Annotated in this window: 160 protein-coding genes, 1 other RNA gene and 1 pseudogene; 98 read left to right on the top strand and 64 right to left on the bottom strand. The window is 36.1% G+C overall.

Annotation, left to right across the window (positions count from 1 at the left end; translation table 11 throughout):
- Positions 1 to 16: 16 nt before the first annotated feature.
- Positions 17 to 430 (bottom strand): immunity protein PIM1 family protein, encoded by a 414-nt coding sequence (locus AC5YGI_RS11005; protein WP_496168302.1) that lies wholly within the window; start codon positions 428 to 430, stop codon positions 17 to 19.
- 18 nt (positions 431 to 448) lie between these two features.
- Positions 449 to 2,467 carry a M3 family metallopeptidase gene (locus AC5YGI_RS11010; RefSeq protein WP_496168303.1) on the bottom strand — a complete coding sequence of 673 codons (2,019 nt, stop codon included), beginning with the start codon at positions 2,465 to 2,467 and terminating at the stop codon, positions 449 to 451.
- Positions 2,468 to 2,679: 212 nt separating this feature from the next.
- Between AC5YGI_RS11010 and AC5YGI_RS11015 the strand changes: the two genes are divergently transcribed.
- The 6 genes from AC5YGI_RS11015 to rimM all read left to right on the top strand — a co-directional run bounded on the left by AC5YGI_RS11015 (position 2,680) and on the right by rimM (position 6,427).
- The gene (locus AC5YGI_RS11015) at positions 2,680 to 3,204 is read left to right on the top strand and encodes an SRPBCC family protein (protein ID WP_496168304.1); all 525 of its coding nucleotides are present in this window, start codon (positions 2,680 to 2,682) and stop codon (positions 3,202 to 3,204) included.
- Between the two features lie 140 nt (positions 3,205 to 3,344).
- Complete coding sequence (locus AC5YGI_RS11020; RefSeq protein ID WP_330747476.1) at positions 3,345 to 3,794, top strand: hypothetical protein; 450 nt, start codon at positions 3,345 to 3,347, stop codon at positions 3,792 to 3,794.
- A gap of 120 nt (positions 3,795 to 3,914) precedes the next feature.
- Positions 3,915 to 4,550, top strand: a complete 636-nt coding sequence (locus tag AC5YGI_RS11025; RefSeq protein WP_496168305.1) for a DoxX family membrane protein — start codon at positions 3,915 to 3,917, stop codon at positions 4,548 to 4,550.
- A 44-nt stretch (positions 4,551 to 4,594) separates the two neighbouring features.
- Positions 4,595 to 5,107, top strand: coding sequence for a nitroreductase family protein (locus AC5YGI_RS11030; protein ID WP_496168306.1), 513 nt, complete (start codon positions 4,595 to 4,597; stop codon positions 5,105 to 5,107).
- A 199-nt stretch (positions 5,108 to 5,306) separates the two neighbouring features.
- Complete coding sequence (locus tag AC5YGI_RS11035; protein WP_496168307.1) at positions 5,307 to 5,870, top strand: 30S ribosomal protein S16; 564 nt, start codon at positions 5,307 to 5,309, stop codon at positions 5,868 to 5,870.
- Positions 5,871 to 5,884: 14 nt separating this feature from the next.
- Positions 5,885 to 6,427, top strand: a complete 543-nt coding sequence (rimM, locus tag AC5YGI_RS11040) for a ribosome maturation factor RimM (RefSeq protein ID WP_496168308.1) — start codon at positions 5,885 to 5,887, stop codon at positions 6,425 to 6,427.
- Positions 6,428 to 6,504: 77 nt separating this feature from the next.
- Here rimM and AC5YGI_RS11045 read toward each other — a convergent pair whose 3' ends face one another.
- From AC5YGI_RS11045 to AC5YGI_RS11065, 5 genes are all read right to left on the bottom strand, one after another.
- Positions 6,505 to 8,157 (bottom strand): serine hydrolase domain-containing protein, encoded by a 1,653-nt coding sequence (locus AC5YGI_RS11045; RefSeq protein WP_496168310.1) that lies wholly within the window; start codon positions 8,155 to 8,157, stop codon positions 6,505 to 6,507.
- 95 nt (positions 8,158 to 8,252) lie between these two features.
- Positions 8,253 to 9,167, bottom strand: a complete 915-nt coding sequence (locus tag AC5YGI_RS11050; RefSeq protein WP_446105021.1) for a helix-turn-helix domain-containing protein — start codon at positions 9,165 to 9,167, stop codon at positions 8,253 to 8,255.
- A gap of 169 nt (positions 9,168 to 9,336) precedes the next feature.
- On the bottom strand, positions 9,337 to 10,176 hold the full coding sequence (locus AC5YGI_RS11055) for an SDR family NAD(P)-dependent oxidoreductase (RefSeq protein WP_496168313.1): 840 nt from the start codon (positions 10,174 to 10,176) through the stop codon (positions 9,337 to 9,339).
- Positions 10,177 to 10,417: 241 nt separating this feature from the next.
- On the bottom strand, positions 10,418 to 11,224 hold the full coding sequence (locus AC5YGI_RS11060; protein ID WP_496168314.1) for a helix-turn-helix transcriptional regulator: 807 nt from the start codon (positions 11,222 to 11,224) through the stop codon (positions 10,418 to 10,420).
- Positions 11,221 to 11,544: a hypothetical protein gene (locus AC5YGI_RS11065; RefSeq protein WP_496168316.1), complete on the bottom strand. Its 324-nt coding sequence runs from the start codon at positions 11,542 to 11,544 to the stop codon at positions 11,221 to 11,223. The genes AC5YGI_RS11060 and AC5YGI_RS11065 overlap by 4 nt, the downstream gene beginning before the upstream one ends.
- Before the next feature lie 214 nt (positions 11,545 to 11,758).
- Here AC5YGI_RS11065 and AC5YGI_RS11070 point away from each other — a divergent pair, with 214 nt between their 5' ends.
- From AC5YGI_RS11070 to rpoN, 3 genes are all read left to right on the top strand, one after another.
- Positions 11,759 to 13,462, top strand: coding sequence for a helix-turn-helix domain-containing protein (locus AC5YGI_RS11070; RefSeq protein ID WP_330747467.1), 1,704 nt, complete (start codon positions 11,759 to 11,761; stop codon positions 13,460 to 13,462).
- A 738-nt stretch (positions 13,463 to 14,200) separates the two neighbouring features.
- Complete coding sequence (asnS, locus tag AC5YGI_RS11075; protein WP_047420790.1) at positions 14,201 to 15,649, top strand: asparagine--tRNA ligase; 1,449 nt, start codon at positions 14,201 to 14,203, stop codon at positions 15,647 to 15,649.
- Positions 15,650 to 15,809: 160 nt separating this feature from the next.
- Positions 15,810 to 17,273 carry an RNA polymerase factor sigma-54 gene (gene rpoN, locus AC5YGI_RS11080; protein ID WP_330747466.1) on the top strand — a complete coding sequence of 488 codons (1,464 nt, stop codon included), beginning with the start codon at positions 15,810 to 15,812 and terminating at the stop codon, positions 17,271 to 17,273.
- A gap of 45 nt (positions 17,274 to 17,318) precedes the next feature.
- Here the strand turns inward: rpoN and AC5YGI_RS11085 are convergent, their stop codons facing one another.
- From AC5YGI_RS11085 to AC5YGI_RS11095, 3 genes are read right to left on the bottom strand one after another with little or no spacing between them, the layout of a single operon-like run.
- The gene (locus AC5YGI_RS11085) at positions 17,319 to 18,944 is read right to left on the bottom strand and encodes an AMP-binding protein (RefSeq protein WP_110010056.1); all 1,626 of its coding nucleotides are present in this window, start codon (positions 18,942 to 18,944) and stop codon (positions 17,319 to 17,321) included.
- 58 nt (positions 18,945 to 19,002) lie between these two features.
- Positions 19,003 to 19,677, bottom strand: a complete 675-nt coding sequence (locus tag AC5YGI_RS11090) for a DUF8845 family protein (RefSeq protein ID WP_330747465.1) — start codon at positions 19,675 to 19,677, stop codon at positions 19,003 to 19,005.
- Complete coding sequence (locus tag AC5YGI_RS11095; RefSeq protein WP_002976998.1) at positions 19,670 to 20,161, bottom strand: RNA polymerase sigma factor; 492 nt, start codon at positions 20,159 to 20,161, stop codon at positions 19,670 to 19,672. Before AC5YGI_RS11095 ends, AC5YGI_RS11090 begins: the two co-directional genes overlap by 8 nt.
- 188 nt (positions 20,162 to 20,349) lie before the next feature.
- Between AC5YGI_RS11095 and rnpB the strand changes: the two genes are divergently transcribed.
- An RNA gene (gene rnpB / locus AC5YGI_RS11100) (RNase P RNA component class A) lies at positions 20,350 to 20,673 on the top strand.
- Between the two features lie 79 nt (positions 20,674 to 20,752).
- On the opposite strand, the gene AC5YGI_RS11105 is transcribed toward rnpB, so the two are convergent.
- Positions 20,753 to 21,622, bottom strand: coding sequence for a polyphosphate kinase 2 family protein (locus AC5YGI_RS11105; protein ID WP_330747464.1), 870 nt, complete (start codon positions 21,620 to 21,622; stop codon positions 20,753 to 20,755).
- 241 nt (positions 21,623 to 21,863) lie between these two features.
- A complete protein-coding gene (locus AC5YGI_RS11110; protein WP_110010053.1) occupies positions 21,864 to 22,328 on the bottom strand; it encodes a DUF1573 domain-containing protein in 465 nt (154 codons plus the stop codon).
- Between the two features lie 128 nt (positions 22,329 to 22,456).
- Between AC5YGI_RS11110 and AC5YGI_RS11115 the strand changes: the two genes are divergently transcribed.
- The 6 genes from AC5YGI_RS11115 (at position 22,457) to AC5YGI_RS11140 (ending at position 29,152) form a co-directional block, all read left to right on the top strand.
- Positions 22,457 to 25,072, top strand: coding sequence for a valine--tRNA ligase (locus AC5YGI_RS11115; protein ID WP_496168321.1), 2,616 nt, complete (start codon positions 22,457 to 22,459; stop codon positions 25,070 to 25,072).
- Between the two features lie 86 nt (positions 25,073 to 25,158).
- Positions 25,159 to 25,794 carry a DUF4241 domain-containing protein gene (locus AC5YGI_RS11120; protein ID WP_330747462.1) on the top strand — a complete coding sequence of 212 codons (636 nt, stop codon included), beginning with the start codon at positions 25,159 to 25,161 and terminating at the stop codon, positions 25,792 to 25,794.
- Between the two features lie 67 nt (positions 25,795 to 25,861).
- A complete protein-coding gene (locus AC5YGI_RS11125; protein WP_110010050.1) occupies positions 25,862 to 26,752 on the top strand; it encodes a PfkB family carbohydrate kinase in 891 nt (296 codons plus the stop codon).
- Positions 26,753 to 26,842: 90 nt separating this feature from the next.
- Positions 26,843 to 27,688 (top strand): alpha/beta hydrolase family protein, encoded by an 846-nt coding sequence (locus AC5YGI_RS11130; protein ID WP_330747461.1) that lies wholly within the window; start codon positions 26,843 to 26,845, stop codon positions 27,686 to 27,688.
- On the top strand, positions 27,685 to 28,329 hold the full coding sequence (locus AC5YGI_RS11135) for an HD domain-containing protein (protein WP_330747460.1): 645 nt from the start codon (positions 27,685 to 27,687) through the stop codon (positions 28,327 to 28,329). Before AC5YGI_RS11130 ends, AC5YGI_RS11135 begins: the two co-directional genes overlap by 4 nt.
- A gap of 304 nt (positions 28,330 to 28,633) precedes the next feature.
- Positions 28,634 to 29,152 carry a hypothetical protein gene (locus AC5YGI_RS11140; protein ID WP_330747459.1) on the top strand — a complete coding sequence of 173 codons (519 nt, stop codon included), beginning with the start codon at positions 28,634 to 28,636 and terminating at the stop codon, positions 29,150 to 29,152.
- A 43-nt stretch (positions 29,153 to 29,195) separates the two neighbouring features.
- Here AC5YGI_RS11140 and AC5YGI_RS11145 read toward each other — a convergent pair whose 3' ends face one another.
- From AC5YGI_RS11145 to AC5YGI_RS11165, 5 genes are all read right to left on the bottom strand, one after another.
- The gene (locus tag AC5YGI_RS11145; RefSeq protein WP_137905090.1) at positions 29,196 to 29,426 is read right to left on the bottom strand and encodes a hypothetical protein; all 231 of its coding nucleotides are present in this window, start codon (positions 29,424 to 29,426) and stop codon (positions 29,196 to 29,198) included.
- A gap of 102 nt (positions 29,427 to 29,528) precedes the next feature.
- Positions 29,529 to 30,419 carry a DUF72 domain-containing protein gene (locus AC5YGI_RS11150; RefSeq protein ID WP_202841052.1) on the bottom strand — a complete coding sequence of 297 codons (891 nt, stop codon included), beginning with the start codon at positions 30,417 to 30,419 and terminating at the stop codon, positions 29,529 to 29,531.
- Positions 30,420 to 30,581: 162 nt separating this feature from the next.
- Positions 30,582 to 32,240, bottom strand: a complete 1,659-nt coding sequence (locus AC5YGI_RS11155; protein WP_062673967.1) for a ribonucleoside-diphosphate reductase subunit alpha — start codon at positions 32,238 to 32,240, stop codon at positions 30,582 to 30,584.
- Positions 32,241 to 32,295: 55 nt separating this feature from the next.
- Positions 32,296 to 32,586, bottom strand: a complete 291-nt coding sequence (locus AC5YGI_RS11160; RefSeq protein ID WP_330747458.1) for a hypothetical protein — start codon at positions 32,584 to 32,586, stop codon at positions 32,296 to 32,298.
- Positions 32,587 to 32,694: 108 nt separating this feature from the next.
- On the bottom strand, positions 32,695 to 33,669 hold the full coding sequence (locus AC5YGI_RS11165; protein WP_041461620.1) for a ribonucleotide-diphosphate reductase subunit beta: 975 nt from the start codon (positions 33,667 to 33,669) through the stop codon (positions 32,695 to 32,697).
- Between the two features lie 423 nt (positions 33,670 to 34,092).
- On the opposite strand from AC5YGI_RS11165, the gene AC5YGI_RS11170 reads away from it, so the two are divergent.
- The 37 genes from AC5YGI_RS11170 to AC5YGI_RS11350 all read left to right on the top strand — a co-directional run bounded on the left by AC5YGI_RS11170 (position 34,093) and on the right by AC5YGI_RS11350 (position 75,368).
- A complete protein-coding gene (locus tag AC5YGI_RS11170) occupies positions 34,093 to 34,782 on the top strand; it encodes an ABC transporter ATP-binding protein (RefSeq protein ID WP_034699055.1) in 690 nt (229 codons plus the stop codon).
- Positions 34,783 to 34,880: 98 nt separating this feature from the next.
- Positions 34,881 to 35,237 (top strand): four helix bundle protein, encoded by a 357-nt coding sequence (locus AC5YGI_RS11175; RefSeq protein ID WP_062673974.1) that lies wholly within the window; start codon positions 34,881 to 34,883, stop codon positions 35,235 to 35,237.
- Between the two features lie 130 nt (positions 35,238 to 35,367).
- Positions 35,368 to 36,597: an ABC transporter permease gene (locus AC5YGI_RS11180; protein WP_202841049.1), complete on the top strand. Its 1,230-nt coding sequence runs from the start codon at positions 35,368 to 35,370 to the stop codon at positions 36,595 to 36,597.
- Positions 36,598 to 36,669: 72 nt separating this feature from the next.
- Positions 36,670 to 37,941: an ABC transporter permease gene (locus AC5YGI_RS11185; protein WP_110010041.1), complete on the top strand. Its 1,272-nt coding sequence runs from the start codon at positions 36,670 to 36,672 to the stop codon at positions 37,939 to 37,941.
- Between the two features lie 106 nt (positions 37,942 to 38,047).
- Positions 38,048 to 39,259 carry an efflux RND transporter periplasmic adaptor subunit gene (locus AC5YGI_RS11190; protein WP_496168327.1) on the top strand — a complete coding sequence of 404 codons (1,212 nt, stop codon included), beginning with the start codon at positions 38,048 to 38,050 and terminating at the stop codon, positions 39,257 to 39,259.
- Between the two features lie 126 nt (positions 39,260 to 39,385).
- Positions 39,386 to 39,952, top strand: a complete 567-nt coding sequence (locus AC5YGI_RS11195) for a hypothetical protein (RefSeq protein ID WP_496168329.1) — start codon at positions 39,386 to 39,388, stop codon at positions 39,950 to 39,952.
- A gap of 50 nt (positions 39,953 to 40,002) precedes the next feature.
- On the top strand, positions 40,003 to 41,529 hold the full coding sequence (locus tag AC5YGI_RS11200) for a glycosyltransferase family 39 protein (protein WP_496168331.1): 1,527 nt from the start codon (positions 40,003 to 40,005) through the stop codon (positions 41,527 to 41,529).
- A 200-nt stretch (positions 41,530 to 41,729) separates the two neighbouring features.
- Positions 41,730 to 42,632, top strand: coding sequence for an NAD(P)/FAD-dependent oxidoreductase (locus tag AC5YGI_RS11205; protein WP_496168333.1), 903 nt, complete (start codon positions 41,730 to 41,732; stop codon positions 42,630 to 42,632).
- 150 nt (positions 42,633 to 42,782) lie between these two features.
- The gene (glyA, locus tag AC5YGI_RS11210; protein WP_110010036.1) at positions 42,783 to 44,048 is read left to right on the top strand and encodes a serine hydroxymethyltransferase; all 1,266 of its coding nucleotides are present in this window, start codon (positions 42,783 to 42,785) and stop codon (positions 44,046 to 44,048) included.
- A gap of 57 nt (positions 44,049 to 44,105) precedes the next feature.
- Positions 44,106 to 44,564 (top strand): regulatory protein RecX, encoded by a 459-nt coding sequence (locus AC5YGI_RS11215; RefSeq protein WP_110010035.1) that lies wholly within the window; start codon positions 44,106 to 44,108, stop codon positions 44,562 to 44,564.
- 355 nt (positions 44,565 to 44,919) lie between these two features.
- Positions 44,920 to 46,848: a polysaccharide biosynthesis protein gene (locus AC5YGI_RS11220; RefSeq protein WP_446105030.1), complete on the top strand. Its 1,929-nt coding sequence runs from the start codon at positions 44,920 to 44,922 to the stop codon at positions 46,846 to 46,848.
- Positions 46,849 to 46,889: 41 nt separating this feature from the next.
- Entirely contained in the window at positions 46,890 to 47,714 is an 825-nt protein-coding gene (locus tag AC5YGI_RS11225; RefSeq protein ID WP_330747453.1) for a polysaccharide biosynthesis/export family protein, read from the top strand.
- Positions 47,715 to 47,720: 6 nt separating this feature from the next.
- A complete protein-coding gene (locus AC5YGI_RS11230; protein WP_496168334.1) occupies positions 47,721 to 50,117 on the top strand; it encodes a GumC family protein in 2,397 nt (798 codons plus the stop codon).
- Positions 50,117 to 51,412, top strand: a complete 1,296-nt coding sequence (locus tag AC5YGI_RS11235) for a nucleotide sugar dehydrogenase (protein WP_496168336.1) — start codon at positions 50,117 to 50,119, stop codon at positions 51,410 to 51,412. Before AC5YGI_RS11230 ends, AC5YGI_RS11235 begins: the two co-directional genes overlap by 1 nt.
- Positions 51,413 to 51,418: 6 nt before the next feature.
- Positions 51,419 to 52,609, top strand: a complete 1,191-nt coding sequence (gene lhgO / locus AC5YGI_RS11240) for an L-2-hydroxyglutarate oxidase (RefSeq protein ID WP_330747450.1) — start codon at positions 51,419 to 51,421, stop codon at positions 52,607 to 52,609.
- Positions 52,610 to 52,646: 37 nt separating this feature from the next.
- Positions 52,647 to 53,771, top strand: coding sequence for a DegT/DnrJ/EryC1/StrS family aminotransferase (locus tag AC5YGI_RS11245; protein ID WP_496168339.1), 1,125 nt, complete (start codon positions 52,647 to 52,649; stop codon positions 53,769 to 53,771).
- Positions 53,772 to 53,784: 13 nt separating this feature from the next.
- The gene (locus tag AC5YGI_RS11250) at positions 53,785 to 54,357 is read left to right on the top strand and encodes an acyltransferase (RefSeq protein ID WP_330747448.1); all 573 of its coding nucleotides are present in this window, start codon (positions 53,785 to 53,787) and stop codon (positions 54,355 to 54,357) included.
- A gap of 10 nt (positions 54,358 to 54,367) precedes the next feature.
- Positions 54,368 to 55,378: a Gfo/Idh/MocA family protein gene (locus tag AC5YGI_RS11255; protein WP_496168341.1), complete on the top strand. Its 1,011-nt coding sequence runs from the start codon at positions 54,368 to 54,370 to the stop codon at positions 55,376 to 55,378.
- A 25-nt stretch (positions 55,379 to 55,403) separates the two neighbouring features.
- Complete coding sequence (locus AC5YGI_RS11260; RefSeq protein WP_496168343.1) at positions 55,404 to 56,783, top strand: polysaccharide deacetylase family protein; 1,380 nt, start codon at positions 55,404 to 55,406, stop codon at positions 56,781 to 56,783.
- Positions 56,780 to 57,847, top strand: a complete 1,068-nt coding sequence (locus AC5YGI_RS11265) for a hypothetical protein (protein WP_330747445.1) — start codon at positions 56,780 to 56,782, stop codon at positions 57,845 to 57,847. Before AC5YGI_RS11260 ends, AC5YGI_RS11265 begins: the two co-directional genes overlap by 4 nt.
- A complete protein-coding gene (locus AC5YGI_RS11270) occupies positions 57,817 to 58,560 on the top strand; it encodes a PHP domain-containing protein (protein ID WP_446105036.1) in 744 nt (247 codons plus the stop codon). Before AC5YGI_RS11265 ends, AC5YGI_RS11270 begins: the two co-directional genes overlap by 31 nt.
- Entirely contained in the window at positions 58,557 to 59,738 is a 1,182-nt protein-coding gene (locus tag AC5YGI_RS11275; protein ID WP_330747443.1) for a lipopolysaccharide biosynthesis protein, read from the top strand. The genes AC5YGI_RS11270 and AC5YGI_RS11275 overlap by 4 nt, the downstream gene beginning before the upstream one ends.
- An 11-nt stretch (positions 59,739 to 59,749) precedes the next feature.
- Positions 59,750 to 61,012 (top strand): O-antigen polymerase, encoded by a 1,263-nt coding sequence (locus tag AC5YGI_RS11280; protein WP_330747442.1) that lies wholly within the window; start codon positions 59,750 to 59,752, stop codon positions 61,010 to 61,012.
- On the top strand, positions 61,005 to 62,156 hold the full coding sequence (locus AC5YGI_RS11285; protein WP_496168347.1) for a glycosyltransferase: 1,152 nt from the start codon (positions 61,005 to 61,007) through the stop codon (positions 62,154 to 62,156). The genes AC5YGI_RS11280 and AC5YGI_RS11285 overlap by 8 nt, the downstream gene beginning before the upstream one ends.
- A 100-nt stretch (positions 62,157 to 62,256) precedes the next feature.
- The gene (locus tag AC5YGI_RS11290) at positions 62,257 to 63,999 is read left to right on the top strand and encodes a hypothetical protein (protein ID WP_496168349.1); all 1,743 of its coding nucleotides are present in this window, start codon (positions 62,257 to 62,259) and stop codon (positions 63,997 to 63,999) included.
- Positions 64,000 to 64,101: 102 nt separating this feature from the next.
- Positions 64,102 to 65,274 carry a hypothetical protein gene (locus AC5YGI_RS11295; protein WP_496168351.1) on the top strand — a complete coding sequence of 391 codons (1,173 nt, stop codon included), beginning with the start codon at positions 64,102 to 64,104 and terminating at the stop codon, positions 65,272 to 65,274.
- Positions 65,275 to 65,288: 14 nt separating this feature from the next.
- Positions 65,289 to 66,521: a glycosyltransferase family 4 protein gene (locus tag AC5YGI_RS11300; protein ID WP_496168354.1), complete on the top strand. Its 1,233-nt coding sequence runs from the start codon at positions 65,289 to 65,291 to the stop codon at positions 66,519 to 66,521.
- Between the two features lie 35 nt (positions 66,522 to 66,556).
- The gene (locus AC5YGI_RS11305; protein WP_496168356.1) at positions 66,557 to 67,738 is read left to right on the top strand and encodes an O-antigen ligase family protein; all 1,182 of its coding nucleotides are present in this window, start codon (positions 66,557 to 66,559) and stop codon (positions 67,736 to 67,738) included.
- A 42-nt stretch (positions 67,739 to 67,780) separates the two neighbouring features.
- On the top strand, positions 67,781 to 68,383 hold the full coding sequence (locus AC5YGI_RS11310) for a sugar transferase (RefSeq protein WP_330747436.1): 603 nt from the start codon (positions 67,781 to 67,783) through the stop codon (positions 68,381 to 68,383).
- 9 nt (positions 68,384 to 68,392) lie between these two features.
- The gene (locus tag AC5YGI_RS11315) at positions 68,393 to 68,986 is read left to right on the top strand and encodes an acetyltransferase (RefSeq protein WP_330747435.1); all 594 of its coding nucleotides are present in this window, start codon (positions 68,393 to 68,395) and stop codon (positions 68,984 to 68,986) included.
- A 20-nt stretch (positions 68,987 to 69,006) separates the two neighbouring features.
- On the top strand, positions 69,007 to 70,143 hold the full coding sequence (locus tag AC5YGI_RS11320) for a DegT/DnrJ/EryC1/StrS family aminotransferase (RefSeq protein WP_496168359.1): 1,137 nt from the start codon (positions 69,007 to 69,009) through the stop codon (positions 70,141 to 70,143).
- A 15-nt stretch (positions 70,144 to 70,158) separates the two neighbouring features.
- Positions 70,159 to 70,728, top strand: a complete 570-nt coding sequence (locus tag AC5YGI_RS11325; protein ID WP_330747433.1) for a sugar transferase — start codon at positions 70,159 to 70,161, stop codon at positions 70,726 to 70,728.
- Between the two features lie 14 nt (positions 70,729 to 70,742).
- Entirely contained in the window at positions 70,743 to 71,288 is a 546-nt protein-coding gene (gene rfbC, locus AC5YGI_RS11330; RefSeq protein WP_330747432.1) for a dTDP-4-dehydrorhamnose 3,5-epimerase, read from the top strand.
- Between the two features lie 95 nt (positions 71,289 to 71,383).
- Positions 71,384 to 72,685: a 30S ribosomal protein S12 methylthiotransferase RimO gene (rimO, locus tag AC5YGI_RS11335; RefSeq protein WP_496168362.1), complete on the top strand. Its 1,302-nt coding sequence runs from the start codon at positions 71,384 to 71,386 to the stop codon at positions 72,683 to 72,685.
- Between the two features lie 396 nt (positions 72,686 to 73,081).
- Entirely contained in the window at positions 73,082 to 73,696 is a 615-nt protein-coding gene (locus tag AC5YGI_RS11340) for a hypothetical protein (protein WP_330747431.1), read from the top strand.
- A 21-nt stretch (positions 73,697 to 73,717) separates the two neighbouring features.
- Positions 73,718 to 74,428 (top strand): hypothetical protein, encoded by a 711-nt coding sequence (locus tag AC5YGI_RS11345; protein WP_330747430.1) that lies wholly within the window; start codon positions 73,718 to 73,720, stop codon positions 74,426 to 74,428.
- 568 nt (positions 74,429 to 74,996) lie between these two features.
- The gene (locus tag AC5YGI_RS11350; protein WP_227943010.1) at positions 74,997 to 75,368 is read left to right on the top strand and encodes a septal ring lytic transglycosylase RlpA family protein; all 372 of its coding nucleotides are present in this window, start codon (positions 74,997 to 74,999) and stop codon (positions 75,366 to 75,368) included.
- Between the two features lie 68 nt (positions 75,369 to 75,436).
- On the opposite strand, the gene AC5YGI_RS11355 is transcribed toward AC5YGI_RS11350, so the two are convergent.
- From AC5YGI_RS11355 to AC5YGI_RS11370, 4 genes are all read right to left on the bottom strand, one after another.
- A complete protein-coding gene (locus AC5YGI_RS11355) occupies positions 75,437 to 76,201 on the bottom strand; it encodes an exodeoxyribonuclease III (RefSeq protein WP_330747429.1) in 765 nt (254 codons plus the stop codon).
- Between the two features lie 88 nt (positions 76,202 to 76,289).
- On the bottom strand, positions 76,290 to 76,667 hold the full coding sequence (locus AC5YGI_RS11360) for an MliC family protein (protein ID WP_496168366.1): 378 nt from the start codon (positions 76,665 to 76,667) through the stop codon (positions 76,290 to 76,292).
- Positions 76,668 to 76,785: 118 nt separating this feature from the next.
- Positions 76,786 to 78,330 (bottom strand): T9SS response regulator signal transducer PorX, encoded by a 1,545-nt coding sequence (gene porX / locus AC5YGI_RS11365; protein WP_330747427.1) that lies wholly within the window; start codon positions 78,328 to 78,330, stop codon positions 76,786 to 76,788.
- Positions 78,331 to 78,462: 132 nt separating this feature from the next.
- Positions 78,463 to 80,103 (bottom strand): S41 family peptidase, encoded by a 1,641-nt coding sequence (locus AC5YGI_RS11370; RefSeq protein WP_496168368.1) that lies wholly within the window; start codon positions 80,101 to 80,103, stop codon positions 78,463 to 78,465.
- 237 nt (positions 80,104 to 80,340) lie between these two features.
- Between AC5YGI_RS11370 and AC5YGI_RS11375 the strand changes: the two genes are divergently transcribed.
- The 8 genes from AC5YGI_RS11375 to AC5YGI_RS11410 all read left to right on the top strand — a co-directional run bounded on the left by AC5YGI_RS11375 (position 80,341) and on the right by AC5YGI_RS11410 (position 88,129).
- The gene (locus AC5YGI_RS11375; protein WP_330747425.1) at positions 80,341 to 81,567 is read left to right on the top strand and encodes an HD domain-containing protein; all 1,227 of its coding nucleotides are present in this window, start codon (positions 80,341 to 80,343) and stop codon (positions 81,565 to 81,567) included.
- Between the two features lie 71 nt (positions 81,568 to 81,638).
- A complete protein-coding gene (lpxD, locus tag AC5YGI_RS11380) occupies positions 81,639 to 82,670 on the top strand; it encodes a UDP-3-O-(3-hydroxymyristoyl)glucosamine N-acyltransferase (RefSeq protein ID WP_110010004.1) in 1,032 nt (343 codons plus the stop codon).
- A complete protein-coding gene (locus tag AC5YGI_RS11385; protein ID WP_110010003.1) occupies positions 82,663 to 84,060 on the top strand; it encodes a bifunctional UDP-3-O-[3-hydroxymyristoyl] N-acetylglucosamine deacetylase/3-hydroxyacyl-ACP dehydratase in 1,398 nt (465 codons plus the stop codon). Before lpxD ends, AC5YGI_RS11385 begins: the two co-directional genes overlap by 8 nt.
- Positions 84,061 to 84,855 (top strand): acyl-ACP--UDP-N-acetylglucosamine O-acyltransferase, encoded by a 795-nt coding sequence (gene lpxA / locus AC5YGI_RS11390; protein ID WP_076596575.1) that lies wholly within the window; start codon positions 84,061 to 84,063, stop codon positions 84,853 to 84,855.
- An 85-nt stretch (positions 84,856 to 84,940) separates the two neighbouring features.
- On the top strand, positions 84,941 to 85,507 hold the full coding sequence (gene efp, locus AC5YGI_RS11395; protein WP_002977139.1) for an elongation factor P: 567 nt from the start codon (positions 84,941 to 84,943) through the stop codon (positions 85,505 to 85,507).
- Positions 85,508 to 85,574: 67 nt separating this feature from the next.
- The gene (locus AC5YGI_RS11400) at positions 85,575 to 86,477 is read left to right on the top strand and encodes a UDP-3-O-(3-hydroxymyristoyl)glucosamine N-acyltransferase (protein ID WP_062674061.1); all 903 of its coding nucleotides are present in this window, start codon (positions 85,575 to 85,577) and stop codon (positions 86,475 to 86,477) included.
- Positions 86,478 to 86,567: 90 nt separating this feature from the next.
- A complete protein-coding gene (gene sucD, locus AC5YGI_RS11405; protein WP_002977143.1) occupies positions 86,568 to 87,440 on the top strand; it encodes a succinate--CoA ligase subunit alpha in 873 nt (290 codons plus the stop codon).
- A 17-nt stretch (positions 87,441 to 87,457) separates the two neighbouring features.
- A complete protein-coding gene (locus AC5YGI_RS11410) occupies positions 87,458 to 88,129 on the top strand; it encodes a porin family protein (RefSeq protein ID WP_496168373.1) in 672 nt (223 codons plus the stop codon).
- A 107-nt stretch (positions 88,130 to 88,236) separates the two neighbouring features.
- On the opposite strand, the gene AC5YGI_RS11415 is transcribed toward AC5YGI_RS11410, so the two are convergent.
- The 3 genes from AC5YGI_RS11415 to AC5YGI_RS11425 form a co-directional block, all read right to left on the bottom strand.
- Positions 88,237 to 89,547 carry an ABC transporter permease gene (locus tag AC5YGI_RS11415; RefSeq protein WP_496168375.1) on the bottom strand — a complete coding sequence of 437 codons (1,311 nt, stop codon included), beginning with the start codon at positions 89,545 to 89,547 and terminating at the stop codon, positions 88,237 to 88,239.
- A 4-nt stretch (positions 89,548 to 89,551) separates the two neighbouring features.
- Complete coding sequence (locus AC5YGI_RS11420) at positions 89,552 to 90,463, bottom strand: ABC transporter ATP-binding protein (RefSeq protein WP_330747424.1); 912 nt, start codon at positions 90,461 to 90,463, stop codon at positions 89,552 to 89,554.
- A 109-nt stretch (positions 90,464 to 90,572) separates the two neighbouring features.
- Complete coding sequence (locus AC5YGI_RS11425) at positions 90,573 to 90,923, bottom strand: T9SS type A sorting domain-containing protein (protein WP_034699180.1); 351 nt, start codon at positions 90,921 to 90,923, stop codon at positions 90,573 to 90,575.
- Positions 90,924 to 91,041: 118 nt separating this feature from the next.
- On the opposite strand from AC5YGI_RS11425, the gene hemB reads away from it, so the two are divergent.
- Positions 91,042 to 92,031 (top strand): porphobilinogen synthase, encoded by a 990-nt coding sequence (gene hemB / locus AC5YGI_RS11430; protein WP_343643215.1) that lies wholly within the window; start codon positions 91,042 to 91,044, stop codon positions 92,029 to 92,031.
- Positions 92,032 to 92,110: 79 nt separating this feature from the next.
- Here hemB and AC5YGI_RS11435 read toward each other — a convergent pair whose 3' ends face one another.
- Positions 92,111 to 92,404 (bottom strand): TM2 domain-containing protein, encoded by a 294-nt coding sequence (locus AC5YGI_RS11435; protein ID WP_105681209.1) that lies wholly within the window; start codon positions 92,402 to 92,404, stop codon positions 92,111 to 92,113.
- Positions 92,405 to 92,556: 152 nt separating this feature from the next.
- On the opposite strand from AC5YGI_RS11435, the pseudogene lptB reads away from it, so the two are divergent.
- The 3 genes and pseudogenes from lptB to AC5YGI_RS11450 form a co-directional block, all read left to right on the top strand.
- Positions 92,557 to 93,282 (top strand): annotated as a pseudogene (lptB, locus tag AC5YGI_RS11440) (LPS export ABC transporter ATP-binding protein); the annotation flags it as partial.
- Between the two features lie 504 nt (positions 93,283 to 93,786).
- Positions 93,787 to 95,514 (top strand): ABC transporter ATP-binding protein, encoded by a 1,728-nt coding sequence (locus tag AC5YGI_RS11445; protein WP_496168429.1) that lies wholly within the window; start codon positions 93,787 to 93,789, stop codon positions 95,512 to 95,514.
- A gap of 61 nt (positions 95,515 to 95,575) precedes the next feature.
- Positions 95,576 to 96,529, top strand: a complete 954-nt coding sequence (locus AC5YGI_RS11450; RefSeq protein ID WP_446105051.1) for a helix-turn-helix transcriptional regulator — start codon at positions 95,576 to 95,578, stop codon at positions 96,527 to 96,529.
- Between the two features lie 159 nt (positions 96,530 to 96,688).
- On the opposite strand, the gene AC5YGI_RS11455 is transcribed toward AC5YGI_RS11450, so the two are convergent.
- The gene (locus AC5YGI_RS11455; protein WP_142724830.1) at positions 96,689 to 97,180 is read right to left on the bottom strand and encodes a DinB family protein; all 492 of its coding nucleotides are present in this window, start codon (positions 97,178 to 97,180) and stop codon (positions 96,689 to 96,691) included.
- 171 nt (positions 97,181 to 97,351) lie between these two features.
- Between AC5YGI_RS11455 and AC5YGI_RS11460 the strand changes: the two genes are divergently transcribed.
- The 6 genes from AC5YGI_RS11460 to AC5YGI_RS11485 all read left to right on the top strand — a co-directional run bounded on the left by AC5YGI_RS11460 (position 97,352) and on the right by AC5YGI_RS11485 (position 104,678).
- Positions 97,352 to 97,936, top strand: a complete 585-nt coding sequence (locus AC5YGI_RS11460; RefSeq protein WP_454510273.1) for a hypothetical protein — start codon at positions 97,352 to 97,354, stop codon at positions 97,934 to 97,936.
- 347 nt (positions 97,937 to 98,283) lie between these two features.
- Positions 98,284 to 100,704 (top strand): TonB-dependent receptor plug domain-containing protein, encoded by a 2,421-nt coding sequence (locus tag AC5YGI_RS11465; RefSeq protein WP_496168378.1) that lies wholly within the window; start codon positions 98,284 to 98,286, stop codon positions 100,702 to 100,704.
- Positions 100,705 to 100,894: 190 nt separating this feature from the next.
- The gene (locus tag AC5YGI_RS11470) at positions 100,895 to 101,464 is read left to right on the top strand and encodes a cob(I)yrinic acid a,c-diamide adenosyltransferase (protein WP_041461407.1); all 570 of its coding nucleotides are present in this window, start codon (positions 100,895 to 100,897) and stop codon (positions 101,462 to 101,464) included.
- Positions 101,454 to 102,101: a thiamine diphosphokinase gene (locus AC5YGI_RS11475; RefSeq protein ID WP_454510275.1), complete on the top strand. Its 648-nt coding sequence runs from the start codon at positions 101,454 to 101,456 to the stop codon at positions 102,099 to 102,101. The genes AC5YGI_RS11470 and AC5YGI_RS11475 overlap by 11 nt, the downstream gene beginning before the upstream one ends.
- A gap of 184 nt (positions 102,102 to 102,285) precedes the next feature.
- Positions 102,286 to 103,161, top strand: coding sequence for a tyrosine-protein phosphatase (locus AC5YGI_RS11480; protein ID WP_496168379.1), 876 nt, complete (start codon positions 102,286 to 102,288; stop codon positions 103,159 to 103,161).
- Positions 103,162 to 103,283: 122 nt separating this feature from the next.
- Complete coding sequence (locus AC5YGI_RS11485; RefSeq protein WP_002977177.1) at positions 103,284 to 104,678, top strand: type III PLP-dependent enzyme domain-containing protein; 1,395 nt, start codon at positions 103,284 to 103,286, stop codon at positions 104,676 to 104,678.
- 117 nt (positions 104,679 to 104,795) lie between these two features.
- On the opposite strand, the gene AC5YGI_RS11490 is transcribed toward AC5YGI_RS11485, so the two are convergent.
- Positions 104,796 to 105,455, bottom strand: coding sequence for an HAD family hydrolase (locus AC5YGI_RS11490; protein ID WP_227943024.1), 660 nt, complete (start codon positions 105,453 to 105,455; stop codon positions 104,796 to 104,798).
- Positions 105,456 to 105,701: 246 nt separating this feature from the next.
- Between AC5YGI_RS11490 and speB the strand changes: the two genes are divergently transcribed.
- The 3 genes from speB to AC5YGI_RS11505 all read left to right on the top strand — a co-directional run bounded on the left by speB (position 105,702) and on the right by AC5YGI_RS11505 (position 108,261).
- On the top strand, positions 105,702 to 106,559 hold the full coding sequence (gene speB, locus AC5YGI_RS11495) for an agmatinase (protein ID WP_330747415.1): 858 nt from the start codon (positions 105,702 to 105,704) through the stop codon (positions 106,557 to 106,559).
- Between the two features lie 70 nt (positions 106,560 to 106,629).
- Positions 106,630 to 107,472, top strand: coding sequence for a bifunctional helix-turn-helix domain-containing protein/methylated-DNA--[protein]-cysteine S-methyltransferase (locus tag AC5YGI_RS11500; protein ID WP_496168431.1), 843 nt, complete (start codon positions 106,630 to 106,632; stop codon positions 107,470 to 107,472).
- A gap of 180 nt (positions 107,473 to 107,652) precedes the next feature.
- On the top strand, positions 107,653 to 108,261 hold the full coding sequence (locus AC5YGI_RS11505) for an alpha-ketoglutarate-dependent dioxygenase AlkB family protein (protein WP_496168433.1): 609 nt from the start codon (positions 107,653 to 107,655) through the stop codon (positions 108,259 to 108,261).
- Positions 108,262 to 108,402: 141 nt separating this feature from the next.
- On the opposite strand, the gene AC5YGI_RS11510 is transcribed toward AC5YGI_RS11505, so the two are convergent.
- The 4 genes from AC5YGI_RS11510 to AC5YGI_RS11525 all read right to left on the bottom strand — a co-directional run bounded on the left by AC5YGI_RS11510 (position 108,403) and on the right by AC5YGI_RS11525 (position 114,316).
- Positions 108,403 to 110,262 (bottom strand): CocE/NonD family hydrolase, encoded by a 1,860-nt coding sequence (locus AC5YGI_RS11510; RefSeq protein ID WP_496168380.1) that lies wholly within the window; start codon positions 110,260 to 110,262, stop codon positions 108,403 to 108,405.
- 278 nt (positions 110,263 to 110,540) lie between these two features.
- Entirely contained in the window at positions 110,541 to 113,306 is a 2,766-nt protein-coding gene (locus tag AC5YGI_RS11515) for an outer membrane beta-barrel protein (protein ID WP_496168381.1), read from the bottom strand.
- A 95-nt stretch (positions 113,307 to 113,401) separates the two neighbouring features.
- Positions 113,402 to 113,821 carry an SH3 domain-containing protein gene (locus AC5YGI_RS11520; RefSeq protein ID WP_076596553.1) on the bottom strand — a complete coding sequence of 140 codons (420 nt, stop codon included), beginning with the start codon at positions 113,819 to 113,821 and terminating at the stop codon, positions 113,402 to 113,404.
- 6 nt (positions 113,822 to 113,827) lie between these two features.
- Positions 113,828 to 114,316, bottom strand: a complete 489-nt coding sequence (locus tag AC5YGI_RS11525) for a BON domain-containing protein (RefSeq protein ID WP_330747411.1) — start codon at positions 114,314 to 114,316, stop codon at positions 113,828 to 113,830.
- A 220-nt stretch (positions 114,317 to 114,536) separates the two neighbouring features.
- Between AC5YGI_RS11525 and AC5YGI_RS11530 the strand changes: the two genes are divergently transcribed.
- Positions 114,537 to 115,787 carry a dicarboxylate/amino acid:cation symporter gene (locus tag AC5YGI_RS11530; RefSeq protein ID WP_047434424.1) on the top strand — a complete coding sequence of 417 codons (1,251 nt, stop codon included), beginning with the start codon at positions 114,537 to 114,539 and terminating at the stop codon, positions 115,785 to 115,787.
- Positions 115,788 to 115,793: 6 nt separating this feature from the next.
- On the top strand, positions 115,794 to 116,519 hold the full coding sequence (locus AC5YGI_RS11535) for a phytanoyl-CoA dioxygenase family protein (RefSeq protein WP_496168382.1): 726 nt from the start codon (positions 115,794 to 115,796) through the stop codon (positions 116,517 to 116,519).
- 192 nt (positions 116,520 to 116,711) lie between these two features.
- Here AC5YGI_RS11535 and AC5YGI_RS11540 read toward each other — a convergent pair whose 3' ends face one another.
- Complete coding sequence (locus tag AC5YGI_RS11540; protein WP_496168384.1) at positions 116,712 to 119,513, bottom strand: GH92 family glycosyl hydrolase; 2,802 nt, start codon at positions 119,511 to 119,513, stop codon at positions 116,712 to 116,714.
- Positions 119,514 to 119,630: 117 nt separating this feature from the next.
- Positions 119,631 to 120,086: a hypothetical protein gene (locus tag AC5YGI_RS11545; protein ID WP_330747408.1), complete on the bottom strand. Its 456-nt coding sequence runs from the start codon at positions 120,084 to 120,086 to the stop codon at positions 119,631 to 119,633.
- A 150-nt stretch (positions 120,087 to 120,236) separates the two neighbouring features.
- Here AC5YGI_RS11545 and AC5YGI_RS11550 point away from each other — a divergent pair, with 150 nt between their 5' ends.
- A complete protein-coding gene (locus tag AC5YGI_RS11550; protein WP_227943031.1) occupies positions 120,237 to 121,343 on the top strand; it encodes an Mrp/NBP35 family ATP-binding protein in 1,107 nt (368 codons plus the stop codon).
- A 47-nt stretch (positions 121,344 to 121,390) separates the two neighbouring features.
- On the top strand, positions 121,391 to 121,639 hold the full coding sequence (locus tag AC5YGI_RS11555) for a NifU family protein (RefSeq protein WP_002977212.1): 249 nt from the start codon (positions 121,391 to 121,393) through the stop codon (positions 121,637 to 121,639).
- A gap of 161 nt (positions 121,640 to 121,800) precedes the next feature.
- Here AC5YGI_RS11555 and AC5YGI_RS11560 read toward each other — a convergent pair whose 3' ends face one another.
- The 7 genes from AC5YGI_RS11560 to ppk1 form a co-directional block, all read right to left on the bottom strand.
- Positions 121,801 to 122,193, bottom strand: a complete 393-nt coding sequence (locus tag AC5YGI_RS11560; protein ID WP_454510282.1) for a DUF3060 domain-containing protein — start codon at positions 122,191 to 122,193, stop codon at positions 121,801 to 121,803.
- Positions 122,194 to 122,263: 70 nt separating this feature from the next.
- Positions 122,264 to 123,106, bottom strand: a complete 843-nt coding sequence (locus tag AC5YGI_RS11565) for an SIR2 family NAD-dependent protein deacylase (RefSeq protein ID WP_496168385.1) — start codon at positions 123,104 to 123,106, stop codon at positions 122,264 to 122,266.
- Positions 123,107 to 123,206: 100 nt separating this feature from the next.
- Positions 123,207 to 126,245 carry a choice-of-anchor I family protein gene (locus AC5YGI_RS11570; RefSeq protein WP_496168386.1) on the bottom strand — a complete coding sequence of 1,013 codons (3,039 nt, stop codon included), beginning with the start codon at positions 126,243 to 126,245 and terminating at the stop codon, positions 123,207 to 123,209.
- Between the two features lie 140 nt (positions 126,246 to 126,385).
- Positions 126,386 to 126,535: a hypothetical protein gene (locus AC5YGI_RS11575; RefSeq protein WP_156106575.1), complete on the bottom strand. Its 150-nt coding sequence runs from the start codon at positions 126,533 to 126,535 to the stop codon at positions 126,386 to 126,388.
- Entirely contained in the window at positions 126,532 to 127,185 is a 654-nt protein-coding gene (locus AC5YGI_RS11580; RefSeq protein ID WP_496168387.1) for an NAD-dependent epimerase/dehydratase family protein, read from the bottom strand. Before AC5YGI_RS11580 ends, AC5YGI_RS11575 begins: the two co-directional genes overlap by 4 nt.
- Positions 127,186 to 127,521: 336 nt before the next feature.
- A complete protein-coding gene (locus AC5YGI_RS11585; RefSeq protein WP_110009974.1) occupies positions 127,522 to 128,406 on the bottom strand; it encodes a Ppx/GppA phosphatase family protein in 885 nt (294 codons plus the stop codon).
- A complete protein-coding gene (gene ppk1 / locus AC5YGI_RS11590) occupies positions 128,403 to 130,475 on the bottom strand; it encodes a polyphosphate kinase 1 (RefSeq protein WP_496168389.1) in 2,073 nt (690 codons plus the stop codon). The genes AC5YGI_RS11585 and ppk1 overlap by 4 nt, the downstream gene beginning before the upstream one ends.
- 231 nt (positions 130,476 to 130,706) lie before the next feature.
- On the opposite strand from ppk1, the gene AC5YGI_RS11595 reads away from it, so the two are divergent.
- The 6 genes from AC5YGI_RS11595 to AC5YGI_RS11620 all read left to right on the top strand — a co-directional run bounded on the left by AC5YGI_RS11595 (position 130,707) and on the right by AC5YGI_RS11620 (position 140,653).
- Positions 130,707 to 131,411 (top strand): hypothetical protein, encoded by a 705-nt coding sequence (locus AC5YGI_RS11595; protein WP_496168390.1) that lies wholly within the window; start codon positions 130,707 to 130,709, stop codon positions 131,409 to 131,411.
- A 200-nt stretch (positions 131,412 to 131,611) separates the two neighbouring features.
- Positions 131,612 to 133,510 carry a molecular chaperone DnaK gene (gene dnaK / locus AC5YGI_RS11600; RefSeq protein WP_330747401.1) on the top strand — a complete coding sequence of 633 codons (1,899 nt, stop codon included), beginning with the start codon at positions 131,612 to 131,614 and terminating at the stop codon, positions 133,508 to 133,510.
- 319 nt (positions 133,511 to 133,829) lie between these two features.
- Positions 133,830 to 136,550: a TonB-dependent receptor plug domain-containing protein gene (locus tag AC5YGI_RS11605; protein WP_496168392.1), complete on the top strand. Its 2,721-nt coding sequence runs from the start codon at positions 133,830 to 133,832 to the stop codon at positions 136,548 to 136,550.
- A gap of 24 nt (positions 136,551 to 136,574) precedes the next feature.
- On the top strand, positions 136,575 to 137,924 hold the full coding sequence (locus AC5YGI_RS11610; protein ID WP_496168393.1) for a DUF4876 domain-containing protein: 1,350 nt from the start codon (positions 136,575 to 136,577) through the stop codon (positions 137,922 to 137,924).
- On the top strand, positions 137,914 to 139,503 hold the full coding sequence (locus AC5YGI_RS11615) for a DUF6850 family outer membrane beta-barrel protein (RefSeq protein WP_496168394.1): 1,590 nt from the start codon (positions 137,914 to 137,916) through the stop codon (positions 139,501 to 139,503). The genes AC5YGI_RS11610 and AC5YGI_RS11615 overlap by 11 nt, the downstream gene beginning before the upstream one ends.
- 7 nt (positions 139,504 to 139,510) lie before the next feature.
- Complete coding sequence (locus tag AC5YGI_RS11620; RefSeq protein ID WP_496168395.1) at positions 139,511 to 140,653, top strand: cytochrome-c peroxidase; 1,143 nt, start codon at positions 139,511 to 139,513, stop codon at positions 140,651 to 140,653.
- A gap of 140 nt (positions 140,654 to 140,793) precedes the next feature.
- Here AC5YGI_RS11620 and AC5YGI_RS11625 read toward each other — a convergent pair whose 3' ends face one another.
- Both AC5YGI_RS11625 and AC5YGI_RS11630 read right to left on the bottom strand, forming a co-directional pair.
- On the bottom strand, positions 140,794 to 142,641 hold the full coding sequence (locus AC5YGI_RS11625; RefSeq protein WP_496168396.1) for a phage tail-like protein: 1,848 nt from the start codon (positions 142,639 to 142,641) through the stop codon (positions 140,794 to 140,796).
- 1,189 nt (positions 142,642 to 143,830) lie between these two features.
- The gene (locus tag AC5YGI_RS11630) at positions 143,831 to 145,327 is read right to left on the bottom strand and encodes a phage tail-like protein (RefSeq protein ID WP_496168397.1); all 1,497 of its coding nucleotides are present in this window, start codon (positions 145,325 to 145,327) and stop codon (positions 143,831 to 143,833) included.
- Between the two features lie 1,167 nt (positions 145,328 to 146,494).
- Between AC5YGI_RS11630 and AC5YGI_RS11635 the strand changes: the two genes are divergently transcribed.
- The 5 genes from AC5YGI_RS11635 to AC5YGI_RS11655 all read left to right on the top strand — a co-directional run bounded on the left by AC5YGI_RS11635 (position 146,495) and on the right by AC5YGI_RS11655 (position 154,126).
- The gene (locus AC5YGI_RS11635; RefSeq protein ID WP_496168398.1) at positions 146,495 to 147,952 is read left to right on the top strand and encodes a hypothetical protein; all 1,458 of its coding nucleotides are present in this window, start codon (positions 146,495 to 146,497) and stop codon (positions 147,950 to 147,952) included.
- A 595-nt stretch (positions 147,953 to 148,547) separates the two neighbouring features.
- Positions 148,548 to 150,503, top strand: a complete 1,956-nt coding sequence (locus AC5YGI_RS11640) for a beta strand repeat-containing protein (protein WP_496168400.1) — start codon at positions 148,548 to 148,550, stop codon at positions 150,501 to 150,503.
- A gap of 366 nt (positions 150,504 to 150,869) precedes the next feature.
- Positions 150,870 to 151,625, top strand: coding sequence for an aspartate/glutamate racemase family protein (locus AC5YGI_RS11645; protein ID WP_496168401.1), 756 nt, complete (start codon positions 150,870 to 150,872; stop codon positions 151,623 to 151,625).
- Positions 151,626 to 151,670: 45 nt separating this feature from the next.
- Positions 151,671 to 152,621: a BPSS1187 family protein gene (locus AC5YGI_RS11650; RefSeq protein WP_496168402.1), complete on the top strand. Its 951-nt coding sequence runs from the start codon at positions 151,671 to 151,673 to the stop codon at positions 152,619 to 152,621.
- Positions 152,622 to 153,016: 395 nt separating this feature from the next.
- A complete protein-coding gene (locus AC5YGI_RS11655) occupies positions 153,017 to 154,126 on the top strand; it encodes a heparan-alpha-glucosaminide N-acetyltransferase domain-containing protein (protein WP_496168403.1) in 1,110 nt (369 codons plus the stop codon).
- Between the two features lie 71 nt (positions 154,127 to 154,197).
- On the opposite strand, the gene AC5YGI_RS11660 is transcribed toward AC5YGI_RS11655, so the two are convergent.
- The 6 genes from AC5YGI_RS11660 to AC5YGI_RS11685 all read right to left on the bottom strand — a co-directional run bounded on the left by AC5YGI_RS11660 (position 154,198) and on the right by AC5YGI_RS11685 (position 157,967).
- Complete coding sequence (locus AC5YGI_RS11660) at positions 154,198 to 154,551, bottom strand: cupin domain-containing protein (RefSeq protein ID WP_496168404.1); 354 nt, start codon at positions 154,549 to 154,551, stop codon at positions 154,198 to 154,200.
- A gap of 19 nt (positions 154,552 to 154,570) precedes the next feature.
- Positions 154,571 to 154,990, bottom strand: a complete 420-nt coding sequence (locus AC5YGI_RS11665; RefSeq protein WP_496168405.1) for a DoxX family membrane protein — start codon at positions 154,988 to 154,990, stop codon at positions 154,571 to 154,573.
- 112 nt (positions 154,991 to 155,102) lie between these two features.
- Positions 155,103 to 155,894 (bottom strand): helix-turn-helix domain-containing protein, encoded by a 792-nt coding sequence (locus AC5YGI_RS11670; RefSeq protein ID WP_496168407.1) that lies wholly within the window; start codon positions 155,892 to 155,894, stop codon positions 155,103 to 155,105.
- A gap of 185 nt (positions 155,895 to 156,079) precedes the next feature.
- Positions 156,080 to 156,847, bottom strand: a complete 768-nt coding sequence (locus AC5YGI_RS11675) for a GLPGLI family protein (RefSeq protein ID WP_330747386.1) — start codon at positions 156,845 to 156,847, stop codon at positions 156,080 to 156,082.
- 59 nt (positions 156,848 to 156,906) lie between these two features.
- Positions 156,907 to 157,176: a hypothetical protein gene (locus AC5YGI_RS11680; protein ID WP_330747385.1), complete on the bottom strand. Its 270-nt coding sequence runs from the start codon at positions 157,174 to 157,176 to the stop codon at positions 156,907 to 156,909.
- Between the two features lie 215 nt (positions 157,177 to 157,391).
- Entirely contained in the window at positions 157,392 to 157,967 is a 576-nt protein-coding gene (locus AC5YGI_RS11685) for a hypothetical protein (RefSeq protein ID WP_330747384.1), read from the bottom strand.
- 82 nt (positions 157,968 to 158,049) lie between these two features.
- Between AC5YGI_RS11685 and AC5YGI_RS11690 the strand changes: the two genes are divergently transcribed.
- Entirely contained in the window at positions 158,050 to 158,562 is a 513-nt protein-coding gene (locus tag AC5YGI_RS11690) for a thioredoxin family protein (RefSeq protein WP_330747383.1), read from the top strand.
- Positions 158,563 to 158,639: 77 nt separating this feature from the next.
- On the opposite strand, the gene AC5YGI_RS11695 is transcribed toward AC5YGI_RS11690, so the two are convergent.
- The 4 genes from AC5YGI_RS11695 to AC5YGI_RS11710 form a co-directional block, all read right to left on the bottom strand.
- Positions 158,640 to 159,239, bottom strand: a complete 600-nt coding sequence (locus AC5YGI_RS11695; RefSeq protein WP_330747382.1) for a hypothetical protein — start codon at positions 159,237 to 159,239, stop codon at positions 158,640 to 158,642.
- Positions 159,240 to 159,367: 128 nt separating this feature from the next.
- Positions 159,368 to 159,763, bottom strand: coding sequence for a DUF7674 family protein (locus tag AC5YGI_RS11700; RefSeq protein WP_062674152.1), 396 nt, complete (start codon positions 159,761 to 159,763; stop codon positions 159,368 to 159,370).
- Between the two features lie 51 nt (positions 159,764 to 159,814).
- Positions 159,815 to 159,946, bottom strand: a complete 132-nt coding sequence (locus AC5YGI_RS11705) for a hypothetical protein (RefSeq protein ID WP_262710328.1) — start codon at positions 159,944 to 159,946, stop codon at positions 159,815 to 159,817.
- A gap of 82 nt (positions 159,947 to 160,028) precedes the next feature.
- Entirely contained in the window at positions 160,029 to 160,385 is a 357-nt protein-coding gene (locus AC5YGI_RS11710; protein ID WP_330747381.1) for a DUF7674 family protein, read from the bottom strand.
- 638 nt (positions 160,386 to 161,023) lie between these two features.
- Here AC5YGI_RS11710 and AC5YGI_RS11715 point away from each other — a divergent pair.
- The 5 genes from AC5YGI_RS11715 (at position 161,024) to AC5YGI_RS11735 (ending at position 165,367) form a co-directional block, all read left to right on the top strand.
- Positions 161,024 to 162,037 (top strand): nucleoid-associated protein, encoded by a 1,014-nt coding sequence (locus tag AC5YGI_RS11715; protein ID WP_137905808.1) that lies wholly within the window; start codon positions 161,024 to 161,026, stop codon positions 162,035 to 162,037.
- Between the two features lie 61 nt (positions 162,038 to 162,098).
- Positions 162,099 to 163,061, top strand: coding sequence for a hypothetical protein (locus tag AC5YGI_RS11720; RefSeq protein WP_496168411.1), 963 nt, complete (start codon positions 162,099 to 162,101; stop codon positions 163,059 to 163,061).
- Between the two features lie 323 nt (positions 163,062 to 163,384).
- A complete protein-coding gene (locus tag AC5YGI_RS11725; protein ID WP_202838835.1) occupies positions 163,385 to 163,588 on the top strand; it encodes a bacteriocin-like protein in 204 nt (67 codons plus the stop codon).
- 66 nt (positions 163,589 to 163,654) lie between these two features.
- Positions 163,655 to 164,512 (top strand): GLPGLI family protein, encoded by an 858-nt coding sequence (locus AC5YGI_RS11730; protein ID WP_202838836.1) that lies wholly within the window; start codon positions 163,655 to 163,657, stop codon positions 164,510 to 164,512.
- A gap of 81 nt (positions 164,513 to 164,593) precedes the next feature.
- Entirely contained in the window at positions 164,594 to 165,367 is a 774-nt protein-coding gene (locus AC5YGI_RS11735; RefSeq protein WP_496168413.1) for a cyclase family protein, read from the top strand.
- 91 nt (positions 165,368 to 165,458) lie between these two features.
- On the opposite strand, the gene AC5YGI_RS11740 is transcribed toward AC5YGI_RS11735, so the two are convergent.
- The 6 genes from AC5YGI_RS11740 to AC5YGI_RS11765 form a co-directional block, all read right to left on the bottom strand.
- Positions 165,459 to 166,211 carry a succinate dehydrogenase/fumarate reductase iron-sulfur subunit gene (locus AC5YGI_RS11740; protein WP_454510304.1) on the bottom strand — a complete coding sequence of 251 codons (753 nt, stop codon included), beginning with the start codon at positions 166,209 to 166,211 and terminating at the stop codon, positions 165,459 to 165,461.
- A 12-nt stretch (positions 166,212 to 166,223) separates the two neighbouring features.
- Complete coding sequence (locus tag AC5YGI_RS11745) at positions 166,224 to 168,140, bottom strand: fumarate reductase/succinate dehydrogenase flavoprotein subunit (RefSeq protein ID WP_496168415.1); 1,917 nt, start codon at positions 168,138 to 168,140, stop codon at positions 166,224 to 166,226.
- 11 nt (positions 168,141 to 168,151) lie between these two features.
- On the bottom strand, positions 168,152 to 168,808 hold the full coding sequence (locus AC5YGI_RS11750) for a succinate dehydrogenase cytochrome b subunit (RefSeq protein WP_496168416.1): 657 nt from the start codon (positions 168,806 to 168,808) through the stop codon (positions 168,152 to 168,154).
- Positions 168,809 to 168,824: 16 nt separating this feature from the next.
- Positions 168,825 to 170,255: an anion permease gene (locus AC5YGI_RS11755; RefSeq protein ID WP_089690053.1), complete on the bottom strand. Its 1,431-nt coding sequence runs from the start codon at positions 170,253 to 170,255 to the stop codon at positions 168,825 to 168,827.
- 18 nt (positions 170,256 to 170,273) lie between these two features.
- Complete coding sequence (locus AC5YGI_RS11760; RefSeq protein ID WP_496168417.1) at positions 170,274 to 171,437, bottom strand: porin; 1,164 nt, start codon at positions 171,435 to 171,437, stop codon at positions 170,274 to 170,276.
- A 152-nt stretch (positions 171,438 to 171,589) separates the two neighbouring features.
- Positions 171,590 to 172,639 (bottom strand): linear amide C-N hydrolase, encoded by a 1,050-nt coding sequence (locus tag AC5YGI_RS11765; protein WP_330747372.1) that lies wholly within the window; start codon positions 172,637 to 172,639, stop codon positions 171,590 to 171,592.
- 344 nt (positions 172,640 to 172,983) lie between these two features.
- On the opposite strand from AC5YGI_RS11765, the gene AC5YGI_RS11770 reads away from it, so the two are divergent.
- The 3 genes from AC5YGI_RS11770 to AC5YGI_RS11780 all read left to right on the top strand — a co-directional run bounded on the left by AC5YGI_RS11770 (position 172,984) and on the right by AC5YGI_RS11780 (position 176,821).
- A complete protein-coding gene (locus AC5YGI_RS11770) occupies positions 172,984 to 175,206 on the top strand; it encodes an ATP-binding protein (RefSeq protein ID WP_330747371.1) in 2,223 nt (740 codons plus the stop codon).
- Between the two features lie 21 nt (positions 175,207 to 175,227).
- Positions 175,228 to 175,779: a biliverdin-producing heme oxygenase gene (locus AC5YGI_RS11775; protein WP_496168418.1), complete on the top strand. Its 552-nt coding sequence runs from the start codon at positions 175,228 to 175,230 to the stop codon at positions 175,777 to 175,779.
- A gap of 115 nt (positions 175,780 to 175,894) precedes the next feature.
- Positions 175,895 to 176,821 (top strand): malate dehydrogenase, encoded by a 927-nt coding sequence (locus AC5YGI_RS11780; RefSeq protein WP_496168419.1) that lies wholly within the window; start codon positions 175,895 to 175,897, stop codon positions 176,819 to 176,821.
- Between the two features lie 208 nt (positions 176,822 to 177,029).
- Here AC5YGI_RS11780 and AC5YGI_RS11785 read toward each other — a convergent pair whose 3' ends face one another.
- The 6 genes from AC5YGI_RS11785 to AC5YGI_RS11810 form a co-directional block, all read right to left on the bottom strand.
- Positions 177,030 to 177,581 carry an REP-associated tyrosine transposase gene (locus AC5YGI_RS11785; protein ID WP_330747368.1) on the bottom strand — a complete coding sequence of 184 codons (552 nt, stop codon included), beginning with the start codon at positions 177,579 to 177,581 and terminating at the stop codon, positions 177,030 to 177,032.
- A 163-nt stretch (positions 177,582 to 177,744) separates the two neighbouring features.
- Positions 177,745 to 178,662 carry an alpha/beta fold hydrolase gene (locus tag AC5YGI_RS11790; protein ID WP_496168421.1) on the bottom strand — a complete coding sequence of 306 codons (918 nt, stop codon included), beginning with the start codon at positions 178,660 to 178,662 and terminating at the stop codon, positions 177,745 to 177,747.
- A 33-nt stretch (positions 178,663 to 178,695) separates the two neighbouring features.
- Positions 178,696 to 179,088 (bottom strand): PaaI family thioesterase, encoded by a 393-nt coding sequence (locus AC5YGI_RS11795; RefSeq protein WP_496168435.1) that lies wholly within the window; start codon positions 179,086 to 179,088, stop codon positions 178,696 to 178,698.
- A gap of 500 nt (positions 179,089 to 179,588) precedes the next feature.
- Entirely contained in the window at positions 179,589 to 180,050 is a 462-nt protein-coding gene (locus AC5YGI_RS11800; RefSeq protein WP_496168423.1) for a hypothetical protein, read from the bottom strand.
- Position 180,051: 1 nt separating this feature from the next.
- Positions 180,052 to 180,531 (bottom strand): hypothetical protein, encoded by a 480-nt coding sequence (locus AC5YGI_RS11805; RefSeq protein ID WP_496168425.1) that lies wholly within the window; start codon positions 180,529 to 180,531, stop codon positions 180,052 to 180,054.
- Positions 180,532 to 180,534: 3 nt separating this feature from the next.
- The coding region (locus AC5YGI_RS11810) for an RHS repeat domain-containing protein (protein WP_496168427.1) at positions 180,535 to 181,642 on the bottom strand (1,108 nt) is incomplete at its 5' end.

The following is a 181,642-nucleotide window of genomic DNA, read 5'->3' on the forward strand; positions in this document are numbered from 1 at the left end:
TATTGTGTTTTCTGATCTATTGAATCAGTTCTTTTATTGTTTTTTCTGTTTTCAGCAGTTCACCATCTGGAATCTGATGATGAAGATAAGTGAAAAGCAGATTGGTTACCCAGCTGTTTTCAACCTGATGAACGTAGTAAGAGCAGATCAAACCAAAATCATCGGAAATATAAGCCGGAAGATCTGAAGAGCCGGTGGTTCTGAAGGTGGAAATAAAAATTTCCTTCCGGATATCACTTATTTTGTCTTCTGTTTCTTCATCCAAAGACTTTTCTTCAATTTCCTGATAGGCCTTCATCCATTCATCAGAAAACTTTGTTGAATCTCTTTTGTCAAGAATTTCATCAATCTTTTCAGGAGTTATACGTTCAAAAACTGTTTTTAAAGATTGATTAAAAACAGCTTCTAACTTGTTGATTTCTTCTGTCATGATTTTTCAAGATATATCCTATCCAAATGCTCTTTTCAACAGGCTTTCCACTTTCGGCTCACTGCCCCTGAAACTTTTGTAAAGCTCCATCGGGTCTTTTGTTCCGCCCGAAGAAAGCAAAACTTTATATTTGGCTGCAATCTCAGGATTGAAAATTCCGTTTTCTTTGAAATACTGGAAAGCATCAGCATCCAGAACTTCCGCCCATTTGTAAGAATAATATCCTGCTGAATATCCTCCCTGGAAAATGTGAGAGAAGCTTGGGCTCATCGCTGTTTCAGAATTCGAAGGATAAAGAGTGGTTGCTTTGGTATATTTATCTTCAAACTCTTTTACACTTTCATGTTCCAGTTCTGCCACTTTAGTATGATAGTTCATGTCCAGAAGTCCGAAACCTAGTTGTCTTAAAGTCTGGTAACCTTCCATGAAATTTTTGGACTGCTCGATTTTTTCAATTTTTTCGTCAGGAAGAACTTCTCCTGTTTTATAGTGTTTTGCAAAAGTTTTCAGGAACTCAGGTTCATAGCAGAAGTTTTCCAGAAACTGTGACGGAAGTTCCACAAAGTCCCATTTCACAGAAGTCCCGGAAAGAGTAGGATATTGAGTATCTGCCATCATCCCGTGAAGAGCATGCCCGAACTCGTGGAATAGAGTCGTCACTTCCTGGAAGGTCAATAAGCTAGGCGTATCTTTTGTCGGTTTGCTGAAGTTGCAGACAATTGAAATATGCGGACGGGAATTTTCGCCGTTTCGCTTATACTGGTTTTTGTAGCTGGTCATCCATGCACCGGCCCTTTTTCCTTTTCTCGGAAAATAATCAACATATAGTAATGATTTGTAATTTCCGTTCTCTTTTACTTCATATACCTTTACATCTTCATGATATTTCGGAATATCGTTTCTTTCCTCAAAAGTCAGTCCGAAAAGTTCTCCAGCCAGCCCGAATACAGCATCCTGCACCTGGTGTAATGGAAAATAAGGTTTTAATTCTTCATCATTAAGGTCGAATTTCGCCTTACGAAGTTTTTCAGCATAGAATGCATGGTCGTAACCTTGCATTTCCTCAATTCCGTCAGCTTTTGCTAAAGATTTTAATTCTTCAATTTCTTTATCGGCATAAGGTTTTGCCTTGGTAAGAAGTTCATTTAAAAAATCGAAAACTTTCACCGGAGACTTGGCCATTCTTTCTTCAAGAACGAAATCAGCGTAGTTTTTATACCCTAAAAGTTCAGCTTTCTGTTGTTTTAAATTCAGAAGTTCTTTAATCAAATTCTGATTGTCAAATTCACCACCGTCGAAAGATTTTTTACCATTGGCCAAGGCCAGTTCTTTTCTCAGTTCACGGTTTTCAGCATAGGTCATGAACGGGATATAACTTGGATACTGTAAGGTGACCCCCCAGCCGTCAAGGTTTCTTTCTTTAGCTTCTTCGGCATATTGATCCATGATGGCTTCAGGAATTCCTGCAAGATCTTCCTTATTGGTGATATGCTTAAAATAAGCATTGGTGGATGCCAGAACATTTTGTCCGAACTGTAAAGATTTTACAGAAAGATCCATGCTGATTTTCTTTAGTTTGTCTTTGTCTTCCTCATTCAGTAAAGCTCCGCTTCTTACAAAACCTTTGTAGGTCTCATTCAAAAGCATTTCCTGTTCCTCGTTGAGATTATATTTTTCCTTTTCATCATATACTTTCTTGATTTTGTTGAAAAGGGCTTCGTTTTGAGAAATTTTTGAAGAATATTCCGTTAAGATCGGAGAAACCTCCTGGGCAATCTGCTGGATCTCATCGCTGGTTTCTGCAGAATTTAAGTTGAAAAAAATATTAGAAACCACATCCAGCTGTTCTCCCGAATAGGCCAAAGCTTCAATAACATTTTCGAATGTGGGAGCATCAGGATTGTTGACAATAGCATCAATTTCCGCTTCAGATTTTTGAATTAAATCTTTAAATGCAGGCAGATAATCTTCATTTTTAATACTGTTGAACGGAGCCGAATGATATGGAGTGTTAAATTTTTCTGTTAAAATATTCATTTTTTTGATCTTTTTAGATAGGTAAATTTAATGATTCATCGGGAATCACAGCTGAAACGCTCAAAAATAATGCCTTACTGGTGTGGTATGACAAAAATACCTTATCTTTAATTAATCTTGTCATATGGAAAGAAGGAGTGATGTGGGAATATTTAATTTTGAGAACAGATTAAAAAGTCATTATTAAATAAATAACCTTAAATATAAAGACTATGAAAACACTCTTAAAAATTATCGGTATTATCATCGTACTGATTCTTATCTATGCTGTCATTGCCATGCTGGCTTTCAGTAAAGATTATCACTATGAAAAATCAATTGTCATTAATGCACCAAAGGAAAAAGTATGGCAGCATACCAGCTCTTTACAAGCATACAATACCTGGGATCCTTTTTCTAAAGAAATCAAAAACTTTTCTGTAACTTATTCAGGTGCGGGTAACCAGCCTGGCAACTCTTATCACTGGAAGGGTGACGGCAGTGAAGGAGAACAGTCTATCACAGAAATTATCCCGAATGAAAAACTGGGAACCCAGCTTCATTTCATACAACCTTTTGAAGGAACTGCTAAAAGTAACATCATACTGACTCCTGAGGGCAGCGGTACAAAAGTGACCTGGATGATCGATAATGAGCTGAATACCATGATGAAAATCATGAAGCCTATGATGGACAGTAATATGGGCAAAATGTTTAGCCAGGGACTGGGAGATCTGAAGAAACTTGCTGAAAAATAATAGGAAAGCCTTGTACAATGTACAGGGCTTTTTTATTACAGCGATTTTTATCAATACTGTTGGTTGAGGAAGCGTTATTTTATGTTAAGTCATTGAAATATTATTCTAAAAATATTATCTTTATATAAAGAATAGATTGTATGGAGAAGATTGTATTTGAAAAAAGTGATATCAGAGACTTTGTGAAGACCACCATCGCAGAGAAAATTGAAAAATTGAAAAACTTTATAGAATTTACCCTGGAAGCGAGCCGCGATATTAAAAAGACACCAAAATATGACAGCATGAGAGAAGAGATGCAGGAGGAAATTTATCAGATGCAGCGGCAGCTCGGAGCATTGAATGATCTTAGGAGAAATATGGCAAAAGTTCTCAATACAGCTACTGCAAGAGTGCAGCTCGGCTCACTGGTCATTACCAACAAGGCCAGGTTTTATATTTCAGTGTCATTAGGAGAGTTCTTTTTTGAAGGAGACCGGTTTTATGCCATTTCTCCTGAAAGTCCAATGGCCAAAAAAATGATGGGAATGAAACCCGGAGACGAGTTTACCCTAAATAAAATCCATCAGAAGATTGTAGAGGTACTGTAAATAAGATTCAGCGTTATCTCTTTTCAAGCATACAGTTATTCATCAGGATAAGGATTAACTTCAGATTTATATTTGAAGTTTTATTTTTATTTAGTACCTTGCTATGCAAAATACTATACTATGAAATTTGAACAATTAAGAAAAGGCAGAATTAATCAGTGGATCATTATTCACCTTCGTTATCTCGTAGGCTCTGCTTTTTTTCCATCAGGTCTAATAAAGCTTATGGGAGAGAGGTTTACCAGAATTTCAACTGATAACCCGATCGGGTACTTTTTTGAAGCTTTATATCAATCCGGATTTTATTGGAATTTTTTAGGACTGGCACAGGTGGCAGCCGGAATTTTACTGATGACACAGCGCTTTGCAACATTGGGAGCATTGATGTTTCTGGCTATATTAAGTAATATCTGGGTTATTACCCTCAGCCTTTCCTTTTCGGGGACCTGGATAATCACCTCCTTAATGATGGTTGCCGTACTGATATTGGTGATTTGGGATCAACATAAACTGCGTCCTGTTTTTAATTACAATAAAGCAAGTACGGTGAAGGAATATCCTGATCCCGATAACAGATGGATCATTGCCGGGGTAGTATATTCCATAAGTTTTATTGTGTTATTTATGCTGAATCCGGCAAAAGGCGAGGTCTATGAAAAATGGCTGAGTATCCTGATTAGTGTAATCATTGCCGCAACATTTATCATAAGCAATTATCAGGCGTATAAAAATCGTAAACTGGCTGTACATCCTTAACATTTTAAAATGAAGATTGAATTTCATGTTGTAAATTTGCAGGTATGAGTAAAGCAACCATTTTAAAAGAAATTATAGAGGAGAGAAGAAGTATTTTCCCGAAAGATTATACAGACACAGAAATATCTCAGGAAGTTTTGGAAGAGATTGTAAATTCTGCCACGTTTGCTCCCAATCATAAACGTACCAAGCCTTGGCGTTTCAAAATATTCAAAGGAGAAGAAAAAGCACAGCTGGCATCAGAAATGCAGGCTATCTATAAGACCGTTACTCCAGAACAACTTTTTTTAGAAAAAAAATACAACGATATCGGTTTCAAAATCAATAAAGCTGATGTAGTGGTTTCCATTGTTGTCAACTTCAGCGGTATGGTTCCTGAATGGGAAGAAATAGCAGCTACTTCAATGGCAGTTCAGAATATGTACCTTACCTGTACAGTAAATAATATCGGGTGTTACTGGAGTTCTCCCAAGATTGTAGACGAACTGAAAGAATCTCTTACTATTGAAGAAAACCAGAAATGTCTGGGATTATTTTATATGGGAAATCTGGAATAAATAGCCCTGATGGAGCGGTTTGTTTAAGCTCTTTTTCTTTGCAGAAGAAAAAAGCGAGTAGCGAGAGCAGGTTCCTGGCTTCTGAAAAAAAATGAATTTTATAAAACTTTTTACTTGGAGCTTTTTACTTCAAACTTTTTTACTATCTTTGCACTCTTAAATATTTAACTGGGACGAGTTCCCGTAAAATTCAAACATTATGTCAGTAAAAATCAGATTACAAAGACACGGTAAAAAAGGAAAACCTTTTTTCCACATCGTGGTTGCAGATTCTAGAGCTAGAAGAGATGGTAGATTCATCGAAAAACTAGGTACTTACAACCCAATTACTAACCCGGCAACTATCGAATTGAACGTTGATTCTGCTGTAAAGTGGTTAAACAACGGTGCTCAGCCTACTGATACTGCTAGAGCTATTTTATCTTACAAAGGTGCTCTTTACAAAAAACACTTACAAGGTGGTGTAGCTAAAGGTGCTTTTGACGAAGCTGAAGCTGAAAAAAGATTCAATGCTTGGGTAGAAGCTAAAGATGCTAAAGTACAAGGTAAAGTAGAAGGTTTAGCTACTGCTAAAGCTGATGCTAAGAAAGCTGCTTTAGAAGCTGAAGTAAAAGTAAACGAAGCTAGAGTTGCTGCTGCACAAGCTGAAGCTGATGCTAAAGCTGCTGAAGAAGCTGCTAACGCACCTGCTGAAGAAGTTGTTGCTGAAGCTGCAGAAGGAGAAGCTCCTGCTGCTGAAACTGAAGAAAACACTGAAGCTTAAGAACAAACCCTGTTATGCGTAAAGAAGATTGCTATTTTTTAGGAAAAATCACACGCAGACACGGACTTGCGGGTAACGTTATCCTTAAATTGGATACCGACCAGCCCGAGCTTTACAATAAATTGGAATCAATATTCGTTGAAATCAACGGATTATTGGTTCCATTTTTTATTGAAAAATCATCATGGAGCAAACTTGATGCTCTGAATCTTGCATTCAAAAACTCTTCTGAAGCTATGGTAGATCAGGTGCTGGGTAAAAGTGTTTACCTTCCGCTTGCTTCACTGCCAAAACTTTCAGGAAAACAATTCTATTACCACGAAATCATCGGATTTGAAATTCTTGATCAGAATGATAATAACTGTGGCGTAATCAGATCTGTAAACGATCAGACAGCGCAGGTATATTTCATTACCAATCTGGATGGAAAAGAAGTGGTAATTCCTATGATCAAAGACTGGATTCTTGCAGTTGACAGGGAAGAAAGAACCATCAAAATGGAACTTCCTGAAGGTCTTATTGATGTATTTCTGGTTCCTTCAAAAAAAGACGAATAGTTTTGCAATAAGCAATAAGCAATAAGCAATAAGCAATAAGCTATTCTTTCTCACTTTTCTACATTACTCATTACTGATTATTCATTACTCATTTTTAAGGCGGGTAAAAGATAATCCTGTACTATTTTTTCAGATTGCCGGTGCGCGTAGGGCTTGTTGTAGGCTTGCGCTGTAATTACTATGACAACTGGTATCTGAGTGAAAATAATAATCTTATTTCCTCCATTTCCACTGGATTGGAAAGCTTCATAACTTTTGTTTCCCACCTTGTAAATCTTTCGCCAGAACAGATAGCCATATCCTTCGAAATCAGGATGATCAGGAAAATAGTTGGTGAAGGATTTTTTAATCCACTCCTTACTCAATATCGTTTTTCCATTCCAGTCGCCATTATTTTGATACAACTGCCCGAATTTTGCAAGGTCCAGTAGTCTCATACGGAGTCCTCCCGCCAAAGAAGGCTTTTGCTGTGGTGTAAACTGCCATTTATAGCTGGTGATTCCGAGTGGCTGGAATAATGTTCTATCTGCATAATTTTTTAAACCTTCTGGAACTATTTTATCCAAAACATCTCCGGATAATACAACACCTGCCGTAAAATAACTCCAGTCTTTACCGATTTTATTCCCTGTCACAGGCAGATCCAGCGTAAACTTTACCCAGTTTTCTGTCGGGTACATATTTTCTTCATTTCCCGGAGATTCAGAATCTTCATCGTTTCCGTCAAATCCTGAACTCATTGTCAGTAAGCTTTTTATAGTAACATTTTCTTTTTGAGAAGAATAATTTTTAAAAAGTTTCAGATCATAAAATTCTTTCAGAGTCTGATTTTCACTTTTTAAATATCCATCCTGGATTGCAATTCCCGTTAAAGCAGAAGAAAATGATTTTCCCACAGAGCGCGTATCCTGTAATGAATCTCTTCCGGATCCGTTAAAATATTCTTCAAGAAGTAATTTTCCTTCCTTTATAACAGCTATTCCGGTGATATTTTTGAACCTGTTTTCTGCAATTTTCTTATTGAGGTTTCTGATGATTTCTGTATTGATGTTTTCCCTGGAAACCTTCCATCCGCTATCAGCCCGTACAGGCTGAACAGCGATTTGCTGCTCGGGAATATTTTGAGCAGGAACAGTGAGATTGATTTGTCCTTCTGCAATGACTGATCCCGTTATGATCGTGGAAGTGGTAAGGTAAGGGCGGATTTCAATTTTTAGAACATGATTTCCTGCTGACAGTGTATCAATTCCGTCGTGAGCCATATAAAAACGCATCCATAAATACCTTCCCCATGAATCTTCATTTTTACTGCTGAGAAGAGGAATTCGTAAGCTGGTTTTGAATTTTTTATGGTCGGCAGTTCCTGCGCCTGTATTGAGATTTTCCTGATAAATAAGTTTTCCGTCTACATAAAATGAGAACTGATAATTACCTTTTTTCAACAACTCATCCACAGTCCAGCCAGGTTCAAGCTGATGAAGATAATTGATCAGCGAGTTATCAAAAAAAGCATGAATACCAAGATCTCCGTTTTCCTGAAATACCGTAGAAGTGAGAATATCAGAATCTTTCAGGTTTTCCAGCGGTGTATTTTGTGAAAGGAAAACAATCTTTCCACTATTTTTTTTCTGAACCGGATTCTCAATTTTTTCAGGACTGACAATATTGTTGTTTTGTCCGTAATGAAGACAAAATATAAAAATAAAGATCAATAGTAGAAATGATTTCATCTCAAGGAAGTATTTAAACAAAAATAATAAACTTCTTTACAGTGAAATAGAATGAAATTAACATTGCTATTTTATATGATCATTTCAAAGCGGTGCTAATTGAAAAGCTTTCTGAATTCTCCTGGTGACTGATTTGTTTTTTGTTTAAAAAGTTTGCTGAAAGACTGTGGATGCTCAAATCCCAGCTCATAAGCAATTTCACTGACAGACAAACTGGTGGTGCTTAAACGTTCTTTTGCTGCATCAATTAATTTATTCTGAATATGCTGCTGTGTATTTTGCCGGGTGTGAAGACGTAAAAGCGTTCCAAGATAATTAGGTGAAATATTCATCTGCTCGGCAATACATTTCACTGTGGGAATTCCGTTTTCAAGGAGGTTTCCGTTTTCAAAATATTGAGAAAGAATGTCTTCAAATTTATATAACAATTCGTGGCTTGATTTTTTTCTGGTGAAAAACTGCCTTTCATAAAAGCGGTCTGAATAAATCAGTAACAATTCAATCTGGGCAATAATCAGATCCTGTGTGAATTTATCAATATTGGCCATATATTCCCGTTCGATATTTTTAAATAGATCAACAAGGATTTTCTCTTCCTTATCAGAAAGGAAAAGTGCTTCTTTCACCTTATAACTAAAGAAATCGTAAGACTTTATTTTCCGGGTTAATGAAGTATTCCACAGAAAATCAGGATGAATAAGCAATAAATATCCTGTAGGTTCTGCTTCTACATCGGGATTGATTTCCAGGCTTAAATACTGCTGCGGGGAAACGAAACATAGCACTCCGGAGTTAAAGTCGTATTGCTGCTGCCCGTAATTGAACTTTGGAGTAACATTTTTTTTCAAACCAATGGAATAAAAATTCTGGATCCATCTCAATTCTTCATTTTCCACAACATAGCGGACCTTGCTGTAATCGATCAGGCTGATCAGCGGATGCTCAGGATTAGGAAGACTGCAGAAAGCATGAAAATCGGATATAGAATTAAAACGAACAGGTTGTTTCATATAACGAAGTTAGTTGTTTTTTCAAAATGATAACACATTGATCCAAAAAGTCTTCGGCTCCGCTAAGACTGATCTCTCTAAAATTTTATATCGAATTCAGGAATATAAATTAAAACATTCAGTATTAGAAATGTCATCCTGAGCGGAGTCGAAAGACATGATTATCTTATTAAATTGCAGTAGAAACAGTCAGGCTTTCCCATTTCTCAGCATCTTTCTTTAAAATATCAATTTTGTTATTCAGAAATTCCATCGTTCCTACACCCAATAATAAATGTACCGGAGGATTTTTCTCTTTACTGATCTGAATCAGGACATCGGCTGCTTTTTCAGGATCGTTAGGCTGATTTCCATTGATTTCATTGAGGTGAGCCTGTTCCGAATTTCTCGCTGCTTCATAAGCCTGGATAGGATTGGCAGGCGTTTTCACAGAATCCTTAGTTAGAAAATCGGTACGGAAATATCCCGGGTAAACCACGGTAGCATGAACTCCGAAATCTTTTACCTCTTCAGCCAAAGCTTCCGTAAATCCGGCAACCGCAAATTTTGTAGAACAGTAGATTCCCCAGCCTGGAAAATTAGCAGAATATCCTCCGACAGAAGAAATATTGAAAATGTTTCCTGACCTTTGTTCACGCAGATAAGGCATAGCATTTCTGATCACATTTAAAGTTCCGAAAACATTTACAGCATAATTTTCTCTTGCTTCCTCATCAGTAAGTTCTTCAAGCGTTCCGATCTGGCCGTAACCTGCATTGTTGACCACTACATCAATTTGTCCGAAATGGTTTACTGTTTTTTCAATCGCAGATTTGATATCATTATTGTCTGTGATGTTTACGCTGAGCGGAAGGAAGTTTGGTGAAGTTTCTCCAATGGTGGAGATCAGGGATTCAACGGTACGGCTTGTTGCAGCAACCTGAAATCCTTCTGAGAGTAATTTTTTTACCAGCTCGAATCCTAAGCCTTTTGAAGCTCCTGTCACGAACCATACTTTTTTTGTTTCCATTTTTAAATATTTTTTTGTTTAAATGATGGTACAAAGATCAAAACTTACGAAAAGAGAAATGTATCCAAATCGGGGAATGATGTATCCAAATCGTGAATGGTGTTATTTAACGCGTGTCAGTCTGAATGAAATGAAGAATCTCAAACAATCAATGGCTAATAAGATTCTTACCTCTTCAGAAACCGCAGATTGGGCGTAGTCTATGGCAAAAGCCAAATCCCTCTTTAATTTCAAACAAGTTTCAATGATTTTTCAACAGATTTCTGTATTTCAAAGGGGTAATTCCGATATTTTCTTTAAAACACCGGATAAAATGACTCTGATCTGAAAAACCGCATTCCAGAGCAATATCGGTTAAAGAAGAAGGTGAATTGAGAAGTTCCATTGATTTATTAATCTTTAATTTTCTGAGATACTCCCCCAGATTGCAATGGAAATGTTTATGAAATTCCCTGCTGAGATGAACAGGATGGATGTTCAGTGTTTTGGAAAGTTCTGTAAGACTGAGATTTTCTGTAAAGCTTTCATGAAGAATTTCATTGATCCGGCCTACCCACAAAGGCTTTCTTTCTGTATCTCCCTTCTGATGAGTTAATTGGCTGAAAAGATGCAGTAATAACTGATTAATATTTAGATCAAAAGAAATATCATTAGTTTTGGTTTCCCTGAACATCTGACAGACCAATAATTTTAAAGCAGGGTTTTTGATATTAAAACTGCCTTCCACTTTATTTTTCTGAATATCAAACCGATCAAACCAGCTTTGCGAAAGCTCAATATGAAAGCCTCTTGTGAAAATATCAGGTTTACTATTATAGTGTGGATCTTCCCAATGATGATACAATAATGTTCCTGCAGAACAGCCGTAGGTTTCTTTTCTGTTTCCTTCTGTCATGTTGCCCTGTAGAAGAAAAGTGAAATAAGCATTTTCATGATAATGCCAGTCTACGTAAGGATGAGTATACTCCGTATCGGTGATGGTCAATCCTTCCAAATTGACCATTTGATTGGTTTCCCCAAAATATTCGCCGCTACGAAGACTGTTCATGATAAATTTTGTTTTAATCTGTCGATCTGCTCATACATCTTATTAAAAAATATTTTCCTCTCTCTGTTTCCGGATTCGTTCAGTGATCTTGAGTTTTTGATCTGATGGTCAAAATAGCTCAGAGAATCTTCGCACGTCATTTTATCATTGGTCATTATATATCCAAACATGCTGAAAGGCACAAAAAAGGAACACTGTTCTTCATTTTTGAATAAAATACTGTTGTTTAAAATTACTAAATCATTGACATAGATCTGAAAATTATTTTTTTCCAGTGTTTTAGTCTCCAGTTCTTCCAGTAATGTTCTTAGGTCTGCCAAGGTATATTATATGGAAGGTAAAATAGAATGGAAATAATTTTGAGAGAGTACAGTTTTTTTAAGCTGTCTCTCTTTTGTTGATTAAATTACCATTGTTTTTAATGAAAATATGGATAAATACACGAAAAAAGCAAAAGCTGTGGTGTATCTACTGAAGAAAAATAATATTTTTGTAATATAGCCAGGATGAGTGATGAAATTAAAATATTTACTAATGTTATTGGTTATTGGGAATGTGTTTTTTCATGCACAAACCAATAATGCTGAAAAAAATATTCCCGAAAAACGGTCTTATGACAAATTGGAAAAAGAATTCTACAGCCATGTCGGGGATGTGAACAGTAAAAGCATTGCAGAAAGCTATCTTAAAAAAGCAAAATCTGAAAAAAATACAATTCAGATTGCTGAAGGATATGTTATGCTCCATTTTGGTGAGACTCTGCCCATTGCATTAAAATATCTTGACAGCTTACAACAGATCACCAGGAATTCCAAAGAAAATATATATCCGGCCAGAATTTATCTTTTAAAAGGCAATCTGTATTTCAGAAATGATAATCTTCAGGCTGCATTGAATAATTATATTTTAGGTCTGAAATATGCAAAAGAAAAAGGAAATAAAAGGCAGATTGCCATGGCGCATATCAGTATTGCCTCCCTTAATAATTATATAGGTAAACACGCTGAGACAGCTAAAGTTTTAAGACATTATGCGTATGATACCGATTATATGAATGAAGATGAGCAGAAATCTCTTAAGTTGAATCTGGCAGATGCCTATATAGAGATCAATAAAATGGATTCTGCTTATGCATTGATACAGGAAGGTTTACTGGATTCCAGAAAAAATAAAAATCTTTACCGATATTACCAGAATCTTGGGCTGCTGGGATCTTATCATCTGCATTTGAAAAATTATCAGAAAGCAATTAATGCCTTATTGGAGTGCGAAAAATATTTCTTTACAAATACTAATGATAAAAGAGACCAGAATTACACTCTTTTATACCTCGGAAAATCCTATGCCGGACTTCAGGAAAAAGAAAAAGCAGCAGGCTTTTTCCACAGGATCGATTCTTTGGTTCTTAAAACGAATTATATTTATCCAGAGCTGAGAGATGTATATACTTACCTTATTGATCATTATAAAGAAAATAATGATATAGAAAAGCAGCTGTATTATGTGGACCGGTTTTTAAAGGTGGATCAGGTGCTGTATACACAGTTCAGGTATATTTCCAGAGAGCTTCCCAGAAGATATGATACTCCGGAGCTGCAGCAGGAGAAAGAGGATATTACCAATGAACTTACAAAAAGAAAAAGCCTCTTTTATATTGTGCTGAGCCTTTTGTTGATTTCCCATTTGCTGTTTATCAACGTTTATTTTAAATATAAAAAATCTGAAAAGAACTATAAAAAGATCGCTCAGGATCTTATTCAATCCGTTAATGAAAACAGGGTAGGGAAAAAAAGTGACGGGGAAATTAAAAAGGAAATTTCATCAGAACCTCTTCTCACAGAAAATACAGAAGATAAAGCATCAAGAACTATTTCTGAAGATATTGCCAGGAATATTTTACATGAACTTGAGATATTTGAAAGCAAAGATCAGTTTTTGAATAAAGGAATCACCTTGGGAAGTCTGGCCAAAAAAATAAAAACAAACTCAAAATATCTGTCAGAAATTATCAATACCTACAAAGGGAAAAACTTTGCAACCTATCTCAATGATCTTCGTATTGATTATGCCATCAGCAGACTGGCCAATGACAAAAAATTCAGGTCTTATAAAATTCCTTTTATCGCCGAAGAATTAGGATATAATAATGAACAGGCTTTCACTTTAGCCTTTAAAAAAAGAACCGGAACACCACTTTCTATCTATCTGAAAGAAATTGAAAATATGTCGTCAGATTAATTTAATCAACTGATTTTTAATTCTTTATTGTTTATAGATTCATGATTTTAGGTATATAAATTTATGAATCTATAAACCATTCCCTTGTATCATTATTTCACTTCCTGCATCTTTGCTTCAGGTAAAAACACAACCATTTATTTTGTATGTGCACAATACAAGATATCAGTTTCAAACTCCTGATTATTTAAAATCCAGGTCTGGAATTGTATCAGAAAAAGAATAACAAATGAGGGTAAAAACAGGAATAATAACCAGAAAATTAAATGTAAATAATGAAGTACTTGTTTAGAAATTTAGAATATAAAGTGTAGTGATTATTTAAAAATCATTAAACAGTATAAATCCGGTGAATCCGCCACAGTTTAAAAGTATAGTATAGTCTAAAAATGGATGTAAGCCCCGGTAATGACCACAAACGTATCACTTAAAAACTAATAACCATTTCAATAACTAATTCCATGAAAACTCAGAATAAAATCATATTTTATTCTTTTTAAAAGTGATCGTGTAAGTGTTCATTCCGGGTATTCCGGATTTTATTGAAGTTCAGGATAATATTGAGTGGAAATGTACCTGAAAATGCAGAAGAGTCCGAAGAAGAAAAGGTGAATTTCCTGAACTGAGAGTTTAAATACCAGTTAAATGATTTTTAAAGACAGCGCAATCATCAAGTTGCGCTGTTTTTTTGTAACTTTGCAGACATTAATTTTTATATAAAAAATTTATCATCAACAAATGAAAAAGCAAACGATCAAAGAAATCCTAAAGGATTACAAGAAAGTATTACATCATGACATTACTGTTTACGGATGGGTAAGATCCTTCCGTGCTAATCGCTTTATTGCGCTTAATGATGGTTCTACGATTAATAATTTGCAGATAGTTGTTGATTTCGAAAATTTTGATGAAGCAATCATCAAGAATATCAGTACGGCTTCTTCCCTGAAAGTGGTAGGAGAAGTGGTGGAAAGCCAGGGAGCAGGACAATCTGTGGAAATTATTGCTAAAAAGATCATTATTTTAGGAGATAACTTTACAGAAGAACTTCAGAGTACAATTCTTCAGCCTAAGAAACACAGTCTTGAGAAACTTCGTGAGCAGGCTCACTTAAGATTCAGAACAAACCTTTTCGGAGCGGTGTTCAGAGTGCGTCATGCAGTAAGTTTTGCTGTTCACTCATTCTTCAACCAGAATCAGTTTTTCTATATCAACACACCAGTCATTACAGGAGCAGATGCAGAAGGTGCAGGTGAAATGTTTGGGGTCACCAACTTTGATCTGAACAACATGCCGAAAACTGAAGAAGGTGAAATTGATTTTGCACAGGATTTCTTCGGTAAAAAAACAAACCTTACCGTTTCAGGACAGCTTGAAGGAGAAACTGCAGCTATGGGATTGGGAAGAATTTATACATTCGGACCTACTTTCCGTGCTGAAAATTCCAACACGACAAGACACCTTGCCGAGTTCTGGATGATTGAGCCGGAAGTAGCATTCAACAACCTTGAAGATAACATCGACCTTGCGGAAGATTTCTTAAAATATGTGATCCAGTATGTATTGGATAACTGCAAAGATGATCTTGAGTTCCTGGATAACCGTTTTGCGGAAGAACAAAAAACAAAACCGGAAAAAGAAAGAGCAAAAGAAGGTCTTATCGAAAAACTTCAGAATGTGGTAGCGAAGCGTTTCAAGCGTGTAAGCTATACAGAAGCGATCGAAATTTTACTGAACTCTAAAGAAAATAAAAAAGGAAAATTTGCTTACCCTGTTGAAAAATGGGGAACAGACCTTCAGTCTGAGCATGAAAGATATCTTGTTGAAAAACACTTTGAAAGCCCGGTAGTATTATTTGACTATCCGAAAGAAATCAAAGCTTTCTATATGAAACTGAACGATGACAACAAAACTGTTGCTGCTATGGATGTTCTTTTCCCTGGTATCGGTGAAATCATCGGAGGATCAGAGAGAGAGGCAAGATTAGATGTCTTAAAACAGAAAATGGCAGATATGCACGTAGATGAGCATGAACTTTGGTGGTATCTTGATACCAGAAAATTCGGTTCTGTGCCGCATGCAGGCTTCGGTTTAGGATTGGAAAGACTGGTCCTTTTCGTAACAGGAATGACGAATATCAGAGACGTAATTCCTTTCCCTAGAACACCGAAAAGTGCTGAATTCTAGAACAATAAAAAAAGCCTTAATCACAAGTTAAGGCTTTTTTTATTCTTTAATAGTTTATTATATTAGGACAAGTAATGCAAAAATCATGCTAAATGTGTTTTTTGTCAAATAAATTTATTAAATTCGTAGAATATGTTATGTTAAAACGCCAAATAAGAATATGCTTAAACAACACTTACAACTCAAATTAGGACAGAAGCTGGCCCCTCAGCAGATTCAGTTGATGAAGCTTATTCAGCTTCATACTCTTGAATTTGAAGAGGAGTTGGAGAGGGAGTTGGAAGAAAACCCAGCTTTGGAAATTGCAAAAGAAGATTCTAAGGAAGATGACTATTCTTCCCTTGAAGATGCTTATCAGGATGAGGGTACAGACAGCATTGAAACAGATTTCGACGTCAACGAATATATCTATGACGATGAACCCAGCTATAAAACCGCATCCAGCAACTATTCTCCGGATGATGAAGAATTTGATAACGAGAGTCTTTTAACGGAAGGACAGTCATTATATGATTATCTTACAGAACAGATTCACCTGGTGAATATCGGTGAGGAAGATCTTAAGATTGCAGAATACCTTATCGGAAATTTAGATACAGACGGATACCTGAGAAGAGAGATCAAATCAATTGTTGATGATCTTGCCTTCTCACAGGGAATCTATACCACTAAAGAAAGAGTGGAGGATATCCTTGAAAACTATGTGCAGAAGCTTGATCCGCCGGGAGTGGGAGCAAGAGGTCTTCAGGAGTGTCTGTTACTGCAGATCGAAAAGAAAGTAAGCTCTGATAAAGCCGTTTCTTTGGCTGCCAATATCTTAAGACATCAGTTTGAAGCCTTAACCAATAAGCACTATAACAAGATCATTCAGAAATATGATATTGAAGAAGATGATCTGAAAGATGCGCTGGATGAAATCTCAAAATTATCTCCGAAAGTTGGAGGGAACTTTGATACCCAGACAATTACGATCAATCAGGAAATTATTCCGGACTTTGTAATTCAGGTGAAAGACGGGCAGGTAATTCCTATGCTGAATAGCAAAAATGCCCCTACTTTAAGAGTGTCTGAAGAATATAAAGATATCCTGACAACCTATTCCCATGATAAAAACTCATCGGAACACAAGCAGGCTGCTTTATTTATCAAGCAAAAACTGGATGCTGCAAAATGGTATATTGATGCGATTAATCAACGTCAGAATACCTTATTACAGACGATTACAGCGATTGTAAAGTTCCAGAAAGATTATTTTATTACAGGTGACGAAAAGTCCCTGAAACCAATGATCTTAAAAGATGTTGCTGATATTACAGGTTTTGATATCTCTACGATTTCAAGGGTGGTAAAAAGCAAATATGCAGATACACCGAACGGGATTGTATACCTTAAAGATCTGTTCTCAGACAGTTTAACCAATGACGATGGAGAAGAAGTTTCTACCAAAGAGATCAAAACCCATCTTCAGGAAGTAATCAGTAAAGAAAATAAAAGAAAGCCGCTTACAGATGATGCGTTGGTGGTGATCCTGAAAGAGCAGGGCTATAATATTGCCAGAAGAACGATTGCAAAATATCGTGAACAGCTCAATATTCCTGTCGCAAGATTAAGAAAAGAACTTTAAAATATAAAAAAGCATTTCAGTCTGAAATGCTTTTTGTTTTTTAATTTAGCCCTGCTTTACATGTTCCAGCCCCAGCTCCCTCATTGAAATTTCCCTCATTTCCACCTTTCTTATTTTTCCGGAAATGGTCATTGGGAATTCATCTACAAATTTCCAGTATTTCGGAACTTTATAATGGGCTATCCTTCCTTTGCAGTATTCCTGAAGTTCTTCTGCCGTGATGGTAAATCCTTTTCTCACCTTTATCCAGGCCATTACTTCTTCCCCGAATTTCTCACTCGGAACACCAATGATCTGAACATCCAGAATGTTGGTATACGTATATAAAAAGTCTTCAATTTCTTTAGGCGAAATATTTTCTCCGCCACGGATGATGAGGTCTTTTATTCTTCCTGAAATGGTAATATAACCGTCTTGGTCCATTACAGCCATATCTCCGGTATGCATCCAGCGGGCATCATCCAGTACTTTCTTTGTATTTTCAGGATCATTCCAGTATTTCAGCATGACAGAATATCCTCTGGTGCAAAGTTCACCATGCTCTCCACGTTTTAAAGTCCTTCCGTTTTCATCAATGATTTTGATCTCAAGGTGATCCTGAACAGTTCCTACAGTGCTGACCTGTTTTTCCAGCGGTGTTCCTATTAAAGTCTGAGTAGATACTGGTGAAGTTTCCGTCATCCCATAGCAGATGCTCATTTCTTTAATATTCATCAGGCTTTCCACTTTTTTCATAATCTCCGGAGGGCATACGGAACCAGCCATAACACCGGTCCTTAAACTTGAAAAATCATAGCTGTCAAAATCTTTTACTGCCAGTTCAGCAATAAACATGGTGGGCACACCATACAAGGAAGTACATTTTTCGTCCGAAACAGCTTTTAAAGTAATCTCCGGATCAAAGCTGTCATTCGGAATTACCATACAGGCTCCGTGAGCTGTGCAGCACATATTTCCGATAACCATCCCAAAACAGTGGTAAAAGGGTACCGGAATGCAGACGCGGTCTTTCTCAGTATATTTTAATCGGATCCCAATAAAATAACCGTTATTGAGAATATTATGATGAGAAAGTGTGACCCCTTTCGGGAAACCGGTTGTTCCGGAAGTATATTGGATATTAACAGGATCGTCAAACTGTACATGTTCTTCAAAACTGTGAAGTACTTCGTCTGAAATCTCCTGGCCGTTATTCACAAAATATTCCCAGTTTTCATCAAAGAATATTTCATGTTCCAGGGTTGGACAAACTTCTTTTGCATATTCAACCATTTCTTTATAATTGCTGGTTTTAAAGCTTAAAGAAGAAAAAATAAAACGAACTTCGGACTGATTGAGTACATAGGTCAGTTCATGAGTCCTGTAAGCCGGATTGATATTCACTAAAATAGTGCCTATCCTGGCAGTGGCATACTGTAAAAGTACCCACTCATAACGGTTGGAAGACCAGATCCCGATTCTGTCACCTGCTTTTGCTCCTAAAAACAATAAGGCTTTTGCAACAGCTGTGGTCTGATTGTAAAATTCCTGATAAGTCGCTCTGTAATTCTGATGAACGCAGACAAGTGCTTCCTGATGAGGGTATTTTTCGACAGTACTTTTAAGATTGGCTCCGATGGTCTGTCCTAATAATGAAACGTCAGAAGTTCCATACACATAAGATAAGGGCATAGTTTAAGATTTGGTGGAATAAAATTACTGATTATATCCCGAACTATGCCTATGTATATTAATTTTCCTGAGAATCTATCTCTTTAAGCTGCTTCAGATTTTTATCAAGCTTTTTAATAATAGTGCCATATACCAGTCTGTAATAAACCCAGATCATAGAGATCGCCAGTAATGTGCTGACGGTAATTCCAACAATAATGATGGTGAGACTGGAGTTGGTAGGCTGTATATTCTGGGAATCTAATATATACAATATAAAAGCAATCAGCACAAAAGTGAATAGCAGCAGCAGTACAATACTGATCAGAATAAAGGCATTCACCGTTCTTTTGAACTTGATGATTCGTGTGATAAGCCCTTTCAGATTTTCCTCGATCTTTATTTTCCGGTAATTCTGATAGAATTTCAGGACGAAATAAGCTGTAATCAACAAGCTTAAGATTTTTATAGCCAGATAGACATGGCCGAAGTTGCTTTCTACTTCAGGAGCTTCCTGCGCACCCAATCTTGTCAGCATTTTACGAAAACTTTCCGACTCTTCTTCCTGAAAAAAGTAGAACAACCCAAATACAGAAAAGAACAGGAATTCAATAACGCTGATCCAGAAAATATACTTCACATAATTACGTGATTTTCTATTCAACATCTGAAGAATCTCCTTGTTGTCATATTTAGGCTGGACAGGTTGTTCCTGCCATGTTTTCTTAAAGCTATCTAAATCAAATTCAGGCATATTTTTCCATCTGTTCTTTAAGGGTTTTCTTTAATCTGTTCATTTTTACACGTGCATTAACTTCAGTGATTCCGAGGTTTTCTGCAATGTCCTTGTAAGGCAGATCGTCAAGATACATCATGACAATGGCTCTTTCTACATTAGGAAGAGTCTTGATTACCGTATACAAAAGTGATACCTGCTGTTGTTTTTCGTCATCATCTTCCACAAAATCTCTGTGGTTGATATCAAGCTCATTGGTAGGAAGGCTTTTGCTTTTTTTTCTAAAGAGGGTAATGGCTGTATTGAGCGCTACACGGTACATCCATGTGGAAATTTTGGAGTTTCCTTTGAAAGAATCATAACTTCTCCAGAGCTGTAACACGATTTCCTGGAAAAGATCCTCTTCATCTTCCAGAGAATTGGTATACAAACGCGATACTTTAATAATCAGTCCCTGATTATCTTTGATAAGCTGCGCAAATTCTTTTTCTCTGGAATCCATAGATATATAATGGCACGAAGATAATAATAAACTGGTAATTAGGGGAAAATTATCATGTAAAATAGTAAAAAGGTAAAAAAACGCAAGAATAGTATTGATATATCTATATCGTTTACTCAGCACTAAGACTATTTAGCCATTTTACCGTTTTGCCTTTTTACCACAAAATTTGTGTACCTTTGCCTCCGCGAGAAAATCGGCTTGTTGATTTCCTGTTTACAGGAGGTAGGAAAGTCCGGACACCATAGAGCAGCAAAGCGGATAACATCCGTCACCCGTGAGGGTAGGACAAGTGCAACAGAAAGCAGGTACAGTTCGGCTGTAGTGAAACCAGGTAAACTCTTTGCGGTGCAATGATAAGTATATCGGTTCTTTTCAGCAATGAAAATAGGGGCGGCTCGTCCTGAAAGCCGAGGGGTAATCAGCTCAAGTATTGCAGCAATGTAATACGTAGATAAATAACAGGCACTTCTTCGGAAGTACAGAATCCGGCTTATAGATTTTCTCGTGATTTTTTTAAGCTCGAATTCAGAGGCTGGAAGAAGGAAGTTTTTACATCTCCATCTTCAAACCTCCACCTTCCAACTTTATTTATTCACTTTCCAATTGTCTTTTGGATTCCTGTAATTCCTGTCTGTCCTTATCGGAAAGAGTAGGATATTTGAGATTCATTTTCTCCAAAGTATCAATAATAATCTGAATAGCTGCTACTCTTGCAAACCACTTACTATCCGCAGGAAGTACATACCAAGGTGCATGATCTTTTGAGGTTTCATTGATAGCGGTTTCATAAGCTTCCATATACTGGTCAAATAACGCTCTTTCAGGAAGATCTCCGGCTGAGAATTTCCAGTTTTTTTCCTGTTCATCAATTCTGTCCAGAAGTCTTTGTTTCTGTTCATCCTTAGAAACATGTAAAAAAATCTTGACAACGGTTGTTCCATTCTGTGAAAGGTGCTTTTCAAAATTGCGGATGCTCTCATACCTGTTTTCCCAGAATTTGCTGTCAAAATCTTTTACGGAAGACCATGTCTTTTCACTCAGATTATATTCAGGATGTACTTTACAAACCAAAACACTTTCATAATGAGAACGGTTGAAAATCCCGATCATTCCTTTCTGTGGCAGTGCCAGATAATGCCTCCATAAAAAATCATGAGAATATTCTTTGGAGCTTGGTGTTTTAAAACTGGTTACATTACATCCCTGAGGATTCACTCCTCCGAAAACATGCTCAATCATACTGTCTTTCCCTGCTGCATCCATAGCCTGTAATACCACCAGTAAGGACTGGCTTCCGTCAGCATATAATTTTTCCTGTAGCTCACGAAGTTTTTCCTTCTCCTGAATCAGCATTTGCTCTCCTTCTTCTTTAGTGAGCTTTCCATTATAAGATGTTGATGCTTTTTTTATCGAAAATTTTCCGTTTACCTTAAAGTTATCTGAGAAATCGGTGTCCATATTTTTTTTATTTAAAGATAAAAGTAAAAAGATAAAAGTGAAGATGTTATTACAATTCAATAGGGGTGGGCTTTAGCCCAGCCATTTAAAATAGACCGAAGGAGCCAAAACCTAAATCATATGTATGACCAGCGTCCATACATTTGCCACCTATTACCTATCATCTTCCACCTAACCAAACATAAATGTAATAAAAAAACCGCCTCAATGGAGACGGTTCTTTTATTTTTTTGAGTAGAGCTTACTTCGCAGCAGTCTTTTTTGCAAGTTTTGCAGCTTTTTTCTCAGCTTTAGCAGCTTCTTTCTGCTCAGCAGGAGTCAATACTTTTGGCTCAGGAGCGTTTGCATCTACGTTACCTTTGATGTAGATTACACTTCTGTTGTTTGCAGGGTCATTAGAGAAAACCTCAATCATTTTGTTGAAAGGGCCAGGGATCGCTGTATTGTATCCAACCTTGATCTTCGCAGACTTTCCAGGCATGATAGGATCCTGGCTGAATTCAGGAGTTGTACATCCGCAAGAAGGTTTTACATTTGAAAGAATCAAAGGCTTATCCCCTGAATTCGTTACTGTAAAGAATCTTGTACCGTCAGCATTAGGCTTTATAGTACCATAATCGAAAGTCGTTTTATCAAATGTAATGGTTTGTGCAGATGCCAGAGCAAATGTCCCGAATAGTGCAATTCCTGCAATTAATTTTTTCATATTCTTGAATGTTAATACGTTTGTTAGATAAATTTTGTGAAACAAAGTTAAAAATTATTTTAATTCATGCTTAAAAATTTTTTTCTTTAGACTATTTTTGCAAATTGCAAGCCAAAGAAATAGAATTTATGCAGATTTCAGAAAAGTACAATCCACAGGAAACAGAACAGAAATGGTACAATTACTGGCTGGAAAACAAATATTTCCACTCAGAACCTAACGACAAACCACCCTATACCGTGGTCATTCCTCCGCCAAACGTGACGGGGATACTGCACATGGGGCATATGTTGAACAATACCCTTCAAGATGTTCTGGTCCGTCGTGCAAGAATGCGCGGGTTTAATGCTTGTTGGATTCCGGGAACAGACCATGCTTCAATTGCTACTGAAGCTAAAGTTGTTGCTAAATTGAAGTCTGAAGGAATCAATAAGTCAGATATTACCCGTGAAGAGTTTTTAACCCATGCCTGGGACTGGACTCACAAATACGGAGGAACTATCCTTGAGCAGTTGAAAAAACTTGGATGTTCATGTGACTGGGACAGAACCCGGTTCACTATGGAAGATAAACTTTCGCAGCAGGTTATCAAAAGTTTCGTAGACCTTTATAATAAAGGACTGATCTACAGAGGCTATAGAATGGTCAACTGGGATCCGGAAGCGAAAACCAATATCTCTGACGAAGAAGTAATCTTTAAAGAGCAAAACGGAAAATTATATTTCCTTAAATATAAGATTGAAGGTTCAGAAGAGTTCCTTTCAGTTGCTACTACGCGTCCTGAAACTATTTTTGGGGATACAGCAGTATGTATCAATCCGAATGATGAAAGATATGCACACCTGAAAGGTAAAAATGTAATCGTACCGATCGTTGACAGAGTAATCCCGATTATTGAGGATGAATATGTGGATATTGAGTTCGGAACAGGAGCTTTGAAAATTACTCCTGCACATGATATCAATGACTACGAAATCGGACAGAAACATCAATTAAAAATGATTGATGCGCTGGATGATGACGGAAATCTTAATGAGCATGGTTTACATTACGCAGGGAAAAACAGATTTGACGTAAGAAAGCAGATCGCTAAAGAACTTGAAGAGAAAGATCTTTTGCTGAAAGCTGAAGACTACGTAAATAAAGTAGGAACTTCCGAGAGAACTGGTGCGGTTATTGAGCCTAAAGTTTCTGTACAATGGTTCCTTAAAATGTCTGAAATTGCCAAGCCCGCTTTGGATGTAGTAATGGATGATGAGGTTAAGTTTTATCCTGAAAAGTTTAAAAATACCTACAAGCACTGGATGGAGAACATCCGTGACTGGAATATTTCCCGTCAGCTGTGGTGGGGACAGCAGATTCCTGCTTATTACTATGGAGAAGGAGAAAATGATTTTGTAGTAGCAGAAACTAAAGAGGAAGCGTTAGAACTGGCCAAACAAAAAACAGGAAATTCGGATCTGACCGCAGAAAACCTTAGACAAGACGATGATGCATTAGACACATGGTTCTCATCATGGTTATGGCCAATGTCTGTGTTTGACGGATTACTTGATCCTGAAAATAAAGATATCAACTATTATTATCCAACCTCTGATTTGGTTACAGGTCCTGATATTATTTTCTTCTGGGTTGCCAGAATGATTATGGCCGGATTGGAGTACAGAAAAGAAGTTCCGTTCAAGAATGTTTATTTTACAGGAATTGTAAGAGATAAGCAGAGAAGAAAGATGTCAAAATCTTTAGGAAACTCTCCAGACCCTCTTGAATTAATGGATAAATATGGAGCAGATGGAGTACGTGTAGGAATTCTATTGAGTTCTGCCGCGGGTAATGACCTTCTTTTTGATGAAGATTTAATGCTTCAGGGAAGAAACTTCATGACGAAGATCTGGAATGCATTCCGTCTGATCAATATGTGGAATCATGAAGATAAGCCAGCTATTGAAACCGATAATCAGGCTATTGAGTGGTTTGAAAACAAGCTTAATAAAACAATTGCTGAAATTAATGATCAATTCGAGAAATTCAGAATTTCTGATGCATTGCATTTGATCTATAAATTAATTTGGGATGATTTTTGCGGTTGGTATCTTGAAGCGATTAAGCCTAACTACGGAGAAGGGATTTCAAAAGAAGTTTATAACAAAACAATCTATTTCTTTGAAGAGCTGATGAAGTTACTTCATCCGTTCATGCCTTTCCTGACAGAAGAATTATGGCAGATGATCTCAGAAAGAAGTATTGATGAGGCTTTAGTAATCGCTCAGCAGAAAGAAGCAGGAGAGTTTGACGAGGCAATTATTAAAAACTTTGAAACGGCAGCAGAATTAATTTCAGGGGTTAGAAATTACCGTCAGACCAAAGGAATTTCACCAAGAGAAGCTGCTGAAATTTATACCAATGCTGCTGAATTTGCCAATGAAGCTGTAGTAAGAAAACTGGCTAATGTTTCTGAAATCCACTTCGGACAGAAAACAGATAAACCGAGCTTTACATTCCTGGTAGGAGCAACTGAAGTTTCAATTCCTTTAAGTGAAAACTTAGATTTAGGAGAGGAAAAAGCTAAAACTGAGGAAGAACTGAAATATTTGAAGGGATTCCTGGTTTCGGTAGAGAAGAAGCTTTCCAATGAAAAATTTGTTGCGAATGCAAAACCGGAAATCGTAGAAGTAGAGCGTCAAAAGCAAAAAGATGCTCAGGATAAGATTGCGATCCTTGAAGAGAAACTGAAAAGTTTATAAAGTATAGACAATAAATTTTGTCAAAATCTCAGGCTGGGTACAGATGAAAATTGTATCCAGCCTGATGGTTTAAAAGAATAAATACAATGACACATATAGAAAACATACAAAAACTATTCTCGAAAGACTTTGTAGAAAGTCCGTTACTTGAAAGTTTTGAAGTAGGAAAGATTTATCTTTCAAGCGGGAAACTGGTTGCCTGTGATCCCTTGATCACCAATGATATGCTTCCTTTCACTACAGAATTTCCAAAAGGAGATTTTTCGGTAATGCTTCATAAAGAAAGAGAAAGTAACTGTGTGGCCTATGCCGAGATTATATTCAGTGATTCTGAAATTAAAGAATGGAAACTGGCAACCACAGCAGGACAAAAATTAAATGATCTTGAGGAAGGAGAAGTATTTGGATATCCCGTAGAAAGCGGGATGGGATGTCTGATGGATGTTGATACCCAAAACAGCCTTAATGAGCTGGAACAAAGATTATACGAAAATAAAGGAGGTGATTTTATGGGAATTTATGAAGAATTCTTCCATGACTATTTCTTTGATGAAAACGGAGCAATAGATCAATATGCCTTTCTTAAACCGGCAAAAGAACATCCCGGAACTATTTTTGCTTTTGAAACCGGATATGGAGAAGGATTTTATGCCAGCTATATCGCTTATGATAAAGATCAACAACCCGTGAAAATAATTACTGAATTTATTGAGATAAGTTAATTTTAAATTAGTTATTTTTGAGACACAATTTTGTCAGTTATAAATTTTAAAGCTAATACAAAACACAATGAATTTCTCATCAGAACAACCTCGTATTATTGTTGTGGGCAGCTCATCGATAGATTTGGTTCTTGAAACCGAAAAACTTCCTTTGCCTAATGAAACCGTCTTAGCTGTCAAATCAGATAGTTATTTTGGAGGTAAAGGTGCTAATCAATCAGTAGGTACAGCCAGGTTGGGAGCAAGTGTATACTTTATCGGATGCGTTGGGATGGATCCTCTTGGACAGCAGATCATGAGGAATCTGGTAAGCGAAAATGTAAATGTAGGATTTGTTCATGAAACAGATAAAGAAGCTACGGGAACTGCCTACGTAACGACTTCTCACGGGAATGCGGCAATTGTTGTAGTACCTGCAGCCAATAAATATCTCAGCAAATCGCATATAGATGAAGCAGAGAAATATTTTAACACCACTGATCTTGTGTTGGTACAGCTTGAAGTCTCTATGGATGTTGTAGAGCATACCGTTAAAAAAGCTAAGAAATACGGGAAAAAGGTAGGATTATATGCCTCACCTGCCATGAGAGTCAGTGAAGAAATTTTAGAAATGGTTGACTTTATTGTGGCTAAAAGTAATGAGCTGTATGTTATTTTTGGGGAGGAAAAAAGAGAAGAAGTTCTTAAAAAGTATTTCAATAAGGTATTTGTAAGGGATGACACCAATTCAACCATTTACTTTGATGGTACAGAAATGAAATATTACAGAAACGATAAAGACGAAAAAGTATATAAAATGGGAATGGGGGATGCATTTACATCAGGATTTGCCATTGCATTATGCCATGGGAATTCTATCGAAGATTGTGTGAAATTCGGGAATGAGGTTTCATCAAGGGTTTCAGGAGGCAAAGGCTCTCAGACAGGATTGCCAAGAATCTCAGATTTCTTTTCCTAAAACTATTTACGACATATCAAAAGTCTGAAACTTAACATAAAAATATAAGTAAAATGTCCACTTTTATAGTGGATTTTTTCTTTTTATACTATGGAAAAACTAATATTAACCACAGAAGACCATGTCACACTAACTGCCCATTTGTTTAAACCGGAAAAAGACAATGGAAAATTATTACTGATCAATTCGGCGACAGGGGTAAAGCAGCAGATCTATTTTTCTTTTGCCAGCTACTTTTGTGAACAGGGATTTACAGTCATTACCTATGACTACAGGGGAATTGGACTTTCCAAACCGAAAAATATGAGAGGATTTCAAGGCTCTATGAGGCTTTGGGGTTCAAAAGATTATAAAACGGTAACTCAATATATCAAATCAGAATTTAAAGACTATAAAAAGTACTGTTTGGGGCATTCTGTAGGTGCGCTCATTCTCGGAATGAATGAAGATTCCAACATCTTTGAAGAATTTGTTTTTGTAGGAACACAAAATGCCTTTGTGGGAAACCTTAAAGGAAGAACAAAAGTTGAAGCGTATTTAGGCTTTGGAATTGCGCAGCCTTTAACTACTTCACTGTTAGGGTATTTCCCGGCGCATTGGTTTGGATTGGGAGAAAGTCTTCCAAAAAATTGTGCATATGACTGGAGAACCTTAATTTTAAACAAGAAATCAACCAACAAGCTGTTGGAAAAAATTGATGATTTTTCTAAAAATTTAACCCAGAAAGTATTTGTAATCCGGGCTGAAGATGATGTATGGTTAACAGAAAAAGGAGTATTAAGTTTATTGAATAATACCTATTCAAATCTCAAACCTACTTACAGACTGGTAGCTGCTTCAGAATCTGATAAAAAAGAAATCGGGCATATCAATTTTTTTAGAAGTTACAACAGCAAACTCTGGGATATTATTTTAAATGAACTGACAGATAAATGAAAAGTACGATTGATAACACTGTAGCATTTGTAAAAGAAAAATTAGATGGAGCAGAAGCCGGACATGACTGGTTTCATATTGAAAGGGTCTGGAAGCTGGCTGCTCAGATAGCAGAAACAGAAGACTGTGACAAAGAGGTTGTAGAGTTGTCTGCCCTTCTTCATGATATTGCTGATCCTAAATTTCATAATGGCGACGAAACTATTGCTCCGAAAATATCGAGAGCATTTCTTGAAGGACAGCATGTACCTGAAGAAATCATTCAAAAGGTTTTATTTGTCATCGAAAATATTTCGTTCAAAAACAGAGATCAGGCGCCGGTAAACCCACCCATTGAACTTCAGATTGTACAGGATGCAGACCGTATTGATGCCATAGGCGCTATTGGAATTGCCAGGACGTTCAATTTTGGAGGTTTTAAAAATAATCTGATGCATCATCCGGATATGAAACCCAAACTGGGAATGTCAAAAGAAGAGTATAAAAAATCTAACGGGACCACTATTAATCATTTCTATGAAAAATTACTGCTTCTGAAAGATATGATGAATACTGAAAAAGGGAAAAAAATGGCCGAAGAAAGACATAATTATATGCTGAATTTCCTCGACCAGTTTTATAAAGAATGGAATGTAGATTAAAAAATAGAATTAGAATGAATTGAATCTGATTCTGATTCTGCTTGATAAAAATTAACTATCCGAACAAATATTGTATATGACATTATTAGTTCGGATAGTTTTTATGAACAGATATACCAGATCAGTTCAAAGGGAAATAAAGATAGAAAACTATTTTTTAGGGCTGGTTAAAATTAAAAATTGGCCTCGGACATGGATAAAATAGAGATAAGAAGTATCTTTGTAAAATATGACACTCATTATTTTCATAATATTTTTAGCTTCTGTTCTTTCCTTAGTTCTCTTTAAGGTTAAATCAGGAAGCATGGCCAGATGGGCAAAGCTGTTTCGTATTGTAACGGTAGTTTTTTCAATTTCTGTTTTTACCTATTGGTTTATCAAGAAAAGTGCTGTGGCATTCGTGGATAATTCTGTGGGGCTGCAGGTGATTAATAAGCTTCCGCAGGCATTAGACTTTTATTTAATCAAAGTAAATAAAACAGATCAGAATACTACTCTTGAACCTAAACATATCGGAAAAATACGCCCGGAGTATTACAGAATAGAGTACCTCAAAATGGATAAGTCTGACGAATATTGGATTGCAGGCTATCTTGGAAAGAAAAACCTTGTGTACTTTTCTCAACATTCTGTACCCAATAAAAATATCGACCAGATTGTAGAAGTGCAGAACTACATCAATCAAAGCATGAAGCTTTCTGATGCTGCCAAAAAACAGGTGGATGCTTATAATTATGAGAATACAAAGCTTGGTATCTGGATTACATTAGACTTCCTGCTCCTGTTTCTCAATCTCGTATTGCTTCTTAGAAAAAATAAATAAAAAAGGTAATGAGTTTCAAATACTCATTACCTTTTTGTTTCTATTAAGGATAATCCAGAATCTGCATAATCCGCTCTTTAAACTCTTCAGGACAGGCTTTAATCAATCTATCCTTATTTTGTTTACTGATTTCTTTGGGTTCAAGCCATTCAATCTTGTTGAAATTCAGACTGTGATTATCATATACTCTTTTTATCGTATGGTTTTCATAAAAAATATAGTCATCACCAAGCCAGTTGGTAGCAATACTTATTGTACAAATTTCCTTTTCCATGATTTATGTTTTAAAGTATAATGTTGAGTGAAATACATTATACTCTAATATATGAATTTTTTCGTTATGAAAAGGAATACCGCAGTCTCTCTCCACATTGACTTAAAAGAGGGTTCCGGTGCTTTCTGCTGCCATTTGCGGAATATGAATATCCGTTTTCCATTCTTCATTCACTTTTTTGATAAAATAAGCAGATAATAGAGGAGATGCTTTTTCAATATTCTGGTGTACAAAGAAGTAAAGGTTCTGAAGACCTTCTTTCTTCCATTTGGTAAGGTGCTTCAGCCAGTCATCCAGTCTTTCGTAGTCACTTTCTGCATTGGCTCCCACATAACGGATAAATGCGTTGGGTGTGGTAAGACGCATGTGAAGCATATCTCTTCTTCCGGCAGTATCTACGATGATATTGGTGATATTATGGGCTTCAAAGAGTTCACATGTTGTATTAAGTATTTCTTCATCGGTAAACCATTCCGTATTTCGGAGTTCTATGGCTAACGGAACTTCTTTTGGCCATTCCTTTACAAACTTTTCCAGTCTGTCATAATCCTTAGGTTTAAAATTATCATGAAGCTGAAGGAAGGCCATCCCCAGTTTTTCATCAAAATTAATAACAGCGGAAGCAAAATGAGTTACAGGATCAGTAACATCAATCAGTCTTCTGAAATGGGAAACGGTATTCGTGATCTTAGGAAAGAATTTAAAATTTTCCGGTGTTTTTTCTTTCCAGGTCTTTACCTGATCCGGAGTTGGCATTCCGTAGAAAGTAGCATTCAATTCAATAGAATTAAACTGAGTGGCATAATAGGTGAGTTCATCCTTAGTTCCTTTAGGATAGAATCCTTTGAGATCTGTTTTATTCCATTTCGCACATCCGATAGAAATATTTTCCAGGCCTTTTTTATTAAGGGCCAGTATTTCTTTCGTTCTGGGATGATCTTTAGGTAATGTGAAATCTATTTTTGATGGGTCTTCTACTTGTCCGAATTTCATATCTGTAGTTTTGGTATTAAACAATAAACACAAATATAAACCAAAAATCCCAGAGCATTCTATGATTTCTATGGAAAGTAATTAGACAGAATCAGCATTGAAAACGACAAAAGCACACCTTTCGGTATGCTTTTGTAAATATAGCGTGTTTATTACTTGGTCCTATGCCTCGCAGCTTGAACATGATACGAAGTTAACCATCATTTCTTTTGAAACAGATGAACTTCTTTGGTAGTAAAGTGTTTTCACTCCTTTTTTCCAAGCTTCAATATAAAGGTAGTTGACATCTTTTACAGGCATTGTAGAAGGAATCTGAAGATTCAGAGACTGTGCCTGGTCAATATATTGTTGTCTTTGTGCAGCCTGAGAAATAATCTCCATTGGAGAGATTTCTTTAAACGTTTTGAATACTGCTTTTTCTTCAGGAGTAAGCTCGTTCAGGTGCTGTACAGATCCGTGGTTCAGCATGATTGTTCTCCATGTTTCTTCGTTATCCAACCCTTTTTCTTTCAACAGTTGTGCAAGGTATTTGTTTTTACGCATAAAGTTTCCTTTCGCAAGACCTGCTTTATAATAGTTGGAAGAGAAAGGCTCAATTCCCGGAGAAGTTTGTCCTAAGATGGCAGAACTTGAAGTGGTAGGAGCAATAGCCATTGTTGTGGTATTTCTTAATCCGTAACCTTTCAATACTTCAGGTTCTCCATAGATGTTGGCAAGTTCTCTTGAAGCCTGCTCAGCCTGCTCTTTGATATGTCTGAATGCTCTGGCATTGAACTGAGTCGCTTCAAAGCTTTCAAACGGAATCATATTTTTCTGTAAATAAGAGTGGTATCCTAAAACTCCTAATCCAAGAGCTCTGTGACGCATCGCGAAGTTTCTTGCTCCCTGTAGGTAATAGTTTCCTTCAGTTTTGTCAATAAATTCTGATAATACCGCGTCAAGGAAGTATACTGCCAGTTTTACAGCGTCTGTATCTTTCCACTCATCATACAATTCCAGGTTCATGGAAGACAGACAGCAGATGAAAGACTCTTCCATTGTTGACGGAAGCATGATTTCAGAACAAAGGTTACTTGCATTCACCGTCATTCCCAAGTCTTTATAAACCTGTGGCTTATTTCTGTTCACATTGTCTGTAAAGAAAATATATGGAAGTCCTTTTTGCTGGCGGCTTTCCAATACTCTTGCCCAGACTTTACGTTTTTCCATATCACCATCGATCATATCCTGCATCCAGTAATCCGGTACACATACTCCGGTAAAAAGGTTCTGAATCGGGCTGCCGATATCTTTAATGGATAAAAATTCTTCAATATCTCCGTGGTCAATATCCAAGTAAGCAGCAAAGGCACCTCTTCTTACTCCTCCCTGAGAAACAACATCCATAGCCGTATCGAAAAGCTTCATGAATGAAACTGCTCCTGAAGATTTTCCGTTATCCGTTACAGCGGTTCCTCTGTTTCTCAATTCTCCAAAATATCCTGAAGTTCCACCTCCGATTTTAGTCTGCATGATAACTTCACCCATTTTGTGGGTAATTCCTTCAATGCTATCCGGAATATGAACGTTAAAACATGAGATAGGAAGACCTCTTTCCGTTCCCATATTAGCCCATACAGGAGAAGAGAAGCTGATCCATCCCTTCGTGATCATCTCTTTGAAAGCCGGCTGAAGTTCAGGTTTGTATAACCTTTTTGCAGCGGCAGTGGTAATTCTGTCGATAGCTCCGTCTACTGTTTCACCTTTCAACAGATATCCTCTGTTCAGCATTTGCTCAGACTCTTCATTGAGCCACCATATATTTGAATTTTGCTCTTCCATAGATGTTATATTTTCGAATTCCGGAATGAGAGAGTCACTCCGGAATTTTGTTTTTTTATATTATTGATTGTAAAATTTCTACTTTGTGGGAACCGTTCAGCCCGCTTTCATCTCTTAATCTCTGAAATTCTTTAAAAGACGGAACATTCAAAACCTCATGCTGAACTTCTTCATTGATGTAGTTTGAATAATGTACAAAAGTAACACCGTCTTCCTTTACAAAAACCTTATATTCAAAAGTGGAAGGATCTAAATTTTTGAAGTCTTCCAGAAATTTTTGGATATGGGTTTTATTGTTTGGAACAAATTCCGGGTTTACCGTATAGGTTACTATTACATTAATCATTTCTTTTGTATTTGTGCTTTACTGATGAACAACAATTTCACTTATTAATCAGAAAAGGGTAATCCTGATACTGACTGCTTTGACGCTCGCTTCGCTCGCGCTCCAATATTAGAACAAGTCGTTTGCTGTAATACTCTTATCGTGTTTTGTATAGTCAACAGGTCTTTTAGCAAAGAAATCATCTAGTGAATTGGCGAAAACTTCTTCCTCGAACCATACCATTGGTCTGTATTGTTCAGGCGTAATGTTGTATCTTGTTTTCATGTTGATTTTCTTCAAGCTGTCATCCACACGGTATTTCATGAAGTTGAGAAGATCTTCTTTAGAAACGTTGTCGATTTCTCCCAGTTCAAAGATCCAGCTAAGGATATCTCCTTCTCTTGCGATAGACTCATCTACCAAAGTGTAAATGTCTTCGATATCGCTGTCTGTTAACAAGTCAGGCTGTTCCTCACGGATTTTGTTGATCAGGTAAATTCCTGCGTTAGCGTGAATCTGCTCATCTACGGAAGTCCATGCAATGATATTGGAAACGTTTTTCATAAACCCTTTGAATCTTGTGAAAGAAAGGATGATGGCAAACTGCGAGAAAAGAGAAACATTTTCCACTAAAATACTGAATAATAGTAAAGCGGAAACATACTCTTTAGGTGTTGCAGAATTAGCATGTTTTAAAGCATTTCCAAGAAACTCTATTCTCCCTTTTACAGCAGGAATTTCGATAACATTAAGGAACTCGTCATTATATCCTAATACCTCTAATAAACGGGAATATGCTTCAGAATGACGAAACTCGCATTCTGCAAAAGTAGATCCTAATCCATTGAACTCCGGTTTTGGTAGGTGGTTGTATAAATTTCCCCAGAATGTCTTTACAGACACCTCGATCTGTGCAATGGCTAACAGCGCATTTTTCACAGCATGCTTTTCATGTGGTTCCAACTGCGAATGAAAATCCTGAACATCTGCAGTAAAGTCCACTTCCGAATGCACCCAGAACGATTTGTTGATGGCTTCTACAAATTGAAGAACCTCCGGGTATTCAAATGGCTTATAACTTACTCTTTTATCAAAAATTCCCATATTAAATATCTTTATAATTAAATAATTTAGATCCTTGTGGATAACGTTCCGGAAATACTTAACTTTTTGTTTATCTGGAAGTTGTGAATTAAAGTTATTCACTTCCCAAATTCATATTTCTTGTAAAGAACTAATAGCAAAGTTCGAAAAAAAGAACTGATTTTGAAAGAGGTAAATACTAATAGGCTGACTTTTAGCCTGAAAAGTTTTCCACATTTACATGAAACTGGCTCGGATAATAGGCTGGACAGCAATCTTGAGGATAAATAGATACAAATAGGGAGTTACAGTTAAACAATATTTTGTAAAGTATTGTTAATAAAGGATTAATGTATTAAACAAAAAAATATTTGAATAAATTTTTATTCTTGTAACAATTTGAAAATATCATCTACTTATTGGGTATAAAACATACATCACTTAATGTTAGTAATTCAGGATTTAAATAAGTCATACGATACAGGGAAAAGCAAGCTTCATGTGCTCAAAGGAATTAATCTGAATATTTCTGAAGGGGAGTTTGTTTCTATTATGGGAAGTTCCGGTTCCGGAAAATCTACGCTTCTTAATATTATTGGAATTCTGGATGAAAAAGATTCCGGAACCTATGAGTTGGATGGAGTTCCTATTGAACATTTATCCGAGGTAAAGGCTGCGGAATACAGAAGTAGATTCCTGGGATTTATTTTCCAGTCTTTTAACCTTATCAATTATAAGACAGCTTTGGAAAATGTTGCCCTGCCTTTGTACTATCAGAATGTACCAAGAAAAGAGCGAAATCAGAAAGCTATGGAATATCTGGAAAAAGTAGGATTGGCACAATGGGCCAACCACCTTCCAAGTGAACTTTCCGGAGGGCAGAAGCAGAGAGTAGCCATTGCAAGAGCATTGATTACAGATCCTAAAGTAGTACTGGCAGATGAGCCTACGGGAGCATTAGACTCCAAAACCACTCATGATATTATGAAACTGCTTCAGGATATCAATAATGAAGGAAAAACAATCATCGTTGTAACCCACGAACCTGATGTCGCTGCACAGACCAAAAGAAATGTTGTGCTGAAAGATGGGATTATTGAGAGTGATGAGTTTATTAAGCAGATTGTATTATAAGTGAATCGTGAATGGTCAATTTTGCTTCGCAAGTGAATTGATAATGAAGAGGAAAAATAATTAATAACACACACAAATGAATATGAAAAAAAATAAAAATGTTTTTAAATCTGAACCATTATAAACTTGATGTTTATCAGTCAGCCAGAGAATTAAGAATAGAATGTTATAAAATTTTATCCAAGATTCCTGATCATGAAAAGTTTAACATAATCGACCAGATACGAAGAGCTTCTACTTCAGTTGTATTAAATATTACCGAAGGATGTTCAAGAAAATCTGAACTGGAAAGGAAAAGGTATTTTGAAATTGCCAGAGGTTCGGTTATTGAGTTGGATTCTTGTTTTGATATCGTTATAGAATGTAATTATATTAAAATAGAGGAATTAACAAAAATTGGAAATTTAATAAAAACAGCATTTATCTTGTTAAGTAAAATGTTGAAAAAAGATTAGAAATGTGAAAATTAGTCAGGTTCGTAATTAAAGTTTTGTGAAGAATAAATTGACAACAAAGTTAATTGACTTCGGAGAAAATTGAGGGCGCAGCTAATTGACTTTTTTACAAAGTAAAAAAATAAAAACTATGTTTGACCTAGATCGTTGGCAGGAAATATTCAGTTCTATCCGGAGTAATGTACTTCGGACGGTGCTTTCAGGGTTTACAGTAGCTTTGGGACTGTTTATTTTCATCGTACTTTTTGGAATTGGAACAGGTCTTCAGAATGCTTTTTCTGAAGGATTCTCAGGTGATGCCAAAAACCTGATCACCATTACTACCGGAAAAACGACATTGGCCTATAAAGGACTGCAGTCAGACCGAACCGTTACACTGAATAATGGTGACTATGATTTTCTTATTAACGCTGAGAAAAAAAATGTAGGAGCTTCCAGCCCGAGATACAATGCCAGTTTAATGGTGAAATATGGTAAAGAAAGCGGAATCTATCAGATCCATGGAGCAGAACCCGGAGAGCAGGTGATTGAGAACCGGAAAATGATCGATGGCAGATATATTTCTCCGAGAGATCTGGAAGGAAAGCAAAATGTGGCCGTCATTGGAAGAATGGTACAGCGGGATTTGATCAAGAACGGAAGCCCTGTAGGAAAAGAACTGGACATCAATGGAACAATGTTTAAAGTGGTGGGCGTATTTTCAGATGATGGTGGAGACTGGGATGAAAGACATATCACGGTACCGATTACCACTTTGCAGCAGATGAAAAAAGGTTCCGATACGGTGAATATTGCCTATATCTCATACAGTGATAAACTGACTCCTCAGGAAGCTATTAAATACGGAGATGAACTTAAAGATAAGCTGAAATCAAGGAAAAACGTTTCTCCTGATGATGAAAACGGTGTCCGTGTCTGGAATAATGCTAAAAATATGAACGACACATTCATGTTTATGGCGGTACTTACAGCAATTGTAGGGTTTATCGGGCTGGGAACACTGCTTGCCGGAATCATTGGGATCAGTAACATTATGGTGTATATCGTAAAAGAAAGAACCAAAGAAATCGGAGTACGAAAAGCTATTGGCGCAAAGCCAAGCGGAATTGTAGGGCTGATTGTTCAGGAAAGTGTTGTGATTACAGTGGTGTCCGGACTTGTTGGAGTCGGAATAGGGGTTTTAACCTTAAACCTTATCGGGAACAGTCTTGAAGAATTTTTTATTAAAAACCCAAGTGTAGGCTGGGGATCCATTATCATGGCCTTCATTGCACTGATTTTCTCAGGACTGATCGCAGGATTTGTACCCGCGTACAGAGCTTCCAGAATCAAACCTATTGAAGCGCTGAGGACGGAATAATATAAACAAAAAGGCAAAAATGCAGATTGATGGAATTCATAACTCATAATGTATAACTCATAATTCAACAAGGTGAATATCATATTTAAAAAAGATACTTGGCAGGAAATTTATTATTCATTGAGGAATAATAAACTCCGGACATTTCTTACCATGATCGGTGTAGGATGGGGAATGTTTTTGTATGTAAGCCTTCTTGGAGCAGCAAAAGGAATGGAGAATGGTTTTGATAAATTATTTTCAGGTTTTGCCACCAATTCAATCTTCCTGTGGGCACAAAAAACATCAATTCCCTATGAAGGATTTCCTAAAGGAAGAGAAGTTCATCTGAACTTAAACGATATGGAAATGCTGAAAAGAAAAGTAACAGCCATAGATTATATCTCGCCGCAAAATGCGAGAGGAAGCTTTACAGGAACTCCCGGAGAAGCAATGTCCAGAAACGGTAAGAACGGAACCTATTCGCTTACCGGAGATTATTCTGTGGGAAATAAAATTTCAGAAAAGAAACTGATCTTCGGACGCTATATCAATGATGCTGATGTTTCCGGGAATAAAAATGTAGTTGTTATTGGAGAAGAAATTTACAAAAACTTCTTTGATTCCAAGAAAAAAGAGAATCCAATAGGAAAATCAATCAATATTAAAGGGTTGTTCTTCAATGTTATCGGCGTTTTCCGGGTAAAAAAAGGAGGAGGATTTGAAAATGATCAAACGGCTTTCATTCCACTTTCCACTTATACGAAAATGTATAATGCAGGAGATCAGATAGACATGTTTGCCATTGTTAGTAAGCCGAATGCCAATGTCAATTCCGTAGAAGAAGATGTAAAACAGGTTTTAAAAAGCAAAAATAAAGTGTCCCCTGAAGATACCAATGCTTTCGGAAGTTTCAACCTTGGAAAAGAATTTAAAAAGCTCACAGGTTTCCTTACGGGAATGCAGCTGTTAACAATCATTGTAGGTACACTGACTATCCTTGCGGGAGTTATCGCGATTTCAAATATCCTTTTGATTACAGTAAAAGAAAGAACCAAAGAAATCGGGATCAGAAGAGCGTTGGGAGCAAAACCTGCGGAAGTAAGAAATCAGATTCTCCTGGAAAGTGTTGTTATTACACTCTCTTCGGGATTAATAGGTTTCATGTTTGGAATCTTTGTATTAATGATTCTCAATGCGGTTACCCAGGGTCAGGATTCATTTCCTTTCTATAATCCGACAGTGAACTACGGAAACGTATTTGCTGCGATGGCTGTCATGGTGATTCTGGGATTAATAATCGGGATGATTCCGGCACAGAGAGCCGTAAAGATCAGGCCTATTGAAGCATTAAGAACAGAGTAATTAATTTGAAAATAAAACAATTTTAAGATTTAGAAAAAGGACTATAGAGAATCAATCTTTAAATTTTAAATCTTTCAATCTATTGAATAAAAAATAAACTATACATATGAAAAAGAAATTCACCTGGAAAAAAGCCATTTATATAGTGTTAGGGCTTTTATTTGCAGTGGCATTGTTCTCAGGGCTTGGCTATCTTATCAAATCAAACTCTAAAGAAGGAGAAGCTTTCCTTACCCGTAAGCCTACCGTTCAGAATATGGATGATAAAGTAATGGCAACAGGAAAAATTGTTCCCAAAGAAGAAATTGAAATCAAGCCCAACATTGCAGGGATTATAGATAAAATTTTAGTAAAAGAAGGAGATAAGGTAGAAGTAGGGCAGTTAATTGCTACCGTAAAAATTGTTCCGAGTATCTCAGAAGTAAATGCCGCTCAGCAGGAAGTTCAGAATGCACAGATCCAGATCAGTAATGCCCAGATGAATGTAGGAAACATGCAGAAGCAGTTTGATATGCAGGATAAGCTATACAAGCAGGGAGTCGCTTCTAAACAGGAGTATCTGAACGCTCAGCAGCAGTTGTACTCTCAGCAGCAGACTTTGAAAAATGCCCAGCAGCAGTTGAATACCGCTCAAAAAAGATTGCAGATCGCTAAAACAGGGGCAACTCCTGAACTTAAAGGACAAGGTTTGGCCACTACAGAAATCCGTTCCAAAGCATCAGGTACTGTACTTGAAGTTCCTGTAAAAGTAGGAAGCCAGGTGATTGAAGCCAATAACTTTAACGCCGGAACTACCATCTGTTCAGTGGCAGATCTGAATGTTCTGATCTTTAAAGGTGAAATTGATGAAGCGCAGGCCGGAAAGCTAAGTGAAGGTATGGATATGAACATCGTGATCGGTGCTCTTCAGAATAAAACATTCCCCGGAAAACTAACTATGATTGCTCCAAAAGGTAAGGATAATGCAGGAACTATTAAATTTCCGGTAGAAGGTAATGTAACTAATCCTAATAATGAGTATATTAGAGCTGGTTTTTCTGCCAACGGTGAAATTGTTTTAAGTTCTCAGAAAAATGCATTATTATTGGATGAGTCTTTAATTCAGTATGAAAAGAAACAAGGAAAAGATGTTCCTTTCGTGGAAGTGAAACAAAAAGACGGGAAATTCAAAAAAGTATATGTAAAACTGGGAGCAAGTGATGGGATCAATGTTCAGATTCTTCCGGGATCCAATATTACAAAAGACACCGAAATTAAAGTGTGGAATCCATCTGATAAAGACAAAGAAGAGCTTAAAGAAAAAGCGAATAAAAAATAATAAACTACACTATACACTTTTAAACTGTGAATCCCTGAGGAATTTTTTTCTCGGGGATTCTTTTTTACGTCAAAATATTTTGCAGGTGTAAATTCCTATATTTGAATTATATAAATCCATGAAAAAATGTGTCGCTACGCCCAGAAAACTTATAAATCACATTATGTCTGTTTCAAATGCCGGAAATCATTTAAACAGCCGGATGCTTATGATATTATAAAAAGGATCGAAAAAGAAAAAGTATACCATGAACCAGGGAAGTCAGTCCGTAATGTAGGATATGCTTTTACAAAGGAAGGAACACAAGAGCTGGAAAAAATTGTTTCAGAGATTGAAAACCGGACTATAAAATGTCCTGAATGCAGCAGTATGATGGCTGATATGGGGAAAGATTTTAAAGCCCCTAAAAAAACAGCTCTCAAAGAATGGAAGATTATAGAAAGCCTTTTTAAAACAGGAAAATGCTTTCACTCATGTGGCTGTGGTGGAATAGGGTATATTCCTGAAAATCCTAAAGACTATGAAACGTATCTGAATAATATATTGAAAACATATCAGGAATATTTAGCTGCCTGCCAGAAAACTCCTATAGAAAAATGTCCTGAGAAGAATGACGAAATAAAGTATTGGTCTGACAATATTCAGAAGATAAAAACTGAAATTATTGATAACAGATTTGAAATAATATTGTAACGGAAAAGAGGTTGAAACTGTCTTATCTTTAAAATTCCAAACTATATCCCATGAAAAAAGACTATTGGATTCTGTTTCTTTTTATCGTTGCAAAGTTTGCCCTTCAATACTCTCTTATAAGCCCTGAGTATGAGCTTCACCGGGATGAATACCTGCATCTTGATCAGGCGAATCATCTTGCCTGGGGATATCTTTCAGTTCCGCCTGCCAATTCCTGGATAGCCTGGATCATTAAAATGTTGGGGAATTCCATATTTTGGGTTAAATTTTTTCCAGCCCTGTTCGGAGCATTGACGATTGTCCTTACATGGAAAGTTGTGGAAGAACTCAAGGGAAGCCTGTTTGCTAAAATACTGGCTTCTACAGGAATATTATTTTCAGTACTTCTTCGGGTCAATATGCTGTTCCAGCCGACATCTCTGGAGATCTTTCTCTGGCTTTTCCTTTATTACAGCCTGATCAAATATTTCAATTCCCAAGAAGTAAGGTGGCTTTACACAGGAGCCGTTATTGTTGGAATCGGATTATTAAATAAATACAATATTGCCTTTTCCTTATTAGGGCTTATTCCTGCATTATTATTGACGGAGCAAAGGAAGATTTTTATGCAGCCTCATGTATATTGGGCAGCTCTTTTAGCTTTAATTATTATTTTTCCAAATCTTCTCTGGCAGTATCAGAATCAGTTCCCGGTTGTTCATCATATGAAAGAGCTTTCGGAAAGGCAGCTTGTACATGTAGACAGAATGGATTTTATGAAATCCCAGATTTTATTTTTTGCCGGAGTTATTTTTGTGATTATTGCTGGCTGGGGAGCATTGCTGTTATACAAACCTTTTGAAAAATACAGGTTTTTCTTTTGGAGCTATATCATCACGATTACTCTGTTTTTATTTTTTAAAGCAAAAGATTACTACGCAATCGGACTCTATCCTGTGTATATTGCTTTTGGTGCTGTTTTTCTCGGAAATGTATTTGGAAAAGGCTGGAAAAGATTTTTGAAACCGGTTAGCATCCTTATTCCAATACTTTTATTCCTGCCTTTGTATAATGTGGCTTTTCCAAATAAAAGTCCTGAATACATTGTATCCCACCAAAGCCAGTATAAAAAATTAGGACTGCTTCGCTGGGAAGATGGAAAAGATCATCCGCTGCCACAGGATTTTGCTGATATGCAAGGTTGGAAAGAACTGACTCAAAAGGTAGATAAAGAATATTCCAGATTGTCAAAAACCGGAAAAACCATGGTACTGTGTGATAATTACGGACAAACCGGAGCTATTAATTATTACTCAAAAGCCGGAGTCGTGGCGGTGTCATTTAATGCAGATTATATCAATTGGATAGATGTAAACAAAAAATATAAAAATGTGATCAGGGTTAAAGAGGCATCTGAAGCAGGAAAAGAACTTAAAGAATCCGGTTCCTTTTTTGAAATTGCAGCATTAAAAGATTCCATCACCAATCCTTACGCGAGAGAAAGAGGAACTGCAATTTTCAGTTTGCAGGGAGCTAAAATAGATGTTAATAAAAGAATTCAGGATGAAATTATCGAAGTTAAAAATGAGTGGAAATAATTTTTAATAAAGTTGTAAATGATGATTTGCAGACAGGATAAAGCTAATAGATAAATATTATTGCAACTTTATTGCGTTAACTGATTTTAGGTTAACTTTGCATTATCAATTATCAATTATCAATTATCAATTATCAATTATCAATTATCAATTATCAATTATCAATTATCAATTATCAATTATCAATTATCAACTAGACTATGGAAAACAAAAACTTTGATGTCATCATAACAGGTGGAAGCTATTCAGGATTATCTGCAGCAATGGCTTTAGGAAGATCATTAAGAAATGTCCTCATTATTGATAACGGAAAACCTTGCAACAGACAAACTCCGCATTCTCATAACTTTGTCACTCACGATGGGAAAACACCGTCAGAAATTGCACAGCTAGCCAGAAAAGATGTCGAAAAATACAATACAGTGCATTTTTATAACGGAACTGTAGCGAAAACACAAAAAACGATTGGAGGTTTTGAGGTTGAAATTTCCTCCGGTGAAAAATTTAAGGCTAAAAAACTGATCCTTGCTTCAGGAGTAAAAGATAAAATGCCGGATATTCCCGGGTTTGCAGAATGCTGGGGAATTTCTGTGATACATTGCCCATATTGTCATGGTTATGAAGTGAAAAACGAGGTTACAGGAATTCTTTCCAACGGAGATATGGCTTATGAATTTTCGAAACTGATTTTTAATCTGACTAAAAATCTCACGCTGTTTACGAATGGAAAAGCAACTTTTACCGAAGAACAGCTTGAAAAACTGGAGCAGAATACAATCATTATTAACGAGGATGAAATTGCAGGTATAGAACATACAAACGGCTTCATTCAAAGAATTATTTTTAAAAACGGAAAGGAAATTCCTTTACAGGCTTTGTATGCGAAAATTCCTTTTGAACAAAATATCAATGTTGATGATCTGGGTTGTGAAATAACGGAACAGGGATTTATTAAAGTAGATATGATGCAGAAAACAACCATTCCCGGAGTTTATGCCTGTGGAGATAATGTAACCATGATGCGCTCCGTAGCCAATGCAGTTGCACAGGGTAATTTTGCAGGAGCCATGGTGAATAAGGAACTGTCAGATGAAGAATTTTAAAGGCTTTTTAATGCAATTAAAACAATCATAATATAGGATTTATTCATCGGTGTTTTCATTTTTTAGTGTTTAAAAATCATTTTTTCAATAGGGAAATCTCAATGAAAATTCCGTACATTTGGGGTGAAAATTTCAAAAACTAAAAGTAAAATGGATATTATTTTCGACCTGATTGAAAAGGAAAGACAAAGACAAACCCATGGTTTAGAGCTTATTGCATCAGAAAATTTTGTTTCTGAAAATGTAATGAAAGCAATGGGAAGTGTACTGACAAATAAATATGCTGAAGGATATCCCGGAAAAAGATATTACGGAGGATGTGAAGTAGTAGATGAGGTTGAAACTTTAGCGATCAACAGAGCTAAAGAACTTTTCGGAGTTGACTACGTGAATGTTCAGCCACATTCCGGTTCTCAGGCGAATGCAGCCATTTATCTTGCAGTTTTGAAACCAGGTGATAAAATCATGGGGATGGACCTTTCAATGGGAGGACACCTTACTCACGGTTCTGCAGTGAACTTCTCAGGAATTCAATATAATGTAGTTTCTTACGGAGTTCAGCAGGAAACAGGCCTTATTGATTATGATCAAATGAGAGAAGTAGCGTTGAGAGAAAAACCAAAAATGCTTATCGCAGGTTTCTCAGCGTATTCTAGAGATTTAGATTATGCTAAATTCAGAGAAGTAGCAGACGAAGTTGGGGCTACCCTTTGGGCAGACATCGCTCACCCGGCTGGTTTAGTGGCCAAAGGATTATTAAACTCACCATTCGAACACTGTCATGTTGTAACTACCACTACTCACAAAACCCTGAGAGGGCCAAGAGGAGGTATGATCATGATGGGAAAAGACTTTGAAAATACATACGGTCACAAAACTCCAAAAGGAGAAATCAAAATGATGAGCCAGGTGCTGGACGGAGCTGTATTCCCGGGTATCCAGGGAGGACCTCTTGAGCATGTGATTGCAGGTAAGGCTGTAGCTTTCGGGGAAGCTTTGGATGTGCAGTTCGAAAATTATGCAAAACAGGTTAAAGCTAATGCTCAGGCATTATCAAAAGCAATGATCGACAGAGGTTTTGATATCGTAAGTGGTGGTACAGATAATCACCTGATGTTGGTAGATCTTAGAAATAAAGGGGTAAACGGTAAAGAAACCGAAAAAGCATTGGTTCTTGCTGATATTACATGTAACAAAAATATGGTTCCTTTTGATGATAAGTCACCATTTACAACATCTGGTATCAGATTGGGAACTGCAGCGATTACAACAAGAGGATTGAAAGAAAACGATATGGATACTATTGCAGGATTGATTTCTGAAGTGGTAGACAATATCAAAAATGAAGAGGTTCTTGGATCTGTAAGAAAGAAAGTGAACGAATTAATGGAAGGTAAAGCTCTGTTCAATTACTAACAGACATTCCAATATCATATAAAGAATGAGCGGATTGCTCATTCTTTTTTTATTCAAATGGAAAAGAAATCGTATACCTTCGACGAAATTAAACAGAAACTGGTTAATTACTGTGTTTACCAGGATCGCTGCCATGCCGAAGTGGAACAGAAGATGAGGGAGTTTTTGCTTATTGATGAAGCGAAAGAAGAAATAATTTTATTTCTTCTGAAAGAAAATTATCTCAACGAAGAAAGATTTACCCGAAGCTATATCCGGGGAAAATTTTACATCAAACATTGGGGGAAAACCAAAATTAAAATCAATCTGAAACAAAAACAGATTTCTGAAAAGTTGATAAATTCCTGTTTTGATGAAATTGATGATGCTGATTATGAAAAAATAATCAGAAAAATTTATGATAATTATTATACCAAACAAACTGGCTTGAAAGAATATCAAAAAAAAACCAAAACTATAAAACATTTGATGAGTAAAGGTTTTGAATATGAGAAAATAATCGATATTTTTGGCTAAATATTAATAAATTAAAAAAAACTTGAAGTATGACTTATAGAAAAAAAACAATCAGTTCATTGAAAAATATTGATATATAAACATTTAATAATTATTTTAAAGAAAAACAGCTGATATCAGGAATTTATACAGGTAAATATCATCTTCATAAAGAGTTTATATGGTATGATTTTTGTCTCTGGATTTAGCTGTATCGAAATGAAATTGTTAGATTTTATTAATATAACATCAAATTTATTTTTGATTTCAACATATTGAAATAAATTTATTTATTTTTGCATGATTGTATCAGAATTATCTTTGATTTGGATAATCAGATATTATACTTAATTAAATATGAACACCAATACAGACAATGTACAATTCTCTTAGAAAAACAATATTTGGAGGGGATAATGTTGTCAATCTCTCAGACGTAAGATATCTTCCTAGATGGATAATTCTTGTAATAGACATTATTATTCTTGTAATATCTTTATTTCTTTCCACTTACATTATCGCAAAGATTACCAAGCAGGAATTTATATATCATGATGATAAAAGCCTGATTTTCGCTTTTATTATCCTTGTGAATGCTGCTTTTATGTATGTCTTCAAGACTTATGCCGGAATTATCCGCCACTCCACATTTATAGACTTATTTAAGCTTCTGATATCCTGTTTTTGCACAATGCTGGCTATCGGAACAATAAACATCTGCTATTTCTGGATCACAGGAAGTAAGTTTATCCTTACTCCTTATCTGATGCTTTATTTTGTAATTTCATTTATGGGATTATTTCTTTTCAGACTTTACGTAAAAGAGTTTTTCCATATTGTAAGAGAATACAGAAGAAGCGCACTGAAAAAAAGAATTCTGGTATTGGGAATTGACGAGCAATCTATTGCCATTGCACGCGCTATTCTTGATAATCCGAGTTTACCTTATCAGGTAGTAGGTTTTTTGACACAAAGAACAGACTCCAAAAGAGCATCTCTGCTGGGAAAGCCAATTTATGAAAAAGAAAAAATAGAAGAAAACACCAAAGAAGACCTTATTATTGACGGCGTTCTTATTGTTAAAGAAATGATGGCCAGAGATGAGATGAATTCATGGGTAAATCTATTTTTAGAGAAAGATCTTAATGTCTTTAAAGCACCATCAGTACAAAAACTGAGAGACAGTGATCTTGGTGGGTCCATTAGAAACCTTCAGATTGAAGATTTGTTAAATAGAAAACCCATCAAAATTCAGAACGAAAAAGTTAAAAGTAGACATTTTGATAGAACAGTATTAGTAACCGGTGGAGCAGGATCCATAGGAAGTGAGATTGTAAGACAGGTTGCTCTTTTCAATCCTTCATTGATTGTCGTTTTGGATCAGGCAGAAACACCGCTTTATGAAATTGAACTTGAAATGAGAGAAAAGTTCCCTCATATCGCTTTCAAATTTGTTTTGGGAGATGTTTCCAATCATCACAGGATGGAATCTCTTTTCCAGACCTATAATTTCTCCATGGTATATCATGCGGCAGCTTACAAGCATGTACCTCTTGTAGAGGAAAATCCTCATGAAGCTATCTTTGTTAATATATTAGGTTCTAAGATTGTTGCAACACTATCCAGCAAGTATAAAGTAAACAGGTTCGTAATGGTGTCTACAGATAAAGCTGTAAATCCAACCAACGTAATGGGAGCTTCAAAGCGTGCCGCTGAGCTTTTTGTACAATCGCTACAGAATGTAGAAGGTAACGTTACCAAATTTATTACAACAAGATTTGGAAATGTATTAGGATCCAACGGTTCTGTAATTCCCCACTTTAAAAAGCAGATTGAAGCCGGAGGACCTGTAACGATTACCCATCCGGAAATTGTAAGATATTTCATGACAATTCCTGAGGCATGTGAACTGGTACTTCAGGCCGGAACAATGGGAGAAGGAGGTGAAATCTTTGTTTTTGATATGGGTGAGCCTGTAAAAATTATTGATCTTGCGAAAAGAATGATAAAGTTATCAGGGTTCGAACCTAACGTTGATATTAAGATCATCTATACAGGATTGAGACCGGGAGAAAAGCTTTATGAAGAACTCCTGAGTGACGATGCAAAAACACTTCCTACTCATAACGACAAAATTATGATTTCTAAAGATCCTTCAATGGGATTTGAAGATATAGACAGGCTTACTAAAGAAATTACCAAGGCTTCCCTGCGAAGAGATAAAGTGGAGGTTGTAAGGATTCTTAAAACAATAGTGCCGGAATTCCGAAGTAATAATTCAATTTATGAGGCTTTGGATAAATAGGAAGAAAATATAAATGTATATTTGCACAATTTAACAAGATAATGAAAGGAAAAATATTAGCATTAGTATTGGTGTCCTCTTTGGTGATTTCCTGCAAAGTGAACCCCAATGCTAAGAATGATTTAAATTATATGCAGAATATAGAACAGGTTGCAATTAATGCATCTGCGAAAAATTCAGCAAACACAATCCAGGTTGGGGATCAGTTGGTTATTCTGATCACTGCAAAAGATATGGATGTTGTAAAGCCTTTTAATCAGAATTATTCTTCCTCAGAACTTATCCAGACAAATGCAATGGCCGGTGGAAATACTCCTAATCAGGGAGCGACAATACTGTCAGGACCAACTTATATTGTAGATGCAAATGGAGATATTGACTTCCCTATATTAGGTAAACTGAATACATCGGATAAAAGTCTGACCGCTTTTAAAGACGAACTTAGAGAAAAAATGACGAGATATGTTATTAACCCAACCATTAATATCAGGCTCTCGAATTTTAAAGTTACAGTACTTGGAGAAGTCAACAGGCAAGGAGACTATACTATAGCAAACGGGCAGGCAACTATTTTAAATGCATTAGGTATGGCTGGTGACCTGACACAATATGGGAAAAGAGAGGACATATTGGTGATCAGAACAGAAAATGGTGTTGTTTCTCATGGCCGTGTTAATATTCAGGATGCTAATCTCATTAATTCTCCTTATTACAATCTGAAACAAGGGGATGCTATTATTGTTTCCTCAAGCAATACCAAAGACGTTTTAGCAAAACAAAATCCCAACACTGGACTTTATCTGACCGCTATTTCTATCGCGGTTACAGCAGTTGCCGTAGTAGTAAGTTTATTTAATAAGAAATAACGATTGATGGATAACCAGCGAACTTCACAATTTTCAGAGGAAGAAAACAACTTAATCAAGATTAATATTGGTGAAATTATAAAACCATATATCCGAAAATGGCCCTGGTTTATTATAAGTGCATTTATTGCTCTGGTAATAGGCTATATTTCATTGAAATTTATGGTTCCTGTATATGGTGTACAGTCTACAATTCTTATCAAGGATGCTAAAAATTCCTCTTCATCAGTTATGGCAAACGATTTGGGAGTTTTACCTGATTTATCCGGGATTGGAGGTCTTAAAACCAACAGTATAGCCAATGAAATTGAAGTTTTGAAGTCAAAGAAGATGATGAGTGAAGTGATCAGCAGCTTAAGTCTTCAAACAAATATTACAGCAAAAGGAAAAATCAGGACCTTAGAGTTATATAAAGAAACCTCCCCTGTAGAAGTGAGAGTAATTGGAGAGAAGAAAGATAAAGGCTCTGTAAATACAGTTCAACTTGCAATCAATGGAGAGAAATTAACCTTGAGTGGTGAAAGTCTTAAGAAAGATATTGTAACAACTTATGGTAAGACAATAAGTCTGCCATTTGCCAACATTATAATAACAAAAAATCCTAAATTTAACCCTGCAGAAGTTAAGGGCTTAAATATAAACAAACTGACGCTTCAGATATCTTCTCTGGAAGCTGCTGTAAATAATCTTCAAGGGCCGCTTAATGTTGATCTTGTCAACAGAGAGACAACTGTGCTAAAACTTGGATATCAATACCCTCAAATATCAAAAGCCAAAGATATTATCAATAGCCTGGTAGTAGCTTATAATAATGATGCTATTGTAGATAAAAATTCAGAATCAAAAAAGACTTTAGATTTTATTGAGGATAGAATTAAAAAATTATCGGGTGAGCTAGGAGAAGTTGAAAACCAGAAAGAAAGTTTTAAATCTAAAAATAATCTTACAGATTTAGAAACGGAGGCTAAAATTAATTTAGAAAGTTCTGCCGCCGCCAGAGCCAAACAATTGGATGTGGATGCCCAGTTGGAGCTTACAACAGCTCTTATAGGTTATGTTTCCAAGCAAGGACAGTATCAGGTTCTGCCAGCCAATATTGGACTGAATAATCCTGAAGCAATATCGGGAATATCTGCATATAACCAACTTGTGTTACAGAGAAACAGGTTACTTGAATCAGCCACACCGGAAAATCCAACTGTTGTAGATGTTACAAAGCAGATTAATGCAATGCGTAGTTCTATTATGCAGACCCTTCAAAGAAATAGAGTCGGGCTGGAACTGGCAAAAAATGAATATATAGGAGAACAAAATAAAGTTTCGGGGAAAATATCAAAGCTTCCTTCTATCGAAAAAATGTTCAGAAGTATAGAAAGACAGCAGCAGATTAAAGAAAATCTGTATCTTCTTTTGCTTCAAAAAAGAGAGGAAACTGCTATTGCACAATCTATTATAGCTCCAAAAGCAAAAGTTCTGGATGCTGCATATGCTTCTCCAGTGGCAATTTCTCCAAAGACCAATGTTATTTTGACGATTTATTTAGTAGCTGGTTTGCTCATTCCTTTTATTATTATTTATTTAACAATGCTCTTCAATAATAAGGTTATTACAAAACATGACCTTGAAAAAATTGTACATGCACCTATTATTGCAGAACTACCAAGTCTTGAAAAAGGAGATTCTGAGATCGTTAAGATGAATGATATTACTCCTATGGCGGAAGCATTCAGAATTCTTATTACCAATATGAATTTCATGCTCTCAAAGGAGAAAAAAGGAAAAGTAGTATTTGTTACTTCAACGGTAAAAGGAGAAGGGAAAACATTTACATCTGTAAACTTAGCTTTGACATTGGCCAATCCCAAGAAAAAAGCAATTATCATAGGATCTGATATCAGAAACCCGCAGCTTCAGAGATATAATCCTGCCAGAAAAGGACTTGCCGGGCTTACGGAATATCTATACAATGACGAGACTAAACTGGAAGATATTATTCATGTATCATCTTTTAATCCTTACCTGGATGTAATTTATTCAGGAATGATTCCTCCGAACCCAACAGAATTGTTATCTAACGGCCGTTATGAGATCCTTCTAAGGGAATTGAAAGAAAAATATGAATACATTATTCTGGATACTGCACCATTGCTCCTTGTAACAGATACTTTCCTTATTGCGGAGCTTTCTGATGTAACCATTTACGTTTCCAGATCTAAATACACAGAAAAAGCATTGTTAGAATTTGCCAACAGCAATATTGATCAGAAAAAAATCAAAAATGTAGGATTTGTTCTTAATGATGTAAGCAGAGAAAATTTAGGATACAGTAACAAATATGGTTATGGTTATAACCAGCATACAGAACAATCTTGGTTTCAAAAAATAAAAAATAAATTTAGTTAATGGCAACAACATATAAAATAGCGGTTATAGGCCAGGGTTATGTAGGTCTTCCTTTATCTCTTGAATTTGCAGATCATTATCCTGTTTTTGGATTTGATATCAATACACAACGTGTTGATCAGCTTAATGACGGAAAAGATATAACGCTTGAAGCTGATGTTGATAAATTGGATACCGGACTAAAAAAATATAGGGAAACTAATGGATCTTTAGGTTATAAAGCAACAAGCCAGTTATCTGATATTGCCGAAGCTAATGTTTTCATTGTTACAGTTCCTACCCCTATTGATAAATACAATGCTCCCGATCTTAATCCACTGATTTCGGCCTCAAAGATGTTAGGAGAAATTATCAAAAAAGACGATATTGTTATTTATGAATCTACAGTTTTTCCCGGGTGTACAGAAGAAGAATGTGTGCCGGTTCTTGAAAAATATTCAGGACTTAAATTTAACGAAGACTTTTTTGTAGGTTATTCTCCGGAAAGAATTAATCCGGGAGATAAAGTAAATACGCTTACCAGTGTTAAAAAAGTAACTTCAGGTTCTACGGAAAAGATTGCCGAAGAAGTAGATAATCTATATAAGAAAATCATTACAGCCGGAACTCACAAAGCACCTAGCATTAAAGTTGCAGAGGCGTCAAAAGCTATCGAAAATGCACAGAGAGATGTTAATATTTCTTTTGTTAATGAACTAGCATTAATCTTTGATAGAGTAGGTATCGATACGAATGATGTATTGGAAGCTGCAGGAACAAAATATAATTTCCTTAAATATAAACCAGGATTGGTAGGAGGACACTGTATCTCTGTAGATCCTTATTACCTTGCACACAAAGCAGAACAGCTGGGATATCATCCGGATGTGATCTTATCCGGAAGACGAGTAAACGATTCTATTGCAAAGTTTGTGGCTGCTAAAGTAGTGAAGCTTCTTATTGCAAAAGGTGGAGTGATCAAAAACTCTAATGCTTTGATCTTAGGAGTTACATTTAAAGAAAATTGTCCGGATGTAAGAAATACTAAGGTCGTAGATATCTACAGAGAGCTTGCTGATTATGGAGTAAATGTTGATATTTATGATCCGTGGGCAAGCAAGGAAGAAGTGAAACATGAATATGGAATTGATATTCTGGATGCTCTTCAGGAAGGTAAAAAGTATGATTCTTTAGTGATTGCAGTATCTCATAATGAGTTCCTGGAAATGGATCTGGATCTGCTTAAAAAAGAAAATGCAGTGGTTTTTGATACCAAGGCATGTTTAGACAGAAATCTGGTAGATGCAAGATTATAAAAGGTCATGAGCTATGATATCATAATCATTGGTGCAGGTTTGGTAGGTTTGGCTACAGCCTACCAGACTCAACTTAAAAATCCTGATTCTAAGATTCTCATTTTAGAAAAAGAAAATGATGTGGCATTGCACCAATCGGGACATAACAGTGGTGTAATTCATAGTGGGATTTACTACAAGCCTGGAAGCCTTAAAGCTAAAAACTGTATTGAAGGGTATAATTCCGTTATTAATTTTGCCGAAAAACATGGCATACGATATGACCTTTGCGGGAAGATCATTGTAGCTACTTCGCAGGATGAATTACCCCTTTTAGATAATATCTATAAAAGAGGAGTTGAAAACGGACTTCAGGATTTAAAATATCTTTCCAGAGAAGAATTTCGTGAAATTGAACCCCATTGTGAAGGAATAAGAGCAATCAAAGTACCACAAACCGGGATTATTGATTATCCGGGAATCGCCAAAAAAATAAAAGAACTTTTTGAACAAGCAGGTGGTGAAGTAAGATTCAAAAATGAAGTAAAAAATATCATTGATAAAGGATCTGAAATTATTGTAAACACCAATATTTCCGAATTTAAAACCAAAAAACTTATATCCTGTGCAGGATTGTATTCTGACAAGATAACCAAAATGACCAACGAAAAAAACGATGTGGTCATTATTCCTTTCAGAGGAGAATATTATAAAATCAAGGATGAAAAAAAATACCTGGTAAAACATCTTATTTATCCGGTACCTGACCCCAGTTTTCCGTTTCTCGGTGTTCACTTTACCAGAATGATTGACGGTAATATTGAAGCCGGCCCTAATGCTGTTCTGGCCTTCAAAAAAGAAGGATACCATTTTTTCGATTTCAATTTCAATGAAACCATGCAAACCATGCTATGGCCGGGATTTAGAAAAATTGTAGCAAAATATGGTAAAACGGGAATGGGAGAAATGCACCGTTCACTTTCCAAATCCGCATTTACAAAAGCACTTCAGAAACTTCTACCGGAAATACAGGAAAATGATCTTATTGCTGGAGGTTCTGGAGTAAGAGCCCAGGCTTGTGACAGAAACGGAGGATTGATTGATGATTTTGACATTGTGAAAAACGGAAACATTATTCACGTCCGAAATGCGCCCTCTCCGGCAGCCACTTCCTGTCTTTCTATAGGAAATAAAATAAGTGAGCTGATCATGAATTAAACAATGCACATCTGCGTGCGCTCAAAAAACTAAAAATATGAAAATTCAAATGGTTGATCTTAAAGGTCAATACCTGAAAATAAAACAGGAGGTAGATATTAGTATTCAGGAATGTATTAATAGTACCGCATTTATTAATGGTCCTGCTGTAAAAGAATTTCAACAGGATTTTGAAAAATATCTGGGAGTAAAACATGTGATTCCATGTGCTAACGGAACGGATGCTCTTCAAATTGCCATGATGGCCCTTAATCTGCAGCCTGGCGATGAAATAATCTGCCCTGCTTTCACTTACGTAGCGACTGCTGAAGTTATTGGTCTTTTAGGGTTAAAACCTGTAATGGTAGATGTAAATGAAGATACTTTTGATATACAGCTGGAAGATCTTGAAAAATATCTTACTCCTAATACCAAAGCAATTGTTCCCGTTCATTTATATGGCCAAAGTGCTGATATGGAACAAATTCTTAAATTTGCAGAAAAACACAACCTTTTTGTTATAGAAGATAATGCTCAGGCAATAGGCTCTGATTATACGTTTTCAGATGGGACCACAAAAAAAACGGGAACTATCGGACATATCGGATGTACTTCGTTTTTTCCATCAAAAAATCTTGGATGTTATGGCGATGGAGGTGCATTAATGACGAATGATGATGAACTGGCTTTTAAAATAAGAATGATTGCCAATCATGGTCAAGAAAAGAAGTATTATCATAAAGTTTTAGGCTGTAATTCAAGACTGGATACCATTCAGGCTGCTATATTGAAAATTAAGCTTAAGCATTTGGATGAATATTCAGCTTCCAGAAACAGAATGGCGGATTATTATGATGCAAATCTTGTAGGTATATCAGAAATTCAAACTCCTAAAAGAGCAGCGAATTCTACCCATGTATTTCATCAGTATACCCTTAAAGTGAAAAATGGACAAAGGGATGGATTACAAAAATATTTGGCAGAAAAAAATATTCCAAGTATGATATATTATCCTTTGCCCCTTTATAAACAAGAAGCTTTTCTTCAATATGTAGAGGAAGATTTTAGTCTTCCGGTTACGGAGCAGCTTTGCCAAGAAGTGATCTCTCTTCCAATACATACTGAATTTGACCAAGAAGTACAGGATCTTATAATTAAAGAAATTAAAAATTATTTTAAATAATATAAAACCAGATATGTTGGATTTTTTTGCACACGAAACAGCCGTTATTGACGAAGGATGTCAAATAGGAAACGGAACCAAAATTTGGCACTTTTCACATCTTATGACAGGTTGCATTTTGGGCGAAAAATGTAATATTGGCCAGAACGTTGTCATTTCACCCAAAGTCGTTTTGGGAAAGAATGTAAAAGTTCAGAACAATGTTTCCATCTATGAAGGAGTAACATGTGATGATGACGTTTTCTTAGGCCCTTCAATGGTTTTTACCAATGTCATAAATCCCAGAAGTGCAGTAAACAGAAAAAATGAATATCTGAAGACCCATGTTGGAAAAGGGGCTTCTATCGGAGCTAATGCAACTATCGTTTGCGGACACAATATAGGTCAATACGCTTTTATCGGTGCAGGAGCTGTGGTTACAAAAGAAGTTCCGGATTATGCATTGGTAGTGGGAAACCCTGCCAGACAAATGGGCTGGATGAGTGAATTTGGACAAAGACTTCAATTTGATACAGAAAATATTGCCGTTTGTGAAGAAAGTGGAGAAAAATACAAATTAGAAAACAATAAAGTTTCAAAAATTTAGAAACATACAAATGAGTGAAAAAATAAAATTTGCAGTCGTTGGCTGCGGGCATATCGGAAAAAGACATGCCGAAATGATCACCAGAAATGAGGAATGTGAACTGGTAGGATTAATTGATATCAAAGATAAATCTTTACTGGGAATTGAAAATTATGAAGTTCCTTTTTTTCCATCTCTGGATGAATTTCTGGCTTCAGGAATTGAGGTGGATGTCATCAACATTGCTTCTCCAAACGGATTCCATTTTGAGCAGTCTTATAAAGTGATAGATGCAGGAAAACACGTTGTGGTAGAAAAACCAATGGCTTTGAAAAAACAGCATGCCGAAAAACTTATTTTTCAGGCTTTGCACAAGCATAAACAAGTTTTTGCTGTAATGCAAAACAGATATTCACCCCCTTCCGCATGGGTGAAAGAAATGGTAGAAAGCGGAAAGCTTGGGAATATTTATATGGTTCAGCTTAATTGCTACTGGAACCGTGATGACAGATATTATAAGCCGGAATCATGGCATGGAAAGAAAGATCTGGATGGAGGAACTTTATTTACTCAGTTTTCTCACTTTATCGATATTATGTACTGGCTGTTCGGTGATATTACTAATATTCAGGCAAAATTTGCAGATTTTAATCATGCAACACTTACAGACTTTGAAGATTCAGGATTCGTCAGCTTTGATTTTGTTGATGGGGGAATGGGATCATTAAATTATTCTACTTCAGTATGGAATCAGAACCTTGAAAGTTCTATGACCATTATCGCAGAAAATGGATCTGTGAAAATCGGAGGACAATACATGGACAAAGTGGAAGTTTGTAATATAAAAGACTATGTAATGCCGGAATTGGCTCCAACTAACCCTGGAAATGATTACGGTGCTTATAAAGGATCTGCAGCCAATCACCATTTTATCATTGAAAACGTTGTAGATGTATTAAAAGGAAGAAATACCATTACTACGAATGCTTTAGAAGGATTGAAAGTGGTGGATATTATTGAGAGAATATATGATAAAAAGTAGAAATTTTTCATTATAGTTTTAAATTTTGGTAACAAGTAATTATTTCTCAGAAATACTTTCAGATAATCTGTTGCAAGATTGGGTGGGGCAAATTTTTAGAGAGAGATTTGACGTAAATGTTCAGGTTGAGTTCTCTGAAGATCATTTTTGTTTGATATTTTCTAATAAAGACCACTATGTAACTATTAATTTTACTAATAATGGAAGACAAGCATTTTTCAGGAAAGAAAATACTTTAAGTTATATATCCAGAGAGCTTATTTCAGAAACAATTGGTTTGGAAATTCCAAATGAAAATTTAGTTTTATTTGGAGTTACAGAAATAGACTGGTTTATCAGGAAAGAAAATCATGCTTTTACAATAAATTATGATTTTATATCATACATGATTTGGACTCTCAATAGATTAGAGGAATATGGAGTACAATCTGAAGATAAACATTCCAGATTTGAACTGAAAGATTCTCATTTATTCAATGATGAATTATACCTTCGGCCAATAGTTGATGAGTGGATTTATTTTATTGGAAATATACTTTTAACCTCTGGTATTGATTGCAAACAAAATAGATTTTCTTATGAAGTAAGTCATGATGTTGATAAAATATCAAGATATATCAGTGTTCCAAAAACTAAATTCGTTACACTTTTTCTTATAGATTTAGTAAAAAGGCCTCAATTGGCTATTTCTTATTTGATCAATAGGAAATTTTTTTTTGATAAGGAGAGTTCCAATACATTTGACTGGCTTATGGATGTTTCAGAGAAATATGGTATAATCAGTAAATTTTATTTTATTCCGGCCAGTACCTCTTTCAAATTTGATTTTAGATACAACTATACCGGTTTTGTAAAACGTCTTATAAAAAAAATAGACAATAGAGGCCATGAAGTAGGCATACATTATAGTTATAATGCATCATCAAAATCCCATATTAAAACAGAATGGATGAAGCTCAGAAAAATTTTATCAGAACTGAATATCCCAACAGATCTTGGAGGTAGAATGCATTATTTAAGAATCAATTTTCTTGAAACGCTGAGACAACTTTCCATAGTAGGGCAAAAATATGATAATACCTTAACCTTTCATGAAACGGGTGGCTTTAGATGTGGAACCTGTTTTCCCTATCAACCGTTTGATATCTATAATAAGTCAATTCTGAATATAGAAATAAGACCTTTAATTGTAATGGAGGGAAGTGTCTTAGATTACTCTAAAATAAGTATAGATGATGATAAAGCTCTTTATTACATAAAAAAATTAGTTTTTCAGTGTTACAAAGTTGGAGGGAGATTTTCATTACTTTGGCACAATGATGAATTTGAGAGTGAAAAAAAGAAAGAATTATACTGTCAGATCCTTGAATTCTGTTCAACCTTGAATATTACAAAGCAAGTATGAGAATTTTGATAACAGATGCAAATTATAAAAATTCTATTGCGATACAGCGGGAATTGCATAGAGAAAACGCGCACCAGATTTTTGCTACAGATAAAGAAGCCGTTTTTTTTACTAAAAGGTTGGGCTATTGTAAAGATTATATCATAGGAGGTTTAGAAGAATCTGTTAAACAAGTTAAACCCGAATTCATAATTCCTGTAGGAAGTGAAGCTGTGAAGATATGCTCGGAGAAATATAGAGAATTGTGTTTAATACCTACAAAAGAGAGCCTTGAAATAGCATTAAATAAAGATAAAATGCTAGTTTTGAATTCTCTAAGAGATGTAAATTATCCTGAATGCAGATTATTTTCAAATCTTGAAGAATTAAGGCTGTATAGCAGAGATAAAAATTGTGTTGTTAAATCAAGTAATGAAAGTTTAGCTAAATTTGATCCAATATATGTAAAATCAGGTTCTGAAAATGAGTTTAATGAAATCCAAACATATTTGTCAGGAGGAATAAAACTATTAATGCAGGAACGGGTATCAGGAGTAGGCAGAGGTTTTTTTTGTATTGCTAAAGAAGGTAAGATCATTAGTTACTATATGCATGAGCGCATTAGAGAAATACCAATTACGGGAGGATCCAGTACAGCTGCAAAGTCGGTTTTTTGTGAAAAGATGTTTAATATATCCAAACAGATTATTGAGTATTTAAAATGGTCAGGTCCTTTAATGATTGAGTATAAATATGATGAGGCTAACCAAAAATATAATTTGATAGAGTTAAACCCTAAATTTTGGGGCTCGCTGGATTTATCTTATGCCTTAGGACTTAATTTTGGTAAAACCCTAATTGAGGCTTATTCAAAGAATGTGGAAGAACATATTGAAAAAAAATATGAAGTTGGGAAAAAATTCTTTTGGGTTTTAGATGGAGATCTTTTGGTTTTATTTAAAACAGGAAAACTGTATAAAATAAAAGAATATTTTTATAAGGACTCTTATACGAATTTGTTTGAAAACTTTTTTGTTGATTCAATGAAATTACTATGGACGATAAAAAAAATGTTCGCAAAGTAAATGAGATGAGAAAAGGAATTTTTCATTTTCATAGTACCTATTCCTACGACGGAATTAATACGCTTGAAAAAATAATTAAAATAATAAAAGAAAAAAAACTTGATTTTGTTGTTTTAACGGATCATGATACAATAAAAGGAAGTGTAGAACTTCAGAAAAAGGCAAAAGAACAAAATCTGAATGTGGAGATTCCTACTGCTGCAGAATATAAAACTGATAGAGGAGATGTTATAGCATTAAATTTAAAAAACGAAATTACAGATATGAGATGGCAGGAGTTTTATAAAGATGCAAAAGAACAAAATGCTATACTTATTTTACCCCATCCATATGACGGGCACAAACAAATAGAAGAATTGGCACAAGCCGTTGATGTCATAGAAGTATTTAATTCCAGATCTTCTGTTATCAATAACTACAAGTCTTATCTTTTGGCCCTACAATACAAAAAGCCTGTAATTTGGAGCTCAGACTCTCATATTCCTCAAACACTATTAAATGTAGTGCTAGGATATGAAAAAAAAGGTTTAAAGTTCCATGAAGCATTAACAAATGGCGAAGTTGCTCCATTATTTCTTAAAAAAAGTTCAGCTTCTGACGTTTTTTTCTCACAACTCAAGAAAGCCTATGTAAAGAAAAATTTTAAATTATTTATTTATATTGTATACAAAACTCTTTTTAAGAGAACTAAAGAAGATTATTTAAATTTATGAAAACAAAAATAATATCTTTTTTAGGTAGCAATATATTATCCCAATTAATATTACTGATTGCGGTTCCGCTCACAGGAAGAATTTATTCTGATTACGAAATTGGAGTGCTGTCGTTTATTTTATCAATTTCGGCTCCATTAGCCTATTTTTACACTTTGTCATACAACAAAGCAATTATGTTACCAGCAAAGAGCGAGGAATATAGTATGCTGTATGCTGTTTCCATTTTTTTAAGTATAACCATTTCATTAATTTCTTTTTTTGTTATACTTATTTCAATGTTATTTTTTAATATAGATTCCTATTTTTTAATTGTACCGTTGGTTGCATTTAGTCAGTCTTTATATAGTGCATCAAAAGATATTCTTATTAAAAAAGGCTTATTGAATATTGTAAGTACATCAATGATACTAAACTCTGTATTTGCAGTTATCATTATACTCTCTGGTTATTACATAAAACTATCATATTGGATTTTGATATCATCATATGTGATTCCTAATTTTATAGCAACTATATTTATAATGTTCTATCTGAAAATACAAAGAAGAAATTTTATTTACAGAGAGTTCTACAATATTATCATAAAATATAAATCCTTCCCTTTGCATCAAATGCCGGCATATTTTATTAATACTTTTAATGCAGAGCTACCCAGCTTTTTTATCAAACACTATTTTGGAGAAGCGATCTTAGGTAATTATTTCTTGGCTTCTAAAATAGTTAATAAACCATTGAGCCTAATCTCTGAAAGCTTAAACGGGTTAATATACAAGGATTTATCAGAAACCAATAAAGCTAAGCTTAATAAGAAAATGAATACTTATGTCGGATTATTATTCTTAGTTTCTCTATTATTTGCTATAATATATTTAATTTTTGGGGAATACTTTTTTTCTTTATTTTTTGATATTAATAAATGGAGAAAAGCATTTGATATGAGCAAAATAATAATTTTCACTACTGTTATTTCTGCGTCTTTTTCACACTATTCGAGCGGTGTATTGGTTAAAAGGAAGAATAAAATTTTTCTTGTCTGGGAAGTAATTACTACTTTGGTTTTGCTTGTCTCGTTTTTTTTAGGGAAAAGCTCTACTATCGATCTATTTATATGGATTTATGTAGGAGTAATTTTATTTAGATATTTATTACTTTCTTTACTATTTAATAAGTCTTGATTTTTGTTGCTATGAAGTATTTTACACTATTAATATTTTTTATTATATATAAATTATCTTTAGATTATCTCTATGTTAATTCAATATCTGTACATTATGGATATCTTGGTTATGTAAGAGAATTTAGTCATACAATTAATAACCTTTCTTATGTTGCTATAATATTTTATACTTATTTTTTTAAAAAGATTTTAGAGAAGGATACTCCTGCAAGTTTAATTCTTATGGTGATATATTTATTATACTTTTTACCAAATTTAACTTTTTGCGTATATACTAATAATTTTGAATTCTTTTTATATAGTGTTATATATTGTGCTCTGCTCTTTTTGTTTTATATAAGATACGGAAAAGTAAAATATTATCAAATTTTTGACAGCTCACAATCAATGATATTGTTTAAAATTTTGTTATATACGGTAGTGTTGATGATGATTGTTTTTTCCGTTATATATAATGGCTTTAACATTAAATTTGATTTTGAAGAAGTGTATGAAATACGAGCAAAAGTCAGTGAATTAAATATGCCTTCATTTATTAATTATCTGAGGCCGATAGCAAGTATGTTTATTACAATTTCATTTATGTATTATTTGATACAGAAAAATGTTTTTCTAAGCTGTGTGTTTTTCTTCTTTGGCTTAATGATGTATTCTTTTGGTGCGCATAAAACAGATTTCGTATTATTGATATTGACCATACTTATTTATTTTTTTTATAAAAAAGAATACAACAAGTATCTTCTGCATGCATTTATTGGCTTCAATCTTATTTTGATATTTTTTGTTGAATTTGGAAGTGAAAGTGTTCAGATCAGTATTGCTGGCCTTTATTCAAGAACTTATTTTACCCCTACGTTGTTAGCCTATTTTCATTATGATTATTTTTCCACTCATGAATTACTTTATCTCAGAGAGCATTTCGGGCACTGGTTTGAAACCAATGTAAATCATAAAAATAATTCCCCTTATATAATAGCAGCAACTTATTTTAATGACCCGGATATGTCTTCCAATACAGGTTTGATTGGAAGTGACTATGCACAATTTGGGTGGGCTTCACTACTGGTATTTCCTCTTGTGAGAGCTTATTTTTTTAGAGTATTTGATATGTCAAGCTTTAAATTAGATGCAAGAATATATTTAATTTCCAGTTTTTCTTTTGGAGCTTTGTTTATCAATGGTGCTTTTTTTACAGCACTTATTTCGGGTGGTTTTTTAGCCGTTTGTTTTTTACTTTATTTAATGCCTAGATATACTAAAAATAATGAATAAAAAAATACTTCATCTTTCACCTACAGATATCCGATATGACAGCAGGATTTTAAAAGAGTTGAAGGCGGTTCAAAAAATTGAAAACACAACTCTGATAGCCTTTGGAATTGATGACTCTGAGGGACATAAATATGAAACAGAACAGATATCTTTTATTAAGGTATTCAATATCGCTACAAAAAATCTGAAATTTTTACCAAGACCTGTCAGGTATTTTCTTAATCTCATAGAGGCATTTATTAGAATGGTTTTTCCTGGTATCAGATACAAACCGGATATTATTCATTGTCATGATACCCTGTATCTGCCTATTGCAAAAATGATCAAATTATTTTGCGGTTCAAAACTAATCTATGATGCCCATGAACTTGAATCCGATAAGGCAGGACAATCAAAAATACTTTCAAAATATACTCTTTTCATTGAAAAAATATTGTGGAAAGATATTGATATCCTGATTAGTGTAAGCCCATCCATTATTGATTGGTATGATAAACATCTTGGAAAAAAGAAAAGTGTATTGATATTAAACTCGCCGTTGCTTGACACTTCGTCAAAAGGAAATGGTAAAAACAATTATCTAAGAGAAAAATTTAATATCCCTGAAGGAAAAAAAATATTTTTATACCTGGGAATAATAAGTGAAGTAGGAAGAGGTGTAAATTTGTATTTGGATGTTTTCCAAAGAAAAGAAGTAGATTCACACATTGTTTTTATTGGCTATGGAGAATATGTTGATGAAATTAAAAAAGTAGCACTTAATAATGATAATATTCATTATCATGCGGCTGTTCCTCATCACCAGGTAGTAGAGGTGTCTACATCTGCAGATGTAGGGCTTTGTCTTGTAGAGGCTGTTTCTTTAAGTGATTATTATTGCTTACCCAATAAATTATTTGAGTATGCTTTTTCAGAATTGTATATTTTAGCGTCAGATTTTCCGGATATCAAAAAAATTGTTGATGAATATAATTTAGGAAAATGTAGCGGTTTAAATGCCGAAAGCTTATTTGAAATTGTAAAGGATGTTGAACATTCAGATCTGGAAAACAGGGTCAAAAAAGACCTTTACCCTCTTAGCTGGAACTTTCAGGAAAGTGAATTATTAAAAATGTATAATAATATTTTAAAAAATAAAGAATAAATAATAAAGACAAATGTGTGGAATTTTTGGAGTCGTATCAAAGACTCGTATAAACAAGCAAAAATTTCAAACTCTGGTAAAACATTCAGAACAAAGAGGAATGGATTCCAGCGGTTTGATCTATTATCAAAACAATTACTATAAAATAAACAGAGCAGATTATAGTATTGAAAAATTACTGAATAAAGTACAGCCTTATAATAATAATATTGTGTTAGGACACAGTAGGTTGATTACTAATGGCTTGGGTGATAATCAGCCTGTGGTGAGAGGAAATATATGTGCTATACATAATGGTATTATTGTTAATGAAGAAGAAGTCTGGAATAAATTATCAGTAAGCAGACAGCTGAAAATTGATTCTGAAGCCATTGTAGCCATTGCAGAAGAATTTCTTAGTAATAAGGAAAACAAAGTTGAAGATCTTCCCAAAGAAATACTTTCCTTATGTAAGGGAGTTATTGCATGTGCTCTTGTGCTGCCGGAAAAAGGGAAACTGCTTCTTTTTTCCAATAATGGAAGCCTGTATGTGGGGTATAATGACGATAAAACTTATTTTGCTTCAGAAAATTATGGACTCAAAATTATTGGATGCGAGAATATCAGTCAGATAAAAGATGAAGCAATGATTCTTGATATTCCTGTTTCAGAAGAAAAACTCACTATTGTAGATGAGAAAAGCAGAGTGGAAAATCTAATTCCTGAATTTAAATTTAATACCATTGAAGAAGGTTTACTGGAATACAAAAAAATAAACATCAAGAGATGTACAAAATGTATACTTCCTGAAACAATGCCTTTTATAAAATTTGATGAGGCAGGAGTATGTAATTACTGTAAAAATTATAAACCAAGAAATAATCCGAAACCCAAAGAAGAATTATTTAAATTGGTTGAACCTTACCGAAGAAAGGGAAAAGAATTAGATTGTATCGTTCCTTTTTCTGGAGGTAGAGATAGCTGCTACGGATTACACCTTATTGTTAAAGAGTTGGAAATGAAACCTGTTACATATACCTATGATTGGGGAATGGTGACGGATCTTGGTAGACGAAATATCAGCCGTATGTGTGCAGACCTTGGTGTAGAAAATATTATTGTAGCAGCAGATATTTCACTCAAAAGAAAGAATATCAGAATGAATCTTGAAGCATGGCTGAAATCTCCACATTTAGGAATGATGGCAATGCTTACTGCAGGGGATAAACACTTCTTCAGATACGTAGAAGATATTAAAAAGCAAACAGGAATCAATCTTAACCTTTGGGGGGTAAACCCGCTGGAAGTAACTCACTTTAAAACAGGATTTTTAGATATTGAACCTGATTTTGAGGAAAAAAGAGTATACAGCCATGGAGCAATGAAACAGCTGAGATATCATTCTAAAAGATTCAGAGCTATGATGCAGAGCCCGGGATATTTCAATAGCTCACTCTGGGATACTTTGTCTGGTGAATATTATCGTAGCTTCACAGAAAAACAAGATTATTATCATATTTTTGATTATTGGAGATGGGATGAAGAGCAGGTAGATAATACTCTTTTAAATGATTATGACTGGGAAAAAGCAATAGACACTACTACTACCTGGAGAATTGGAGATGGTACCGCTGCTTTTTATAATTATGTATATTATACTGTAGCTGGTTTTACAGAGCACGATACATTCAGAAGTAATCAGATCAGAGAAGGTCAAATGACAAGAGAAAGAGCACTAGAACTTGTTGAAATAGAAAATGCACCGCGTTATCAAAACATCAGATGGTATCTGGATACTTTAGGACTTGATTTTGAACGTGTGATAAAAATAGTAAACAATATTCCAAAATTGTATAAACAATAATAGATGCTAATTATAAATGCCTATTTATAGATGAAAAATTTATTAATTTATAAACTGAGGTTTATTTTTATTTATTTGTTTTGTACCATCAGCACTTGCTTGATGGTACAAGCATCTGTAAGCAAAACATCATTAATAGTGGTGGAACCTGTGTTCAGACAACAAAATCTGAAAACCACAGAAATTGTCAATCTCATCAATCATTACAATGATATTTTTGCTTCTGAAACAAAAATGGCAAACTGGCCCAATGCAGCTTATGATTGTGCCGCCTTTTTATATATCCCGATACAATATGGTTATGATACAAAAAATCAGGAAATTATAAAAAGACTGCAGATCCTTTTTACGTATGAAAGGCTGCTTACCATAAAGAATAGAGCAGATATAGATGATTTAAGCAAAAGAACTTTCTATTTTACAGTTTCCGAATATCTCAGAAGAAGCGGAATACGTGGCGATGCAGAAAAAACAAAAATGTTTAATTTCATCAGAAAGGAAATATTAAACTATTGGAACAATACTTATGCAAATATTTGGGAAGCAGAATCCAGGAAATTCTATGGAGTAAAGCAAAGAGTACAGTATTTGCTGAGTGGTGAATATAATGGAGATATGAGCTATTATAGCGCATTTACAGATCTTGAACTTTATATCATGGGAACTGGGGTTAGTCTTTCACTTATAGAAAAAGATGCCTCAATTACTGTTACCAGGGATTTGATAAACATTAGAAACCTCTTTTATCAGGTAATGCAGAAAAAAGTAGTATTTCAGGATAATGTATGGTATCTGCAGCCAAATGTCTGGAAGGACCATCCTAATTTTCAGGATGTAGTGCTTAAAAAAAATCAGAGTGTTAATTGGGATGCTTCTCACTTTTCAAGGATGCCAGCCTATCTTCATATTCTGAAACTAGCATTTCAATCTGATGATACAAAATTTAAATATCTCAACAAGCTTAACACATTACTTTCAAAACAATTGTTGAATAATATTGCAGTATATAATCCTAAAGATGAAACTTATTCTTTCAATAATTTCGTTGATGGGAATAATAGCAACTTTAGAAGTAATCTTAAAAAAGGGGATAAGGGATTATCACCTTCTGAGGATTATACCCATATTTTCTATGGATGGTGGAAGATGCTGGATACAGATGAGGTGAATATGATGTATGAAAAAATTTCACTTAAATATTCATATTATTCTAATCAAAATCCTTATATCAATGATAATAAAGGGTATTTTCAAGAAATTATAAATTTAAAATAAGCACATACCTACTGATGAATATCTGGCTGATTTCCAAATATGCCTCACCGCCACAATACGCAAAAGTTCCCTCACGGTTGTTTTATTTGGCAAGAGAGTTTAAAAGACAGGGAAATAATACCCTCATGATAACTTCAGATTCTAATCATTTCACCCATTGTCCTGAAACTGATAAAATATATAACGATGAAGAGCAGGATGGAGTGGCTATAAGATGGATTAAAACTAAAAAATATATCAAAACCGCATCTATAGACAGAATATTGTCCTGGTTTGATTTTGAAAGAAAGCTTTTCTCAATGAAACTTTCCGGGATGGCAAAGCCTGATGTGGTTATTGTTTCTTCACTTTCTATTTTTACCATTATTTATGGTTATTATCTGAAAAAGAAGTTTGGAAGCTTTTTGGTTTTTGAAATCCGTGATATCTGGCCTTTAACGATGACGGAGGAAGCTGGGTTCTCAAAATGGCATCCTCTTGTTTTACTGATAGGGTTCATAGAAAAATTTGGATATAAGAAAGCTGATTTGGTTGCAGGAACAATGCCGAGGCTGGATTTACATGTAGAACAATTATTAGGGTATAAAAGACCTTTTCATTGCTCCCCATTAGGATTCGATCCTGATAACTATTCTGAAGACTTTTTAAAAGAAAAGAATCCGTTTTTGGAGGTAATGCCATCAGATAAAGTAATTATTGGCTATGCTGGGAGTATGGGAGTTACCAATGCATTGGAGCCTTTTATTGAAACAATAAAGACCATGAAGGAAGATCGTCATATTCATTTTGTACTTGTTGGAAGCGGTGATCTCAGAGAATCTTACGAAGAACAGCTAAAAGGTTGTTCCAATGTTACATTTTTACAAAGAATCCAGCAAACTGAAGTTAAATTTTTCCTCGAAGCTTGTGATATTCTTTATTTGTCTACGAAAGATTCGAAAGTATGGGATTATGGGCAATCTATGAATAAAGTGGTTGAATATATGTTGGCTGCAAAACCTATAATAGCTTCTTATACAGGATATCCTTCCATGATTAATGAAGCGGATTGCGGTAGATTTATCAACAGTACATCTGCAGAAGATATTAAAAACGCAATTCTATTTTATGCCAATATGAGTTCCGAGGAAAGAATGACCATAGGCAACAAAGGGAGACAATGGATTTTTGAAAACAGAACGTATCCGGTACTGGGGAAAAAGTACATGGATGCTATTTTATTTCATTCCGTAAAGCAAAAGAAGTAGCTTTGCACTGGCTGAAATAAAAAATAGGCTTTATTTTGAAAATTACTGTTAATAATAATTTCATTGATAAACTATTCCTGTTATCTGTTATGGTAGGAAATACTGTTGCCATTTCTTTTGCAAAACCATTAGAAATGAATCCCAGGGACTTTTCTATACCGTATCGGATTTTTATTATTGTCTTTTCTATATTTATCATCTATAGAGAAAGAAAAAATATTAGTTTTAAAAATATTTCACTGGTAAGCCTTATTGGATTTTGGATTTTTTATATCATCAAACTTATCTATTCGTTCAATAATTATTCTTTTAATCAGGAAGTACTACAATCAAAAAATGAAGATATTTTCAGGATTTTATTTATAGTACTTGTACCAAGTATTGCATTATTATGTATTAATTACAACAAAGTAAATTTCAAAAGTATTACAAAACTCTGTATCTCAGTTTTATGTGCCCTTCTTGTTTTCAATTACATATATGGCTATATAAACTTAGATCATATTTTTAGTACATATTACATAATGTATGGCCATATTGGAGCCTCATTATTTATTATATCGTTATTTTTACTTTTATTTTGTAAAAAAGACTATAATTCTTATTTTTTATTCTTCTGTCTTTTATTAGGAATCTTTAATGTGATTCAATCTATGGCAAGAAGCCCGTTAATTGCGGTTTTTGTATGTTCTTTTTACCTTATTCTTTTGAAGGAAAACAAAAAATATGTGTTATATGCAGTTATAATGGCCTTGTCATTTATAGCACTGATTTTTCTCCACGAACAATATGGAGATGAACAAATAGCAAGCTTCAATAGAATGTATAAATGGATTGCCCAGGGAGATACATCAAGCAGAGGCCCACTATATAGAGGAGCCATTGAAATTTTTAATTCAAACCCTTTTTTAGGAGGAAGAATATTATTTAATGATGGAGTTCACCCACATAATATCTTTTTAGAGCTTTTAATGGCTACCGGCATTCTGGGGTTAATTATTTATTTTCTAAAATTTTTGAAGGTATTCCAAAATGCTTCTATATTCTTGAACATAAAAAAAAGTAATATATACTATAAACTGATTTTTGCTTTATTTTTGCAATATTTTACACTCGTACAGACATCTTGTAATCTTTTTAATATACCGGAATTTTTGTACTTTAGTTCAATAATTATTGGGATTAGTAATACAGCAAAAACAGAAGAAACTGAGTAGAATCTCATGATGTATTATGACGAATGTATCTAACTTTTAAGAATGTATAAAAATTATTTAAAGAGGATTTTCGACTTTGTATTTTCTCTGATGGGAATTACCTTATTGCTTCCGATTTTTCTTATTGTGATGGTAGGATTGTTCCTATCCAATGATGGAAAACCATTTTTCTTTCAGTTAAGACCTGGGAAGAACGGAAAGGTATTTAAAATTATAAAGTTTAAAACAATGAATGATAAAAAGGATTCCAATGGAAATCTTTTATCAGATGCAGAAAGATTAACAGCAGTGGGTTCATTTGTCCGTAAAACATCTCTGGATGAAATTCCACAGTTAATTAATGTTTTGAAAGGAGATATGTCTCTTATTGGCCCCAGACCTCTTCTTGTACAATATCTGCCGCTTTATAATGAGCATCAGGCAAGAAGACATGAAGTGAGACCCGGAATTACCGGCTGGGCACAGATTAACGGTAGAAATGCTATTTCCTGGGAAGAAAAGTTTAATTTAGATGTCTGGTATGTGGATCATGTATCCTTTATTCTGGATCTAAAAATAATATTTCTTACTATAAAGAAAGTTTTTATAAGAGAAGGTATTTCAGCCGATGGACACGTTACCATAGAACCATTTCAAGGAAATTAAATAATAGCTATGTATTTATTTGGAGCAAGCGGACATGGAAAGGTAATTGCAGATATTGCTGCTGCTAATGACATAAAAATTAAGGCATTCATAGATCAGGATGTCACTAAAAAGGAATGCTATGGATTTCCGGTTCTGAATAATTTACCGGATGATAAAGAAAAACTTATTATTTCAATTGGAAATAATCTGACCCGTAAGAAAATTGCAGAACAGATTAATCATGAAATGGGCACTTTAATACATCCCAAAACAATCATTTCAGGTTCTGTGAAAATAGAAGAGGGAACAGTAGTCATGGGAGGCGTGGTCATTAATGCAGATACGGCCATTGGAAAACATTGTATCATCAATACCAATGCATCTGTAGATCATGATTGTGTGATTGAAGATTTTGTTCATATTTCTCCTAATTCAGCACTTGCCGGAGGAGTGGAAGTAGGTGAAGGCTCTCAGATTGGAATAGGAGCTTCTGTAATCCAGGGAATCAAAATAGGAAAATGGTGTGTAATTGGTGCCGGTGCGGTCATCATTACCGATGTTCCCGATTATTCAGTTATTGTTGGAAATCCGGGGAGAATTATCAAGAAAAATATTATATAAACAAGTTACTAATCAAAAATATGAATACTAAAATCTGGCTGTCCTCACCGCATATGGGAGGGAATGAACAAAAATACATCAACGAAGCATTTGAAGAAAACTGGGTAGCTCCGTTGGGACCTAATGTTAACGGATTTGAAGGTGACCTGGAGCAGTTTTTAGGAGGAAGTGTAAAAGTGGCTGCACTGTCTGCAGGTACTGCAGCATTACACCTTGCTCTTATCGAATGCGGAATTGTACATGGCGATGAGGTGATCTGTCAATCCATGACTTTCTCTGCTTCAGCCAATCCAATTGCGTATTGTGGAGCAACTCCTGTGTTTGTTGATAGCGAACCGGTTACATGGAATATGTGCCCTAAAGCGCTGAGAGAAGCCATCGAAGACAGAATCCAAAAAGGAACAAAACCTAAAGCAATCATTGTCGTACATCTGTATGGTATGCCGGCAAAAATGGACGAAATTACTGCCATTGCTCAGGAATTCCAGATACCTTTGATAGAAGATGCTGCTGAAGCCCTTGGCTCAACTTATAAAGGACAGGCTTGCGGAACATTCGGACGTTTTGGGATTTTAAGTTTTAACGGAAACAAAATTATTACCACTTCCGGAGGCGGAGCTTTGGTTTGTCATACTCAGGAAGATAAAGATAAAACCGTTTTCCTTTCTACACAGGCCAGAGACAATGCTCCCCACTATCAGCATTCACACATCGGTTTCAACTACAGAATGAGCAATATTGTAGCAGGAATAGGAAGAGGACAGATGGAAGTGCTTAAGGACAGGGTTGCAGCCCGTAGAGCAATGCACAATTTCTATGTTGACCTTTTCCGCAATATTGAAGGGGTAACTGTACTCTCAGAGTCGAATGAAGATTTTTATTCCAACCACTGGTTATCTGCAGTGATTGTTGATCCGGAAATGACAGGAAAAAACAGAGAAGGTTTAAGACTTGCATTTTTAGAAGACAATATAGAATCAAGACCGCTTTGGAAACCTATGCATTTACAGCCGGTTTTTGAAACTTCTCCTTATTATGGCGGGAATGTTTCTGAAAAACTTTTTGATAACGGATTATGCCTTCCTTCAGGCTCTAATCTGTCAGAGGATGACAAAGAAAGGATAGCAAAGGTTGTTCATTCTTACTTTGGACTTTAATATTATTTGAATTTAATGAATCAGTACAAATATTGGAAAAAAGTTTTTGATTTTGCCTTAGCGGCATTATTGATCCTTTTTCTTATGCCTGTGCTGATTATTTTATTTGTGATTGCAAGTCTGGATACATCTTCCAACGGAATCTTTTTTCAGACCCGGATAGGGCAGTATGGAAAACCTTTTACCATTTTTAAAATTAAAACAATTCATGAACAGAAGAGAACATGCTCAAAAATAGGGCAGACTCTCAGAAAATTTAAGCTCGATGAATTTCCGCAATTGTTTAATATTGTAAAAGGTGATATGAGTTTTGTAGGTCCCAGGCCTGATATTGAAGGGTATTACGATAAACTTGTCGGAGAAGACAGGAAAGTTCTGGAGCTGAAACCCGGGCTTACCTGTGAAGCAAGTATTAAATACAGAGACGAAGAATACCTTCTGGAAAACCAGGAAGATCCTTTAGCTTACAATGATGAAGTGTTATTTCCGAACAAAGTAAAAATGAATCTGGAGTATTTTGAAAAGATGTCTTTCAAAAACGATATCAAGATCTTGTTTAAAACATTAATAACCACATTGAAATAGAGTTTTTAACTATTATGAAAATTAAAGAAACCCCGCTTAAAGACTGCTACATCATAGAGCCTACTATTTTTGAAGATGAAAGAGGCTATTTCTTTGAAAAGTTCAACGAAAAAAAATTTGAGGAACTTACCGGAATGAACGGGCACTTTGTGCAGGATAATATTTCCAGATCTTCCTACGGAGTATTAAGAGGCCTGCATCTTCAGAAAGGAGAACATGCCCAGGCAAAACTGGTTTCCTGTCTTGAAGGAAGCGTTTGGGATGTGGCTGTAGATCTTAGAGAAGATTCTCCTACATTCGGAAAATGGTTCGGAATAGAACTTACTGCTGAAAACAAATTACAGTTGTATGTGCCGAGAGGTTTCGGACATGGTTTTGCTGTACTAAGTACCCATGCTGTATTTTCTTATAAATGTGATAATTTTTACAATAAAGAATCAGAAGGCAGTGTAAAATTCAACGATCCTGATCTTAATATTGATTGGAAGGTTGATGAAAAAGATGCCATACTTTCCGAAAAAGATCAGAACGCTCCCGGATTTAAAGAAAAAAACTTTTAAAGCATATCCCTGAAAACCACTTTTATAAAGTGGTTTTTATTTTTTAATCCTAACTCTCCAATATTTTGTATCTTTGCAGACTCAAAATCAAAACGATGCGTACAAAATCTGTAGGGAAGAAGAAAATCAATGTAGTCACTCTTGGATGTTCCAAGAATGTATATGATTCTGAAGTATTAATGAGCCAGCTGAAAGCCAATGGCAAAGAAGTGGTTCATGAAGACCGTGGGGACATTGTGGTCATCAATACCTGCGGATTTATTGATAATGCCAAAGAAGAATCTATCAATACCATCCTGGATTATGTTGACGCTAAAAACAGAGGCGAGGTCGAGAAAGTATTTGTTACAGGATGTTTATCTGAAAGATATAAACCGGATTTGATCAAAGAAATTCCGGATGTAGATCAATATTTCGGAACAAGAGATCTTCCGGTACTTTTGAAGCATCTGGGAGCAGATTATAAACATGAACTGGTAGGAGAAAGATTAACAACAACTCCCAAACATTACGCATACCTTAAAATTTCTGAAGGCTGTGACAGGCCATGTTCTTTCTGTGCGATCCCATTGATGAGAGGAGGTCACGTTTCAACGCCAATCGAAAAACTGGTGTTAGAAGCTCAGAAACTGGCTAAAAAAGGAACGAAAGAATTGATTCTTATTGCCCAGGACCTTACGTACTATGGATTGGATCTTTATAAAAAAAGAGCACTGGGTGATCTTTTAAAAGAATTGGTGAAAGTAGAAGGAGTGGAATGGATTCGTCTTCACTATGCTTTCCCAAGCGGTTTCCCAGAAGATGTTCTTGATATTATCCGTGAAGAGCCTAAAGTATGTAATTATATAGATATTCCTCTTCAACACATCAATTCAGATTTACTGAAATCTATGAAGAGAGGAACTACCCATGAGAAAACAGATGCCCTTTTAGGAAAATTCAGAGAAAAAGTTCCTGATATGGCCATCAGAACAACGCTTATCGTTGGGTATCCTGGTGAAACAGAAGAGATATTTCAGGAGCTTAAAGACTGGGTAAGAGAACAAAAATTTGACAGATTAGGCTGTTTTACCTATTCTCATGAAGAGAATACGACAGCCCATGTTTTAGAAGATAACATTCCTCAGGAAGTAAAAGAGGCTAGAGTAGAGAAAATAATGGAACTGCAGTCTCAGATTTCATGGGAAAAAAATCAGGAAAAAATCGGTAAAGTATTCAGATGTATTTTTGACCGTAAAGAAGGTAATTATTTCATCGGAAGAACTGAGTACGATTCACCGGATGTAGATAATACGGTTTTGGTTTCAGCTGAAGATACTTATATTTCGATTGGTGAATTTGCAGACGTGAAAATAACTTCTGCCGAAGAATTTGACCTATACGGAGAATTAGTTTAGCTAAAGGCTTACTAATCAAGTGAAAATAGTATTTCCGAATTAAATTATTAATGAAAATTAACATAGAATTTTCTCGGTAGTATATTTCTATTTTATTGATAATCAAATGATTATTGTTTTTTTGTGTAATTAAGAATTTTTAATTTTCTTTATAATGTATTTAAAATCGAAAATTATGCTTAAATTTGCACAAGAAGCAATATTTTTAAATCATGTGCTTTCAGCAAGTTAATCATTAAATAAGCTAAAAGTCAATTGAAATAGTTATTGTATTATTTTGGTTTATTTTAATGTTCACAAGTTGAGATGTATCATCTCTTTTTGGAAATATTGATGAAAAAAAATGTAATTAAAAATCTTTAAAAACTTATGAAAAAATTTTTATTAACAGCAATTATGCTTGTTGGCCTTTCGGCTGTTTCTAAAGCTCAACAAGGGCGAGTGGGGATTAACACAACCACACCTGCCGCGACTTTAGATGTAGTAGCAAACACTACTGACAATGCTAGACCTGATGCGTTATTGGCCCCTCGTTTAACAAGAGCTCAGCTAACAGCCAAAGATGCTGCGTATACAGCTGCTCAAAATGGTGCTCTTACTTTTGTAACTACTATAGATGGTACAGCCTCAACAAAAACTGTAAATGTAACAGCAGTTGGGTTTTATTACTATGATGCACCATCCAGTACATGGAAAACATTAGGTGGAGGCGCTGCTCCTGCAACTCCATTCAGAATGAACTTAGCACAAGCGGCTTCTACTGCTTATGACTGGACAAACTCTAATTTTGATTATTGGGAGTTTACCAGTGGAACACAACTTACTTTACCGACCCCTACCGCTTATAACGGAAGAACAATCTATATAAGAAACCAAACAGGTGGTACTTTACAGTTTACAGGTACCGACGGTGTTGCTACACCTAAAGGTATGACTTCTCTTACGGGAATTGCTGCTATACAGATTTATAGTAACGGTACAACTTGGTATCTTGTTTCAGGTAGAAATTAATATATAAAAACATAAATTAAAATGAAAAATATTTTCTTAACTATAGCAGGTGGAGTATTATTGTTCCTTAGTGCAAATGTTAATGCCCAAATTATAACTAATGGGAACACTACATCAGCCCTGAATAATACAAACTATTTCATGGATGGTAGTAATTTTGAAGGATTAGCAAACCAAAGCTATGGTAGAGGTTTAGGGTTTCCTAGAACAAATTTAACTACTTTTACTTTTGATACTTCTCCAATGGATAATACTGTTATTGTTTCTGACTTTGACGGTATGGTAGTATATAATACTGCTACTGGAAATACAGCAGCAGGTCAGGGTGTAACAACAGCTGTTGCTCCTGGATTCTATTATTTCTCCAATCCGGGTAACCCAGGTAATATTACCAACGGTAGATGGGTACCAATGGGAGGTTCTGGTAAAGTAAATGTACTTACCACTGAAACTGTTACTGGTACTTTGGTAGATAGCAAACAGGTTTATGCAATTAAAGGAACCTTTACAGCAAGTGGGACTTCTACAGCAGTTAGTATTCCTTCTCCTACAGGGATGACAGCAATGTATGCAATCACTATCTATAAAGCAGGTACAAACATTGTTTATGATAGAAGTTTATATTCCTATACAATAGCTACTACAGCAGGTAATGCAATTACAGGTTCTCCTAGTATGTCTGTAGTATATCCAAGTGGGACATATGATTATGTTTTAGAATATTTAAAATAGTATAATACTTAATTATATAATAAAAAACCAATGAGAAATCATTGGTTTTTTGCTTTTTACAGAGAAGGATGTTCTTTTATTTTTCGGGGGTAATACATCGTGATTAAATCACTTTTTGAGCAATTGAAATTAAATATGGGCTGATAAATGAATCAGACTTTACATTTTAACAAAATAAAAAGGTGTTAAAAATCAATTGCTGAATCTCCACAGATGAATCTAAAGCACTTCTGACAAAAGTTTTTCCTAAAGTTAAATTTTAAGACTTTAAAATTTTAAAAAGCAGTTTTGAAATTTTATTTTAACTTTGTTGTTTTTGTAAAATATTGATTATCAACATTTTTTAAATTTGTGGTTTTTAAATTATGCATGAATTAGTTAATTATGTTAACTTTTTAAGTCTTTTTTTAACGTTTTTTAACAGTGTGACCTAAAACCCCTGTTTATAGTGCTTTGCAAGGATTGTTAACTTTTTATTAGTGTTTTGTTAACTGTTTTTAACATATCGAGTAGGGTTTTCTGAAGATTCCTGATACTTTTGTCCCGTCAAAACCAATAAAAGTTCAAAATGATGAAAAGATTCATTCTCGTAATCATAATGATGATTTCAACCCTAGGTGTTTACTCTTTTACAGGTAATACCTTAGATGCGAAAAAAACAAGTTATGCATCGTACTACCACGATAGATTTAACGGTAGAAAAACCGCTAGCGGAGAGATCTTTGATAATTCAAAGTTTACTGCAGCAAACAGAACGCTTCCATTTGGAACAAACGTTAAGGTAACCAACCTTAAAAATGGTAAAGAGGTAATAGTGAGAATTAATGACAGAGGGCCTTACCATTCATCAAGATCTTTAGATATGTCTAAAGCTGCGTTCGATGAGATTGGAGATATCAATCATGGTACTATTCCGGTCGAATATGAAATTGTCGATTAATTTTATGATTTAAATTAAAAAAAGCCAGCTGATCAGCTGGCTTTTTGTATGGATAAATATAGCATTGATTATACATCCAATTCCAATAAAGCAGGACAATGGTCAGAATGTACTGCTTCCTTTAAAATGACAGCTCTGCTGAGCTTATCCTTTAAGCTATACGAAGTGAAGTTATAATCTAACCTCCAGCCTTTATTTCTTTCCCTTGAGTTTTGCCGGTAGCTCCACCAGGTATAATTGTCAGGTTCATTGTTAAAGAACCTGAAACTGTCAATCAGTTCGCATTCATTGATAAAATTGGTCATCCATTCCCTTTCCATCGGAAGAAACCCTGAAACATTCTTTAAACCGACAGGATTGTGAATATCGATAGCCTCGTGGCAGATATTAAAGTCTCCGGAGATAATAAGATTAGGAATTTCTTTTTTTAAATTCTTGATATACTCCAGAAAGTCATGGCAGAACTGCATTTTAAAATCCAGCCTCTCAATATTAGATGCAGAGGGAACATATACCGAAATCGCAGAAAATCCGTCAAAATCTGCACGGATGATTCTTCCTTCATTGTCATAGCTTTCAATACCACAACCATACTCTACGTGGTTGGGTTTTATTTTTGAGGCAATTCCGACCCCGCTGTAGCCTTTTCTTACCGCTGAGTGCCAATAACTGTGATATCCCAATTTTTCAAGACTTTCGATGTCTATCTGGTCGTTTCCGGCCTTGCTCTCCTGAATACAGATAATATCCGGATCGGCAGTTTTCAGCCAGCCCAGAAAATCTTTCGTAAAAGCCGCCCTGATTCCATTGACATTGTAAGTGATTAATCTCATAAACAAAATAAATTTTTTCAAATGTAGGGAAATAAAAAAAGCCGGCTCTGAATTTCAAATCCGACTTTTATATACTGAGTAAGTGATTTTAATTTTTAAAAACTGTTTTACCGTCTTTTGTCAGTTCTATTTCCTCGCCTTTTCCTCTCAGTTCATAATGGTCATTCTTGTACCATATTCCTGATGCAGGCTTTTGTCCCTGAAGCTCAATGGTTTCATTGTTGAACACTACAATAGCCGTATTTTTGGTATTGTTGAAAGTCATATCCAGGGTTTTCCCATTCTTGTCTTTCGAAGTACTTTTTACAATTTCATCCTGAGTACCTGAAACAGCTGCAGAATCAGATGGCTTGGATGCAACACTGTCTACAGAAGCGGAAGTGGAATCTGTTGTTGTCTTTTCTTTATTACATGAGGTTAAAAATAATGCTGAAAATGCTGCTGCAATAAAAATGTGTTTTTTCATAAATAGATATTTAATGTTGTCTGTTGATATGCAAAATAAGTGCCTTAAAAAAGAGGCGGAAAAAATCATTCGATTTTTTCCGCCTTTAAACCCAAAATTAAATAAACTATGAAAAAAACTACTTGGGTTCTAAAATACTGATAGGAATAATACACTCTTCAAGTGAAATTCCACCATGCTGGTAAGTTTCTTTATAGTAATTAACAAAATGATTGTAATTTTTTGGATATGCCAGGAATATATTGTTTTTAGCAAAAATATATTTCGAACTTAGATTTCCTTTGGGCAGGAAAAGCTTTTCCGGGTTGGTAATGGCCCATACATCACTGTCATCATACGTTAAGCTTTTACCTGTTTTATATCTGATATTCGTAGACGTTTCTCTGTCTCCTACAACCTTACTTGGTTTTTTAACGTATACCGTACCGTGATCTGTTGTGATCACCAGCTTATATCCGTTTTCTGCAGCGGTCTTAATGATCTTCAATAAAGAAGAGTTTTCAAACCAGTTGAAGGTAAGGGAACGGAAAGTTTTATCATCACGAATCAGCTGGTCTACAATATGATTGTCTGTTTTTGCGTGCGACAGGATATCAATAAAATTGTAGACAATAACCAGCAGGTCATTATTTTTATGCTGGTTGAAATCGTCATAGATCTTTCTTTCAAAATCAGCGTTCAGTACTTTAAGATACTTCATAGACTTTGAGCCAAGACCTATTCTCTTCATCTGATCTTCCAGGAAGTCGCGCTCAAACTCATTTTTATTTCCTTCTTCATTATCATTAAACCATTTATCAGGGAAACGCTTTTCTATCTCAGACGGCATTAATCCTGCAAAGAAAGAATTTCTTGCATATTGTGTTGCTGTAGGAAGAATACTATAATAATAATCTTCCGATATTTTATTGTAGTATTTTGTAAATAAAGGTTCGATGACTTTCCACTGATCGTAACGAAGATTATCCACCATCAGCAAAAGAACTTTTTCTTTTTCTACTTCAGGCTTCACTTTTTCCTTGAAAAGCGTATGGCTCATCATCGGTTTGTCTGAATCTGTAAGCCAGTTTTCATAATTTTTCTCAATGAATTTGGCAAACTGAATATTGGCTTCCTCTTTCTGAGATTGAAGAAGATCGGCAAATTCATTGTCTGCTACCTTATCAAATTTAATTTCCCAGCTAAGGATCTTTTTATAATATTCAGCCCATTCCTGGTAGGTCCTTAAATAAGAAAGTTCCATGGAAAGGTTTCTGAATTCCTGCTGGTATTGTAAAATCGTTTTTTGTTCCACAAGATTATCCTGCTGAAGATTTTTCTTCAAGGATAGTAATATCTGATTGGGATTTACAGGTTTTAATATATAATCGGCAATCTGGGAACCGATTGCCTCTTCCATAATGTGTTCTTCTTCGCTTTTGGTTACCATGACGATTTTTAAGGCATTATCTTTTTCCTTAATCATAGGAATTGCCTCCAGACCGGAAATACCCGGCATATTTTCATCAATTAGCGTTAAAGCAAATTTCTCTGAATCCATAAGCTCCAAAGCCTCATTGACATTGTTAACAGGGGTTACCTGATAACCTTTCTTTTCTAAAAATACGATATGAGGTTTAAGTAAATCTATTTCATCATCGATCCATAATATCTTTTCTGACATAATTTATTTTTTACATGGTTATTCTATCAAAATGTTGACCAAATCCTTTTAAAATCTCACAAATTCGAAAGATTAAAAGTTAAATATAAGTTAAATGAAAATAGCGTAGGATAATTCACATTTTCACTTCACTTAATCAGTGGTTTTTATATACTCCAAAGCCTTTTCCAGCACTTCGTCTTTTCCATTTTTTATCCCTTCAATACTTGGTTTTACCAGAATATCGGGAATGATTCCTATTCTTTGGGTTTCCCTGCCATCAGGATAATAAGCACCAAGGCCTGTAAACCGTGTATCGAGATCAGCAATTTTAAACATAATGACATCTCCGTTGGCTCCTGAAGTATTACTCCCGATAATTTTAGCTTTCGGATGCTGTTTGAACATCATTGTGGTGGTTTCTGCCTGGCTTTGTGTATTCTCATCTACTAAAACGATGACATTTCCTTTATAGTATTCAGGATTTTTCCTGCCGGTGACATTTTTTCTGCTGTAGAATTTGCCGGGATAGCTGGTATCAGGAAAAGTAAACTGATAATAGATTACCGGGTTGGGAAGAAGAAGAAAGCTTAAGGGTACAATCGTTTGTTTTGGATAATTCCTGAGATCAAAGATAATGGATTTTGTGGATTTTAAACTGCTGTACATCTCATCAAGGGCATCCTTTTCTATCATCCCCATATTAACATATCCGGTTGTCTTTTCATCATCCATCAGTTTCCACTTTTTTACAACAGGTTTCTTTTCACGAATAATATTCTTACTAAGATATGTTCTGGTTTTTATTTCTATATTTTGTCCTTCTCTTTCAATCTTTAAAGAAACAGAATCATTGTTAGTGAAAAGCAGCTTGTCTTTTATTTTGCTGACCTTACCCCATGAGTTGGAGGCAGGTACATACTTTCCCAAACTGTTGATCATCTGCGGAATGGTTTTTCCTTCAATATCATAAATGACATCTCCGGTAAGCAGCGGGCTTTGATGTCCGTGCCGTGTGTCATTAACTTTTGTAATCACTAGTTTTCCTTCAGCATAAATATATTCTACAGGAACTTTTCGTTGCCCATACAGATGAAGCTGAATCTCCTTTGAAGAAAGGTAAGCGTGTGAATCATCCGTTTTAGCCACGAGTTCTGCTAATGTTAAGTGAAAATTTTCATCATTATCAACCAATAGAAATTTGGGAATCATTTCTGTAAGTACATCATTCCAGTTCTGATCGGTTTCATATTTATAAGGAAAGAAATATTCCACGTAATTCCAGTATCTGAACAACTCCAGTAAACTAATGGCTGTGGAAGTGAATTGAGAACCATAGGATTTTTCATTCCTGAAATATATTTTTCTTCCCCCTTTTCCCACATAGTGATTGTCTCCAAGATTTCTGTTTTTTTCGATGTAACGAAGCTTTTGAGATACATCATCAGAGAAAATTTGTGAATTGTCCATCCAGCGTAGATCAAAATTTTTAAGGAAATACACCTTCTGATCTTTAACTGAACATTCTTTGCATGGCGGAACTTCTCCCAGGCTCTCAATCCATTCAGAATAAAAATTATTGAGAGACTGCTTATCATTAATATTTTCAAGTTCATTGATTTTTTGAAAAAGCTGCTTATCCCAGTTAAGATTTCCCTTTGCCACACGGGGATGGTAATATTTTAAAAATCCCCAAATCCTGCAAAGAGATTCCAGCTTTTGGGTCTCAGTGATGATCTGTGCGGAAAAGTTCAAACTTAAAAGTAAAAAGAGGAAAAGTGAGAAGCGTCTCATTAAAGGTTGCCGTGTTTTCTCTCAAAGATAATCCTTTAATATAACAGACGCAAAAGGTTTTCAAAAAATCTCGAATTGATAATAAATAGATATTTAGGAATTTCTGAAGTTGATATGAAGATGTTTTTGATGAAAAATATTTGGTGTATAATCATGTTATCCCAAAATCTTAATAGTAATTTAATAAAAGGCTAAATTTTAAAATGCCTAACTTTGTTTACTAATACTGAAGTTTCAATGCAGAATAAGCTAAAAATCATCAACGATCCTGTTCACGGGTTTATCAAAATTCCACACGAAATTTTATTTGATATCATTGAGCATCCTTACTTTCAGAGATTGAGAAGAATCGGTCAGACCGGACTTCTGAACCTGATATTTCCAGGTGCTACCCATACAAGATTTCATCATGCTCTTGGAGCGATGCATTTGATGTTTACAGCTTTAGAAACATTGAAGCAGAAAGGAGTGAAAATTTCTGAGGAAGAAGAAAAAGGGGCGATGCTTGCCATTTTGATGCATGATATTGGTCATGGTCCGTTTTCACACGCATTGGAAAGTATGCTGATGGATGACTGGCATCATGAAAATCTTTCTTTGCTGCTGATGAATAAGCTTAATGAGGAATTTGAAGGCCAACTATCCATGGCTATTGAAATGTTTCAGGGGAAGTATCACAGAAAGTTTTTTAACCAGCTGATCTCTTCCCAACTGGATGTTGACCGTTTGGATTATCTTAAAAGAGACAGTTTTTTTACAGGTGTTTCCGAAGGAAATATTAATACCCAGAGAATTATCTCTATGATGAATGTCTGCGAAGAAGGCGAACTGGTGATTGATGCAAAAGGAATTTATTCCATTGAAAATTTCCTTACTGCCAGAATGTTTATGTATTGGCAGGTGTATTATCATAAAACTTCAGCCTTGGCAGAGTTTCTTTTGGTTAAAATCCTTGAAAGGGCAAAATATCTGATTTCCCAGGGTGTAGAACTTCCGGCAACAGACAATCTGAAATATTTTTTATACCGTGAAAAGAGCGGTGCCACAGATGAAGATATTGAAAGATTTACTCAGCTTGATGATAATGATGTAATTCAGGCCATGAAAGAATGGCAGAATTCAGAAGATTTTGTATTGTCATACTGGTGTAAATGTGTAATTCAGAGAAATTTGCCTAAAACAATTATTTCATCACATCCGTTTGATGAGAAAATAATTGATGAAAAAATAAAAAAGAGCAATGAATTTTTCGGAATCGATAATGGTAACGAATTGGTTCATGAAATTAAAAGAAAATTATTGCCTTATCACGCAGAGAAACAGCCAATCTATTTACTGCATAAAAACGGAAAAAGAACCAGGCTGCATGAGTCGGAAGATCAGCTTTTATCAGGATTAATCGTGAATAAGACGACCCGCTATATCCTTATGTTTCCAAGAGATATCTCCGGACTGGACTCTTAAAGAATATTAAAATTTACGATCTGAAACTAAAACATGTTTGCAAATTATAGAATTTCTTATCTTTGCAGAATATGGAATTCACAGCTTCGCAAATTGCAAGTTTTATTGACGGAAAAATAATAGGTGACGAGAATGCACTTATTACGGGAGTTTCACCAATTGAAAATGGGGAATCAGGACATCTTTCTTTTATAGCACAAGATCGGTTTTCTCATTTTTTGGATAGCTCAAAATGCTCTGTTATCATCGTTTCGGAAAAACTTCTGGAGAAAAATCATTATAACCCTACCTTAATCGTTGTAAAAGATGCCTATCTTTCTTTTCAGATTCTGATGAATTTATATCAGGAAATGCAGGGAAGAAAAGAAGGTATTGAAAACGGTTCATCTATTCATGATACCGCTGTTATAGGAGATAAAGCGTATATCGGGGCATTTACTTATGTTTCCGAGAAAGCTAAGATCGGGGAAGGATCACAGATCTATCCACATGTATATATAGGAAAAGGAGTGAAAATTGGTAAAAACTGTAAGATAGACAGTGGTGCCAGAATTTACGACTACTGTATTATTGGAGATAACTGTGTGATTCATTCCAACACGGTAATCGGAGGAGACGGTTTTGGTTTCCAGCCAACGGCTGAAGGCTTCAAGAAAATACCGCAGCTTGGAAATGTAATCATTGAAGACGATGTAGAAATCGGGTCAAACTGTAGTATTGACAGAGCCACGATTGGTTCTACAATAATAGGTAAAGGGACCAAGATTGATAATCTGATTCAGATTGCCCATAACGTGAAAATTGGTCAGAACAACGTTATTGCTGCACAGGCAGGAATTGCCGGTTCTACTACTATTGGCGACTGGAACCAGATTGGAGGTCAGGTAGGTGTTGTAGGACATATTAAAATAGGGAATCAGGTGAAAATTCAGGCTCAGAGCGGTGTGAATTCCAGTGTTAACGATAGAGAAACATTGTATGGTTCACCTGCAATCAGTTACAATGACTATTTAAGGAGTTATGTTCATTTCAGGAATTTACCTGGAATTGTAAATAGAATAAATAATCTTGAGAATAACTCAAAAGATAATACTAATGAGTGATATGCAAAAAACACTTCAGCAAGAGGTAACTCTTTCTGGAATTGGCCTTCATACAGGTAAAGAAGTAAAACTTACCATTAAACCTGCTAAAGAAAATACAGGTTTTGTATTTGTAAGAACAGACCTGGAGGGACATCCTCAGGTAGAAGCTGATGTAAATTATGTTGTAGCAACCGAAAGAGGAACTACATTAGAAAAATTAGGGGTAAAAATTACCACTTGCGAACATCTTCTGGCAGCCCTTGTTGGTTGTGATATTGATAACGCAATTTTAGAAATGGATGCCTCTGAACCACCAATTTTGGATGGATCCTCAAAATACTTTGTGGAAGCTATCGAAAGTGTGGGAGTAGCAGAACAAGCCATTGCAAGAGAATATCTTGTTGTAAAAGAGGTGCTTACCTACAGTGATCCGGCTACAGGTTCGGAAATCACAATCATTCCTTCAGATACTTACGAGGTAACTACTATGGTAGATTTTGGGACTAAAGTATTAGGTACTCAGAATGCTACTCTTAAAAATATTTCAGAATTTAAAGACGAAATCTCATCAGCAAGAACATTCAGCTTCCTGCATGAACTGGAAATGCTTTTAGATCACGGTTTGATCAAAGGAGGAGATATTTCCAATGCTATTGTATATGTAGATAAAGATCTTACCCCTGAAACTACAGAAAAATTAAAGAAAGCCTTTGGGAAAGATAATGTATCGATAAGACCCAACGGTATTCTTGACAATCTTAACTTAAACTATCCTAACGAAGCGGCGAGACACAAATTACTGGATGTAATCGGTGACCTTGCTTTGGCAGGAGTAAAAATAAAAGGTAAAGTTATTGCTAACAAACCGGGACACTTTGTGAATACTCAGTTTGCGAAAAAACTAAACCGCCAGTGGAAATTGCAGAAAAAGAAAAACGTTCCGGATTTTGACCTGACAAAAGAACCAGTATTCGATATCAACGGAATTATGAAGCTTATGCCTCACCGACCTCCGTTCTTATTGATCGATAAAGTTCTTGAACTTTCAGACTCTCACGTAGTAGGTTTGAAAAATGTAACCATGAACGAACCTTTCTTCGTGGGACACTTCCCTAAAGAACCTGTAATGCCTGGAGTTCTTCAGGTAGAAGCATTGGCACAGACAGGAGGAATTCTTGTATTGGCCAGCGTTCCGGATCCTGAAAACTATTCTACTTATTTCATCAAAATTGATAAGGTGAAATTCAAGAGAAAAGTAATTCCGGGAGATACTCTTATATTCAAAATTGAATTGATAGAGCCTATCAGAAGAGGAATTGTTCATATGCAGGGATATGGATATGTAGGAGACACTGTAGCAGTAGAAGCAGAGCTTATGGCTCAAGTTGCAAAAAATAAAGTTGATTAAATGATTCATCAATTAGCAGCCGTAGATAAACGTGCGAAAATCAGCAAAAATGTAATCGTAGAACCTTTCACTACCATTGCAGGGGATGTAGAAATTGGAGAAGGAACATGGATTGGTCCTAATGTAACCATTATGGATGGCGCAAGAATAGGAAAAAACTGTAGGATTTTTCCTGGTACTGTAATCTCTGCAATTCCTCAGGATCTGAAATTTGATGGTGAAGATACCCAGGTAATTATCGGTGATGATACAACAATCAGAGAGTGTGTTACCGTAAACAGAGGGACAAAGGCTTTAGGATATACTAAAATAGGAGCGAACTGTCTTATTATGGCTACCTCACATATTGCCCACGATTGTGTTATCGGAGATCACGTTATCATTGTAAACGGTTGTGGTATTGCAGGCCATGTGGAGATTGGAGATTATACTGTAATGGGAGGTTTATCAGCAGTTCACCAATTTGGTAAAATCGGAAAACATGTCATGATTTCCGGAGGTACTCTGGTAAGAAAAGATATTCCGCCTTACGTAAAAGTAGCAAGAGAGCCTATGTCTTATGCCGGTATCAATTCTGTTGGTTTAAGAAGAAGAGGATTTACCAATGAGAAAATCTTTGAAATCCAGAAAATCTACAGAGCCATCTTCCAGATGAAGATGAACGTTTCACAGGCTATTTCCCATATTGAAAAAGAAATGCTTCCAACGGCTGAAAGAGATGAGATCTTGCAGTTTATTCAAAACTCACCAAGAGGTATCGTAAAAGGATACGGAACCGGTAAAGAGAGTAACTAAGAGAAATGCTAAAAAGCAAATTTGCAAATCTGCCTGTTTGCTTGCCAGCCAATACAATTTAAGTAAAAAAAGATAATATATATTAATGGCAACAAGTAACGATATCAGAAAAGGGCTATGCATCGAATATAGCAATGATATTTATAAAGTAATCGAGTTCCTTCACGTAAAACCGGGAAAAGGACCTGCTTTCGTAAGAACAAAATTAAAGTCAGTGACAAACGGTAAAGTAATTGATAATACTTTCTCTGCAGGACACAAAATTGATGAAGTAAAAGTAATCACCAGAAAATTCCAGTATCTGTATGATGATGAGAACGGATTCCACTTCATGAACAATGATGATTTCTCTCAGTTATACATCAACAAAGAAATGATTGAGAACTCTCAGTTTATGAAAGCGGGTGAAGAAGTGACTATCATTTTGAAAGAAGCTGATGAAACTCCACTTTCTGCTGAACTTCCTCAATCAGTATACCTTGATGTTATCGAAGCTGATCCGGGTGTAAAAGGAAACACAGCAACCAATGCTCTTAAAAACGCAATCGTTGAAACAGGAGCAAGAGTAATGGTTCCTTTGTTCATTGAACCGGGAGACAGAATTAAAGTAAGCACTGAAGACGGCAGCTACTTAGAAAGAGTAAAAGAATAAATAAAATTTACATAAATTCGGTTTGCATCAGCACTCCGAATTTTGTTTTATAAGAAAATCTATTGTTATGAGATTCCATTCTCCGCAAAAGCTTAAAACCATTGCAGATTTAATAGGCTCTGCATTTGTAGGACCTGAAGATTTCGAAGTATTGGGCACCAATGAAATTCACATGGTAAAACCAGGTGATATTGTTTTTGTGAATCACCCTAAATATTACGACAAAGCATTAAACTCTGCAGCTACTATTATTTTAATTGATAAAGAAGTAGATTGCCCGGAAGGCAAAGCACTTTTGGTTTCTGACGATCCTTTCAGAGACTTTAATAAAATCAATACCCATTTTACCAGAATCTATAATTTCACGGAAGAACTACACGATGTTGAAATAGGAGAGGGAACAAAAATCCATTCTTCGGCAGTAATCGGAAACAATGTGAAAATCGGGAAAAATACCTTAATCTTTCCTAATGTTGTCATTGGTGACCGTACGGAAATCGGAGATAACGTAATTATTCAGTCCAACACCGTTTTAGGAGGTGATGCATTTTATTACAGAAAATTAAATGGAAATTTTGACCGTCTGATTTCTGTTGGAAATGTTGTTATTGAAAACAATGTGGAGATTGGAAACGGCTGTACCATTGACAGAGGAGTTACAGACTCTACCATCATTGGAGAAGGCTCCGTTTTGGATAACCAGATTCAGATCGGACATGATACCGTTATCGGAAAAAAATGTCTGATTGCCTCTCAGGTAGGAATTGCGGGATGTTGTATCATCGGAGATGAGGTGACATTATGGGGACAGGTAGGAATCGCTTCCGGAAACAAAATAGAGTCGGGATCTGTACTTTTGGGAAAAACCGGCGTCAACAGAGATCTTGAAAAAGGAACCTATATCGGGATGTTTGCAGAAGATTTTAAAACTTATCTGAAAAAAGAAGTAAAACTGAGAAATCTCAAATAAACAATTCCAAAGGTTTTATCTAAAATCAAAGAAATTTGAGTAAATTTGTGAGCATTAATAAAATAATAAATAAATTAAAACAACAATAAAATGTCAATTTTAGTAAACAAAGATTCTAAAGTAATTGTACAAGGATTTACAGGGAACGAAGGAACTTTCCACGCTGGTCAGATGATTGAATACGGAACAAACGTAGTAGGTGGTGTTACTCCGGGAAAAGGAGGTAGCGAGCACCTGGGAAAGCCGGTATTTAATACAGTAGCTGACGCTGTTGAAAAAGCAGGAGCAAACGTAAGTATCATTTTCGTACCACCGGCATTCGCAGCAGACGCTATCATGGAAGCTGCTGAAGCAGGGATCAAAGTAATTGTATGTATTACTGAAGGTATTCCTGTAGCTGATATGGTAAAAGTAAAATCTTATATCGCTGACAGAGACTGCAGGTTAATCGGACCAAACTGCCCTGGAATCATTACTTCTGAAGAAGCTAAAATTGGTATTATGCCAGGTTTCGTTTTCAAAAAAGGAAAAGTAGGTATCGTTTCAAAATCAGGAACGCTTACTTATGAAGCTGCTGACCAGGTAGTAAGAGCAGGTTACGGTATCTCTACTGCAATCGGTATCGGTGGTGACCCAATCATCGGAACAACTACAAGAGAAGCATTAGAGCTATTCATCAACGATCCTGAAACTGAAGCTGTTGTAATGATCGGTGAAATCGGTGGAGGTCTTGAAGCTGAAGCTGCAAGATGGTACAAAGCAAGCGGATCTACTAAGCCGGTTGTAGGTTTCATCGCCGGACAGACTGCTCCAAAAGGAAGAACAATGGGACATGCTGGTGCTATCGTAGGTGGTGCTGAAGATACAGCTCAGGCAAAAATGGAAATCATGAGAGAAAACGGTATCAACGTTGTTGATTCTCCTGCTGATATTGGTGCTACTGTAGCTAAAATTCTAGGATAATATAAAACCCACAACATATGAAAAAACTTTTATTAGCCTCTGCTTTAATGCTTTCTGCTTTATCATTTGCTCAAGTGCAGTGGAAAAGTACAAGATTTGGAGTAACAGGAGGTTTAAACTACTCCAGAGTATCGAATGCCCACAATCCTTCAGGCCCAAGATACACTTTCCAGGCTGGAGCATTGGCATTGATTCCCGTAGGAAAGGCAAACCAATTCTTTATTCAACCTGAAGTACTGTACTATGGTGCTGGAGAAACAGGAAAAGATAAAGATGCTAAAGGGGTAAGCGGTTATGATGCATTATATGCTAATAACTACCTGAGTGTACCACTTTATTTCAAAGGATATTTTTCTGAAGCAGAATCAGAATTCTTTGGATTAATAGGACCTAGATTTAACTTCTTGCTAAACCAGAACGTTAAAGACGCTCCTGTAAGCAGACCTTATTATGATCCCGATGTTACTGATCCTAACCAGCCGACAGGCGTAAACGGTAAGGCCAACAGTTTTAACTGGGGACTTGGTCTGGGTGTAGGATATAGCTACAAAAGACAACTTGAAGTAGCTGTAAAATATGACTTAGGTCTAAGCGATACTTATCCTGGTCTTGCTAAAGAAACCAAGGGTACTGATAAGAAAAAATCAGAACAGGTAATTGCACTTACTTTAAGCTATATATTCAAATAGAATATTTCAGAATATAAAAAATCCCGGAAACGCAGTTTCCGGGATTTTTATTTTATATCAGTTGGCAAACCAACGTTCTCAGCTTTTGGCGCTGCTTTACATTTTGATTACCCTTTAATCCACTTCCAAAGCTCTTTTAACGTAGCTTTATTTCCATACATTAAAATTCCTACACGATAGATTTTGCCGGCAAGGAAGATCATGAAAATAGTGGTTACCAGCAATAAGGTAATAGACAATGCAATCTGCCATGCAGGAACTCCAAACGGAATTCTCGCAATCATAGCAACCGGTGAAGTAAACGGAATGATGGATAACCAGAAGCCTAAAGGACCTTCCGGATTGTTCATCAGTGTAAAGCTTCCATACATACCTAATGTCAGTGGTAAAATAGCAAATAAAGTAAACTGCTGGGTTTCTGTTTCGTTATCTACTGCAGACCCAATGGCTGCATAAATAGAACTATAGAAGATATATCCTAAAAGGAAAAATACGATGAATACAAAAATGATGAGCGGGAAGTTCAACTCCAGTAAACTGTGTGAAATCTGGGTAGCAAGCTGTCCCATATCCAGTTTACTTGCCATCTCCTCATTTCCCCCCGGAATATTCTTCTGAAGAGAAGAGAACCCTGTATTGAGTACCAATGCACCAATAACAGACATGGTAATCCAGATCAGAAACTGGGTCAGTGCAACCATGGTTACTCCCAGAATTTTACCCATCATCAGTTCAAAAGGTTTTACAGAAGAAATGATGATCTCTACAACACGGTTGTTTTTTTCTTCAAGTACACTTCTCATCACCCTTACCCCGTAAATAATGATGAACATAAAAGTAACATACATCAGTACCATACTCAATCCGGATTTTACCCCGAAAACAAGATCCGAGTCCTCTTTATTATTATCCGTAACGTTGATGGTTTTTAAGCTGAAGTTTTTATCAAGATCATTTAATTGAGTTTCCTGAATACCCAGCTGCTTGATCTTTTCTTTTCGGACAACATTACTGATATCAGATACAATTCTCTGTTTTGTGTCAAACCCTATTTTACTGTTGATAATCAGTCTGGTTTCCTTTTCAAGCTCATCAAAATTCTGATTTTTCAGCTGTGGAAGAATCAGGATGCCGTCGAGAGATTCATTCCCTTTTAGATTGTTAATCTTGGACTTTTCATCCGCCGCAGAAACAAAAACATAGCTTAATTTATCATTTGATTGAAGCTGATTGGTAAACAATCCGCTCTTGTCAACCACTTCTATGATACTATGTGATTCATTCGCCTTAAACATTAGCCCGACTACTGCTCCGAAAGCAATAATCAGGACAGGGGCAAGCAGGGTCAATATGATAAAAGATTTTTTCTTAACCTGGGTAAGAAACTCTCTCTTGGTAATTAAAAAAATATTATTCATAAAATTAAGAATGGTTACTTACAGCATTAATAAACACCTCATTCATACTTGGGATTCTTTCGTCGAATGATCTCACTTTACCTACCTGTACAAGATCAAGAAGAACATTATTCTGGCTCTCCTCATTTTTCAGGTCAAAAGAAATAAGATTGTTTTCATTGGATAAATTGAAGATCTCATATTTGTTTCTGAAATTTTCAAACTGATCATTGCTTACTTCAGAAAGCGTAATCCCAAAAATATTTTTCTTGAATTTTTCCCTTACATCAAAAACCCTTCCGTCAATAATCTTCTTTGAATTGTTGATCAACGCAACATAATCACACATTTCCTCCACACTTTCCATTCTGTGGGTAGAAAGAATGATGGTTGTTCCGTTATTTTTAAGATCAATGATCTGATCTTTGATTAAGTTGGCATTCACCGGATCAAAACCTGAAAACGGCTCATCAAGAATTAAAAGATGAGGCCTGTGAAGAACAGTAACTACAAACTGGATTTTTTGTGCCATACCTTTAGAAAGTTCAGAAAGCTTCTTCTTCCACCATTGGTCGATGTTCAGCTTTTCAAACCATTTTTTGGCTTCATTCAAGGCATCACTTTTTTTCATGCCTTTCAGTTCCCCGAAATAGAGAATCTGGTCACCAACCGTCATGTTTTTGTACAGTCCTCTTTCTTCAGGCATATAGCCAATATCTTTAATATGGCCTGGATTAAGCTTTTGGCCATTGATATGGATTTCTCCGGAATCTGCCTGAGTAATTTGGTTAATGATACGGATAAAAGAAGTTTTTCCGGCTCCGTTAGGACCTAAAAGGCCATAAATACTGCCTTTCGGGACATGGATGCTGAAATCATCCAGGGCGACCTTTTTTCCGGCATTATAGGTCTTTTTAATATGTTCAGCTTTTAGCATTAAATCGTTTCTTTTTACTATTAGTATGAAAAAGTCCCGAAAGTTACGGAAATATTAAAACAGAATTAATGTAAAAAGAAAAAATCCTGATGATCATCAGGATTTTAATTTATTGTTTCACGATTTGAGTAACTTTCTGTGTGTTGTCACTTAAAATATATCGGATCATATATTTTCCGGGCTTCAATTTTTCAATATTAATCTCTCCGGAATTCATATTTACCGTATAACTAGCGACCTGCATACCCAAAATTGAATAAAAAGTCACGCTTTTGATTCTTAAAGAAGAATCTTTTGCCTTAATAATAAGGAAATCCTTTGCAGGATTTGGATAGGCAAGCAATACACCATCATCTGCTTTTTGAGTGATGGAACCCGGCTCTCTAAGCTGAGCTTTGAAATTGTTGGAAAATCCAACAAAAGTGCCTACAAATAGAAATAAAAGTAAAAGTTTTTTCATCAAATTTATAATTTCTCGAATATATATAACAAATGTAATACATTCTGCAATTTCGTACAATAGTTTTTTGCAGAACTTATATTAAATTTGTAGAAACTTATTCAAAAAGTATTCCAAAATGATACATTCAAGAAATAGAAGACTTAGAGTTAATGAATCTATCAGAGGTTTGGTAAGAGAAAATGTGCTTACGACTGATGATTTTGTAATGCCGATCTTCGTAATGGAGGGCGAAAACAAGCAGGAGGCAATCCCGTCTATGCCGGGAATTTTCAGGCGCAGTATAGATTTAACGGTGAAGGAATGTAAGGAATTATTTTCTTTGGGGGTAAAAGCTGTCAATTTGTACATGAAAGTGTCAGAACATCTGAAAGACAATACAGGAAAAGAAGCCTGGAACAAAGACGGATTGATGCAGAATACCATCAAAGCTATTAAAGATGCCGTTCCGGGAATGATTGTAATGCCGGATGTAGCTTTAGATCCTTATTCAATCTACGGACACGACGGGATCATTGAAAACGGAAAAGTTGTAAATGATGCTACCAATGATGCACTGGCAAGAATGTCAGTATCTCATGCAGAAGCAGGAGCAGATCTTGTAGCACCAAGTGATATGATGGATGGCAGAGTAATGGTCATTCGTGAAGCTTTGGAAGAAAGCGGATTTACAGATGTAGGAATTGTAAGTTATGCTGCCAAATATGCAAGTTCTTTCTATGGCCCTTTCAGAAGTGCTTTAGACAGTGCTCCGAAAGACGATATGGAAATTCCGAAAGATAAAAAAACATATCAGATGGATTTCCACAACTCACGCGAAGCCCTGAATGAGGTTTTTAAAGATATAGATGAAGGGGCAGATGTGATTATGATCAAACCGGGACTTCCTTACCTGGATATCGTTTCCAAAGTACGTGAAGCCATTGACCTTCCGATTGCAGTATACAATGTAAGCGGAGAATATGCCATGGTAAAAGCAGCTGCCCAAAACGGATGGCTGGATAATGACAAAACGATCATTGAAAGCTTGACCTGTTTCAAGAGAGCGGGTGCAGATATGATCTTTACTTATTTTGCAAAAGAAGCAGCTATTCTTTTAAATAAATAATGATTAAATTCATTCAGTTAAAAAAGAGACTACTCAATCGGTAGTCTCTTTTTATTTCTAATGAGGTGATGATAATTTTTTACAACCATCCTTTCTTTCCATAGACATACGTGTCATCGAATTGTTTGTCGCTCATAAAAAGATAGAGAATTCCCTCAATAAAAGGAATAATTGAAGCCGCACCAAAAGTAACGACATTCAGAACCAGCTGAATAATTCCCTCCTTCGTATATCCAAGATAAAATTTATTTAAAGCCAGCCATCCCACAAGAATTCCCAATATAGCTGCAGGGATTTTCTTTTCCGAACGGTAAGGAACATTGCTTTGCTGGTTTTGCACATTTTCTGTTTTTGTATACCCGTAATTTTCCATTTCTCACTATTTATAATTGATTGATGTTTTACGATAAGTAGACTAAAGTAGTGAAAAGTTACAATCGGTTGTAAATGAATAAGTTTGCGTTTAACGTAAACAAGTTGATATTAACCTATAAGTGAAGTTTATATTTTTGATATATTTGCCCTATGATTTTACGAGGAGAAAACTTAATCAAGGAATACGGTCCTAAAAAAGTTGTAAAAGGCGTTTCTGTACAGGTTCAACAGGGAGAAATTGTTGGTTTGCTGGGTCCGAACGGGGCAGGAAAAACCACATCGTTTTATATGATTGTAGGGTTGGTTAAGCCCACTTCAGGAAAAATTTTCTTAGACAAGCAGGAGATTACTACCGATGCCATGTACCGAAGAGCCCAGAAGGGAATCGGGTATCTGGCTCAGGAAGCTTCGGTTTTCAGAAAATTGTCTGTGGAAGAAAACATTATGGGAGTATTGCAGCTGACCAAGCTTTCTAAGCGTGAGCAGCAGATCAAATGTGATGAACTGATTGAAGAGTTTTCTTTACAGCATGTCCGTAAAAACAGAGGAGATCTTCTTTCCGGGGGAGAAAGACGTAGAACCGAGATTGCACGCTGTCTTGCCACAAGCCCGAACTTTATTCTTCTGGATGAGCCTTTCGCAGGGGTAGACCCGATTGCCGTAGAAGATATTCAGAAAATTGTAAGAAGTCTTGTTGATAAAAATATCGGAATTCTGATTACCGACCACAACGTACAGCAAACCCTGGCGATTACCAATAAAACCTATATTATGTTTGAAGGAAAGATCCTTAAAGAAGGACTTCCGGAAGATCTTGCCAATGACCCGCAGGTAAGAGAAGCTTATCTGGGTGAAAACTTCGTGTATCAGAGTATTTTAGATAAGCCTAAAAAGAAGAAATATGCTTACAATATCTGGGCTGGTAATTTTGATTCAAAATCACAGCTGCAGGGATTTGTCAATGAAAATTTCAGTCAGTTTGATGATCTTAGATTGTTACATGGCTTTGAAGAAGTCAGCTTTGCCACCTTAGCGAATTCTGAAATTGAACATATTTTTAATGATGTAGTGGATAAGAACGCCAACAATTCATTTGTTTTGCAGAAGAAGGAAATCAATTCCCAATATTCTTTAGAACAGGCAGAAGCAGAATCTAAAGAAGCCAGCAGAAAAGAGCTGCATTATCTTACTACTTATTTATTTGAAGGATAAAATATAAAGCATTTATTTGCTGAACATGATAATAAAACGTACCTTTTTCTTTTGAAAGCGGTACGTTTTTCATTTAAAATGATTTCTATGGCTAAACCTTTTAACAGAACCGTCACCCTATTCGGGATCTATAAACAGCTTGTCCCATTCATCAGACCTTACAGACCTATGATTTACGGAACATTGTTTCTTACTTTTCTGGGAGCTCTGGCAGCACAGGTCAACCCGATTGTTCTGAAATACACGGTGGATGAAGTTACCAAACTTACGCATCTTCCGCATCCGATGTCCGAGGGAATTCATATTCTCATTATCATTTCCATTATTTTACTGGGGAAAGAATTATTGAACATCTTTATCAACTTCGGACAGAAATTTTATGGCGAAAAAATAAGGATCAATGTGAGCTCCGTACTGGCGCAATCAGCCATTGATAAGATTTTGACCTACAGAGTTGCTTATTTTAATGATGAAAACCATGAGTCCGGAAAATTACAGATCAGAATAGACCGCGGAATAGAAAGTCTTACCAGATTGGTTCAGAACTTTTTTATTGATATCCTTCCTCTTTTTTCCAATGCCATTATTGCCCTCATCATTATGTATATGCAGAATGTGTATGTTGGATTGGTTTCTACGATTATTGTTCCGATCTATTTTTACATCAGTTCCCTGCAGGCTAAAAAACTGGGTGGGGTAAGACGCCAGCTTAGAAATCAGAGAGAAAAAAAGACGTCAGGACTTTTGAACCTGATTAATTCTATTATGGTTATTAAAAGTTTTGTCCGCGAAAAATTTGAAGGCAAAAAGCAATACGACCTTCAGATGGAGCTGATGGAAAGCCAGATGATTACAAGAAGAACCAATTTTATTTACGATGGTTTAAAAACTTTTATTGAGCAGTTCGGTGTTGTTTTGATCATTCTTTTAACCGTTTATCTTGTGCTTGACCAGCAAATGACCATCGGAGCAATTATGCTTCATATTATGCTTTTCAACAATGTTTCGGCACCGATCCGGCAGCTTCACAGGATTTATGATGATATGAATGATGCCATGATCTATGCTGAAGGGTATTTCGATATTTTAAATGCTGATAATGAAACCGAAGCCAACGGAAGTTTTGTAGAAAAGGAAATCAAAGGAACTTTTGAATTGAAAAATGTTGATTTTACTTACCCTAACGGTACAAAAGCTTTGCATGATGTTTCCATGAAAATTGAAAACGGAAAAACAACTGCTTTGGTAGGATTGAGCGGAGCTGGAAAATCAACAGTCATCAATCTTTTATGCAAATTTTACCTTCCTGATTCCGGGGAAATTCTTTTGGATGGAGTCAATCTTAATGAATATGAAAATACTTTCCTGAGAAGCGATCTTGGGTTGGTACTTCAGAAAAATCATATCTTTCAGGGAAGCATAGAAGATAATATCCGTTACGGAGATATGAATGCCGGTTTTGAAAAAATTCAGGAGGCTGCAAAAAAAGCTTATCTGCACGATCAGATCATGGATCTTCCTGAAAAATATCAGCATGATGCCACTCAGCTTTCAGGAGGACAGCAGCAGAGAATTGCCATTGCCAGACTGTTCCTTAAAAATCCACCGATTATTTTTCTGGATGAACCAACAGCCAGCCTTGATGCCATTGCTACAGAGCAGATCAAAAATTCTCTGGATGCTATTAAAGAAGGAAGAACAGTGATCATCATTTCCCATTCTCTTTCACAGATTCTGGATTCAGATACGATTTATGTGATGAAAAAAGGCAGGGTTGTTGAAAATGGAACTCATGATGAGCTTTATAATAAAGAAGGAACATACCGTGAGATTTTTGATGCCTCAGCCCGCAGTCTTAATCTCGATAAACTGGTGAATACTTTTAAAGAAAATTAAAGTCAAAAAGCCACCTCATTTATAAGTATACCTCAAAAAAGAACTTTAGCTTTGCTTCATCATGAACGATCACTATTTAAAAAAGCTCGATAGGGTAACGGCCATCCTTACCCAATTACAGTCGAAACCTGTTGTACGCGCTCAGGATTTGGCTGAAAAATTCGATGTAAGCATCAGAACCATTTACCGTGATGTAAAAACCCTGGAAAATGCGGGTATTCCTATTGTTGGAGAAGCGGGAAATGGTTACTCTTTAATGGATGGTTACAAACTTCCTCCCATTATGTTTACCAAAGAAGAAGTGTTAAGTTTCATTACTGCTGAAAAGCTGATGCAGAAATTTTCCCACCAAAGCTTGGGAAATCATTATCAGGCTGCTATGGAAAAAGTGCGTTCGGTACTGAAATATTCTGATAAAAATCTGATTAAAAATATCGAGAAGCAAATAGATGTTTTCAGCTTTCATACAGATTCCGGAGATTCTCTTAAAAACGTAATTCCTATCATTCTTGAAAGCATTGCAGAGAAAACCCAGCTCAATATCAGGTATAAAACCGTAGATGAAAGAGTGAGTAACAGAACGATTGAAACAGTCGGGATGTTTTTCGAATTTAATTTCTGGTATATTATGGCCTACTGTACTTTGAGAAAAGATTTCAGGCAGTTTCGTATCGACAGAATTCTGGAAATCTCAAAAACACAGAATCCGTTTTTACAGGAATACGGACAGGTGAATGATTACCGTAAAAAATCAAACGGAAATAAGGTTATAGCCAAGCTGCTGGTTGATAAAAAGATAATGAATCACCTGGTAAATTCTAAAAAATATTATGGACTGATAGAAGAAGTAGAAACCGAGCAGGGAATGGAACTCACGTTTGAAACAGAGTGGATCAGTGACGGATTTCCCCGCTGGCTTATTACATTTGCAGATTATGCTACAGTTCTGGAACCGGAAAGTCTTCGCATCCGTTTGAATGAACTGCTTGTAAAAATGGTTGAAAGACATCAATAATAAAACCCCAACAAGACTGTTGAGGTTTAAAGACTTAATTGAGGCAATAAATGAAATGGTTTAAGGAAAAGGCAGAATTGCAAATAAGAAAATTTGTTGTGTCGCAAAAAAAGATATAAGTATTGTTTATCCTTTCTGCAATCTTACCTTCCCATTGTATTAAAATCTTTCCCAGAAGAAAGGTGGTTCAATTCCTAAAGCTCTTAAATAAACATATCCCTGCCCACGGTGGTGGATTTCGTTATCAATAAAATAAAGGATATTCTCATACACCGGGAATTCATATTGTCCGAACAGGTTGAATACTTCCTGGAAACGCTCTTCAGAAATCTGATTGAAATAGTGGTTGATCACTTCTGTTTCTTCATCCCACCTTTTTAATAACTCTTCTTTAGTTGAAGGATTGAAGCCTTCTTCGTTATAACCTTCCATATTTCCTTCAATGATTCCTTTCAAAGCAGGACCTGCAATGCTGATCATCTCTGTGGCAAGTTTGGCAAAAGGTCTCATTCCTCCAACGGAAAATTCAAATAATTCTTTTTCAGGAAAAGCTTCAATCACTCTTCTTGTAAGATTTCTGTGTCCCTGCCAGTCTTTTAATAACTGATCTGTAGTCATGAATTGTTTAGTGGCTGTTGCTGTAGTTGTCATAATGTTTTGTTTTTTTGTTTGTTGTTGATACAAAGGTAAGAGAGGGTTATGACAACAGTTTGTCAGCAGGATTTTTCATATTGAAAAAATATTTTTTTCTTTGCTAAAATATCCTGGCCTGTTTTTACGTTAGAAAAGAGGATATTAATAAAAATCGCTATTATTAGAATTATGAAGAAGTATATTTTGCCTGTTATTACTGGTTTTTTATTAGTATCATGCAATAAGATTGAGGAAAAATTTGACCAGACTGTTCAGAAAACAACCGAAGCAGTACAACAAAAAACACAGCAGGCTGTAGAAGAAACAGTAAAGAAAACAGTCAATGAATCTATAAATTCTTTAACCAACGCTGAAGACGTAAAGTTTAATACCGTTTTCCCTGGTACAGGGGCTTCCATTGTTTCTGAAGAAAAAGGAAAGAAAATTAAAATTCCGGGAAGACCAGAGGGATATATCTTTAAATATAAAGCCGACATTGCAGTGTTGCTGCCATTTTTGGAAAGTCAGCCAACGTCTGATGAAAATAAATCTGATAAAACTGCCAGAAAGATTGATGGCCAGAACATTATTGACAAAATAAGCTTTTTATCAAAATTTCTTCCTGATAATACATTTGACACCAGTATTCTCGAAGATATTAAATCCGATAAAAATATTCAGTACTATAAGCTGAAAAGATTTCCGAACAGTAGTACCATTATCTACAACCCAAAAAATCAGACCATCATACAATACGTAGAGGTAAATAAATAATTTGGATATGGCCGGTTTCTCCCGGCCATTTTTATATTTCCATTCATTTTCCGGTCATTGCGAGCCAAAGCGAACCCATCTTAACTCATTGAAAATTACCTTTCAGAACGAATAAAATCATGTTTATTTGTGATGTTAACTAATTAATTTTTTTATACAAATATGATGTTGTTGATTTATATTTTTTCATGTTATTAATAATTCACTTTACGTTTCGAGTATTAATTATTGTTTTTTATTAAATGGCATAGTTTTCGCAAATATGAAATAGAATTGTTATTATATTTTTTATTTTCATGTTTAATGTTAATTTTTTTACTAGTTTTATTGAATAATTAACAATCAACATGAAGGAAAATTTATTGAATAGAAAAATCTATTTCTTAGTATTAAGCGGAGCTGGTGTTATGGGATATGCTCAGGACAGCATAAAACAAAATAAAATAGACGAAGTGGTGGTGACCACGGGGAGAACTAAGCCCAGAACCATCATTACCTCAGCAATTCCTATAGACAATATTTCAGCAGCGCAGCTAAAATCTACAGGTCAGGTTACTTTTGACAAAGCTTTAACCTATGCTGTTCCCTCTTTTAATTCATCACAACAAACTGTTTCTGATGCCACGGCCCATTTTGATCCCGCAGACTTAAGAGGTTTGGGACCTTCCAGAACATTAGTTTTAGTTAATAATAAAAGAAAAAATCAAAGTGCTCTCATTTACGTAAATGATACACCGGGAAAAGGTGAAGTAGGTACAGACCTGAAAAGTATTCCTTCAGCAGCCTTACAAAACGTAGAGGTCCTGAGGGATGGAGCATCTGCACAATACGGATCTGATGCTATTGCAGGAGTGATCAATATTATCCTTAAGAATGGTGTCGGTAAAAGTACGGTGAATCTCTTTTCCGGAATTACTTCAAAAGGAGACGGTTTTAATATCGGGGCAGATTTTAATACAGGAATCAGGGTTGCAAAAACAGGAAGCCTGAATCTTACCTTAGGATTTTCTTCCCAAAATAAAACGAACCGCGCAGGTTCTGTTACAAAAGATGAACTTTTTGGGGTGGATAATGCCTGGACTCAGGCCAATCCCGGTTTAGGAATGATCATCGGGCAGCCGGAGACCAAAGTGGGCAATATGTTTGTAAATTTTGAATTGCCAACAGGTGAGACTGGTAAATTTTATGCTTTTGGGGGTACAACTTACAGAAATGGGACCAGTTTTGCTTTGTACAGAACACCTTATTGGGTACCGTCAGATTTTGGTTTATTAACTCCAAAAGGACAGGCTTACAATGGATTTCAGCCGGAATTTAAAACAGATGTTTATGATTATAATTTAACCTCCGGATGGAAAGGAATGTTTGGAAAATGGAGTTTTGACGGGAGTGCCACCTTTGGCTCTAATGCAGTAGATTATGCTGTAGCAAATACCATTAATACTTCTTTAGGAGCAAATTCACCAACTTATTTTAAAGCAGGTGGTCATCAGTTCAGTAATATTATAGGAAACATAGATGTCAACAGAGATTTTGGTGCACTTGTTTTAGGAGCCGGAGTTGAGGTGCGCAATGAAAACTATAAGGCAAGGGCAGGAGAAGAAGCTTCTTATATGGGAAGTGGTGCGGAATCCTTTCCGGGACTGCAGCCTCAAAATGAAGTCAATAAAAACCGTCAGAATATCGGAGCATATTTCAATGCGGAATGGGATGTTACAAAAAATTTATTAGTTGGAGGAACGGTGAGATATGAAAATTTCAGTGATTTCGGAAATAATGTTTCCTGGAAAGGAAATGCAAGATATAAATTGCTGGATGATAAATTGGTTTTCCGTGGATCTGTTTCTACAGGATTCCGTGCCCCTTCTTTACACCAGATATACTATTCCAATGTCCAGACTAAAATTACAGGGAATACGGTAGCCAATCAAGGTACCTTTAATAATGACTCTCCAATTGTAAGATCTGATCTTGGCGTTCCAAAATTAAATGCTGAAAAAGCCTTTAACATTACCGGGGGATTGGCTGTAAAACCTTTTAAAAATCTTACTATTACAGCAGATTATTACAGAATAAAAATTGAAGACCGTGTACTTTTTTCAGGAGATATTGGATACAAAACAGGTGCTCCGGGAAGTCCGGATCTGTCAAACCCTGTGGAAGTCATATTAAACAATAATAAAATAACTTCCCTGAAGTTTTTCACCAATGCTGTCAATACAGTTACTCAGGGAGTAGATTTCGTTGCGAATTATTATACTTCTGCTATTGGAAAAGGAAGATTAGGCGTTATCGCTGCCTTCAATTATAACGAAACTAAAATAGTAGATAATATTGCTGTTCCGTCTATTTTGGCGCAAAATGGCTATTCAGAAAACTTTTTTGACAGAAAGGAACAATCCAGAATTACTTCTGCAAGGCCAAAAACAAAAACGATCCTTAGTCTGTCGTATGACATTACAAAGTTTAATTTTAACCTTAATAATACCTATTTTGGTTCTGTTACATGGCAGCATGCCACTGATCCTGCCAAAGATCAGACATTTTCCGGTAAGGTGGTTACAGACATCGTTTTAACCTATAAAATTACGAATGACCTTAAAGTTTCCGGAGTTGTAAATAACTTATTTAATATTTACCCGGACGTCATAGACAGCAAAGGAGATGTAGTGACAGATCTTGGAGGAAGATTCAAATATCCGTGGGAGGTCAACCAGTTTGGATTTAACGGAACCACTTTTCAGCTTAATGTTAATTACACTTTTTAACTCATCAATAAGGAATTGAAATTTGCTGGTCATGCTTAACAATGAGAAAGCAATTTCAAAAGATATACAACCAACCTATATGAAAATTGCCTGGCATGAATTAACGTCAGGCAATTTTTTTTCAGATAGAATAGGAAGTTATTACTGCATTTTACTTTTTACATTGTATAAAAAAAGGTATTTTAGTACTATGAAAATTTATACAAAGACAGGAGATAAAGGTCAGACTGCATTGTACGGCGGAACAAGAGTTTCCAAAGCCAGTGCAAGAGTAGACAGTTATGGAAATATAGACGAGCTGAATTCATTCATCGGAATTGCAAAAAGTCATATCGAAGATGAAGAAGTACTGAGACAGCTGAAGAAAATACAGTTTGATTTATTCACTGTAGGTTCAGAAGCGGCAACACCTGTGGATAAGCTGATGCTTGCCAATGGGAAATCCCGTCTTCCGATCATTATTTCAGAAACAGAAATTGAAGAACTGGAACAATGGATGGATGCTTTTGACGAAAAGCTGGAACCGCTTCAGTATTTTATTCTGCCTGGAGGAGGTAAACCGGCAACCTTTTTACACGCAGCCCGAACAATATGCAGAAGAGCAGAGCGTTCATTGGTATTCCTGAATGAATCTGAGGAAGTACGTCCCGAACTGATTAAATATTTAAACAGGCTTTCAGATTATCTTTTTGTATTGGCCAGATATATTTCAAAACTGAACAACGAACCGGAAGAATACTGGAATCCGAATGAGAGATAAAGCATTACTTTTCATCAACGGAGACGCTCCAAAATCATTACCCAATCCCAAAAATTATGAATTGATTGCCTGCACAGACGGTGCCTTTCATTATTTAAAAAGAATGGGATTTCCTTTGGATAAGCTGGATTTTATATCCGGCGATTTTGATTCGCACTCCGGATCAGATGAAGATATGTATGAGGAAAAATTCATCCTTACATTAGATCAGGAAAAAACAGATTTTCATAAAGCGCTGGAAATTATTCAGGAAAAAGGTTTTTCAGAGGTCGATGTTTTTGGAGGAAGCGGTGGTGAACAGGATCATTTTCTTGGGAATCTTACCGTTGCTTTTGGATTCAAAGACCTGATGAATATTAAATTTTATGATGAGTTTTCAGAATATTATTTCATTCCCAATCATTTTACATTGAAAGGAGCGAAAAACAGGATGATTTCTCTTTATCCGTTTCCATCAGTGAATAATATCACGACAAAAGGTCTCAATTGGCCTTTGACTAATGAAAGCCTTAGTATTACTTCAAGAATAGGAACCCGGAATTTCGCTGTTGAAGATGAGGTTTCTATAGAGTATGAATCAGGAGATGTGTTGTTTTTTGCAGGAAATAAGGAGATAGAATATCCTACAATCTACTAAAAGGGTCTCATTATATATCAATAGAAACGGGCCTTACCCATTTTAAAAAAAGACTGTCATTAAACACAAATGGCACCAATGTTTTTCACAAGTGGCACTAATTTTTATATCAATAGAAACGGGCTTCAGCCCGTTTAATAAAATACAGGAATCCATTGGCTTCAGCCAAAACTTATTAAAACCATTGAATAAACTAATCAAAATATCAGTTTTCACCATTTCATTATGCTGTATTTTCTCATGTAAAACACAGCATTTTGAAACACCTGAATATGGTAAAAATGAAACTGAGAAAGTGATTCCGATCAGGAAAGTAACCAATTTCCGTACGGTAGGAAATATCAAAAATACAGATGGAAGAACTTTAAAAGAAGGGAAATTTTACCGGAGTGCCCATCTTCATAAGCTTAAAAAGAAATCTTTCGACGATTTTGAAAAACTGGGAATCAAAGAAATTATTGATCTCAGAAACTCCAGGGAAATTGCTCAAAAGCCCGATCAGCTGCCTTCGGAAAATGTTTACAAAAACTTCTCAGCTTTTGAAGATGAAGGAGATCAGCTGGCTCAGGCCAAAAAACTTGTTCTTAAAGGTAAAGTAAATGCTGCGGATGCCGATAAAAGAATGATCGATTTCTACCGTGAGTATGTTACCGAAAATCCGGAAATGATAAAAAGGATTATTACGGAAATACTGGAATCCAAAGATCCTATCCTTTACCATTGTACTGCAGGAAAAGACAGAACCGGAATTACCACCGCAATAATTCTTACTATTCTGAAGTTTGATAAAGAGACTGTTTATAATGAATATCTTTTATCCAATAACTACAGAAAAAATCTTGTTCAAAAAAGATTACGCCTTGCCCATACTTTACATTTCCTCTATCCGAAGATGGATTTGCAGGTGCTGGAAAAATTGAGCTGGGTAGAAAAAAGATATCTTGATGCGGCATTTGAAGAGATCAATAAAAAGTATGGCTCTACAGATGTTTATATTCAGCAGGTATTAGGGATTTCAAATGCCAAAAGAAAAGAATACATTCAGAAGTTTACGTATTGATTATCAGTGATAAATTTTTCTGGGATTCAATATCGGGTGTTAATTTAAAATTATAATAATTTTAACACCTAAAAATGAAACTTTTTTAGCAATTTTGCATTTCTTAATTCACTTGTTTAGAAATGAAAATAAAGTACTCGGAACTTATTGATCAGACATTATATTTTCCTACGGAGGAATTTAATGTTTCTGAGAACAATTTGTTGTTTCACGATATTCCGTTAATGGATGTTGTTGAACAATTTGGCACCCCGCTAAAGATTAGCTACCTGCCGAGAATTTCTCAAAATATTCAGAAAGCGAAAGGCTGGTTTAAAGAAGCTTTTGAGAAAACCGAATATAAAAAGAATTATACCTACTGCTACTGTACAAAATCCAGTCATTTTAATTTTGTATTGGAAGAAGCTCTGAAGAATGATATTTCAATAGAAACATCTTCAGCTTATGATATGGATATCGTAAAATCTCTTTATGAGAAAGGTAAGGTAGATAAGAATATCGAAGTAATCTGTAATGGTTTTAAAACCGATGATTATCTGGCAAAGATTTCAGATATGATCAATAGCGGATTTGAAAATATTACCCCGATTCTTGATAATTACAGAGAGCTGGATAAGCTTACTGAAAGTATTGATTCCACTTTTGATATCGGAATCAGAATTGCATCAGAGGAAGAACCGAAGTTCGAATTCTATACCTCAAGATTAGGAATCGGATATAAAGATATTATTCCTTATTACAGCCAGAAAATCGCGGAACATCCGAACGCAAGATTGAAAATGCTTCATTTCTTTATCAATACAGGGATTAAGGATACAGCATATTACTGGAATGAATTGTATAAATGTCTTCGTGTATATGCACGTTTGAAAAAAATCGCTCCGGAAGTGGATTCACTGAACATCGGAGGTGGATTCCCAATCAAAACTTCTTTGAATTTTGATTATGATTATCAGTACATGGTGGAAGAAATCGTTTCTCAGATCAAAAAATTCTGTGAAGAGGAAGGAGTAGAAGAACCTAATATCTATACCGAGTTCGGAAGCTTTACCGTAGGGGAAAGTGGAGCCAACCTTTATAAAATCATTTCTCAGAAACGTCAGAACGACAGAGAAAAATGGAATATGATTGATTCTTCTTTCATGACCACTCTTCCTGATACATGGGCCATTTCAAGACACTTTATCATGCTTCCGCTTAACCGTTGGGAAGATACTTATGAAAGAGTGTTCCTAGGAGGACTGACTTGTGATTCGGACGATTATTATAACTCTGAACAGCATACCAATGCCATTTATTTACCTGTTTTCAGTGATACAAAACCTTTGTATATCGGATTCTTCCATACCGGAGCTTACCAGGAAACAATCGGAGGATATGGTGGAGTACACCACTGTCTGATGCCTCAGCCAAGACACGTCCTGATTCAGAAAGATGAAAACGGTGAATTGCAATATGAGATTTTCCGTGAGAAACAGGAACCGGAAGATGTATTGAAACTTCTTGGCTATAAATAATTTTATGATCAATAGAAATGGGCTTTAGCCCGTTTACAATCAATAGAAAAATCAATTGGCTTTAGCCAAAACTTATAGAAAACAAAAGCTCTCAGTTTTTCTGAGAGCTTTTTTATTTTAAAAATACTTTGAAATTTTATCCAGTTCCAGATCTTCATAATCAGAAACCACAGTATCTGCCAACGTGTAATCCTGATTTTTAGAATGAGGACTTCTGTATGCGGCACAGAAAATTTTTGCTCTGTGGGCTGCCAGAATTCCGTTGGTAGAATCCTCAATCACCATACAGTTTTCAACAGGTTCTCCAGCCATTTCAGCGGCCAGTAAAAAAACTTCAGGATGAGGTTTTGATTCTTTTAAATCGGCACCGCTGATCTTTCCGCTGAAATATTGTTCCAGTCCGAATTTTTCAAAAACCATATTAATGGTTACCATTGTTGCAGAAGATGCCAGAATCAGCTTGACTCCATTTTCGTGATAATGCTCGATCAGTTTTCTTACTCCCGGAATTAAATCAAACTCATCATCATTGTAAAAATAATCCTTGAAATGAGATCTTTTGATTCCAGCAATGGCTTCATAAGTCTGATCTAAATTAAATTCATTAATCAATGTTTCAGAGACTCTTTTGGTGGAAGCACCAGTAAAAGAAGTGTACAGCTCCTCGGAAACTACGATTTCCAGTTCGTCAAAAGTTTTGAAATAAGCTTTTCTATGTAAGGGTTCCGTATCTACAATAACTCCATCCATATCGAAAAGTACAGCTTTTAAAGGCATATAATGAGTTTTATACAAAAATAGTTATTTGAGTTGAGAGTGGAAAGGGATGAGGGAACAGATGATAGTTAATAGATGATAGATGATAGATGATAGATGATAGATGATAGATGATAGATGATAGGTTTTAGGTAGCAGACTTGTAACTCATAAACTCGCCGACACTCTTACTCTCCAACTCATAAACTCTTCGTATCTTTGTGGTCAATATTTCAATTTTAAAACATTAAAATTTTTAAATAAAGCATGAGAACATACGCAGGAATTCCCGAGGAAAACGCAACGTTAGAGAATTCGAAAGTAATGTTGGTAACTGTTCCTTATGATGGAACTTCAACATGGGGGAAAGGAGCTGATAAAGGTCCGGAATTATTCTTAAACGCTTCTGAAAACATGGAGCTTTATGATATTGAAACGCAGACAGAACCATACCTTCAGGGAGTTTACTTAGCAGGAGAAGTTTCTGAAAACTCTACTCCGGAAGCAATGACGGAAGCCGTTTATCAAAAGACAAAAGAGCTTTTGAACAATGACGGTAAATTATTTACTCTTTTCGGTGGAGAGCACTCTGTTTCCATCGGTTCTATCCGTGCAGTAGGAGAAAAATTTGAAAATTTAACGGTACTTCAATTAGACGCTCATACAGACTTACGTCCAGAGTTTCACGGTTCTACTTCCAACCACGCTTGTGCTGTTTTTGAAGCAAATCAAAAGCATAATCTGGTACAGGTGGGAATCCGTTCTATGGATATTGAAGAAGCGCAGTATTTACCTGAAGGAAGAGTATTCTTTGCTCACGAAATTGCCAACAACGAAAACTGGATCAATGATGTATTGGAAAAAGTATCGGGAAATGTGTATATCACGATTGATTTAGATGCTTTTGATCCTTCTATTGCCCCATCTACAGGAACTCCTGAGCCGGGTGGCTTACAATGGTATCCAACGTTGGAATTATTAAGAAAAGTATTTGAAAAATGTAACGTTGTAGCATTTGATATTGTAGAATTAATGGATTCTCCAATGGCTAAGCCAACGGCTTTCCTTTCTGCGAAGTTATATTACAAAATGCTTGCTTACTACGATATTTATAACAACAACTAATATTCCGCAAGAATCGGATTTTTTCTGCCGTATATTCTTTGGAAATTTGTGAGGTAAAAACAATAATATGATGTCCACACAAAGTCAGATAGATTATAACAGAATTGCCAAAGCGATAGAATATATCCGGAGCAATTTCAGGCTTCAGCCAAGTTTGGAGGAAGTGGCAGAGAATATTCACCTGAGCCCGGCTCATTTCCAGAAGATCTTTACAGATTGGGCGGGAACAAGTCCGAAAAAATTTTTACAGTTCATTAGTCTTGAACATGCTAAAAATTTATTGAAGGAAGAAAAAGCAAGTTTGTTTGATACCGCTTATGAGACAGGCCTTTCCAGTACAAGCAGGCTTCATGATCTGTTTGTAAAGATTGAAGGAATGTCTCCGGCAGAATATAAAAACGGAGGAAAAAGCCTCAGTATTCATTACAGTTTTTCTGAGAGTCCCTTCGGAAATATCTTAGTAGCTTCTACAGAAAAAGGAATCTGCTATATGGCTTTTGAAGACGATAAAGAAAAAGCATTCGGGGAACTGAAGCAAAAGTTCCCTAATGCTTCTTTTATTGAGCAGCAGGATGCTCTTCAAAAGAATGCACTGTCCATATTCGATAAAGACTGGACAAAACTCAATACCATAAAATTACACTTAAAAGGAACCGATTTTCAGTTGAAAGTATGGGAAAGTCTGCTGACCATTCCAATGGGAAAACTGTCTACTTATGGCACTTTAGCCGAAAAAATAGGAAATCCTAAGGCATCCAGAGCAGTAGGAACAGCCATTGGAAGTAATCCGGTTGCATTTCTTATCCCATGCCACCGCGTGATTCAGTCTACAGGACATCTCGGTGGCTACCGATGGGGAAGTGAAAGAAAACAGTTGATTGTGGGTTGGGAGGGCTCACATATTTACTCGTAACCTATTTTACCACAAAAGGATTCTGCAATTATTAAGTTTTGGCTAAAGCCAATGGATTAGATTATTTTTGTTAAATGGGCTAAAGCCCATTCCTATTGATATAAAAATTCGTGTCATTTGTGAAAAACATTGGTGTTATTTGTGTTTAAATATAAAAGCATTTAATTAAAAAAAACTATGATGAGCCTTTTCGAAGAAATATCAGATTATCCACTGAATATCCTTCCACACGATGGAACCGTTCATTATTATGGCAAGGTTTTCACCAAAGAACAATCAGATTTTTACTATGAATATCTGCTTAACCAGATTCCGTGGGAGAATGATGAGGCGGTAATATTTGGAAAACTGATTTTAACCAAAAGAAAAGTGGCCTGGTTTGGAGAAAAAGCATTTGAATACACTTATTCAAAAAGAACAAAATATGCAAAATTCTGGACTCCCGAATTACTGGAGCTGAAGAAAAAATGTGAAGAAGTTTCTGGCGAAACCTACAATTCTTGCCTGCTTAATTTGTACCATGACGGAAGTGAAGGAATGGCCTACCACAGCGATGGCGAAACAGATCTGAAAAAACATGGAGCCATTGCTTCTCTGACCTTCGGAGCCGAAAGAAAATTTTTATTTAAACATAAAGTAACCAAAGAAAAAGTTGAGATATTTCTGGAAAACGGAAGTCTTTTGATTATGAAAGGAACCACTCAGGACAACTGGCTTCACAGGCTTCCACCCACTACAAAAGTGAAAACTCCAAGAGTCAACCTGACTTTCAGAACTATTGAAGAATAAGCTTATCATCTCCATCAATAGAAGTGGGCTTTAGCCCACTTATCAAATAGATCAACATTCATCTGGCTTTAGCCAAAACCTAAAAAATAAACTGTAAGTATTCAAAAATAAAAAGCTGTTCAAACGAACAGCTTTTTCAACTTATTTTAAAACATCAGCTTCAATAGAGCTGTCATCATACACTTTGATGAATGCTTTGGTGTAATCTTCTTTGTTGGCAAAATTCGGGTTATCCATAAATTTCTGCGGGTTGATGGCGAAAAGCGGAAACCACGTACTGCTGATCTGAATCTGGATTTTATGTCCTTTTTTAAACGTATGAACTACATCCTGAAGTCTGAAATTAACAGCCGTCTTCTGGTTAGGAACCAAAGCTTCTCCCTTTTCTTTGGTATTTCTGAATCTTGCAGGCATAATCTCACTTCTTACCATCTGGTGGTAGTTGCCATAGATAACGCCTTCTTTCTTTTCAGTAGGTTTAAAATCTTCAGGATAAACATCAATCAGTTTTACGGCAAAATCGGCATCTGTGGATGTGGATGCAATATTCAGTTTCGCCATGATTTCTCCGGCAAATGTAATATCATCAGTCAATACATCGGTAGTGAATGTTAATACATCAGGTCTTCCTACAGCAAATCTCTGGTCTTCCGACATATAATTTTTTGGAGTGAAACCGTTGAAGTCTTTTAAATGATCAGAACTTAAAACAGGATTGTTAGGATCACTATAATACTCAGAATATCCTTGTCCGGATGATTTCTTCAGGGTTTTATCAGAAAGATAGAAATTCACTTTCTGAGCATTTTTCGGTGGGTATGAAGCAAATTCCTTCCATGCTTTAGCACCGGTGTCATACATCAGTGCTTCAGGAAGTCCTGCATCTTCTTTGGTATTGCCTTTCAGATAATGATTGAAAAATTTTGTTTCAATATTTTTCTGATAGTACGTAGCAATGCTGTCGCCAAAATACGTTTCACTGTGGAAATGTTTTCCCTGCTCCTGAGACCAGCCGCCATGGGAGAAAGGTCCCATAACGATAGTATTTTTGGCTTTAGGGCTTGTTTTTTCGATGGTTTTATAAATATTCAATGGTCCTGAAAGATCTTCTGCATCAAACCATCCGCCAACAGTCATTACAGCATGGTTGATATTCTTTAAGTGAGGAAGAAGACCTCTTTTCTGCCAGAATTCATCATAGTTGGTATGATTCATAATCTCTGTCATGAAGAAATTATTCTTGTAATATTTTTCATATCCATCTTTCAGCGTACCCATATCTCTGTAGAATTTCAAACCGTCTTCAGAAGTCTGTTTGATGAAAGAATCCATATACCAGGCCTGTTTCTCCGGCTGCGTTTTCTGAACCCCAAAAACAGGGAATGTTCTGAAATAGCCGAGCATAAATCTTCCGTTGTGAAGAAAGTCGTCATTCCAGAAATCAGAAATAGGTGCCTGTGGTGAAGAAGCTACCAAAGCAGGATGCTGTGACAACGTTCCTACAGCAGTATAGAATCCCGGATATGATGTTCCGAATTGGCCTACTTTACCATTGTTATCTTTCACATTTTTCAAAAGCCATTCGATGGTATCATAGGTATCCGTACTTTCATCAACATCTTTTTTGGTCTTGCGTTCCACCTGCGGAGTCATATTGGTAAAAGTGCCTTCACTCATATATCTTCCGCGTACATCCTGATACACGAAAATATACTTGTCTTTCATAAGATACGTGTTGGGACCTACCTTTGTTTTATATTCACTTTCTCCGTACGGGGCGATGCTGTAACATGTTCTCTGCATCAGGAACGGATATTTGTTCTTGTTCGATATATCTTTCGGGATATATACCGCAGTGAAAAGTTTTACGCCATCACGCATTGGAATATAAAATTCTTTCTTGGTGAAATTGTCTTTAACAAAAGGATCTTTCTGTTCCGTTTTCTGAGCTTTTCCAAGAATGAAAAAAAGAATACATAATACTGAAATATGGATTTTCATAAAAAAAATTTGATGCTAATTTAAAAATAAAAACACGTTTATTCGTAAATCTTGTTTAAAAGGTTGTTGTTGTCAGTATCTATCTGGATGAGTAAGATAATATTTCATGGTAAACCACCCCGTCAAAAATTCTTTGAATTTTCGCCACCCCTCCGGAGGATGGGAATATAACGTCTTCAGTTGTAATATCGTTCAAGGATGAAATTTAGTATATACATAAAAATAGCCGGAAAGATCCGGCCATTATCAAAAATTATATATAAAGTATGGTGTGATTATTACTTCTTTTTTCCTGCAAACTTATTCAGTTTCATGCTGATGGAGAACATGATGTATCGTTTCAGGATGAGATCTTCACGGTCTTCAAAATAAGAATCGGTGATCGTTCTTCTTACGCTTTGATTTTGATTTAAGACATCATAGACCTTTACTTTTGCCGTAAACTGTTTTTTATAGAATGAATATCCAAGGCTGGTATTCCAGAAGTAGAAATCTTTTTTAAAGCCCGGAGCAATATTGGAATTGGTATTGTATTCAAAATCGTTTCCAAATACGAAATTGCCTTTCAGCATATAATTGGTGAGTTCCAGTTTTAAGGATTGATTGGCTGTATTTACATTCGTTACATTATAATTGGTATAATTTGAAAAACTGTATCCAAGTCTGTAAGAAGGTTTGATGGTCATTTTATCCTTGATTTCATAGGTAAGATTAAGACCTGGGTTTAGATTATAAGAATTGCTGGTGAAAGATTGTCCATCAATGAAACCGTTATTGTAAGCATAATTCATGGTGAGTCTTGGATTGATAATAAGTTTATTATTCTTCCATTTCAATACTTTACTGAAACCTCCGCCGGCATTGATGCTTTTATTTCCGCTTACGTTGTCATAAGTAATCACCTGTTTCCCTGCATTATCATAGGTGGAAAAATTGATAATATCATTATTTCTGTACGTAAAGCCGATATTGAAATAGTAGCTGAGATCTTTTACTTTGTTATAATTGTTGAAGTACAAATAAAGATTGTTGGTCCAGGTGTTTTTTAAATCAGGGTTTCCCTGAAAGGTAATCAAAGGATTGGATTCATCTTTATAAGGAGTCAGTTGTTCTGCGGTGGGAATGGTGAAGTTGGAATAGTTATAAATGTTCAAGGTTTTTCCCTCACTAAGCTGATAGTATAGGTTCACATTATATTGGGGCAGTACAAAATTTTTCTGCAGATCATATTGCTGTCCGTTATAGATAGAGTTTACTTTCATGTCTGAGATGTCAAGATTCATGGAAGCCCAGAAATTCAGTTTCTTTTTGTTGAGTTGATAAGTTAACTCGGGAGAGATCTGATTGATTCTTTGCTTCATATTGTTGGATAAAAGCTGATTGAATTTAGTGTAATCTCCTGTCGTATTATCAAAATCATTTACATTTCTCAAGTCTCTGGTAGATCGGGTTTCATATTTTACCTCAAAACTTACACTGGACGAATCGGAAACAGGTTCTGTATATCCGGCATTGAAATTGAAACTGCTGTTCTGATTTTTATTTTTGGCTAATTGATCCCTGTTGTCTGTTATGGTTCCATTGGATTGATAGAATGTATTTTGAGACTGGTTAAGGTTATCTCTTTTCGATTCAGAAATGGAACTGTTCATATTCGCCGAAATTGAACGGCCTTTTTTCTTGAATTTTTTTGAAAAATAGAGGTATGGATTAAATGAATTGCTTTCCGAATCATTACTTGAATACGCATTACTTTCATTCAGAAGACTGCCATTCCTTAAAGAAGAGGATCTTGAATTATTGAAACTGAAACTGCTGTTTTTCGTAAACCTCGGAGAAAGATAGATACTGGTCATAGAATCCAGTTTGATTTTAGCCGAAGTATCAAAGCTGTATTGTTTGGATTCATTTTCTCCGTTACTTTCAGAATTGGTCTGAAGCGTGTAAGTAGGGAGAAGGGTAGACCTTGAAACTTTAGACCTTGTTTCTGTATTAGAATCGGAATGCATCAGGCTGAAGGAATCCAGATCAGCATCTTTTCCCAGCTTGTCACTGTAATTTAACCCAATGGTTGTAGACCTTTGAATTCCTTTCGTGCCACCTCCCTGGTTATAGTAAGTCACATTTCCTACCGTTGAGACGGATCCTCCCTGCATCATCCAGGCATTCCGGCCATTTCCCATACTGTCAAAAACCTCGTCTCTTGAAAATCCCTGTGAATTGATGTTATTGGAAGAAGCCAATAAACTTATTTTCGTATCCCCTTTAAAATAACTGGCCAGCCCGCTTGCTTCATACCGCTTGTCTGATCCATAGCCGACCGTAAGTCTTGTCAGCAAACCTTTATTTTTCTTTTCGTCAATATTAAAGTTGATAGTGGTATTCTGGGATTTGGCTGCTTTTCCGCTCAGTTCCTCCTCCTTTGTTTTGGTAGTGGTAAACTGGATATTCTTGATGATATCTGCAGGTAGATTTTGGAGGGCAATTTTACCATCTTTATCAAAGAAAGGTTTTCCGTTGATCATAATTTGATCCACCTCTTTTCCATTCACAGTAATCTTACCTTCATTGCTGATTTCTACCCCGGGAATCTGCTTCAGAAGTTCCTCAATTTTACTGTCAGGCCTTACTTTGATAGCGGCTGCATTAAATTCAATCGTATCTTTTTTAATTTTTACCGGAGAAACCGTAATTTTTACCTCATCAATCGTATTCACAATGCCTTGTTTCTCGAGCTGAATATCCCCCAGTGATAATGACTGGTTTATTTTTTCAAATTTTTTCGAATAGGAAGATAATTTATCAGCGTCTATTTTAAGAATGGAAGGTTCTTTCATGTCATCAATTTTCAGAGAAAATTTCCCTTCTTTGTTGGTGGCTGTGTAATTGATAATGGATGAATCTTTTTCTTTCAAAAGATAAACGGTGGCATTTTCTATCGCTTTCTTTTCAGAATCGGATATTTTTCCGTCAATGTGTAGTTTTTGGGCGTGCAGAACAATGACTGTGAACATCAAAGTCAATAGCAGCAGAGTTTTCTTCATTAGTTTTTTTTCAGAGCCGTAAAAATATAAAAACATCCCAAAGTTGGGATGTTTCTAGGCTTTTTTTGTGAAAATTTATTATTTTTTAATAAAAATTATGCTCTTAAATATCTTGAGTAAGCATATCCTTCCTGGCCGTCAGCATTTTTCACTTTCCACCAGTCATCAGAAGTCTGCTCAATAAGAGTTACGGAAGAACCTTTTGCAGCTTTACCTACAACGGCAGCCTCAGTAGAAGGCTCCTGTCTGATGTTAAGATTAGATTCTTCAGTAGCCACTGTTAATGAAGCCCCTGAAGCAAGACCTGCAACCTGTACATCAATATTGATATCTGAAGCAGAATAAGTAGAATCAATAGCTCCTAAAGCATTCCATACAGCATCTTTAGCCGCAGTATTGGAAGCATTTCCGGAAACATAAAGAATTCCGTCCTGCTCCTGAACCTGAAGATTGGAAATCCCTGCAGACTGTGCCGCTGAAACTACACTTGAATATTTATCTTGTAATTCGCTCATCTTTAATTATTTTACGATTAGGTTGTTGTTATACTTTCCGATTTTCAAAGCATCTACAGATTCTTTGATTTTTCTGGCCTGTAGAGCAGAAACATTTCCTGTAAGCGTAAGCTGTCCGTTTACAACTTCTACTTTTACAGAAGGGAAATCTTTTACCGCATCCTGAACTTTTTTCTGAACAGCAGGATCTACAGCAGATGCCGTTTCAACCGGTGCTGCAGGTGCAGGAGCTGCTACCGTAGACATATCCATTACGTCTTTTACTCCGCTGATGGCTTTTAATTTTGCAATCATTGCGTCTTTAGACTGTTGATCTGCGAAAGTACCGCTTAGGTGTGCCACACCATCTTTTACTTCAACAGAAGCATTGGGATTAGAAGTTACTATAGTTGTAGCCTGAGTCTGAAGATCGGCATCAGAAACTTTCTTTTTACAAGAAATAGCACCGAAAGATACAGCTACAGCTAATGCAGCCATTGCAATAGTTTTTTTCATATTGTATATTTATTAATGTTGTTATACACTCAAATGTAATAATAAAATTTGTACCAAAAGAATAAAAAGTCAATAAATGTTTCTTAATTTTTTTACAATATTTTCTAAACCAGGGTTTTAATTTTCAGGGATTAAAAACTGAATGCAAAATTCAACTCTATAGAAGAAAATCGTCTGCCAATTGAAAAACCATTATATTTGCGCAAATTGAACTATATATATGAAAGGACAGAATAAACTTTTTATAGCAATTATCATTGCCCTTCTTCTGGGAGTAGGAATCGGAGGTATTGTACACGTGAGCTATCCGGATAGTGCAGAACCCTTTTCTAAAAATATAAAACTGTTGGGAACGGTTTTTATCAGATTGGTACAGATGATTATTGCTCCATTGGTTTTTACAACATTAGTAGTGGGGATTGCCAAAATGAGTGATATCAAAATGATTGGCCGGGTAGGAACAAAAGCCATGCTTTGGTTTATTTCCGCTTCTCTCATTTCCCTTTTTATCGGGTTGATCCTTGTTAACTGGCTGGAGCCGGGACATGTTACAAAATTACCGATTCAGGATGTGGCTTCTGCTGATGAACTTCTTAAAAGCAGCAAAAGTTTTTCCATGGAAGACTTCGTAAAACACATGATTCCTAAAAGTTTATTTGAAGCCTTCGCTACCAACGAGGTATTGCAGATTGTTGTATTTGCGGTAATGTTTGGAGTTGCTTTGGCTAATCTTGGAGAAGAATACGCTAAGCCTGTTGTGAAACTATTTGATATTATTGCTCACGCCATTCTTAAAATGGTAGGGTATATCATGTGGTTTGCCCCGCTTGGAGTATTGGGAGCTATTGCAGCGGTAGTAGCCACCAATGGCTTTGAAATCTTTAAAGTATATGCTATTTATTTAAGAGACTTCTTCTTTGCTATAGGAGTTCTCTGGCTGGTTCTTTTACTGGTAGGATATTTCATCTTAGGAAACCGTCTTTTTGACCTTTTAAAAAGAATTAAAGAGCCTTTGCTAATTGCTTTCTCTACAACAAGTTCAGAAGCTGTATTCCCGAAATTGGTGGAAGAACTGGAGAAATTCGGGTGTAACAGCAGAGTAGTTTCTTTCATTTTACCTTTAGGATATTCATTCAACCTGGATGGAAGTATGATGTACATGACATTCGCTTCAATCTTTATTGCTCAGATCTACGGAATCGAAATGACCCTTGGACAGCAGATCACCATGCTTTTGGTACTAATGCTTACGTCAAAAGGGATTGCAGGAGTTCCAAGAGCTTCTCTGGTAATTATTGTGGCAACATGTTCAATGTTCGGTATCCCGCCAGAAGGTATTGCTTTGATTTTACCAATTGACCATTTCTGTGATATGGGTAGAAGTATGACCAACGTACTTGGAAATACGCTGGCAACCACAGCAGTTTCAAAATGGGAAGGGCAGTTAACTGAACCATTAGACAAAATTTAAATATCAATGAGTTTAAACAACTTAGAAAATCATAAAAGCCATATTGAAAAATATGGCTTTGCTGTTATCAATGATGTGTTTTCGCAGAAAGAACTTGAAGACATCAATGTTGTGCTGCAAAATATAGACACTTCAAAAGAAAATTTTAGAAAGTCTGAAGACCTTTTTGCCATCAGACAGTTTTTAAAGGAAGTTCCGGAAATCAAAAACCTGATTTTTAATGAAAATATCAGGAAAGTGGTTAAGGAAATTTTTGGAGAAAAATATTTTGTGGTCAAAAGTATCTATTTTGATAAACCTGAAACCTCCAACTGGTATGTGGCCTATCACCAGGATCTGACAATTTCTGTTGATAAAAAGCTGGAATTGGAAAATTTCGGACCATGGACCACCAAACAAAATCAGTTTGCAGTACAGCCTCCGCTCAACGTTTTGGAAAATATCTATACCATCAGAATCCATCTGGATGATACCGATGAAAATAACGGAGCTTTGAAAGTAGTTCCCAAATCTCATGCAAAAGGCATTTACAGACCGGAAACCATCGACTGGATTGTAGAAATCGAAGAAATCTGCAACGTTGAAAAAGGTGGAATTATGCTGATGAAACCTTTAACGCTCCACGGTTCTAACAGAACCACCAACGGAAAGAAAAGAAGAGTCATTCACATCGAATTTTCTGATATTGAACTTCCGGAAGTCCTGCAATGGTCGGAAAGAATGAATGGATAAAAAATACGCCCTTCGAATTTTCGAAGGGCGTATTTTTTATGGTTGGAAGCTGGATGCTGGAAGAAGGAAGTTTCTGAAAGCCTAAGTACTAAAATTAGTCTATTTATATTTTTGAAAATCAAATTCTCTAACAAACGACTTCAGGAAGTCATTAGTCAAATAGGAACTTCCATCTTCCTTCTCCCATCTTCCTTACTTTATACCAATCTCATCAATAAAGATATAAGCATCACCACCTGCTCCCTGATGCCATTCCGGAAGTTTTCCGAAGTAGTAGGCTTTTACTCTGATATAACGTGCTTCGGTAGGAAGAATTTCTGTAGAAAAATCTTTGATCTGTACTTTTTCATCTTTAGGATCAATAGTATTGTCAACGGTCTTCAGAAGGACAAAATCTTTTCCGTTAATGGAAGCATAATATTCTACTTTTTTAGGCATCAAAATCCATGCTTTGCTGTCCTGAAGGTAAGTGGAAGATAATGATTTTATGTTCTTAGGGGATTTAAAATCAATAATAGCTTCAAAATTTTGTCCTTGGTATCCGTGCCATTCCCCTTTTCTCCAGTTAACATCTCCTCTGATTCCATCAATAAGAGCCAGGCTTCCGGTAGCACTGTACTGTGGAGTCACTTTTGATAAAATATTAATATCCCAGTAATTAGGTCTTCTGTTGAAATGAGCTGTGGTTACAGAACTTTTTTCTCCGTTTCTTTCAGCATAAGCCATTACCTGAGTAGTTTTGGTGATGGAGAATGGTCCTTTATAAGTAGAGAACGTCTTTCTTTTATTGCTGTCGCTCTCATCCATTGTCATATAATATACTTTGTCGCCTGGGTTTAATGGAGTGATTTCAACTTTGGTAGAAAAGTCGAAGATTCTGTCGGCAGCAATTACCGGAGAGGCTGTCTGTTCAGGATATTTAAAATCTTTAGCAGGTTTTGCATTTTCGAAACCTAATTTTTTGAGTTCTGCTCTGCCGGTAGCTTTTGTAATTGTTCTTGTAGTGCCGTCTTCAAGGTGAATTTTAATTTCGTCAAAATAAGGAGTGGTGGTTTCCCATTCCGGTAATCCCGGGGTTACAGAATAAATTCCCATTGAGCTTAAAACATACCAGGCACTCATCTGGCCGCAGTCTTCATTTCCGATCAATCCGTCAGGAGTGTTTTTATAAAAATTATCAAGAATGTATTTGATCTTCGCATCTGTTTTTTCTGGCTTGTCGACGAAATTGTACAGATAAGCAATGTGGTGGCTTGGCTCATTTCCCTGGGCATATTGGCCCATCAATCCTGTGATGTCCACTTGTTCTCTTCCCGTAGTTTTATCAGGAGCAGTAAAGATAGCATCAATGAACTGTTCAAACTTTTCTTTCCCGCCATGAGCCGCAATAAGCCCCGGAATATCCTGCTGTACGGAATAAGAATAATGCCATGAGTTTCCTTCCGTATAATTGTTGTTGACTTCTCTCGGGTCAAAAGGTTCATACCAGTTTCCGTTTTTTCTCGGCTGCATAAAGCCTGTTTTTGGATTGTAAAGGTTTTTCCAGTTCTGAGAACGCTTCATGAACTCCTGATACTTTTCTTTTTTGCCTAAAATTTTGGCTATCTGAGCAATACACCAGTCATCATAGGCATATTCTACTGTTTTGGAAACACTTTCATGCTCGTCGTCTATGCTGATGTAATTATTCTTTTTATAAGCATTCAATCCAAAAATATCCTGCATGGCTGAACTTTTTGCTGCCTGAAATGCCTTCTCATAATCAAATCCCTGAATTCCTTTTGCCATTGCGTCTGCAATGACAGAAACGGAGTGGTAGCCAATCATGCATTCTGTTTCATTGGAAGCCAGTTCCCATACCGGAAGTTTTCCTCCCTGTTCATATTGTTTAATGAAAGTATTGATAAAATCAGCAGTTCTTTTTCTGTCGATTAAAGTCATCAGCGGATGAGCACCTCTGAAGGTATCCCAAAGTGAAAATACCGTATAATAATCAAAGCCATTGGCGGTATAAAGCTTATTATCTCTGCCTCTGTACCTTCCGTCTGCATCCATATTGATGTTGGGTTGTGTGAAAACGTGATAAAGAGCGGTGTAAAAAATGGCTAATTTGTTTTTATCATCAGATTTCACCTCAATTTTTGAAAGCTCTTTGTCCCAGTCAGATTGAGCCTGCTTTCTTACCACGTCGAAATCTTTCGATTGTCCTTCTGCCAGCATATTCTTTTCTGCTCCTTCGTAGCCTGTAGGAGAAACAGAGACTTTTATATCGATCTTTTCTCCTTTTTTAACGGTGGCTGAAAATGCCAGAGCAAGTCTTGTTCCGGTAAAAAGATTGTTTTCCTGCTTTCCGTTAACTTCTTCTTTTGAAATTTTCATGGGTTTTGAAAACTCAATTCTGGCGTAAATATACTGGTTGGTGGCCCATGCTTCACTTCTTCTGAAAACCTCAATGGTTTTATCATCAATAATCTTTACTTCCCCTTCCAGAAGTTTGTCTCTGTGATTGAGGTCTAAGATAATATTGGCATTGCCTGCGTTGTTGAACGTATATTCGTGATAGCCGACTCTTCTGGTAGTAGTAAGGCGGACATCAATATTATTCTTATCTAATTTGACAGCGTAGAATCCTGCTGCTGCTTTCTCATTTTTATGCGAAAACCTTGAAGAATAATCTCTGCTGTTCAGACTGGGATTTCCCATCGTAGGCATCAGCATGATATCTCCATAATCGGAAACTCCCGTTCCGTTCAGATGGGTATGAGAAAAACCATAGATCACAGAATCCGAATAATGATATCCGCTGCATCCGTCCCAGCTTCCATCAATTCTTGTATCGGGAGAAAGCTGTACCATCCCGAATGGAACGATTGCCCCGGGAAAAGTGTGACCATGTCCTCCGGTTCCTATAAACGGATTGACATATTGGGAATAGCTCTGTGCAGAAATGATCTGAGTAATAAATATAGAAAATGCAATAAGCCCTTTTTTCATGTTCTGATTTTATCAGACGAAGATATTGAAAAACAGTAAAAGTGATGCAATAAAAGATAATTACCGTTTGTCCTGTTAAAAACGATCTCATTCATAAGAAGACAGAGCTAATTAAAATTACACTTCTCCTTCAAAAAAATGATTGAGATAGGTCTCTTTATCCTTGTCTTCTCTTCCGGAGCCAAGATATTTTTTCCAGGACTGAGATTCATGATATACAATGCCCATTTCCCAGACACAATACGTCGGGAGGTGGGTTTTGTTCCTGTCCCATATTTCAAATTGTCCGGAACCATCATAATACACGCTTTCCCATAATTCGTTTTCATTTTGCCATGTACAGACCAGTAAAAGATAGTTTTCTCCGCAGCGGTGCATAATGACAAATCCAAGATCATCAATGTTTTTAAAGTTTTCTTCAGCACTTTCAATACACTTTTGAGCATTTTCAATGTCCTGTTGTAAAACTTCTGCAGGATCATTGGCCAGGTCATACCATTTGAATTTTGTTTTTCCAACGATAAAAATTCCTTTTGGCTGTGCATATTTGGAAGGATAGGAGGTCGTTTTCATATCAATTGCTTTCTGAGGTTGGGCGTGGTATCAGAATAAAAAAACAGAATAAGAAATTTTTAACGATCTGATTTATCACCTGATATTATAGATTTTATTGATTCTAAATTACCGAAAAAATGCGTAAATTTGTAAACAATTTATATTTATATGTTGACGAAAGAAAAGGTTCAGGATTTCCTTAAAGAAATAGAAGTAGACGATTTGGTGAATAATCTTCAGATTATGGGTAACGATGTTTATATTGATATGACTGCCCATTCGCCTGCAATGCACGAAAAGAAAAAACTGGAGGCTGCCATGAAACAGGCTTTTGCCAGTGAGTTTGGAGAAGACATTCATTTAAAACTTAAAATCGTTTCTCCGGAGCCTAGTGAAATTCAGCAAAGTCAGATCAAAGGAAAACAAATTCCGGGAATTCAAAATATTATCGCTATTGCTTCTGGTAAAGGAGGAGTAGGGAAGTCTACAGTTTCTGCAAATATGGCAGTAACGTTAGCTAAAATGGGCTTTAAAGTAGGATTACTGGATGCAGATATCTACGGTCCTTCAGTTCCTACCATGTTTGATACAGAGGGGCAAAAACCAATTTCTGTAGAAGTGAATGGTAAGAATCTGATGAAGCCTATCGAAAATTATGGAGTAAAAATGCTTTCAATAGGATACTTCTCAGGAGCCAATCAGGCTGTAGTATGGAGAGGTCCTATGGCTTCAAAAGCTTTGAACCAGATGATCAGAGATGCTGCATGGGGAGAGCTGGATTTCCTGCTAATTGACCTTCCTCCGGGAACAGGTGATATTCACTTGTCAATTATCCAGGAAGTACCGGTAACAGGAGCGGTAATTGTAAGTACACCTCAGCATGTTGCATTGGCAGACGTAAGAAAAGGAATTGCCATGTTCCAGATGGAAAGTATTAACATTCCTGTGCTTGGTTTGATCGAAAATATGGCGTATTTTACACCGGAAGAACTTCCTGACAATAAATATTATATCTTTGGAAACCAGGGAGCACAATATTTAGCGGAAGATCTTGGAATTCCGGTATTGGGTGAAATTCCTTTGATCCAAAGCATCAGAGAAGCAGGGGACGTTGGAAGACCGGCTGCACTTCAGGAAGGATCTAAAATTGCAGATATCTACACCGAAACTGCCAGAAAAATGGTAGAAAGTTTAGTGGAAAGAAATAAAAATCTTCCTCCTACTGAAGCAGTGAAGATTTCCACAATGGCAGGATGCTCGCCAAAAGCAAAATAATAATAATTTCAATAAAATTTGAAGAAACCGAATTGAACTGAAAAAATATGGAAACAAACATAACGCACGAAGATACAGTAACAAGAGTAATGGAAGCTCTGGAAAGCATCAGACCGTTTTTGAATAAAGACGGAGGTGATATTGAGCTTATTGATGTGAAAGATAATCAGGTGTTTGTAAAACTTTTAGGTAACTGTTCCGGGTGTTCATTGAATTTTTCAACCTTAAAACTGGGTGTTGAAAATACAATCAAACAACATGCTCCGGAAATCGAAAAGGTAATCAACGTAGAGTAAATTATATCTGAGATATTTTTAAAAAGACAGGCTTTTTTTAAGGCCTGTCTTTTTATTTGTATTAATAACAATAAGTTTAGTCTACTGAGTTAACCCAACCTGACGGGTTTTTAAAACCCGTCAGGTTCCGATGAGATGTTTCAGATTCCGAAAAATATTTTTTATTGTTTTACAACCTTATTTCCCACTCCTGTAATAGAAACATCCGGTTTCCCTGATTTTGTTCCTGAAGTTCTGTAGTAAACGGTGTTATCACCACCTTCCATAGATATTTTATCTACTTTATCAATGTATACTTTGTTACCTGTTCCTGAGATTGTAACTTTTTTTGCACTCCCTTTTACCGTAAGCTTGTTATCACCACCTTCTACCTCAACAACACCTCCGCTGAGTGTATAAGTGAGTGTATGTCCTACACCTTCTACATGTACCACTTTATTACCTTCTGTTTTTTCTACACCTTTTGTAGATTCTGTTTTTCTGGATTGTGAGAAAGCAGTAGCTGTTCCCAGCAACAGGAAAGTAAGAATTCCTGCGATTTTAATATTCTTCATGTGAATTGGCTTTTTATTCGTGATAAATATAGATATAAAATGCTTTCTTCCAAGTACTTCAAAAGTTAAATCATCTTAAATAAGATTTAGGATTTTGTTTTTTTATAATTTCATTAATAGTCTTTAGAACTTCGGTTGATTTTTCCCGGATGATTAATGTATTCTTTTTATTTTTGATCAGGTCTGTGAAGTTATTGTCTTCCGTATTAATATCTACGATAAAAGCTCCATATTTAAGAGCTGTTTCGGCAATGGCAATAGGAAGGCTCGTTGCTCCGGAAGTCCCGATAATAAAAAGAACACCGCTGTTTTTGGCAATTTTAAGTGCACTGAATTTTTTATTCGTTTTTTCGTCGTAATATTCATCAAACCACAAAATATTCGGACGCATCCAATGCCCGCAATGTCCACAGGTTAAAAGTTCCTTGTCTTTAGCGGTAAGATCTTCATCCAGGTCTTTTCCATTTATTTCAACAGGTAAATTCAGGATCTCTTTACATCCGTTGGAACATTTAATTTCTCGGTTGTTTCCGTGAATTTCATAGATTCTTTTGCTTCCGGAACGGCGGTGAAGATTGTCAATATTCTGGGTAATGAGGTGAAACCTATCCTGGAGTTGATTCTCAATGTCTGCAAGTTCAAAATGACTTTGGTTGGGAGAAGCATTTTCAAACATTTTCTTTCTGAAAAGAGAATATTGCAAAACTTCTTCCGGATGCTGTCTGAAATAACGTAAAGTCCCGAATTCTTCAGGTTTGTGAAATTGGGTTCCTTTCACCCAGATCCCATCTATGCCTCGATAGGTAGGAATTCCACTGTCAGATGAGATGCCTGCACCGGTAAGGAAAGTAAAAAGATTTCTTTTTTCTTTTTGCCAGACTTGTTGAATAATATTTTCTAATTGTGTTTTCATTGAGGTTATAAAAGTTTAAAATTAATCATTTTTATCATAAATCAAAAAAGCCCCGGAAAATCCGAAGCTTTACAATGGAATGGTATGCTGTAATATATATTTATTTTACAATAACTCTCTTGATCTGTCCTTCTGACGTTTTTACCAGATAAACACCTGCAGAAAGTGTAGAAGTATTGATTGTTAAAGCACTCTTTTCTTTTCCGATCAATTTTCCTGACATATCGTACAATTCATAATCCTGTTTTCTGTTGAAATAAAGTGTATTTCCTTTGTTGACAGGGTTTGGAAATACATTGAAGGTTGCCTGTTCAGATTTTATCTCACCTGTTCCAAGCGTAGCAGGCGTGGCTACTTCATACATGGATAAAGTTCCGCTGATTTCATTGGCGATAATCACGTAGCCTTTATTGGTTGTAGTATTTTCAGGAGCAATGTAAATAATTCCTTCCGGACCATTATCACCTCCGTATGCTGAGGTAGAGCGCGAATGTTTATAATCTGTGAAAGTAGGATTGCCAGGATCTGTAATATTATACACCATAACACCGCCTGTTCTTTCCAATGTAATGAAAGCATAGGTTTGTCCGTTGATATTTCCTAAAGCAACTCCTTCCGGTTCCGGTCCTTTGGCGCGGCTTCTGTTTTTAATACCGTTGGACTCGTTATCTGCATTGAAAATCAAAGGATGATAAGCTGAAATATATCGTTCAAACTGATCTCCGCTGTCGTAGACAATCTGTTTAGTATCAGCATTGAAAATAGAGAAAGAACGCGCTCCTAAAGCCGCCATTTCTTCAAACTCCGAATCTCCATCCGTATTTCCTGTAGCAGATGAAACCCTGAATCTGCCAAGGTTATAAGCCGCTTTTAAAATACCTGCATTCGGAAACAATACAGGATCTAAAGTATAACTGTTAGCACCTACTGTAGTTCTTTCGCTGAATCCTGAAAGATCTTTTTCATCACCTTCATTAGCGGTTATAATATAATTGGTGTTTCCTATTTTATAATTCTGTACAGCGTCCGGAACATAGTAAGCTTTTACCGGCCAGTTGGCAATTAAAATCTCTCCATTACTATCTGAGGCATCAAAACCGTTACCCGGAATACTCATATCTTTTTTTCCCAATCCCCAGATTCCTGTGATGGTTTTTGTAACCAGATTAATCTCAGCGATGGCATTGTTTTCCTGAAGGGTGACCCATGCTTTCTGACTGTCGGCACTGATGGTTACATACTCCGGTTCCAGATCCTGAGAAAGTGTATTATTCGTTCTTACTTTTCTTAAACCGGTAGCGGTTAATGCTGCTACCTGATTATCAAAACTATTAAAATTAAGTGTCGTTACATTACTTTGGGTAAGATTTCCGATACCTCCGGAAATATCAATGATGCTGATGGTCCCTTCAGGGTCAATAGTGTAAGCATCATTAGGCTCTCCTTCATTGGCAGTAATTACTTTTGTTCCGTCAGGGGAGAATGTCACCATATCCGGTAAAGCTCCTACAGTTACCTGCTTCAGGAAATTTCCGTTGATGTCAAAAAATACTACAGATCCATTTTGCTGAGGATCAGTATTGGGAGAGGCGGCTGCAATGATTCCGTTTTTCACAGCGATACTTGTAATACCACCATAAGGAGCCATATTCACTGTTTTTATGACTGAAGGTATTGAAGGATTACTGAAATCAATAATATCAAATACATCAGTAATCGAACTGATTGTGAATAAACGTTGTGTTGACGGATCATGAACCACAATTTCTGTAGAACTGTTATTATTTCCTGAAGGATCAAAACTTAGAAGATAATTCAGCTGAATCTGATGGGAAGGAACCGGAGCCGGTTTATCATTGTCTACGATATAAACCGTTGCAGAATTGTCTCCTGAAATAGTAGCTCCAACAGGATTTTCAAGACTTACCACAAAATATTCAGCCTGCTGTTCTGCCACTGTGTCATCAATAATCGGAATATTGACGGTGTAACTCGTTGTAGATGGACTAATGTTAATAGTCTGGTTGGCTAAAGTAAAATCATTGGAATCGGCTGTACTGAAAGGTGCGGGTTTTACAACAAGGTTTACCGTAGAAGCCGAGGGATTGGTAATATTGATTTTAAATGCAAGATTTCCCGCATTTTCATTAACCTTAATAAAATTCTTTTCTAAAGCAACTGTTGTTCCGGCAGTAGTAAAAGTACTCGAAGTAACCGTGGTAATTCCATTATCACTAAAATCTTCCACCATATTGGGCTTAAGCGCTAAATAATAGGCTTGCCCCGGCACAAGTCCGGAAGAAGGAATTACAGTGATGGTATTGTTAGTGAATGTTGTAGTGAAAGGAATTGGGGTACCTGAAGAATTTCCCAGACGGAAATCAATAAGATTCTGCGCATTGGAATCGTTGATCGCAGAATTATCTGTTAGCCTTATATTTTCGTTAAAAGATAAGGTCGGATTTAAAGCAGTCGAAGCATTATTGGTATTGTTAGCAGGTAAATAAGTAACCGTTGGTGGAGTAGTATCAGGGCCTCCCGTAGGAACGGCATCTACTGTAAAGTTATCAAAACGGTTGTTCCCGCCAGTTCCACCTCCCGTTGCGGAAAATTCTACCTTTAATTTAAAGTTAGGGTTGTTATTAGCACCCGGTACAGCAGAAAAATCGAGTGTTATCAGCTGGGGATCCGCATCCTGAGGATTCACGGTCTGAAACTGTACAAAAGTAATTCCGTCTGTGGAATAAGACCAGGTTTGTGTTCCTGCTCCCTGACCGGATCTTCTGGTGGTGAACTTAACAATAATGTTATTATAGCCCGTTGTAGGAAGGTTAAACTGTAAAGCCCCTCCAATCGGATTGTTGAATCTTAAATGGGTTCCGGATCCATCACCGTTTCTGGCATTTAAATTTTGCAGACTAAAATTCTGACCGGTACCTCCGGCAAAATCAATAACACTCGTTCCTCCTGCTATTGGTGCAAGAGAACCATTTACCATCGTAGAAGTAGGGGTCGTAATTGTGGCTGCAGAAGTATTATCGTTAAAATTCCAGTAATGAATCAGTGTCTGCCCGAAAAGACCGCTCTGAAAGAAGAATGCGGCAATCACAGACCCTTTTAATAGGTAGTTGTTGATCATTTTTTATTTCAATTAGATAAATACAAAAATGAACTTTATACCTTGCAATTATTTTAATGGAACTTTAAGAAATGTTTAAAAAATAGGTTTATTTCCAATAAAAGATAAAAATTATGTGAATAAGAAACTTTATAGTGAAATTATTTTCCTGATTTTCCCGAAAAGTTTAAAATTGTTCCTGATTTATTTCCTTCCAAAGGATGTTTCTGCATATAAAAATATCCTGAAACAGCAGTCACAAGCAAGAGTACAAAAATAACCAGAACAATTCTTTTTAACATGTCTCTCATAGCGCTAAATTTTTAATATCTCTAATTTCTAAAGTAGATGTAGGGTATCCTTTTTGTGTCACATTGATCATTGCTCTACCCACTTCGTGTAAAGTTAATGATTTTGACTGAAAAAATACAGGAAAAATCCAAATAAAAGGTTTAAAAAACCATTTTACATTGATTTGACCCTCAACAGGTTTCATAAATCCCGGACGGAAATTATAAGCACCTCTGAAATTCATTCTTTTCAGATCATTTTCTGTTCTCCCTTTTACACGGGCCCACATCATTTTTCCACTCTCTGTGCTGTCTGTACCTGCCCCGGAAACATAGTTAAAGACCATTTCAGGGTTTTGATTCAAAACGGCTTTTGCAAAATGAAGGGTTGTATCATAAGTGATTTGGGTGTATTCTTCTTCATTCATGCCAATACTGCTGATTCCTGCACAGAAAAAGCAGGCATCATATCCTATTAGTTTTTCATCATTCAGATCGAGCGAAAGAAAGTCAGAGACGAGATATTCTTTCAGCTTAGGATGCGTTTTCCCGGAGGGTTTTCTGCTTATGCTCAGGATTTCGGAAACATCCGGGTTTTCAAGACATTCCATTAAAACACCTTCGCCTACCATTCCCGTAGCTCCTGTAAGAATTATTTTGATTGGGTTCATTGCTTTGCTATTGATATAGGTATGACGGATAGGGATAGGGTTTTACTTTAAAATTTTTAGATAAAAGATAAAAGATAAAAGATAAAAGATATTGTCTTAAATATCCGGATTCAATAATTCAATAGGGGGGCTATGATTCTGAGCGGAGACGAAGAAAGCCCGCCTTAAAAAATGAGCCACCTTCTATTGGCTTTAGCCAAAACTTAATAATAGAGATTGCTTCGTCACGTATGAACCATGTTCGCAGGCCTTCAGCCTGTTCGCAATGACATGGAAATGTTTTTAAAATAAAAAGCCAGCGCAAAAATGCGCTGGCCTTCAATATCTTTATAAGCTTTACTTTTTATGTTGCAGCTGACTGTAAATATTATGGATCAATCCATCTGCCACGGAAATTTTAGGAACAAAGATTTTATTGATATCAGACCACGACATCACATTGTTGAAGATGCCCAGGGCATGCACCAGTACGTCAGCACGGTCTTCTCTAAGGTTGTAGTTGGTCATTCTTTCTTCCACAGAAAGTTCATTGAATTCTTTGTAAACCTTTTTCAGATGAGACAGAGACATTGGTTTTCCATCTTTGGTCTTGCTCATAGAGAATACTTTGTTGATGTTTCCTCCCGAACCGATGGCAACAATCGGCTTTTTGCTGACAATATTTTTCTTGATTTCCTCTTTCATTTCTTTCCAGTTATCCATCGTAACAAGATTGTTGAGAAGACGGATCGTTCCGATGTTGAAAGATTTTTCGTAAACCATCTTACCATTTTCGTAGAAGGTAAGCTCTGTAGAACCTCCGCCCACGTCAATATATAGATAGGCAAATTCTTTGTCAAGACCTTCTGCAACATGATTTTCGTAGATCAGCGTTGCTTCTTCATCACCGGAAATGATTTCAATATCAATTCCGGAGGTATTTTTTACCAGATCGATAATTTCATTACCGTTGGCAGCATCACGCATAGCACTGGTAGCACAGGCTCTGTAGTGGTCTACTTTGTATATTTTCATCAGATCACTGAAGATTTTCATAGAATCAATGACCATTTTTTCTCTTTCCGGACCTATCTTTCCGATGGTAAAAACATCCATTCCCAGTCTCAGAGGAATTCTGAGAAGGTTCAGCTTAATAAATTCAGGCTTTCTGTTATTGATCTTTACCTCATTGATAAGAAGGCGGGCTGCATTACTCCCTATGTCTATCGCTGCTATCTTCATTTCTTGCTTGTTTTAGCTTTTAAATATTTATAGGTTTCTATTTGTGATCGGCATTCTTTTTTATCATTTCTTACGTATTCATTGCTCAGTTTTTTATCTAAAATCCTTGCTTTTACGTTATCTCTAAGCTGGATATCAAGAATATCTTTTAATTCCTTCTTAAGGTTCTTATCAGTGATTTTAGCGGCTGCTTCAATCCTGTAGTCAAGGTTTCTTGTCATCCAGTCTGCGGAAGAAATGTACATGTCTTCAGCCCCTTTATTGTAAAAATACATAACTCTGGCGTGTTCCAGGTATTCATCTACAATACTGATGGCTTTTATTTTTTCTTTGAATTCCTTTTGATTTACGGCACAATAGATACCTCTTACAATCATTCTGGTTATCACTCCGGCTTTAGCAGCTTCATATATTTTTTCAATCAGTGCGCGGTCACTCATTGAGTTTACTTTGACAATGATTTCTGCTCTTCGTCCTGCCTTAGCTTCTTCGATTTCCTTATCGATATGGTGAACAATCTTTTCACGCATAAACTGAGGGCAAACTAATAAATTTTTACAAGTTTTCAAAATGGAAATAAAGTCATCTTTCGGTTTTTTCAACACATTGAAGACTTTATTGATATCTGCCATGATGCCTCGGTCTGCAGTCAGCAACAGATGATCACCATATATTCTGGCTGTTTTTTCGTTGAAATTTCCGGTACTTACGAAGCCATATTGTATGGTTTTATTGTGGGCCCTCTTCTTGATGACACAAAGTTTGGCATGTACTTTTTTGTTAGGAATGCCAACAAGTACGGTAATCCCCTCCGGTTCCAGCATATCTTTCCATTCCAGATTGGATTCTTCATCAAATCTTGCCTGAAGTTCAAGCATTACGGTTACTTCCTTACCATTTCGGGCTGCGTAGATAAGGGCATTGATGATTTTTGAGCTGCTGGCAAGACGGTAAGCGGTAATCTGTATTGATTTTACATCCGGATCCATCGCAGCCTCGCGAAGAAGATCAATCACCGGATTATATTTATGATAAGGGAAAGTAAGGAGAACGTCTTCTTTTAAAATAACATCTGTTACTCTCTCCCCATGCTCAAACGCCTGATGCGTAAAAGAGGTTCTTTCCACAGGTCTTTCATACTTTTCAAAAACATCGGGAAAATCCATGAAATGCTTGAAATTATGAATTTTTCCACCGGGAATGATGCTGTCTTTCTTGGTTAAGTTCAGCTTTCTGATAAGGAGTTCCAGCAGAGCTTTATCCATATCTTTATCAAAAACAAAACGGGTAGGCTTTCCTTTTCTTCTGTTTTTAAGACCTTTTTCTATTTTTTCTGCAAAATTGGTTCTGATATCATTATCCAGATCCAGTTCGGCATCTTTTGTTACTTTAAATGCATTGGCTGCAAATTCATCATATCCGAAATAAGAGAAAATGTGCGGAAGGTTAAAGGTAATCACATCTTCCAGTAACATGACATTTTTTTCTTCCGGATCTTCCGTTGGCAGCAATACGAATCTTCCTACAAAACGGGACGGAATTTCAATAATGGCATAATTGCTGGAATACTGCCAGTCTTTTTTCCTCATGGCTACTCCCAGATAAAGACTTTTGTCACGCAAATAAGGCATAGGAGTATTTTCGTGAAGGAGAATCGGGATCACATTGGATTCTACCACTTCATCGAAATATTGTCTGACAAATTCTTTTTGGTTGGCTGTCAGGTTTTTGGCATTTTTAATAAAAACTTTATGGTCAGCCATTTCGGTCTGGATTTTTTTCCAGGTTTTATCGAAATTCAGCTGTTGTCTCATCACAACTTCATTGATTCTCTGAAGGATCTTGGATGGCGGCTGATAAAAAGATTCGGCAATCACTTTTTCCTTAAAATCCATGGCGCGCTTTAATCCGGCAACACGCACTCTGAAAAATTCATCTAAATTGTTAGAGAAAATTCCGAGGAAACGTATTCTTAAATGTAAGGGAACTTTTTCATCCATGGCTTCCTGCAAAACTCTTTCATTAAAGGCAAGCCATGTAATATCTCGGGGATTAAAGTGTATTGACATTCTAAATGTGTATATTTTATCAAAAATAATAATTCACAAAGATTCTGCCTCTATTTCTTAGGTTAAACTTTGATTAATTTTTGAAGATTGAATGTAGAATTCCTTCTATTTATTGGGCCTTCTTGTAAAAGATCTGGTTATCAGTTGTTTTTGCTATATTTATATCAGGATATTATCAAAAATTTATTCATTATTTGAAAATATTTCCCGGAATTATAAAAACTTTTAGTCATGAAAAAATTGATAATCATACTTCTGCTGCAGTTATTTGGTTGGGGGCGCAGTCAATATGTAGAGGTTTTGGAAAAAGGAAATCTGGACAACCTGTCTCCCCGGAAATTTATGAATCCTTTACAGCAGCAGGAAAACTATAAATCTGCATTTGTAGGAAGGTACAAAGCGCATTATCCCAATACTTATCTCGGACATTTATTTACAGCTATTGCTGATGAAGCAAAGAATACAGGGGCTAATGCTTATCACATTGTGAGTTTTAAAGAAGGAGATCATCAAAATGAATCCGAATTGATAATAGATACTTACTATATACAGGATTCCGACATCAAACAACAAAGTACGCTTATTGAAAAAAATAGAATTTATATCATCGGTGAGCCCGTTATAAACAGCGAAAAGACTTCAAAGTTTAAAGTAAACGGAGATAAAAAAGAAGTAAGAGACAATACATTCTTAACGATTATTTTAAAGGAAAATGAAGAAGTGAAAATAGTGAAAGGAGGAATTACAGGAATGGCAGTATGGGCAAAATGGAAACCGGAGCAGTTTAATAAATTCTACAGCTTCTCAGGTATCGGAATAGATGGCGTAGGTTTTGGAACAAATGGAGTGGGAGTTGGCATTAATACCGGAAGAATATATCCTGTGGATCCGGATCTTGGCTATTTTTTAATTCAGGTTTTAAAAGAAAGTAAATAAAACCTCACGACAAACTGATGAAAGTTGACACATCTCCATTCAAAAAAATGATTTTTTTTCCTGAATATAATTTCAAAACCCCGGCTTTATCGGGGTTTTTATTTTTATTGTGTCATTTTGTCATAATTTTTTGAATGGTACAGATATTGAGAAATTGAGAGTGTAAATTAAAATTAAAAATAGAAAAAATATAAAATATTATGAGTAAAATAATTGGAATTGACTTAGGAACAACCAACTCTTGTGTTGCTGTAATGGAGGGGAAAGACCCTGTTGTTATTCCTAACGCAGAAGGTAAAAGAACTACTCCTTCTATCGTAGCTTTTACGGAAGACGGAGAAAGAAAAGTAGGTGATCCTGCAAAAAGACAGGCTGTAACGAATCCAACAAAAACTGTTTACTCTATCAAAAGATTTATCGGAACACACTTTAAAGATGATGCTTCTGAAATCACAAGAGTACCTTATAAAGTAGTTGCCGGACCAAACGATACAGTAAAAGTAAAAATCGACGATAGAGAATATACTCCACAGGAAATTTCTGCAATGACGCTTCAGAAAATGAAGAAAACTGCTGAAGATTATCTTGGTCAGGAAGTAACAAGAGCGGTAATCACTGTTCCTGCATACTTCAATGACGCACAGAGACAAGCTACTAAAGAAGCTGGTGAAATTGCAGGTCTTAAAGTAGAAAGAATCATCAACGAACCTACCGCTGCAGCGTTAGCTTATGGTCTTGATAAAAACCATAAAGATCAGAAAATTGCAGTATATGACCTTGGTGGTGGTACTTTCGATATCTCTATCCTTGATTTAGGAGACGGTGTATTCGAAGTATTGTCTACAAACGGTGATACTCACTTAGGAGGTGATGACTTTGATGATGTGATCATCAACTGGATGGCTGACGAGTTCAAAGCTGAAGAAGGGGTAGACTTAAAAGCTGATGCCATTGCTCTTCAAAGATTGAAAGAAGCAGCTGAAAAAGCTAAAATTGAATTGTCTTCTTCTCCTCAGACTGAAATCAACTTACCATATATCACAGCTACTGCTACAGGTCCTAAGCACTTAGTGAAGACTTTAACAAAAGCTAAATTCGAGCAATTATCTGCTGATCTTGTAAGAAGATCTATGGAGCCTGTTGCTAAAGCATTAAAAGATGCTGGTTTATCAACTTCTGATATCGACGAAGTTATCCTGGTAGGTGGTTCTACAAGAATCCCGATCATCCAGGAAGAAGTAGAAAAATTCTTCGGTAAAAAACCATCTAAAGGAGTAAACCCAGATGAGGTTGTAGCCATCGGTGCAGCTATTCAGGGAGGTGTATTGACAGGTGATGTAAAAGATGTATTACTACTTGACGTTACTCCACTTTCTTTAGGTATCGAAACAATGGGTTCTGTATTCACAAAATTAATTGAAGCGAATACTACAATCCCAACTAAAAAATCTGAAGTATTCTCTACAGCTTCTGACAACCAGCCGGCTGTAAGCATCAGAGTAGGACAAGGGGAAAGACCAATGTTCAACGATAACAAGGAAATCGGTAGATTTGACCTTACAGATATTCCACCAGCACCAAGAGGAGTTCCTCAGATTGAAGTAACTTTCGATATTGATGCGAACGGTATCCTAAGCGTATCTGCTAAAGATAAAGGAACTGGTAAAGAGCAGTCTATCAAAATCCAGGCTTCTTCAGGTCTTTCTGACGAAGAAATCGAAAGAATGAAGAAAGAAGCTCAGGAAAACTCTGCGGCTGATGCCAAGAGAAAAGAAGAAGTTGAAATCTTCAACAAAGCTGACGGATTGATCTTCCAGACTGAAAAGCAATTGAAAGAATTCGGTGAGAAACTTTCTGCTGACAAAAAAGCAGCTATTGAAGCAGCTCACGCAGAATTAAAAACAGCTTTCGAAGCTAAAAATGCTGATGATGTGAAAGCTAAAACTGAAGCATTAGATGCAGCATGGATGGCAGCTTCTGAAGAATTATATGCAGCGGGTCAACAGCCGGGTGCTGATGCAGGTGCAGGTGCTCAGAACCCTGGTGGAAACGCCGGAGCTGAAGATGTACAGGATGCAGACTTCGAAGAAGTAAAATAATAAATGTAAACACTAACATTTAATTATAAATTAACCCCGCGGTAAACAAAGTTTACCGCGGGGTTTTATTTTTATCAGATTCTGTCCTTTACTTTAATAATTTTCATATTATATCTTGAGGTAAATGACGGAATGTTTTCAATTGAGAAAAGGTTAAGAACCCTGTTTAGGATGGTTATAATATTTTTTTTTATTCCTTGTATAGAGATTTATATGTGAATATTATTTTGTTTTAAATTAAAATATCTTTAATAAATTCATAAAATTAATTTTTATTTAGAATAATTATAATTAATTTTGTGCCCTAAATATTTTAGGGGTGAAATTATCGTTATTAGCAGGTGCTGTTTTTCTGACAGCAGGCGGATTCTTGTCTGCCCAAAAAGTAGAATTTTATCATAACGGGCAACTCAAAAGGGGAGAGTTCGCAAGTGGTGGTTTGAAAGAATGTAAAGAATTACATAAGAAAGATAATTCTATGGTTCTTAAAGGAAAATGCCAAATCGTCTTCCTGAATGCCGACAATAGACAAGAAACCATTATCATAAAAGAGGGAGAAGAACTACAGCTTCAGATTCTATCTCCTAAAAGTTCTTCCCGAGAAAGGTCAGAGATCAGAATTGAAGGTGTACAACTTACCGCAAAAAAGAAACAGTTTTCCGAAATTTCAATCCAGCAGGAAGCTCTTCAAAATTTACAGTCATTTTCTATTGGTGACGTATTGCAGCAATTACCAGGTCAATATGTACAGCAGTTTGACAATACTCAATTTAAAAATATTGTATTCAGAACCGCCAGTGGCCCTTCAATCACTGGTTCCGGAAATGTTCCGGGAGGTGATGATTTTGGAAACAGGGCATTTGGAGTACAGTTGATGGTCAACGATATTGCCTTGTCTAATAACGAAAATATGCAGAGCTATGATTCTGCCAACAGCGGTCCTTTTGGAATAAGCTTTAATACTTCTACTAAAGGAGGAAATTTAATGCCGGGACAGCCTAACTATGGCGTCGATTTAAGAGAAATTCCTACAGAAAATATAGAAAGTATTGAAGTGATACAGGGAGTGCCGGATGCCAAATATGGAGATCTTACATCCGGACTTATTAAAGTGACCACCATTGCCAAAGCATCACCACTACGATTGGATGCGTCTCTTAGAGAAGGAACTTATCAGGTAGGTCTTACCAAAGGTTTTAAACTCAAAAACAACAATGCGCTTAATGTGTCCGTAGACTATATGAATTCACTATCTGATCCAAGAACAAGTCTGGTGGGGTACGACAGGACCAATGTTAATTTCCTTTGGTCATCAAAAAGTAAAAGCGGGTTCAGCCATAAACTTTCAGCTTCATTTTCTACCAATACCAGCAAGGGGAAAAGAGATCCTGATGATCTTGACGGAATGATCATCAATGTGGATAACAAGAGTTTTTCATTAAGCAATAATATCAGTTATAATTTTAATCGTAACGGAAGAAAACCGTTTTTCAGAATGATCGGTGCGGATGTAGGAATTAGCTATTCAACACAACTTACAGAAAGAAGATACTGGCTGAATCAAGGTGCCCGTCCGTACGGAAACGCTACTACAGATGGTGTTTACTATGCTCCTTACACACCGCCGAGCTATGAAAATCAAGCCTTTTCTGATGGGAAGCCTTTGAATATTTTTACCGATATAAGTGTGAATGGTACTAAAATGACGGCATCCAAATGGGTTCATATGTACAGTATCGGAGCCAATTTCCGGTACGGAAACAACTTTGGAAAAGGCCGTTACGGAACAGCAGGTCAGTTTACAACAATTACTGCTGCAGGGCAGGGATCAAACGGGATGAGGGACTTTAATTATCGCGATAATGTATTTGCCAGCAAACAGTATGCATTTTATATTCAGGATAATATCACAAAATCTTTTGCCAATAAACATATCTTAAGAACCAATCTGGGGCTTCGTTATGATCTGCAGAATTCATTTTCCACTTATTCGCCAAGGGTAAACACATCTTATCAGATGGGGAAATTTTCTGTGAGAGGAGGTTTTGGACTGACTTCTAAAGCGCCTTCATTGAATCAGATCTATACGGCACCAAGATACTTTGATTTCCTTCTTGGGGATTATCGTCTGCCGGGATATTATTCAGCAGCCATTATGCAGACGGTAGTGACTCCCGGAGATAATGCCAACCTTAAACCTTCAAAAAGCTGGAAAACAGAAGTGGGAGTAGATTACAGATTTCCCTTTGCAACGGTTAACCTTACGGCTTATTACAACAGGTTATTTGATGGATTTACCACAGCAAGCGTTCATAAAATCATGGACAAAGCGAAAGTAAATGTCAATATCTCAGGAACAGAAGTGCCCACTTTCGAGATCGTAGGAACCGAGAAATTTAATTACCTGCAGAATCGAATCGTCAACGGATATTCATCTGTAGATAAAGGGCTGGAACTGATGGCCAGTTTCAAAAAAATAGAAGCCCTTAATCTGGTCATTGGCTTTAATGCCAGTTATGTAGAGACTTCCGGTCATAAAGATGAAGGTCTTTACAAGATCAGTGCTCCCAAGATTGCAGATAAAGATTATGAGTATGGAATTTATAATGACAGTAGAAACAAAAGTTCTATGGCCAGAGCAAGTTTCAGTTTTGATTATCACCTGGCTTCATCCGGTTTGATCATTGGGTTGAGAACAGATCATTTCCTTTCAGACAGAACACTGAATGGCGCCAATGACATTTATCCAATAGGATATATCAGACATGATGGAACATCAGAAATGATTCCCGAAAATGACCGTAGCAATCCAAAATATCAGGGATTGTTTCTGCAGCCTTCAGATGAAAAATTGTCAGGTTTATATAACAAAACCCTGCATAATGTTCATTTAAGAGTAACAAAAGATTTCCTAAGTGGTTTCAGACTGTCCATCTATGTAAGTAATGTTTTCAACCTTAAAGCATATGATGAAAGAGGAGCTGTTTACGGCAATTTTACCTCTACTTCTTTTGGGGGGAATATTTCGTACAGATTTTAACCATACAACTAAAAATAAAAAATAATGAAAAGATTCATACTATTGTTAGTAATTCCTGTTATGACCCTTTGGGGATGTAACAGGGATGATGATTTTGGAGGAAATAATGAGATTAAGCCGGTTCCGTTTACCGTGAATATAAAATTTGACGCTTCAAAATATCCTTCCGTTGCAGACAAAGGAGTTGCAAATGTAACAGTTATCCTTAAAAATACAGCAACAGAAGATCAGATTACAGGAAAAACAGATGAAAACGGAGATTTAAAATTAAATGCTGTTCTACCGGGAAATTATAGTATTCAGGCGGAACTTCAATTAAAAAAAAGTGAATATGAACAGCAGATAGGAGAGGAGACCAGCTATGAAATTGTTCACTTCGGAGGTTTTGATGAAAAAGTAATCATTAATGCCAATACTCCCTCAAAATTAGTCAGAATCACTAGTGGAAATCTTGGCGATCTTGTGATCAAACAATATTATTATGCAGGTTCAGACACAAAACTGGGCGCCAATTTCAGAGATCAGTTTATAGAAGTTCATAATAACTCTGACCAGACTATTTATGCCGACGGTTTATATCTTGTATTTCTGGAAGGGAATACAAACAGTAACCCAACCACTTATACTTTATCTAACGGACAATATGACTGGAGCAAAACTGCCGGTGGCGGTGCAGCAGCCAATACAGATTATGTGTACTCTAATATACTTATCAAAATACCTGGAAACGGCAGTCAATATCCCATTTTACCAGGGAAAAGTATAGTTATAGCTCAAACAGCCATTAATCATAAAATACCTTTTGATGATATTAACGGTACAGGAGTAGCGATACAGGAGCCTGACAGAACTGTTGATCTGAGTCATGCTGACTTTGAAACATATTTGGGAGATTATAATACAAGCATTGGCAAGAAGCCTTTTGCATGGGATATCCAGAATATTATGGTGCCGGATATGCAGGTTGCCTACTGGAGTATTGCTTCTAATGACTTAATCCTGAATGTAAATTCTATGCTGGGGCTCGGAATTCTGAGAGCAACGGATGCAGAAGTGGCAGGCTGGCAAAAAGTGCCATCGCCGAAAACGCCAACAGGAAATTTGTTTCTGCAGATTCCTAAAAACTATATCATAGACGGAATAGATATCACAGATAAGGAACAAAAAGCTCCTAAAGATTTTCCTGCAGATATTGATGCTTCACGAACTTTTATCGTCAACGCTGTAGGGCAGGCTGAAGCCACGTTTACCGGCCTCTCTGTAATCCGGAAAACAAAAGAAATTATCAATGGACGTGTGGTACTGCAGGATACAAATAATTCTGCCAATGATTTTGTAACGATTAAAGCAAACCCTCGAGGATATGCACAGTAATAATAAAAAAATTAGAACATTTCAGCACAGTATAGTGGGATTGGCTGTATTAGGCAGTCAGTTTTTTCATGCCCAGACGACCGCGCTGGACAGTATCAACATCAGTGCTGTAGAAAAAAATATCAGGATAAATGATCCCTACATTTCATTTTTTCAGCCATTAGATTTTTCCAGAACAACCTTTCAATATACTTCAGTAAAACAAAATTTTAAAAGAGTACAGACTGCTGAAGAAACAGGAAGTTTCACTTTTCAGTCTGAAGGAGTTTATAAACTGAATGATAAAATAGCATTATCAGGAAGACTTAAAGCAGATAAAACTACAGAAGAGAACGTTCCCTATATTCTGAGTGATGAAAGAACGAACAGTTCATCTTTTATTTATAACCCCTCTTATTATTGGGTTCCCCGTTCAGCGAGATGGCAGAAACAAAGTTATTTTATCAACGGACAGTTTGCCTATAATCCCGTAAAACCTGTAATCCTGCAGTTGGGAGGAGAAGGGATTTATGCCAAATCATACAGACAAAATGCAGATCCAAGACCTAAAATAGATGATTATAAATACAAGGCTTTTGCAAAATTAGGCTTAAAGTGGAAGCAGCATGCTGTTTTTGGGAAACTGAGCTATGTACATCATTACAAAGGAAATGATATCATGTTTGTAAATATGAAAGGAAACGTACCCGCGAATGACAGCATCTACATCCGTTATAATGAAGGTTATGGTAATCAGTATATTGGAAATACCCAGTACAAAACTTCCGAATATAAAATGGGAGGTTATATATGGGGCGGTGAATATGCATTTAATAACCCGAATACTCATTTTTCTGCCGGATACGACTATAAAAATCTGATTGAACGCTTTTACAGGGTTTACGAGTATCAGGATGCCAGCTTTAACTGGCAAAAAGATTATACAAAATATTCCGGGCTGAAAACAGATCTCCACAGCTTCTATCTCAATTTCCTGGGAAATTATAACGGGAAAAAATGGGCTTCTATGGTGAACTATCAGGATCAACTCGATACCAATTATAATTATCCGTCAGAATACAGAACCTACCGCCTCGAACAGAAGAACCTTTTCTGGCAGAATAGTGTGATGTGGTTTAATCATAAGAACGAAGCATTTAAAATGATCTTTGATGCAGCATATGGAAAAAATCACGTAAAAGATCTATCCGTGGTAATGGACAGGAAGCTTTCGTTTTTTAATTACTGCCTTGGAGCAGAAAAAGAATTTGCTTTGAAACCTTTCCATAAGCTGACTTTTGGTTTGTCACAAAACCTTTACATTCCATTGGAAAAAGAATTCAATTATCAGCCTTACCAAAGCACAAAAGAGAATATCTTTGCAACTAAGATCGCTCAGCCGGACTTTGCTTATGATGCAACCCCTAAAATAGGTCTTAATTTTAACGCAAGTTATATTTTTGACCAGAATAAAATAAGGTATGAGCTGTTTGGAAGTTTTTCTCAGACATGGCTGATGAACAGTACCTATAAAAATCAAGTGGACTACAATGGCAGAGCTAATCATATTGCCTTAGTAGGAGTGAATGTTTATTATTAAGAAATAAATGAAAGACAGATACATCGCTTTTCTGGCAATTGCCGGAGTAATATGTTTATTAAGTTATACTTCTAATGACCCTACGGGATACTCCGTAGAGGAGCTTCGTACTTTGTACAGCAGCGGAGATCAGAGCAAATGGCCGGCCGCCCGCTTATTTGATGAAGCAAAAGAAGGGTTCCAGGATATCGGACCCTTGCCAAAAATGAGTTTTCCTGAAGATAATCCCTATTCCGAAGATAAAATGGAACTGGGAAAAATGTTATTCTTTGATCCGAGGTTGTCGAAAAGCGGACAGATCTCCTGTGCAAACTGCCATAATCCTGAAATTGGCTGGTCAGACGGAAGCAGGGTTTCTTTTGGCCACGACAGGCAGACAGGTACCAGAAATGCACCTACTTTGGTAAATATCGGATATGCTAAAACACTTTTCTGGGACGGCCGTTCGGCAACGTTGGAAGAGCAGGTGAAAGCCCCTATCGAAAATCCGGTAGAAATGAATCTGCATATGTCAATGGCAACAAAAAATATCAGAAAAATTAAAGGGTATAGATCTTTTTTCGTCAAAGCTTTCGGGAATGGAGAAGTGACAGAAGAAAAAATTGCAAAAGCCATTGCTACATTTGAACGTTCTCTGATAAGTCCGCCTTCAAGATTTGATAAATTCGTGACCGGAAAGAAAGATGCCTTAACGGATTCTGAAATCAATGGGCTTCATTTATTCAGAACTAAAGCAAATTGTATCAACTGCCACAACACGCCTTATTTTTCCGACCAAAAATTCCATAACCTGGGACTGACGTATTACGGAAGAAAATACGAAGATCTGGGACGGTACATTGTTACTCAAAAAAATGAAGATGTAGGAAAATTCAAAACTCCTGCACTAAGAGAAGTTTCCGAGAATAAACCTTATATGCATAACGGGCTTTTCCCCGAGCTGGCGAACATCGTCATGATGTATAATGCCGGAATGGGAAGGGAAATTCCAAAAGGAGAACAGATCAATGATCAAAAGTTTCCCCATAAATCAGGAATGATCCAAAAACTGAATTTAACAGATGATGAGGTGTTTGATATCGTAGCATTTTTAAAAACACTGAACAGTTACAAATATAAAATGCGCCCACCGGAATTACCTGAGTCATAATAATTATAATAAAACTACTGCAGTCAGAAAGATGATTTTTGTGTGTTTTGAGCTTACAAAAATTAAATTCATAAAAACAAAAAGGTCTCCTGAAGTTTCCTTCAGAAGACCTTTATAGTAATCATTATACTTTTTTAATATTAGTTATCTTTAGCAAATATGGTCCCGCTTAAAGATCCTTTACCCCAGTTAAAGTTATCCCCTGATGCAGCCCACATATTAAATCTAGTAGTTGTTACCGTACCTTCTACATAGCCATTAAGAGAGTATACTATGTTTATAGGTGATGATCCACTGTTAACAACAGTTTCTGAAAAGCTTCCTGACACACTCATCATATGTGACCCGGAATCTGAATAAGGTACAGAATATTTTCGGGAACCTTCCTGTGCTTCTACACCGTTTTTAAGAAAACGAATACCAAAATACCCATTAACAACTGTATTACTGTTATTTAAAGGATAAGTACCCATAGGAACAGTGTAGGTCATTAATATTTTGGTGGTAGAATTGGGAGGAACTACTACTGTAGCACTTAAACCCAGATTTACAGTATCTATAATGTTACCCACTCCTGCAGCACCCTGATCTACCGGAGTTGTTGCTGCGACGGCCACTACCTGTGATAATACAAAATCACTTTTCTGAGGGGATAGCTTGTCCCAGTTTGGTGCTCCGGAAGTTCCTGAATTAACATAAAGTCCTTCTCCATACGGAGTTAATGCAGTGTTGGAATTATACACCATAAGCCCTTTTGCGGGTGAGGGAACAGTAGTCCCATCTGTTATTGAGGTTAATGATACTCTTGGTAACAAAAATCCTCTGTTGGTAGCAGTAAGATCCAGCAAAGCTGAGTTATCAGGAGCATTGGTACCTACCCCGACATTTCCACCCACAGGGTTTAATACTAATGGAAGCCCTGTAGTTGAAGTTTTATTCTGGCTGGAAATATAAGATCCATAAGGAGAGTTTGCATAGGTTCCGAAGTCAAGAGCATGGTTGGTATTTCCATCCACTCTAAACGTAGCATTGGTACTGGCTGTTCCTAATGCTGAAGGCTGTGCATTGGCTCCTGTTACTACCAGCTTATTGGTAGGAGTCACCGTTCCCACTCCAACATTTCCACCTGAAGTAACAGTCATTTTTTGGGTATTATTTGTTATAAACCTCAGGTCATTAGCTGTAGTGGTTCCCAGAGAAGCTACTCCTCCGCCTATAAACGTTTTCAGATTCACTATACCATTGGTATGATTTACACCGAAACTATTATCGGGAGTACTGATGGTAAGTTTGGTATCAGGTGTTGTGGTACCAAGACCTACACGGTCATTGGCAGCGTCTACGGATAAGGTGCTGCCATCTACAGAAAATGCATTAGTCTGTGTTCCTGTAAATGTCAGGGTATTGGCGCCCTGGGTTACCGTTCTGTTTCCTGTAAGCGTACCATCTGCTGTGTAGAGATTAACCGCAGCAGCTCCTACAGAACCTCCGTCCGTAGATCTCCAGCCTGAATTACTGTATACATATTCCAAAGCCTTACCATTGGGAATGGTAACACCACCCAATGAGGCTCCAAAACCTCCTGTTGTGTTATTATAGACAATGATTCGCTGTCCTGCATTGGGAGGAACAGGGGCAGTAATCGTTACGGTTGCAGTAGCAGCACCGGTAAGTTGTACCTGGCTTACATTGGCAGGAATAGTCACAGCATTACCTGCAACGGCTAAAGCGGTTTCACGGTTGGTAATGGCTCCGTTCACATCCAATGTGGTACCGGGAGCAATAAGTCCCAGTCCAAGGTTACCATTAGGAGTCACCACCAGGTCATCAGTCGCCTGAACAGCGGTAGGCACCCCCGTTGTCGGATTATTTTTTAATCCGTCAATATTAAATATTCCCTGAGGATTACTGGTATTGATCCCCACTTGTGATTTTGCCACCAGAGAAAAGGTGGTAAGCAAGCCTGCTAGTAATAAATTTTTTTTCATAATATATAAGAAATTAAGATTAAAATAAATTAATATCTCTTTTTTTTTGTCACGGACTCCATCTTAGCAACAGAGTGTGTTTACATTGTATCTATTATATGTTCTTTGTGTTTATGGAACAATAGTTTTTTTCTAAAAGTTCAGGACTACATCTTTAACATGCTTGTATCATTTATATGAATAAAAGTAACTTATCGACATTCAACTATTCTCTCAGATAAATATGTATCGTTTTTCGTGCTGCTATTTTTCAACGGTTAAATGGTTAAACAAAATATAAATCATGCTGCGTGGTATGAGTTTCTCTGGACTTTAGCTTATTGCGTAATATTCATAATATCCTTAATATCTTTAACAAAAATAAGCTTATTTAAGGCTGTAGTATATTTTTCACATACAACATACGTACATCATACATACATCATTTAGATGCAACTCCTGTATTTTATACTTTGTATTATCATTGTTGTGTGAAATAATTAATCTGTTATGCGTGATATGTTTTTTATTTAAACCTTAGAAATTTCATATTTTAGCGGTCTTTAATCCCTTTTTAAAGGCATTTAGTTTTTTATTTTTAAAAAAAATTATGGTTGTAGCGGATATTCTCCTATAGACCACCAGACATTGATGGAATTATATATCAGGATTTATTTTGAATGGGATACCGGTTTAAAAAGTCTGAAAGTGATTGCTGCGCATTTTAAAATATAAAATACAAACCTGGATGAAAGGTACCTGAGAATATTAATATCATTCAGGTTTAATAATTATCGACTTATCTCTTTGTTGCTCAGTAATGATTAACAAAGGTTTGTTTATTGATAATCCTTCGGCTTGCTCATGTTGACAACCCGGATACCCACAGGAATTTTTAATCTTTCAGGCTGAATCTGTCAAAGCTATTATTAAAGTTGTTTAAACTTTACAAAACCGCAAAAGTCACAAAAACACAAATGGGTGGATTTAAAAACACCTGTGTTCAATTAAGTAAGTTTAAAAATGAGACTACAGAAAAGTTCATATAAGATGAAAATCAATGGTTTCACAAAGTAAAAAATGCATACAAAAGTGTAAACAGCCTCATTACTGAAAAGGGATAGGTTAATACATAAAAATACCCCTCAAAATATTTTTGAGGAGTATTATATCAGGAATATATTCCATCTCACTTACATCTTTGTCACTACTAAGGAACAGGGGATGCCGTTGCGGCTCCGGTATTGCTACCTCCTAAATCATAAACAGCATTAGAAAGTACGGACATTTGTTCATTGGAAATAATTAACAGTCTGACACCCCAGTAAAAACTTGCAGCACCATTAATTGTCGCATTGGGAACGTCAGCGTATATTCTCCAGGTACCATTTTGCTGGAAAGTATAAATATCCGGTGTTTGAAAATCATAACCGCTATAGCTGTTTTTAAACCCTGAGGTTGTAAAGGTATGATTACTGGTATCAAATCCCACCACAATAGCTGTATATTTACTTGTTGGTATTTTGGTATCAAAATTAGAGATATAATCTCCATTAGGATTCGAGAATGCATAATATTTAAAATACATTTTTGAAACAGGTCCTATTTTACCCCAGTCCGGTGCTGCCGGAGTTCCGCCGTTATAATAAACTCCCGCACCTTGAGGCGACATGGCTGTGTTATTATTATACACCATAAGTCCGGTGGCAGGCGAAGGAACCGTACTGGCATCCGATGGGGAGGACAGGGATACCCTTGGCAGTAAAAGCCCTTTATTGGCTGCATTAAGATCCAGTAATGCCGAACTGTCCGGTGTACTTACTCCTACCCCTACATTCCCGGCAGGAGTAACTACCACTTTTGCGCTGTTATTAGTCATCAGGTTCAGATTATTTGAAGTAGTAGTCCCCACATAACCTGCTCCAGCTCCGATATATGTTTTCAGATTCACTGTACCATTGGTATGATTCAGTCCAAAGCTGTTATCTCCTGTACTGATGGTAAGCTTAGTGTCGGGTGTGACAGTACCTATACCTACATCTCCTGCTGGAGTAATAGTCATTTTTTGAGTATTATTCGTTGTAAATCTCAGGTCGTTTGCTGTAGTGGTTCCCACGGAGGCTACTCCTCCTCCGACAAACGTTTTCAGATTCACTGTACCATTGGTATGATTTAAACCAAAGCTGTTATCCGGGGTGCTGATGGTCAGTTTGGTGTCTGGTGTTGCAGTACCAAGACCTACACGGTCATTGGCCGCATCTACAGATAAGGTGGTTCCATCTACAGAAAAAGCATTGGTCTGGGTTCCTGTAAATGCTAAGGTATTGGTACCCTGAGTTACTGTTCTGTTGCCGGTAAGCGTGCCATCTGCATTGTAAATATTAACAGGAGTGCTCAGCTTTGTCCATACGGTACCATTGTAATAATAATAGCCAACGGTATCAATGTTCACAGCAGTACCTGCAGTAGTTCCTGTAGCAATACTGTTTACATAGATCAGTGTGGATGTTGGAACCCCGGTCATACTCTGAGCTTTTTGTCTGTCTACTCTTGGAATAAGTAATCCTTCTACTGTTGTACCGGTACCGGTACTGTTTTTAGCAGTTACATCAAGTGTTGCAGCGGGGGTTGGGGTGTTAATCCCCACCTGTGATTTTGCCAATGAAAAGGTAGCAAGTAATCCTACTACGAATAAATTTTTTTTCATAATATGTGTTAATTAATAATTTTCTTGTTTCAACAGTTATAATAGCAGTGAACATTTTACCGCACTATATATCTGTGTGTTGAATTATTATGGATTGGATGCAAAGGTAATGCTTGGTGGAAATTGTAAGCATATTATGTACTCATCATAGATACAACATAGGTCTATCTTATATACATCATTTTTGTGTTTATGTTGAAAAAATAAGCTTTCTAGGGGAAAAAACTTTAATAAATTAAACCACAATTAAGTGAATTAATGATGAAAATACTATCTTTGTTTTTTATCTTTGTCGCTTTCTATCAGTTTGCTAAAAGAGGTTGACAATACAGATAGATTTGCCGGTATAATTCAAATCATGATTTATGGTGGAGAAATTATTATTAAGAGTAGGTTATTGATTTAAATTAGTAAAGAGACAGCTAATTATGTTTTGATCATCTTTACATCTGTTGTAAGCACATGTTGATTTGAGTCCGGAATTTTTTGCTTTCAGGTGGAAATCGAATGCACTTGTTGAAGATGTAGTGAAGTTGTACCGAATTTTGTAACCCTTTATTCATAATGGTTTGGGAGGATGATGTATCTACGCTGTATGTTGTTATTATGCATTTTTTCTCACTTTTTTTTAACCTTGCCAAAAAATAAAATAGATATGTGTATCAGAAAAATGAACTCTTGATCTCTTCGTGAAATTCCGGACTTTGCGAAAAAGGAATATCAACAAAAGGATGAAATTAATAAGTTTTTTGATGCTGCTTTTATGGGCAAAAGAAACTGACCTATGCAGTAGAATTTTAAAGGAATATGCCAAAATCCTGCATAGTACGGTTGATCATTCTTTAAAGCAAAAAAAGGAGAAGTTGAAATTCATTAATGATATGAAGCGAAAACGGGAGGTCACAGATGTTCTGATGTATTCCAAATCTTGTTATCCGTGTAAATAAAAGCAGAGAAAAGATAACGTTCAAAAAAGGAGTAATGCTATGTTACAGAGCAGTAAATTATCATCGATAGGAAGCTGTTGCTTATTTCTCTTGAAATACTGCTGTTTTTACAAATTGGAAATATTGATCTGATATACTAATCATAATAATTTTATTTGGTCATGATAAGTATTTTTTTATCTTTAATCAGCAACTTGTTATTATGTTTTTTTTAAAAAATATGAATAAAATTATTTTATTTTCCTTCATAATATGTTGTTCGGAATTATTTTCACAACGATATACGGAAAGGAATATTGATACTTTACTGATAAAAACAAACGAAGTACTTCGGACAAGAATATCTGACGATGATCTTATCCGTTGGAATAAAGCAATTATAAAGGAAGCGGTTCGGATTGGCTACCGTGAAGGAGAGGCAATGGGATATGCCAATATTGCGAACCGGTATATATTTGGGGAGGATTTAAAGAAAGGGTTGGAATATTTAAACAAGGCTGAAGATATATCCGGGAAAAGCAATAATAATTTTCTTTTTGGTAAAATCAATCAGGAGTATGCCCAGGTTTATAGTAAGATGGACGTGAGTAAGCTGGCTTTGGAATACAATTCAAAAGCTATGGAGTATGGTCTGAAGCTGAGAAAAGATAACCGGGACTGCCGTCTGTTTTTACGCTATGTCTATTCAACCAGATCTGTCTTCATGTATAAAGTTGACCGTCCTGACTCGGGCATTATTTACCTGCATAAAGCTATGAAAATAGAGGCAAATCCTCTCGATGTAGCTAATGTTGCCCATCATTATACCGTATTTGAAGCGAAACCTGATTCTGCCAGATATTACTTTCAAAAGGCTTTTGTGCTTTTAGAAACCAAAAAATTTAAACATAACAAATTCCAGAGAGCTGTTGTTTTACAGAATTATGGAATATTTCTGAACAGTCAGGGAAAAATCAGTGAGGCCATCGATACATTTACGAAGTCGATTGGATTTGCAAAACAGGTCAACAGACCAAAACTTATTCTTGGCAATTATAAGGAGTTGTCTGTACTTTATAAAAAAGAGGGAAATCCTGATAAAGAAAATGAATATCTGAACAAAGCAATCTCATTGCAGGACAGCCTTGATGCCAACCAGAATCAAGCAGTAAATCTTTCCATCAACAAACTGAATAAAGATAGAGAAAAGGAAAAGGTCCAATTTAAAAGTCAAAATAATACCACATTATGGTATAGTGGTATCTTAATGCTGTTAATTATTTTAGTTACCATTTACTTTTATTTGCATGTCAGAAAAAAGAAAAAGAAGCTGGCGGAAAGTGAAAAAATAATTTTTGAAATAGGAAAAGAAACTACAGACCTGAAAAGAAAACTCAGCGAAAATTATGAGAATGTCATTCAGCTTGCCAGAGAAAAAAAAGCTGATTTTTTTCCTAAATTCCAGGAAGCATATCCGGAATTATTCAGGGAGTTGTTGAAAATAAATCCTAATCTTTCCAAATCGGATTTAACTTTTTGTGCCATGATATGGCTAGGCTTTTCATCAAAGGAAATTGCTCAGTGTGTCTCTATGGAGCATAGATCTGTACAGACAAAAAAGTACAGAATACGTAAAAAACTGAATCTGGAAAGCGAGACCAATCTGTATCTTTTTTTCAGATCTATATTGGAGCCTTAGAAATGTTAATTTAGTGTAACTGAATAAAATTTCAGAGAAACATGGGAGCAGGTTTTTATTATTGCTTTTCTGTAGGTTTGTTTAACCTTTATAGATTTGTCATAATAAGACTTGCTATTTCTATTTCCCTTCTCGTACAATATTCGTATTGGTAACCTTGATAATCACTTTTTTGATTAGCTTGACTGTTACATTCTTTGAATATACAAACTATCGTTTTGAACGTTTTGTTGCTGGCACTTACATCCGGTACAGTTGTCCATTAGTTCTGCATTTATTACTTAATGTAGAGCATCCTCGTTTTTTGATATGAATAGGATAGTTTTTTTATTATGGATGAAAAAACAAACAGTTTATTTAAGTATAGAGAGACAGATTTTAAATCTGTTGATTTCGTGCATGTTATTGATTCTTGCTTATGTAGATTTTCTCCGTGATGCATAAATGATGTATCGTGTTGTATGGATGATGTAGATCTAAAAGATGAATTTTATTTTTAAGTGTTCTAATATTGCACTGGCAAATTTTATGGCCCCATTCACAACACAAATGACTTTTATTACTAACTAATTTATTCAAATTAATTAATACACAAATGATGAAAAAAAAATTATTATTAACAAGCATATTTATTATGTTTTCACTGGCAGCGAAATCACAGGTGGGGATCAATACCAGTAATCCTCAGGGTATATTTAGTGTTGATGGGATGAAAAATAATCCAACAAGTGGAGTGCCTACTTCCGCTCAGGCTAAAGATGATCTGGTGATGACTCCTAATGGTAATCTGGGACTGGGGCTTATCGCTCCTGGTACCACATTGGATGTGAACGGAGCCATTACCAACCGTGAAACCGCTTTAGCCGTTGCAGGCAATGCTGTTACTATTCCGGCTAATGTAAGTTTGGTACAGCTTACGGGAGCTGCTACCAGTGCAGTTGTTATTACTGCACCTGCCGCTCCTAACCCGGGGCAGCGTCTTATTGTTTATAATAATACAACAGGTGGATTTGGTGCTACATTGGGTGGTGTTACTATTCCCAATGGTAAGGCTTTGGAATATGTATACAGTAACTCTGGGTGGAGATCTACTGATGGTGGTTCAGGAACAACTTCTACTAATATTTATACGGCTGACGGTACCCTTACCGGTAACAGGATCGTAACACAGGGAGCCAATACCTTAGCATTTACCGGAACGCAGACCAATGCTTTTTCTGTAGATGGAAATACCTTATCCGTAGATGCTGCCAATGACCGTGTAGGTCTTGGTACTACAACACCTGATACCAAACTTACCATCAGTACCCCTGATAACAGTTTTGGATTAAATCATACCAATGGTACAGTGAACTTAAAAACATATATCGGAGGAGGTGTAGTTTCTGTGGGAACCACTACAGCCAATGATCTGAGATTTACTACCAATAATACTCAAAAAATGACTATTACCTCAGGAGGAAATGTTGGAGTAGGAACTGTGACTCCCACTAATAAACTGGTGATAGCCGGGAGTAATGCACAGCCTTCTGCACAAGGGACAGCAACTACCAATGCCACGCTTCGGGTTGATGGAAGCAGTAATCATGCTCTTGATTTCGGAACCTATGCAAACTCTCCTTATGGATCTTATATTTCAAGCCAGAACAAAACAGCTGCTGCAGGACTTCCTTTGGTGTTGAACCCGGAGGGGGGAAATGTAGGTATTAACACAACTCCGGGTACAGCACTGGATGTTAATGGAGCGATTACCAACCGTGAAATTGTATTAGCTGTTTCCGGTAATACTGTAACGGTTCCACCTAATGTAGGTCAGGTTCAGCTTACCGGTACTGCTACAGGAACAATTACCATTAATGCATTTGCAGCGCCTAATGCTGGTCAGAGACTTGTTGTGTTTAACAATACTTCAGGAGGATTCGGAGCAACACTGAATGGGGTTACCGTTCCTAATGGTAAAGCATTGGAATATGTTTTCAGTAATTCAAACTGGAGATCTACCGATGGAGGTACTGTTGGGGTAAGTTCAGCTAATATTGGAGATATTAAGGCAAGTTTTTCGGTATTTGATCACAGTGGATGGGTAAAACTTGATGGAAGACCAGTAGGAGGTTTGACCACTACTCAAAGAGCCGCTGCAAATTCATTAGGATTTTCATCATATATTCCTAATGCCAGCAACTCTTACTTAGTACAGGACGGTACAAGATTGGGAAGTATTAACAGCAATAACTCCCGTGTGATAGCAAGGAATCAATTGCCTAATTTTCAGTTATCTGGTACCACCAGTTCAGCTGAGCCTACTATAAAGTATGATATTATCAATAACAATGGTAAACCGGCAACTGATGCTTATTCATATACCTTCTTAGCCGGTAAAATTGGTACAGGTACGAGAAATCTTGATCATGTTAATACTAATGTATTACACCAAAATCCGCACTCCCATTCATTTACCACGAATAGTGTAAATGGTGGCGTAGCACAGCAGTCCATCAACATACAGCCTCAAAGTTTAAGTGTCAATATGTTTGTTTATTTAGGGAAATAAAAAAGTGACATATATTATAAAAGTATAGAAAAACCAATGTTTTGATTTAATTTATTAAATTATAGAAGACAGGAATTTCTTATTTATTGAAAATCTATAGCATGATCTTTTAAAGAATCGGATTTGTATTTGGTCATTTTTGACATTAAAATTGTCATAAAGGATAAGCTATACTTTTGGGTATAGCTTATTTATTAACAGCGAATTAGAAGCGAACAGAATTTACAGTAAAGTACAGCTGGCTAATTTTCCAGAGATAATGACAGGTCGTACTTCGGTGTAACTATTAAAATTATAATAACTGAAATTGTAAATACTGTCAAATTTTATATCACATCTATATCATAAAAAAAATTCTACAGATTTATGACTAATTATAATATAAGTTCTATAGATTGTCCTCTGCATCCTTCCCGATTACGAAAATTAGGTCTTATCGGAGGTCTTTCCTGGCATTCAACGCTTGAATATTACATGTACCTGAATCAAACCATCAATGATCATTTCGGTAATAATACTAATCCTCCTCTTGTAGTAATAAATCTTGATCAGTATTATATGCATCAATTACAACGATCGGACCGTTGGGACATCATAGCAGGAATGCTGATTGAAGCCTGTGATCAATTATATAAAGCCGGAGCCTATGCAGCAATGTTTTGTGCTAATACCCCCCATAAAGTGTATCATGATGTACAGGCCCACAGCAGGATTCCCATACTGCATATCGGAGATGCAACAGGTGCTGAGATCAGAAAGAAGGGTCTTCGGAAGGTTGGGTTTATTGGAACAATATTTACCATGGAGGAGCCATTTATTGCAAAAATCCTAAAAGATAAATATGATATTGATATGATAGTACCCGATAAAAAGAAAGACAGAGAAAGACTTCACACCATTATACAAAAAGAACTGTCTCTTGGTATTTTAAAACCTGAAACAAAAAAATATATACTGGATCAGATTGTAATGCTGGAAACGATGGGGGCTGAAGGCATCATATTGGGATGTACCGAATTCCCACTTATTATCGGTCCGAATGATATTAAGATACCCATATTCAATACCACATTATTGCACGCTCAGATGGGAGTAGATTTTATCCTGGATTCTGATTTTTAGTGCTTAGTTATAGAGTTTTATTTGTTTAATTTAATTGTAAATACTATGGAAAAAAAGACCTCAATATTCACCACGGTGATATGTATTTTGTTGTTTATGGTAAGTTTGCCCGAAAATCTGACAGCACAAAAGGTAAGTCCGTCTAACGATTTTTCCGGATATAAAACACTCAAAGTGAAGCCAAGCGAAGCTGACCCTTCGGTAAAGAATTGGGACAGTGCACATATCGTAATGTATGATAAGGGCATTAAAAATAATAAGATATTGCTTTGGCTTACGGGAACCAAAGGATCTACTGATCACGTTCCTCAAAGTTTTTTTAAAACGGCATTAGACCAGGGATATAGAATTATAGCACTCTCTTTTATGAGCACCCCGGGAGTTTCACAGGTTTGTAAAGGCAGTTATTTGAGTAAAAATGTTGATTGTGCAGCGGAGTTCCGCAGAAAACGTATTTATGGTGATAATACTTTCCTTCCTATTCCGGATCAGTATCAGGATGCCATAATACCTCGTCTGACAAAACTTTTACAGTATTTGTCGAAAAGTGATAAAGATGGTGCATGGTCCCAATATCTGAATGAGAGCACAGGTAAGCCCGTTTGGAGCAAAATTGCCATAGCGGGGCAATCCCAGGGTGGAGGAATGGCGGAATTTATCGCTCAGCATGAGTCTGTGGCAAGAATCATCAGCTTTTCAGGAGGATGGGATTACAGTGATTCCAGAACGAAAAAGATAGCAGGCTGGTATTCCCAAAAATTGCTGACATCACCTGAAAATGTTTTTGCAACCTATCATGTGAAAGAAGTGGCAGCAAAAGAGCTGGCGGAGATTTATAAAGAGCTGCATATTCCTGCAGAGAATGTTTTTGCATTAGATCAGCCTATTGTTCAAAACACCAATAAGCGTACTCCTCCTAATCCTTATCATGTGGAAGGAGTTAAAAATCCTGTGTATCAACCTATCTGGATAAAAATGCTTGGTTCGGGGCTATGATTTTAAGTTATCAATTTAAATATGATAAAAGAGGCTGTCTCAAAAGGTAAATTAACGCTCTGAGAATTTCCTAAATGACAAAAGTTGTCAGGCAGGAGTCCGAGAGAGGGGGTACTTTTGAGACAGCCTCTTTTTTATTAAAGGACATAGAATATTAAACTTTCATTTTCTGATGTTCAAAGGAAAATTACATACTTGAGTGTTGAAGATATTATTGTAATTATACTGAAATAAGTGTTTAAGTATTACTATTTTATGAAAATTGATTCATGAATTATGAGGAGTGGTTTTAATTTGTATATTTGGTTTTTATTTAGAATAAATAAAAATATTATTTAAGAAAATCATTAATGAATACAATTTTGTCCATCTAATTCACATTCTCATTAAAAACTATGGAACTACAAAACAAAAGAATCCTTACTCTGGATGTAATAAAAGGTATAAGTGTCATCGGAATGATCATTATACATACCTTATTGGTGTATGCCAATGTAAAATCACAATATGAAACAGCTGTCGGCAGTTTTATTGTTTTTCTTGGAAGGGGAACTTCCATTTTCCTGATCTGTATGGGAATTACTTTCATGACTTCCAGTCATCAAAGTCTTAAAAGTGCTTTAAAACGGGGTGCTTTACTGGTATTTGCAGGGTTGTTCATGAACTTTATGAAGTTTATGATTCCTGTGATTTTTAATTTTGCTCCCGATAATTTTATCCAAAAATACGGATGGGATGTACCTATAGAACAGCAGTATGTATATCTGGTACAATTGGGTGATATTTTACAGCTGGCAGGGATGTCCTTGTTGTTGGTAGGATTTATCAGAGAATATGTCAAAAATAAATATATTATCCTGGCAATAGGTTTATTCGTTGCACTGGTATCCAGGGAAGTAAGCGGAATGAACCTGGACTATCCTGTGATCAATTATGTTCTGGATCTCCTTTTCAATACCGATTATCCGGCATATGTCTATTTCCCTGTTTTTCCATGGATGGCCTTTATCATCATCGGAATGTTTTTCGGGAAATGGTTTCAGGAGCTGAACTACAATACCCAACAGATATTTAGAAATATGCTCTATGCCGGACTGTTATTTATTGCCATAGGAGCACCGCTGGTTTTTCTGTATGGTGATTATCATTACAATGGTTTTTATCACATGGGCCCTGGCGGTGTTCTTTATTTTGCAGGCTGGACACTACTGTTTTTATGGCTGATTAATATGTTTACGGCAAATGCCAAAGAAAATGGTTTTATACGTATTCTCAAATATTGCAGTAAAAATCTGACCTCAATGTACATGATTCAATGGATATTAATCTCGTGGGGGAAAGGAATTTTCGGATATCGACAACATGAAATCGGATACGTATGTATGCTGATCCCGTTGTATATTATTCTCACCTTTTCAGTACAGACTTTGGTGGATGTCATAAGAAAGAAAAAAACTTTAATTGGCTTCAGACCGATATCAACTGATAAAACAGTTTTGAAATAACAATTCCCATTTTATCATTTAAAATTATAAAACCACGGTAAAAGTTTACTGTGGTTTTGTTTGTCATCAGTTTAAAGAATTTCCACTTCTTCCGGTACGATAAAAAGAATGGTACAGCCATATTCAGATTTCACGGAATGCTTGAAATCAGGCGGAGTATATAGGTAATCTCCTTTTTCAAGCCGGGCTCCTGCAATCGTTGCATCACCTTCCATTATAAATAATTCCTCTCCTGCAGGATGATTATGATAAGGATAGCTGGCTCCCGGTTCAAATTTTAAAAGAATACTGGTAGAACGGTTTTTTTCAGGATCAAATTTTAAGGATTTTACAAAAATACCGTCATAATGAATACCTTTTTCAATCAAAGGCTGCCATTCTTTCTGTTCTGTTTTTACGATGTAATCGTGGATGTTGGTGTTCATGTGATATAAATTTTAATTGTTATTGCTGTAAGAAATGGTCAAAACTCCATTTATAATGGGAAAATGTACTCAGAAGAAATGCTCCTGCACTGAATGCGAAGACTGAATAGTCCAGAGGTTCTTTAATTCCAAAAGAAATGCTCATGGCTATAGCAAAAAATAAAGTGAGCACAGAGGCGTACCTTGCTGTTCTTTTTATCTGAAAACCCAAAAGAAGCAGAATGCCGATTGACACTTCAGCAATGGTTGATAATACTGCAATAATGGCTGACCACGATGGTGGTAAAAATGAATTGGTTTCAGCGGTATAATGAACAAAATTTTTCCAGCCTGAAGATTGAGTTCCCCAAAGATTCAGCCTGCTTGCTACTGCTGATAAAAATCCGGCAGCCAGAGCAATTCTTAATAAAAAAACGGCGGTATCCTGTTGCGTTTTCATACGTATAATTTTTAGGTTTTAATTACAGTACAAAGTTCAGCGAAAGCCGTCGCCTAAAGAATAGACAATTCCGGGAAAAGCATGTAATATTGGAGAAGGAAGCTGGAAGTTTTTACATTTCCTTTACCGCTTTCTGATACTCTTTGGGAGATTGTGAAGTATGTTTTTTAAAGAAATTTGAAAAATAGAAAGGATCATTGAAACCAAGCTGGTAGGCAATTTCTTTTACAGTCAGCTTTTCATACATCAAAAGTCTCTTAGCTTCAGAAATAATGAGGCTGTAGATTACATTCTGGGCCGTTTTGCTGGTATGAAGCTTTGAAACCTCATTCAGTTTGGCTTCAGTAGTTCCGAGAAGATCAGCAAAATGAGAGACCTGATAATTATTTTTAAAATTTGCCCTTATACTTTCAAGGAACTTTAAAAATAAAGCATCGGGCTTCCATATTTCATCGCCGTGGGCAATTTTACTGCGGTTGATTTCTACGAGAAGCAATTCCACCAGAGAATGTGTAGAGATCAGATACTGGTAAGGCTGTTCCAGAATTTCTTTTTCAATAGTATTCAATGTTTCAGAGAAAAATTCAGGGTGCTGTACAGTGATCATTTCATTCATTCCAAAATGGCAAAAGAGACCATTGTGGAAGATAAGTTCAATATCACTATCACTTTTACAGAAAAAATCCAGCGTAAATTCCAATGCAGTCAATTCTCCTTCTACTGATTTTAACTGATGAAACTGTCCTGAAGTAATGGTTACAACCTGACCGGTTTTCATCACAAAAATATGTTCGTCAATCAGAATTTCTGCATTTCCGGACTGGCACCAGAATAAGGTGTATCTGATGACCCGTCGCGGTTCAGGATATCCTGCCTGGTTGGAGTATTTTCTTATTTTAATCATTTCAGATCTGTTAAAGGTGAATATCAAATTGATGTCACTGGATGGAACAAAACGGATATTGTAAAAATCCTTTTGATGAAGCTACAACTGTAATTATAGGTACACAGCTCACTCATAATGCTAGCTATAATGATGTATAGAAATAATGAAAAATAAAACACCTGTAATTTCAGGTGTTTTATTTTTTATTCTAAAGAATTGTTATATTTCCTTTTATTGTCCTCAATCATTTTTCTATACTCAGGGTTATTAATTTTACCTTGATAAGGGTCATTCATATATTCTTTTCTCTTTGTTATAAATTGATCTTTGGATACAATTAACCCTTTTTTTTGCTCAATGGGTAAACTCGTTTTATTTATTGATATAAGTTCAAAACCTATATAATTATTCACCTCATTGATCTTTAATATTAATCCAGGAAGTCCTCTAAATTTGTATGGACCATCACTTATTGGAATATCATAAGTAAACCAAGCTATAAACTTTTTTTCTCCTGCACTTACAACTGCTTTATTACATTTATAGCCGCCAATAATAGAAGTGCTTTTATTATCAATTTGCCAGTCAAGTTTATCAGGACTCTCATAGGTGTAATAATTTCTCCCTAAATAATTTGATATATAGGTTTTGTTTTCATCCTTATATACGTTATGCTTTACCTTAGATTTCGGAAGAGAGCCGGGATCAACAATATTTCCGGTTTTCATTGCATCTTCCAGTTTTTTCCCAAAACCATCCACTGCAGCCTTATAATTTTCACTATAATATATAGATTTTTTGCCATTAGTGAGTAATACCATAGGCTCATTAATTGTAGATAATTTATCCAAAGTATCTTGTACAAAAGTATATTTATACTTTACTTCGATTTCCGAATAATCTTTTTTTTCTTGACCTCTCACATAGTTAAAACAAAGAAATAACAAAAAAATTCTAAAAAGTGGTTTCATAGGTACTCAAAATATTATAATTAAATAGGCTGTTAAAAGACAGCCTATTATTTTTTTCATTACGTCATTGGATTTTCATAACTGGAATGCCCACAATCTTGATTGTTATACATTTCCCATTCGTTGTAAAGGCAATCACTTGAATCAAATTCAGAATCAAAAACTGTTTGATAAGTAGTTCCACAAATAGTTTTGATAGTCACCAAATACCTTGTAAAGGCTGTAATTTGCTGTTTTTCCTTTTTTGACTCTAATTTGTTAGAAGTGCTTTCTTTAGCACAAACAAGTCCAGCAACCATAAATGCTGAAAGTAATAATACTTTTTTCATAATTATGTTTTTTAAATATTTAACAATTTAAATATAAAATTATTTTTCTAATCACCAAATGTGGAAAACCGTAAGGATATTAAAAAGATTTTAAGTCTTGTTTAAGGCTCCTTTAAATACTCTTTAAAATAAAACTATTATCCAACGAAAATTCGGCGGGTATAGTAATATTTTTTATACTTTTGGTTTTGCCGATTATATTGAGCAGATAAATTTTAGTTTGATTTTTTATTATCAATTTTTTCTAACTGCTTTTTAACTGCATTGATATTTTCTTCTGTAAGTTTCCCATAACCCAGCTCTTTGATTTGGTTTAATTGTAATTTTGATATTTCATCTTGCTTATCTTTATTTTTTAATAACTGATCCCGCAGCGAAATATAATACTGGGTAGAGTATACTTCATCTTTTAAAAATTCTGAAATATTTTTATTTTCTCCGACACATCCCAAAGTATATTTCATCATTAAAGGATTGTTATAATAGAAAGTATAGATATCTAAGAATCTTTTATCATTTCTTTTAAATAGCTCCTTGGCGGAATAAACCCTTAACGCATTGCTGCCATTCATCGCATAATAATAGAGTTCATCATTACTGGCTATTTTGGCAACTTTTTTAAATTGATTATAAATTTTGCTTTTTTCACCTCCAACTCCAATATTAGGAGACTCTGCATATGAGACATTGTCTAAAGGCTGTGCCAGTTTTTTTACTGCTTCAGAGACCTGAGCATTAGATATTGTAAGACTAAACGTGAATAGAAAACAGTAGAAATATTTATAGCTCATTATTTATAAATAATTAAAGTTAAATAAAATAACTGAACGATTAAATACCTAAATTCGTTTAAATTTTAAATAAAAATTCAGAATGAAATACTCAAAAATTATTATCGTTGTAACCCTGTTATTGTTTCAGTTGGGAGCAGCACAGGAAAAAGCAGATGTTGTCTTAAATAAGGCTTTCACAGAAGCTAAAGCAGGTAAGAAAAATGTTTTACTGGTATTCCATGCTTCATGGTGCAAATGGTGCAAGATGATGGAAAAAAATATGGATCTTCCTGAAACCAAACCTATTTTTGATAAGAGATTTGTCACAGCCTACATAGACGTTCAGGAAAGAGGTGATAAAAAAAGTCTTGAGAATCCCGGTGGACAAGAGCTGATGAATAAATTTAATGGAGAAAATGCCGGACTCCCTTTCTGGCTGATTCTTAATTCCAAGGGAGAATTTTTAGCGGATTCTTTTGATGCCAAAGGAGAAAATCTGGGATCGCCAGCCACACCGGAAGAAGTAAATACTTTTATTGCCAAACTTGGGAAAGCCTCAAAACTAAGTAATGAGGAAGCACAGATTATAGAGAAAGTATTTGTGAAGAAATAAGATTTACCACTTTTTTATAAACAAATCCCCGGAATAGTAAGTTCCGGGGATTTGCTTTGGATAATCATACATGACAATTATTCCTGATAAGAATATTCGATATTAGTCCATAAAACCTGATCTCCTGTTTTGATCATTTCAGAAGGAGTGGAAAATATATTGACAAAAATATTTTCATATTGAGTGGTTCCAAAATGAGCACTTTTGGTAATCAATAGTGCGTCATGATCATCTCGGGGTACTTTTTTAACATATCGGTATGTTCGTTTTAAAGTAAAGGATGACGTGTTTTTATTGAAATCACCAATGTAAGATGGTTTATTATTGTTGTTCTCTTTGATCAGTACAGAGTCATTTACGATGGTAAAACTATAGGTGAAATCTGTAGTTGAGGTTTCTGAGAATAACCTGATCGTTTTATTTTTAAGATCAAGATTTATTTTTTTCCAGGCCGGTTCCTGGTATAAGCTCCAGTAATCGGCAAGGTAAGATTCATCCGGAGTAGATTTTTCTCCGTTTGATCCTTTATACAACACTGTATTTTTTACAGTATAACTTTTAAATTGAAACGAGTAAACATTTTTATCAACAGGTCTCGGATCATCAATTATATTATCGTTGTTTTCACACGAGATCAATGACAATGTCATTATCAGGGTATAAAAAGAGTATTTCATGGTATATTTATAAAGAAGTTTCGCATCTATTAGGGAAACGAAACAGAGTGGAAGTTATAATTGGGCAAAGGTAAAAATAAAAGGTGAAAAGGTAAACGTGTATTTACCTTTTCGCCTTTTGACTTAATTTATTTCCCAAAATACATCTGATCCTGCTTCTGCTGTTCATTATAAATGATCTGGAAGCTGACAGGCATATATTGGTAAAGAAGTTTCCAATGTTGGATCTTTGCATGTTTTTTGAAGCTTTCGAAAGACCTTACAAACAGGTTTTCAATCATGGTTCTTACATAAGAATTCCCGTTTCTGTAGATCCAGTCCATCAGCTTGATGTGATGGGCAATGATATTGATCTTCGATTCCTGCAGCAGGTGCTTCAGATAATTCACGGTAGCCTGCATGATCCCGGCGAAATTGTCCTGTACAGACAGCTGGGTGATCTCATTGCGAAGTGGCGGATAGAAAAATTTTAAGTATTCAACAGCTATTTTTTGATTAATAGTTTGCATTTGTACTTTCATCATAATTAAGAATTTTTCAAACACTTTTTAGTGCAGCGAAATGTATACCAAAATTTAAAGGCAGGCTGCAAAAATAAATACTCCAACGATCACAGCAATGTGAGTGAATAATATCTCTGCATTGTGTCTGTTAGTCGTTGTTTTCCAGGTTTTCCAGTCTGAAATTCTTCTGATTTTGTTTTTCATAATCTATTGATTGTGAGTTATTTTTAATTTTGTTTAATTTAAACACTTTGTAATGAAACGGATAAAAAATGTAACAAAACGTTTATATGCCGTGAGTGTAAATTTGTCTTGAATATACTTTCTGAAGGTTGGCAGAAATGTGACTAAAAATCACTTTTCTGTATTCCTCAGTGCAGAAAGCAGTACAATTATCCAGAGAATAGATAAAGGTTGTCTCAATTGCATTCTTTAAAACTGTATCTCCGTCAGTATAAATTTTGTCCATTTTCTGTAAACTTCTGAACAGCAGATTTCTGTCATTCTGTCGGATCATGTTTTTAATACGTTCCGTGAAGGTGCGGATAATGCTGTATGAATTTTGAATTTTAATTTCTTTTACTTCTTTTTCAAAATCGGGAACCACATCAGTGATTTCCTTTACGGCTTGTAAATAGTTCATCGTATTATATTTTAATGGTGATAGTGTTCGAGCATTTTGATGAAGGCTCCAAAAATGAAAATGGTTAAAAAAGCAAAAAAGAGCATATGATAGGGCTTAAGCCATTTTGGAGTTGCAGGTCCTTTGCTTTTTAACCTTCTGAGCTTGTCGATTTTGTTTAAAGTCTTTAAGTCCATTTTTCTATGTTTTCAAATCATAATGCCAATGATATTCCGTTGAAAATGGAATATGGTTAATATTTTGATAATTAATGGATTATGATTTTGTGGGCGAGTTTTTAAAACAAAAAAGCCTGTCAAAATGATAAGGTTTTTATCAAAATGGAAGAAAAAATAAATGACTTGCCTTAAAACTCACCACAAAGTCACAAAAGAGTTAAACTGTTAAATTATTTAAGGTCATCGGCTTTATGGATAAGAAGTACTCAGAAATTTTGAAAATCTAAGATTTTCACCTTTAGTGAACTTTTTTTAGTGTGTATCATTACGCTTCTAAAATGGGCTAAAGGATTTAAAATAAGAACTTTTGTGCCTTTTGTGGTTAAAAATCAAGTTTATGTTATCTCAAAATCAATATTATTTTTAAGTTTCGCAGTAAGGATAAGAATGAATATCTTTGCAGTCCAAATATTCAGAAAAATGTTTTCAAAAATAATAGTACACAGAGTCGGAAATAAGATCAACGGAGATTCGCTGACGCTTTCCCAGGAGGAATTGAAGCTGGAAGAAGGAATGGCAGAAATGCTTGAAGACTACTTTTTAGGTTCTTTTAAATCGGAAGAAACCTTCCATTTTTACAGTGACACTTATCTGGTGAATAATCCGGTGTACAGTGCCGTATCTGAAATTTTTGATGATAAATCCAAGTTTATCTGGGAATCTGAGAATATTGCCAAACATCTTTTCGAAGCGGCAGAAAATCCGAGAGTTCAGAGTGGAGAGCTTTTTATTGTACTTTTTGAAGATGAAAGCGACCGTCCGGACAGAGTGGATAAAATCGGGATTTTTAAAACGGAGAAGAGAGAATCTTTCCTGAAAATCAATCCTGCTGAAGAAACATTTGATATTGAAAAAGATCAGGGAATCGGTTTGTCTAAAATTGATAAGGCTGCCTTGATCTACAACAACAATAAAGAAACAGGGTATGTACTTTCCGTAGTTGACAACAACAAAAACGGGGATATGTATTATTGGTTCGAAGATTTCCTGAAAGTAAAACAGCGTGATGATGAATATTTCCACACGCAGGAAGCTTTGATGGTGTATAAAGATTATATCACCAAACAGCTTCCCCAGGAATTTGAAGTTTCCAAAGCAGACCAGGCAGATTTCCTGAACAAGTCTATCAATTTCTTCAAAGAAAAAGAAGAGTTTAAGCTGGATGAATTTGCCAGCGAAGTCTTGGGAGATGAGCATGTGATTGAAAGTTTTGTAAACTTTAAAACAGACTACGAACAGGACATGCAGGTGAATATTGCTGAAGAGTTCCCGATCAGTGAAGCAGCGGTAAAAAAGACGCAGAGACACTTTAAAAGTATTATTAAATTAGATAAAAACTTCCACATCTACATCCACGGAGACCGACAGAAAATTGAAATGGGTGAGGATGATAAAGGAAAATATTACAGACTTTATTTCGAAAAAGAGGTATAAAAAGAAATCTCCGGTTCCATAATAATATCATAACTTTATTGCTGATTACAAAATAACAGCTATGAAATTGATGATCATTTTCTGGGGAGCTTTTCTCTTTTTTTTCTGCGTTCCTTTTCCGATTTTCATTTACATGATGACGGAGGAGCTGGCAACAGAACCGAGAAATTCATTAGCGGTGAGCTATGGGTATCTCGGTTTTTCTTTGTTAATATGGGGATATGTGATTATTTTCTTTATCAATAAGCTTTTCATTACAACTTTTAAAGAGAAAAATACGATCCGGTCCATTGTACAGAACGGAATTCCAAGAGAAGCCAAAATTATTGATTATAAGCTTCTGAAATACATTCCTAAAAAAAACATGAATCTCATTCAGGTCGGGCTTTCATTTCCCAATCTCAGCAATACGGTGATAGAACATGAAATGATGTTTCATGATTCCAGACCGCAGGAGAAAAGATTTGATGTAGGAAACAAAATCAAAGTACTGCTGAATCCTAAGGTATCACAGGAACCTTATTTTATTTTAAGTGACCAGAAAGTGGGATTCAATACATCAGGAATGATTTTACGAATCGTATTTCTTGTATTATTGATGGCTTATGTTATTGGCTTATACTCTTATTTCTATTGGAGAGAATCTTTTGATTTCGGCTGGAGGTTTCTGACATTCATGCACCCGATTATTTTCAGCGGGGTGATGACCATTATTTATGTCCTGGTTTTTCAGCTTATTTTCGGGAAGTTTTTAAAAAATACAAAAGAAGAACGTATTCTTTTTTCAGGAAGAAATGCTGAAGCCAATATTATCAGTGTAAGCCAGACAGGCCTTACAGTGAACGATCAGCCACAAATCATGTTTCAGGTAAGTTTTAAAGATTTCAGAGGGACCGAACATATTGCTGTTTATAAGAAAATTGTGAGTCTTTTAAAGCTTTCTTCCATTCCTCAACAAGGAACTATTGAGATTATGTATGATGAGAATGATCCGAAGCAGATTATGATTCCCAGAGGGTTGTAGAGAGTAAAAGACAAAACAGCAAAAAGCAAAAACGCTAAATCTGATAATAATACATCAGAATAATTACATGTTTTCAGACTTTAGATGTAAAAGTCTCTGTTTAACAGTGACTATTTAACATATAAAAAAATATCCAAATGAATTTTTTTAATGAATGCATTTTATTTAAGTAACAGGATAAAAATCAATTCAATTTTATACGGAAATTTTTAAATAAAAAATATGTTTCTATCAGATAAACAATTACTTAACATAATGAAAAATATCCTTCAGATGTGAGTTAGTTGTATATATTTGAGACTCAATTAAAAAAAACATATTTTATGAAACAATTAAAAAAATTGACTCGTGAAGATCTTAAAACTGTAAAGGCAGGCCAAGTTTGGTATGCTGAAACTTCATGTGGAGTAAAAGCTACAACTACTCAAGATTGGACCGCTGAGCAAGCAAATGCTTGGATTGATGCTCTTGAAGCAAATTATTGTAAGCCAGCTTCTCATTATGGACCTAGCAATAATCTAGCCTAATTAATGTAAATGCACTTATAGTAAAAGTTAATACTATAAGTGCAATTTATAATGAAAATATCTCTTATGCATTACCACAAAAAACTAATACAAATATTCATTTTATTTTATAGTGTTTTATTTTATACACAATCATACAAACAGGATACTCTGCGTGGGGAATTTACCTATCAATTAAAAGCAAAATTCGATACACGGACTGATTATCGGCATGAAGAACAATTCTCATTACAGATAGGAGATAAACGTGCATTTTTTGCAAGTGTTATATCGCTAAAAGGTGATTCGGTAATGGCCACTTCAGGAACAAGCACAAAGAATGCTGATGGTAGTATAACTCTTGGCTGGAAAAAAGGGGTAGTGATTCCAAAAACAGGTTTATCTTTTACCATAATTCAATCCAATGAAAATATACAATATTTTAGATCAGCTGGAATGTCTTTACTTACCTATAAAGAACCAATAATAAAGAATTGGAGGCTTGTGGATGAGACCAAAGTAATCAATACAATTATTTGTAAGAAAGCAGAAGTTACTTTTAAAGGGCGGAACTGGATAGCATGGTATGATCCCGAAATTCCGTTGCCTTACGGTCCATATAAATTTAGCGGATTACCAGGACTGATTGTTAAAATAACAGATGATAAAGGAGATTTTGATTTTGAATTGGTAAAATCTATACCTGCATCTAAATTAAATGGTAAATTAATTACCATTAAAAAGAGCAGATATACAGATGCGATAGAAACCACACAACAAAAATTAAAGCAAGCAGTTAGAAATAATGAAGCCAATGCCGCTGCTGTACTCGCAAGTTATGGAACAACCATTATACAAGGTCAAGAAATGATAAGACAAAGACAAAAAGAACGAGAAGAAAACAAAAAATATGAAAACCCGATAGAATTAGAAAACGATCAGTAATGGCTAATCTTTTTTTTCGTTTGCTAATATCTATTCGTTTTTTTGCCTTATTCATTATCTTTGTCTTCTTAGCTAAATCATATGAAAACAACACTTGTCGATTTAACAAAGCCGATTCAGTATAATGCAGGAGACCCATGGTTCATGAGGGTGAAAATCAAACATAAAGCCCATAGAAAATCACATTGGTTGATTCGTCTGGCATTGAGGCTTCCGTCAAGGCTTTTTCCTAAAAACTGGATAGGCTGGGCAGATGACACGATCAAAAATATGGGACTTCATGCTACAACACATATTGATGCTCCCTGGCATTATGGCCCTGTAGTAGAAGGAAAGCCTGCTAAAACGATAGACCAGATTCCACTGGAGTGGTGCTACGGAGACGGGATTGTGATTGATTGTACGGATAAAGAAGATTTTGTTGCTATCACTGTTGAGGATTTGAAAAAAGATCTCGATAAAAACGGAATTACCATTCAGGAAGGAAATATTGTTCTGATCAGAACGGATCGTGACAAAATGATGGGCACTCCGGATTTCGTAGAAAAAGGAACGGGAATGAGTAAAGAAGCTACAGAATGGCTGATTGACCAGGGCGTAAAAGTAATGGGAATTGATCAGTGGGGCTGGGATCTTCCTCTGAAATATATGGCTCAGAAAGCGAAAGAACTCAATGATCCTGAATTCTTCTGGGAAGGCCATCGTGTAGGAATCGAAAAAGAATATTTACACATCGAACAGCTTACAAATCTCAGTGCATTACCTCCATCCGGATTTAAAATCTGTGTATTTCCGTTAAAAATTGTTGGCGGCTCTGCAGCTCCGGCGAGAGTGGTGGCGATGATGGATGCATAAAAAGAAAAAATCATCTCTGACAAAAAATAAAAAGGGCGAATTTGAATCTTCAAATTTGCCCTTTTAAATGTAGCATCCTTATTTTCTCGGGTTAATTCTTCTTTCTGAAAAACAAGGCCCTGTTATATTCAAAATTCATTCTGGCAATATTCAGGACAGAAATTCCTTGTGGACATTCTACTTCACAGGCTTCTGTATTGGAGCAGTGCCCGAATAATTCCGTATCCATTTGAGCCACCATATCCAGCACTCTCTTGCTTCGTTCTTCTTTCCCCTGAGGAAGGAGAGCCATGTGAGTGATTTTTGCAGAGGTAAATAAAGCTGCACTTCCATTTTTACAGGTTGCAACACACGCTCCACATCCAATACAAGCTGCGGAATCAAAAGCTTCCTCAGCCGTCTGATGGGTCACCGGAATGGCTGTGGCATCAGGAGCCTGGCCTGTATTCACAGATACAAAACCTCCTGAAGATATAATTCTGTCAAAAGCAGAACGGTCTACTTTTAAATCTTTCTTCACCGGAAATGCTTCAGCACGGAATGGCTCTATCAGAATCGTTTCCCCATCTTTAAAGGACCTTAAGTGAAGCTGGCAGGTGGTTGTATTTTTCAAAGGACCATGGGCAATACCATTAATCATCATCCCGCATTGTCCGCAGATTCCTTCACGGCAGTCGTGATCAAACTCAACGGGTTCATCACCCTCAATAATCAGTTTTTCATTTAAAGTGTCCAGCATTTCTAAGAAAGACATATGGGAATTTAATCCTTTCAGGTCATAACTTACCAGTTTTCCTTCACTTTTTCTGTCTTTCTGTCTCCATATCTTAAGATGTAAATCCATAATTTTCTGTTTTTATTTGTAACTTCTTACCGTTGGCTGAATTTCTTCAAAGATTAAAGGTTCCTTAATCAGTTCAGGTTCACCATTTTCACCTTTCCAGGCCCAGGCAGAAATAAATTGGTATTCTGCATCATTTCTCATGGCTTCTCCGTCCGGAGTCTGGAATTCTTCTCTGAAATGAGCTCCGCAAGATTCGTTACGGGTTAAAGCATCATAGCACATCAGTTCTCCTATTTCGAAATAATCGGCTACGCGGCCTGCTTTTTCCAGTTCGGTATTCATTTTATCTCCCTGTCCGGAAACTCTTACGTCTTTGTAGAATTCCTGTTTCAGTTTTCGGATTTCCTGAATGGCGTATTTCAGTCCTTCTTCATTTCTGGCCAGTCCGCAATAATCATAAAGGAGTTTTCCTAATGTTTTGTGGAAATAATCAACGGTTTTGGTGCCTTTGATATTGATGAAGCCATTAATTTGATCTTTAACGGCCTTTTCAGCCTGTTCAAATTCCGGAGTATCCGGTGAAATTTTTCCGGTGTGAATTTCATCCGCCAGATAATTGGCAATGGTGTAAGGCGCAATGAAATATCCGTCAACTGAGGCCTGCAGAAGTGAGTTGGCACCTAATCTGTTGGCACCGTGATCGGCAAAATTGGCTTCACCTAAAGCAAACAATCCCGGAACAGTAGTCATCAGTTCATAATCTACCCAAAGGCCGCCCATTGAGAAGTGCGCAGAAGGGGAGATCATCATAGGTTCTTTGTACGCATCATATCCTGTTATTTTAAGATACATATCGAATAAGTTTCCATATTTTTCTTTAATCTTATCTTTTCCCTGTTCCTGTATTGCTTTGGAAAAATCAAGATATACTGCATTTTTCAAAGGTCCGATTCCGAAACCTGCATCAATTCTTTCCTTGGCTGCACGGGAAGAAATATCTCTTGGAGCAAGGTTTCCGAAAGCCGGATATCTTCTTTCAAGATAATAATCCCTTTCATTTTCCGGAATGTCATTGGGTTGTCTTGTTTCCCCTTCTTTTAATGGAACCCAGATTCGGCCGTCATTACGTAATGATTCAGACATTAAGGTCAGTTTAGACTGATAATCTCCGGATTGCGGAAGGGAAGTAGGGTGTACCTGAATCCAGCTTGGGGAAGCCATTAAAGCTCCTTTTTTATGGGCTCTCCAGATGGCAGAGCCATTACATCCCATGGCAAGGGTAGACAGATAATAAATTTTTCCGTAACCTCCGGTTGCCAATATTACAGCGTGAGCTGCATGTCTTTCAATATCTCCCGTGTCTAAATTCCTTACGATAATTCCTCTGGCTTTACCGTCAACAGTCACCAGATCCAGCATTTCATGTCTTGAAAATAATTGAACGGAACCTTTTCCAACCTGTCGCATTAAAGCCTGATAAGCTCCCAGAAGAAGCTGCTGTCCCGTCTGTCCTCTCGCATAGAAAGTACGGCTTACCTGGACCCCTCCGAATGAACGGTTGTTCAGATATCCACCGTATTCCCTCCCGAAAGGTACACCTTGTGCTACAGCCTGGTCGATGAGGTTCAGAGAACATTCTGCCATTCTGTAGACATTGGCTTCACGGGCTCTGAAATCTCCTCCTTTTAAAGTGTCTACAAACATTCTGTACACGCTGTCACCATCGTTTTTATAGTTTTTGGCAGCATTCACCCCTCCTTGTGCTGCTACAGAATGCGCTCTTCTCGGGCTGTCCTGGAAACAGAATGATTTGACATTATAGCCCATTTCTCCCAGAGATGCTGCGATTGAGCTACCCGCCAGACCTGTTCCTACCACAATCACATCCAGCTTTTTACGGTTGGCAGGGTTTACGAGTCTTGCTTTCTTTTTATAATTTTCCCATTTATATTCCAATGGGCCTTGTGGTATTTTTGAATCTAAAATCATGACCGTTCTGTTTAATGATAAGTAAAGAATACATAAATTGGCATCAATGCAAAGCCTACACAGATAATGATTGAATAGGCAATTCCGATCGTTTTGAACCATTGTACGAACTTAGGATGATATAATCCCAGGGTTCTTACAGCACTGTGTATTCCATGAACCAGGTGATAACACAAAGCGATCATTGATACAACATAAATGATAACGTACCACCATTCTTTAAAGACATTTACTACCAGAATGTAGAGATCTTTATTTCCGTTCTCATCCAAAGGAGGATTTCCGAATTTGTAGATATACCAGAAGTTCTGGAAATGGATCACCAGGAAAATCAGGATTAATGTTCCCAGAATTCCCATATTTCTGGAAGCCCATGTACTGGCTCTTCCACGTCCGTCAGACTGATAACCGCCACCGGATTTTTTATTTTTTAAAGTAATAATAAAGCCGTCTACAGCATGCAGAATAATACTGGCATATAAGATGTAAGAAACAATTTTGATAATAATATTTCCTGATAAAAAATGCGAATAGGCATTAAACTGCAGGTGTGCCTGTTCTTGCGGAAGAAAAAGCTGAAGATTTCCTAGGAAATGAATCAACAGGAAGAATCCCAAAAAGAGTCCTGTAAGGCACATCAGCATTTTTCTTGACAGTGTTGATAACATATTTTTGATGTATTGATTAATAATATCCCAAGACTTTCATCCATAATCCTCCTACAACCATATAAATGATCAATAGAACAATTCCTATTTCAAGACCTCTGAGCCACCAGGCTTTCAGATCAACATATCCGCTACCGAAGAATACCGGAGCCGGACCGTGGCCGTAATGAGTAAGCACCCCGTAAATTGAACCCATGAAACCAAGCATCATCGCCAGTAACATTGGTGGAATTCCCAAAGAAACCCCTACACCCAGCAATGCCGCATACATGGCCGCTACGTGAGCAGTAGCACTGGCAAAAATATAGTGACTGAAGAAATACACTACAATAATAACCGGGAAAGCTACCTGCCAGCTCAATCCTCCGATTTGTACTTTGATAAGGTTACTGAACCATCCAATGAAACCCAACTCATTTAAAGAGCTTGCCATCATCACCAGAACGGCGAACCAAACAATCGTATCCCATGCACCTTTTTCACCTTTTACGTCCTCCCAGGTTAATACTGAGGTTAACAGCAATAAGGTTAAGCCAATGAAAGCTGTTGTTGTAGCATCAATAGAAAGTGCTCCACCGAAGATCCAAAGAGCCAGCAGAATGAAGAATGCCAGCAGCATCAGCCATTCGTTTCTGGAAATAGGTCCCATTTCTTTTAATTTCTCAGCTGCCATTTTCGGAGCATCCCCTGTTTTTTTCAATTCTGGCGGATATAATTTGTACAATACCAAAGGAACGACAAAGAACGCTACTGCACCAGGAATAAAACCAGCTGCAGCCCATGACATCCAGGTAATATCAATACCAAGGTTGGCTGCAAACTTCTGACACATCGGGTTACTGGCTGTCCCGGTAAGGAACATAGAAGAAGCGATGAGGTTCATATAGTAGCTGTTCAACGTTAAAAATGAACCTAATTTTCTATGAGTTTCCGGTTTTTCAGGAACAGAATCAAAGCTTATCGCCATAGATTTCATGATAGGATAAATAATCCCACCACCTCTTGCAGTATTACTCGGAATAGCAGGCGCAAGACAAACGTCGGCAAGTCCTAACCCGTAAGCCAGTCCCAGTGAGCTTTTTCCAAAAACTCTGATGAATAAAAAGGCAATCCGGTTTCCCAATCCGGTTTTGATAAATCCTCTGGCAATAAAGAATGAAATCCCGATCAGCCAGATTACTTTGTCTCCAAAACCGGAAAGCGCTTTGGTAATGGATTTTCCCGCGTCTCCCGGAGCTACCACTTGCGTAAGGGCTGTAAAACCAATGGCCATCATACACATTGTTCCCATTGGTGCTGCCTTAAGAATGATTCCTAAAATGGTTGCCGCAAAGATGGCAAACAGATGCCAGGCATTCTCTGCAACACCTTCCGGAGCAGGAATGAACCATATAATCAACGCAACAACAAATGTGATCGCTACGTTTTTAATATTAATTTCTTTCATGATACTACTATTTAATCGTTAAAATCTACTTTGTACCTGTACAATGAATAGATTATTGTTGTATTGTGATGTATTTTCTATCTGATGTTTATAGCGGTCAAACTGAACTCCCAGCTGAATTCTTGCCCCATAATTTTTCAGGAATTCCAATCCGAACATCGGGGTAATCGTCTGTCTTGGGTTGGAAGCCATTCTGAAATTGGTATCAAGGTATTCGTAACGGCAGGATAATTCGAAGGCGCTGAGGTTTTTGTGGTTGATCTCATATCTTAGGTTCGGAAGAAAATAAGCTCCCCGGATCAGATATTGGTCTGGGTTTTCAGGACGTAATTCAGGGGCAATAGAATTGTACAGAACATGGTTGGTAGCCTGCTTAGCTTCCAGCTGCATATCAAGGCTCCATTTTGGATCAAAGTGAATCAGTGAACTCAGATCTACGCCCAGGGCATATACCTTTTTGCTAAAAACCTCTCCGATACCACCATTCAGTCCTACATTGAAATTGTATTTTTTGGATAATCCGAAAACAAGCCGGGTAGAATACTGTTTTCCATTGTCATTATCATTGATCTGGTTTTTTCCGTTTCCATTTACCACTGAAACAGCATATTGGAAAGGAACTTCTCCCAGTTGAAGCTGTCCTGTAGCAGACATCCCGATCTGGAAACTTGTCCAGCCCAGTTTTCCAAATTCTGTATATTGATTGGACCAATCCAGAGATTTAATAATGTCAATAGGGTAGGTCTCTTCAATACCAAACCAAGGTCTGAACTGTCCTACGGTAATCGCTAATTTAGGATTGAAAGTATACTTCAGGTAAGCATTTTCAAGAACTCTGCTTTTGGGATCATTTTTAAAATCGGCAAGGTTAGCCAAAACAACCACTTCAGTACGTTTACTGATCTGCGCCCGAACCTGGACTCTCATGTATTTGAGCATAAAATTATTATCAGTTCCGGAGCCATCGGTGTGGTGAAGTCCGTTTACATCTACATCTTTACTCATTCCTACAAGATAGCGTGCCTGAAAAAGGCCTTTGATCTGCAGCTGCGGATATTTTATATTGTCTTCCTGTGGATGAGGAGTGGTCTTCAGAGAATCCTGATTTTGTGCATAAGCTGATAACCCACAGGCCAGCATACACAGGATCAGGCTTTTCTTTTTAATCGAAAAAAAGGCCATATCTATTTTTGTTTTTTTATTGTAAATTTTATTTTACCACATGTATCCGATGCATTATGAATGATCATACATTCATTCAAAGTGCGGAATACTTAGGTCTTCATCTGCAGGGATCAGATTTACTTAAGCATAAGTAGTTTGTGGCGAAATATCTATTTTAATCCCAAGAAGGTGAACGGAGCAGATTCTTTAAATTCTGCATTGGATTTTCCGTTGTATGTACGGTAATTACTAAGATCCAGTTTCATTACTTTACCTTTTGGACTTAAATCAAATTCTTTAAGATCTACCCAAAAAGTGTTTGGAGTAAAGACTGTTTCAAAATAATACACCAGGTTTTTCTGATCAGAAACAGAACGCCATCTTGTAGAAGAAATATTAGGCTCTGTGGCAGAAGTGATCCCGTAAGGAACGGAACAGTTTCTGATTACGCTGAAAACACTGGCTACAGCTGTACGTGTATCTGCAGTCTGAGGAATTGCATTGATATAGTAGGAAGCTCTTACAAAGCGGTCTGCAGCCCGGTTGGTTCCCGGAAGCATAACGGTCCCCGGAATACCTTTCCAGTAATTGTTAAGGGCAAGCTGCTCCTCAAAAATAGGAGAATTGGTCATTACCGTGTAAGACGGATCATGATGGATGACAAGCTTTCCGTCAATATATTCGAATACAGCATTATCTCCTGAAGCATCGGAAATGGAAAGATGGACGGTGGTAAATCTTTCTGTCCCGGGAATATAGTCACTAACAATAACGAAAGGTTCTTTTCGTGAAAACTCTACGGCTTCTTTTACTGTAGCGAAATTATCAAGATAATATTGTGCCCATAATGAAATGGCAATTCCCTTTTTACTTCCTTTTCCGTCGAATTTAGGATACTGGGATTCTCCTAACCAGAGCAGATTGGCTACCAATCCTTTTTCGTTCATTCCGTCGGCTGAAGCAATATCCCATGAAGAGCTGATAAGGCTGCCATATTTGGTGGTCCATTTTACAGATTTTGGTCCTACCAGTCCGTTGCGGTCTATTCCTTTCGGAAGTACCCATAAATTGACCGGGATCTCATCACGCCAGTCCATGGAACGGGCTGTAATAACGGTATTCTGGGGACCTTTGTAAACGACCCTTGTACAGGCTTCTGAAGGATTCCATAATCCTACGGAGAGGATCAGAGAAAATAAAATTAATGGGAACTTTTTCATAATAGTATTATTTGAATTTAAATTTTGTATTGAATTTGTTGTGAATAATTCAATGAATTTTCGTCATATTCATTATTTGGTGATATAAATTTAGCGAAAATTGTTTAAATAAAACAATTATTAAGATTAATAATCCGTAATTTATGTTATGAATCATGGTTAAAGATTGAGTATTGCATTATTGAATCTTTTTTCGTATATTTTAAAGAAATGACATAAAAAAAGGGTTAAAATGAAGAATATTTTAACGTGTTTTTATACAGATGTTTCCTGTGAATGCCTGATATACTGAGGTTTGAAAATAGATACCACAAAATTGAAAGCTGTTCAAAAAAACGCTATATTTGATTACTAGACTGAAGAGATATATGAACTTTATAGAATGCCATGAAGAACCTATCCATATTCCGGGTTCTATACAAGACTTTGGTTACCTGATTGGCATTGATGCAGAATCCCGTACCATTACTTTTTTTAGCAGGAATATTGCGGATCTATTTAAAATTGATCGCTCGGAGGAGCTGTTCGGAAGAAAGATTACTGACTTTCCGGAAAGTTTTCAGGGCATTATTGATTCAGAAATCTATACTTCGCTGGATAAGTTTACCAGACGTAAGAATGAAACGTATTTCGATAAGATTTTTATAAATGATAAAGAATATCATTTCTCTGTTTTCAGAAGCGAACTTTATATTTTTCTGGAGTTCGAAGAGGTTGTCATTAATCCTAACAAACGGATTTCCAATAAGTATGATAACTTTTACATCATCGATAATGAAAAGGAACTCTGGAATCATCTCCTGGAAACTCTTTCAAAGGTGGTAAATTATGATCGAATGATGGTCTATAAATTCATGATGGACGGTTCCGGAAAAGTAATCGCTGAAAAGAAAAATGAAAATATGGAAAGTTTTCTGGGGCTCCATTACCCGGAATCTGATATTCCAAAACAGGCCCGTGATCTTTATCTGAAAAAAAGAAAAAGAATCTTCAGCAATGTATATGCGGATACGGTTCCCATTTTAAGCAGAAGTCCTGAAAATATTGACCTTACTTACTCCGCATCCAGAGGAATGTCACCGGTTCATGCACAGTATCTGAAAAATTCGGGAGTGGCTTCCAGCTTCAGTGTTTCCATTATTATTGATGATCATCTCTGGGGTCTGGTAACCTGCCAGAATGTTGAACCTAAACATATTGATCTTGAAGATAGAGTACAGGCCGGAATTTTTACAGCTCTGGCAGCAAATGCCTATTCTTCCTTTAAATCAAAAAATGAGCTGAATTACCGTTTGGAACTCAATGATAGAATGTCTCAGCTGAAAACGGAATTTTTAAAGCATAACAATCTCTTTGATTCTCTTGTTGAATGTAAAAAAGAAATCAGAAACTTACCGGAAGCAGATGGGCTTGCCATTGTTTCTGATGAAAATATAGTAACAGACGGAAGTACTCCTGATCTCGAAAGTATTGGAAGAATTGCAGTATGGGCGCTTAGTAATACCGATGAACGTATTTATGTGAGCCGAAACTTCCTTAAAGATCATGGCAAAGAACTCGAACTGACTGAAAATGCAGCGGGCATTGCCATCTATTTTATTGAAAGGGATAAAAATGAAATGCTGATCTGGTTCAGAAAAGAGTTTGATGAACATATCAACTGGGCCGGAAATCCGGAGAAGAAAGTCAGTGTATTTTCTCAGAATGGAGAGGAAAGACAAATAATATCTCCCCGAACTTCATTCCGCATTTTTACAGAAAATATCAAGGGGCATTCCAAAAGGTGGAATTCCAGAAATATAAGTGCAGTACAGGCTGTAAGGGATCTGATCTTAGAAACTTCCCATAAAAATTACAACGCCATTAAAAGGCTTAATGATGAGCTTAAAAAAGTAAATGAAGAACTTGACAGTTTTTCCTATACCATTTCTCATGACCTGGGAACACCTCTCACCGTGATGAAACTGAATGCGCAAATGCTTCTGGGAAACCTTGCCGATAATTCTGAAAAAAGTAAAGCCAAGATCAATGCCATTATTGAAGAAATTGATAATATGGCTGAAATGATGCATGACGTCCTGCAGCTGAGCCGTGCCAAGCACAGCGAAATTCAGCTTGAAAGTCTGAAAACAACGCATACTATTGAGAAAATATCTGAAAATGCAAAGATGACCTACGGAAGTGCTAACAGTGAGATTATTATCAAGGAATGTCCGGATGTACTGGCTGATAAGACAATGCTTCATCAGGTGTTTCTGAACATCATCAACAATGCTGTGAAATATTCTTCCCATAAAGATCTTCCGAAAGTGGAAATTGAAGGAACGGAAGATGGACAAACCATTATTTACAGGATCTCAGACAACGGTATCGGTATTCCTTTTGAGGAAAAACATAAGATGTTTAAAATCTTTAACAGGATGGATAATGCCAAGAAATTCAAAGGAAACGGAGTGGGATTATCTATTGTGCACCGCATTATGCAAAGACTTGGAGGAAATGTTGATTTTGAGAGTAATAATGAGGGGACTTCATTTATTTTAACGTTCAAAAAGCCTTACATTTGAGAAACTTTTAAAACGTTATTTATGGTATCAGAATATCTTAAACAGAATACAGCAGAGTATCACGATGCAGCAGAAAAACTTTTTAATTCTGAGAAGATTTTCAACAAAACCTTCACTTTAGAGGATTATAAAAAAATCATTCATACCAATTACCTGATGCTTCTTCACAGCGAAGATAAAATATTCAGCAGCCTGTCTGACAGGTATGCAGAAAAACTTCAGCTTGGGAAAAGAAAGAAGCTTTCCCTTATTGAAAAAGATCTGAAAAGCCTTTCCCTGAAAAATCAGGAAGTTTCCCATCCCCTGGATTTCGATAATGAACATGAAGCGCTTGGAGCGATGTATGTGATTGAAGGGTCTACATTAGGAGGGAATGTTATTGCTAAACAGCTTTCTAAAACGGAGGGTTTTGATGACGTTACTTTCAATTTTTTCGGATGTTATCAGGAAAATACAGGCCCGATGTGGAAAAACTTTAAAGAAGTTCTGGATACTGAGGTGGCGGAAGAAAGCTACAATGAGGTGCTTTCCGGCGCAAAAAAACTGTATTCGTTTTTACTGAATGTCAACTAATTATTTTAATTCTAATTAAATTCCTGAAAAATTGCGCAATTTTTCAGGAATTGTTAAATTTGGGGAGTTTCAAATTTAACTTAACTAACAAAAAAATAATTTAAAAAGTAACAATATGAAAGTAACTGTAGTAGGTGCAGGCGCTGTAGGAGCAAGCTGTGCAGAATACATCGCAATGAAGAACTTCTGTTCAGAAGTAGTTTTGGTAGACATTAAAGAGGGGTTTGCTGAAGGGAAAGCAATGGATTTGATGCAGACAGCATCTCTTAACGGATTTGATACAAAAATTACGGGTACAACAGGAGATTACAGCAAAACTGCAGGTTCTCATGTAGCAGTAATCACTTCAGGAATTCCCAGAAAGCCTGGAATGACAAGAGAAGAATTGATCGGTATCAATGCTGGTATCGTGAAAGAAGTTACTGAAAACTTAGTAAAACACTCTCCGGAAGTAATCATCATCGTGGTTTCCAACCCAATGGATACTATGGCTTACCTTGTTCACAAAACTTCAGGTCTTCCTAAGCACAAAATCATCGGAATGGGTGGTGCATTAGACTCTGCAAGATTCAAATACAGATTGGCTGAATCTTTAGAAGCTCCGATTTCTGATGTTGACGGAATGGTAATCGCTGCTCACAGTGATACAGGTATGCTTCCATTATTGAGCAAAGCAACAAGAAACGGGGTTCCTGTAACTGAGTTCTTAAGTGATGAACAACAAAAATATGTGATCGAAGAAACTAAAGTAGGAGGAGCTACGCTTACAAAATTATTAGGAACTTCAGCTTGGTATGCTCCAGGTGCTGCTGTTTCTGTAATGGTTCAGGCGATTGCATGTGACCAGAAGAAAATGATTCCATGTTCTTTAATGCTTGAAGGAGAATACGGGCAAAACGATATCTGCTTAGGAGTTCCGGCTATCATTGGAGCTAACGGAGTAGAATCAATCGTAAATGTAACTTTAACTGCTGAAGAGCAATTGAAATTCGCTGAAGCTGCCAACGCGGTAAGAGAAGTGAATGGAGATCTTAAATTTTAATGATTTACCCGCTTTTAAGCAGGAATTAAAATAGATAAAATCCGGCTGTTTCAAATTTGAAACAGCCGGGTTTTGCTTAAATATTTGAATGGAGGAAGTTTTCGGCGCGGCCTCCGGCCGCGCCGAAAACTTTTCATAAAAATAAACAACTGTTATTACTTCGTTGTTTTCCCTTTTGCTGGCGCGAGCGTCCCGCTCGTGTCCACAATCATAAATTAACATCTATTTCAAGAATCTCATCATAATCATCACAATAATTCCTGGCACTACTGTGTTTCCATTCCCAAGGCTCCATGACAAAGCCCGCCTTCACAGGGTTTTGATGAACGTAATTTAGTTTTTGCTCAAATACTTTCAACGTCCATATTTCTATTGGATTATTATTCTGCTGCCAAAACTGATACTTTTTTATATTAGAATTTTGGCTTCCTGCTTTTTTGAACATCCACAGTAACCATTCTTTTCTGCTTTCCTGATTATTTTCTTCTATGGCCTTAAGCAACTTTTTAGCAGTAAAACCCTTAAAATCTCTTATTAATTCTGAAGGTTGACCTTTTTCTGATCTGAAAATTAAATGTATATGACTGGGCATGATACAATATCCGAAAATAATCATTCCTTTATTCTTTCTACAATAATTTAATGCTTCAATAATGATATCGAAATATTCAATTCTTGTAAAAATATCAATCCAAAATACCGTAGCAAAGCTTATAAAATATGCTCCTTCTTTTTCATGAAATTTGTGTTTTCTGCTCATAATCTAAAAGTAATAAAAACTCACATTATTATTTTTAGAAATTAAATTTTTAAAAATAGATTATTGTGGGGACACGAGCGAGACGCTCGCGCCAGCGTAGGGAAAGTTTTCGGCGTGGCCGGAGGCCGCGCCGAAAACTGATTATAAAAATAAACAGCTGCTATTACTTCATTGTTTTTACGAAATGAGTAACATACTTCACAAATTCTTTATTTTTCTCGTAGTACAAAAGATGTCCGCCATCAATAAGAACTACTTTTTGATTGGGAAACTGGAAGGTTTTATAATGCTGAGTTCCGACTGCTTTATCATTTTTTCCGGTAATGATAAGTACCGGAACACGAATGTCTCTGGTGATGGGTCCATAATCGGCATAATATTCAGGAAATTCTTTGGGTTTTGAGATCACTGCCATTCCAAAGTCGATGATGCGGGGATGAAGAGAATCTATTTTATCCGACTCTTTTATGGTTTCAATATCTTCGGTCAGGAATTTATATCCGATTCTTTTCTTTCTTAAAGCGCTGCTGACTTTTGAAAGCTCTGAAGAAAGACTGTCTTTAGGAATCACTCTGTTTTTTATCTGTAAAAGGCTGTTTCCGTATTCAATCTGCTCTTTCACAGATTCATCATTCAGAAAATGAAGGGTAACATTCGCAAGAATGAGGCCTTTAGTATACTCTGGATATTTTTTTGCATAACCGACAGCAATGATTCCACCAAAAGAATGAGCCAGTAAAAATACTTTTTTCAGTTTGAGATATTGTCTCAGTTCTTCAATATCCTGAGTCATTTTATCGAGATGATAATTTTCCGATGTACCGGATTCACCGGAGCCTCGCTGGTCCATATAGATCATCTGTAAGTTTTTTTCCAGATTATTTCCGCCCATCAGCTCAAAAGATGGATATCCCTGTCCGGGGCCACCTGGAATATAAATACAAGCTTCTCCTTTTCCGGAGACTTTATATTTGATCTTTACGTGATCTGAGGTTTCAAAGAACCCTGCTGATGGTTTATTCTGAGCGGAAACGACAGTCAGGGAAGTGAGAAAAAAGAGTAGGATAGCAATTGTTTTCATACCATTATAACAATTATAAGGGGGTATTTATTACTAAAATACCAAACTATCTCCTTTTGCCTTGTCTCCTTTTAAGGTCATAACAGTGCTGGTCACTGCTGCTGCCAGTTTCCCTTCAGTGTTGGTTATTTCGCAGTGATAGACAGTGATGGTTTTACCGGATTGTATCGGTCTTGCATGAGCCGTAAACTTATCTTTCCAGGTTGGACGGAAAAAATTAATCTTAAGTTCTATACTGGTGAAGCTTTCTCCTTCATTCATCAGGGGAGAGTGGGCTGTTCCGATGGCCGCATCTGCCAGTTCACAAAGCAGTCCTCCATGGATGGTTCCCTGTTGATTTCCATGTATTTCATGATCCGTATTAATCGAGACTTTGGCTTCTCCGGAGGCAACATCAGTTATTTGAAATCTAAGTGTTTTTGAAATCGCTGTTGGAGGCTAATGAAGGTATTTGTTTTTTCTATTGAGCTAAAATTCTCTAAGAGCAGTAGCTTTTTTTTCATTCCTGACAGCGCATCACTTGTCTGGGAGAGAAAATATCCCAGGTTTAATATTCTAGAGCTGTACAAAGTTGTGAAACTTGCTATACTACTGATTTCTCAATCCAAAATAAAAACCACTGCAGTTTAATGCAGTGGCTTTATAGTATGCATGTGTATAAGAAGATTATTATGCTACCTAGGATTTCAAAATATTATTTTTGAAGTTTACCAGAAAAAATGAATAATATCCAAAATAAAAAACCAAAAATAACATCAAATATTATATTAACTGATTTTAATTGATGAGAAGTAATAGTATTATATATAATATCAATCACTATAATAATTCCACAAAATTTCAATAAATATATGATTGCTCTTATGACAATTTATTAATTTAAATAAGTTAAGCTCAAAGTCGCCGGACTTTGCGTAGCGGGAGTATTATTCACTTCCTTCTCCTGAATTTATTATATAAGAAGAGTCTCCTTTTATTTGATAGAGTTTTTTTGAATGTAAGCTACCATCAATATTATGAAATTCAAAATATCCAGTTTTTAGTTTACTTTTATAACATTTTTGTGGATCAGGAGATTTTTTAAATCTATATACACCTTTAGAAAAAAGTTTATGTGTTTTTTTTTCTTCTACTATTTCAGTCCCATAAAAATAATTACTTTTTGAACTATCTATTATTATAAAGGTATCAAAGTGATCATTATAAATATCATTGTCTTTTTCTTTATAAATGTAAATTGTATCTATAAACTGATCTCTTTTAAACTTTCCATCTGCCTTAATAAATCCATCTTTATCATAAATGCTATATGATAAGTCATTATTTTTTGTGCAGGATTTTATTAGAAAAAGAGTAAGTAGTAATAATAAGCGTATTTGAGTCCCCATTTTAAAGTGTAATTTTTGTGTTGTATACTGTATCATTTACAATTAAATATTCAGTTTTTCCAATAATATTACCCTTTATATCAAGAGTATTATGAATACCAAATGGCTGTGAACTCTCTAAAGTTTTTTTAAAATCCAAATTTCTTTTGTATCTAAAGGCTCCTGTAAGTTTAGATCCTTTTTCAAAAATAATATATTCTGTTCCATAAAAATATGGTCCCTTTAAGCTATCAATAACAATAGAGTCTTTAAATGGTAAATAAGAACTTTTGCTAAAACATATAGGACTTATAAAATGATCTTTATAAAAATTCAAATTCATTACTGGTTTTTCACTTTTATCAAAAAATGTAATTTTAGTAGTATCTGCTTTCTTACTTAAAGAATAGTTAAGTTTTCCATTAGGATAATATATTTTTTGAGATACCTCTTTTTCACATCCAAAGAAGATGAACAAACCGCATAAAATAATATATTTCATAATCTATTTTCTTAACTGTTTATTCCAATAATTTGTAGAATCATTACTAACTTTCATTATGGAATCATGAGCTTGTTTTGATAGACCAAATGCTCTCACATTTTTTAGTTGTACTCCATATGCTGAACCGTCTTTATTGTGAAGAAGACCAGTTCCTTGTGTAGTCCAAACATTAAATGTGTCTGGTTCTTTTTTTAATACAGAATAAATACTTGATTTATTCAGATCTATTGCAGCCTCTGAATCAAGACCAAATTGTACAAGAGCTTCTTGAAAACCTACAGTACCACCATTAAGTTTTGTATTTCTGCCATAAAACATAAATATAGTTTGTAACATATCATTAGCTTCAATTGTATCTCCTGATCTAAGCTTATTCAATGTTTCTTTGTCAGGATCATTTACTCCTCCTGTGGAACTGAAAAAATTTTCATGGCCAGACCAAGTTGTCCAAGTTCCTCCTGCAAACATAGGCATAGAATTGGAGAATGCCACTAAAGCATTAGAAACTCCTTCAGGCAAATACTCAGGATTTCCCCCCTCATTTAATCTTACATAACCAGATTCTCCGTCAGCTCCAATTTTTGCATTGGAAAGAACTGTTCCATTTTTAGCGAAACCATCTACACCTTTTATTCTTTCAGCTTGTTCAACCGTAGTAATATTAGCATCATACTGCCATTTTCCATCTTTTCTGATCCAGTCTGATTCTGATCTCCCATCCGGATCGATAAAACGTATCGGGTTATTAACAGCATAGTTGTACGGATTAAATCTTGTTAATTTCTCCGCCAATGGATCCACAACGCCCCATCTTCCCAGGTCAGGCATATAAAACCTTGCTCCATAATCATACATTCCCGTCTCCTGCAATTCTTTACCATTGTACTTATAATTATAAGGAACTCCTCCAAAAGGAGCAGGCACAATAAGCCCCTCCTGGTGTTTTAATCCAAAAGGATAATAGTTGTTGGCATCAATAACCTCAAGTGCAGTACCATTATTCTTATAGCTCACTCTTACATTTCCTAAATGATCCGTGTAATTGTAAATATACTTATTTTCCGTAAAATCATAATATCCTTCGGAAGTCGGTACAAATTTCAATACT

Source organism: Chryseobacterium sp. CS3K3.1 (assembly GCF_059515165.1).

Excerpts from the sequence above, each read along its gene's own strand:
- AC5YGI_RS11025 (WP_496168305.1), top strand. The coding sequence starts at position 3,915 with ATGAAATTTGAACAATTAAGAAAAGGCAGAATTAATCAGTGGATCATT.
- AC5YGI_RS11045 (WP_496168310.1), bottom strand. The coding sequence starts at position 8,157 with ATGAAATCATTTCTACTATTGATCTTTATTTTTATATTTTGTCTTCAT.
- AC5YGI_RS11190 (WP_496168327.1), top strand. The coding sequence starts at position 38,048 with ATGAAAAAGAAATTCACCTGGAAAAAAGCCATTTATATAGTGTTAGGG.
- AC5YGI_RS11245 (WP_496168339.1), top strand. The coding sequence starts at position 52,647 with ATGAAAATTCAAATGGTTGATCTTAAAGGTCAATACCTGAAAATAAAA.
- AC5YGI_RS11010 (WP_496168303.1), bottom strand. The coding sequence starts at position 2,467 with ATGAATATTTTAACAGAAAAATTTAACACTCCATATCATTCGGCTCCG.
- AC5YGI_RS11790 (WP_496168421.1), bottom strand. The coding sequence starts at position 178,662 with ATGAAAACAATTGCTATCCTACTCTTTTTTCTCACTTCCCTGACTGTC.
- AC5YGI_RS11640 (WP_496168400.1), top strand. The coding sequence starts at position 148,548 with ATGATGAAAAAAAAATTATTATTAACAAGCATATTTATTATGTTTTCA.
- AC5YGI_RS11635 (WP_496168398.1), top strand. The coding sequence starts at position 146,495 with ATGAATAAAATTATTTTATTTTCCTTCATAATATGTTGTTCGGAATTA.
- AC5YGI_RS11620 (WP_496168395.1), top strand. The coding sequence starts at position 139,511 with ATGAAAGACAGATACATCGCTTTTCTGGCAATTGCCGGAGTAATATGT.
- AC5YGI_RS11535 (WP_496168382.1), top strand. The coding sequence starts at position 115,794 with ATGAGTTTAAACAACTTAGAAAATCATAAAAGCCATATTGAAAAATAT.
- AC5YGI_RS11745 (WP_496168415.1), bottom strand. The coding sequence starts at position 168,140 with ATGATTTTAGATTCAAAAATACCACAAGGCCCATTGGAATATAAATGG.
- AC5YGI_RS11515 (WP_496168381.1), bottom strand. The coding sequence starts at position 113,306 with ATGAAGAAAACTCTGCTGCTATTGACTTTGATGTTCACAGTCATTGTT.
- AC5YGI_RS11670 (WP_496168407.1), bottom strand. The coding sequence starts at position 155,894 with ATGATTAAAATAAGAAAATACTCCAACCAGGCAGGATATCCTGAACCG.
- efp (WP_002977139.1), top strand. The coding sequence starts at position 84,941 with ATGGCAACAAGTAACGATATCAGAAAAGGGCTATGCATCGAATATAGC.
- AC5YGI_RS11325 (WP_330747433.1), top strand. The coding sequence starts at position 70,159 with ATGAATCAGTACAAATATTGGAAAAAAGTTTTTGATTTTGCCTTAGCG.
- AC5YGI_RS11660 (WP_496168404.1), bottom strand. The coding sequence starts at position 154,551 with ATGAACACCAACATCCACGATTACATCGTAAAAACAGAACAGAAAGAA.
- AC5YGI_RS11130 (WP_330747461.1), top strand. The coding sequence starts at position 26,843 with ATGGAAAAACTAATATTAACCACAGAAGACCATGTCACACTAACTGCC.
- AC5YGI_RS11490 (WP_227943024.1), bottom strand. The coding sequence starts at position 105,455 with ATGCCTTTAAAAGCTGTACTTTTCGATATGGATGGAGTTATTGTAGAT.
- AC5YGI_RS11315 (WP_330747435.1), top strand. The coding sequence starts at position 68,393 with ATGTATTTATTTGGAGCAAGCGGACATGGAAAGGTAATTGCAGATATT.
- AC5YGI_RS11090 (WP_330747465.1), bottom strand. The coding sequence starts at position 19,677 with ATGCCTGAATTTGATTTAGATAGCTTTAAGAAAACATGGCAGGAACAA.
- AC5YGI_RS11370 (WP_496168368.1), bottom strand. The coding sequence starts at position 80,103 with ATGAGACGCTTCTCACTTTTCCTCTTTTTACTTTTAAGTTTGAACTTT.
- AC5YGI_RS11455 (WP_142724830.1), bottom strand. The coding sequence starts at position 97,180 with ATGACAACTACAGCAACAGCCACTAAACAATTCATGACTACAGATCAG.
- AC5YGI_RS11730 (WP_202838836.1), top strand. The coding sequence starts at position 163,655 with ATGCATTACCACAAAAAACTAATACAAATATTCATTTTATTTTATAGT.
- AC5YGI_RS11165 (WP_041461620.1), bottom strand. The coding sequence starts at position 33,669 with ATGGGAATTTTTGATAAAAGAGTAAGTTATAAGCCATTTGAATACCCG.
- AC5YGI_RS11110 (WP_110010053.1), bottom strand. The coding sequence starts at position 22,328 with ATGAAAAAATTAATTGCAGGAATTGCACTATTCGGGACATTTGCTCTG.
- AC5YGI_RS11085 (WP_110010056.1), bottom strand. The coding sequence starts at position 18,944 with ATGCCCTTATCTTATGTGTATGGAACTTCTGACGTTTCATTATTAGGA.
- AC5YGI_RS11350 (WP_227943010.1), top strand. The coding sequence starts at position 74,997 with ATGATGAAAAGATTCATTCTCGTAATCATAATGATGATTTCAACCCTA.
- AC5YGI_RS11400 (WP_062674061.1), top strand. The coding sequence starts at position 85,575 with ATGAGATTCCATTCTCCGCAAAAGCTTAAAACCATTGCAGATTTAATA.
- AC5YGI_RS11805 (WP_496168425.1), bottom strand. The coding sequence starts at position 180,531 with ATGAAATATATTATTTTATGCGGTTTGTTCATCTTCTTTGGATGTGAA.
- AC5YGI_RS11420 (WP_330747424.1), bottom strand. The coding sequence starts at position 90,463 with ATGCTAAAAGCTGAACATATTAAAAAGACCTATAATGCCGGAAAAAAG.
- AC5YGI_RS11270 (WP_446105036.1), top strand. The coding sequence starts at position 57,817 with ATGGACGATAAAAAAAATGTTCGCAAAGTAAATGAGATGAGAAAAGGA.
- lpxD (WP_110010004.1), top strand. The coding sequence starts at position 81,639 with ATGGAATTCACAGCTTCGCAAATTGCAAGTTTTATTGACGGAAAAATA.
- AC5YGI_RS11275 (WP_330747443.1), top strand. The coding sequence starts at position 58,557 with ATGAAAACAAAAATAATATCTTTTTTAGGTAGCAATATATTATCCCAA.
- AC5YGI_RS11170 (WP_034699055.1), top strand. The coding sequence starts at position 34,093 with ATGTTAGTAATTCAGGATTTAAATAAGTCATACGATACAGGGAAAAGC.
- AC5YGI_RS11265 (WP_330747445.1), top strand. The coding sequence starts at position 56,780 with ATGAGAATTTTGATAACAGATGCAAATTATAAAAATTCTATTGCGATA.
- AC5YGI_RS11645 (WP_496168401.1), top strand. The coding sequence starts at position 150,870 with ATGACTAATTATAATATAAGTTCTATAGATTGTCCTCTGCATCCTTCC.
- AC5YGI_RS11530 (WP_047434424.1), top strand. The coding sequence starts at position 114,537 with ATGAAAGGACAGAATAAACTTTTTATAGCAATTATCATTGCCCTTCTT.
- AC5YGI_RS11540 (WP_496168384.1), bottom strand. The coding sequence starts at position 119,513 with ATGAAAAAAGGGCTTATTGCATTTTCTATATTTATTACTCAGATCATT.
- AC5YGI_RS11445 (WP_496168429.1), top strand. The coding sequence starts at position 93,787 with ATGATTTACGGAACATTGTTTCTTACTTTTCTGGGAGCTCTGGCAGCA.
- AC5YGI_RS11565 (WP_496168385.1), bottom strand. The coding sequence starts at position 123,106 with ATGAAAACACAATTAGAAAATATTATTCAACAAGTCTGGCAAAAAGAA.
- AC5YGI_RS11280 (WP_330747442.1), top strand. The coding sequence starts at position 59,750 with ATGAAGTATTTTACACTATTAATATTTTTTATTATATATAAATTATCT.
- AC5YGI_RS11655 (WP_496168403.1), top strand. The coding sequence starts at position 153,017 with ATGGAACTACAAAACAAAAGAATCCTTACTCTGGATGTAATAAAAGGT.
- AC5YGI_RS11160 (WP_330747458.1), bottom strand. The coding sequence starts at position 32,586 with ATGATTAATGTAATAGTAACCTATACGGTAAACCCGGAATTTGTTCCA.
- AC5YGI_RS11785 (WP_330747368.1), bottom strand. The coding sequence starts at position 177,581 with ATGAGCAGAAAACACAAATTTCATGAAAAAGAAGGAGCATATTTTATA.
- AC5YGI_RS11290 (WP_496168349.1), top strand. The coding sequence starts at position 62,257 with ATGGATTCCAGCGGTTTGATCTATTATCAAAACAATTACTATAAAATA.
- rimO (WP_496168362.1), top strand. The coding sequence starts at position 71,384 with ATGCGTACAAAATCTGTAGGGAAGAAGAAAATCAATGTAGTCACTCTT.
- glyA (WP_110010036.1), top strand. The coding sequence starts at position 42,783 with ATGGATATTATTTTCGACCTGATTGAAAAGGAAAGACAAAGACAAACC.
- AC5YGI_RS11425 (WP_034699180.1), bottom strand. The coding sequence starts at position 90,923 with ATGAAAAAACTTTTACTTTTATTTCTATTTGTAGGCACTTTTGTTGGA.
- AC5YGI_RS11050 (WP_446105021.1), bottom strand. The coding sequence starts at position 9,167 with ATGAAACAACCTGTTCGTTTTAATTCTATATCCGATTTTCATGCTTTC.
- AC5YGI_RS11520 (WP_076596553.1), bottom strand. The coding sequence starts at position 113,821 with ATGAGCGAATTACAAGATAAATATTCAAGTGTAGTTTCAGCGGCACAG.
- AC5YGI_RS11150 (WP_202841052.1), bottom strand. The coding sequence starts at position 30,419 with ATGAAATTCGGACAAGTAGAAGACCCATCAAAAATAGATTTCACATTA.
- AC5YGI_RS11575 (WP_156106575.1), bottom strand. The coding sequence starts at position 126,535 with ATGAGAGACATGTTAAAAAGAATTGTTCTGGTTATTTTTGTACTCTTG.
- AC5YGI_RS11340 (WP_330747431.1), top strand. The coding sequence starts at position 73,082 with ATGCTTGTTGGCCTTTCGGCTGTTTCTAAAGCTCAACAAGGGCGAGTG.
- AC5YGI_RS11470 (WP_041461407.1), top strand. The coding sequence starts at position 100,895 with ATGAAAATTTATACAAAGACAGGAGATAAAGGTCAGACTGCATTGTAC.
- AC5YGI_RS11690 (WP_330747383.1), top strand. The coding sequence starts at position 158,050 with ATGAAATACTCAAAAATTATTATCGTTGTAACCCTGTTATTGTTTCAG.
- AC5YGI_RS11225 (WP_330747453.1), top strand. The coding sequence starts at position 46,890 with ATGAAAGGAAAAATATTAGCATTAGTATTGGTGTCCTCTTTGGTGATT.
- AC5YGI_RS11465 (WP_496168378.1), top strand. The coding sequence starts at position 98,284 with ATGAAGGAAAATTTATTGAATAGAAAAATCTATTTCTTAGTATTAAGC.
- AC5YGI_RS11760 (WP_496168417.1), bottom strand. The coding sequence starts at position 171,437 with ATGGCCTTTTTTTCGATTAAAAAGAAAAGCCTGATCCTGTGTATGCTG.
- AC5YGI_RS11705 (WP_262710328.1), bottom strand. The coding sequence starts at position 159,946 with ATGAAAAACAAAATCAGAAGAATTTCAGACTGGAAAACCTGGAAAACA.
- rimM (WP_496168308.1), top strand. The coding sequence starts at position 5,885 with ATGCGTAAAGAAGATTGCTATTTTTTAGGAAAAATCACACGCAGACAC.
- AC5YGI_RS11410 (WP_496168373.1), top strand. The coding sequence starts at position 87,458 with ATGAAAAAACTTTTATTAGCCTCTGCTTTAATGCTTTCTGCTTTATCA.
- AC5YGI_RS11030 (WP_496168306.1), top strand. The coding sequence starts at position 4,595 with ATGAGTAAAGCAACCATTTTAAAAGAAATTATAGAGGAGAGAAGAAGT.
- AC5YGI_RS11755 (WP_089690053.1), bottom strand. The coding sequence starts at position 170,255 with ATGAAAGAAATTAATATTAAAAACGTAGCGATCACATTTGTTGTTGCG.
- AC5YGI_RS11675 (WP_330747386.1), bottom strand. The coding sequence starts at position 156,847 with ATGAAACCACTTTTTAGAATTTTTTTGTTATTTCTTTGTTTTAACTAT.
- AC5YGI_RS11195 (WP_496168329.1), top strand. The coding sequence starts at position 39,386 with ATGTGTCGCTACGCCCAGAAAACTTATAAATCACATTATGTCTGTTTC.
- AC5YGI_RS11005 (WP_496168302.1), bottom strand. The coding sequence starts at position 430 with ATGACAGAAGAAATCAACAAGTTAGAAGCTGTTTTTAATCAATCTTTA.
- porX (WP_330747427.1), bottom strand. The coding sequence starts at position 78,330 with ATGTCAGAAAAGATATTATGGATCGATGATGAAATAGATTTACTTAAA.
- AC5YGI_RS11115 (WP_496168321.1), top strand. The coding sequence starts at position 22,457 with ATGCAGATTTCAGAAAAGTACAATCCACAGGAAACAGAACAGAAATGG.
- AC5YGI_RS11725 (WP_202838835.1), top strand. The coding sequence starts at position 163,385 with ATGAAACAATTAAAAAAATTGACTCGTGAAGATCTTAAAACTGTAAAG.
- AC5YGI_RS11625 (WP_496168396.1), bottom strand. The coding sequence starts at position 142,641 with ATGAAAAAAAATTTATTACTAGCAGGCTTGCTTACCACCTTTTCTCTG.
- AC5YGI_RS11740 (WP_454510304.1), bottom strand. The coding sequence starts at position 166,211 with ATGGATTTACATCTTAAGATATGGAGACAGAAAGACAGAAAAAGTGAA.
- AC5YGI_RS11505 (WP_496168433.1), top strand. The coding sequence starts at position 107,653 with ATGAGCCTTTTCGAAGAAATATCAGATTATCCACTGAATATCCTTCCA.
- AC5YGI_RS11105 (WP_330747464.1), bottom strand. The coding sequence starts at position 21,622 with ATGGACACCGATTTCTCAGATAACTTTAAGGTAAACGGAAAATTTTCG.
- AC5YGI_RS11595 (WP_496168390.1), top strand. The coding sequence starts at position 130,707 with ATGAAAAAATTGATAATCATACTTCTGCTGCAGTTATTTGGTTGGGGG.
- AC5YGI_RS11125 (WP_110010050.1), top strand. The coding sequence starts at position 25,862 with ATGAATTTCTCATCAGAACAACCTCGTATTATTGTTGTGGGCAGCTCA.
- hemB (WP_343643215.1), top strand. The coding sequence starts at position 91,042 with ATGATACATTCAAGAAATAGAAGACTTAGAGTTAATGAATCTATCAGA.
- AC5YGI_RS11550 (WP_227943031.1), top strand. The coding sequence starts at position 120,237 with ATGTTGACGAAAGAAAAGGTTCAGGATTTCCTTAAAGAAATAGAAGTA.
- AC5YGI_RS11485 (WP_002977177.1), top strand. The coding sequence starts at position 103,284 with ATGAAAATAAAGTACTCGGAACTTATTGATCAGACATTATATTTTCCT.
- AC5YGI_RS11295 (WP_496168351.1), top strand. The coding sequence starts at position 64,102 with ATGGTACAAGCATCTGTAAGCAAAACATCATTAATAGTGGTGGAACCT.
- asnS (WP_047420790.1), top strand. The coding sequence starts at position 14,201 with ATGAAAAAGCAAACGATCAAAGAAATCCTAAAGGATTACAAGAAAGTA.
- speB (WP_330747415.1), top strand. The coding sequence starts at position 105,702 with ATGAGAACATACGCAGGAATTCCCGAGGAAAACGCAACGTTAGAGAAT.
- AC5YGI_RS11435 (WP_105681209.1), bottom strand. The coding sequence starts at position 92,404 with ATGGAAAATTACGGGTATACAAAAACAGAAAATGTGCAAAACCAGCAA.
- AC5YGI_RS11230 (WP_496168334.1), top strand. The coding sequence starts at position 47,721 with ATGGATAACCAGCGAACTTCACAATTTTCAGAGGAAGAAAACAACTTA.
- AC5YGI_RS11015 (WP_496168304.1), top strand. The coding sequence starts at position 2,680 with ATGAAAACACTCTTAAAAATTATCGGTATTATCATCGTACTGATTCTT.
- AC5YGI_RS11685 (WP_330747384.1), bottom strand. The coding sequence starts at position 157,967 with ATGAGCTATAAATATTTCTACTGTTTTCTATTCACGTTTAGTCTTACA.
- AC5YGI_RS11630 (WP_496168397.1), bottom strand. The coding sequence starts at position 145,327 with ATGAAAAAAAATTTATTCGTAGTAGGATTACTTGCTACCTTTTCATTG.
- AC5YGI_RS11300 (WP_496168354.1), top strand. The coding sequence starts at position 65,289 with ATGAATATCTGGCTGATTTCCAAATATGCCTCACCGCCACAATACGCA.
- AC5YGI_RS11035 (WP_496168307.1), top strand. The coding sequence starts at position 5,307 with ATGTCAGTAAAAATCAGATTACAAAGACACGGTAAAAAAGGAAAACCT.
- dnaK (WP_330747401.1), top strand. The coding sequence starts at position 131,612 with ATGAGTAAAATAATTGGAATTGACTTAGGAACAACCAACTCTTGTGTT.
- rfbC (WP_330747432.1), top strand. The coding sequence starts at position 70,743 with ATGAAAATTAAAGAAACCCCGCTTAAAGACTGCTACATCATAGAGCCT.
- AC5YGI_RS11375 (WP_330747425.1), top strand. The coding sequence starts at position 80,341 with ATGCAGAATAAGCTAAAAATCATCAACGATCCTGTTCACGGGTTTATC.
- rpoN (WP_330747466.1), top strand. The coding sequence starts at position 15,810 with ATGCTTAAACAACACTTACAACTCAAATTAGGACAGAAGCTGGCCCCT.
- AC5YGI_RS11145 (WP_137905090.1), bottom strand. The coding sequence starts at position 29,426 with ATGGAAAAGGAAATTTGTACAATAAGTATTGCTACCAACTGGCTTGGT.
- AC5YGI_RS11475 (WP_454510275.1), top strand. The coding sequence starts at position 101,454 with ATGAGAGATAAAGCATTACTTTTCATCAACGGAGACGCTCCAAAATCA.
- AC5YGI_RS11235 (WP_496168336.1), top strand. The coding sequence starts at position 50,117 with ATGGCAACAACATATAAAATAGCGGTTATAGGCCAGGGTTATGTAGGT.
- AC5YGI_RS11385 (WP_110010003.1), top strand. The coding sequence starts at position 82,663 with ATGAGTGATATGCAAAAAACACTTCAGCAAGAGGTAACTCTTTCTGGA.
- AC5YGI_RS11580 (WP_496168387.1), bottom strand. The coding sequence starts at position 127,185 with ATGAACCCAATCAAAATAATTCTTACAGGAGCTACGGGAATGGTAGGC.
- AC5YGI_RS11610 (WP_496168393.1), top strand. The coding sequence starts at position 136,575 with ATGAAAAGATTCATACTATTGTTAGTAATTCCTGTTATGACCCTTTGG.
- AC5YGI_RS11200 (WP_496168331.1), top strand. The coding sequence starts at position 40,003 with ATGAAAAAAGACTATTGGATTCTGTTTCTTTTTATCGTTGCAAAGTTT.
- sucD (WP_002977143.1), top strand. The coding sequence starts at position 86,568 with ATGTCAATTTTAGTAAACAAAGATTCTAAAGTAATTGTACAAGGATTT.
- lpxA (WP_076596575.1), top strand. The coding sequence starts at position 84,061 with ATGATTCATCAATTAGCAGCCGTAGATAAACGTGCGAAAATCAGCAAA.
- AC5YGI_RS11650 (WP_496168402.1), top strand. The coding sequence starts at position 151,671 with ATGGAAAAAAAGACCTCAATATTCACCACGGTGATATGTATTTTGTTG.
- AC5YGI_RS11700 (WP_062674152.1), bottom strand. The coding sequence starts at position 159,763 with ATGATGAAAGTACAAATGCAAACTATTAATCAAAAAATAGCTGTTGAA.
- AC5YGI_RS11695 (WP_330747382.1), bottom strand. The coding sequence starts at position 159,239 with ATGAAATACTCTTTTTATACCCTGATAATGACATTGTCATTGATCTCG.
- AC5YGI_RS11510 (WP_496168380.1), bottom strand. The coding sequence starts at position 110,262 with ATGAAAATCCATATTTCAGTATTATGTATTCTTTTTTTCATTCTTGGA.
- AC5YGI_RS11135 (WP_330747460.1), top strand. The coding sequence starts at position 27,685 with ATGAAAAGTACGATTGATAACACTGTAGCATTTGTAAAAGAAAAATTA.
- AC5YGI_RS11020 (WP_330747476.1), top strand. The coding sequence starts at position 3,345 with ATGGAGAAGATTGTATTTGAAAAAAGTGATATCAGAGACTTTGTGAAG.
- AC5YGI_RS11450 (WP_446105051.1), top strand. The coding sequence starts at position 95,576 with ATGAACGATCACTATTTAAAAAAGCTCGATAGGGTAACGGCCATCCTT.
- AC5YGI_RS11285 (WP_496168347.1), top strand. The coding sequence starts at position 61,005 with ATGAATAAAAAAATACTTCATCTTTCACCTACAGATATCCGATATGAC.
- AC5YGI_RS11215 (WP_110010035.1), top strand. The coding sequence starts at position 44,106 with ATGGAAAAGAAATCGTATACCTTCGACGAAATTAAACAGAAACTGGTT.
- AC5YGI_RS11140 (WP_330747459.1), top strand. The coding sequence starts at position 28,634 with ATGGCCAGATGGGCAAAGCTGTTTCGTATTGTAACGGTAGTTTTTTCA.
- AC5YGI_RS11095 (WP_002976998.1), bottom strand. The coding sequence starts at position 20,161 with ATGGATTCCAGAGAAAAAGAATTTGCGCAGCTTATCAAAGATAATCAG.
- AC5YGI_RS11750 (WP_496168416.1), bottom strand. The coding sequence starts at position 168,808 with ATGTTATCAACACTGTCAAGAAAAATGCTGATGTGCCTTACAGGACTC.
- AC5YGI_RS11055 (WP_496168313.1), bottom strand. The coding sequence starts at position 10,176 with ATGGAAACAAAAAAAGTATGGTTCGTGACAGGAGCTTCAAAAGGCTTA.
- AC5YGI_RS11735 (WP_496168413.1), top strand. The coding sequence starts at position 164,594 with ATGAAAACAACACTTGTCGATTTAACAAAGCCGATTCAGTATAATGCA.
- AC5YGI_RS11715 (WP_137905808.1), top strand. The coding sequence starts at position 161,024 with ATGTTTTCAAAAATAATAGTACACAGAGTCGGAAATAAGATCAACGGA.
- AC5YGI_RS11765 (WP_330747372.1), bottom strand. The coding sequence starts at position 172,639 with ATGAAAAAGTTCCCATTAATTTTATTTTCTCTGATCCTCTCCGTAGGA.
- AC5YGI_RS11710 (WP_330747381.1), bottom strand. The coding sequence starts at position 160,385 with ATGAACTATTTACAAGCCGTAAAGGAAATCACTGATGTGGTTCCCGAT.
- AC5YGI_RS11720 (WP_496168411.1), top strand. The coding sequence starts at position 162,099 with ATGAAATTGATGATCATTTTCTGGGGAGCTTTTCTCTTTTTTTTCTGC.
- AC5YGI_RS11570 (WP_496168386.1), bottom strand. The coding sequence starts at position 126,245 with ATGATCAACAACTACCTATTAAAAGGGTCTGTGATTGCCGCATTCTTC.
- AC5YGI_RS11070 (WP_330747467.1), top strand. The coding sequence starts at position 11,759 with ATGTTATTGGTTATTGGGAATGTGTTTTTTCATGCACAAACCAATAAT.
- AC5YGI_RS11060 (WP_496168314.1), bottom strand. The coding sequence starts at position 11,224 with ATGAACAGTCTTCGTAGCGGCGAATATTTTGGGGAAACCAATCAAATG.
- AC5YGI_RS11155 (WP_062673967.1), bottom strand. The coding sequence starts at position 32,240 with ATGGAAGAGCAAAATTCAAATATATGGTGGCTCAATGAAGAGTCTGAG.
- AC5YGI_RS11665 (WP_496168405.1), bottom strand. The coding sequence starts at position 154,990 with ATGAAAACGCAACAGGATACCGCCGTTTTTTTATTAAGAATTGCTCTG.
- AC5YGI_RS11555 (WP_002977212.1), top strand. The coding sequence starts at position 121,391 with ATGGAAACAAACATAACGCACGAAGATACAGTAACAAGAGTAATGGAA.
- AC5YGI_RS11180 (WP_202841049.1), top strand. The coding sequence starts at position 35,368 with ATGTTTGACCTAGATCGTTGGCAGGAAATATTCAGTTCTATCCGGAGT.
- AC5YGI_RS11525 (WP_330747411.1), bottom strand. The coding sequence starts at position 114,316 with ATGAAAAAAACTATTGCAATGGCTGCATTAGCTGTAGCTGTATCTTTC.
- AC5YGI_RS11120 (WP_330747462.1), top strand. The coding sequence starts at position 25,159 with ATGACACATATAGAAAACATACAAAAACTATTCTCGAAAGACTTTGTA.
- AC5YGI_RS11250 (WP_330747448.1), top strand. The coding sequence starts at position 53,785 with ATGTTGGATTTTTTTGCACACGAAACAGCCGTTATTGACGAAGGATGT.
- AC5YGI_RS11310 (WP_330747436.1), top strand. The coding sequence starts at position 67,781 with ATGTATAAAAATTATTTAAAGAGGATTTTCGACTTTGTATTTTCTCTG.
- AC5YGI_RS11175 (WP_062673974.1), top strand. The coding sequence starts at position 34,881 with ATGTTTTTAAATCTGAACCATTATAAACTTGATGTTTATCAGTCAGCC.
- AC5YGI_RS11355 (WP_330747429.1), bottom strand. The coding sequence starts at position 76,201 with ATGAGATTAATCACTTACAATGTCAATGGAATCAGGGCGGCTTTTACG.
- AC5YGI_RS11255 (WP_496168341.1), top strand. The coding sequence starts at position 54,368 with ATGAGTGAAAAAATAAAATTTGCAGTCGTTGGCTGCGGGCATATCGGA.
- AC5YGI_RS11415 (WP_496168375.1), bottom strand. The coding sequence starts at position 89,547 with ATGAATAATATTTTTTTAATTACCAAGAGAGAGTTTCTTACCCAGGTT.
- AC5YGI_RS11585 (WP_110009974.1), bottom strand. The coding sequence starts at position 128,406 with ATGAAGATAGCAGCGATAGACATAGGGAGTAATGCAGCCCGCCTTCTT.
- AC5YGI_RS11220 (WP_446105030.1), top strand. The coding sequence starts at position 44,920 with ATGTACAATTCTCTTAGAAAAACAATATTTGGAGGGGATAATGTTGTC.
- AC5YGI_RS11545 (WP_330747408.1), bottom strand. The coding sequence starts at position 120,086 with ATGAAAACGACCTCCTATCCTTCCAAATATGCACAGCCAAAAGGAATT.
- AC5YGI_RS11800 (WP_496168423.1), bottom strand. The coding sequence starts at position 180,050 with ATGGGGACTCAAATACGCTTATTATTACTACTTACTCTTTTTCTAATA.
- AC5YGI_RS11560 (WP_454510282.1), bottom strand. The coding sequence starts at position 122,193 with ATGAAGAATATTAAAATCGCAGGAATTCTTACTTTCCTGTTGCTGGGA.
- lhgO (WP_330747450.1), top strand. The coding sequence starts at position 51,419 with ATGAGCTATGATATCATAATCATTGGTGCAGGTTTGGTAGGTTTGGCT.
- AC5YGI_RS11460 (WP_454510273.1), top strand. The coding sequence starts at position 97,352 with ATGAAGAAGTATATTTTGCCTGTTATTACTGGTTTTTTATTAGTATCA.
- AC5YGI_RS11360 (WP_496168366.1), bottom strand. The coding sequence starts at position 76,667 with ATGAAAAAACACATTTTTATTGCAGCAGCATTTTCAGCATTATTTTTA.
- ppk1 (WP_496168389.1), bottom strand. The coding sequence starts at position 130,475 with ATGTCAATACACTTTAATCCCCGAGATATTACATGGCTTGCCTTTAAT.
- AC5YGI_RS11680 (WP_330747385.1), bottom strand. The coding sequence starts at position 157,176 with ATGAAAAAAGTATTATTACTTTCAGCATTTATGGTTGCTGGACTTGTT.
- AC5YGI_RS11320 (WP_496168359.1), top strand. The coding sequence starts at position 69,007 with ATGAATACTAAAATCTGGCTGTCCTCACCGCATATGGGAGGGAATGAA.
- AC5YGI_RS11345 (WP_330747430.1), top strand. The coding sequence starts at position 73,718 with ATGAAAAATATTTTCTTAACTATAGCAGGTGGAGTATTATTGTTCCTT.
- AC5YGI_RS11775 (WP_496168418.1), top strand. The coding sequence starts at position 175,228 with ATGGTATCAGAATATCTTAAACAGAATACAGCAGAGTATCACGATGCA.
- AC5YGI_RS11615 (WP_496168394.1), top strand. The coding sequence starts at position 137,914 with ATGCACAGTAATAATAAAAAAATTAGAACATTTCAGCACAGTATAGTG.
- AC5YGI_RS11205 (WP_496168333.1), top strand. The coding sequence starts at position 41,730 with ATGGAAAACAAAAACTTTGATGTCATCATAACAGGTGGAAGCTATTCA.
- AC5YGI_RS11780 (WP_496168419.1), top strand. The coding sequence starts at position 175,895 with ATGAAAGTAACTGTAGTAGGTGCAGGCGCTGTAGGAGCAAGCTGTGCA.
- AC5YGI_RS11500 (WP_496168431.1), top strand. The coding sequence starts at position 106,630 with ATGTCCACACAAAGTCAGATAGATTATAACAGAATTGCCAAAGCGATA.